At 70.9% G+C, this 230,686-nt stretch carries 197 protein-coding genes, 5 tRNA genes, 3 pseudogenes and 1 riboswitch (1 of these 206 running past the window's edge); of the genes and pseudogenes, 144 read left to right on the top strand and 61 right to left on the bottom strand.

Annotated elements, in window-relative coordinates:
• Positions 1–24: 24 nt before the first annotated feature.
• From ligA to ACFC51_RS01210, 11 genes are all read left to right on the top strand, one after another.
• Positions 25–2,220: an NAD-dependent DNA ligase LigA gene (ligA, locus tag ACFC51_RS01260; RefSeq protein WP_376526378.1), complete on the top strand. Its 2,196-nt coding sequence runs from the start codon at positions 25–27 to the stop codon at positions 2,218–2,220.
• Between the two features lie 324 nt (positions 2,221–2,544).
• Entirely contained in the window at positions 2,545–4,689 is a 2,145-nt protein-coding gene (locus tag ACFC51_RS01255) for a putative bifunctional diguanylate cyclase/phosphodiesterase (RefSeq protein WP_376369168.1), read from the top strand.
• Between the two features lie 331 nt (positions 4,690–5,020).
• Entirely contained in the window at positions 5,021–5,317 is a 297-nt protein-coding gene (gene gatC / locus ACFC51_RS01250; protein WP_014153935.1) for an Asp-tRNA(Asn)/Glu-tRNA(Gln) amidotransferase subunit GatC, read from the top strand.
• A gap of 5 nt (positions 5,318–5,322) precedes the next feature.
• Positions 5,323–6,825 carry an Asp-tRNA(Asn)/Glu-tRNA(Gln) amidotransferase subunit GatA gene (gatA, locus tag ACFC51_RS01245; protein ID WP_376369169.1) on the top strand — a complete coding sequence of 501 codons (1,503 nt, stop codon included), beginning with the start codon at positions 5,323–5,325 and terminating at the stop codon, positions 6,823–6,825.
• A complete protein-coding gene (locus ACFC51_RS01240; protein ID WP_073745482.1) occupies positions 6,822–7,064 on the top strand; it encodes a hypothetical protein in 243 nt (80 codons plus the stop codon). The genes gatA and ACFC51_RS01240 overlap by 4 nt, the downstream gene beginning before the upstream one ends.
• A 16-nt stretch (positions 7,065–7,080) precedes the next feature.
• Positions 7,081–8,589 (top strand): Asp-tRNA(Asn)/Glu-tRNA(Gln) amidotransferase subunit GatB, encoded by a 1,509-nt coding sequence (gene gatB, locus ACFC51_RS01235; protein ID WP_376526376.1) that lies wholly within the window; start codon positions 7,081–7,083, stop codon positions 8,587–8,589.
• 198 nt (positions 8,590–8,787) lie between these two features.
• Positions 8,788–10,899 carry a phosphocholine-specific phospholipase C gene (locus ACFC51_RS01230; protein WP_376526373.1) on the top strand — a complete coding sequence of 704 codons (2,112 nt, stop codon included), beginning with the start codon at positions 8,788–8,790 and terminating at the stop codon, positions 10,897–10,899.
• 367 nt (positions 10,900–11,266) lie between these two features.
• Positions 11,267–11,821 carry a GNAT family N-acetyltransferase gene (locus ACFC51_RS01225; RefSeq protein ID WP_376369172.1) on the top strand — a complete coding sequence of 185 codons (555 nt, stop codon included), beginning with the start codon at positions 11,267–11,269 and terminating at the stop codon, positions 11,819–11,821.
• A gap of 50 nt (positions 11,822–11,871) precedes the next feature.
• Positions 11,872–12,528, top strand: a complete 657-nt coding sequence (locus ACFC51_RS01220; RefSeq protein ID WP_376369173.1) for a hypothetical protein — start codon at positions 11,872–11,874, stop codon at positions 12,526–12,528.
• Positions 12,529–12,655: 127 nt separating this feature from the next.
• Entirely contained in the window at positions 12,656–12,865 is a 210-nt protein-coding gene (locus ACFC51_RS01215; RefSeq protein WP_376369174.1) for a hypothetical protein, read from the top strand.
• Between the two features lie 50 nt (positions 12,866–12,915).
• A complete protein-coding gene (locus ACFC51_RS01210) occupies positions 12,916–15,963 on the top strand; it encodes an AAA family ATPase (protein ID WP_376414710.1) in 3,048 nt (1,015 codons plus the stop codon).
• Between the two features lie 426 nt (positions 15,964–16,389).
• Here the strand turns inward: ACFC51_RS01210 and ACFC51_RS01205 are convergent, their stop codons facing one another.
• The 3 genes from ACFC51_RS01205 to ACFC51_RS01195 form a co-directional block, all read right to left on the bottom strand.
• Entirely contained in the window at positions 16,390–16,608 is a 219-nt protein-coding gene (locus ACFC51_RS01205) for a DUF6191 domain-containing protein (RefSeq protein ID WP_376526370.1), read from the bottom strand.
• 80 nt (positions 16,609–16,688) lie between these two features.
• Positions 16,689–17,861 carry a PQQ-dependent sugar dehydrogenase gene (locus ACFC51_RS01200; protein WP_376526367.1) on the bottom strand — a complete coding sequence of 391 codons (1,173 nt, stop codon included), beginning with the start codon at positions 17,859–17,861 and terminating at the stop codon, positions 16,689–16,691.
• A gap of 93 nt (positions 17,862–17,954) precedes the next feature.
• Entirely contained in the window at positions 17,955–18,911 is a 957-nt protein-coding gene (locus tag ACFC51_RS01195; protein ID WP_376527035.1) for an aldo/keto reductase, read from the bottom strand.
• 131 nt (positions 18,912–19,042) lie between these two features.
• On the opposite strand from ACFC51_RS01195, the gene ACFC51_RS01190 reads away from it, so the two are divergent.
• From ACFC51_RS01190 to serA, 6 genes are all read left to right on the top strand, one after another.
• Entirely contained in the window at positions 19,043–19,993 is a 951-nt protein-coding gene (locus tag ACFC51_RS01190; protein WP_376369177.1) for a 2-hydroxyacid dehydrogenase, read from the top strand.
• Between the two features lie 267 nt (positions 19,994–20,260).
• Positions 20,261–23,104, top strand: a complete 2,844-nt coding sequence (locus ACFC51_RS01185; protein WP_376369178.1) for a putative bifunctional diguanylate cyclase/phosphodiesterase — start codon at positions 20,261–20,263, stop codon at positions 23,102–23,104.
• A 217-nt stretch (positions 23,105–23,321) separates the two neighbouring features.
• The gene (locus ACFC51_RS01180) at positions 23,322–25,178 is read left to right on the top strand and encodes an acetolactate synthase large subunit (protein WP_376369179.1); all 1,857 of its coding nucleotides are present in this window, start codon (positions 23,322–23,324) and stop codon (positions 25,176–25,178) included.
• A 22-nt stretch (positions 25,179–25,200) separates the two neighbouring features.
• Positions 25,201–25,728: an acetolactate synthase small subunit gene (ilvN, locus tag ACFC51_RS01175; RefSeq protein ID WP_103760243.1), complete on the top strand. Its 528-nt coding sequence runs from the start codon at positions 25,201–25,203 to the stop codon at positions 25,726–25,728.
• Between the two features lie 106 nt (positions 25,729–25,834).
• Positions 25,835–26,836 carry a ketol-acid reductoisomerase gene (gene ilvC, locus ACFC51_RS01170; RefSeq protein WP_376369180.1) on the top strand — a complete coding sequence of 334 codons (1,002 nt, stop codon included), beginning with the start codon at positions 25,835–25,837 and terminating at the stop codon, positions 26,834–26,836.
• A gap of 299 nt (positions 26,837–27,135) precedes the next feature.
• Positions 27,136–28,728: a phosphoglycerate dehydrogenase gene (serA, locus tag ACFC51_RS01165; protein WP_376369181.1), complete on the top strand. Its 1,593-nt coding sequence runs from the start codon at positions 27,136–27,138 to the stop codon at positions 28,726–28,728.
• A 303-nt stretch (positions 28,729–29,031) separates the two neighbouring features.
• On the opposite strand, the gene ACFC51_RS01160 is transcribed toward serA, so the two are convergent.
• Both ACFC51_RS01160 and ACFC51_RS01155 read right to left on the bottom strand, forming a co-directional pair.
• Positions 29,032–30,693, bottom strand: a complete 1,662-nt coding sequence (locus ACFC51_RS01160) for an AIPR family protein (RefSeq protein WP_376526364.1) — start codon at positions 30,691–30,693, stop codon at positions 29,032–29,034.
• Positions 30,694–30,967: 274 nt separating this feature from the next.
• Positions 30,968–32,107: a PucR family transcriptional regulator gene (locus ACFC51_RS01155; protein ID WP_376526361.1), complete on the bottom strand. Its 1,140-nt coding sequence runs from the start codon at positions 32,105–32,107 to the stop codon at positions 30,968–30,970.
• 177 nt (positions 32,108–32,284) lie between these two features.
• Between ACFC51_RS01155 and ACFC51_RS01150 the strand changes: the two genes are divergently transcribed.
• Positions 32,285–33,211, top strand: a complete 927-nt coding sequence (locus tag ACFC51_RS01150) for a proline dehydrogenase family protein (protein ID WP_329233143.1) — start codon at positions 32,285–32,287, stop codon at positions 33,209–33,211.
• 94 nt (positions 33,212–33,305) lie between these two features.
• Positions 33,306–34,937 carry an L-glutamate gamma-semialdehyde dehydrogenase gene (pruA, locus tag ACFC51_RS01145; protein WP_376369184.1) on the top strand — a complete coding sequence of 544 codons (1,632 nt, stop codon included), beginning with the start codon at positions 33,306–33,308 and terminating at the stop codon, positions 34,935–34,937.
• A 210-nt stretch (positions 34,938–35,147) separates the two neighbouring features.
• Here the strand turns inward: pruA and ACFC51_RS01140 are convergent, their stop codons facing one another.
• Entirely contained in the window at positions 35,148–37,469 is a 2,322-nt protein-coding gene (locus ACFC51_RS01140; protein WP_376369185.1) for a glycoside hydrolase family 3 N-terminal domain-containing protein, read from the bottom strand.
• A gap of 136 nt (positions 37,470–37,605) precedes the next feature.
• Here ACFC51_RS01140 and ACFC51_RS01135 point away from each other — a divergent pair, with 136 nt between their 5' ends.
• The 9 genes from ACFC51_RS01135 (at position 37,606) to cimA (ending at position 47,235) form a co-directional block, all read left to right on the top strand.
• Complete coding sequence (locus ACFC51_RS01135) at positions 37,606–38,205, top strand: TetR/AcrR family transcriptional regulator (RefSeq protein WP_376369186.1); 600 nt, start codon at positions 37,606–37,608, stop codon at positions 38,203–38,205.
• Positions 38,206–38,506: 301 nt separating this feature from the next.
• Entirely contained in the window at positions 38,507–38,635 is a 129-nt protein-coding gene (locus tag ACFC51_RS01130) for a hypothetical protein (RefSeq protein WP_376369187.1), read from the top strand.
• A 102-nt stretch (positions 38,636–38,737) separates the two neighbouring features.
• Positions 38,738–39,781: a 3-isopropylmalate dehydrogenase gene (locus ACFC51_RS01125; RefSeq protein WP_376369188.1), complete on the top strand. Its 1,044-nt coding sequence runs from the start codon at positions 38,738–38,740 to the stop codon at positions 39,779–39,781.
• A 282-nt stretch (positions 39,782–40,063) separates the two neighbouring features.
• Entirely contained in the window at positions 40,064–41,167 is a 1,104-nt protein-coding gene (locus tag ACFC51_RS01120; protein ID WP_376369189.1) for a branched-chain amino acid aminotransferase, read from the top strand.
• Positions 41,168–41,311: 144 nt separating this feature from the next.
• Positions 41,312–41,998, top strand: coding sequence for an urease subunit gamma (gene ureA, locus ACFC51_RS01115; RefSeq protein ID WP_376369190.1), 687 nt, complete (start codon positions 41,312–41,314; stop codon positions 41,996–41,998).
• Positions 41,998–43,680, top strand: a complete 1,683-nt coding sequence (locus tag ACFC51_RS01110; protein WP_376526359.1) for an urease subunit alpha — start codon at positions 41,998–42,000, stop codon at positions 43,678–43,680. The genes ureA and ACFC51_RS01110 overlap by 1 nt, the downstream gene beginning before the upstream one ends.
• A gap of 8 nt (positions 43,681–43,688) precedes the next feature.
• A complete protein-coding gene (locus ACFC51_RS01105; protein ID WP_376369192.1) occupies positions 43,689–44,711 on the top strand; it encodes an agmatine/peptidylarginine deiminase in 1,023 nt (340 codons plus the stop codon).
• 5 nt (positions 44,712–44,716) lie between these two features.
• Positions 44,717–45,349: a TetR/AcrR family transcriptional regulator gene (locus ACFC51_RS01100; RefSeq protein WP_376369193.1), complete on the top strand. Its 633-nt coding sequence runs from the start codon at positions 44,717–44,719 to the stop codon at positions 45,347–45,349.
• A 278-nt stretch (positions 45,350–45,627) separates the two neighbouring features.
• Positions 45,628–47,235, top strand: coding sequence for a citramalate synthase (gene cimA, locus ACFC51_RS01095; protein WP_376369194.1), 1,608 nt, complete (start codon positions 45,628–45,630; stop codon positions 47,233–47,235).
• Positions 47,236–47,358: 123 nt separating this feature from the next.
• Here cimA and ACFC51_RS01090 read toward each other — a convergent pair whose 3' ends face one another.
• A complete protein-coding gene (locus tag ACFC51_RS01090; protein ID WP_376526356.1) occupies positions 47,359–49,227 on the bottom strand; it encodes a lectin in 1,869 nt (622 codons plus the stop codon).
• Between the two features lie 277 nt (positions 49,228–49,504).
• Here ACFC51_RS01090 and ACFC51_RS01085 point away from each other — a divergent pair, with 277 nt between their 5' ends.
• The 10 genes and pseudogenes from ACFC51_RS01085 to ACFC51_RS01040 all read left to right on the top strand — a co-directional run bounded on the left by ACFC51_RS01085 (position 49,505) and on the right by ACFC51_RS01040 (position 62,655).
• Positions 49,505–50,479 carry a LacI family DNA-binding transcriptional regulator gene (locus tag ACFC51_RS01085; protein WP_376378895.1) on the top strand — a complete coding sequence of 325 codons (975 nt, stop codon included), beginning with the start codon at positions 49,505–49,507 and terminating at the stop codon, positions 50,477–50,479.
• A gap of 131 nt (positions 50,480–50,610) precedes the next feature.
• The gene (locus ACFC51_RS01080; RefSeq protein WP_376378892.1) at positions 50,611–52,290 is read left to right on the top strand and encodes an ABC transporter substrate-binding protein; all 1,680 of its coding nucleotides are present in this window, start codon (positions 50,611–50,613) and stop codon (positions 52,288–52,290) included.
• 18 nt (positions 52,291–52,308) lie between these two features.
• On the top strand, positions 52,309–53,364 hold the full coding sequence (locus ACFC51_RS01075; RefSeq protein ID WP_376378890.1) for an ABC transporter ATP-binding protein: 1,056 nt from the start codon (positions 52,309–52,311) through the stop codon (positions 53,362–53,364).
• On the top strand, positions 53,361–54,341 hold the full coding sequence (locus tag ACFC51_RS01070; RefSeq protein ID WP_376378887.1) for an ABC transporter permease: 981 nt from the start codon (positions 53,361–53,363) through the stop codon (positions 54,339–54,341). The genes ACFC51_RS01075 and ACFC51_RS01070 overlap by 4 nt, the downstream gene beginning before the upstream one ends.
• A 5-nt stretch (positions 54,342–54,346) precedes the next feature.
• A complete protein-coding gene (locus tag ACFC51_RS01065) occupies positions 54,347–55,432 on the top strand; it encodes an ABC transporter permease (RefSeq protein WP_376378884.1) in 1,086 nt (361 codons plus the stop codon).
• The gene (locus ACFC51_RS01060) at positions 55,429–56,415 is read left to right on the top strand and encodes an ABC transporter ATP-binding protein (RefSeq protein WP_376378881.1); all 987 of its coding nucleotides are present in this window, start codon (positions 55,429–55,431) and stop codon (positions 56,413–56,415) included. Before ACFC51_RS01065 ends, ACFC51_RS01060 begins: the two co-directional genes overlap by 4 nt.
• Before the next feature lie 48 nt (positions 56,416–56,463).
• Positions 56,464–57,876: a GH1 family beta-glucosidase gene (locus ACFC51_RS01055; RefSeq protein ID WP_376378878.1), complete on the top strand. Its 1,413-nt coding sequence runs from the start codon at positions 56,464–56,466 to the stop codon at positions 57,874–57,876.
• A gap of 33 nt (positions 57,877–57,909) precedes the next feature.
• A pseudogene (locus tag ACFC51_RS01050) lies at positions 57,910–58,062 on the top strand (hypothetical protein); the annotation flags it as partial.
• Positions 58,063–58,100: 38 nt separating this feature from the next.
• Positions 58,101–61,187: a glycoside hydrolase family 3 N-terminal domain-containing protein gene (locus ACFC51_RS01045; protein ID WP_376526353.1), complete on the top strand. Its 3,087-nt coding sequence runs from the start codon at positions 58,101–58,103 to the stop codon at positions 61,185–61,187.
• A 70-nt stretch (positions 61,188–61,257) separates the two neighbouring features.
• Positions 61,258–62,655 (top strand): hypothetical protein, encoded by a 1,398-nt coding sequence (locus ACFC51_RS01040; RefSeq protein WP_376378872.1) that lies wholly within the window; start codon positions 61,258–61,260, stop codon positions 62,653–62,655.
• Between the two features lie 25 nt (positions 62,656–62,680).
• Here ACFC51_RS01040 and ACFC51_RS01035 read toward each other — a convergent pair whose 3' ends face one another.
• Positions 62,681–63,691, bottom strand: a complete 1,011-nt coding sequence (locus ACFC51_RS01035; protein ID WP_376526350.1) for a YdcF family protein — start codon at positions 63,689–63,691, stop codon at positions 62,681–62,683.
• A 119-nt stretch (positions 63,692–63,810) separates the two neighbouring features.
• On the opposite strand from ACFC51_RS01035, the gene ACFC51_RS01030 reads away from it, so the two are divergent.
• Positions 63,811–64,044 carry a hypothetical protein gene (locus tag ACFC51_RS01030; protein WP_376378866.1) on the top strand — a complete coding sequence of 78 codons (234 nt, stop codon included), beginning with the start codon at positions 63,811–63,813 and terminating at the stop codon, positions 64,042–64,044.
• Between the two features lie 94 nt (positions 64,045–64,138).
• On the opposite strand, the gene ACFC51_RS01025 is transcribed toward ACFC51_RS01030, so the two are convergent.
• Positions 64,139–64,717 carry an MSMEG_1061 family FMN-dependent PPOX-type flavoprotein gene (locus tag ACFC51_RS01025; RefSeq protein ID WP_376378863.1) on the bottom strand — a complete coding sequence of 193 codons (579 nt, stop codon included), beginning with the start codon at positions 64,715–64,717 and terminating at the stop codon, positions 64,139–64,141.
• A gap of 158 nt (positions 64,718–64,875) precedes the next feature.
• Between ACFC51_RS01025 and ACFC51_RS01020 the strand changes: the two genes are divergently transcribed.
• The 5 genes from ACFC51_RS01020 (at position 64,876) to ppk2 (ending at position 69,965) form a co-directional block, all read left to right on the top strand.
• The gene (locus ACFC51_RS01020) at positions 64,876–65,943 is read left to right on the top strand and encodes a FecCD family ABC transporter permease (protein WP_376378860.1); all 1,068 of its coding nucleotides are present in this window, start codon (positions 64,876–64,878) and stop codon (positions 65,941–65,943) included.
• Positions 65,940–67,016, top strand: coding sequence for a FecCD family ABC transporter permease (locus ACFC51_RS01015; RefSeq protein WP_376378858.1), 1,077 nt, complete (start codon positions 65,940–65,942; stop codon positions 67,014–67,016). Before ACFC51_RS01020 ends, ACFC51_RS01015 begins: the two co-directional genes overlap by 4 nt.
• A gap of 46 nt (positions 67,017–67,062) precedes the next feature.
• Positions 67,063–67,899 carry an ABC transporter ATP-binding protein gene (locus ACFC51_RS01010; RefSeq protein ID WP_376526347.1) on the top strand — a complete coding sequence of 279 codons (837 nt, stop codon included), beginning with the start codon at positions 67,063–67,065 and terminating at the stop codon, positions 67,897–67,899.
• A gap of 20 nt (positions 67,900–67,919) precedes the next feature.
• Positions 67,920–68,948 (top strand): iron-siderophore ABC transporter substrate-binding protein, encoded by a 1,029-nt coding sequence (locus tag ACFC51_RS01005; RefSeq protein WP_376526344.1) that lies wholly within the window; start codon positions 67,920–67,922, stop codon positions 68,946–68,948.
• Between the two features lie 63 nt (positions 68,949–69,011).
• The gene (gene ppk2 / locus ACFC51_RS01000) at positions 69,012–69,965 is read left to right on the top strand and encodes a polyphosphate kinase 2 (RefSeq protein WP_376378849.1); all 954 of its coding nucleotides are present in this window, start codon (positions 69,012–69,014) and stop codon (positions 69,963–69,965) included.
• A 277-nt stretch (positions 69,966–70,242) separates the two neighbouring features.
• On the opposite strand, the gene ACFC51_RS00995 is transcribed toward ppk2, so the two are convergent.
• From ACFC51_RS00995 to ACFC51_RS00975, 5 genes are all read right to left on the bottom strand, one after another.
• A complete protein-coding gene (locus ACFC51_RS00995) occupies positions 70,243–71,007 on the bottom strand; it encodes a DUF4097 family beta strand repeat-containing protein (RefSeq protein WP_376378847.1) in 765 nt (254 codons plus the stop codon).
• Positions 71,008–71,122: 115 nt separating this feature from the next.
• Complete coding sequence (locus tag ACFC51_RS00990; protein ID WP_376378845.1) at positions 71,123–72,217, bottom strand: chitinase; 1,095 nt, start codon at positions 72,215–72,217, stop codon at positions 71,123–71,125.
• A 262-nt stretch (positions 72,218–72,479) separates the two neighbouring features.
• Positions 72,480–73,565, bottom strand: a complete 1,086-nt coding sequence (locus tag ACFC51_RS00985; protein ID WP_376526343.1) for a cellulose binding domain-containing protein — start codon at positions 73,563–73,565, stop codon at positions 72,480–72,482.
• 205 nt (positions 73,566–73,770) lie between these two features.
• Positions 73,771–75,141, bottom strand: a complete 1,371-nt coding sequence (locus ACFC51_RS00980; protein WP_376526342.1) for a cellulase family glycosylhydrolase — start codon at positions 75,139–75,141, stop codon at positions 73,771–73,773.
• Positions 75,142–75,310: 169 nt separating this feature from the next.
• Positions 75,311–75,835 (bottom strand): MarR family winged helix-turn-helix transcriptional regulator, encoded by a 525-nt coding sequence (locus ACFC51_RS00975; protein WP_376526340.1) that lies wholly within the window; start codon positions 75,833–75,835, stop codon positions 75,311–75,313.
• Positions 75,836–75,935: 100 nt separating this feature from the next.
• Between ACFC51_RS00975 and ACFC51_RS00970 the strand changes: the two genes are divergently transcribed.
• The 3 genes from ACFC51_RS00970 (at position 75,936) to ACFC51_RS00960 (ending at position 79,506) form a co-directional block, all read left to right on the top strand.
• Positions 75,936–77,453 (top strand): MFS transporter, encoded by a 1,518-nt coding sequence (locus ACFC51_RS00970; protein ID WP_376372901.1) that lies wholly within the window; start codon positions 75,936–75,938, stop codon positions 77,451–77,453.
• Positions 77,454–78,099: 646 nt separating this feature from the next.
• Complete coding sequence (locus ACFC51_RS00965; RefSeq protein WP_376372898.1) at positions 78,100–78,336, top strand: hypothetical protein; 237 nt, start codon at positions 78,100–78,102, stop codon at positions 78,334–78,336.
• 114 nt (positions 78,337–78,450) lie between these two features.
• Positions 78,451–79,506 (top strand): sigma-70 family RNA polymerase sigma factor, encoded by a 1,056-nt coding sequence (locus ACFC51_RS00960; protein ID WP_376526338.1) that lies wholly within the window; start codon positions 78,451–78,453, stop codon positions 79,504–79,506.
• A gap of 6 nt (positions 79,507–79,512) precedes the next feature.
• On the opposite strand, the gene ACFC51_RS00955 is transcribed toward ACFC51_RS00960, so the two are convergent.
• Together ACFC51_RS00955 and ACFC51_RS00950 are read right to left on the bottom strand one after the other, a co-directional pair.
• Positions 79,513–79,764 (bottom strand): DUF397 domain-containing protein, encoded by a 252-nt coding sequence (locus tag ACFC51_RS00955; protein WP_376526336.1) that lies wholly within the window; start codon positions 79,762–79,764, stop codon positions 79,513–79,515.
• The gene (locus ACFC51_RS00950; protein WP_376526334.1) at positions 79,761–80,582 is read right to left on the bottom strand and encodes a helix-turn-helix domain-containing protein; all 822 of its coding nucleotides are present in this window, start codon (positions 80,580–80,582) and stop codon (positions 79,761–79,763) included. The genes ACFC51_RS00955 and ACFC51_RS00950 overlap by 4 nt, the downstream gene beginning before the upstream one ends.
• A gap of 112 nt (positions 80,583–80,694) precedes the next feature.
• Here ACFC51_RS00950 and ACFC51_RS00945 point away from each other — a divergent pair, with 112 nt between their 5' ends.
• From ACFC51_RS00945 to ACFC51_RS00925, 5 genes are all read left to right on the top strand, one after another.
• On the top strand, positions 80,695–81,141 hold the full coding sequence (locus tag ACFC51_RS00945; protein WP_376526331.1) for an ATP-binding protein: 447 nt from the start codon (positions 80,695–80,697) through the stop codon (positions 81,139–81,141).
• Positions 81,142–81,156: 15 nt separating this feature from the next.
• On the top strand, positions 81,157–82,200 hold the full coding sequence (locus ACFC51_RS00940; RefSeq protein WP_376526329.1) for an NAD(P)/FAD-dependent oxidoreductase: 1,044 nt from the start codon (positions 81,157–81,159) through the stop codon (positions 82,198–82,200).
• Positions 82,197–82,835, top strand: a complete 639-nt coding sequence (locus ACFC51_RS00935; RefSeq protein ID WP_376526326.1) for an SAM-dependent methyltransferase — start codon at positions 82,197–82,199, stop codon at positions 82,833–82,835. Before ACFC51_RS00940 ends, ACFC51_RS00935 begins: the two co-directional genes overlap by 4 nt.
• Positions 82,836–83,538: 703 nt before the next feature.
• Entirely contained in the window at positions 83,539–84,462 is a 924-nt protein-coding gene (locus ACFC51_RS00930; RefSeq protein ID WP_376526323.1) for a hypothetical protein, read from the top strand.
• Positions 84,463–84,667: 205 nt separating this feature from the next.
• Positions 84,668–85,054: a peptidase inhibitor family I36 protein gene (locus ACFC51_RS00925; RefSeq protein WP_376372877.1), complete on the top strand. Its 387-nt coding sequence runs from the start codon at positions 84,668–84,670 to the stop codon at positions 85,052–85,054.
• Positions 85,055–85,215: 161 nt separating this feature from the next.
• On the opposite strand, the gene ACFC51_RS00920 is transcribed toward ACFC51_RS00925, so the two are convergent.
• Positions 85,216–85,830: a YceI family protein gene (locus tag ACFC51_RS00920; RefSeq protein WP_376372874.1), complete on the bottom strand. Its 615-nt coding sequence runs from the start codon at positions 85,828–85,830 to the stop codon at positions 85,216–85,218.
• 239 nt (positions 85,831–86,069) lie between these two features.
• On the opposite strand from ACFC51_RS00920, the gene ACFC51_RS00915 reads away from it, so the two are divergent.
• Positions 86,070–86,594: a hypothetical protein gene (locus ACFC51_RS00915; protein WP_376372871.1), complete on the top strand. Its 525-nt coding sequence runs from the start codon at positions 86,070–86,072 to the stop codon at positions 86,592–86,594.
• Positions 86,595–86,664: 70 nt separating this feature from the next.
• Here the strand turns inward: ACFC51_RS00915 and ACFC51_RS00910 are convergent, their stop codons facing one another.
• The 3 genes from ACFC51_RS00910 to ACFC51_RS00900 all read right to left on the bottom strand — a co-directional run bounded on the left by ACFC51_RS00910 (position 86,665) and on the right by ACFC51_RS00900 (position 89,773).
• Entirely contained in the window at positions 86,665–87,459 is a 795-nt protein-coding gene (locus tag ACFC51_RS00910) for a hypothetical protein (protein ID WP_376526320.1), read from the bottom strand.
• A 22-nt stretch (positions 87,460–87,481) separates the two neighbouring features.
• Positions 87,482–88,432: a hypothetical protein gene (locus tag ACFC51_RS00905; protein WP_376526317.1), complete on the bottom strand. Its 951-nt coding sequence runs from the start codon at positions 88,430–88,432 to the stop codon at positions 87,482–87,484.
• A 303-nt stretch (positions 88,433–88,735) separates the two neighbouring features.
• Positions 88,736–89,773, bottom strand: coding sequence for a S8 family serine peptidase (locus tag ACFC51_RS00900; RefSeq protein WP_376526314.1), 1,038 nt, complete (start codon positions 89,771–89,773; stop codon positions 88,736–88,738).
• A gap of 264 nt (positions 89,774–90,037) precedes the next feature.
• Between ACFC51_RS00900 and ACFC51_RS00895 the strand changes: the two genes are divergently transcribed.
• Positions 90,038–90,448: a hypothetical protein gene (locus tag ACFC51_RS00895; RefSeq protein WP_376526311.1), complete on the top strand. Its 411-nt coding sequence runs from the start codon at positions 90,038–90,040 to the stop codon at positions 90,446–90,448.
• 584 nt (positions 90,449–91,032) lie between these two features.
• On the opposite strand, the gene ACFC51_RS00890 is transcribed toward ACFC51_RS00895, so the two are convergent.
• The 3 genes from ACFC51_RS00890 to ACFC51_RS00880 all read right to left on the bottom strand — a co-directional run bounded on the left by ACFC51_RS00890 (position 91,033) and on the right by ACFC51_RS00880 (position 95,615).
• The gene (locus ACFC51_RS00890) at positions 91,033–92,778 is read right to left on the bottom strand and encodes an amidohydrolase (RefSeq protein WP_376526309.1); all 1,746 of its coding nucleotides are present in this window, start codon (positions 92,776–92,778) and stop codon (positions 91,033–91,035) included.
• Positions 92,779–92,929: 151 nt separating this feature from the next.
• Positions 92,930–94,252, bottom strand: a complete 1,323-nt coding sequence (locus ACFC51_RS00885) for an amidohydrolase family protein (RefSeq protein ID WP_376526306.1) — start codon at positions 94,250–94,252, stop codon at positions 92,930–92,932.
• A gap of 151 nt (positions 94,253–94,403) precedes the next feature.
• Entirely contained in the window at positions 94,404–95,615 is a 1,212-nt protein-coding gene (locus ACFC51_RS00880; RefSeq protein ID WP_376372910.1) for a glycoside hydrolase family 64 protein, read from the bottom strand.
• Positions 95,616–96,319: 704 nt separating this feature from the next.
• Between ACFC51_RS00880 and ACFC51_RS00875 the strand changes: the two genes are divergently transcribed.
• On the top strand, positions 96,320–97,903 hold the full coding sequence (locus tag ACFC51_RS00875; RefSeq protein WP_376372853.1) for an acyl-CoA carboxylase subunit beta: 1,584 nt from the start codon (positions 96,320–96,322) through the stop codon (positions 97,901–97,903).
• A gap of 62 nt (positions 97,904–97,965) precedes the next feature.
• A complete protein-coding gene (locus tag ACFC51_RS00870) occupies positions 97,966–98,169 on the top strand; it encodes an acyl-CoA carboxylase subunit epsilon (protein WP_329233252.1) in 204 nt (67 codons plus the stop codon).
• 104 nt (positions 98,170–98,273) lie between these two features.
• Here ACFC51_RS00870 and ACFC51_RS00865 read toward each other — a convergent pair whose 3' ends face one another.
• From ACFC51_RS00865 to ACFC51_RS00830, 8 genes are all read right to left on the bottom strand, one after another.
• On the bottom strand, positions 98,274–98,855 hold the full coding sequence (locus tag ACFC51_RS00865; RefSeq protein WP_014048542.1) for an ATP/GTP-binding protein: 582 nt from the start codon (positions 98,853–98,855) through the stop codon (positions 98,274–98,276).
• A complete protein-coding gene (locus ACFC51_RS00860; protein ID WP_376526303.1) occupies positions 98,836–99,510 on the bottom strand; it encodes a DUF742 domain-containing protein in 675 nt (224 codons plus the stop codon). Before ACFC51_RS00860 ends, ACFC51_RS00865 begins: the two co-directional genes overlap by 20 nt.
• Positions 99,511–99,599: 89 nt before the next feature.
• Positions 99,600–100,013 (bottom strand): roadblock/LC7 domain-containing protein, encoded by a 414-nt coding sequence (locus ACFC51_RS00855; protein ID WP_006127847.1) that lies wholly within the window; start codon positions 100,011–100,013, stop codon positions 99,600–99,602.
• A gap of 10 nt (positions 100,014–100,023) precedes the next feature.
• A complete protein-coding gene (locus ACFC51_RS00850) occupies positions 100,024–103,221 on the bottom strand; it encodes a nitrate- and nitrite sensing domain-containing protein (RefSeq protein WP_376526300.1) in 3,198 nt (1,065 codons plus the stop codon).
• 351 nt (positions 103,222–103,572) lie between these two features.
• The gene (locus ACFC51_RS00845) at positions 103,573–104,154 is read right to left on the bottom strand and encodes an ATP/GTP-binding protein (RefSeq protein ID WP_015611636.1); all 582 of its coding nucleotides are present in this window, start codon (positions 104,152–104,154) and stop codon (positions 103,573–103,575) included.
• Entirely contained in the window at positions 104,135–104,542 is a 408-nt protein-coding gene (locus ACFC51_RS00840) for a DUF742 domain-containing protein (RefSeq protein WP_003966010.1), read from the bottom strand. The genes ACFC51_RS00845 and ACFC51_RS00840 overlap by 20 nt, the downstream gene beginning before the upstream one ends.
• A gap of 134 nt (positions 104,543–104,676) precedes the next feature.
• Complete coding sequence (locus tag ACFC51_RS00835; protein ID WP_006127850.1) at positions 104,677–105,090, bottom strand: roadblock/LC7 domain-containing protein; 414 nt, start codon at positions 105,088–105,090, stop codon at positions 104,677–104,679.
• 9 nt (positions 105,091–105,099) lie between these two features.
• A complete protein-coding gene (locus tag ACFC51_RS00830) occupies positions 105,100–108,759 on the bottom strand; it encodes a nitrate- and nitrite sensing domain-containing protein (protein ID WP_376372845.1) in 3,660 nt (1,219 codons plus the stop codon).
• A 608-nt stretch (positions 108,760–109,367) separates the two neighbouring features.
• On the opposite strand from ACFC51_RS00830, the gene ACFC51_RS00825 reads away from it, so the two are divergent.
• From ACFC51_RS00825 to ACFC51_RS00785, 9 genes are all read left to right on the top strand, one after another.
• Entirely contained in the window at positions 109,368–109,550 is a 183-nt protein-coding gene (locus ACFC51_RS00825) for a hypothetical protein (RefSeq protein ID WP_376372842.1), read from the top strand.
• 103 nt (positions 109,551–109,653) lie between these two features.
• Positions 109,654–110,430 carry a fumarylacetoacetate hydrolase family protein gene (locus tag ACFC51_RS00820; RefSeq protein WP_376372839.1) on the top strand — a complete coding sequence of 259 codons (777 nt, stop codon included), beginning with the start codon at positions 109,654–109,656 and terminating at the stop codon, positions 110,428–110,430.
• The gene (gene gltX, locus ACFC51_RS00815; protein WP_376526298.1) at positions 110,423–111,895 is read left to right on the top strand and encodes a glutamate--tRNA ligase; all 1,473 of its coding nucleotides are present in this window, start codon (positions 110,423–110,425) and stop codon (positions 111,893–111,895) included. Before ACFC51_RS00820 ends, gltX begins: the two co-directional genes overlap by 8 nt.
• Before the next feature lie 160 nt (positions 111,896–112,055).
• Positions 112,056–112,766, top strand: a complete 711-nt coding sequence (locus ACFC51_RS00810) for an HAD family hydrolase (RefSeq protein WP_376372836.1) — start codon at positions 112,056–112,058, stop codon at positions 112,764–112,766.
• Positions 112,767–112,851: 85 nt separating this feature from the next.
• A tRNA-Gln gene (locus ACFC51_RS00805) sits at positions 112,852–112,923 on the top strand.
• A gap of 19 nt (positions 112,924–112,942) precedes the next feature.
• Positions 112,943–113,015, top strand: a tRNA-Glu gene (locus tag ACFC51_RS00800).
• Positions 113,016–113,099: 84 nt separating this feature from the next.
• Positions 113,100–113,172: transfer RNA gene (locus tag ACFC51_RS00795), tRNA-Glu, on the top strand.
• 12 nt (positions 113,173–113,184) lie between these two features.
• A tRNA-Gln gene (locus ACFC51_RS00790) sits at positions 113,185–113,256 on the top strand.
• A gap of 20 nt (positions 113,257–113,276) precedes the next feature.
• Positions 113,277–113,349 (top strand) — tRNA-Glu (locus tag ACFC51_RS00785).
• Positions 113,350–113,537: 188 nt separating this feature from the next.
• Here ACFC51_RS00785 and ndgR read toward each other — a convergent pair.
• Positions 113,538–114,254, bottom strand: a complete 717-nt coding sequence (gene ndgR / locus ACFC51_RS00780) for an IclR family transcriptional regulator NdgR (RefSeq protein WP_033303994.1) — start codon at positions 114,252–114,254, stop codon at positions 113,538–113,540.
• A 173-nt stretch (positions 114,255–114,427) separates the two neighbouring features.
• Between ndgR and leuC the strand changes: the two genes are divergently transcribed.
• The 4 genes from leuC (at position 114,428) to ACFC51_RS00760 (ending at position 117,579) form a co-directional block, all read left to right on the top strand.
• Positions 114,428–115,852, top strand: a complete 1,425-nt coding sequence (leuC, locus tag ACFC51_RS00775; protein WP_376372834.1) for a 3-isopropylmalate dehydratase large subunit — start codon at positions 114,428–114,430, stop codon at positions 115,850–115,852.
• Positions 115,853–115,857: 5 nt separating this feature from the next.
• Positions 115,858–116,451, top strand: coding sequence for a 3-isopropylmalate dehydratase small subunit (gene leuD, locus ACFC51_RS00770; RefSeq protein ID WP_329233267.1), 594 nt, complete (start codon positions 115,858–115,860; stop codon positions 116,449–116,451).
• Between the two features lie 104 nt (positions 116,452–116,555).
• Complete coding sequence (locus tag ACFC51_RS00765) at positions 116,556–116,783, top strand: hypothetical protein (RefSeq protein WP_376372831.1); 228 nt, start codon at positions 116,556–116,558, stop codon at positions 116,781–116,783.
• Positions 116,784–116,925: 142 nt separating this feature from the next.
• Positions 116,926–117,579: an HU family DNA-binding protein gene (locus tag ACFC51_RS00760; RefSeq protein WP_376372829.1), complete on the top strand. Its 654-nt coding sequence runs from the start codon at positions 116,926–116,928 to the stop codon at positions 117,577–117,579.
• 111 nt (positions 117,580–117,690) lie between these two features.
• On the opposite strand, the gene ACFC51_RS00755 is transcribed toward ACFC51_RS00760, so the two are convergent.
• Together ACFC51_RS00755 and cofC are read right to left on the bottom strand one after the other, a co-directional pair.
• Positions 117,691–117,894, bottom strand: a complete 204-nt coding sequence (locus tag ACFC51_RS00755; RefSeq protein ID WP_147959669.1) for a hypothetical protein — start codon at positions 117,892–117,894, stop codon at positions 117,691–117,693.
• A 10-nt stretch (positions 117,895–117,904) separates the two neighbouring features.
• Positions 117,905–118,588, bottom strand: a complete 684-nt coding sequence (cofC, locus tag ACFC51_RS00750; RefSeq protein ID WP_376372826.1) for a 2-phospho-L-lactate guanylyltransferase — start codon at positions 118,586–118,588, stop codon at positions 117,905–117,907.
• A gap of 148 nt (positions 118,589–118,736) precedes the next feature.
• On the opposite strand from cofC, the gene ACFC51_RS00745 reads away from it, so the two are divergent.
• The 3 genes from ACFC51_RS00745 to ACFC51_RS00735 are packed head-to-tail and all read left to right on the top strand — an operon-like array spanning position 118,737 to position 121,715.
• Positions 118,737–119,489, top strand: coding sequence for a lysophospholipid acyltransferase family protein (locus ACFC51_RS00745; RefSeq protein ID WP_376372824.1), 753 nt, complete (start codon positions 118,737–118,739; stop codon positions 119,487–119,489).
• Positions 119,486–120,496, top strand: coding sequence for an NAD(P)H-dependent glycerol-3-phosphate dehydrogenase (locus ACFC51_RS00740; RefSeq protein ID WP_376526296.1), 1,011 nt, complete (start codon positions 119,486–119,488; stop codon positions 120,494–120,496). Before ACFC51_RS00745 ends, ACFC51_RS00740 begins: the two co-directional genes overlap by 4 nt.
• Before the next feature lie 34 nt (positions 120,497–120,530).
• A complete protein-coding gene (locus tag ACFC51_RS00735; RefSeq protein WP_376372819.1) occupies positions 120,531–121,715 on the top strand; it encodes a D-alanine--D-alanine ligase family protein in 1,185 nt (394 codons plus the stop codon).
• Between the two features lie 40 nt (positions 121,716–121,755).
• Here the strand turns inward: ACFC51_RS00735 and ACFC51_RS00730 are convergent, their stop codons facing one another.
• Positions 121,756–122,253 (bottom strand): DUF3515 domain-containing protein, encoded by a 498-nt coding sequence (locus ACFC51_RS00730; protein ID WP_376372817.1) that lies wholly within the window; start codon positions 122,251–122,253, stop codon positions 121,756–121,758.
• Positions 122,254–122,273: 20 nt separating this feature from the next.
• Positions 122,274–122,507 carry an Lrp/AsnC family transcriptional regulator gene (locus ACFC51_RS00725; protein WP_056791028.1) on the bottom strand — a complete coding sequence of 78 codons (234 nt, stop codon included), beginning with the start codon at positions 122,505–122,507 and terminating at the stop codon, positions 122,274–122,276.
• Between the two features lie 320 nt (positions 122,508–122,827).
• On the opposite strand from ACFC51_RS00725, the gene ACFC51_RS00720 reads away from it, so the two are divergent.
• Together ACFC51_RS00720 and thiD are read left to right on the top strand one after the other, a co-directional pair.
• Positions 122,828–123,796 (top strand): thiamine-phosphate kinase, encoded by a 969-nt coding sequence (locus tag ACFC51_RS00720; RefSeq protein WP_376372815.1) that lies wholly within the window; start codon positions 122,828–122,830, stop codon positions 123,794–123,796.
• A gap of 223 nt (positions 123,797–124,019) precedes the next feature.
• Positions 124,020–124,829: a bifunctional hydroxymethylpyrimidine kinase/phosphomethylpyrimidine kinase gene (thiD, locus tag ACFC51_RS00715; protein WP_376372813.1), complete on the top strand. Its 810-nt coding sequence runs from the start codon at positions 124,020–124,022 to the stop codon at positions 124,827–124,829.
• Positions 124,830–125,039: 210 nt separating this feature from the next.
• Here thiD and rpmB read toward each other — a convergent pair whose 3' ends face one another.
• Complete coding sequence (gene rpmB / locus ACFC51_RS00710; protein WP_003965989.1) at positions 125,040–125,225, bottom strand: 50S ribosomal protein L28; 186 nt, start codon at positions 125,223–125,225, stop codon at positions 125,040–125,042.
• Between the two features lie 256 nt (positions 125,226–125,481).
• Between rpmB and ACFC51_RS00705 the strand changes: the two genes are divergently transcribed.
• The 9 genes from ACFC51_RS00705 (at position 125,482) to mutM (ending at position 134,561) form a co-directional block, all read left to right on the top strand.
• On the top strand, positions 125,482–127,104 hold the full coding sequence (locus ACFC51_RS00705) for a DAK2 domain-containing protein (RefSeq protein WP_376372811.1): 1,623 nt from the start codon (positions 125,482–125,484) through the stop codon (positions 127,102–127,104).
• A gap of 84 nt (positions 127,105–127,188) precedes the next feature.
• A complete protein-coding gene (recG, locus tag ACFC51_RS00700; RefSeq protein WP_376526294.1) occupies positions 127,189–129,417 on the top strand; it encodes an ATP-dependent DNA helicase RecG in 2,229 nt (742 codons plus the stop codon).
• Positions 129,418–129,506: 89 nt separating this feature from the next.
• A complete protein-coding gene (gene rsmD / locus ACFC51_RS00695; protein ID WP_376372806.1) occupies positions 129,507–130,091 on the top strand; it encodes a 16S rRNA (guanine(966)-N(2))-methyltransferase RsmD in 585 nt (194 codons plus the stop codon).
• Between the two features lie 26 nt (positions 130,092–130,117).
• Positions 130,118–130,597, top strand: coding sequence for a pantetheine-phosphate adenylyltransferase (coaD, locus tag ACFC51_RS00690; protein ID WP_376372908.1), 480 nt, complete (start codon positions 130,118–130,120; stop codon positions 130,595–130,597).
• Positions 130,598–130,694: 97 nt separating this feature from the next.
• A complete protein-coding gene (locus ACFC51_RS00685) occupies positions 130,695–131,804 on the top strand; it encodes a cell division initiation protein (protein ID WP_376526292.1) in 1,110 nt (369 codons plus the stop codon).
• A gap of 135 nt (positions 131,805–131,939) precedes the next feature.
• Positions 131,940–132,605, top strand: coding sequence for a DUF177 domain-containing protein (locus ACFC51_RS00680; protein ID WP_376372800.1), 666 nt, complete (start codon positions 131,940–131,942; stop codon positions 132,603–132,605).
• 2 nt (positions 132,606–132,607) lie between these two features.
• A complete protein-coding gene (rpmF, locus tag ACFC51_RS00675; protein WP_003965982.1) occupies positions 132,608–132,781 on the top strand; it encodes a 50S ribosomal protein L32 in 174 nt (57 codons plus the stop codon).
• A gap of 19 nt (positions 132,782–132,800) precedes the next feature.
• A complete protein-coding gene (gene rnc / locus ACFC51_RS00670) occupies positions 132,801–133,625 on the top strand; it encodes a ribonuclease III (protein ID WP_376372797.1) in 825 nt (274 codons plus the stop codon).
• A 78-nt stretch (positions 133,626–133,703) separates the two neighbouring features.
• Entirely contained in the window at positions 133,704–134,561 is an 858-nt protein-coding gene (gene mutM / locus ACFC51_RS00665) for a bifunctional DNA-formamidopyrimidine glycosylase/DNA-(apurinic or apyrimidinic site) lyase (RefSeq protein ID WP_376372794.1), read from the top strand.
• A gap of 9 nt (positions 134,562–134,570) precedes the next feature.
• Here the strand turns inward: mutM and ACFC51_RS00660 are convergent, their stop codons facing one another.
• From ACFC51_RS00660 to ACFC51_RS00650, 3 genes are all read right to left on the bottom strand, one after another.
• The gene (locus ACFC51_RS00660) at positions 134,571–134,978 is read right to left on the bottom strand and encodes a winged helix-turn-helix transcriptional regulator (protein WP_376372792.1); all 408 of its coding nucleotides are present in this window, start codon (positions 134,976–134,978) and stop codon (positions 134,571–134,573) included.
• A gap of 78 nt (positions 134,979–135,056) precedes the next feature.
• Positions 135,057–137,096 (bottom strand): PA14 domain-containing protein, encoded by a 2,040-nt coding sequence (locus tag ACFC51_RS00655; RefSeq protein ID WP_376526289.1) that lies wholly within the window; start codon positions 137,094–137,096, stop codon positions 135,057–135,059.
• Positions 137,097–137,278: 182 nt separating this feature from the next.
• The gene (locus ACFC51_RS00650) at positions 137,279–138,223 is read right to left on the bottom strand and encodes a CAP domain-containing protein (protein ID WP_376526287.1); all 945 of its coding nucleotides are present in this window, start codon (positions 138,221–138,223) and stop codon (positions 137,279–137,281) included.
• A gap of 155 nt (positions 138,224–138,378) precedes the next feature.
• Between ACFC51_RS00650 and ACFC51_RS00645 the strand changes: the two genes are divergently transcribed.
• From ACFC51_RS00645 to ACFC51_RS00630, 4 genes are all read left to right on the top strand, one after another.
• Complete coding sequence (locus ACFC51_RS00645) at positions 138,379–138,660, top strand: acylphosphatase (protein WP_376372785.1); 282 nt, start codon at positions 138,379–138,381, stop codon at positions 138,658–138,660.
• Positions 138,661–139,097: 437 nt separating this feature from the next.
• A complete protein-coding gene (locus ACFC51_RS00640) occupies positions 139,098–139,310 on the top strand; it encodes a hypothetical protein (RefSeq protein ID WP_033304037.1) in 213 nt (70 codons plus the stop codon).
• Positions 139,311–139,626: 316 nt separating this feature from the next.
• On the top strand, positions 139,627–143,325 hold the full coding sequence (locus ACFC51_RS00635) for an AAA family ATPase (protein WP_376372782.1): 3,699 nt from the start codon (positions 139,627–139,629) through the stop codon (positions 143,323–143,325).
• A gap of 253 nt (positions 143,326–143,578) precedes the next feature.
• Positions 143,579–144,997, top strand: a complete 1,419-nt coding sequence (locus ACFC51_RS00630) for a sugar porter family MFS transporter (RefSeq protein WP_376372779.1) — start codon at positions 143,579–143,581, stop codon at positions 144,995–144,997.
• A gap of 87 nt (positions 144,998–145,084) precedes the next feature.
• Here ACFC51_RS00630 and ACFC51_RS00625 read toward each other — a convergent pair whose 3' ends face one another.
• Positions 145,085–146,476, bottom strand: a complete 1,392-nt coding sequence (locus ACFC51_RS00625) for a purine-cytosine permease family protein (RefSeq protein ID WP_376372776.1) — start codon at positions 146,474–146,476, stop codon at positions 145,085–145,087.
• Between the two features lie 111 nt (positions 146,477–146,587).
• Here ACFC51_RS00625 and ftsY point away from each other — a divergent pair, with 111 nt between their 5' ends.
• A complete protein-coding gene (gene ftsY / locus ACFC51_RS00620) occupies positions 146,588–147,793 on the top strand; it encodes a signal recognition particle-docking protein FtsY (protein ID WP_376372773.1) in 1,206 nt (401 codons plus the stop codon).
• A 65-nt stretch (positions 147,794–147,858) separates the two neighbouring features.
• Here the strand turns inward: ftsY and ACFC51_RS00615 are convergent, their stop codons facing one another.
• Positions 147,859–148,506 carry a bifunctional DNA primase/polymerase gene (locus ACFC51_RS00615; protein ID WP_376372770.1) on the bottom strand — a complete coding sequence of 216 codons (648 nt, stop codon included), beginning with the start codon at positions 148,504–148,506 and terminating at the stop codon, positions 147,859–147,861.
• 421 nt (positions 148,507–148,927) lie between these two features.
• Here ACFC51_RS00615 and ACFC51_RS00610 point away from each other — a divergent pair, with 421 nt between their 5' ends.
• The 5 genes from ACFC51_RS00610 to ffh all read left to right on the top strand — a co-directional run bounded on the left by ACFC51_RS00610 (position 148,928) and on the right by ffh (position 156,584).
• Positions 148,928–150,403: a hypothetical protein gene (locus ACFC51_RS00610; protein WP_376372767.1), complete on the top strand. Its 1,476-nt coding sequence runs from the start codon at positions 148,928–148,930 to the stop codon at positions 150,401–150,403.
• 338 nt (positions 150,404–150,741) lie between these two features.
• Complete coding sequence (locus tag ACFC51_RS00605) at positions 150,742–152,094, top strand: ammonium transporter (RefSeq protein WP_376526285.1); 1,353 nt, start codon at positions 150,742–150,744, stop codon at positions 152,092–152,094.
• Positions 152,091–152,429 carry a P-II family nitrogen regulator gene (locus tag ACFC51_RS00600; RefSeq protein ID WP_033304048.1) on the top strand — a complete coding sequence of 113 codons (339 nt, stop codon included), beginning with the start codon at positions 152,091–152,093 and terminating at the stop codon, positions 152,427–152,429. Before ACFC51_RS00605 ends, ACFC51_RS00600 begins: the two co-directional genes overlap by 4 nt.
• 32 nt (positions 152,430–152,461) lie before the next feature.
• Positions 152,462–154,915 carry a [protein-PII] uridylyltransferase gene (locus ACFC51_RS00595; protein ID WP_376414797.1) on the top strand — a complete coding sequence of 818 codons (2,454 nt, stop codon included), beginning with the start codon at positions 152,462–152,464 and terminating at the stop codon, positions 154,913–154,915.
• A gap of 121 nt (positions 154,916–155,036) precedes the next feature.
• Positions 155,037–156,584, top strand: coding sequence for a signal recognition particle protein (gene ffh, locus ACFC51_RS00590; protein ID WP_376381299.1), 1,548 nt, complete (start codon positions 155,037–155,039; stop codon positions 156,582–156,584).
• 60 nt (positions 156,585–156,644) lie between these two features.
• On the opposite strand, the gene ACFC51_RS00585 is transcribed toward ffh, so the two are convergent.
• Complete coding sequence (locus ACFC51_RS00585; protein WP_376379699.1) at positions 156,645–157,511, bottom strand: SAM-dependent methyltransferase; 867 nt, start codon at positions 157,509–157,511, stop codon at positions 156,645–156,647.
• Between the two features lie 509 nt (positions 157,512–158,020).
• Between ACFC51_RS00585 and ACFC51_RS00580 the strand changes: the two genes are divergently transcribed.
• From ACFC51_RS00580 to ACFC51_RS00500, 17 genes are all read left to right on the top strand, one after another.
• Positions 158,021–158,614 (top strand): hypothetical protein, encoded by a 594-nt coding sequence (locus tag ACFC51_RS00580; RefSeq protein WP_014153813.1) that lies wholly within the window; start codon positions 158,021–158,023, stop codon positions 158,612–158,614.
• Between the two features lie 155 nt (positions 158,615–158,769).
• On the top strand, positions 158,770–159,210 hold the full coding sequence (gene rpsP / locus ACFC51_RS00575) for a 30S ribosomal protein S16 (protein ID WP_015578912.1): 441 nt from the start codon (positions 158,770–158,772) through the stop codon (positions 159,208–159,210).
• 2 nt (positions 159,211–159,212) lie between these two features.
• Positions 159,213–159,452, top strand: a complete 240-nt coding sequence (locus tag ACFC51_RS00570) for an RNA-binding protein (RefSeq protein WP_014048589.1) — start codon at positions 159,213–159,215, stop codon at positions 159,450–159,452.
• 106 nt (positions 159,453–159,558) lie between these two features.
• The gene (rimM, locus tag ACFC51_RS00565) at positions 159,559–160,137 is read left to right on the top strand and encodes a ribosome maturation factor RimM (RefSeq protein ID WP_376379694.1); all 579 of its coding nucleotides are present in this window, start codon (positions 159,559–159,561) and stop codon (positions 160,135–160,137) included.
• The gene (trmD, locus tag ACFC51_RS00560; RefSeq protein WP_376379691.1) at positions 160,137–160,958 is read left to right on the top strand and encodes a tRNA (guanosine(37)-N1)-methyltransferase TrmD; all 822 of its coding nucleotides are present in this window, start codon (positions 160,137–160,139) and stop codon (positions 160,956–160,958) included. The genes rimM and trmD overlap by 1 nt, the downstream gene beginning before the upstream one ends.
• A gap of 124 nt (positions 160,959–161,082) precedes the next feature.
• Positions 161,083–161,433, top strand: coding sequence for a 50S ribosomal protein L19 (gene rplS / locus ACFC51_RS00555; protein ID WP_014048592.1), 351 nt, complete (start codon positions 161,083–161,085; stop codon positions 161,431–161,433).
• A 45-nt stretch (positions 161,434–161,478) separates the two neighbouring features.
• Positions 161,479–162,246 (top strand): signal peptidase I, encoded by a 768-nt coding sequence (gene lepB / locus ACFC51_RS00550; protein ID WP_376379688.1) that lies wholly within the window; start codon positions 161,479–161,481, stop codon positions 162,244–162,246.
• Entirely contained in the window at positions 162,239–163,297 is a 1,059-nt protein-coding gene (gene lepB, locus ACFC51_RS00545; RefSeq protein WP_376379685.1) for a signal peptidase I, read from the top strand. The genes lepB (ACFC51_RS00550) and lepB (ACFC51_RS00545) overlap by 8 nt, the downstream gene beginning before the upstream one ends.
• Positions 163,215–164,096, top strand: a complete 882-nt coding sequence (gene lepB, locus ACFC51_RS00540; protein WP_376379702.1) for a signal peptidase I — start codon at positions 163,215–163,217, stop codon at positions 164,094–164,096. The genes lepB (ACFC51_RS00545) and lepB (ACFC51_RS00540) overlap by 83 nt, the downstream gene beginning before the upstream one ends.
• A 50-nt stretch (positions 164,097–164,146) precedes the next feature.
• Positions 164,147–164,917 (top strand): signal peptidase I, encoded by a 771-nt coding sequence (gene lepB / locus ACFC51_RS00535; RefSeq protein WP_376526283.1) that lies wholly within the window; start codon positions 164,147–164,149, stop codon positions 164,915–164,917.
• Complete coding sequence (locus tag ACFC51_RS00530; protein ID WP_376379680.1) at positions 164,907–165,395, top strand: NUDIX hydrolase; 489 nt, start codon at positions 164,907–164,909, stop codon at positions 165,393–165,395. The genes lepB (ACFC51_RS00535) and ACFC51_RS00530 overlap by 11 nt, the downstream gene beginning before the upstream one ends.
• Positions 165,396–165,458: 63 nt before the next feature.
• Positions 165,459–165,767 (top strand): DUF2469 domain-containing protein, encoded by a 309-nt coding sequence (locus ACFC51_RS00525; protein WP_003965949.1) that lies wholly within the window; start codon positions 165,459–165,461, stop codon positions 165,765–165,767.
• 153 nt (positions 165,768–165,920) lie between these two features.
• A complete protein-coding gene (locus ACFC51_RS00520) occupies positions 165,921–166,280 on the top strand; it encodes a YraN family protein (RefSeq protein WP_376379677.1) in 360 nt (119 codons plus the stop codon).
• Positions 166,280–167,902: a YifB family Mg chelatase-like AAA ATPase gene (locus ACFC51_RS00515; protein WP_376379674.1), complete on the top strand. Its 1,623-nt coding sequence runs from the start codon at positions 166,280–166,282 to the stop codon at positions 167,900–167,902. Before ACFC51_RS00520 ends, ACFC51_RS00515 begins: the two co-directional genes overlap by 1 nt.
• Positions 167,899–169,071 carry a DNA-processing protein DprA gene (gene dprA, locus ACFC51_RS00510; protein WP_376526281.1) on the top strand — a complete coding sequence of 391 codons (1,173 nt, stop codon included), beginning with the start codon at positions 167,899–167,901 and terminating at the stop codon, positions 169,069–169,071. Before ACFC51_RS00515 ends, dprA begins: the two co-directional genes overlap by 4 nt.
• 261 nt (positions 169,072–169,332) lie before the next feature.
• A complete protein-coding gene (gene whiG, locus ACFC51_RS00505) occupies positions 169,333–170,169 on the top strand; it encodes an RNA polymerase sigma factor WhiG (RefSeq protein ID WP_376379668.1) in 837 nt (278 codons plus the stop codon).
• Between the two features lie 97 nt (positions 170,170–170,266).
• Complete coding sequence (locus ACFC51_RS00500) at positions 170,267–170,824, top strand: TetR/AcrR family transcriptional regulator (protein ID WP_099177582.1); 558 nt, start codon at positions 170,267–170,269, stop codon at positions 170,822–170,824.
• A gap of 272 nt (positions 170,825–171,096) precedes the next feature.
• Here the strand turns inward: ACFC51_RS00500 and ACFC51_RS00495 are convergent.
• A pseudogene (locus ACFC51_RS00495) lies at positions 171,097–171,699 on the bottom strand (murein hydrolase activator EnvC family protein); the annotation flags it as partial.
• A gap of 277 nt (positions 171,700–171,976) precedes the next feature.
• On the opposite strand from ACFC51_RS00495, the gene rpsB reads away from it, so the two are divergent.
• From rpsB to ACFC51_RS00465, 6 genes and pseudogenes are all read left to right on the top strand, one after another.
• The gene (rpsB, locus tag ACFC51_RS00490; RefSeq protein WP_203182715.1) at positions 171,977–172,897 is read left to right on the top strand and encodes a 30S ribosomal protein S2; all 921 of its coding nucleotides are present in this window, start codon (positions 171,977–171,979) and stop codon (positions 172,895–172,897) included.
• Between the two features lie 101 nt (positions 172,898–172,998).
• Positions 172,999–173,835, top strand: a complete 837-nt coding sequence (tsf, locus tag ACFC51_RS00485) for a translation elongation factor Ts (protein ID WP_376379665.1) — start codon at positions 172,999–173,001, stop codon at positions 173,833–173,835.
• A gap of 157 nt (positions 173,836–173,992) precedes the next feature.
• The gene (gene pyrH / locus ACFC51_RS00480; protein ID WP_329233357.1) at positions 173,993–174,769 is read left to right on the top strand and encodes a UMP kinase; all 777 of its coding nucleotides are present in this window, start codon (positions 173,993–173,995) and stop codon (positions 174,767–174,769) included.
• Between the two features lie 115 nt (positions 174,770–174,884).
• The gene (frr, locus tag ACFC51_RS00475; protein ID WP_031100531.1) at positions 174,885–175,442 is read left to right on the top strand and encodes a ribosome recycling factor; all 558 of its coding nucleotides are present in this window, start codon (positions 174,885–174,887) and stop codon (positions 175,440–175,442) included.
• Positions 175,442–176,527: a phosphatidate cytidylyltransferase gene (locus ACFC51_RS00470; RefSeq protein WP_376379661.1), complete on the top strand. Its 1,086-nt coding sequence runs from the start codon at positions 175,442–175,444 to the stop codon at positions 176,525–176,527. Before frr ends, ACFC51_RS00470 begins: the two co-directional genes overlap by 1 nt.
• A 166-nt stretch (positions 176,528–176,693) precedes the next feature.
• Positions 176,694–177,016 (top strand): annotated as a pseudogene (locus ACFC51_RS00465) (DUF6191 domain-containing protein).
• Between the two features lie 70 nt (positions 177,017–177,086).
• Here ACFC51_RS00465 and ACFC51_RS00460 read toward each other — a convergent pair.
• The gene (locus ACFC51_RS00460; protein WP_376526278.1) at positions 177,087–177,533 is read right to left on the bottom strand and encodes a hypothetical protein; all 447 of its coding nucleotides are present in this window, start codon (positions 177,531–177,533) and stop codon (positions 177,087–177,089) included.
• A 335-nt stretch (positions 177,534–177,868) separates the two neighbouring features.
• Between ACFC51_RS00460 and rlmN the strand changes: the two genes are divergently transcribed.
• The 5 genes from rlmN to ACFC51_RS00435 all read left to right on the top strand — a co-directional run bounded on the left by rlmN (position 177,869) and on the right by ACFC51_RS00435 (position 183,638).
• Positions 177,869–178,975 (top strand): 23S rRNA (adenine(2503)-C(2))-methyltransferase RlmN, encoded by a 1,107-nt coding sequence (gene rlmN / locus ACFC51_RS00455; protein ID WP_376377742.1) that lies wholly within the window; start codon positions 177,869–177,871, stop codon positions 178,973–178,975.
• A 78-nt stretch (positions 178,976–179,053) separates the two neighbouring features.
• A riboswitch (TPP riboswitch) is annotated at positions 179,054–179,170 on the top strand.
• 68 nt (positions 179,171–179,238) lie between these two features.
• Positions 179,239–180,333, top strand: a complete 1,095-nt coding sequence (locus ACFC51_RS00450) for a thiamine ABC transporter substrate binding subunit (RefSeq protein ID WP_376526275.1) — start codon at positions 179,239–179,241, stop codon at positions 180,331–180,333.
• Between the two features lie 44 nt (positions 180,334–180,377).
• Positions 180,378–181,991, top strand: a complete 1,614-nt coding sequence (locus tag ACFC51_RS00445) for an ABC transporter permease (RefSeq protein WP_376527033.1) — start codon at positions 180,378–180,380, stop codon at positions 181,989–181,991.
• A 2-nt stretch (positions 181,992–181,993) separates the two neighbouring features.
• Positions 181,994–183,016 carry an ABC transporter ATP-binding protein gene (locus ACFC51_RS00440; protein ID WP_376526272.1) on the top strand — a complete coding sequence of 341 codons (1,023 nt, stop codon included), beginning with the start codon at positions 181,994–181,996 and terminating at the stop codon, positions 183,014–183,016.
• Between the two features lie 169 nt (positions 183,017–183,185).
• A complete protein-coding gene (locus tag ACFC51_RS00435; protein WP_376526270.1) occupies positions 183,186–183,638 on the top strand; it encodes an SRPBCC domain-containing protein in 453 nt (150 codons plus the stop codon).
• Positions 183,639–183,652: 14 nt separating this feature from the next.
• On the opposite strand, the gene ACFC51_RS00430 is transcribed toward ACFC51_RS00435, so the two are convergent.
• From ACFC51_RS00430 to ACFC51_RS00410, 5 genes are all read right to left on the bottom strand, one after another.
• Positions 183,653–184,771: an LOG family protein gene (locus ACFC51_RS00430; RefSeq protein WP_376377734.1), complete on the bottom strand. Its 1,119-nt coding sequence runs from the start codon at positions 184,769–184,771 to the stop codon at positions 183,653–183,655.
• Positions 184,772–184,805: 34 nt separating this feature from the next.
• On the bottom strand, positions 184,806–185,969 hold the full coding sequence (locus ACFC51_RS00425; protein ID WP_376377732.1) for a hypothetical protein: 1,164 nt from the start codon (positions 185,967–185,969) through the stop codon (positions 184,806–184,808).
• The gene (locus ACFC51_RS00420; protein ID WP_376377730.1) at positions 185,951–186,688 is read right to left on the bottom strand and encodes an ABC transporter ATP-binding protein; all 738 of its coding nucleotides are present in this window, start codon (positions 186,686–186,688) and stop codon (positions 185,951–185,953) included. Before ACFC51_RS00420 ends, ACFC51_RS00425 begins: the two co-directional genes overlap by 19 nt.
• A gap of 227 nt (positions 186,689–186,915) precedes the next feature.
• The gene (locus tag ACFC51_RS00415; protein WP_376377728.1) at positions 186,916–188,295 is read right to left on the bottom strand and encodes an aspartate aminotransferase family protein; all 1,380 of its coding nucleotides are present in this window, start codon (positions 188,293–188,295) and stop codon (positions 186,916–186,918) included.
• A complete protein-coding gene (locus ACFC51_RS00410; protein WP_376377752.1) occupies positions 188,280–188,786 on the bottom strand; it encodes an Lrp/AsnC family transcriptional regulator in 507 nt (168 codons plus the stop codon). The genes ACFC51_RS00415 and ACFC51_RS00410 overlap by 16 nt, the downstream gene beginning before the upstream one ends.
• Before the next feature lie 162 nt (positions 188,787–188,948).
• On the opposite strand from ACFC51_RS00410, the gene ACFC51_RS00405 reads away from it, so the two are divergent.
• Both ACFC51_RS00405 and ACFC51_RS00400 read left to right on the top strand, forming a co-directional pair.
• Positions 188,949–190,388 carry a gamma-aminobutyraldehyde dehydrogenase gene (locus ACFC51_RS00405; RefSeq protein ID WP_376377726.1) on the top strand — a complete coding sequence of 480 codons (1,440 nt, stop codon included), beginning with the start codon at positions 188,949–188,951 and terminating at the stop codon, positions 190,386–190,388.
• 235 nt (positions 190,389–190,623) lie between these two features.
• Positions 190,624–191,787 carry a spermidine/putrescine ABC transporter substrate-binding protein gene (locus tag ACFC51_RS00400; protein ID WP_376526267.1) on the top strand — a complete coding sequence of 388 codons (1,164 nt, stop codon included), beginning with the start codon at positions 190,624–190,626 and terminating at the stop codon, positions 191,785–191,787.
• Between the two features lie 196 nt (positions 191,788–191,983).
• Here the strand turns inward: ACFC51_RS00400 and ACFC51_RS00395 are convergent, their stop codons facing one another.
• The 5 genes from ACFC51_RS00395 to ACFC51_RS00375 form a co-directional block, all read right to left on the bottom strand.
• Complete coding sequence (locus ACFC51_RS00395; protein WP_376377724.1) at positions 191,984–193,423, bottom strand: FGGY-family carbohydrate kinase; 1,440 nt, start codon at positions 193,421–193,423, stop codon at positions 191,984–191,986.
• A gap of 87 nt (positions 193,424–193,510) precedes the next feature.
• A complete protein-coding gene (locus tag ACFC51_RS00390) occupies positions 193,511–194,974 on the bottom strand; it encodes an FAD-binding oxidoreductase (protein ID WP_376377722.1) in 1,464 nt (487 codons plus the stop codon).
• 67 nt (positions 194,975–195,041) lie between these two features.
• Complete coding sequence (locus ACFC51_RS00385) at positions 195,042–195,818, bottom strand: SDR family NAD(P)-dependent oxidoreductase (RefSeq protein WP_376377720.1); 777 nt, start codon at positions 195,816–195,818, stop codon at positions 195,042–195,044.
• A 70-nt stretch (positions 195,819–195,888) separates the two neighbouring features.
• Positions 195,889–197,187, bottom strand: a complete 1,299-nt coding sequence (locus ACFC51_RS00380) for a nitrate/nitrite transporter (RefSeq protein WP_376377718.1) — start codon at positions 197,185–197,187, stop codon at positions 195,889–195,891.
• A gap of 250 nt (positions 197,188–197,437) precedes the next feature.
• Complete coding sequence (locus ACFC51_RS00375; protein WP_376526265.1) at positions 197,438–198,007, bottom strand: glycerol-3-phosphate responsive antiterminator; 570 nt, start codon at positions 198,005–198,007, stop codon at positions 197,438–197,440.
• A 198-nt stretch (positions 198,008–198,205) separates the two neighbouring features.
• Between ACFC51_RS00375 and ACFC51_RS00370 the strand changes: the two genes are divergently transcribed.
• Positions 198,206–198,712, top strand: coding sequence for a hypothetical protein (locus ACFC51_RS00370; RefSeq protein ID WP_376377714.1), 507 nt, complete (start codon positions 198,206–198,208; stop codon positions 198,710–198,712).
• A 67-nt stretch (positions 198,713–198,779) separates the two neighbouring features.
• Here the strand turns inward: ACFC51_RS00370 and ACFC51_RS00365 are convergent, their stop codons facing one another.
• The 3 genes from ACFC51_RS00365 to ACFC51_RS00355 are packed head-to-tail and all read right to left on the bottom strand — an operon-like array spanning position 198,780 to position 201,400.
• Positions 198,780–199,586 (bottom strand): SAM-dependent methyltransferase, encoded by an 807-nt coding sequence (locus ACFC51_RS00365; protein WP_376526262.1) that lies wholly within the window; start codon positions 199,584–199,586, stop codon positions 198,780–198,782.
• Between the two features lie 52 nt (positions 199,587–199,638).
• The gene (locus tag ACFC51_RS00360; RefSeq protein WP_376377710.1) at positions 199,639–200,343 is read right to left on the bottom strand and encodes a glycerophosphodiester phosphodiesterase; all 705 of its coding nucleotides are present in this window, start codon (positions 200,341–200,343) and stop codon (positions 199,639–199,641) included.
• Positions 200,344–200,365: 22 nt separating this feature from the next.
• A complete protein-coding gene (locus ACFC51_RS00355; RefSeq protein WP_376377708.1) occupies positions 200,366–201,400 on the bottom strand; it encodes an adenosine deaminase in 1,035 nt (344 codons plus the stop codon).
• Between the two features lie 118 nt (positions 201,401–201,518).
• Here ACFC51_RS00355 and ACFC51_RS00350 point away from each other — a divergent pair, with 118 nt between their 5' ends.
• Entirely contained in the window at positions 201,519–202,226 is a 708-nt protein-coding gene (locus ACFC51_RS00350; protein WP_376377706.1) for a DUF4190 domain-containing protein, read from the top strand.
• 61 nt (positions 202,227–202,287) lie between these two features.
• On the opposite strand, the gene ACFC51_RS00345 is transcribed toward ACFC51_RS00350, so the two are convergent.
• Positions 202,288–202,827, bottom strand: a complete 540-nt coding sequence (locus ACFC51_RS00345) for an NADAR family protein (RefSeq protein ID WP_376377748.1) — start codon at positions 202,825–202,827, stop codon at positions 202,288–202,290.
• A gap of 218 nt (positions 202,828–203,045) precedes the next feature.
• Here ACFC51_RS00345 and ACFC51_RS00340 point away from each other — a divergent pair, with 218 nt between their 5' ends.
• From ACFC51_RS00340 to ACFC51_RS00305, 8 genes are all read left to right on the top strand, one after another.
• Complete coding sequence (locus ACFC51_RS00340) at positions 203,046–204,560, top strand: gamma-aminobutyraldehyde dehydrogenase (RefSeq protein WP_376377704.1); 1,515 nt, start codon at positions 203,046–203,048, stop codon at positions 204,558–204,560.
• 48 nt (positions 204,561–204,608) lie between these two features.
• Positions 204,609–205,859 carry a spermidine/putrescine ABC transporter substrate-binding protein gene (locus tag ACFC51_RS00335; RefSeq protein ID WP_376526259.1) on the top strand — a complete coding sequence of 417 codons (1,251 nt, stop codon included), beginning with the start codon at positions 204,609–204,611 and terminating at the stop codon, positions 205,857–205,859.
• A gap of 52 nt (positions 205,860–205,911) precedes the next feature.
• On the top strand, positions 205,912–207,063 hold the full coding sequence (locus tag ACFC51_RS00330; RefSeq protein WP_376377700.1) for an ABC transporter ATP-binding protein: 1,152 nt from the start codon (positions 205,912–205,914) through the stop codon (positions 207,061–207,063).
• On the top strand, positions 207,060–207,992 hold the full coding sequence (locus ACFC51_RS00325; protein WP_376526257.1) for an ABC transporter permease: 933 nt from the start codon (positions 207,060–207,062) through the stop codon (positions 207,990–207,992). The genes ACFC51_RS00330 and ACFC51_RS00325 overlap by 4 nt, the downstream gene beginning before the upstream one ends.
• Positions 207,992–208,795, top strand: coding sequence for an ABC transporter permease (locus tag ACFC51_RS00320; RefSeq protein ID WP_376377697.1), 804 nt, complete (start codon positions 207,992–207,994; stop codon positions 208,793–208,795). The genes ACFC51_RS00325 and ACFC51_RS00320 overlap by 1 nt, the downstream gene beginning before the upstream one ends.
• A 21-nt stretch (positions 208,796–208,816) precedes the next feature.
• The gene (locus ACFC51_RS00315) at positions 208,817–210,232 is read left to right on the top strand and encodes an NAD(P)/FAD-dependent oxidoreductase (RefSeq protein ID WP_376377695.1); all 1,416 of its coding nucleotides are present in this window, start codon (positions 208,817–208,819) and stop codon (positions 210,230–210,232) included.
• 125 nt (positions 210,233–210,357) lie between these two features.
• Positions 210,358–210,819: a hypothetical protein gene (locus ACFC51_RS00310; protein WP_376526254.1), complete on the top strand. Its 462-nt coding sequence runs from the start codon at positions 210,358–210,360 to the stop codon at positions 210,817–210,819.
• An 85-nt stretch (positions 210,820–210,904) separates the two neighbouring features.
• The gene (locus ACFC51_RS00305; protein WP_376377691.1) at positions 210,905–212,731 is read left to right on the top strand and encodes a chitinase; all 1,827 of its coding nucleotides are present in this window, start codon (positions 210,905–210,907) and stop codon (positions 212,729–212,731) included.
• On the opposite strand, the gene ACFC51_RS00300 is transcribed toward ACFC51_RS00305, so the two are convergent.
• Together ACFC51_RS00300 and gabT are read right to left on the bottom strand one after the other, a co-directional pair.
• Complete coding sequence (locus ACFC51_RS00300) at positions 212,716–213,282, bottom strand: phosphatase PAP2 family protein (protein ID WP_376526251.1); 567 nt, start codon at positions 213,280–213,282, stop codon at positions 212,716–212,718. The genes ACFC51_RS00305 and ACFC51_RS00300 overlap by 16 nt on opposite strands.
• 375 nt (positions 213,283–213,657) lie before the next feature.
• Positions 213,658–214,998, bottom strand: a complete 1,341-nt coding sequence (gene gabT, locus ACFC51_RS00295; protein ID WP_376379735.1) for a 4-aminobutyrate--2-oxoglutarate transaminase — start codon at positions 214,996–214,998, stop codon at positions 213,658–213,660.
• 245 nt (positions 214,999–215,243) lie between these two features.
• Here gabT and ACFC51_RS00290 point away from each other — a divergent pair, with 245 nt between their 5' ends.
• From ACFC51_RS00290 to ACFC51_RS00240, 11 genes are all read left to right on the top strand, one after another.
• Complete coding sequence (locus ACFC51_RS00290) at positions 215,244–217,613, top strand: ATP/GTP-binding protein (RefSeq protein ID WP_376526248.1); 2,370 nt, start codon at positions 215,244–215,246, stop codon at positions 217,611–217,613.
• A gap of 144 nt (positions 217,614–217,757) precedes the next feature.
• The gene (locus tag ACFC51_RS00285) at positions 217,758–219,335 is read left to right on the top strand and encodes a PucR family transcriptional regulator (protein WP_376526245.1); all 1,578 of its coding nucleotides are present in this window, start codon (positions 217,758–217,760) and stop codon (positions 219,333–219,335) included.
• 155 nt (positions 219,336–219,490) lie between these two features.
• A complete protein-coding gene (locus ACFC51_RS00280) occupies positions 219,491–220,936 on the top strand; it encodes an aldehyde dehydrogenase family protein (protein WP_376379728.1) in 1,446 nt (481 codons plus the stop codon).
• Between the two features lie 185 nt (positions 220,937–221,121).
• Positions 221,122–223,068, top strand: coding sequence for an acyl-CoA dehydrogenase family protein (locus ACFC51_RS00275; RefSeq protein ID WP_376379726.1), 1,947 nt, complete (start codon positions 221,122–221,124; stop codon positions 223,066–223,068).
• Between the two features lie 80 nt (positions 223,069–223,148).
• Complete coding sequence (gene aroA, locus ACFC51_RS00270) at positions 223,149–224,393, top strand: 3-phosphoshikimate 1-carboxyvinyltransferase (RefSeq protein WP_376526243.1); 1,245 nt, start codon at positions 223,149–223,151, stop codon at positions 224,391–224,393.
• 38 nt (positions 224,394–224,431) lie between these two features.
• Entirely contained in the window at positions 224,432–224,926 is a 495-nt protein-coding gene (locus tag ACFC51_RS00265; protein WP_376379721.1) for a nucleotidyltransferase domain-containing protein, read from the top strand.
• A gap of 115 nt (positions 224,927–225,041) precedes the next feature.
• On the top strand, positions 225,042–225,770 hold the full coding sequence (locus ACFC51_RS00260; RefSeq protein WP_376379718.1) for a hypothetical protein: 729 nt from the start codon (positions 225,042–225,044) through the stop codon (positions 225,768–225,770).
• 52 nt (positions 225,771–225,822) lie between these two features.
• Positions 225,823–227,085: a 1-deoxy-D-xylulose-5-phosphate reductoisomerase gene (dxr, locus tag ACFC51_RS00255; RefSeq protein WP_376379715.1), complete on the top strand. Its 1,263-nt coding sequence runs from the start codon at positions 225,823–225,825 to the stop codon at positions 227,083–227,085.
• On the top strand, positions 227,082–228,392 hold the full coding sequence (locus tag ACFC51_RS00250) for an RIP metalloprotease (RefSeq protein ID WP_376379713.1): 1,311 nt from the start codon (positions 227,082–227,084) through the stop codon (positions 228,390–228,392). Before dxr ends, ACFC51_RS00250 begins: the two co-directional genes overlap by 4 nt.
• Before the next feature lie 182 nt (positions 228,393–228,574).
• Positions 228,575–229,732 (top strand): flavodoxin-dependent (E)-4-hydroxy-3-methylbut-2-enyl-diphosphate synthase, encoded by a 1,158-nt coding sequence (gene ispG, locus ACFC51_RS00245; protein ID WP_103513666.1) that lies wholly within the window; start codon positions 228,575–228,577, stop codon positions 229,730–229,732.
• Between the two features lie 154 nt (positions 229,733–229,886).
• Positions 229,887–230,686, top strand: the 5' portion of a protein-coding gene (locus ACFC51_RS00240; protein WP_376379710.1) for a GNAT family N-acetyltransferase. The gene runs 46 nt beyond the window's last position; only the first 800 of its 846 coding nucleotides appear in the window; its start codon is at positions 229,887–229,889; the stop codon falls past the right edge of the window.

Genomic DNA, 230,686 nt, shown 5'->3' with positions numbered 1-230,686 from the left:
CAGGGCAAACGGGAGGAACAGGCGATGGCCGGCGAACAGCAGGCGCAGCAGCTGACGGGTGTGCCGGCGGAGGTGCGGGAACAGCACGCACTCCTCGCCGAGCAGATCGAGGAGCACCGCTTCCGGTACTACGTGAAGGACCAGCCGGTCGTCGACGACGCCGAGTTCGACCGGCAGATGCGCGCGCTGGAAGCGATCGAGGACGAGCACCCCGAGCTGCGCGCACCGGACTCGCCGACCCAGAAGGTCGCGGGCCCCTACACCACGGAGTTCACCTCCGTCGAGCACCGCGAACGCCTGCTCTCCCTCGACAACGCCTTCGACGACGAGGAGCTCGCGGCCTGGGCCGAGCGCGTCGCGAAGGACGTGGGCAGGGGCGGGTACCACTACCTGTGCGAGCTCAAGGTGGACGGCCTCGCCGTCAACCTCACCTACGAGCACGGCAGGCTGACCCGCGCGGCGACCCGCGGCGACGGGCGCACGGGGGAGGACATCACCCCCAACGTCCGTACGATCGCGGAGATCCCGCTCCGCCTCAAGGGGGAGCGCGTTCCCGCGCTCGTCGAGATCCGCGGCGAGGTCTTCTTCCCCATGGAGGCCTTCGAAGGGCTCAACGCCCGGCTGGTCGAGGCCGGGGACAAGCCCTTCGCCAACCCGCGCAACGCGGCGGCGGGATCGCTGCGGCAGAAGGACCCCAAGGTCACCGCCACCCGCCCGCTCCACATGGTGGTCCACGGCATCGGCGCCCGTGAGGGCTTCGACATCGACCGGCTCTCCGAGGCCTACGACCTGCTGAGGGAGTGGGGCCTGCCCACCGCCAAGCACAACAAGGTGGTCCGGTCCCTCGACGAGGTGCGGGAGTTCATCGCCTGGTTCGGTGAGAACCGCCAGTCCGTGGAGCACGAGATCGACGGCGTCGTCATCAAGCTCGACGAGATCCCGCTCCAGGGCAGGCTGGGCTCCACCTCGCGCGCGCCGCGCTGGGCGATCGCCTGGAAGTACGCCCCGCAGGAGGTCAACACCAAGCTGGTCAACATCCGTGTGGGGGTCGGGCGCACCGGCCGGGTCACGCCCTACGCGCAGGTCGAGCCCGTCGAGGTGGCGGGCTCGGAGGTCGAGTTCGCCACCCTGCACAACCAGAACGTGGTGAAGGCGAAGGGCGTCCTCATCGGCGACACGGTGGTGCTCCGCAAGGCCGGTGACGTCATCCCGGAGATCCTCGGGCCCGTCGTCGACCTGCGCGACGGCGGCGAGCGGGAGTTCGTCATGCCGTCCGAGTGCCCCGAGTGCGGTACGGCGCTGCGCCCCATGAAGGAGGGCGACATCGACCTCCGCTGCCCCAACGCCCGCTCCTGCCCGGCCCAGTTGCGGGAACGGCTGGCCTACCTCGCGGGCCGCAAGTGCCTGGACATCGACCACTTCGGCTATGTGGCCGCCGCTGCCCTGACCAAGCCGCTGGAGCCGGCGGAACCGCCCCTGCTGGACGAGGGCGACCTCTTCGGGCTGACGGTGGAGCAGCTGCTGCCGATCCGTGCGTACGTCCTGGACACGGACAGCGGGCTGCCCAAGCGCGACCCGAAGACGGGCGAGGAGAAGATCGCCACGGTCTTCGCCAACCAGCAGGGCGAGCCGAGGAAGAACGCCCTCGGCATGCTGGAGGGCATCGCCGCGGCCAGACAGGCCCCGCTGGCCCGGATCCTCACCGGGCTCTCGATCCGCCATGTGGGGCCCGTGGCCGCCGTCGAGCTGGCCCGGCAGTTCCGGTCCGTCGACCGGATCGACGAGGCGTCGGAGGAGGAGCTGGCCGCCGCGGACGGTGTGGGGCCGATCATCGCCGCCTCCGTCAAGCAGTGGTTCGCCGAGGACTGGCACCGCGAGATCCTGCGCAAGTGGCGGGAGGCCGGGGTCCGGATGGAGGACGACGGCGCCGGCGAGGACGAGGGCCCGCGGCCCCTGGAAGGGCTCACCGTCGTCGTCACCGGCACGCTGGCGACGCACACCAGGGACGGCGCGAAGGACGCGCTCCAGAGCCGCGGGGCCAAGGTCACCGGATCCGTCTCGAAGAAGACCTCGTTCGTGGTGGTGGGCGACAACCCGGGCTCCAAGTACGACAAGGCGATGCAGCTGAAGGTGCCCGTCCTCGACGAGGAGGGCTTCGCCGTGCTCCTGGAGGAGGGGCCGGACGCCGCCAGGGAGGCCGCCGTTCCCGCCGAGTCCTGATCGAGACGCACGGCGGCGCGTGGCCGGGAGCCTGGTGGGAAGTAAGCGGACGGGGCGGACGCGAGGTGCCGGGGCCCGCTCCGGCCCGCTCGCCCACCCGTTCGGCGCGTACTCGCATCACCCGTTCGGCACATAGCAGACAGTGGGGGGCGTCAGATCCCCATTCGGGCAAGAGCTGCAGAGCGCTGCCCGCGGGGGCCTCCGGCGGCCTACTGTTGAACGAGCACCTGCCGTGCCCGGCCGCGTGGTGGGAATCGGGTCGTGGTGGCATGGGAGCGGGGGCCACCGTGGGACATCGGCACCGCCGGCTGTGAGAGGGACGGAATGAAACCGACCGAGAGCGCCGCACCGGTGTCGCGGCTGCAGGGTTTCGTGGGCCTCACGTCGAAAGTGGGGACGGTCGTCGTGGCGGTCGCCGCGGTGCAGCTCGCCATCGGCTTCTACCGGACGGTCGCCGACGGCCGCGCACTCTTCCCCGCCGGCACCGCGGGCTGGTCGCTCGCCGTGCTCACCGGGATCATCGTGGGGCACCTGGTCGCCCTCGGGCGCGACCGCTGGTGGGGCGGCACCGGTTCCGGCGCCGCCCTCACCCTCGCCGTGCTGCTGCTCTACGGCTGGGTGGCCGCCGGGCTGGTCAGCCTCGTCGTGGTGGTGCTCGTCGGCACGGCCCGACGCCACCGGTGGTGGCAGGGACTGCTGCACGGGGCGGTGGACATACTCGGGATAGGGGCAGCCGCCCTGGTCCTGTCCGCCTTCGGCGACGTGCCGACCGTCGAGAGGCCCTGGCGGCCACTCCACTGGGGCATCGACGCCGTACCGGAAGTGCTGCTCGCCGCCGGCACGTACCTCCTCGTCACCCGGCTCCTGCTCTGGTACACCAGGGCGTCCCAGACCGGCGGGCTGCCCACGGTCGCCCGGACCGCGCTGCTGCGCCAGGGCCTCGTCGCCGTCGCCCTGCTCGGGATCGCCCCGCTGATCTGCGTGGTGGCCTCGGCCATGCCCGTGCTGCTGCCGCTCTTCGCCGTCCCCCTGATCGCCCTGGACTCCACGCTCTGGATCGCCCGGGCCCGGGCCGAGGAGCAACTGCGGGACCCGCTGACCGGCCTGCCCAACCGTCAGTGGCTCCTGGAGCGGACGTGGACGGCCCTGGAGGAGGCGGACGGCACCGGCACCCGCTCCGCCCTCGTCCTCATCGACCTCGACCGCTTCCGCGCCGTCAACGACACCCTCGGCCATCTTGCGGGGGACCGGCTCCTGCTCCAGATCGCTGAGCGGCTGCGGCTCGCCCTGCCGCGCGGAGCGGAGGCCGCGCGCCTGGGTGGCGACGAGTTCGCCGTGCTGCTGCCGGCCGCGGACTCGACGACCAGCGCCCAGCGCGTCGCCCGCCACCTCGTCGCCGCGCTGTCCTCGCCGCTCGACCTCGACGGGCTCACGCTGGTGCTGGAGGCGAGCGCGGGTGTGGCCGTCCACCCCGACCACGCGCTGGACGCCGAAGGGCTCCTCCGACGGGCCGACGTGGCGATGTACCAGGCCAAGCGCGACCGCACGGGCGTGGAGGTCTACGAGTCGAAGCGGGACAGCAACACCCCGGACCGGCTCGGCCTGCTCGGCGACCTCCGCCGCGCCCTGGACGCCCAGGAGGTGGAGCTCCACTACCAGCCGAAGGTCCGCTTCGACGGACAGGTGGCCGGCCTCGAGGCGCTCGTGCGCTGGGTGCACCCCGAGCGCGGCCGGGTCCCCCCGGACGAGTTCATCGCGATCGCGGAATCCTCCGGCCTGATGCCGCACCTCACCGAGTACGTCCTGGAGACGGCGCTGGCCCAGGTGGCCCGGTGGCGGGCCCAGGGGCTGTTCGTGCCCGTCGCGGTCAACGTCTCGCCGCGCGACGTCCACACCCCCGGTTTCGCGGGCAGCGTCGCCGCCCGGCTCGCCCGGCACGGCGTCCCGGCCGGAGCGCTGCAACTGGAGATAACCGAGCACGTCCTGCTGGAGGACCCGCAGCGGGCCGCCGACACCCTGGCCGGGCTGACCGGGCACGGGGTGAAGATGTCCCTCGACGACTTCGGCACCGGGTACTCCTCCCTCGTCCATCTCCGGAAGCTCCCGGTCAGTGAGCTCAAGATCGATCGTTCGTTCGTGGCGCGGCTGGCCGTGGACAACGAGGACGCCGAGATCGTGCGCTGCACCATCGACCTGGCCCACTCGCTCGGGCTGATCGTCGTCGCCGAAGGGGTCGAGGACGACGAGACCTGGGAGCGGCTGCGCGACCTGCACTGCGACGCGGTGCAGGGGTGGCTCGTCGCCGCCGCGATGCCGCCGCAGGAGACGACGGCCTGGCTGCGGGCGCGGGGCGAGCACGGGTGGCGGCGGCCCGTGGAGCGGGAGGCCGCGGCCGCCCCGGCGGTGGCCGTCGAGCCGGCGCCCAGCTCCGCCAGGCGCGCGCTGAACCCCGGCCCGGCCACGGCCTGAGGCCGAGGGGCGGACCGGGCACGCGGGGACCGCAGGCCGCCCGGTGGCCGTTTTGTCCTCAATCGTTGGGCCGGGCTCGGTCCGCACGCCGCAGGCGTGCCCGCCGACCCCATAGGATTGGGGGTCGGCGGCACATTTCCACCTGCCGCGCGACGCCTGGCACGCACGCTCGCCGCGTTGCCGAAACGCCCACGTGGCCCCGCCACGAGGGCGCTCCGGCGCCTTGCGATCGCACGCACGAGACGCCGCGCGGCCCGTCCTTCGGACGGACGGGGGAGATGTGCCGCCGGCCCCCAGCCACAACCACACACCAACCCCTGAGGATCGCTGCATGCCTGGCATCACGCGCGAGGAGGTCGCCCACCTCGCCCGGCTGGCGCGTCTGGAGCTGAAGGGCGAAGAGCTCGAGCACTTCGCCGGTCAGCTCGACGACATCATCGGCGCGGTCGCCCGCGTCTCCGAGGTCGCCGACCAAGACGTACCGCCGACCTCCCACCCGCTGCCGCTGACGAACGTCATGCGCGCGGACGAGGTCCGTCCGTCGCTCACCCCCGAGCAGGCGCTCTCCGGCGCCCCGGCCCAGGAGCAGCAGCGTTTCAAGGTGCCGCAGATCCTGGGGGAGGACTAACAGCCATGACGGACATCAGCACCATCATCAAGCTCACCGCGGCCCAGACCGCCGCGAAGATCGCCTCCGGCGAACTGACGGCCGTCCAGGTCACCGAGGCCCACCTGGCCCGGATCGACGCCGTCGACGAGAAGGTCCACGCCTTCCTGCACGTCGACCGCGAGGGCGCGCTCGCACAGGCCCGTGCCGTCGACGCCAAGCGTGAGGCGGGCGAGAAGCTCGGTCCGCTGGCCGGCGTCCCGCTCGCGCTGAAGGACATCTTCACCACCCGGGACATGCCGACCACCGTCGGTTCCAAGATCCTGGAGGGATGGGTACCGCCGTACGACGCGACCCTCACCACGAAGCTGAAGGCGGCCGACGTCGTCATCCTCGGCAAGACCAACATGGACGAGTTCGCCATGGGGTCCTCCACCGAGAACAGCGCCTACGGCCCGACCGGCAACCCCTGGGACCTCACCCGCATCCCGGGCGGCTCCGGCGGTGGCTCCGCCGCCGCGCTGGCCTCCTTCGAGGCTCCGCTGGCCATCGGCACGGACACCGGCGGCTCCATCCGCCAGCCCGCCGCCGTCACCGGCACCGTCGGCGTCAAGCCCACCTACGGCGGCGTCTCCCGCTACGGCATGGTCGCCTTCTCGTCCTCCCTCGACCAGGGCGGCCCCTGCGCCCGTACGGTCCTGGACGCCGCGCTGCTCCACGAGGCGATCGCCGGGCACGACCCGATGGACTCGACGTCCATCGACGCACCGGTCCCGCCGGTCGTCGAGGCCGCGCGCAACGGCTCCGTGCAGGGCATGCGCGTCGGCGTGGTCAAGCAGTTCGCCGGCGAGGGCTACCAGGCCGGGGTCGTCCAGCGGTTCAACGAGTCGGTCGAGCTGCTGAAGTCCCTCGGCGCCACGGTCGTCGAGCTGGACTGCCCGTCCTTCGACCTCGCTCTCTCGGCGTACTACCTGATCGCGCCGTCCGAGTGCTCCTCGAACCTGGCCCGCTTCGACGCCATGCGCTACGGCCTGCGGGTCGGCGACGACGGCACGCGCTCCGCCGAGGACGTCACCGCCCTCACCCGCGAGGCCGGCTTCGGCGACGAGGTCAAGCGCCGCATCATCCTCGGCACCTACGCGCTCAGCTCCGGCTACTACGACGCGTACTACGGCTCGGCGCAGAAGGTCCGTACCCTCATCACGCAGGACTTCGAGAAGGCGTTCGAGCAGGTGGACGTCATCGTCTCGCCGACGACGCCCACCACCGCCTTCCCGATCGGCGAGCGCGCCGACGACCCGATGGCGATGTATCTCGCGGACCTGTGCACCATTCCGACCAACCTCGCCGGAAATTCCGCCATGTCGCTGCCCTGCGGCCTGGCCCCCGAGGACGGCCTGCCGGTCGGGCTGCAGATCATCGCCCCCGCCATGAAGGACGACCGGCTGTACAAGGTCGGAGCCGCCGTCGAGGCCGCCTTCGTGGAAAAGTGGGGGCACCCGCTGCTTGAGGAGGCTCCGTCGCTATGAGTGCAATGGCTAAGAAGGCCAAGAACTTCAAGAAGTCCAAGACCGGCGCTTACGTGTCCATGGGTACCACCGCCTTCGGTGCGCTCAGCGTCTACAAGCAGGTGAAGATGGCCCGGTCGGACAACGACACCCTCCGGCTGATCGACGCCGCCGTCTCGGCCGCCGCGATCGTCACCGGTCTGGCGATCCTCTACCGCGAACTCAAGCGTCTCGGCGACGACGACGTCCTGCTGGGCTGAGAGGGAAAGTTTCACCGTGACTGTCATTGACCTGGAGTCGTACGAGGACGCCCTCGCGACGTACGACCCCGTCATGGGCCTCGAGGTCCATGTCGAGCTCGGCACCAAGACCAAGATGTTCTGCGGGTGCTCCACCGAGCTCAAGCAGGACGCGAACTCGCAGACCTGCCCGGTCTGCCTCGGACTGCCGGGCGCGCTCCCGGTCGTCAACGAGATCGGCGTCGAGTCCGCCATCAAGATCGGGCTCGCGCTGAACTGCGAGATCGCCGAGTGGTGCCGCTTCGCCCGGAAGAACTACTTCTATCCGGACATGCCGAAGAACTTCCAGACCTCCCAGTACGACGAGCCGATCGCCTTCGACGGCTATCTGGACGTCCAGCTGGAGGACGGCGAGATCTTCCGCGTGCAGATCGAGCGCGCCCACATGGAGGAGGACACCGGCAAGTCGACGCACGTCGGCGGAGCCACCGGCCGCATCCACGGCGCCTCGCACTCGCTGCTCGACTACAACCGCGCGGGCATCCCCCTCATCGAGATCGTCACCAAGCCGATCGAGGGAGCCGGCGCACGCGCCCCCGAGGTCGCCAAGGCGTACGTCGCCGAGCTCCGCGAGCTCATCAAGGCGCTCGGCGTCTCGGAGGCCCGCATGGAGATGGGCCAGATGCGCTGCGACGTCAACCTGTCGCTGCGTCCGCACGGCCGCGAGAAGTTCGGCACGCGCTCCGAGACGAAGAACGTCAACTCGCTGCGTTCCGTCGAGCGCGCCGCCCGCTTCGAGATCCAGCGCCACGCCGCGGTGCTGAACTCCGGCGGGACGATCGTGCAGGAGACCCGGCACTTCCACGAGGAGGACGGCTCCACCACGGCCGGCCGCATCAAGGACAACGCCGAGGACTACCGCTACTTCCCCGAGCCGGACCTGGTGCCGGTCGCCCCTTCGCGTGACTGGGTCGAGGAGCTCCGCAAGGGCCTTCCCGAGCTGCCCCGGCTGCGCCGCAAGCGGCTGAAGGAGGAGTGGGGTGTCAACGAGCACGACATGCAGTCCATCCTCAACGCCGGCGCGGTCGACCTGATCGTCGCGACGACGGACGCGGGAGCCCCCTCGGACCAGGCCCGCAAGTGGTGGATGGGCGAGCTCGCCCGCAACGCCAACGAGACCGGCCGCAGCCTGGACGAGCTGCCGGTCACCCCGGCGCAGGTCGCCCGGGTGGCGGACCTCGTCGCCTCCGGCGATCTCAACGACAAGCTGGCCCGCCAGGTCCTGGAGGGTGTCCTCGCGGGCGAGGGCGACCCGGACACCGTCGTCGAGAAGCGCGGTCTGAAGGTCGTCTCGGACGAGGGCGCGCTGGGCACGGCCGTCGACGAGGCCATCGCGGCGAACGCGGCGATCGCCGACAAGATCCGCGGCGGCAAGGTCGCCGCGGCGGGCGCGCTGGTCGGCGCGGTCATGAAGGCCACCCGGGGCCAGGCGGACGCGGCACGCGTCCGCGAGCTGATCCTGGAGAAGCTCGGCGTCGAGGGCTGACCCCTGTGACACGCCCGAGGGGCGGTGCACCCGGTGTCCGGGCGCACCGCCCCTCTTCACGTCCCACCTGCTGTTCCCGGCTGCCCGAGGCGCGCGTGACGGCCAGCCGGACGTTCACCGTCAGGTCCTGCGGCGGTCTTCCCGCCGCCATCCGGCCTGACTAGTTTCCCCCCGTAGATACGGAATCGGGAGGCTCACTTGACCACGGACATGTCACGGCGGCGGCTCTTCGCGCTCGGCGGTGGCGCCCTCGGCGCCGCGGCGGCGGGATCGTTCCTCCCTCCGTCGCTCCAGGCGGCCATCGCCGCCCAGCCCGCCGGCGGGAAGACCGGGGGCGGAGGGATCGACGCCGTCGAGCACGTGGTGATCCTGATGCAGGAGAACCGTTCCTTCGACCACTACTTCGGGACACTGCGCGGGGTGCGCGGCTTCGCCGACCGCAATGCGGTCGAACTCCCCTCCGGCGGGTCCGTCTTCCAGCAGCCCGGTCCCGCGGGGACCACCGTGCTGCCGTTCCCCGTGCGCGAGGCCGCCGAGACGCAGAAGAAGGACCTCCAGTACATCGGGGCCCTCGACCACTCCTGGAGCGGGGGCGCCAAGGCGTGGGCCGGAGGCTGGATGGACGGCTGGATCACCGCGAAGTCGGCCGCGACCATGGCGTACTACGACCGGCGTGACATCCCCCTGCACTACGAGCTCGCCGACACCTTCACGGTCTGCGACGCCTACCACTCCTCGATCCACACCTCCACCAGCCCGAACCGCAACCACCTGTGGAGCGGGAAGACGGGTGACGAGGCGGACGGCAGGCGCGCCGTGGGCAACGACGCCTACGCCGAGGGCACCCACCCCGGATACGGCTGGGGCACCTACGCCGAGCGGCTGGAGAAGGCCGGGCGGAGCTGGAAGACGTACACGGAGTGGGAGAACTTCACCGACAACCAGATCGAGTTCTTCACCACCTTCAAGGCCATCGCCCGTAAGGCACTGGTGCGGACCGGCGGGCACACCTACATGGAGTCCTTCTACGCGGCGGTGCGCGACACGCAGGAGGCCGACGAGCGCGCGCGGCTGCTCGGCCTGCTCGACGACGGCGTCGCCACGCTGACGGCGGCCGAGCGCAGTCTCTTCGAGCGGGGGCTCCGCCGGGTCGAGACGGGCACCCTCGCCGACGCCTTCGCCCGGGACGTGGCGGCGGGGACGCTGCCCGAAGTCTCCTACCTGGTCCCCTCGGCCGTGGACTCCGAGCATCCGAGCGTCTCCTCGCCGGTGCACAGCGCGACGATCGTCTACAAGATCCTCGACGCGCTCGGCCGGCACCCCGACGTCTGGAGGCGCACCGTCGTCCTGATCACCTACGACGAGAACGACGGCTTCTTCGACCACGTGCCGCCCCCGGTCGCCCCCGCCGAGGTCGCCGAGGAGCAGTGGGAGGGCAGGCCGACGGGGCTCGGGATGCGGGTGCCCCTGCTCGTCGTCTCCCCCTGGACCGTCGGGGGACACGTCTGTTCCGAGGTCTTCGACCACACCTCCGTGATCCGTTTCCTGGAGCGCTGGACGGGGGTGAAGGAGCCCAACATCGGCGACTGGCGCCGCAGGGTCACGGGAGACCTCACCTCCGCCTTCGACTTCAGCCGCGCACGGCGGCAGCCGGAGACGGAGCCCGTCGCCGCGATCCCGCCGTTCGGCGGCCGCTGGCAGCCGAAGCCGCCCGCCGTCCAGCGGATGCCCGTCCAGGAGCCGGGCCGCCGCCCCGCCAGGCCCCTGCCGTACCAGCCCGACGCACAGGCGAGGCGTGGGGACGGCGAACTGCTGGTGACCCTCGGCAACACCGGCCGGTCCTCCGCGCACTTCGCGCTCTACCCGTACGCGGGTGAGTTCCCCGCTCCCCAGCACCGGGACGTCAGGGGCACCGCGCAGTGGGCCGTTCCCCTGACCGGGGACGAGTACCGCTTCACCGTCACCGGCCCGAACGGCTTCCGGCGGGAGTTCGCGGGAGCGGCCGACGGTGCCGCCGAACTCGCCTCCCGCATCGACGCCCGCGAGCGCGATCTGCACCTCACGCTGCGCAACGACGGCCGCCGGACCCTGACCTACACCGTCCGGCCGCTCGGTTACGTCGACGAGGACGACCTGCGGGACTGGAGCCGCACGGTCGAGGTCAAGCCGGGACGCAGCCGCACGCTCGTGCACTCGGCCGCCGATGCCCACGGCTGGTACGACCTGCTGGTGACGGCCGACGCGGAGGGCTCCTTCCGCCGCCGGCTGATGGGGCACATCGAGAACGGGAGGGCGAGCGTCACCGGCTGACCGGACGGACCCGGCCCGCCCGATCGGCGTCACGGTGGAGAGGCTCGGGAGGGCGGGGGAGCCCGGGGCCGGGGCCGGGTCCGGGACGGCCGCGGGCCTCCGGGGCGGGGGCCTGTCCCGGACGGCAGGGGAGGGCGGGGCTGCGGGGGAGCCCGCGGGTGAGGAGGCGGACCGTGTGAGTCCGGCCACGAAGGGGATCCCACGACCGCGGGTGGCCGACCGCGCCGGACCCGGCGGCTCCCCGCATCGGCATCGACCGCCGGACCGCCCGGCACCGCGTGCGAAAATCCCGGGGGAGCGTGACGACGCGGGCCGGCCGGTCGCGCAGCGCGTCCCCTGAGCATCACGAGGACCGAGGAGAGCCACTGTGTTCACGGTGTCACTGGGCGACGACGGAGCGGAGCTCCGCCCGCTGGAGCCCTGGCAGGCGGAGGAGTTCCTGGCGCACATGGACCGGGCGCGCGCCCTGGTCGACCCCTGGATCCCGTTCGCGGCGGCCGCCACGGACCTCCCCTCCGCACGGGCACTGCTCCAGCGCTACGCGGACAAGCAGGCGGCCGACACCGGACGGCTCTTCGGCATCTGGCTGGACGGAACCCTGGTCGGCGGCGTCCTGTTCCGGATCTTCGAGGCGGAGGCCGGCAACTGCGAGGTCGGCTGCTGGCTGGAGTCCGCCGCCGAGGGCCGGGGCCTGGTGACCCGGGCGTCACGCAAGCTCATCGACTGGGCCGTCGACGTCCGGGGCATGCACCGGGTGGAGTGGATCGCCTCCTCGGCCAACACCCGCAGCGTCGCGGTGGCCGAGCGGCTCGGCATGACCCGCGAGGGCGTCCTGCGCGAGGCCTACCCGTACCGGGGCAAGCGTCACGACGAGGAGATCTGGGCCGTCCTGGCCCCGGAATGGCGCACCGCACGGGGCTGACGAGCCCGGTGTTAAGGAGGTTCTCATACGGGCCCCCTAGCGTGCGGCGCATGAACACCACCCCCTCCACCCCGACCACTGACGACACCGAGGAGAAGAAGGCGGCGGCCGGGACCGCCACCGCGCCTGACGTGACGAAGAAGGCCGGCCCCGCCGAGGACGCCGTGCCGGACGGCGTCGCACCCGGTGTGACGCCGTCGGACGTGACCGAGATGGACGTCGCCGCGACGGACGCGGCAGCGGAGGACGGCCTGGAGGTCGACCTGGAGCCGGACCCCTACGCCGAGGCGGAGGCCGCTGCGGCCGCCGGGGTCGGCACCGGAGCGGCGGCCGTCGTGTCCGCCGGGCTCGGCATCATCTCGCTCTCCGGAGCGTGGACCGGCCGTGTCGCCGCCGAGCGCGAGACCCTGCTCGGCCAGATCAAGACCTCCGGCGGCGGCAGCGCCGCCCAGCAGATCTCCGAGATCTACGGCGACGCCTGGCACACCACGGCCCTCGTCAACGGGCTCTTCGCACTGCTGGCGCTGATCGTGGGCGTCTTCGTCCTCGTCCGGCCGGCCTTCGGCACCCCCTCCCTCCGCCCGCAGGCGGGCTGGGTGCGCTCCGTCGCCTTCGCGGGCGTCGCGCTCGGCGTGCTCGGCGTGCTGATCTCGGTGGGCATGTACCTCGACCTGTTCGTCGCCCTGCCGTCCGCCGCCGGAGGCTGAGGCCCCAGCGGCAGCCGCCTAAGGCATCGGGCACCCGGGCCTAAGGACCCCCGCCCGCAGAGATGCGGCACTCGCCCGATGTGGCGCGACCCCCTGGCGTACGACAGTTGGGGCACGGCAAGAAGCCGTGCCCCAACTGTCGTTCCGCATCAGGGAGAAGACCATGTACGAGTACGAGATCCACCAGCTCGCCGTCGCCGAGCTGATCCGCAGGGGCGAGGAGCAGCGCACCGTCCGCCAGGCCGTGCTCGCCCGCCGCGCCGCCCGCCGTGCCGGACGGGACGACACCGAGGGGCGGGTGGGAAAGAACCGGAGCTGGTTCGTCCGTGCCGCGTGACGGTGGACGTCCGGCGTAAATCGGTGGCCGGGGTGTCGTACGCGTATGCGATGCTCAGCGACGTGGAGACCAACACCGTCAGCCCTGTCTTCGTCGGCCGGGCCGGAGAGCTGGCCGCGCTCACCGCTACGCTCGCCCGCGCCGCCGCCGGAGAGCCGCAGGCCGTGCTCCTCGGCGGCGAGGCGGGCGTCGGCAAGACCCGGCTGGTCGAGGAGTTCATCACGGCGGCCTGCGGCCGTGACGCCGTCGTCGCGGTCGGCGGGTGCGTGGAGATCGGGGCCGACGGCCTGCCCTACGCGCCGTTCGCGACGGCGCTCCGCGCGCTGCGCCGCGCGATGCCGGAGGAACTGGCCGAGGCCCTGGCCGGACAGGAGGGCGAGCTCGCCCGCCTGCTGCCCGAACTGGGCGAGGCCGACCGGGCGCCGACCGACGAGCACGGCACCGCCCGGCTCTTCGAGCTCGCCGCCCGGCTGCTGGAACGCGTCTCCGCGAACCGCACGGTCGTCCTCGTCCTGGAGGACCTGCACTGGGCCGACGCCTCCACACGGCACCTGCTCGCCTACCTCTTCCGCACCCTGCGCAACGGCAGGCTCGTCGTGATCGCCACGTACCGCGCGGACGACGTCCACCGCCGCCACCCGCTGCGCCCGCTCCTCGCCGAGATGGACCGTCTCCGCACGGTCCGCCGCATCGAGCTCGACCGCTTCAGCCGCGCCGAGGTCGGCCGGCAGCTCACCGGGATCCTCGCGATGGTTCCCGACGCCTCGCTCGTCGACGACATCTTCGAACGCTCCGACGGCAACGCCTTCTTCGTCGAGGAGCTGGCCCGCAGCGTGGAGTGCTGCGGCGACAGCTCCGGGCTCTCCGACTCGCTGCGCGACCTCCTCCTCGTACGGGTCGAGGCACTTCCCGAGGACGCCCAGCGGATCGCCCGGATCATCGCCGAAGGCGGCTCGACGGTGGAGCATCCGCTCCTTGCCGCCGTCGCCGGCCTCGCCGAGGACGACCTCGACGAAGCGCTGCGGGCCGCCGTCGGCGCCAACCTCCTGCTGCCCGCCCCCGACACCGACGGATACCGCTTCCGCCACTCCCTGGTCCGCGAGGCCGTCAGCGACGACCTGCTTCCCGGCGAGCGCACCCGCCTCAACCGCCGCTACGCCGAAGCACTGGAGGCCGACCCCACGCTCGTACGCGCCGACGAGCGCGCCGCACGCCTCGCCAGCTACTGGTACGCCGCGCACGACGCCGTGAGGGCGCTGCCCGCCGTGCTCCGCGCCGCCGTGGAAGCCAGACGCCGCTACGCGTACAGCGAGCAACTCCGGCTGCTGGAGCGGGCCATGGAGCTCTGGGACGACGTCCCCGACGCGGTACGCGCCACCCTGCGGCCCCTCGACCACGCCGAGGCCTACCCGGGGTGCGGCTGCGAGCCGGGGGCCGACCCGCTGCGCTACCTCGACCTGATGGCCGAGGCCACGGTGGCCGCCCGCTTCGGCGGTGACCGCGAACGGGCCCTGGCCGTCGCGAAGAAGGCCCTGCGCATCCTGGACGGGGAGAAGGACCCGCTGCGTGCCGCGTGGTTCTGGGTGCAGCGCTCCCTGCTGATGCAGAGCCTCTCCCGGGGCGACGGCCGACAGGAACTGGCCACCGCCGAGGACCTGGTGCGTGGGCTGCAGCCGTCCGCGGTGCACGCCGACGTCCTGGCCTCCGTCGCCAGCTGGGGCGCGCTGCACCGGCCGGGACCCGAGACCCTCGTCGCGGCGGACCGGGCCGTGGAGTACGCCCGGCTCGTCGGCGCGGAGTCCATCGAACTGCACGCCAGGCTCACCCGCGGCTGGCTCACGATCGACGCCGGCGACGTCGAGGAGGGCATCGCCGAGATGTACGACGTCCGGAGCCGGTCCGAGGAACTGCACCTGGTCGGCGTCATGAGCCGCGCCGCCATCAACCTGCCCTCCTCGCTCGAATCCGCCGGCCGCTCCCAGGAGGCGGTGACCGCCGCCGACCACGGCATCCGCATCTGCAACGGCCACGGGCTCCCCGAGTCCGAGGCCTGGGCGCGGGCGAACCAGGCACAGTCGTACTTCTCGCTGGGCCTCTGGGACGAGAGCGGGGCGGCGGCGGACGCCGCCGCCCCGCTGGCCCGGTCCCGCAAGTCGAACGGACTCGTCGCCGCGCGCCGCGCCGATCTGGCACTGGCTCGCGGCGACTTCGAGGAAGCGGCGGAACAACTGGCGCTGAACCGGCGCCATCTCGGCCTCCACGACCCCCAGCCGCAGCACCTGATCTGCCCCGTCCGGCACGCCATGACCCTCGCGGCCCAGCAGGGCAGGATTCCCGAGGCACGGGCCATGTTCGAGGCACAGTCCGACATCGGCCTGCCCGCGGGAACCCAGCGCTACGCACTGCCGCTGCTCCACGCCGCCGCCGCGATCGAAGGCGACGCACGAGGGCTGCCCGCGACGGACCCCGGCCGGCCCGCGATCCTGGATCGCATACGCGGGCACCTCAGACGCCTGCCCATGCTGGTGCCCGTCTGGTCCGCCTACGGTCTGCTGATCGAGGCGGACCTGGCCCGGGCGGAAGGGACCGACACCCCGGACCACTGGTGCCGGGCGGCCGCGGCCTTCACGCCGCTCCAGCGCCCCTACGAACTGGCCCAGATCCGCCACCGCTGGGCGGAGGCGATCCTCGTCGCGTCGGGTGACAGGACCCCCGCCGCCGGACTCCTGCGCGAGGCCCACGCGGTGGCGCTCCGGCTCGGCGCGAGACCGCTCGCGGAGAACGTCGAACTGCTGGCGGGCCGGGCGCGTATCGCGCTCGCCACGCCGGTTCCCGCGGCTGAGGACGAGGCCGCCGACCTCGGCGAGCCGGTGCCGGTGGTGGACGCGATCGAGTCGTTCGGGCTGACCTCGCGGGAGCAGGAGGTGCACCGGCTGGTCGCGGCGGGATACACCAACCGCCGGATCGCGGAGGAGCTCTACATCTCGCCGAAGACCGCGAGTGTCCACGTCTCCAACATCCTGGCCAAGCTGGGTGTCTCCAGCCGGGTGGAGGCGGCCGCGGTCGCGCACCGCTTCCGCCTGTACGCGGCGGCATGAGCCGCCGTCCCGAGGCGGGACGCCACCCCGGGAGCCACGCACCGGAGACCTCCGGAGCACCCCGGAGCTCAGCTACGGGAGCCTGCCCCGGAGCCCTGCCCCGGAGCCGGGCCCCAGAGCCCAGCTCTCGGAACTCGCTCCTGGACTTTGCCCCCGGACCTCGGTTCCGAGCCCAGCTTTCGGAACTTCGCTCCTGGACTTTGGCTCCGGACCTCGGTTCCGAGCCCAGCTTTCGGAACTTCGCGCCTGGACTTTGGCTCCGGACCTCGGTTCCGAGCCCAGCTTTCGGAACTTCGCCCCTAGAATTCGCCCCGGACTTCGCTCTCGGACCTCGGACCCGGACCCCGGAGACCGGCTCCCGGGATTCCGCTCCGGCCGGGATCCCGCTCCCCTGGGGGCCCACCGGAGGGCTGCCACGGCTCCAGGTCAGGGCTGGTCTGCGTCGGCCCCGGGCCGCTCGTCGTCGTCCGCCCGGGAGCCCCCGGGCGCGGGGCGGTGGAGGGTCACCTTTCCGGAGGTGAGGTCTATCGGGCCCCGCGCGGGGTCGCCGATTCCCAGGTCCACCCGGCTCAGCTCCAGCCGCTTCTGCTCCTCGGCGGCGTGCTTACGGCCCGGCGCGAACAGCTCCTCGAAGAAGTTGAACACAGGCTGTGCTCCCTCCGGCCTCGTGCCGCCGCCGGGTCCGGTCCGGAGGGCGGCTGCTCCTGACGGGCCCGGCCCGCCCGCTACCGCACCTTCAGCAGCAGGATCCGGTCGTCGCCCGACTTCGGATTGCCACGGCCGTCCGTGTTGCTCGTGACCAGCCACAGCTTGTCGCCACCCGCGGCGACCACCGTGCGCAGACGGCCGTACTTCCCTTCGAGGAACGCCTGCGGGGCAGCCAGTGGTTCCCCGTCGGCCCGGCCGGACAGCGGGATGCGCCAGAGTCGCTCGCCCCGCAGCCCCGCCATCCAGACCGATCCCTCGGCGTACGCGATGCCGCTCGGTGAGGCCTCGGACGTCTTCCACTGGGCCACCGGGTCGACGAATCCCTTCTTCCCTTCCTTGCCCTCGACGTCCGGCCAGCCGTAGTTCCGGCCCGGCTCGATCAGATTCAGCTCGTCCCAGGTGTCCTGGCCGAATTCCGACGCCCACAGCCGCTTCGCGCTGTCCCAGGCCAGGCCCTGCACATTGCGGTGGCCGTACGAATAGACCGGTGAATCGCCCTCCGGATTTCCGTGAACCGGCTCGCCGTCGGGCGTCATCCGCAGGATCTTGCCCGAGAGCGACGACCTGTCCTGGGCGAGCCCCGTGTCGCCCGTCTCGCCCGTGCCCGCGTACAGCATGCGATCGGGGCCGAACGCGATCCGCCCGCCGTTGTGGACGGAGCCCTTGGGGATGCCCCGCAGGATGGTGTCAGGGGCGCCCAGCTGCTGGCCGGGGGGCTTCTTCTCGTCGTACTGGAGGCGGGCGATGCGGTTGTCCGACTCGGTGGTGAAGTACGCGTAGACCAGGTGGTCCGCGCCGAAGGTCGGGGCGACGGCGAGGCCGAGCAGGCCACCCTCGCCCGCGGGCGCGACCCCCGGCACCGAGCCCAGCAGGGTCTTCCTGCCGTTCTCCCCGTCGATCCGGGTGATGGTCGCCTCGTCACGCGAGGAGACCAGCAGATCACCGCCGGGCAGCGCCGCCAGGCCCCAGGGGGACGCGAGGCCGTCCGTGAGCGTCTTCACCACCTCCACCGAGCCCTTGGCCGGCGGCAGGTCCGCCGAGGGGCTCGCGGTGGCGGAGGAGGCGCTCGCGGGGGAGGAGGGGGCACCCTCGCCGGCCGCCGGGCCGTCACCGGACGAGCAGGCGGACAGCAGGAGGGAGGCGGAGGCGAGCAAGGCCACCACCCCCTTGCGCAGCACGGGAGTTTGCACAGCACCGATCCTTTCGACGGTCGCACCACTACCGTTCTTACACCGTCACTCCGTCACGGGTTCCCGATCTCCGCCCATTCTCCCGCCGCGCCTTCAGTCCCACGAGCCGCGGGCGGGCGGCAGCCCGGCGACCTCGGCCAGGTCCCGGTCCGTGAGCACCAGCCGCGCCGCTCCCGAGTTCTCCACGGCCCACCGCTCGTGCTTCGCGCCGGGCACGGGCACCACGTGGCGGCCCTGCCGCAGGACCCACGCGAGGGCCACCTGCGCCGGAGTCGCGCCGTGCCGCTCCGCGATCCTGCGGAGCCCCGCGACCACCGGCTGGTTGGCCGCCATCATCTCCGCGGTGAAGCGCGGGTGCCTCGCCCGCGGGTCGTCCGGCTCGAAACCCTGGCCCGGCTTCAGCGTTCCCGTGAGATAGCCGCTGCCCAGCGGCATCGCCGCCAGCACGCCCACTCCCCGGGCCGCACACCACGGCAGCAGATCCTCCAGTGCCTGGGGCGACCACACCGAGAGCTCCGCCTGGACCGCGCTGACGGGGAAGACCTGCTGGATCCGCTCCAGCTGCCGGATGGTTCCGTCGTGCATCCTCGCCCCCGGCCCGCGGCCGGCACGGGCCCCCACCGCGCAGAGCCCGAGCGACCGCACCTTGCCCGCGGTCACCAGGTCCGCCATGGCGCCCCACGTCTCCTCCACCGGGACCTCGGGGTCCGCCCGGTGCAGCTGGTAGAGATCGATCACATCGGTCTGCAGGCGCCGCAGCGAGGCGTCGCACGCGCGGCGCACGTACCCGGGGCGGCCGTTGGCCACGATGTGCTGATCGCCCACCAGCAGACCGCACTTGGTGGAGAGGAAGGCTTCGGAGCGGCGCCCCTTGAGTGCCCGTCCGACGAGCAGTTCGTTGGTGAAGGGGCCGTACATGTCGGCGGTGTCGAGCAGCTGGACGCCCGCGTCCAGCGCCGCGTGCACGGTCCGCACCGAGCGGTCACCGCGCTGCTGCGACGTGGTGTAGGCCCAGCTCATCGGCATACAGCCCAGCCCGACCGCGCCCACGGCCAGCGCCGTCGCACCGATACTCCTGCGCTCCAACTCCCCGTACCCTTCCTCGGTCCCGTGATCACGGGACCACCAGCACCCCCAAAGTAACCTCTGCCGTTCCGTGCTCTTCGCATAGCCTCCTGACCATGACTTCTGCATCCGCCACCGACATATGGCTCCCGTTCGCCGCCGATGAGGTCGACGGCCTTCCCGAGGGGCTCGACTACCGCTTCTGGGACGGCGGCCGGGAGTACCCGGCGGACCCCGCCGACTGCGCGTTCTACGTCGTCCCGTACATGAAGGGCCCGGAGGTCGCGGTCCGTCCGCTCGGGGCGATGCGGGCGGTCCAGGTCGTCCAGACCCTCTCGGCCGGCATCGACCACGTGGAGCCCGGTCTCGGCCTGCTGCCCGCGGGGGTGCGGCTGTGCAATGCCAAGGGCGTGCACGAGGCCTCGACCGCCGAGCTCACCCTCGCCCTGATCCTCGCCTCGCTCCGCGGCTTCCCGGGCTTCGTGCACGGCCAGGACGAGGAGGAGTGGCGTTCCGGCTTCTACCCTGCGCTCGCCGACAAGTCCGTCCTCGTGGTGGGCTACGGATCGATCGGCGCGGCCATCGAGGACCGGCTCGAACCCTTCGAGTGCGCGCGGGTGGTGCGCGTCGCACGCTCGGCACGGACAACCGCACGCGGACCCGTACACGCGATCGACGAACTTCCCGCCCTGCTGCCCGAGGCCGACATCGTCATCCTGTCCACTCCGCTGAACCCGTCCACACAAGGGCTGGTGGGCCCCGCCTTCCTCGCCGCGATGCGGGACGGAGCGCTCCTCGTGAACGTCGCACGGGGAGCCGTCGTCGACACCGAGGCACTCCTGTCCGAACTCGAGTCCGGGCGGCTGCGTGCCGCGCTCGACGTGACCGACCCCGAACCGCTGCCCGCCGGCCACCCTCTCTGGCATGCTCCCCACACGCTGATCACCCCCCACGTGGGCGGCAGCACCTCCGCGTTCCTGCCCCGGGCCAAGCGGCTGCTGGCAGGACAGCTCACCCGGTTCGCCGCGGGGGAGCCGGTCGGCAACCTCGTGCTCACGACCGGCTGATCACGCTCCGGACCCGCACGGGGACACAGTGTTCCGCCAACACCCCAGGTCGTCACGGAGAGTAGAGATACTATGTCCCTGAGTGACGGCTCTGGTGTATCGTCCCCAGGAGGGCAGCGCCGTGGAAGGGACGGCGCCGGGGAGGAAGCGGAACGCGAGGGGGCGACAGGCGATGTTCGGCCAGTGGAGAGACGATCCGACGCGGCGTCACGGGCAGGAGGGGCCGGCGGCCGCGAGGGCTCCGGGACCTGCCGGCGGAGCGGACCGGTGAGCGCCCTCGGGGCCCTGCTCTCCCGGCAGCCGTCCGGGCGGACCGTGGGCCTGCGCTCCCAGCTCGCCCTCGCCGCCGTCTGCGCCGGATACGCCGTGGGGGCAGCCGTAGGCTGGGGATCGCCCGGAGTCGCCCTGTTCATGGGCGACTTCGGCCTCAGTGCCGCCGCCCTCGTCGCCGCCGTCTCCTGCTTCCTCTACGCGCGCGCCGGCGGCAGCCGGTTCCGGCCCGCCTGGCTCCTCTTCTCGCTCTCCTCGGCCATGGCGGCCGGCGGCAACGCGGTCTGGGGGTGGTACGAGGTGGTGCTCGGGCGCCCGGTGCCCTCCCCCTCCCTGGCGGACCTCTTCTTCCTCTGCTTCGCACCGCCCGCCATCGTCGGGCTGCTCGTCCTCGCCAAGCGCCCCGTCACGCGCGCGGGATGGGTCTGCCTCGTGCTGGACGCCTGGCTGATCGGCGGATCCCTGCTGACGCTCTCCTGGAGCCTCGCACTGGCCCACACCGCACACGTCGCGAACGCGGCGGGGGAAAGCGTGGCCAGGGCCGCACTCTCGCTGGCCTACCCGCTGCTCGACATCGTGCTCGTCTCCATGGTCCTCGCGCTGCACTTCCGGCGGGTCAACCTGAACCGCTCCGCGGTGAACACCGCCATCGCCGGACTCGCGCTGACCGTGGTCTGCGACGCCCTGTTCACCGCCCCGCTGCTGCGCTCGGTGTACCACTCGGGCCAGTTGCTGGACGCGGGGTGGTTCGCCGGTTCCCTGATCCTCGCGTACGCCCCCTGGGGGGTCCGCCGCGACCAGGACAACGCTGTCGAGGCGCCCGCCCCCGAGCTCCCCGCCCCCGAGTCACGTGCCGTGAGCCGCCCCATCGCGGGGTCGCTCGCCGCGCTCACGCCCTATCTGGCCGCGGCGGTCTGCACCCTCGGCATCCTCTACAACGTCGTGGAGGGCCGGAGGGTCGACCGGGTCGTCGTCCTCACCGGCTGCGCGGTCGTGCTCGCCCTGGTCCTGCGGCAGGCCATCATGCTCCTCGACAACATCGCGCTCACCCAGGAACTGGCCCAGAAGGAGAACCACTTCCGCTCCCTGGTGCAGGGCTCCAGCGACGTCATCATGATCGCCGAGCCCAGCGGTGTGCTCCGCTACGTCAGCCCCGCGGCGGCCGGCGTCTACCGCCGCGACGCCGAGGACCTCGTCGGAGCGGAGCTGTCCTCGATCATCCATCCCGACGATCTCGGGGGAGTCGTCCACGAACTGCGGCGCTTCCTCGCCGCCTCCTCCCGTGACGAACCCACCACCCGGATCGAGTGCCGCTTCGGATCGGGCACGGGGGACTGGCTCCACGTCGAGTCCACGGTCAACCGCCACCAGGGCGGCCTGCTGCTCAACAGCCGCGACGTGACCGAGCGGGTCAGGCTGCAGGCGCAGCTCCAGCACAACGCCGAGCACGATCCGCTCACCGACCTGCCCAACCGTGCCCTGTTCACCACCCGGGTCGGCCAGGCGCTCGGCGGCCGGCGGGCGGGGGACCCGGGCACCGCCGTGCTCTTCATCGACCTCGACGGCTTCAAGGCGGTCAACGACTCCATCGGCCACCAGGCGGGCGACGAACTCCTCGTCCAGGCCGCCCGCCGCCTCCAGGAGTCCGTGCGCACCTCGGACACCGCGGCCCGCCTCGGGGGCGACGAGTTCGCCGCGCTCATCGTCGGCGACGGCACCCGTGACCAGGCCGCCCGTGAGTGCCAGGTCCACGAGATCGCCGACCGGCTGCGCCTCAGACTCTCCCAGCCGTACCGGATCGGCACCGGGGACGTCCGGGTGGCCGCCTCCATCGGGGTCGCCTTCGCCGAGCCCTCCATCACGCCCAAGGACCTGATGCGCAACGCCGACCTCGCCATGTACCGGGCGAAGGCCGGCGGCAAGGACCGGGTCGAGCTGTACGCGCCCCAGATGCAGGCCGACGTGGTGCGCCGCTCCGAGCTCGCCACCCGGCTGCGGACCGCCCTGCGCGACGGCGAGTTCGCCCTGCTCCACCAGCCCGTGGTGCACCTGGCCAGCGGCACGGTCGCGGCCGTCTCGGCCCAGGCCCGCTGGCGCTCCGCCCAGGGCATCCTGTTCACCCCGGCCGAGTTCCTCCGCGTCTCCGAGGACAGCGACCGCGCGGCCGAGCTGGGCACCTGGCTGCTGGAGGAGGCCGTCGAGCAGGCCGCGGACCGGTTCCTGGCCGGCCATCCGGTCTCCGTCTCCGTGCGTGTGTCGGCCGCCCGGCTCCTCGACCGGGCGATCCCCCCGGGCTCCGTCGAGGCGCTCCTGACCCGGCACGGGCTGCCTTCCGGGGCCCTGATGATCGAGGTGGCCGACAGCGACCCGCGGATCTCCTTCGACGAGCTGGAACAGCGGCTGGTCGCGCTGCGCCGCCTCGGCGTCCGGATCGCGCTCGACGGCTTCGGCAGCGGGTACGCCGCGGTCAACGCCCTGCGCCGGCTCCCCATCGACGTGCTGAAGCTGGACCGATGCCTGGTGGAGGGCGTCGTCGAGTCGGCGAGGCTCCACAAGATCACCAGTGGGCTGCTGCGCATCGCCGGCGACCTCGGGATGCAGTCCGTCGCCGACGGGGTGGACGTGCCCGAGCAGGTGCGCGCGCTGCGCGCCATGGGGTGCACGCACGGCCAGGGAATGGCCTTCGCGGGCCCGCTGGACGAGTACCGGCTGCGGCGCACACTGATCCGCGGGAAATACCCGGTCCCGGGCTTCGGGACGGCCGCGCAGCCCGTGCTGGCGGGCGGCGCGATCCCGCTCCAGAGCCGCTCACATGATGAGACTCCCGTCCCACCCACTTGACACCGTGTGCGTGCCGGAGAGAGGGTCAATGCCATGCGCACCCGAATTCTCGTACTTGGAAAGCGCGTCGGCTGAAGCAGGGTCACTCATGGACACCCTGCAGACCGCACCGGCGCGCTCCCCTCGCTTGCCTCACGGCACGAGGGGTTTTTTGTTGCACCGGGACCTGTCAGAACCCCGTAAAAACACCGCATAAACCCTCAGCTTCGAGAAGAGAATGCCGATGACCGAGCAGGCCACCGGGGCCCAGCACCCGCAGCCGCGGGCCCGTAACGGCGGACCGTCCTCCGCCTCCGTTGAGCACCTCACGGGCGCGCAGTCCCTCATCCGTTCTCTCGAGGAAGTCGGGGCCGACACCGTATTCGGTCTCCCTGGCGGCTGCATCCTCCCGGCGTACGACCCGCTGATGGACTCCACCCGGGTCCGCCACATCCTGGTCCGCCACGAGCAGGGTGCCGGTCACGCGGCCACCGGCTACGCCCAGGCGACCGGCAAGGTCGGGGTCTGCATGGTCACCTCGGGCCCCGGTGCCACCAACCTGGTCACCCCGATCGCCGACGCCGCGATGGACTCCGTGCCCATGGTCGCGATCACCGGCCAGGTCGCCTCCGCGGCCATCGGCACGGACGCCTTCCAGGAAGCCGACATCTGCGGCATCACGATGCCGATCACGAAGCACAACTTCCTGGTCACCCGTGCCGAGGACATCGCCCACACGATCGCCGAGGCCTTCCACATCGCCTCCACCGGCCGCCCCGGACCGGTCCTCGTCGACATCGCCAAGGACGCGTTGCAGGCGAAGACCACCTTCAGCTGGCCGCCGTCGCTGGACCTGCCCGGCTACCGTCCGGTCACGAAGCCGCACGCCAAGCAGATCCGCGAGGCCGCCAAGCTCATCACCCAGGCCAAGCGCCCGGTGCTGTACGTCGGCGGCGGCGTCATGAAGGCCGGCGCGACCGCCGAGCTGAAGGTCCTGGCAGAGCTCACCGGAGCGCCCGTCACCACCACCCTGATGGCGCTCGGCTCCTTCCCCGACAGCCACCCGCTGCACGTGGGGATGCCCGGCATGCACGGTTCGGTCACCGCCGTCACCGCGCTGCAGAAGGCCGACCTGATCGTCGCGCTCGGTGCCAGGTTCGACGACCGCGTCACCGGCAAGCTGGACAGCTTCGCCCCGTACGCCAAGATCGTCCACGCGGACATCGACCCGGCCGAGATCGGCAAGAACCGCGCCGCCGACGTCCCGATCGTCGGTGATGCCCGCGAGGTCATCGCCGACCTCGTCCAGGCGGTCCAGGCGGAGCACACCGAGGGCAACACCGGTGACTACAGCGCCTGGTGGAAGGACCTCAACCGCTGGCGCGAGACCTACCCCGTCGGCTACGACCTGCCGGAGGACGGCAGTCTCTCGCCGCAGCAGGTCATCCAGCGCATCGGCGAACTCGCCCCCGAGGGAACGATCTTCGCGGCGGGCGTCGGCCAGCACCAGATGTGGGCCTCGCACTTCATCCAGTACGAGCAGCCCGCGACCTGGCTCAACTCCGGCGGTGCCGGGACCATGGGCTACGCCGTCCCGGCGGCCATGGGCGCCAAGGCGGGCATGCCCGAGCGCGCCGTCTGGGCGATCGACGGCGACGGCTGCTTCCAGATGACCAACCAGGAACTCACCACCTGCGCGCTCAACAACATCCCGATCAAGGTCGCCATCATCAACAACGGCGCCCTCGGGATGGTCCGCCAGTGGCAGACCCTGTTCTACAACCAGCGCTACTCCAACACCGTGCTGCACTCCGGCCCGGACGCCGACGGCAACGCCGCCAAGGGCACCCGCGTGCCGGACTTCGTCAAGCTGTCCGAGGCGATGGGCTGCTACGCACTCCGCTGCGAGGACCCGGCCGATCTGGACAAGGTCATCGCCGAGGCCAACGCGATCAACGACCGCCCGGTCGTCATCGACTTCATCGTCCACGAGGACGCCATGGTGTGGCCGATGGTCGCCGCCGGCACCTCCAACGACGAGGTCATGGCGGCGCGTGGCGTCCGGCCCGACTTCGGCGACAACGAAGACGACTGAGAGACAGAGAGAGACCGACTCCATGTCCAGTAAGCACACGCTCTCCGTCCTGGTCGAGAACAAGCCGGGTGTCCTCGCCCGGATCACGGCCCTGTTCTCCCGGCGCGGCTTCAACATCGACTCGCTCGCGGTCGGTACCACCGAACATCCCGACATCTCACGCATCACCATTGTCGTGAACGTCGAGGGCCTGCCCCTGGAGCAGGTGACCAAGCAGCTCAACAAGCTGGTCAACGTCCTGAAGATCGTCGAACTCGAGCCCACCGCAGCGATCCAGCGGGAGCTCGTCCTGGTGAAGGTCCGCGCAGACAACGAGACCCGCTCCCAGATCGTCGAGATCGTCCAGCTGTTCCGCGCCAAGACCGTGGACGTCTCCCCGGAGGCCGTCACGATCGAGGCGACCGGGGGCGCCGATAAGCTGGAGGCCATGCTCAAGATGCTCGAGCAGTTCGGCATCAAGGAGCTCGTCCAGTCCGGCACCATCGCCATAGGGCGCGGCGCGCGCTCGATCACCGACCGTTCCCTGCGCGCCCTCGACCGTACGGCGTAACACCTCACGGGCCGCCTCGCCGCTCGCATGGCGAGACCCGGCAACGCATCCGACGCACCCCGCCGTACGGTGGGACGCAACACCTGCACACCAAGGAGAAGACCCAGTGGCCGAGCTGTTCTACGACGACGATGCCGACCTGTCCATCATCCAGGGCCGTAAGGTCGCGGTCCTCGGTTACGGCAGCCAGGGGCACGCCCACGCGCTGTCGCTGCGTGACTCGGGTGTCGACGTCCGTGTCGGTCTGCACGAGGGTTCGAAGTCCAAGGCCAAGGCCGAGGAGCAGGGCCTGCGCGTGGTGACCCCGTCCGAGGCCGCGGCCGAGGCCGACGTCATCATGATCCTCGTCCCGGACCCGATCCAGGCCAAGGTCTACGAGGAGTCCGTCAAGGACAACCTCAAGGACGGCGACGCGCTGTTCTTCGGCCACGGCCTGAACATCCGCTTCGACTTCATCAAGCCGCCGGCCAACGTCGACGTCTGCATGGTCGCCCCGAAGGGCCCGGGCCACCTCGTCCGCCGCCAGTACGAGGAAGGCCGCGGCGTCCCGTGCATCGTGGCCGTCGAGCAGGACGCCACCGGCAAGGGCCTGGAGCTCGCGCTCAGCTACGCGAAGGGCATCGGCGGCACCCGCGCCGGCGTCATCAAGACGACCTTCACCGAGGAGACCGAGACCGACCTCTTCGGCGAGCAGGCCGTCCTCTGCGGTGGCACCGCCGCCCTGGTCAAGGCCGGTTTCGAGACGCTGACCGAGGCCGGCTACCAGCCGGAGATCGCGTACTTCGAGTGCCTCCACGAGCTGAAGCTCATCGTGGACCTCATGTACGAGGGCGGCCTGGAGAAGATGCGCTGGTCCATCTCGGAGACCGCCGAGTGGGGCGACTACGTCACCGGCCCGCGCATCATCACTGACGCCACCAAGGCCGAGATGAAGAAGGTCCTCGCCGAGATCCAGGACGGCACCTTCGCCAAGAACTGGATGGCCGAGTACCACAACGGCCTGCCCAAGTACAACGAGTACAAGAAGGCCGACAGCGAGTCCCTGCTGGAGACCACCGGCAAGGAGCTCCGCAAGCTCATGAGCTGGGTCGACAACGAGGACGCCTGAGTTGTCGCCGGGGGGCGGGTCCGTCCGGGCCCGCCCCCCGGCGCACGGCCGGCCTCACACCCCGTGTCACTGCGGGCAGAGGTGGGTGGCAGGAGGCGGTGCCGTACGTCTGTACAGACCGTCCACCCCGTGTGGGTGATCCTTCCACCGGGGCGCAGTCGATGCCCGGCCGCATGACTACACTTCTCAACACATACACGCGTCAGGGCCCACAGTGTCGTGCGTCTTCCACGCGGCTAGCCCCTCCACCGCCTGCGGCCGTCGGGACGGCCGTCCGCACTGGACTTGTGAGGACACACGTGAGCTCGAAACCTGTCGTACTCATCGCCGAAGAGCTGTCGCCCGCCACGGTCGACGCCCTGGGTCCGGATTTCGAGATCCGGCACTGCAACGGCGCGGACCGCGCCGAACTCCTCCCCGCGATCGCCGACGTCGACGCGATCCTGGTGCGCTCCGCCACCAAGGTCGACGCCGAGGCCATCGCCGCCGCGAAGAAGCTCAAGGTCGTCGCCCGTGCCGGCGTCGGACTGGACAACGTCGACGTCTCCTCGGCCACCAAGGCCGGCGTGATGGTCGTCAACGCCCCGACCTCCAACATCGTCACCGCCGCCGAGCTGGCCTGTGGTCTGCTCGTCGCCACGGCGCGCAACATCCCGCAGGCCAACACCGCCCTGAAGAACGGCGAGTGGAAGCGCTCCAAGTACACGGGTGTCGAGCTCAGTGAGAAGACCCTCGGCGTCGTCGGCCTCGGCCGCATCGGTGTCCTGGTCGCCCAGCGCATGTCGGCGTTCGGCATGAAGATCGTCGCGTACGACCCCTACGTGCAGCCCGCCCGCGCGGCGCAGATGGGCGTCAAGCTCCTCACGCTGGACGAGCTGCTCGAGGTCTCCGACTTCATCACCGTGCACCTGCCCAAGACCCCCGAGACGCTGGGCCTGATCGGCGACGAGGCGCTGCACAAGGTGAAGCCCTCGGTGCGCATCGTCAACGCCGCGCGCGGTGGCATCGTCGACGAGGAGGCGCTCGCCTCCGCCCTCAAGGAGGGCCGTGTCGCAGGCGCCGGTCTGGACGTGTACACCAAGGAGCCCTGCACGGACTCCCCGCTGTTCCAGTTCGACCAGGTCGTCTGCACCCCGCACCTCGGTGCCTCGACCGACGAGGCGCAGGAGAAGGCCGGCATCGCCGTCGCCAAGTCCGTCCGCCTGGCCCTCGCCGGTGAGCTCGTGCCCGACGCGGTCAACGTCCAGGGCGGGGTCATCGCGGAGGACGTGCGCCCCGGCCTGCCGCTCGCCGAGAAGCTCGGCCGGATCTTCACCGCCCTCGCCGGTGAGGTCGCGGCCCGTCTCGACGTCGAGGTCTACGGCGAGATCACCCAGCACGACGTGAAGGTGCTCGAACTCTCCGCGCTCAAGGGCGTGTTCGAGGACGTCGTCGACGAGACCGTCAGCTACGTCAACGCCCCGCTCTTCGCGCAGGAGCGCGGTGTCGAGGTCCGCCTCACCACGAGCTCCGAGTCGCCGGACCACCGCAACGTGGTGACCGTCCGCGGCACCCTGTCGAGCGGCGAGGAGGTCGCGGTCTCCGGCACGCTCGCCGGTCCCAAGCACCTCCAGAAGATCGTCGCGATCGGTGAGCACGACGTGGACCTGGCGCTGGCCGACCACATGGTCGTCCTGCGGTACGAGGACCGCCCCGGTGTCGTCGGCGCCGTCGGCAAGATCCTCGGCGAGGCCGGCCTGAACATCGCCGGCATGCAGGTCTCGCGCCAGGACGCGGGCGGCGAGGCGCTGGTCGTCCTCACCGTCGACGACACCATCCCGCAGTCGGTCCTCACCGAGATCGCCGACGAGATCGGTGCCGCCTCGGCGCGTTCGGTGAACCTCACCGACTGACCGGCAAGCCCACCACGACCGCGCCCGGCGGACAGAGACCCTCTGTGCGCCGGGCGCGGTCGTGCGTAGCTCCGTCCCCCGCCGTCAGCCGTCGATGTGGCCGGTGAGCAGCGCGACGAGGAAGACCGCCCAGCCCAGGGTGCTGATCATGGCGAGGAAGAGCGCGGCGACCGCACAGCCGGTCGCGGAGCGATGGATCCTGCTGCGCCTTGGTCATCCGGTGCGGGCACCTCTCAGGGCCGTCCCCCCCCAGACTCCTTGGCGGGCCCTGCTGCTGCGTCCGATCCGCGCACCCCGTCCGTGTCACGTCAGCCCGGCGTCCCGAATCAGGGCAGCGACCCGCGCCTGGTTCTTGAACACGTTGCCGGGGTAGGCGTTGGCCGGAAACGCCAGGACCATGGAAGCCACGTACCTATTGACCGCCGAGTCCAATCCATCCAGAACGGGATTCAGATCGCTCTTGGGGTCTCGCAAGAAGTGGTCCCCCAGTTTCCTCATCACCAGATGCGCGATGACTCTCCTGCCGTGCACGGCGATACCCGCCTCTGCGCCGTCGCGCTCCCGTTCCATCTTGTCGAGCAGCTTGTCGACGGACACGGTGATCCTCACAGCCCGCGTGAGTCTGAGAGGGTCCGTGTTCGGATTGAAGAGGGAGCGGTAGACGGATGACTCCGAGAACAGCCGGGACACTTCCCGCTTGGCGATCACCGAGTGGTTCACGCTGCTGGAGGCGCACGCCAGCGCAACTGCGGCCTGCCGTACCTCGATGACCTTCTCGGGATCCTTCGACTTCGCTTGCTCCGCTGAACGCAGGAGGTACTCGTAGCCGAGCACCTGGAGTTCGCGGACAAGCCGGTGCTGCTCCTGGTCCAAGAACGCGAAATCCTGACTCGAGACTTCGTTCTGGGTGTTGGCGAACCTCGTTATGCGGCGCCCGAGTTCATCCTCGGCCTTGGGTACTTCGATGCAACGTACGAGAACGAAGGCGCTGCCCAGATTCTTCTCGTGTTCTGTGGTGAGCACCGTCCCCAGAGTGGAAACGGTCTGGGCGCCGTTGACGATGCTCGCACCGGACAGCTTGAAGAACCCGACATCCCGGTTCAGTGCGCCGCCGGGGCCGATCTCTATCGCCTCGGCCAGAACGGTGATGCCGTTGTTGTAGTAGGCGAATCGCTCAGGATCGTCGCGGATCGTCTGCAGGATTCCGTCGTTGATGTCCGACCTGGGAATCACGACGCGAATGTTCTCGGCGAAGAGGTCGACACCGTAGTCCCGGAACCAGCCGGCGATCTCGGCCGCGCTGACCCGCCCGTAGTACATCCTTTGCGGTTCGGACCCCCTGCCCCAGTCGAGCATCTGCAACGCGATGTCGACAGTCGGTCGTACCTGTTCCGAGATCGAATTGAAGAGATCGGCTTGCGCGAAGTGGCCGTGCGAGGCGAGAGGGTCGATCCCTTCCAGGTCGTTGAGCTGATCCAGTAGCTCTGTGATGGGTTCCTGCACGTCCGGTGCAAGCGCATCGCCCGCTGTCGTGACCGTGACCAGACGGATGCGGGCGCCCGGCGTCTTCAGGAGATCGCGAACTGCTGTCTTCGTGCTTTCGGAAGCATGGGCGAGATCGTCATCGGCGCGCATTCCGAGAAGGGATTTTACGCCCTGCAGGAACTTCAGGACATCGCCGAGGGCCATGGATCCCGAACCGTCCTGGCGCCACTTCGACTGCACAAAGACGACCAGCTTGGCCGCTGAGTCGACCCCGATGGCATCGATACCCCGGTCCTTGGCTCCGTCTGTGATCTCGATCAACGGCTGGGACTCCTCCGGGGAACCCAGGACGAGATGGACGGAGTGAAGTGCCAAGAGGCGCGAAAGATTGTTCGGGTCATCCAGGGCGGCGTTCCAGTTTTCCGGCTCGTAAAGGGCGCGAACATGGGTCTCGATCTGGCTGACGTGAAACTTGCTCACACCATTTCCCCTCGCGTTCGGTTCAGAAAGGCATTCGAATGGACAGGCCGGAGACGGGGAGGCCGCGTGGTGGAGGCGGGAGGTTGACGCCGCATCCAACGGCCCTGCTTCAGAGGTGACAGGACGTTCACCTCCGGTCGGTCGAGTGCCCGACGGGGGAGGCCACGACGTGATGATGCCAAGAAGATGGCCGCATGGTCGAGAGATCAGCTGATCGGAGTGCCGATCCCTGATTCGTCCTGATCGTCAACGGGGCGGGGACCCTTCAGCCCGCTCACAGCCGGGCCCTTTTCAGCGCCATGTGCAGGAGCAGCCGGTCCTCGCCGTCGTTCAGGTCGAGGCCGGTGAGCTGCTGGACGCGGGCGAGGCGGTAGTAGAGCGTCTGGCGGTGGATGCCCAGCTCGGCGGCGGTCCGGCTCGCCTGGCCTGCACGGTCGAGGAACACCTCGGCGGTACGGGCCAGTTCGGCGTGGGCCGGGGCGAGAAGCGGGCGTACGGCAAGGTCGGGTGCGGCGTCCGGGGTGCGGGGCAGGGAGGCCAGGATGCGGTACGGGCCGATGTCCGGCCATGCGGCGACCGGGCCGAAGCGGGCTTCCGCCGAGGCCGCGCGGGCGGCGGACAGCGCCTCGTGCCAGGAGTCGGCCAGCTCCGCGAGACCCCGGCGGGGAGCGGCGAGGCCGCCGGTGGCACCGGGTCCGGCGGAGGCGCGGAGCCGCTCCGCCGCGGTCGTCGCCGCATCGAGTGCTTCGGGGGAGCGCAGCCTGACGAGGGCGGCCAGGGCCTGGGTGCCTGCCCCGGGGGCCGTGGCGAGCGCCGCCGCCGAGGGCACCGTACGCACGGAGGGCGTCCCGCCCGGCCAGGGGGTCACGCAGACCACGGTGTGCAGCCCGTCCGCGCCGGAGCCGAGTGCCTCGTGCAGCGCGGCCACCGCCATGTCGCGCTGCCAGACGTGTCCGGCGACGAGCACCGCGCCGAATTCCCGCGACAGGTCCGTGCCGGCCCGCTCCTCGTCGGCGAGCAGGGCGCCGATGCGGGAAGCCACCTCCATGGCCGCCGTCAGCTGTGCGTCCGTCGGCCGGGGGTCCGCGTCGAGCAGCCACACGTAACCCAGGACGACACCCCGATGGCGTACCGGCAGGCAGATGCGGTCACGGAAGACCCCGGCCTCCGGGGCGGCCGGGATGCGGACGGGCCCCGTCGCGCGGGTGATGCCGAACCCCTCGAACCAGGCGCGCACCGCCGGGGTGGAGCGCCGGGTCAGGATCGAGCGTGTACGGACGGGGTCCATCGCCGTGTCGTCGTCGCTGTCGTGGGCCCCGAAGGCGACCAGCCCGAAATCGCGGTTCTCCAGGGTCGCGGGGGCGCTGAGCAGCGCGGAGATCTCGTCGACCAGCTCCTGGTAATCGCCCTTCACCCCGCCATTCTCGCACCCCTTCAGACATATGTCTGAGATCCGGCGCACGGATGCGTGACAGCTGTCGATGGCACGGGATCGCGGGGGTACCTAGATTTCACAGTGGTTCTCCGTGCCGTCCCGGTCCGTTCCCCTGCGTACCGGTCCGGCCTCGTTCGTACTCCGTGGAGGTGCCCCGTGCTGGGTCCCGTGATTCTCGCCGCGTCCCGCAGCGACAAGATGCGTCGTTTCATCTCGGCCGCGCCCGGCACCAAGCAGGTCGTCGACCGCTTCATCGCCGGTGAGAGCGTCGACCAGGTCGTCCCCGTCATCGAGGACGCGGCCTCCAAGGGCCTCGAGGTCACCCTGGACGTCGTGGGTGAGGACATCACCACCCCCGAGCAGGCCGCCGCCGCGCGCGACGCCTACCTGGAGCTCGTCGGCCGTCTGAAGGAGCTCGGGCTCGGCGCCCGGGCCGAGATGTCCGTCAAGCTCTCGATGTTCGGCCAGGCGCTGGAGGGCGGTCACGAGCTGGCCCTCGCCAACGTGCGCCCCGTCGTCGAGGCCGCCGCCGCGATCGGCACCACCGTCACGCTGGACGCCGAGGACCACACCACGCTGGACTCGATGTTCGCCATCCACGAGGAGCTGCGGAAGGACTTCCCGCAGACCGGCTGCGTGATCCAGTCCTACCTGTTCCGCACCGAGGCCGACGCCAGGCGCCTCGCCGCCGCGGGCAGCCGGGTCCGTCTGGTGAAGGGCGCCTACAAGGAGCCCGCCTCGGTCGCGTACCAGAGCAAGCCGGAGATCGACAAGGCGTACGTCCGCATCCTGAAGACCCTGATGCTGGGCGAGGGCTACCCGATGATCGGCTCTCACGATCCCCGTCTCATCGCCATCGGCCAGGAGCTCGCACGCCAGGCCGGGCGCAAACTGGACGAGTACGAGTTCCAGATGCTGTACGGCATCCGCAGCGAGGAGCACGTCCGGCTCGCGGCCGAGGGCCACCGGATGCGCGTCTACACGGCGTACGGCACCGACTGGTACGGATATTTCATGCGCCGTCTCGCGGAGAAGCCGGCCAACCTGCTGTTCTTCGGCCGCTCCGTCCTCACCAAGGGCTGAGCCACCGGCTGGACCGAGGGTCCGGACCACAGGGCTGAACCAGGGCTGACCTGCCCGGCCGACCACCCACCTCAACCAAGGAGACAAGGCACTCATGGACGCTGTCACCCAGGTCCCCGCGCCGGTCAACGAGCCGGTCCACTCCTACGCCCCCGGCACCGCCGAGCGGGCCCGCCTGGAGGCGAAGCTCAAGGAGCTCGGCGAGAACCCGATCGACCTGCCGATGACCATCGGCGGCGAGAAGCGCATGGGCGGCGGCGAGCGTGTCGACGTCGTGCAGCCGCACAACCACAAGGCCGTCATCGGCACCTTCGCCGGTGCCACCGAGCAGGACGCCCAGGACGCCGTCGACGCGGCGCTCGCCGCCGCTCCGGCCTGGCGCGCCATGTCCTTCGACGACCGCGCCGCCATCATCCTGCGCGCCGCCGAGCTGCTGTCCGGCCCCTGGCGCGAGACGCTGGCCGCCTCCACGATGCTGGGCCAGGGCAAGACCGCTCAGCAGGCCGAGATCGACTGCCCCTGCGAGCTCGTCGACTTCTGGCGCTTCAACGTGCACTACGCGCGCCAGATCCTCGCGGAGCAGCCGCCGGCGAACTCCCCCGGCGTGTGGAACCGCATGGACCACCGCCCGCTCGAGGGCTTCGTCTACGCGATCACGCCGTTCAACTTCTCGGCCATCGCGGCCAACCTGCCGACCGCGCCCGCCCTCATGGGCAACGTCGTGGTGTGGAAGCCGTCCCCGACGCAGACCCACGCCGCCGTGCTGCTGATGCAGCTGCTGGAGGAGGCCGGGCTGCCCAAGGGCGTCATCAACCTGGTCACCGGCGACGGCATCGCCGTCTCCGAGGTGGCGCTGAACCACCGCGACCTGGCCGGTGTCCACTTCACCGGTTCGACCCCCACCTTCCAGCACCTGTGGAAGACGGTCGGCAACAACATCGCCAACTACCGCACCTACCCCCGCCTGGTCGGCGAGACCGGTGGCAAGGACTTCGTCGTCGCGCACCCCAGCGCCGACCGCGCCGTGCTGAAGACCGCGCTGACCCGCGGCTCCTTCGAGTACCAGGGCCAGAAGTGCTCCGCGTCCTCCCGCGCCTACATCCCGGCCTCCATCTGGAACTCCGGGTTCAAGGAGGAGTTCGCGGCCGAGGTCGACGGCATCACCATGGGTGACGTCACCGACCTGTCGCACTTCATGGGTGCCGTCATCGACGCGCGTTCGTTCGCGAAGAACAAGGCGGCGATCGACCGTGCCGCCGCCGACCCGACCTGCACGATCGTCGCGGGCGGCACGTACGACGACTCCGTCGGCTACTTCGTCCGCCCGACGGTCGTCGTCTGCGACGACCCGGCCAACGAGGTCTTCACCACCGAGTACTTCGGCCCGATCCTCGCCGTCCACGTCTACGAGGACGAGAAGTACGACGCCATGCTGGAGCAGATGGAGTCGGTGTCCGACTACGCGCTGACCGGCGCCGTCATCTCCAACGACCGTGCGGCGGCCGCGTACACGATGGAGAAGCTCCGCTACGCGGCGGGCAACTTCTACATCAACGACAAGTCGACCGGCGCCGTCGTCGGCCAGCAGCCCTTCGGCGGCGGCCGTGGCTCCGGCACCAACGACAAGGCGGGCGCCCCGCAGAACCTGCAGCGCTGGACGCTGACCCGCGCCATCAAGGAGACGCTGGTCCCGCCGACCGAGTACACCTACCCCCACCAGGGCTGACCGCCCTCCGGGGCGCCCGCAGAGGCGCCCCGCCCGACCACCGCCTCCCGACCGGCTCCCCCCGCCGGCCGGGAGGCGGTTTCCATTCCGGGGTCCCGCGCGACCTCGGCCGCCGACGGGGAGGCCCCGGCTCCTGACGGTGCGGTCTCAGCCCTGCGCTCCGACGCCTCGGCCCTGCGCTCCGAAGCCTCAGCCCTGCGCTCCGAAGCCTCAGCCCTTCACGGTGAAGCCGGCCCGCAGGAGGCGCTCGTCGGCGGAGGACGGCCCGACGAGCAGCTCGAAGGCCCCCGGCTCGACGACCCGCCGGCCCGCCGCGTCCACGAGGGTGCACTCGGAGACCGGCAGTTCGAGCACCACCTCGCGGGACTCGCCGGGCGCGAGCGTCACCTGCCGGTAGGTCTTGAGCTCCTTCTCGGCCCACGTCACGGACGTCACGGTGTCGCTGACGTACACCTGCACCGTCTCCAGGGCCGGCCGTGCGCCGGTGTTGCGGACGGTGACGCGTGCCCGCAGGGTGTCGTTCTCCCCGACGCTCGTGGTGAGCATCTCCAGGCCGGAGTACTCCACGTCCGTGTAGCTCAGACCCTCACCGAAGACGAACGCCGGACGCTGGGTCAGGTCGGCGTACCGGGAGCCGTGCTGGCCCCGGATCTGGTTGTAGTACGTCGGCTGCTGGCCCGCGTGCCGGGCGAAGGAGAGGGGCAGCCGGCCCGACGGCTCGACGAGGCCCAGCAGGACCTCGGCCACCGCCCGGCCGCCCTGCATGCCCGGGTTGAAGGCGTGCAGGACCGCGGCCGCGCCGAGGGCGGACGGCGGGAGCACCAGGGGCTTCGAGCTGATGACCACGACGACGAGCGGCTTGCCGGTCGCGGCGAGCGCGTCGAGCAGCGCGACCTGGTCGCCGACGAGCTCCAGGGTGGCGGTGGACTTGCCCTCGCCGACCAGCTCGATACGGTCCCCGACCACGGCGACGACGTAGTCGGCGGCCTCCGCTGCGGCGACCGCCTCGCCGATCAGTGCGGCGTCCGGTTCGGCGGGGACGACCACCTCGGGGCGGGGCTGTCCGTCGGGGAAGAACTGCCCCTCCGGGTCCGCGCCCACACCGAGGATCCTGGCGCCCCGCGCGTACGAGACCGTCCAGTCGGCGGGCGCGTGCTCGCGGAAGCCGTCGAGGACGGTGCGGATCATGGCGCGCGGCTGACCGTCCGGGAGCCAGTCCACCTGGCCCGACGAGCCGGCCCAGTCGCCCAGCTGGGTCTGCGCGTCGTCCGCGTTCGGCCCGATCACCGCGACGGTACGGGGACCGGGTGCCCCGGTGGCCCGCCCGTCGTCGCCCGCGGTGAGACCGCCGGCCAGCGGCAGCGTGCCGTCGTTGGTCAGCAGCACCAGCGAGCGCCGGGCGGCCTCCAGGTTCAGCGCGGCGTGCCCGGCGCTGCCGATGATCCCGGCCTGGCGGGCGGCGTCGGGGCGGCGCGGGTCCTCGAACAGGCCGAGCTCGAACTTGAGCGTGAGGACCCGGCGCACGGCCGCGTCGATCTCGGCCTCGCCCAGCGTGCCGTTCCCGACCGCTTCCAGGGCCCCTTCGAAGAACCCCTCGGTCGCCATCACCATGTCGTTGCCGGCGCGGACCGCCGCCGCGGCGGCCTGCGCGTAGTCGGCGTACACCTTCTGCTCCCACACCATGCGGCCGACGTTGTCCCAGTCGGTCACCAGCGTCCCGGTGTAGCCCCACTCCTCGCGCAGCACGTCGTTGAGCAGCCAGTCGTTCACCGTGATCGGGACGCCGTCCATGGACTGGTAGCCGAGCATGAACGTCCGGCAGCCCTCCTTGGCGACCCGCTCGAACGGCGGCAGGAACCAGGACCGCAGCTTGCGCCGGGAGATGTCCGCCTCGCTGGCGTCACGGCCGCCCTGCGTCTCGGAGTACCCCGCGAAGTGCTTGGCCGAGGCCAGGACCGCGGTCGGGTCGGCCAGGCCGTCGCCCTGGTACCCGCGCACCATGGCCGAGGCGAGCTCCCCGATCAGATGGGGGTCCTCGCCGAACGTCTCGCTGACCCGGCCCCAGCGCAGGTCCCGGGTGATGCAGAGCACCGGCGAGAACGTCCAGTGCACGCCGGTCGCCGCGACCTCCACGGCGGTGGCCCGCGCGATCCGCTCCACCAGCTCCGCGTCCCAGGTGGCGGCCATGCCGAGCTGGGTGGGGTAGATCGTGGCGCCCTCCCAGAAGGAGTGCCCGTGGATGCAGTCCTCCGCGACCAGCAGCGGGATGCGCAGCCGGGACCGGTCGGTCAGCTCGGCGGCCTCCAGGACCCGCTCGGGCGAGGTGTGCAGGATCGACCCCACGTGCAGGTCCTCGACGAAGTGCCGCACCCCTTCCTTCGCGTTCAGCTGGAGCATCTGGCCGACCTTCTCGGGCAGCGTCATGCGCCCCAGGAGATCGGCGACCCGCTCCGCCACGGGGAGCGCGGGGTCGAGGTAGGGCAGGGAGGGGGACACGGGGGGTCCTTTCGCGACACGGTTCGCCTTCACCATAGAGTCAATACCGACCACCTGGTAAGTATCTCCGGGAATCGAATCTCCGGGGGCGGAATCCGCCGGGGGGCCGAATGGGAATCCGATGCACCGAAGTGCCGGGCGGACCGATGCCGGCGGACCGGGAGAGTGGCGAGTGACCGCCGAGACGAGGCGCGGCTACGCGAAGGGCCGTGCGAAGCGGCGCGAGATCCTCGAGCAGGCCATGTCCCTGTTCGGCGAGGCCGGCTACCGGGGTGCGTCACTGCGGGTGATCGCCACCCGCTGCGGCATCTCGCACACCGGACTGCTGCACCACTTCCCGACCAAGGAGGCGCTGCTGCTCGCGGTGCTCGAACACCGGGACGACGTGGACGACGAGTGGCTCTCGCTCGGCGGCACCACGGGTGTGCGGCGGCTGCGCCGGTTCGCCGAACTGGCCGAGCTGAACTCGGCCCGGCGGGGGATCGTCGAGCTGTTCTCGGTGGTCTCCACCGAGGCGACGGCGGCCGACCACCCCGCCCACGGGTACTTCGTGCGCCGCTACGAGAACTCCGTCGCCGGCGCCCAGCTCGCCTACGAGCAGGTGCGCCTGGAGGGCGCACTGCGGCCGGGGATCGCGCCCGGCGACGCCGGGCGGCAGCTGATCGCCCTGATGGACGGACTCCAGGTGCAGTGGCTGCTCAGCGACGGCACGGCCGACATGGCGGGTGTGCTGCGCGCCCACATCGAGGCGCAGCTCACCGTGGATCTCTGAGGCGCCGGCGCCCCTCGCCGTCCCCTGCGCCGCCCTTCGCCGGCGGGGTCCGTCCGTGTGGCCGTCTCAGATAGTAGGAAGTCCGAGTATCTGTAGAGACAGATGGCTCTGGCTGTCCTAGCTTTGTAGGAGCCGAACGAATCGCTGATCCAGCGACCGGCGTGCGTGAGCGTGCCCGAAGCAGGCAACCCCTGCGGCATCCGCTCCCCGCCCCTCAGGCGCCCCCGACATCCCGATCTCGACAGCCGTCGTGCGAAGTCCCGATCCCGAAATCCACGCGATCCCAAGGAGTCGATCCCCCATGGCCGAGACCACTGTCCGCCGCGTCCGTCACACCCCCCGCCCCGCCGAGTCGGAGCGCAAGAACGCCGCCGCCGCACTGCAGCGGGCCCTCGACCGCCGGGACAACGGCGGTTCCACGGGGCACTGAGGACGTATCCCACCCCGTGGCGAACGGTCCCGGGCGGACCGTACGGCGTCCGCATCGTGGACGTTGAATGTCATGGGGTGGGACAGAAGCTAAGGTGCCTTCATGTCTCGCAGCATCGATCTCGCAGTGATCCCTGGCGACGGTATCGGCCAGGAGGTCGTCACCCAGGGCCTCAAGGTTCTCAACGCTGTTCTCCCGCAGGATGTGAAGCTGGAGACCAAGGAGTACGACCTCGGCGCCCAGCGATGGCACCGCACCGGTGAGACCCTTCCCGATGCGGAGCTCGAAGCCCTCAAGGGCCACGACGCCATCCTGCTCGGCGCCATCGGTGACCCGTCGGTCCCGTCGGGCGTGCTGGAGCGCGGGCTGCTGCTGAAGCTCCGCTTCGCCTTCGACCACTTCATCAACCTGCGGCCGTCGAAGCTCTTCCCGAACACGGCGACCCCGCTGGCCGGCCGTCCCGAGATCGACTTCGTCGTCGTCCGCGAGGGCACCGAGGGTCCGTACACGGGCAACGGCGGTTCCCTGCGCACCGGCACGGAGCACGAGGTCGCGACCGAGGTCAGCGTCAACACCGCCTACGGTGTCGAGCGCGTCGTGCGCGACGCCTTCGCGCGGGCCGCCGACCGCCCGCGCAAGAAGCTGACGCTGGTCCACAAGAACAACGTGCTCGTGCACGCCGGCCACCTGTGGAAGAACACCTTCGACAAGGTCGCGGCGGAGTTCCCCGAGGTCACCACCGACTACCTGCACGTCGATGCCGCGACGATCTTCTTCGTGACGCAGCCGGAGCGCTTCGACGTCATCGTCACCGACAACCTCTTCGGTGACATCCTCACCGACCTCGCCGCTGCCGTGACCGGCGGCATCGGCCTGGCCGCCTCCGGCAACATCAACCCGACGGGCGCCTTCCCGTCCATGTTCGAGCCGGTGCACGGCACCGCGCCCGACATCGCGGGCCAGGGCAAGGCGGACCCGACCGCCACGATCCTCTCCGTCGCCCTCCTGCTGCGCCACCTCGGCTACGAGGCCGAGGCCGTGCGCATCGAGGAGGCCGTCTCCGCCGACCTCGCGGAGCGTGACGGGCAGAACGCACGCACCACCGACGAGATCGGCGACGCGCTCGCGGTACGCGTAGCGAGCTGACCCGACGTCTCCACTTCGAAGCCGCCGGGTCGCAACCGCACCCGGCGGCTTCACCTCGCGGTCTCCGGGTGCCACCATCGACCCCTGGACCGCGTTTTCGCGTCGCCCTCGCGCTCCACCGCAATCGCGTCATTTCGTGCAGAGCCGCCCCCGGGAGATAATCGAACGGGACCGCGGCTCGCGGTAGAGCTCGGACGTCCTACAACCTGCCGGGCAGCCGCCGGGCGGGAGCGGGCGTGAGCGCGGTCCCTCACACACAAGACCGGTGAAGGACACGCACTCATGACGACGCCCACGATCGAGCTCAAGCCCTCCTCTACCCCGCTGTCCGACGCGGAGCGCGAGGCGATCCTGGTGAGCCCCGGCTTCGGCCGTTACTTCACCGACCACATGGTGACGATCCGCTGGACCGAGGGACGCGGCTGGCACGACGCCCAGCTCGTGCCCTACGGGCCGCTCTCGATGGACCCGGCCAACATGACCCTGCACTACGCGCAGGAGATCTTCGAGGGCCTCAAGGCCTACCGGCAGCCCGACGGCACGGTCGCCACCTTCCGCCCGGAGGCCAACGCCGCCCGCTTCCAGCGCTCCGCGGCCCGGCTCGCGATGCCCGAGCTGCCGGCCGAGACCTTCATCGAGGCCTGTGACGTGCTGGTCCGGCAGGACCAGGCCTGGGTTCCGGCGCACGGCGGCGAGGAGTCCCTCTACCTGCGCCCGTTCATGATCGCCGCCGAGGTCGGACTCGGTGTCCGTCCCGCCAACGAGTACCTCTTCCTCGTCATCGCCTCTCCCGCCGGCGCCTACTTCCCCGGCGGTGTGAAGCCGGTCTCCATCTGGCTCTCCCAGGACCGGGTCCGCGCCGTGCCCGGCGGCATGGGCGACGCCAAGACCGGCGGGAACTACGCCGCCTCCCTCCTGGCCCAGGCCGAGGCCGCCGAGCAGGGCTGCGACCAGGTCGCCTACCTCGACGCCGTCGAGCACAAGTGGGTCGAGGAGCTGGGCGGCATGAACCTCTACTTCGTGTACGGGCAGGAGGACGGCAGCAAGCGGATCGTCACCCCCTCCCTCACCGGTTCGCTGCTGGCCGGCGTCACCCGTGACTCCCTCCTCACCGTCGCCCGCGACCTCGGATACGCCTCCGAGGAGGGCCGCGTCTCCATCGACCAGTGGCGCGCCGACACCGAGAACGGCACCCTCACGGAGGTCTTCGCCTGCGGCACGGCCGCTGTGATCACCCCCGTCGGCACCGTGAAGTCCGCGGACGGCCAGTGGACCCAGGGCGACGGCACCCCCGGCGAGGTCACCCTCAAGCTGCGCGAGCGCCTGCTGGACATCCAGCGTGGCATCGCCGAGGACACCCACGGCTGGATGCACGAGCTCGGCTAGTCACCGCTCCCGCCCACGAAGGCCGCGCCCCCTCGCCGGGGGCGCGGCCTTCGGCGTTCCGCGCCCCGCTGTCCGCACGCCCCGGGTTTTGAGCGCCGCTCGAAACGTGGTTAGAGTGGCGCTCGAACCAGGAGGTGCGTGTACGTGCGACTGACCCCGACCGAACGCGACCGGCTGCTGCTCTTCGGCGCCGCCGAACTGGCCCGGGCGCGGCGCGCCCGGGGCCTGCGGCTCAACGTCCCCGAGGCCACGGCCCTGATCGCGGACACCGTCTGCGAGGCGGCCAGGGACGGACGGAGGCTGGCCGAGGCGATCGAGGCCGCCCGCGCCGTGCTGGGGCCCGACGACGTGCTGCCCGGCGTGGCCGACGTCGTCACGGAGGTCCACGTGGAGGCCGTCTTCGACGACGGTTCCCGTCTCGCGGTCGTCAGCGACCCCCTCGCGGGCGGCACGCTCGGCGACGAGGCCCCCGGAGCGCTGCTCCCCGGGCCCGCGGCGCCCGCGCCGGAGCCCGCCGTACGGCTCACCGTCCGCAACACCGCGACCGTCCCGGTCAGCGTCACGTCCCATTTCCACTTCTTCGAGGCCAACCCGCGGCTCGACTTCGACCGCTCCGCGGCGTACGGGATGCGGCTGGGCGTGCCGGCCGGGTCCTCCGTCCGCTTCGGCCCGGGGGAGACCGCCGAGACGGCGCTCGTGCCCATCGGCGGCGACCGGATCGCGATCGGTTTCGCCGGGCTCGTCGACGGGCCCCTGGACGCGCCGGGCGCGAAGGAGGAGGCGCTGCGCAGGGCGGCGGCCTGCGGCTACCTCGGAGCGGAGGAGAACTGATGGATCCCTACGAGTACGCCTCCGTCCACGGGCCGCGCGCGGGCGACCGGGTCAGGCTCGGTGACTCCGGGCTGACCGTACGCGTGGAGTCCGACTCCCAGAAGCCGGGCGACGAGTTCCTCGCCGGGTTCGGCAAGACGGCCCGCGACGGCCTGCACCTCAAGGCGGCGGCGGTCCGGGACACCTGCGACGTCGTCATCAGCAACGTGCTGGTCATCGATGCCGTGCTGGGGATCCGGAAGGTCTCGGTCGGGATCCGGGAGGGCCGTATCGCCGCGATCGGGAGGGCCGGGAACCCGGACACCCTCGACGGCGTCGACGTGGTCGTCGGCACCGGCACGACCATCGTCTCGGGCGAGGGTCTGATCGCGACGGCGGGTGCGGTGGACCCCCATGTCCACCTGCTCTCCCCGCGCATCATGGAGGCGTCCCTCGCCTCCGGCGTCACCACGATCATCGGCCAGGAGTTCGGCCCGGTCTGGGGCGTCGGCGTCAACTCCCCGTGGGCGCTGCGTCACGCCTTCAACGCCTTCGACGCCTGGCCCGTCAACATCGGCTTCCTGGGCCGGGGTTCGTCCTCCCACGAGGCCCCGCTGGTCGAGGCGCTCGCCGAGGGCGGCGCCTGCGGCTTCAAGGTCCACGAGGACATGGGCGCCCACACCCGCGCCCTGGACACCGCCCTGCGGGTCGCCGAGGAGTACGACGTCCAGGTGGCCCTGCACAGCGACGGGCTCAACGAGTGCCTCTCCGTCGAGGACACCCTGAGCGTGCTCGAAGGCCGCACGATCCACGCCTTCCACATCGAGGGCTGCGGCGGCGGGCACGTCCCCAACGTGCTGAAGATGGCGGGCGTCCCCCACGTCATCGGCTCCTCCACCAACCCGACGCTCCCCTTCGGCCGGGACGCCGTCGCCGAGCACTACGGCATGATCGTCTCCGTCCACGACCTCAAGACCGACCTCCCCGGTGACGCGGCCATGGCCCGTGACCGGATCAGGGCCGGGACGATGGGGGCCGAGGACGTGCTGCACGACCTGGGCGCCATCGGCATCACCTCGTCCGACGCACAGGGCATGGGCCGGGCGGGCGAGACCGTCCGCCGCACCTTCGCCATGGCCGCGAAGATGAAGGCCGAGCTCGGCCCCCTGGAGGGCGACGGCCCCGGCGACGACAACGCCCGGGTACTGCGCTACATGGCCAAGCTCACCATCAACCCCGCCATCGCCCACGGCATCTCCCACGAGGTCGGTTCGATCGAGACGGGGAAGCTCGCCGACATCGTCCTCTGGCGGCCCGAGTTCTTCGGTGCGAAGCCCCAGCTCGTCCTCAAGGCCGGCTTTCCCGCCTACGGGGTCACCGGTGACCCCAACGCCGCCACGGACACCTGCGAACCCCTGATCCTCGGGCCGCAGTTCGGCGCGTACGGGGCGACGCCCGCCGATCTCTCCGTCGCCTTCGTCGCGGAGGCCGCCACCCAGCTCGGCTCCGACCTGATGCCCACCCGCCGCCGGCGGGTCGCCGTCCGCGGGACGCGCGGCATCGGCCCGGCCGATCTGCGTCTCAACTCCCGTACCGGACAGGTCGGCGTCGACGGCGAGACCGGGCTCGTCACCCTCGACGGCGACCCCCTGCGCTCACCGGCCGCCGAGTCCGTCTCCCTCAACCGCCTCTACTTCCTCTAGGACCCGCGATGACCTTCCGCATGCCGCCCGAGTGGGCACCGCACGAGCGCACCTGGATGGCCTGGCCCGGCCCCAACCCCACCTTCGCCACCGACGCCGAGCTCGACGAGGCCCGCGCCGCCTGGGCCTCCGTCGCCCACGCCGTCCGCCGCTTCGAGCCGGTCACGATGGTCGTCGGACCCGGCCAGGAGGACAGCGCCCGGGCGCTCCTCGGCCCGGACGTCGAGACGGCGGTACGCCCCCTCGACGACGCCTGGATGCGGGACATCGGACCGACCTTCGTCGTCGACGACGACAGCGGGCGACTCGCCGCCGTCGACTGGACGTTCAACGGCTGGGGCGCCCAGGGCTGGGCGCGCTGGGAGCACGACCGGCACATCGCCCGCGGTGTCGCGGAGCTGGCCGGGGTGCCCGTGCACAGCTCGCCGCTGGTCAACGAGGGCGGCGCGATCCACGTGGACGGCGAGGGCACCGTGCTGCTCACCGAGACCGTCCAGCTGGGCGAGGAGCGCAACCCCGGCTGGAGCAGGCGGGCCGTCGAGGACGAGATCCACGCCCGTCTCGGCACCGAGAAGGCGATCTGGCTGCCACGGGGCCTGGCGGGGGACTACGGCACCTACGGCACCCTCGGCCACGTCGACATCGTCGCCGCCTTCGCCCGTCCCGGGGTCGTCGTCGCCCACGTCCAGCCCGACCCCTCCCACCCGGACCACGAGATCACCCGGGAGGCGGTCCGGATCCTGCGGGCCGCCACCGACGCCCGGGGCCGACGACTGGAGGTGGTGGAGATACCGGCGCCGACCGTCCTCCGGGACGCCGACGGGGAATGGGCCGACTACTCCTACATCAACCACTACCTCTGCAACGGCGGAGTGGTCCTCTGCGCCTTCGACGACCCGAGGGACGAGGAGGCGGCCGCCGTCTTCGGCGACCTGTTCCCCGACCGTACGGTGGCACCCGTCGACGCCCGTACGATCTTTGCTGGCGGTGGAGGCATCCACTGCATCACGCAGCAACAGCCCAGGACCTGAGACCCGTGACCCGAACCCCGCGCCGTCGCAACATCGCCCCGCCGAGGGAGGACGTGCTCGCCGCCGTCATGGCCACCGTCGCCGAGAGCGGGCTCGACGGGCTGACCATGGCGGGGCTGGGCCGCGAGGTGCAGATGAGCAGCGGGCACCTCCTCTACTACTTCCGCACCAAGGACGAGCTGCTGCTGCAGACCCTGGAGTGGAGCGAGGCGCGCCTCGGCGCGGAGCGCAGGGCCCTGCTCGCCGGCCCCGGCACCGCCCGGGAGCGGCTCGACGCCTACGTCGCGCTGTACGTGCCCGACGGCCACCGCGACCCGCACTGGACGCTCTGGCTGGAGGTCTGGAACCGCTCGCAGGACGCCGCCGACGACGCCCGCGCCCGGCAGGCGGCGATCGAGCACGCCTGGCACCGCGACCTGACGGAGCTGCTGGCCGACGGCATCGCACGCGGCGAGTTCGCCGCCGTCGACACGGACCGGGCCGCGACCCGCCTGCGGGCCCTGATGGACGGGTTCAGCGTCCACGTCACCGTCGGGATCCCCGGCACCGGGCGGGAGCAGGTGCTGGACGAGATGCGCGCGTACGCCGACGAGACGCTCGCACCCCCCGCCGCGACGGACGTCACGCCCGCATCCTGAGACGGCCGGAGACGTGGGAACGGCCCTGTGCCAGACTGCGTGCGTGTCCTCGTTCGCCATGATTATCGGCAGCAGGCGCGCCGGTCCGCAGTGACCGTCCCGTACCACCACGTACGGAACGGACATCGTGCCCCAGACCCGCGCGCAGACCTCTCGCACCCGCGAGGGGTTTTTTCGTTTTCCGGCCCACACCACGGCCGAGGCGAGGCACGCGAGATGATGGGGGCAAGTGGAGCCGATTCGTCCGGATCCGCTCACCCGACAGGAGTCAGATCAGCATGACCACCAAGGCCACGGCCCCCGACGACACCTTCCATGTCTTCGACACCACCCTGCGCGACGGTGCGCAGCGTGAAGGCATCAACCTGACGGTCGCGGACAAGCTGACCATTGCCCGGCATCTGGACGACTTCGGCGTGGGCTTCATCGAGGGAGGATGGCCCGGCGCCAACCCCCGTGACACCGAGTTCTTCGCGCGCGCCCGGCAGGAGATCGCCTTCGAGCACGCGCAGCTCGTCGCGTTCGGCGCCACGCGCAGGGCGGGCGGCAAGGCCGCCGAGGACCCGCAGGTGCAGGCGCTCCTGGAGTCCGGCGCCCCGGTGATCACCCTGGTCGCCAAGTCCCACGACCGCCATGTGGAACTGGCGCTGCGCACCACCCTCGAGGAGAACCTGGAGATGGTCCGCGACACCGTCTCCCACCTCCGGGAGCAGGGCCGGCGGGTCTTCGTCGACTGCGAGCACTTCTTCGACGGCTACCGCGCGAATCCGGAGTACGCCAAGGCGGTCGTGCGCACCGCCCACGAGGCCGGCGCCGATGTCGTCATCCTCTGCGACACCAACGGCGGGATGCTCCCGGCCCAGGTCCAGGCCGTCGTCTCGACCGTCCTCGCCGACACCGGCGCACGGATCGGCATCCACGCCCAGGACGACACGGGCTGCGCCGTCGCCAACACCCTGGCCGCCGTCGACGCCGGTGCCACCCATGTGCAGTGCACCGCCAACGGCTACGGGGAGCGGGTCGGCAACGCCAACCTCTTCCCCGTCGTCGCCGCGCTGGAGCTGAAGTACGGCAAGACCGTCCTGCACGAGGGCGCGCTCGCCGACATGACCCGGATCTCCCACGCCATCGCCGAGGTCGTCAACCTCACGCCCTCGACCCATCAGCCGTACGTGGGCGTCTCCGCGTTCGCGCACAAGGCCGGTCTGCACGCCTCCGCGATCAAGGTCGACCCCGACCTCTACCAGCACATCGACCCGGAGCGCGTCGGCAACACCATGCGGATGCTCGTCTCCGACATGGCCGGCAGGGCCTCGATCGAGCTCAAGGGCAAGGAGCTCGGCATCGACCTGGGCGACGACCGCGCGCTCGTCGGGCGCGTCGTCGAGCGGGTCAAGGAGCGTGAGCTCAAGGGCTACACCTACGAGGCGGCCGACGCCTCCTTCGAGCTGCTGCTCCGCGCCGAGGTCGACGGCAGGCCCCGCCGCTACTTCCGTGTCGAGTCCTGGCGGGCGATCGTCGAGGACCGCCCCGACGGCACCCATGCCAACGAGGCGACCGTGAAGCTCTGGGCCAAGGGCGAGCGGATCGTCGCCACCGCCGAGGGCAACGGCCCGGTCAACGCCCTGGACCGGGCCCTGCGCGTCGGCCTGGAGCGGATCTACCCGCAGCTGGCCAAGCTGGAGCTGATCGACTACAAGGTCCGCATCCTGGAGGGCCGGACCGGCACCGACTCCACCACCCGCGTCCTGATCACCACGGGTGACGGCACGGGGGACTGGGCGACGGTCGGCGTCGCCGAGAACGTCATCGCGGCGTCCTGGCAGGCGCTGGAGGACGCGTACACCTACGGCCTGCTGCGGGCCGGCGTGGAGCCCACCGACTAGGACGGCGCCGGGGAACCGCGGACCCGGCCCCGGGCCGCCGGCCCCGCCGAAGCCCGCCCGGTCCCGGCGGGACACGCGACCGCCGTCGCGTGTCCCGCCGGGACCGGAGCCCGGGGCGTCCTCCTACTGGAGGCGCCACTTCTGGTTGGCGGCCCCCGTGCAGGTCCATATCTGGACGCGGGTGCCGTTCGCCGAGGACGGGCCGATCACGTCGAGGCACTTGTCCGCCGCCGTGTTGACCACGTCCCCCGTCGAGGAGTTGTACGTCCACCGCTGTGCGCCGGAGCCGTTGCAGGTGTACAGCTGGACCTTTGCTCCGTCGGCCGTGGAGCCCGAGGTGACGTCGAGGCAGGCGCCCAGCACCTTGACGGAGCCGTCCGGGCCGACCGTCCAGCGCTGGTTGGCCGCGCCGGTGCAGTCCCAGATCTGGACCGGGGTCCCGTCGGCCCCCGTGTTGCCCGTGGCGTCCAGGCACCTGCCGCCGACGCCGGTGAGCGCGCCGCTGCTGCCCGGGGAGCCCGACTGGGTGCCCGACCAGGTGAACGTCGCCGAGGTGCGGCCGGGCAGGGAGTAGGTGAACTTCTGCCCGCCCCAGTTGACGGTCACCTGCTGCGCCGACGCCGCGCCGTTGTAAGCGATCAGGGCCTTCGAGCCGTCCGGGTTGCGCCAGGCCACGTTGGGCACCGCGGAGCTGCCGGTCGAGGCGATGCGGGCGGCTCCGGGCCGGACGTATTTCGTCAGGTGGCCCATCGTGTAGTACTCGATCGTGTAGTCGACCTGGCCGTGCCGGCTGTCCCCGTTGTGCACGGTGACCAGGCCGTCGCAGGTGCCGCAACCCCCGTTGTGCGGACCCCTGTTCTGATCGACCGCGAGCGACCACTTGGTGACCGACTTCGCCCAGTTGCGGGTGTAGTCGATGATGTTGAGCATGTCCTCGCGCTGCTGGTCGGCGATCCAGGTGCCGCCCGAGTGCTCGGTCTGGAAGGCGTCCAGCTGCGGGTACCGGTCGTGCACGGCCGTCTGCTTCGCGATGTCGCCGCCGTAGCCGTGCCAGGCGATCCCGCCGAAGTTCGGGTGGCTGCGCACCGCCGCGTCGTCGACGGTCGGGGCGGCGTAGGCGTCGTAGGAGTCCCAGTTCCAGTCGTGCGCCAGCACCTTGGTCGCCAGGCCCGCTGCCTGGAGCTTCGGCAGCAGCTCGCTCTTGGTGAAGTAGGCCAGCCCCGAGCCGTTCCAGCTCATCGACGGGTACCCGGAGCAGCAGGTCGGCTCGTTCTGCGCGGTGACGTAGTCGACCGGGACGCCCTGGGCCTTCCACGCCTGGAGGTACTTCACGAAGTAGTTCGCGTAGGCGCCGTAGTTCTCGGCCTTCAGCCAGCCGCCGTTGAGCTGTCCGTTGTCCTTCATCCACGCCGGGGCCGTCCACGGGGAGGCGACCGTCGTGAGCGCCGGGTTGAGCTGCTCGGCCTGCTTGGTGAGCGGCAGCACGTCCTGCAGATCGTGTGCGATCGAGAAGTTGGCAAGATTCGGGTCGCTCTGTCCCGCCGGCATGTCGTCGTAGGTGTAGCCGAACCGTGCGAGGTCGGATCCGCCCATCGGATTGCGTACGAACGACAGCCCGATGCCCTCGGTGGGCGAGAAGAGCTTCTTCATCGTCGCGTCCCGGGTCGCCTGGCTCAGTGCCCCGCTGCCCTTCATCAGCCAGGCCGCCGTGTCCGTGAACGAGGCACCGCCTCCGGTGAAGGTCTGGTAGCGGGTGTTCTCGTCGACCGTGATGTTCGTGCCGGAGCCGCCGTTGCCCGCGCCGAAGGCGACCGGTGTCTGCGCCTGGAGGCCGCGTGTGACATGGCGGCCGCCGGAGTCGTCCGTGGTGGTCAGCACGATGTTCACGGTCTCGCCGGCCGCCTGCGCGGTGCCCGAGGAGAGCCCGGCCAGTCCCGCGGTCGCGAGCGCCGTCGCGACGAGGACTCTCGCCGTCCTGCTGGTCCGAATCATGGCTGCTGCCTTTCTCGGCAGAGTGGGGGTGAAGTGCCGTCGAACGAGCCGTGAGTGAACTGCTCTTACGTGCCCACGTCAAGAGGACCGTTCGTTCAAGAGGTGAACGCAAGCCTTGTCGGAGCTGCTTCCAGCATCGGTACGGACCAATCTCGGTGTGAAGTATTGACGCCTCTGTTCCGGCGGGGTTAACTCCAGCCGCAACGCCGGTACCGGTTCCGGAACCGGTACCGAACCCCGACCGACCCCCTGTCCTGCCTTGTCCCCGGAGGCCCCGTTGCGTGTCACCATCGCCGATGTCGCCCGTGAGGCCGGCGTCAGCAAGACGACCGTGTCCCGGGTCATCAACCTCAAGGGAGAAGTGGACGGTTCGACGGCCGCCCGTGTTCGTGAAGTGATCGCGAACCTCGGTTACGTACCCAGCTCCGGCGCCGTCGGACTGGCGCGTGGCCGCAGCCGTACGGTCGGGCTGCTGGTGCCCTCGTTCACCTGGCCGTGGATGGGTGAGGTGCTCCAGGGGATCGTCGACACGGTCGAGGCCGCCGACTACGGGCTGCTGCTCTTCACGTGCACCCGGGGAGCGGAGTCCGTCAAGCGCTTCACCACCCAGGTGTCGGCGCGCGCCTTCGACGGGCTCGTCGTCGTCGAACCGGAGAACACGCTCGACCAGCTCACCGAACTGCACCGCTCCGGACTGCCGATCGTGCTGATCGACGACCGGGGGCACCATCCCGAATTCCCCTCCGTCGTGACCACCAATCACGAGGGGGGCGCGTCCGCCGCCCGCCATCTGCGAGCGGCGGGGCGCACCAGGCCCCTGGTCGTCACCGGCCCGCAGCACTTCGGCTGCGTCCGCGACCGGCTGGCGGGCTTCCGTTCGGTCCTGCCCACGGACCTGGTCGTGGACGGGGACTTCACCGAACGCCGCGGCCGTCTCGTCGTGGAGGAACTCCTGGCGGCCGGAACCGAGTTCGACTCCGTCTTCGCCCTCAACGACATCAGTGCGGCCGGGGTCCTGCGGGCCCTGAGAGCCGCCGGCCGCCGCGTACCCGACGACATCGCGGTGGTCGGCTTCGACGACATCCCGATGGCCGAACACACCGAACCGCCGCTGACCACCGTGCACCAGCCCACCCGGCAGATGGGTGTGGCGGCGGCCCGCCTGCTGCTCTCCCACCTCGGCGGCACCGCCGTACCGGACGGACCGGTCGTGCTGCCCACCGAACTGGTCGTGCGCCACTCGGCGCCGTAACGGACCCGGCTCCGCCGGGCGTCCGTCCGCATCCCCGAACCAGCCGCAACCGGCACACGCACCACCCGCCCCGGCGCGTCGAGCGCTGTCCACACCGGATCTCCCAGACCCGCAGTCCTCCTGGAGTCGCCATGTCCGTACGCCGTCGTCACACTCTGAGAGCGCTCTCAGTCGCCACTGCCGTGGTCGCGCTCGCCGCGGGCTGCTCGTCCGCCAACTCGGGCGCCAACAAGGGAGGCGGAGCAGGCGCCTCCGGCGTGCTGAACATCGGGAAGCCCGACGGGCCGCAGACGAACAACAGCAACCCGTTCCTCGCCACCTCCGCGAGCGCCACGCTCGGCTACCGGTACATGATCTACGAGCCGCTGGCCATGACCAACATGATCCGCCCCACGGACAAGGCGGACCCCTGGCTCGCGACCGCGTGGGACTGGGAGTCCAACTTCACCAAGCTCACCTTCACCCTGGACGAGCGGGCCAAGTGGGCCGACGGCAAGCCGCTCACCGCGGACGACGTCGCCTTCACCTTCGAGCTGCTCAAGAAGCACCCGGCGCTCAACGGCAACGGCATCCCCTACGACGGTGTCGCCGTCGAGGGGAAGAAGGTCGTCCTGACGTTCAAGGAATCGCAGTTCGTCAACCAGAACAAGATCATATCGACCTATGTCGTGCCCAAGCACATCTGGGAGAAGGTCGAGAACCCCGAGACCTGGCCCAACCGCACCCCGGTCGGCTCCGGCCCGTACAAGCTGAAGACCTTCACCCCGCAGACCACCACCCTGACCGCCACGCCCACCTACTGGAAGGGCAAGACCAAGGTCAAGGAGCTGCGCTACAGCACGTACAACGACAACAGCGCCGCGACCACCGCCCTGGCCAACGGCAAGCTCGAGTGGTCGTTCGTCTTCATGCCGAACTACAAGCAGCTGTACGTCGCCAAGGACCCGGCGAACCACAAGCTCTGGTTCCCCTCGGGGCTCGGCATCCACGGCCTGTGGTTCAACACCGCCCGCAAGCCGTTCGACAACCCGGCGCTGCGCAAGGCGATGGCCATGGTCGTCGACCGCAACGCGATCCACGTCCAGGCGCAGGCGACGCTCTACCCGGAGATCACCAACCCGACCGGCATCCCGCTGCCCGCCGGTGAGCCCTTCCTCGCACCGGAGTACAAGAGCGCCACCACGAAGCCCGACATCGACGGGGCCAAGGCGCTGCTCAAGGACGCCGGCTTCAAGCTCAGCGGCGGCGTCCTGAAGGACCCGAGCGGCAAGCCCGTGAAGCTGACCTTCACCGACCCGGCCGGCTGGAACGACTACATCACCGGGCTCTCGATCATCAAGGACAGCATCAAGGAGCTCGGCATCGAGGCCAAGGTCAAGACCCAGACCGCCGAGGCCTGGACGAACGACGTCGCCGTCGGCAACTTCGACGCCACCCTGCACTGGACCAACAGCGGCGCCACCCCGTACGACATGTACCAGAACATCATGGACGGGGCGATCCTCCAGCCCGTCGGCAAGGCCTCCCAGCTCGGCAACTTCGGCCGCTTCAAGAGCCCCGAGGGCACCGCCGCGCTGAAGGAGTACGCCAACGCCACGGACGACGCGACGCGGACCAAGGCCATGAACTCCCTCCAGAAGATCATGGTCGACCAGGCGCCGGTCATCCCGACGGCCGCCGCCCCCATCGGTGCCGAGTACTCCACGAAGAACTGGGTGGGCTGGCCGACCGAGGAGGACCCCTACGCAGCCCCGCAGCACACCCAGCAGGACGCGCTGGAAGTCGTGCTGAACCTGAAGCCCGCCAAGTAAGCACGGGAAGAACCGGCCATGACCACCGAACAGTCCGAAGACGTGCGCACCACGACGGATGTGGTGCTCGAAGCACGCGGAGTCACCAAGCACTTCCCCGTACGGCGCACCGGCAAGGACCTCCTCGCCCGCAGCCGCCGTACCGTCCACGCCGTCGACGACGTCTCGCTGAAGCTCCGGCGCGGCACCGTCACGGCTCTGGTGGGGGAGTCCGGCTCGGGCAAATCCACCGTCGCACGGCTGCTCGCCCAGCTGTACCCGCTCACCGCGGGGGAGATCGAGCTGGGCGGCACGGCGGTGAAGGCCGGGCGTGGCCGGTCCTTCCGTAGATACGTCAAGCAGGTCCAGCTGATCTTCCAGGACCCCTTCGCCTCGCTCAACCCGGTGCACACCGTGCGCTACCACCTGACCCGCGCCCTGAAGATCCACGGCCGGGCGGGGAGCGGGGAGGCGGAACTGGAGACCCACCTGGCGGCTCTGCTGGAACGCGTCCAGCTGACTCCTCCTCATCAGTATCTGGAGAAGTTCCCGCACGAGCTGTCGGGAGGGCAGCGCCAGCGCGTCGCGATCGCGCGCGCGCTCGGCGCCGACCCCCAGGTCCTGCTCGCCGACGAGCCGGTGTCGATGCTGGACGTGTCGATCCGGCTCGGCGTCCTCAACCTGCTCCGCGACCTCAAGGAGCGCCTGCACCTGGCGATCCTCTACATCACCCACGACATCGCGTCCGCCCGCTACTTCGCGGACACGACGCTGGTGATGTACGCAGGCCGGATCGTCGAGGGCGGCGACAGCGAGACCGTCACCCAGCACCCCGCGCACCCCTACACCCAGCTGCTCATTGCCTCGGCGCCCGACCCCGACCGGGTGGCGGACGCCGAGGCGCAGGAGGAGACCGGGAGCGGCGAGCCGCCCTCCCTGATCGCACCGCCGGCGGGCTGCCGCTTCCACCCCCGCTGCCCGAAGGCCATGGAGCGCTGCCGCACCGAGCTGCCGCCGCGCTTCGACCTGGCGGACGGCCAGTGGGCCGCCTGCTGGCTGTACGACGGCACCACCGCCGAGGGAGCAGCGAAGTGAAGTACATCCTCCAGCGGTTCGCCTTCTACGCGGTCACCGCATGGGCCGCGATCACCATCAACTTCCTGATCCCGCGCATGATGCCGGGCGACCCCGTCGACGCCCTGATGAGCCGCTACCAGGGGCAGCTGGACACCACCGCCATCGCCTCGCTGAAGGCGCTGTTCGGCCTCGACGAGAACCAGTCGATCTGGTCGCAGTACACCGACTACTGGTCGCACCTGCTCGACGGCGACCTCGGGCTCTCCTTCACCTTCTTCCCGACCCCGGTCGGCGAGGTGATCTCCCAGTCGCTGCCCTGGACGCTGGCCCTGGTCGGCATCACCACCCTGATCAGCTTCCTGCTCGGCACCGGCATCGGCGTCTACAGCGGCTGGCGGCGCGGTTCCTGGCTGGACGGGCTGCTGCCCGTGACCACCTTCATCTCGGCCATCCCGTACTTCTGGCTCGGCCTCATCGCCATCGCGGTGTTCGCGGTCAAGTGGCAGATCTTCCCGGCCGCCGGCGGGTACGACAACTCCCTGGTACCGGCCTTCGACTGGCCGTTCGTCTCCAGTGCGCTCTACCACGGGGTGCTCCCCGGCGTGACGATCGTCCTGAGCGCGATCGCCGGGTGGATCCTCGGCATGCGCAACATGATGGTGACGGTCTCCTCGGAGGACTACGTCATGGTCGCGCAGGCCAAGGGCCTCTCCGAGCGGCGCGTGATGTTCTCCTACGCCGCACGCAACGCCGTGCTGCCCAACATCTCGGGCTTCGCCCTCTCGCTGGGCTTCATCGTCGGCGGCACCCTGCTGGTCGAGATGGTCTTCTCGTACCCGGGCATCGGCTACCAGCTCTTCCAGGCGGTCGGGGCCAAGGACTACCCGCTCATGCAGGGCGTCTTCCTGATCATCACGCTCTCCGTGCTCGCCGCGAACCTGCTGGCCGACATGGCCTACGCCCTCCTCGACCCCCGCACTCGTAAGGAGGCCTGACGACTGTGTCCGTCACCGCCACCGACGTCGCCGTACTGGACGACCCGCCCACCCCCGCCGCAGCGGGCCGGGTGAGGTTCCGCTTCCTGCGCGGAGGGAAGACCCGCACCGGGCTGCTGATCCTCGCGTTCTTCGTGATCCTCGCGGTGGCGGGCCCCTGGCTCGCCCCGTACGACCCCGACGCCATGAGCGACCAGCTGCTGCAACCGCCCTCCGGGGAGCACTGGTTCGGGACGACCCAGACCGGGCAGGACGTCCTGTCCCAGATCCTGGTCGGCACCCGCGGCGTGCTGCTCGTCGGATTCCTCGCCGGCATCCTGGCGACCGTGCTGTCCGTGCTCATCGGGGTCAGCGCGGGGTTCCTCGGCGGAGCCGCCGACGAGATCCTCTCGATGCTCTCCAACATCTTCCTCGTCATCCCGGGCCTGCCGCTGATCATCATCATCGCGAGCTTCGTCGAGGACACCGGGGACCTGCTGATAGCCGCCGTCATCGCCCTCACCTCATGGGCCTGGGGGGCGCGTGTGCTGCGCGCCCAGACCCTGTCGCTGCGGCGCCGCGACTACGTGGAGGCCGCCCGCGCCACCGGTGAGTCCACCTGGCGGATCATCCTGTTCGAGGTCATGCCGAACCTCACCGCCGTCATCGCGTCCGGCTTCGTCGGCACCGTCATCTTCGCGGTCCTCTCGGAAATCACCCTGGCCTTCATCGGCGTCGCCGACATCTCCCACTGGAACTGGGGGACGGTGCTCTTCTGGGCGCAGTCCAACCAGGCCCTGGCCCAGGGCGCCTGGTGGTGGTTCGTGCCGGCCGGCCTGTGCATCGCCCTGCTGGGCACCGCGCTCTCCCTCATCAACTTCGGCATCGACGAGTTCGTCAACCCGCGCCTGCGCACCGCGACGGGCTCCTCCCGGAAGGTCCGGATGCGGGTCGGCTTCACCCCCGTGGTCCGCACCGCCGGGCCCCGGTCGCCCGGCGCGTCCGGGCCGCCCGCGTTCACCCCGGTGGTCCGCGAGGGCGCCGCCGCGGAGCAGACACCGCCCGCGGCACCCGAATCGCCCGGCAAGCCCAGCAAGGAGCACAGCGCATGACCGCCGAGCCGATCCTCACCATCAGCGGCCTGAACGTCGACTACGGCACCGGCGCGACCGGGGTCCGAGCGCTGCGGGACATCGACCTCACCCTGCACCGCGGTGAAGTCCTCGGTCTCGCGGGCGAGTCGGGCTCGGGCAAGTCCACGCTGGCGTACGCCGTCACCCGGCTCCTCTCCCCTCCCGGGGTGATCACCGGGGGCGACGTGCACTACCACCGGCCGGGCGGGGAAGCAGTCGACATCCTCGCCCTGAGCCCGGACGAGCTGCGCGCCTTCCGCTGGCAGGAGCTGTCCATCGTGTTCCAGGGGGCGATGAACTCGCTGAACCCGGTGCACACCGTCCACAGCCAGCTCACCGACGTGCTCACCGCGCACCGCCCCGGCATGCGCGCCGCCGAGCGGACCGCGCGGGCCGAGGAGCTGCTGAACCTCGTCGGCATCTCCGCCGACCGGCTCGCCGCCTACCCCCACCAGCTCTCCGGCGGCATGCGCCAGCGCGTGATGATCGCGATGGCGCTCGCCCTGGAACCCGAGATCGTCATCATGGACGAGCCCACCACCGCACTGGACGTCGTGATGCAGCGGCAGATCCTGCGCAAGCTGGTGGAACTGCGCGAGCGCCTGTCGTTCTCCGTCGTGTTCATCACCCACGACATCTCACTGCTCATCGAGTTCTCGGACCGGATCGCGATCATGTACGGCGGTCGGATCGTGGAGCAGGCGGGCGCCGCAGAGATCTACCGCGACCCCCGCCACCCCTACAGCGAGGGCCTGCTGCACTCCTTCCCCGCGCTGCACGGGCCCCGGCGCGAGCTCACCGGTATCCCCGGCTCGCCCCCGCACCTGTCCGCGATGCCTGCGGGCTGCGCCTTCCACCCCCGGTGCGGCAAGGCCTTCGACGCGTGCGCGGAGCGCGTCCCGGTCCTCGCCGCACCGGACGCCGGCCAGGACCGCGAGGTCGCTTGCTGGCTGCACCACTGACCGCACCACCGTCACCACCCCACAGCACACCCGGAGTTACGGAGACCCATGAATCTCGTCACGCCCCGCAGCAGCCTGCAGCCCGCCGCCGTCCAGGGACTCCCCGCGGACTTCCGCTGGGGCGTGGCCACCTCCTCGTACCAGATCGAGGGCGCCGTCTCCGAGGACGGCCGCACCCCCTCCATCTGGGACACCTTCTGCCGGGTCCCGGGCGCCGTGCACCACGCGGAGCACGGCGACGTGGCCTGCGACCACTACCACCGGATGCCCGAGGACGTGGAGCTGATCGCCGGCCTGGGCGTCGACACCTACCGCTTCTCGCTGGCCTGGCCGCGCATCCAGCCGGGCGGCCGGGGCCCGGCCAACGCCAAGGGCCTCGACTTCTACAAGCGGCTCGTCGACGAGCTCCAGGGCCGGGGCGTCACCCCCTGGATCACGCTCTACCACTGGGACCTGCCGCAGGAGCTGGAGGACGCGGGCGGCTGGCCGGCCCGGGACACCGCCCTGCGGTTCGCCGAGTACGCCATGCTCGCCTACGAGGCGCTCGGCGACCGGGTCGAGCACTGGACGACCCTGAACGAGCCGTGGTGCTCGGCGATGCTCGGATACGCCTACGGGGCGCACGCCCCCGGCCGCAGCGACATGGGCGACGCCATGGGCGCGGTCCACCACCTGCTCCTGGGCCACGGCCTCGCCGCCCGGCAGATGCGCGAGGCGGCGGGGAGCAACCCGCTCGAACTCGGCATCACCCTCAATCTGGGCACCGCCACCCCGGAGACCGGCAGCGAGGCCGACCGGGAGGCCTGCCGCCGTGCCGACGGCATGGGCACCCGCCTCTACCTCGACCCGATCGTCCACGGGAGCTACCCGCAGGACGTCGTCGAGGACCTCGCGGCGCAGGGCATCGAGCTGCCCGTGCGGGACGGCGACCTGGAAGCCATCTCCACCCCCCTCGACGTCCTCGGCGTCAACTTCTACCGGGGCGCCCTGTTCTCCGGTGTCACCGAGGAGGGGTCGCCGACCGACGCCGACGGCCTCCCCGTCGTCCGCGGGGTCGAGCGCGACCTGCCGCGCACCGCCATGGACTGGGAGATCACCCCCACCGAGCTCACCCATCTGCTGACGCGTCTCCAGCGCGACTACGCGCTGCCGACCGTCATCACCGAGAACGGCGCCGCCTTCGACGACACCGTCGCCGCGGACGGCTCCGTGCCCGACACCGACCGCACCGCCTATCTCGCCGACCACATCGAGGCCGTGGCCGAGGCACGCCGGCAGGGCGCCGACGTCCGGGGCTACTTCGCCTGGTCGCTGATGGACAACTTCGAGTGGGCCTACGGCTACGACAAGCGGTTCGGCATCGTCCGCGTCGACTACGACACGCAGGTGCGGACGCTCAAGGACAGCGCCAAGTGGTACCGCGACACGATCCGCCTCACCCGTGAATCACGCACCGACTGACCCGTATCGGTGGGTGTCCGACCGCATCCAGGCATGATCCTCGACCTCGCCCTCGGCGGCGCCTGTCCCGCCGGCTGGAACAAGGACACCCAGCCCTCCTGGGGTCTTCCTCGGCCCAGCGTCGACCGCGTCGCCCAGGGCGGCATCACGGCGGAGACCGACGGGGTGCGCGTCGAGCAGAAGTAGTCCCGACCACCGGCCACCGGAGCAGAGAAGAGCCGCACATGCCCCGTACACCGCACGCCCGCGCACGCCACCGCGCGAGACCGGCGACCGCCGCGCTCGCAGCCGCCACCGTCCTCGCCTCCCTCCTCGCCGGGGCCGTCCCCAGCGCGGCGGCCGACGCCGAGGACCCCGCACCCGTCCTCGTCGACCGCTTCGAGGGCGAGGTCCCCTTCGGCAACCCGCCCGCCGACTCCCTGTTCACCTGGGGCGGCGACGCGGACGACCACCCCGCGCTGGAGTTCAAGGAGCGCGCCGACGCCCCCGAGGGCTCCAAGGTCCTCCAGGGCACGTACGACATCAGCGCCTGGGGCGGACTGAGCCACGAGTTCGCCGTCGACCAGCCGCCCGAGGACTGGACCGCCCACAAGGGCATCCGCTTCTGGTGGTACGGCCAGAACACCGCGCCCCTGCCGCCCGGTTCGGGCAAGCGGATCAACTTCGAGATCAAGGACGGCGGCGCGAACGGCGGCGCCTCCGAGCTGTGGACCACCTCCTTCACCGACGACTGGGAGGGGTGGCACCAGGTCGAGATCCCCTTCGCCGACTTCGTCTACCGTGCCGACTACCAGCCCGTCGGCGGCATCGACCAGGTCCTCGGCCTGAACGAGATGTGGGGCTACGCCCTCACCCTCCCGACCGGCGCCCCCGGTTCCTTCGCCATGGACGCCGTCGAGCTGTACGGCAAGGCCGACCCGGCCCTGAAGTCGAGCGTCGTCGTCGACTCCGCGGTGCACACGGTCAAGGAGGGCGGCACGGCGGACATCAGGATCTCCGTCGCCACCACCGGCTCCGTGCCCACCGAGGAGCCCGTCACCGTCGCGTACACGACGAAGGGCGGCAGCGCCGAACCCGGCAAGGACTACACCCCGGTCAGCGGCACCCACACGTTCCCCGCGGGCACCGCCTCCGGCACCACGCACACCGTCACCGTGGCCACCGCCAAGGACAAGGGGGCCGAGTCCGCGGAGACGATCCCGCTGGAGCTCACGGTCACCGGGGCGAAGGCGCCCAAGGAGAACCCGCAGGTCGTCATCGACGCCCACGGGCTGCCGTACCAGAACGCGAAGCTGCCGGTGAAGCAGCGGGTCGCCGACCTGCTGGCGCGGATGTCGCCGGCCGAGAAGGCCGGGCAGATGACCCAGGCCGAACGCAACGCGCTGAAGTCGCAGGGGGACATCGCCGCGTACGACCTGGGCTCGCTGCTCTCCGGCGGCGGCTCGGTGCCCACCCCGAACACGCCCGAGGCGTGGGCGAAGATGGTGGATGCCTACCAGCTGCGCGCCCAGGCCACCCGCTTCCAGATCCCGCTGATCTACGGCGTGGACGCGGTGCACGGCCACAACAACGTGATCGGCTCGACGATCATGCCGCACAACATCGGCATCGGGGCGGGCCGCGACCCGAAGCTCGCCGAGAAGACCGGCGCCGTCACCGCGAGCGAGGTCCGCGCCACCGGCATCCCGTGGGACTTCGCCCCCTGCGTCTGCGTCACCCGTGACGAGCGCTGGGGACGTTCCTACGAGGCCTACGGCGAGGACCCGGCCCTGGTCGAGGCCATGGAGACGGTCATCACCGGCATGCAGGGCAGCCCCTCGGGCAAGGACCTCGCCCGCAACGACAAGGTGCTGGCCAGCGCCAAGCACTTCGTCGGCGACGGCGGCACGGAGTTCGGCTCGTCCACCACCGGCTCGTACACGATCGACCAGGGCGTCACGAAGGTCACGCGGCAGGAGCTCGAAGCGGTGCACCTGGCGCCGTTCGCCGAGTCCGTGAAGCGGGGCGTCGGCACGGTCATGCCGTCGTACTCCTCGCTGGACATCCTCGGTGACGACGCCGGTCCGGTGAAGATGCACGCCAACGCGGAGATGATCAACGGTGTGCTCAAGGACCGGATGGGCTTCGAGGGCTTCGTCATCAGCGACTGGCAGGCCATCGACCAGATCCCCGGCGACTACGCGAGCGACGTCCGCACCTCGGTCAACGCCGGACTGGACATGATCATGGTCCCGACCGCGTACCAGGACTTCACGAAGACACTCCAGGACGAGGTCACCGCCGGCCGGATCAGCCAGGCCCGGATCGACGACGCGGTGTCCCGGATCCTCACCCAGAAGTTCCGCCTCGGCCTCTTCGAGAAGCCGTACGCGGACACGTCGAACCTGGACGAGGTCGGTTCCTCCGCACACCGCGCGGTCGCCCGTGAGGCCGCGGCGAAGTCCCAGGTGCTGCTGAAGAACGACGGGGCGGTGCTCCCGCTCAAGGCCTCGCAGAAGGTCTACGTCGCCGGCTCGAACGCCGACGACCTCGGCAACCAGGCCGGCGGCTGGACCGTCAGCTGGCAGGGCGCATCCGGTGCCACCACCACGGGCACGACGATTCTGAAGGGCATCGAGAAGAACACCTCCTCGGCCACCTTCTCCAAGGACGCATCCGCCCCGACCGACGGCTACGACGCCGGTGTCGTGGTCGTCGGCGAGAAGCCGTACGCCGAGGGCATCGGGGACGTCGGCAACGGCCACGACCTGGAGCTTTCGGACGCCGACAAGAAGGCCGTCGACACCGTGTGCGCCGCCATGAAGTGCGCGGTCCTGATCGTCTCGGGCCGCCCCCAGCTCATCGGGGACCGGCTCGGCGACATCGACGCCCTGGTCGCCTCCTGGCTGCCCGGCACCGAGGGCGACGGCGTCGCCGACGTCCTCTACGGCAAGCGGGCCTTCACCGGACAGCTCCCGGTGACCTGGCCGAAGTCGGAGTCGCAGCTCCCGATCAACGTCGGCGACGCGGCCTACGACCCGCAGTTCCCGTACGGCTGGGGACTGACCACCCTGAAGAAGGTCCCGACGGGCGGTGACCTCACCCTCGCGGGGCTCGCCGTCGCCGCCCAGCTCGCCGAGCGGGCGGGCCTCGGGAGGACCGCGGCCGGCAAGGAGATCGTGGACCGGGCCAGGCTCCTGGTCCAGCAGCGGGCCGGCGGAAAGCTGACCCCGGCGGTCTCCAAGCCGTTCGCCGAGGCGGACCACCTGCTGCTCACCGGCGACCTGACCGGGGCGGTGGCGAAGCTGCGCGCGGCGTACCGCGCCGTGTGACCGCGTAACCGCACGAAGAGGGACCCGGGCGGGTGACGCGTTTGTCACCCGCCCGGGTTACTTTCGGAGTATGCGGAAGAGGCTGTTCGCCCCCTTGTGGGCCTGCCTGCTGCTGATGATCTCGGCGGCACTGCTGGCCATGACCTCCACTGCCCATGCCGCCCCGTCCACGATCGACGACGCGGCCCGCGCCCTGCGCCAGGGCCCCGTGTACGTCGATCCGGCCGCGTCCGGCCAGCTCTCGGCGTCCCAGGAGGCCGCCCTGGAGAAGAAGATCACGGACGCCGACAAACCGGTCTTCGTGGCCGTGCTGCCGGCCACCTCGCAGTACCCGCCGGAGAACCTCCTCCAGAACCTGCGCACCGACACCGGGATCACCGGTGTGTACGCCGTGCGCCTCGGCGACGGGTTCGACGCGGGCGCCGACCCGCAGGTCATGCCGACCCGGGCCGTCGAGAACCTCACGACCCTGGTGAAGGCGCCCGGCGCGGACACCGGCACGGCGGCCCAGCTGAACGCGTTCGTCGACAGGGCCGTCGACCAGGCCGAGGGCAGTGCCCCGGCCTCCTGGTCCGGCGGCGGCTCCGGCGACGGCGACGGTGCCGGGACCGGCGCGCCGGTGACCGGTCTGGTCGTCCTCGGAGGCCTGGTCGTCCTGGGCGGGGGCACCGCTTTCGCGCTCGCACGCCGCAACAGGAAGCGCAAGGAGGAAGAGGAGCGGGCCGCGCTGGAGAAGCTCCGGGTCGTCGTGGACGAGGACATCACCGCGTACGGCGAGACCCTGGACCGGCTGGACTTCCACCCCGCCGAGAAGGGCGCCGACGACGCGATGCGCCTCGACTACGAGCGCGCGCTGGACTCCTACGAGGACGCCAAGTCCCGCATGGGCGGGGCGCAGCACCCGTCCGACGTGCGCGGGGTCACCCAGGCCCTGGAGGACGGCCGCTTCTCGCTCGCCGTCCTGGAGGCCCGCCGTACGGGCAGCGCGCTCCCGGCACGCCGCCCGCCCTGCTTCTTCGACCCGCGCCACGGTCCCGCCGTCGCGGACGTCCGCTGGACACCGTCCGGCGGATCGGCCCGGGAGGTCCCGGTCTGCGGCGCGGACGAGGCGCGCCTGCGCGAGGGCGAGGACCCCCTGAGCCGCACGGTCGACGTCGGTGACGGGCGGAGGCGCCCGTACTGGGAGGCCGGCCCCGCCTACGGCCCCTGGGCCGGCGGCTACTTCGGCGGCGGGCTGCTGCCGGGCCTGCTGGTCGGCACCATGCTCGGCTCGATGCTCTCCACCCCGGCGTACGCGGCGGAGTACGGCGGCGGTGACTTCGGCGGAGGCGCAGGAGGCGGCGACTGGAGCGGCGGGGACGTCTCCGGCTCCGACTTCGACTCCTCCGGCTTCGGTGGCGGAGGCTTCGGGGACGGCGGCGGGTTCGGCGGAGGCGGTGGCGGGTTCGACGGGGGCGGCGGGTTCTGAGCGTCCTTGCAGTGGGGCGGCACCCCTACCTCAGACGGGTCCACCAGACGGCCACTCCGCCGAGGACGATCAGCAGGCACATCGCCGCGTTGCTCCGCCGGTAGTCCATCAGGACCGCCGCGAACTCGCGGATCGTCGCGTTCGGCCAGAAGTACGCGGCGGTGGGCGCTCCGACCACCTGTCCCCGGATCCGGACCCGCCGGGCGGTGAGGGCGGCACGGAAGGCGTGGTAGTTGTTCGTGACGACGACGCACCGGTAGCCGGGTTTCGCCTTCTCCATGATCGCCTTGCTGAACCGCAGGTTCTCCTCCGTCGTCGTCGACCGGTCCTCCCGCTCGATGAGGTGGGCCGGGAAGCCCTCGGCCACCAGGTGGTCCGCCATGGCGTGGGATTCGGGCAGGTCCTCGTCGGGTCCCTGCCCGCCCGAGGTGATGAGCACGGGGGAACCGCCGCGCCGGGAGAGCCGGGCGTGGACCTCGCGCCCCCGTTTCAGCCTGCTCGCGAGGAGCGGCGGCACGGTGGACCCGCCGACGAGCCCCGAACCCAGCACCACCACGAAGTCGGCCCTGCGGCGCACCAGCAGCCGTCCGTAGAGGAAGGCGTAGCAGACGAAGCACAGGAACAGGAACGAGAAGTAGAGCGCCAGCGCGCCGGCCGTGGCCGCCACCCCGATCAGCACCGGGGTCCGCAGCCAGGCGGCGACGGCCAGCAGGGCGAGCTCGGCGAGGATCGCCAGGGCGCTCAGCAGCGACAGCAGGTTGGACGGGCTCCTGCCCTCCTTGCGCAGCATCCGTACGCCGTTGAGGAAGAGGAAGTACGTCAGGACGAGGACGGCCACGGCACCCGGAACCAGCAGCGACACCGCCACGACCCGTGCCGACGCGTACCCGGACGAGACCATGCGGTACAGGAGGCCCGCCAGGGCGCAGAGAACCGCCAGCCCCAGGATCACGGCGTTGCTGAACTTCCGGCGCTCACGTGAGGCGCTCACACAGAAGACGAGGAGAAGAAGCGCCGCCGGGGCGTAGATCACCATGCGCACAGCGTAGGCAGCGCGCCGGTCCGGCAGGACAGCGAGGTGGGACCACGGCGGGAAGGTGCGGGTGGCGCGGAGATCCGGCGTGTCCTCCGGGGGCCGCGAGCCGTTGATCCGGCATGAAGAAGCGAAGCGCACTCGCCGTTCTCACGTTCGCCACCGGCGTGGTCATCGCCGCGATCAGTCCGCACCCGGGAGACGGGGACGCGGCACACGCGGCCGGACAGCCCGTCTCGCTCGGAGCGCTCGACGACGCCGGGGGACTCGGCGAACTGGTCGACGGCGCCGCCGGAGCCACGTCGTCCACCGCCTCCACGGTCATCAGCGTGGTGGAGGAGGCCCGCGAGAGCTGAGGCGGCCGACGAGCGCGGCGCGTTCCGCGCCGGCCCCGCCCGATGGTTCCCGGCACACCCTGCGCCGGGACCCCAGGGCCGGCGGACCCGGGCCTCAGGCCTTCGCGTCCTCCCAGGTCTCCGGCGCCCACACGCCCGACCGCTTCAGCGAGGCCGGGCAGTGCAGGTAGATCTCGTCGATGTCCACGACCAGCGCCAGGTCGGGACGCCGCCCCTTGACCGCCATCTCGTCGAAGAAGGGGGCGTCCGTCAGGATGCGGGCGCGGCCGTTGATCCGCAGGACGGTCATCGCGCCGGGTATCAGGTAGAGCAGGCCCACGTGCGGGTTGGACAGGATGTTGTGGAAGCTGTCGCCGCGCCGGTTGCCGGGGAGGTCGGGCAGCACGAGGGTGCGGGCGTCCAGGACCCGGGTGAAGCCCGGCTCGCCTCCCCGCGGGGAGGTGTCGCAGTTGCCGTCGGCGTCGGAGGTCGACACCGCGCAGAAGGGCGCGCGGGCCAGCAGGCCGAGATCGTCCTCGGTGAGCTCGTCGTGGACCTTGTCGATGACGAGCGGCCAGGGCTCGCCCAGGATCTCCCGCAACTGCTCCGCCGACCGCAGGAGCACCGCTCCCGCGAGGGGGTCGTCACCGGGGGAGAGGGCGGTGGCGGGGGCCACGGGCGCGGCATTCGACAAGGGTTTCTCCGTAGCTCACATGGCGCGGCACCGGACCGCTGACCTGGCACTGTTAGGCTAACCTTACTTATGCTCGCGGGTGCCTCCCGTCCCGGGGGCGACGAGCAAGGGCGAGGAACAGTGCACCACCGCATGCCGCCGTCCCGGGCGCACCGGCCGTGAGCGGCCAGGTCCTCCAGGGAGCGAAGGAACACACGGCCCGGACACCGGAGCGGCGGTCCACGCGCAGCCGCCCCGTCCTGGCCCTCGGACTGCTCGCCGCCGTGGCCGTCCTGCTGCTGACCGTGCTGGCGAGCCTCTCCGTCGGCTCGGGCGACGTGCCCTTCCGCGACGTCCTGGACGGCGTGCTGGACCCGGACCCCGGGGTCAAGGGCCAGCTCATCGTCCAGGAGGTGCGCGTCCCCCGCACCGTCGCCGGACTGCTGGCCGGCGCGGCGCTGGGCCTCGCGGGCACGGTGATGCAGGGCGTCGCCCGCAATCCGCTCGCCGACCCCCAGCTCCTCGGCGTCAACGCGGGCGCCTCGGTGGCGGTGGTGTGCTCGATCAGCTTCTTCGGGTTCACGGCCGCCACGCAGTACATCTGGTTCGGCTTCCTCGGCGCGCTCCTCGCCGCCCTCCTCGTGTACGGGGTCGGCTCGCTCGGGCGCGAAGGCGCCACCCCGGTGAAGCTGGCCCTGGCCGGCGCCGCCACGAGCGCCGTGCTCACCTCCGTGACCAGCGCGGTCCTGCTCCAGGACCGCGAGAGCTATGACCGCTTCCGCTTCTGGCAGCTCGGCGCGCTCACGGCCCGGGACGGGGAGGTCCTGGCACAGGTGTCCCCGTTCATCGCGGCTGGTGCCGTCCTCGCCCTGCTGCTGGGGCCGCAGCTCAACGCCTTGTCCCTCGGCGACGACCTGGCGCGTGGCCTCGGCCAGCGGGTCGGCCTCGCCCGGCTGGCGTCGGCGCTCGCCGTGGTGCTGCTGTGCGGCGCGGCGACCGTCGTCGCGGGCCCGATCGGCTTCGTCGGCCTCGCCGTGCCGCACGCGGCCCGGCTCCTCACCGGCCCCGACTACCGCTGGGTCCTCCCCTACAGCATGGTCCTCGCCCCGGTCATGCTGCTCACCGCCGACATCGTCGGCCGGGTCGTCGCCCCGCCCGGCGAGATCCAGGTGGGCGTGGTCACCGCAGCGATCGGCTGTGTCCCCTTCATCTGGCTCGTCCGGCGCAGGAAGCAGGTGGAGCTGTGACCGGCACCCGGCTGCGGGAGGAGGCGCCCGACGCCCGCCTCGCGGACGCCGTGCACGTGGTGACCCGCGCACGGGGGCGTGAGCGGCGGCGCTCCGTCGTGGTGGCGGCGGGTCTGCTGGCCGCCGTGGTGGCGGTGTTCGCCGTCTCGCTCAGCGTCGGCGACATGGTGATGCCGCTCGGCAAGGTCGTGGAGACCCTGTTCGGCGGCGGTGACGGCGGTTCGCGGTTCGTCGTGCTGGAACTCCGGCTGCCCCGTGCCCTGCTGGCGGTGCTCGTCGGGATCGGCTTCGGGCTGTCCGGGGCCGTCTTCCAGTCCGTCCTGCGCAACCCGCTGGCAGCCCCCGACGTCATCGGCATCAGCGCCGGGGCGAGCGCGGTCGCCGTCACCGCGTCGCTGCTCTTCCAGGTCAGCGGTCTCGCCCTGTCCGGCAGCGCCCTCGTCGGGTCGGTGGCCGCCGGTGCGGCCATCTACCTGCTCGCCTGGCGCCAGGGTGTCGCGGGCCAGCGTCTCGTCCTGATCGGCGTGGGCTTCGGCACCGGGCTCAGCAGCGTCGTCTGGTACGTGATGGCCCGCTCCGACACCACCGACGCGCAGGAGGCCTATCTCTGGCTGACGGGCACCCTCAACGGCCGTTCCTGGGGCCAGCTGTGGCCGCTGCTGAGCGCGCTCGCCCTGCTCGTGCCGCTCACCGTCCTCGCCGCCCGCGTCCTGGGCCCCCTCCAGCTCGGGGACGACGCGGCGGCCGGTCTGGGGGCCCGCGTCGAACCGGGGCGGCTGGCGCTGCTCGGCTGCGCGACCGCCCTCGCGGGGGTCGCTACGGCGGCCGCGGGACCGGTCGGCTTCGTGGCCTTCGTCTCCGGGCCGATCGCCCGCCGGCTGGTGCCGGGCCGGGGCGCCGCGCTGCCCCACGCGGCGCTGACCGGAGCTTTGATCGTCCTGGTCGCCGACTTCGGTGCCCAGCACCTGCTGCCCTCGGTCCAGCTCCCGGTGGGCGTGGTGACGAGCATCATCGGGGCCCCCTACCTGCTCCTGCTCCTGGCCCGCGCCAACCGCGGGGGCACCGGTGGCTGACACACGTACGCACGACGACGACACCGAGGAAAGGCGTGGCCCCGCCGTGGCTGACCACACTCTTCGAGCCCAGGGCGTCCGCCTCGGCTACGGCGGCCGGGAGATCGTCTCCGGCCTGGACCTGAGTGTCCCGCCGGGGCGCATCACCGTCGTCGTGGGGCCGAACGCCTGCGGCAAGTCGACCCTGCTGCGGGCGATGGCGCGGCTGCTCGCCCCCTCGGAGGGTGCCGTGCTGCTGGACGGCCGGAGCATCCAGGAGATGCCGACGAAGGAGGTGGCCGCCGTGCTGGGCATCCTCCCGCAGAGCCCGTCCGCACCGGAGGGCATCACGGTCTCCGACCTGGTGGGGCGCGGCCGTTACCCGCACCAGGGCTGGTTCCGGCGCTGGAGCCCCGAGGACGACCATGCGGTCGCGCAGGCGCTGCTCTCCACCGGAACCCTGGACCTCGCGGACCGCCCCGTGGACGAGTTGTCGGGCGGACAGCGCCAGCGGGTGTGGATCGCGATGGCGCTCGCACAGCGCACGGACATCCTGCTGCTGGACGAGCCGACGACGTTCCTGGACGCCAGCCACCAGCTGGACGTCCTGGACCTGCTCACCGACCTGAACCACGAGCACGGGGTCACCATGGTCGCGGTGCTGCACGACCTCAATCTCGCCTGCCGCTACGCCGACCACATGGTCGCCATGAAGGACGGCCGGATCGTCGCGGAGGGCCGCCCGTCCGACATCGTGACGGAGTCCCTGGTGAGCGAGGTGTTCGGCATGCGCTGCTCGGTGCTGGAGGACCCGGCGTCGGCGACGCCGATGGTGGTGCCGCTCGGCCGCCACCATGTGAAGGGTGCGTCCGCCCGCCCGCCCCGCGTCGTGATCGATAATTAGGTTAGGCTAGCCTAAGTGGCATGAACGATTCTGCTCCCCGTACCCGCCGTGCCCGTCGTACCCCGGTCCTGATGGCCGGGGTCGTCGCGGCCCTCCTCGTCGGCCTCGCCGCCTGCGGCTCCTCCGACGGCACCGCGGGCTCCGGCTCCGCGTCCACCTCGGGCGGAGCGGCCGAGGGCGCCTTCCCCGCGAAGGTCGCGACGAAGTTCGGCGAGATCACCGTCGACAAGGCGCCCCAGCGCATCGTCGCGCTCGGCTGGGGCGACGCCGAGACCGTCCTCGCGCTCGGCGGGCAGCCCGTCGGTGCGAGCGACTGGCTGGCGTTCGGCGGCGAGGGCGTCGGTCCCTGGGCCGAGGGGATGTACGACAAGAAGCCCGAGATCATCGGCACCCTGGAGCCGGAGTACGAGAAGATCGCGGCGCTCGGCCCCGACCTGATCCTGGACACCAAGTCCAGCGGCGACCGGACGCGCTACGACACCTTGAGCAAGATCGCCCCGACCGTGGGCGTGCCCGAGGGCGGCGACCAGTACAAGCAGACGTGGAAGAAGCAGACCGAGATGGTCGCGGCCGCCATGGGCGTCCCGGAGAAGGGCGAGAAGCTCATCGCGGACACCGAGGCGAAGTACGCCGACGCCGTGAAGGCGCACCCCGAGTTCAAGGGCAGCACGATCACGCTGGGCTCCCGCACCTCCGAGGGCTACGGTGCCTACGTCTCGGGCACCGGGCGGGTCGACTTCGTGGAGCGCCTCGGATTCGAGAACAACCCGGCCGTCGAGGCCAAGGCGGGCAAGGGCTTCTCGGTCCCGGTCTCCAAGGAGAACCTGGACCTCCTGGACGCCGACCTGACGGTCATGGCCCCGATCGGTATCCCGGCCACCGACATCAGTGACGACCCGCTGTACGAGGCGGTCCCCTCGGTGAAGGCCGGACACTCCCTCGTCTTCGACGACCAGGGCATCAGCCAGGCGTTCGCCACCGACTCGGTGCTGTCGACCTCCTACGCGCTGGAGAAGGTCGTCCCGCTCTTCGCGGAGAAGATGAAGTAGACCGCCGCCTCATTGCGCCCGCGCCTCCGGTTTGCGCGGGCGCAACGAGGTGACAGGCTTTACATGGTGAACCGTGAACGGGTGGAGAAGGAACTCCTGCACGGCCTGACCGTCGACACCAGCAGGCCGGAGCAGCCGATCCTGCTGGACGAGGCGGGCAGGCCGATCAAGACCTGGCGCGAGAACTACCCGTACGACCGCAAGCTCCGCCGCAAGGAGTACGAGCGGATCAAGCGCATCCTGCAGATCGAGATGCTCAAGCTCCAGCGGTGGACGAAGGACACCGGCGCGCGGGTCGTCGTGGTCTGCGAGGGACGGGACGCGGCCGGCAAGGGCGGCACCATCCAGCGCTTCACCGAACGCCTCAACCCCCGTGGCGCCCGCATCGTGGCCCTGGACAAGCCGACGGACCGCGAACGGGGCCAGTGGTACTTCCAGCGGTACATCGCCCACCTGCCGGCGCCCGGCGAGATCGTCTTCTTCGACCGCTCCTGGTACAACCGGGCCGGCGTCGAACGCGTCATGGGCTTCTGCACCGAGCCCGAGTACGAGCTGTTCCTCCGGCAGTGCCCCGCCTTCGAGCGGATGCTCGTCGACGACGGGGTCGTCGTGGTCAAGTTCTGGTTCTCCGTCTCCCGGGCCGAGCAGCGCACGCGCTTCGCCATCCGGCAGGTCGACCCCGTTCGCCAGTGGAAGCTCTCGCCCACGGACATCGACTCCCTCGACCGCTGGGACGACTACACCACGGCGAAGATCGACATGTTCCGCGCCACCGACACGGGGCACGCGCCCTGGACCGTCGTGAAGAGCAACGACAAGCGCAGGGCCCGGCTCGAAGCGATGCGCAGCCTCCTCGCCCGCATCGACTACGCGGCGAAGGACCTCGACGCGGTCGGCACGCCCGACCCCCTCGTCGTGGGTGCCGCGGCCACCCTGCTGGAGCCGGGCGAGGAGGACACCGCGCTCTCGCCCACCCGTCTCGCCTCCAACGCCGAGGGGCCCGGCGAGCACCCGTGACCCTGCCCGGCGGGCCCGCGGCCGGCACCGCCCCGCACGGCGAGGACGGCCGGCCGCCGGACGGCTTCTGCGCCATCCTCACCGTCCGCACGGACAGGACGGCCGGGAGCGTACGGAAGAGGACGGGTGTCGCCGGACCGTGGATGCCAGGGAAGGGGTGCTGCGCCCGCGCGATCACCGGGGTCGCGCCGCACCGGACCACGTCTACGACGGTGCGGATGCGGGCCGTTCACCGGCGGGCCCGGCGCGCGCCGGTGAACGGGACCGGTGCGGGGCTTCAGTCGCGCGCCGCCGTGACGTCACCGTTGACGGTGGTGAGCGCCATCGTGTGCCCGTCCCCGCCCGTGGGGCCCGGCACGGTGACCGAGGTCCGGCCGTTCCGCGCGGTGGCGGTCGTGCGGTAGGCGGGGGCGTCATGGGGCAGCGCCACCCGTACCGAACCGTTGGTCGTGAGGGCGGTCAGGCCGGCCGGCGAGGTGGCGCTGCCGATCGTCACGTCGCCGTTGACCGTCTCCGCGTGAAGGCGTACGGAGTGCAGCGTGCCGGTCCGGACGGAGCCGTTGCGTGTGACGAGCCGGACGGAGGCGTCGTCCCGGCCGGAACGGGTCACCGTCACGTCGCCGTTGACGGTGGTCAGGTCCAACTCCGCCTCCACGCCCACCGCGTCGATGCCCGCGTTTCTCGCGGTGACCGTGACGGAGGTGCCGGCGGGGACGGCGACAACGGGCATCCGCGGACAGTCCGGCAGATCGTGGCCGTCGGGGTCCGTGCAGGTCAGGTCGAGGGTCCAGGTGTCGTCATGGCGGAACCACCGACTCGTCACGTGCCGGTCGGTGGCGGCCTGCTCGCCATCGGCCGGCCGCAGCCGTACGCCGTTGTCGGTGGTGACGAGCAGGTGTGTTCCCCGCGACAGGGCGGGCGACTTCGGATCGGGCCGCCCGCCGGGGTTCCCGTCGTGGCCCCCGCCGCACGCCGCGGCCAGGGGCACGACGGCCAGCAGTGCGGCGAGACGCCGGCCGTGGGTGAAGGCTCTGGTGTCCATGCCTGCTCGTCTTCCCGGAGCCGGGCCGTCCATGGCACGGCTCCGGGTCTGTGCGGGCGGCCGCCGCCCCGTACCCGGTCCGGGGGCCCGGCACCGGGAGGTGGCGCGGGGCGGATCAACGCCCTTGCAGTGCCTTGACGTTGTCGCCGAAGGTCCAGTCGCGTGACCCGTCCCAGTTGAGGGACCAGGTCATCAGCCCCTTGAGGCCGCCGACCCCGTTCCACGCCTGGGCCACGAGGGAGGGCGCCATGTAGCCGCCGCCCGCACCCGGCTGCGCGGGCAGGCCGGGCACCTGCTTGTCGTACGGGACCCTGATGGTCGTGCCCTGCACGACGAGCCCCTTGTCCAGGCAGTCGGTCTGGGCGGTGAAGCCCTGCACGGTGCCCGCCTCGTAGGAGTCGCCGGAGCACCCGTACATGCTGCCGTTGTAGTACTGCATGTTCAGCCACCACAGCCGGCCGTTGTCGGCGTACTTCTTGATGACCGGCAGGTAGGCGCCCCAGATCGAGCCGTAGGTGACGCTGCCGCCGGTGACGTAGGCGGTCTCCGGAGCCATGGTCAGGCCGAACCCGTCGGGCATGGCGGCGAGGACGCCGTCGATGATCCGGATCAGGTTGGCCTGGGAGGGCGAGAGCGTGTTGATGTCGCCGCTGCCGCTGAGGCCGGTCTCGATGTCGATGTCGATGCCGTCGAACTGGTACGTCTTGAGGATCGGCACCACCGTCTCCACGAAGCGGTCGGCCACCGCCGCGGAGCTGAGGTCGATGCCGGCCGTCGCGCCGCCGATGGACAGCAGGGTGGTGAGCCCGCCCTCCTTGGCCGCGCACATCTCCTCGGGCGTGGGCACCTTGACGGTGGCGTCCATCCCGTCCTCCCACAGCACCGTGCCGTCCGAGCGGATGACCGGGAAGGCCGCGTTCACGACGTTGTAGCCGTGCTGGGGAATACGCGGATCGGCGATCGAGGTCCAGCCGAACGGTGGGTGGACGCCGTTCGCGGCCCCGTCCCAGTTCTCCCAGTAGCCCTGGAGCACCTTGCCCTGCGGCCGGGACTTCAGGGCGCAGGTGGCGGCGGCGGGGGCGGCGTCGGCCGCCGAGGCGGCGGGGGCCGTGCCGATCATGGCCTGGGCGGCTCCTGCGGCCGCCAGGGCGAGGGCCAGCAGCCGGGCGGTGTACGTGGGTCCTGCCGTGCGTCGCTGCGGTCGAGGCATGGGTGCCCTTTCTGTGGGCTGTGCCGGACGGGCACAGTGGGGGGATGCCGTGGTCCGGCCGCGGACGCACGGCCTCCGACGCGACCGCCCGGTGCGGCGAACCCGGTTGCGGCAGGTGGGGAAGCGGAGGCCATGCGTCCATTGTGGTCTAGACCAACTGTGAGGCTAGTCCGGCCGGTTGAGCATGTCCATACCAATGTCTTCCAGGGGCATCCGGGCGTCCGGCCGTCGCAGGGCGCCGGTCGTCCCCGCGGTCGGGGTCTCAGCAGGCGACCGGGGCCGAGCCGACGGTCACGTCGTCGAACCAGAGGGTGTCGTCGCCCGTCCCGTAGCTCTCCCACCCGAGGCGCAGGGCGGTCGGCCGGGGCGGGGTGGTGCGGGAGAGCCACTGCTGGTCGATGTCCTGGGTGGGCACACCGTCGGCGTGCAGGCCGGGGACCGGTTCGTCACCGAGCCAGGTGTCGAGACCGGGCGCCGTCGTGTCGATCGCGAACCGGAGGCACTGCCAGCTGCCCGTCGGCAGCGGCCTGCTCAGCGCCACTCCCGCCGGGCTCTGCGCGGGCAGAGTGGCGTCGTCGCTCTCCCGGTTCCACTGGAGGGCGCCGTTCTGGCCCCCGACGCGCAGACTCCGCCCGCCCTGGGAGGCATCGGGCAGGGAGACGAACGTGACGTGGGCGGAGGGGAGCGCGGTGGTGTGCCGCACCCACATGCGTACGTGGATCACGGGGCCGGTCCGGGACAGGTCCGCTGTGGAGGCGACGAAGGCGTGGTTGCAGTAGCCGGCCTCGCCATCGATCCGCAGGGACCTGCTGCCGCTGTGCGCGACCGCGGTGTCGACCGAGGCGGTGCCGGTCCCCTGGCAGTCGGGCGCGGTGAACTGCCAGGCGCCGGAGGGGGCGGGGCCGGTCTGGTCCTCGAAGTCCGAACAGATCACGGCGCCGGCGCAGTCCGCGCCGCTCGGAGGGGTGGTGGGCGGCGGTGTCGTGGGGGGTGGTGTGGTCGGCGGCACGGTTCCGCCGTCACCGCAGGGTGTGCCGTTGAGGGCGAAGTCGACGGGTGCGGGGTCCGTCGACCGCCAGGTTCCCTGAAGACCGAACTCGGCGGCGGCGCCGGTGGCCAGCGCGCGGTTGAAGCCCGCGGCGGCGGCCACGACGGAGCCGCCGGTCTGGGTGACGGTCGCGTTCCACGCCGACGTCACCTGCTGGTCGCCGGTGTAGGTCCAGGTGAGACGCCAGCCGCTGAGAGAGGGACCGAGGTTGACGACCTTGATCTGGGCGGTGTAGCCCCCGGTCCACCTGTTCACGGTGTGGTCGACCCGGCAGCCGGATTCCGCCCCGGTCGCGGACATCGCGGGGATCGTGGAGGCCGCGGTGAAGCAGGACGCCAGCACGGCGACGGCCGTGAGGACCGCGGTCCACGGCCTGCGGGGTAATCGGGGGAGAGGGACGCGCACGTGAGCCTCCGAGGTGGGGGAGTGAGGGGTGCGGAAGGTGAGGGGCGGGGCCCCGGGGTCGGCGGGGGGCTCCGGGCCGGCCGGAGCCCCCCGCCGAAGGTCAGCTGGTGGGGAAGTTGTCCGGACTGCTGATCCGGCTCTTGAGCAGTGCTCCCGACTCGGTCAGCACGCCACTGCTGCTGTAGTCGCTGCCGTTGCAGGTCCCGGGCTTGAACGCCGCGCTGCTCTCGGGGGCGTCGGAGTAGGTCCAGTTCGCGTAGCTGATCTTCAGCTGATCGAGCAGGTCCAGCCAGGCCGTGGTGCTCGCCCGGTCCATCGCTCCGCCGCCGGTGGCGCTCACCGTGCCGAACTCGGTGACGAAGAGCGGCAGTCGTGACGCCGCCCGGCTCAGCGTGGAGCGGTAGGTGTCCTTGTGGCTCGCGGCGTAGAAGTGGAACGCGTACATGAGGTTGGTGGCGTTGACGGGATTGCTGACCACCTCGTTCTCGTCGGAGCCGTCGGAGACCCCCAGCGAGGACCAGCCGCGGGTGCCGACGATGACGACGGCGTCCGGGTCGGCTGCCCTGATCACCGGGATGACCTGCTCGGCGTAGCTCTTGACGGCCGACCAGCTCACGCCGTTGGGCTCGTTGGTGATCTCGTAGATCACGTTCTTCTTGGCGGCGTTGCGGGCGGCGACGGATGCGAAGAACGTCTTCGCGCGGGCGAGGTTGTGGTTCGGGTCGCCCGGCGTCAGCGTGTGGAAGTCGATCAGCGCGTACATGCCCCGCGCCTCGGCCATGTCGACGAGGCCGTTCACCTTGGCGGTGAAGCCGGCGGGGTCCGTCTCGTAGCCGTCCTCCTGCACGTACATGGCGGTGCGCAGCAGGTCGGACTTCCAGTCGTCGGCCAGGGCGTCCAGGGAGGCGGCGTTGTAGCACTGGCTGAACCACTGGATGCCGTGCGTGCTCATGCCGCGCAGCTGGATGGGGCGGTTGTACTGGTTGCACAGGTTCACGCCGCAGACGTGGAGCTGGCCGTTGATGTCCACGGGGGTGCCGTCGTCCTGGCCGGGCGGAGGTTCTTCGAGGGAGCCCGAACAGGCGATGCCGTTGAGCGTGAAGGCCGTGGGCTTCGGGTTGGCGCCCGTGAAGGTGCCCGTGAACCCCAGGTCCGCCGATGCGCCGGTGGCCAGCGCGCGGTTCCAGTCGACGCCCGCGGCGGTGACCGCGGTGCCGGACTGCGACCAGGTGGCGTTCCAGCCCTGGGCGAGCTTCTGTCCCGCGTCCGGCATGGTGAATCCGAGCGTCCATCCGGAGAGGGGGGCGCCCAGGTTGGTGACCTTCACCCCGGCCTGGAAGCCGCCCGTCCACTGGCTGGTGACGGTGTAGTCGACCTTGCAGCCGGTGGCGGCCACCGCCTGGGAAGTCACTGCTGCCGTGAGGCCCAGGACTGTCGCACAGGTCGCCAGTAAGGCGAGTAGGCGTTTCATAGCGTTCCTCCTCGTGGGGGTGAAGCGGAAACAGCGCCATGGGAGCGCTCCCAAAGGCCATCGGCCCGAGACCGTACACCGGTGCGCGGGGCGCGTACAGGGATGCGGCAGGCATTGGCGAAGAGCGGCCCGGCGGGCGGGGAGGGGGCCGGCCGCCGGGGCGGGTCCCTCAGGCGGTCCCGCCGTCGGTGGCGCCGGGGGAACGTGATGGCGTCGAGGTCCGCTCCGCGAGGTGGCTGTCCATGGTGGTGTTCAGGTCGGCCACGAACGCTTCGAACTGTTGCAGGAGTCGCGGCGGGTAGTGCGACATCGTGGCATCGAGGCGGAGGGCGAGCGGGCCGAAGAACTCGTCCGCCCGTTTCTGGATGTGCCCCCCGCTGCGCAGCGTGACGATCCGCCGGTCGGAGTGTTCCCGGGCGCGGGTGATGTGCCCTGCCGCTTCGAGGCGGTTCAGCAGTGCGGTCGTGGCGCCTGTGGACAGGGAGATCCGCTCGCTCAGTCGTGCCGGTGACAGGGGGGTGCCACGCTCCTCGGCGGCCGCGATCTCCAGGACCGCGGTCGCGTCGGTCGAGTGCAGCCCCAGCCAGGTGGCGAAGCGCCGGCTGAGCTCGGCGTAGTGGCCGCCGTAGATCCTCAGCGATTCCATCAGCCGTTCACGCTGCTCCGCGACACCGTCGCGCACGGCTTCATCCATGCCGACCTCCATCCTTCTCCCCTGCTGCGAGGTCCACCCGGTGATCTCGCTTTGACAACCTACCTACTCCAATTTACCTTCACCATGGAATTACTTCACCATGGAGGTATCTGTCGTGCGTGACCCGTCCCTCACCCCTGCCCGGATGACCGAGCCCTACCGGTGGCGCTGGCTGATCCTGGCGGTGATGATCGTCGCGGAGATCATGGATCTCCTGGACGCCTCGATCGTCAACGTCGCGGGGCCGGACCTGGAGAGATCCCTCGGTGCCGGTTCCGTCGGCCTGCAATGGGTGATCGGCGGCTACGCCCTCACCCTGGGTGCCGGGCTCGTGCTCGGCGGGCGGCTCGGCGACCGCTACGGTCGGCGCCGGATGTTCCTGATCGGCCTGGCAGCCTTCACCGCGAGCTCGCTGCTGTGCGCGATCGCGCCGGACATCGAGTCGCTGATCACCTTCCGCCTGCTGCAGGGCACCGCGGGAGCGGTGCTGCTGCCCCAGGGGCTGGGCCTGCTGCGGGAGAACTTCTCCGGCCCCGAGCTCACCAAGGTCTTCGCGATCTTCGGACCCGTCCTCGGCCTGGGCGGCATCATCGGCCCGGTCCTGGGCGGCTTCCTCATCGAAGGTGACTTCTTCGGCCTCGGCTGGCGGTCGGTGTTTCTGATCAACCTGCCCATCGGCATCGCGACGCTGGCCGTCGCCGCGACGTTCGTGCCCAGAAAGGCGGGTGACCGCACGGTACGGGTCGACGTGACCGGCGCCGCCCTGGTCGTGATGTCCTGCGCCCTGCTGGTGCTGCCCCTCAACCAGGGGCAGGAGGAGGGCTGGCCGCTGTGGACGTGGCTGAGCATGGCCGCCTCGGGGATCGGGTTCGCCCTCTTCGCCCTCCAGCAGCGCCGTACGGCCGCCGCGGGCCGCGCACCGCTGGTGACCCCGGGCCTGCTGCGCAAGCCGGCCTTCACCGTCGGCCTCGGCGGCATCGCCCTGTTCTTCGGCGGACTGATCGGCACCCAGCTCGTACTGACCCTGTTCCTCCAGATCGGCCGGCACTTCACCGCCGGTGAAGCGGGGCTCGGCAACCTGCCCCTCGCGGTGGGAACCGCGATCGGCGGTGCGGTCAGCGGCGCGTTCCTCGCCGACAGGATCGGCCGCAAGGTCCTGCAGATCGGACCGCTCGTCCAGCTCGCCGGGGCAGCCGTGCTGTGGTTCGAGCTCGACGGCCTCGACGCCGCGTCGTTCTCGATCTGGGACATCGCGCCCGGCGTGGCGGTGGCGGGCATCGGCGCCGGCATGGTGATCGCCGCCCTGTTCAGCTTCATCCTGGCCGCAGTCGACGACGACGAGATCGGATCCGCCTCCGGCGTCCTGTCGGCGGTCCAGGCGGTCGGCGGCTCCATCGGCGTCGCGATCTTCGGCTCGGTGTTCTTCGCCCGGGCCGAGACCGGTGACTTCACCGGCGGCTTCCACCGCGCGCTGATCGTCCAGGCCTGTCTGCTGGTGGCCTTCCTCGCGATCACCTTCCTGCTGCCCAGGAAGGGCCGCCCCGAGGACGAGCAGCACGGCATCACCTCCGAGGCGGCTGCCGACGGCTCCGGCACCGAGCAGGGCCTCACGGTGTGAGACCCGGCCGAGGCCCGCACGCAGACCCGGGCTCCAGGACGAGGTGCCGTGCATGGTCGATTTCGAGCCATGCGTCGCCCTGGTCGCTTCGGGCCGATCGCTGCTGCGGCCGGGCGTCGGACGTGAGCGAGCCGTGCCGTGTTCCGTGCACGTCATGGATCCCCCCGCGGGCCGTCGGGTGGGGTTCACCGGGCATCCCGGATCCCCACCGCACCACGTCGGACCGGCCCTCTGCGGCAGATCTGCACACCGCAGGCGCAGGTGGCGCGCCGCCGAAGGAGTGCACGCACGCGTGGAGTCGGCACGCCCCGCCCCCGGCCGGGAATACCCCTTTCGTGCAGGATCGAAATTCCGGCCTCCGCGCCGTCCGTCGGTCGTCGGGGTGAAGAAGATGTACCGGTCCGAAGAGCAATGTGAGCGCACCGGCATTTCGTCGTGCACAAGCCGGACGATGCGCCGCCGGGTGGGTGGCCTCCCCCCGATCCCACGTGCTTACATCCTCAACATCGCGGAAGCCGCACAGGAATGTGCCGTATCCCTCGGGCCCCACATTCAGGCGCCGGCGACTGCGAAAGCGGCAAGGGCCTTCTTTCCTGACGGTGCGGGCCCCTGCCATGTCGGAATTAATGCGAAGGGAATTCACATCATGAGCTCCGCCCCCCAGGTACAGACGCAGGAAATCTCCGACGCCGACCTGGACAACGTGTCCGGTGGCCTCGGCGGTGCGGTTTCTCTCGACGCGCCGGTCGTCGGTGGTGTCGCGGGTGGCGTCAGCGCCGACCTGACGGGCGTGGCTCCGCTCGCGGGCAGCCTCGCGGGCGCCGTCGGCGCCAACGTGCTGGGCGTCGCCGGGATCGGCTCCGCCACCACGCTCTCGGCCTGATCCGACCGGGAATCCGTGTGCCCCGAGGCCGACCCCGGCCGCGGGGCGTACGGGCCGTGGGGCACCATGATCGGCACATGGCGACCCCGAACCACGGACCAGAGGGCTTTGAACGTGAAGGACTCAGGTACCGCTCGTCGACCGCACGGTCCGGGCAACCGGTGGGAGCTCGTCTGGAGCCACCGGGACGAACTGCTGGAGATGGCACGCAGCCGCTCGGCGAGTGCCGAAGAGGCCGAGGACGCCGTCCAGGAAGCGATGATCCGCGCGGTGGAGGACCCCGACGTCCCGTACGGACGGGTCCGGTCGTGGCTCAGGCTCGCGACCGTACGCGCATGCGCCGACCGGCGCCGCCAGGTCGCCCGGGACTCGGAGTTGAGCGAGAGCCTCTCCGCGGCCCACGCCGACCCGCCCCTGGTGGAGGAGGCGGCGTGCGACCGGGCGGAGGCCAGGTGGCTGGCTGCCCGCAGCGCGGAGTTGCTGCCCGAACGCCAGGCGGAGGCGCTGCGGCTGCACTCCCAGGACCTCGACGTCGCCCAGGTGGCCCGGACCATGGGTCTGAGCTACCGGGCCACCGAGTCACTGCTCGCCAGAGCCAGGCGCTCGGTGCGCAATGCCCTGGCCGGGAGCCTCACCCTCGCCATGGCCGTGTGGCTGTCCGTGCGGAGATTCCCGCGCACGGGCATCACCCAGCAGGCGGTGGCGGCTTCGGCGGCGGTGACGGTCGCCGTGGTGGGACTGAATCTGCCGGCCGATTCCCCCGTACGGCCGGAGAGCCGGCCTCCGGCGGACCGCGCCGTCCCCCGGGCCGTGGAGGCTCCCGCTCCCCGCATGACTCCGGGAGGTTCTCCCACGCCTTCCGCTTCCCCGGACTCCACCGACCGGAGCGTCCGGGACCACGCGCGGCCGGCGCCGAGCGAACAGCGGAGAACGAGCGAGCCGTCGAATGCGGCAGCCGTGGAGATGGAGATCGGATTCGGCGAGCGCGCCCCCGTACTGCGGTCGGTGGCCATTTCGGCGTCGATTCCGTCCCTGCCTCTGGACGTGCCCGAAAACGAGATCCTTGAAGTGCCGCCGGTACCGGTCGACATCTCCGCCGAAAGGCCCACCGCGCCAACCGGTCCGTCCGGTCCGGACCATACCGACCGGCAGGGAGTGCTTTCCCGCTGAGCCGTTTCAGACAGCGGCGCGGACGAACGCCGCCCAGGCGGCCGGGGGCACGGTCAGGACCGGGCCGTCGCTGACCTTGGAGTCGCGGATGTGCACGGCGGCGGGGTGGGCGGAGACCTCTACGCAGTTGCCGCCCTGGTCGCTGCTGTAGCTCGACTTGCGCCAGTCGTAGGCGACTTCGAGGCAGTCGCCGCCCTCGCTGCCGCTGTGGCTCGACTTGAACCAGGTGAGGCCGGTGCCGTGTACTGCGCGGGTCATGACTCTCCAAGCAGGTCGTCCAGTAGGCGCATGCTCTCCTCGGGGGAAAACGCCTGCGAACGCAGCATCCCATATTTCTGGTGCAGCACACTGACCTCGTCGAGGTCGTCGAGCAGCACGCTGACGCGTTGCCCCTCGATATAAGCCAGTTGATCGTGGTCCGGCGTCTCCAGCAGCACCATCGGCCCGTCCAGTGCTGCGTGGGACTCGCGGTTCGTGGGCATGATCTGGACGCCCAGGCACGGATGTTCGGCGCATTGCCGCAGGTGCAGCAGTTGCTCGCGCAGCACGGCCCGGCCTCCGAGGGGACGCGACAGGATGCACTCCTCGATCAGGAAGTTGGCCATCAGCCGGGGCTTGCGCTCGAAGACACGCTGCCGGTCGAGCCGGGCGGCGATGCGCTCGTCCAGCTGGTCGTCCTCCAAGGGCGGATAGAGACTGGCGAAGACGGCGCGCGCGTACTCCTCCGTCTGGAGCTGCCCGGGCACCACTTGGTTCTGATACGACAACAGCGTCACCGCCTCCTGCTCGTACTCCACGAAGTCCTGCACGAACGCCGGGAACCGCTCCTTCTGCGGCACCTTCGCCACCGCGACCCCCAGCGCCCCCTTCGTGTCGAGCAGTTCGTCCAGCTGTGCCGCGAAGTCCGCCTGGAGCGCGCGGCGGCCCTGCTCGATCGAGGCGATCGTGTCCTCGCCCACGCAGAACCGGTCGGCCAGCGATGTCTGCGTGTGCCCGGCCGCGCGGCGGAACGCGGCGAGCTGCGCGCCGATGACATGCCAGGACGTGACCCGCTTGTTCCTCTTCACCGAGTGCATGACGTGCCTCTCCCCGTACGCGAACCCCGCCGGACCCGTCAGCGCTCGTACAAACGCGGTGTACGACCTGACGCGGTGACCCAGAGTAGTGACGAGCTGTGACGGTCGTCCCGTGAATGAATCAACGCAACTCCCTTCCTTCCGTCAGGCGTTCTACCGCCGTGAGCGCAGGTCGGTGCCTCTCGTGCGCCAGTTCGTCCGGGAGGCGCTGCTCGACTGGGCGTGCGAGGCGGACCTCGACGACGTACTGCTCTGCGTGAGCGAACTCGCGACCAACGCGCTGGTGCACGGCGTCCCGCCCGGCCGGGTTTTCCGGGTCCGGCTCACCTGCGGGAGCGTGCTCCGGATCGAGGTGCACGACAGCGGCGACGGCCACGTCCGGGAGCCGGTGGACCCCGGGCCCCTCGACGAGCACGGTCGTGGTCTCGCGCTCGTCGGGGCGCTCGCCGACGCCTGGGGGGTGGGGAAACGGGATCCGGGGAAGATCGTCTGGTGCGAGTTTGCCGGTTCGGCAAGCAAGCTTGTCGAAACGGCGCCGCGCGCGCACCATCACCCGTAACAGGAGGTGATCCGCATGAGAGAGACGAACCAGCGGTACGACGTCGTGGTGATCGGAGGCGGAGCCGCCGGGCTGAGTGGGGCGCTGGCCCTGGCGCGGGCGCGGCGGTCCGTGCTCGTGATCGACGCAGGCAGCCCGCGCAACGCACCTGCGTCCCACATGCACAACTACCTCGGCCGCGAGGGCACCCCGCCCTCGGAGCTGCTGGCCATCGGCCGGGCCGAGGCGGCGGACTACGGGGCGGAGATCGTCCGGGGCGAGGTCGTCTCGGCCGGGAAGCTGCCCGGCGGCGGCTTCCGCGTCGTGCGGGAGGACGGGAGCACCGTCCACGCCCGCAGGCTGCTCGTGACGACCGGGATCGTCGACGAGCTGCCGCAGGTCGAAGGTCTGGCCGAGCGCTGGGGCCGCGACGTGCTGCACTGCCCGTACTGCCACGGCTGGGAGGTCCGGGACAGGCCGGTCGGCGTTCTGGCGCTCAGTCCCATGGCGGTGCACCAGGCACTGCTCTGGCGCCAGTGGACCGACGACGTGGTGCTGTTCCGGCACGGACAGGCCGACTTCGGCGACGAGGAGTACGAGCAGCTGGCCGCCCGGGGCATCTCCGTCGTGGACGGCGAGGTGACCGCGTTGGAGGTGGCCGACGACCGGATCACCGGCGTGCGGCTCTCCGGGGGCACGGTGATCCCGCGCGAGGCGCTCGTCGTCCAGCCGCGCTTCACCGCCCGGTCAGCGGTCCTGGAGGGCCTCGGCCTGGTGCCCACCGAGATGACGATGGGTGACCACGTCATCGGCACGTATATCGCGGCCGATCCCGCCGGGGCGACCGACGTGCCCGGTGTATGGGTGGCCGGTAACGTCGCCAACCTCATGGAGCAGGTCGTCGGAGCGGCGGCAGCCGGGCTGAAGGCAGCCTCGATGATCAACATGGACCTCGTCACCGACGACACCCGCCGTGCGGTCGATGCCCGTCGCACACCCTTCTCGGCCGACGCCGAGCGCAGGGTCACCGAGCGCGTGCTCGGTGACCGCCGTCACGGACTTCAGGAGACAACGCGATGACCACCGACAGCACCCGCACCGACGCCGAGATGTGGGACGACCGGTACCGCGAGAGCGACCGGATCTGGAGCGGTGACCCCAATGCGCCCCTCGTCCGGGAAGTGGAGGGGCTGAAGCCGGGCCGCGCTCTCGACCTGGGCTGCGGCGAGGGGGCCGACGCGGTCTGGCTGGCGCGGCAGGGCTGGACGGTCACCGCCACCGACATCTCCCGGGTCGCTCTGGGCCGGGCGGCCGGCCACGCGGCGGACGCCGGTGTCGAGGACCGGGTCGACTGGCAGTGGCACGACCTCGGGGCGTCGTTCCCCGAGGGGGAGTTCGATCTGGTCTCCACCCAGTTCCTGCACTCGATGGGCGACCTTCCGCGTGACGAGATCCTGCGGCGGGCGGCGTCGGCGGTCGCGCCGGGCGGGGTGCTGCTGATCGTCGGACACGCCGGCTTCCCGTCCTGGGAGCACGACCACCCGGACGTCGAACTGCCGACGACGGACGAGGTCCTCGCGTCCCTCGAACTTCCCGAGGGGGAGTGGGAGGTGCTGCTCAGTGCGGAGCACGAGCGCATCCAGAACGACCCCGACGGCAACCCCACCACCCGCACGGACAACGCGCTGAAGGTCCGCCGCACGGCACGCGGCTGAGCCGGCCCGGCGCAGCAGGTGGCGCGGGCGCACGGGCCCGGGCCCCGCGCCACCCGCGGGTGCGCCCTCCACGTAGGCGTGCCGTGACCGGCCGGCCCTCGAAGGGCTGACCTTCGTGAGGGACGAAGGTCAGCCCTTCGGTTCCCTGGGTTGACCAGGGAGCCACGCGACGCGTTCCCACGGCGCCGAGTTCAGCGGGGTGCCTCGCTCTCCACCCGGTGCCAGGACGAACCGTCGGCCCGGCACGGGCGGTGTCCCACGACCGTTTCGGCCACGGTGCCCCGGTGGGAGCCGCACCTCGGCGTCCACGATCCACGGCGGACCACCCTCACCGCGGCGAACGGTCGCCCCACCACACGGGGCACGGCCGAACGAGGCCCGGCGACACGAGCGGGTGACCAGCCTCATGTGGCAGACCCGCGGACCCGGGATGAGGTTTTTACCCCACATATCCTGCATTTACCCGGTGGGAAACATTGGCTCAAACATTGCTGTGCATTCCTGGATTCACTCGCCCGACCCCCGGTCGAGGAAATAACAGTTGATCACGTGATGAAGGCGTGCTTGTATGGTGAATGAGCTCGGGGGGTGTCCGGGTGCGGCGGTGGAATCCTTCTGGGGGTGATCCGCCGAGCAGTGGGATTTCTTTATGGGGGCTAGGGCTGTGGGTGCGAAGAAACGTTTTACGGGTGACTCGCGACGCATGGCTCTTGTGGCGCTTTCCTGTGTTCTTGCGATGTCGGTGGGCGGTTGTTCGTCACGGCCGGGCGGCGGAGGCGAGAATGAAGAGCGCACCCCGGCCGGAGTGGCGAGTGATGATCTGCATCTCCCGATAGAGACGTATCTTTTCTCGAATGCGGAGATGGCCAGGCTGGAAGAAGCGAAATTCGTGCTCATCGGCGAGTGCCTGCGCCGCCTGAAGCTGGACCACACCCTCGCGGCGCCCGGAACCGCGCCTGGTCCCCGCAGCCTGACGGAGCGCCGGTACGGGATAACGGACGGCAGGGAAGCGAAGGCCGACGGATACCGCCTCAGCGCGGTCGGCGCTGAGCGGCCGCGCTCCCTCGCTGCCCAGATGAAGTCGTTGGCCGCCCCGCAGAGGGCGCAGCTCATGGCAGCCCTGCAGGGAGAAGCCGCGTCCGGGGCCGGTCAAGGGGCCGTTCACAAGGGCGGACTCCGGATGAACGGGGTGCAGGTCCCGGCGGGAGGCTGTGCCGGCGAGGCGACGGAGGCCATATCCGGGGGATCCGGGCAGCTGGGGCCGAGCCAGGTGGCCCGGAGCGCCAACTTCTCGAGCTTCGACGACTCCAGATCGGACCCGCGCGTCGGGCGGGTGCTCGGAGCCTGGTCCGCCTGCATGAAGGACAAGGGGTACGCCTATCCCGATCCGCTCACCGCGATGAGTGACCCAGGGTTCCGGGGGACATCACCCACGCCGAAAGAGCTCGGGACGGCGCAGGCTGATGTCGAGTGCAAGCAGAAAACCGATCTCGTCGAAATCTGGTTCGGCGTGGAGGCCGCTCTGCAGAAGGACATGATCGCGCAGAAGGGCCGGGACTTCGAGGCGGCGCTCACATCGAAGAAGAGTCAGATGAGGAGAGCTGAATCCGCTCTCGAAAGCCGTTGACGGGCCGGCCGGATCACGTATCCGAACGCCTCACGGCGCATCGGCCTGGGTGGTGACTCGGTGCAGGTCGTCCACCTCATCGGTCCGGTGCTTCATAAATGAACTCTCCCACCCGGTGCGATCTGCCGGCGAGTGGGAGGGCCGACGCAACAGGAGCGATCCTTGCGCCGAGCCATGCAGTTCCGACAGTGATGGAGTCATTGAAATGAACCGTATTGTTTCCGCGGTCGCGGCGGCGCTCGGAGCCACCCTGCTCGTCCCGTTGGCGGCTTCCTCGGCCGAGGCGGCCACCTGTTCGTCGGGTACGTTCTGTCTCTACTACAACTCGGGCCTGGGGGGCTCCCGCTCCTCACTCACCAACAGTGCCCGCGACCTCGCCGGCTACACGTTCTCGACCAGCGGTGCCGGACAGGGGCAGGCGGTGAAGAACAACGCCGCGTCGGCCTGGAACAAGACGCTCTGCCCGGTGACGGTGTACTACTACTCCAACTACGGCGGCCCGTGGGACTCGTTCGGCTACAACCAGTCGGGAAACCTGGTCGACACCTACAACGAGAACGCCTCGGTCGAGTTCTCCACCACCACCTGCTGAACCCGGGGCGTCCCGCGACGGCCTCGTGCGTACGGCACCGGGTCGCCGGACGCGCTGCCCTCCGGGGCGGCCGTGAACCGGAGTGGCTCCGGGCGGGAAAGCCGAGCGCCCGCCGTCCTCCCCCGGAGGGGAGAACCGGCGGGCGCGCTCGGTCCGGAGGATCAGGCCTGCTCGGCGGCCTTGATGGCGGAGATGTCGAAGTTGAGCTTGACCTTGTCGCCGACCAGCACACCACCGGTCTCCAGCGCGGCGTTGTAGGTAAGGCCCCAGTCGGAGCGCAGGATCTCGGCGCTGCCCTCGAAGCCCACGCGCTGGTTGCCGTAGGGGTCGGTGGCGGATCCGTTGAACTCCAGGTCGATGGAGAGCGGGCGGGTGACGTCCTTGATGGTGAGGTCGCCGGTGACGCGGTACGTGTCGCCGCCGAGCTGCTCGGCCTGCGTGGAGCGGAAGGTCATGAGGGGGAAGGTCTCGGCGTCGAAGAAGTCGCCGCTGACCAGGTGGCCGTCACGGTCGGCGATGCCGGTGTCGACGCTGGCGATCTTGACGTCGATGGATGCGGTGGAGGCGGCGGGGTCCGTGCCGTCCAGCACCAGGGTGCCCTCGTGGTCGCCGAACGAGCCCCGCACGTTGGTGACCATGGCGTGCCGCACGGTGAAGCCGATGCTGCTGTGTGCCGGGTCGATCGTGTAGGTGCCGGTCAGCGCCGCCAGCGCCGGGTCCACGGCGAGGGTGGCGGTGGTGGACGGGGCGGTGTTCTTGCGGTTGAACAGAGCCATGGCTCCTCCTCGGGACGTGGTCCGACGCGTTCTGTACGACAGCCCGCCGAACGTTTGGTTTAACCTTCAACGACTCCGACTGTAGACCTCTTTTATTCAAAGTTCAACATCAAGGGTCCAGGCCGGTCCGAAAGTCGCGGGAGCGGTGCCGCGCACCCCGTCGCCCCCTGGCGGACGCGCGTAGAGCTGGGGCACTATCTCCCTGCCCCCAAATTGTCATGAGCAGGAGGACCTCCCCCATGTCGACCCGTCCCCGACTCCGCTCGGCCCTCACCGCACTCGCCCTCGTCCTCGGTGCGCTCTTCGCGCCCGGCGTCGGCGTCCTGAGCGGTGGCGCGACCGAGGCGCACGCCGCCACCAAGCTCACCCACTCGCAGGCGACCTCCCGCTTCTCCTCGTCGGGGATCACCTGGTCGTCCTCGGGCGGCTGTTCCAACCGGAACGTCTCCACCTGCACGTCCTTCGACCAGCTGAACCTGACCAGCGCACAGGGCGCCCAGACGCTGAAGAGCGCGACGGGCTGCGCGCTCAACATCACCGGCGGCACCGAGACCGGGCATGCCAGCGGCACGTACTCGCACTGGAACGGCTACAAGCTCGACTTCGGGAAGACCACCTGCCTCACGAACTACGTGAAGGGCGTCTTCAGCTACATCGGCCTGCGGGGCGACGGCGCCCCGCAGTACAAGTCCGGCTCGGGCAACGTCTACGCCGACGAGGGCAACCACTGGGACGTGACGTACTACAACTGCGGCGGCTGCTGACAGCGCACACGTCCCGCCGTGAAGGTGCCCCCGTCCGCCCGGACGGGGGCACCTTCACGCGCGGGACGCCCTAGACGCACTTCATGACGCCGTTCTCGCTCATGCACCCCTGCTCCACGCCGCAGCAGATCTTGCCCGCGCAGCAGCCCTGGCCCGGTCCGCAGCACTGTTCGCCGTTGCACGGGGTCGTCGCACAGCAGCGCGTGTTCGAGCGGTTGGCGTGGTCCTTCTTGCAGCAGCCGTCGTCCCGCGTGCACGATTCGTCCGGTCCGCAGACGCGGCCGTGGCAGAGCGGGCTGCACCTGCCGTCCTGGCAGACCTGGCCGGCCCCGCAGCACTGATCGCCGCAGACCGATCCCAGCGGACACAGCTCCCCGTAGGCGTCACACACCTGTTCCAGGGGGCTGTAGCAGGTGCCGTTGCAGCAACTGGTCTGACCGGCCGGACAGCACTTCCCGTCGCAGCAGGTCTGCCCTGGGCCACAGCACTCCAGGGTCAGGCTGTTGGTGTAGCCCTCGTCGTGCATGCAGCAGGTGTGGGTCTTGGGGCAGCACCGGGTCTCCGCCCCCGGCTTCCCGTAGGAGAGCGGCCAGATGCACGACTGGACATCAGGTCCCACGCATGAGGGGTCGGGGGGCCGCGGTCTGTGGTCACGGCACCACGCGTCGCACTGATCCGCGGGGATGCGCAGGTCCGGCGGGAGGTCGATGTCTCCTGCGCTCTGAAGGCACTGGCCGACGCACTCGTCGAGCCAGTCGTCCGCGAGCTGGACACCGATGCCCCTGCGGACCGTACCGGCGACGGTGCGGTACTGCTGGTCGGTGCGGTACAGCGAGAGCTCTGCGCTTGCGCACGGCGCCGGCATGGTTCCTCGCCTCTTTCGGTCGTCACCTGTCGTAGTACGGAGACAGCTTGGTCACCAGGAAGGGGAACTCCTCGGTGACATCGACACGGACGAAGTACTTCTCGGTGACATCCACCTTCCGGTTGGTGTAGGAGAAGATGACGTCCAGAATATTGCGTGCCCCGCTCAGGCGTGAGGGCCTCGTCTCGATCGCCGTCAGGGACGAGTCGGAGGCGAAGAGCTCCGCAGTCTTCGCGTAGATGCTGGGGTACCGCACGACCAGGTAGTTGAGCGCACGGTGTCCGTCGGATGCGCCCGCGTTGTCGGTCATGTGCATCACGCGTTCGAGCAGTTCTTCCGCGGCTTCCCTGAACGGCTGCTCCTCGATACCGTCCGGTTTCGGGAGAGCGCCGACGAGCGAACCGGAATCGAAGGTGTAGATCTGGTCGAACGCCACCACCGGGAGCATCAGACCGTTGCAGGCATCAGGCGGGGCGATCGGTCCCCGGAGGCCGATGGTGACGTGCAGGTCGGTTGCCCGAGGTGCCTCCTGGAGTGCCTCGATGAGCAGACTCAGGTCCACGGGATCGCGTGGCCGCACGATGTAGGTGTCGAGCCCCTGGACCGTGAACACGTAGCACATCTGCCGCGCGAGGTAGCGATTCCGCGGCTCCGACAGGATGGTCCGTAGTACCTGGCGGTCCGTCAGGTCGGCTGTGGAGGCCCGTCCGGTGGCCTGGGCGAACTCCTTCTCGACACCCAGGCTCGGCAGGCGTGGCTCAATCCGCCCCAAGGCGTACACGTAGAGCGGCGTCACCTCGCTCCGGCGGTTCTCGGACGCGGGGTTCGCGCCGCCGCACCCGCACCCGTGGACTTCACCGTCCTCCCTGGTGCCGCCGCACCCGCAGCTGTGGCGCCTTCCGCCCTCCTCGGGTGTCGGGGGACGGGCGAGTTCCTCCACGGGGCTCGGAGGGGGTGCCTGGTTCTCTTCCATGAGCTGGTCTCCTTCACCATGTGTGCGGGACCGTCGCCCCGCAGGCCTCGCGTCGGAGCGGTGGACCTCACTCCCCTCTCGGATGGTCGCGCCGGCCGGAGAACGTGAGCCATCGGTTGAGTGCCGCGGCCCGCCGTTCGCACCCTCCGCAGGTCCGGAGGCCCGCCGCGTACGTGAGGCGTTCCACCACCTCGCCGAGGCCGATGTCCGCGTCATTGACGAATCCTGGAAGGCGCACGTGCGACTGCCCGGCCGGTCCCCGTCTCCCGCTCCCGGATCCGCGTGCGTCACGACTCCCATCCGTCATCCGCTCGTCCCTCCTGGTACGGATCGTGCGGCCCGCAACGTCTCGTACGCCCCCCACGCCTTCAGCAAGGGCGCCACGACGGAGACCCGGCGGGAAGCGGGCCGGATCACGGCGGACACCACGTCCGCCGGGCCCGCCTCCGGGAATTCGGACCACATGAGGGCCAGAGCGCCGGTGACCACAGCGGTGGCAGCACTTGTCCCGCCGAATGTGCGCATGCCCCCGGGCCCGACGCTCACCATTCCCTCGCCCGTCGCACCCACGCCGTGCCTGCCGATCGAGTGCCCGAGATTCGAAAGGCGCGCAGGGTTTCCTTTCAGGTCGTAGGCGATCACGGGGACGACCGCGGGATGGCGGGTGATGACCGTGCTGCCGATCGTCGCCTCGTTCCCCGCAGCAGCCACGATGATCACGCCATGCCGGAACGCGTGGTCCAACGCGTCCCGCAGCGCCTGGTGGTGGTGGTGACTGTGTGCGGAAAGGGCCAGGCTCATGTTGAGGATGTGCGTGCCGGCATCCGTCGCCTCCACGATGGCACAGGCGAGATCGTCGGCCCCGGCGGTGCCGGGATGCGCTGATGTCGCGGAAGGAAGTACCGGGCGTACCACCAGGGTTACCCCGGGGCAGATGGCCGGCGCGGAGGATCCCCGGCGTGTCACCAGGACTCCGGCCACCGATGACGCGTGGACGGCGGCGTCGGAGGCCGGTCCCGGGGCGCAGGCTGTGGCGGGGGTGTTCCGGGACGGCACGAGTTCGATGATCGCATCGGAGAAGTCGGGATGGTCCGTTGCGAGCGGCCCGTCGATGAGGCCGACCCTTGTGGCGCGGCGGCCGACGGTCCGGGCCATGAGGCGGCGGAGGTCCACCATGTCCAAGGGATCCGCGCCGGCGTTTCCTCTGTCAGTGATCACGCGACCACCCGAAATCGAAATCTTCACCCCGCACACCCAAACTAACGCAGGGGTGACCAGGGGGCGCGGCGGGAACATGACGTCGCGCGCGGCGGAACTCCCCGTACGCCGCGACAGGCGCACGCCCTAACTGGGCCTGCAGGGGCACTAGTTGACGGTTGAATTGATCTGCCTCCGTTTGCGAGGAACAGGGGCCGGTGCGAACGTGGAGGCATAGCCGGAGCCGGGCGTGAACGCACCGCTTGACAGTGCGTCACCCATCGGGACCGAAGCCTCGGTGTTCACCCGTCACGAGGATCCCGGTGACGCCCCCGTCCAGGCCGACGCAGGCCGGCCGACGGCTGGCAGTGACTCCTGCGGACCATGCAGGAAGGAGAGTTGACCGTCATGGTGGACATCTTCAACCCTACGATCGACGGCGGTCCGGTGGGAGGTGAGAACGGGCAGGACTACTTCTTCCGGGTCAGGTATCGCGCGCAGTTCGACGAGGCGGAGAAGGACGACGTCTTCAGTGAATTCGTCGAACTCTGGGAGCACGACGGCGGCACCATCTTCACGGGTGGTGACGACGACCGCCTGCCGTCGGTCCTGACGCCGAACACGTTCACCGCCAACCCGCTCACCATCAACCGGACGTTCGCCCTCACCCTGCCGAGGAGTGTGGCCGACACCGAGGGAGGCCACGAGGCGATCTACGCGAGGATCCAGCTGCGTTCCTCCGGGAATCTCGACCCCGCGTTCCCGGCGGACCGTGAAGTGCGCACACCGCACGGTGACTTCGACCCGGAGCCTCCTTGAGCCGGTGTCCGTGGACGAAGCTGCTGCTGATCCCGTCCGCAGGCCCCCGCCCCGGTCCCACGGGGCGGGGGCTCAGTCGGGGCCGGACGACCAGGCGCACGCAGGTGCCGCCGTGCCGCTCGCCCGGCACCCGCATGACGGTCAGGACACGTGCCCAGGTCGCGCGTGCACGGTCTGGCGGCGAGTCAGGGGCTCGATCCTGACGAGGATGTCGCCCCGTCCTCGCGCTCCGTCCCCGCAGGCCACCCACGGCCGTCCGGGGGGCGGAGCCGTCCCGGACAGCTCCGCGGAGAGGCTCCGCTCCTCGGAGACCCACGCGTCGCCGGGAGCGCGCCGTCGGCAGAGGCTGAGGTGTGTGTCCGGCTCGGACGTCTCCTCGTCCCGGTTGTCGTGGAGGTGGTACAGCTCGACGGCGGGCTGCCGGAAGGGCGCGGGCCGCCATCGGCGGAGTACCCGTGGCGGCACTCGATGAACCCGAGGATGTCCGTACCCACGGCCGGCACGGTGCGACAGCAGCTGGGAGGACGGCGACCGGAACACCCGGAGTCCCGCGCCGTGTACCGACGGGAGACTCCGGGGCGCGCTCAGACCTGTCGTTCGAGCGCCGGCCCGAGCGAGGCGAACTTCTCCTTGCTGACGACCCGGCGCGGTGGCCAGGTGATGTTCTCCGGCGGCCAGCTCTGCCCGGTCTTCTTCAGGAACCAGGCCGGCGGCTCGTACATCGGCGGCTCGTACCCCTCCGGCAGCGCCGTCTTCCAGGTCAGGCCCTCGGTCCGCTTCTCGAACTCCTCCCTGACCCCGCGCAGGAGCTCCGGCTTCACCAGGAGGTCGACGGCCGTCGCCGCCAAGTAGGACGCGGCGGCCCGGATCGCCGCGTGGGCGGGCGCCGAGCCCGCGCAGGACGCGGTCGACCAGGTGTGCATCTTCGACCCGATGGGGGCGACGGCCGCACCCATGGAGACCGTCGGGACCTGCCAGCTGATATCGGCGACGTCGGTGGAACCGCCGCCCAGGAAGACCGGGTCGGGCGGCGCCAGCTCACCGATCTTGTCGTGCAGTCCGCTCTCCGGCAGCCCCAGTGAGCTCTGGAGCTCCTTGGCCAGCCGCTGCGCGTTCCCGGAGAAGACCGGGGGCCCGATCTGCCGCATGTTGTCGTACATCAGCTCGGCGAAGGCCCGCGAGGGGAGCTGGTTCCAGCACGCCGAGGTGATCCGGTGCCGCACCGATGTGCGGCTGGCGGTCGCCGCCGCCTCGGAGACGGCGACGACCTTGTCCAGGAGCGAGGTGACCCGCCCGACGCTGCCCTCCCGGACGTAGTAGGAGATCTCCGCGATCTCCGGAGTCACGTTGGGGATGTCGCCCCCGTTGTTGATCACCCAGTGCAGCCGCGCGGAGGGCGCCATGCTCTCCTCGCGGAGGAACTCCGACATGGTCGCCATCATCACGGCGGCGTCCAGCGCGCTCTTGTTGCCCAGCGGCGTACCGCCGTGGCCGGCGACGCCGAGGAAGGTGAACGTGACGGCCGTCATGGCGTTCGAGGTGCCCCAGCCGGTGGCGTTCCCGGTGGAGGGGTGCCAGTCGAGGAAGGCGTCGAGCCCGTCGTAGACGCCCTTGCTGACGGCGTACGTCTTGCCGATCAGCTGCTCCTCGGCGGTGGAGCCGAAGAACTTCACCGTCACGTCGAGCTTGTGGCGCCGGGACGCCTCCGCGACCGCTGCCGCGGCCGCCGCGGCAGCGGTCCCGAGGGCGCAGTGCCCGCAGCCGTGCCCCGGCCCGTAGCCCGGCGCGAACGGGTCGTGGACGTACTCCTTCGGGTCGTGCTCGCCCACACCCTTGTTCTGGGACAGCCCCGGAAGGGCGTCGTACTCACCGCTGAACCCGATCACCGGGCCGCCCTTGCCCCGGGTGTACGTGGCGGTGAAGGCGGTGGGGAAGCCGGCCGTGCCGAACGTCACGTCGAAGCCCGCCCTGCGCAGGAAGTCGGCCTCGGCGAGGGAGGAGTTCCACTCCCGCAGGCTCAGCTCCGCGTGCTCCCAGATCTCGTCGTTGAGCGCGTTGATCCGGGACGTGTTCCGCTCGATCCAGCGGAGCGCGGTGCGCTTGGCCGCCGAGTCCTGGGCGAGCCCCTTCGGCGGGGTGTACGCGGCGGGGTCCACGGCGGCTCCGGAGGCCTCGTCCGAGGCCGCCGCCATCGCCGGGTCCGCCGTCATGCCCATCGACGTGGTGACGATTCCGGCGGCCCCGAGCATCTGCATGATCCGGCGGCGGCTCAGCCCGTCGCCCGTGTGTACCGCATGGTCGTGGTCGCTGGGGTCGTGCAGGTCGCACACGGGCGCCTCCGGTCTGATGGCATGTACAAGTACAGTGCCCGGCACTCTCCATTCCGCTTGTTGCGAAGTCAATAGGTCTGCGTAACCGCGGAGTTACGCACTCCGCTTGCTGTCGCGACGGGGCGGACCGGGCGCCGGGGCGGCGTGCGGCTCAGGGGCAGAGCGCGGGCAGGCCGCCGCCGTCGAGGACTCCGGCCCGGTCGACGGCGACCCGGCCCTCCTTCACCACCGCCAGGATGTGGGAGGGGTCGCCGAGCGCCGCGATGTCGGTCAGGGGATCGATGTCGGTGACGACCAGGTCGGCGGCCTTGCCCGCCTCCAGGGTGCCGGTCGTCCCGTCGATGCCGCACAGCCGGGCGGCGCCGCCCGTCGCGGCCACGACGGCCGCCATCGGGGTCAGCCCGGCGATGTCCACGAGCAGCCCCAGCTCCTGGAGGTTCCTCCCGTGACCGACGGCCAGGCCGCTGTCGGTCCCCATGGCGATCCTGACCCCCGCCGCGACCGAACGGGCCACCGACTCCTGGGCGATCCGGTGCCAGCGGACCCCTTTCTCGTACGCGGCCCGCGAGGTGCGCGCGGGATCCAGGTCCTGGGTCGTCTCCAGCAGGGTGGGCACCAGGTACTGGCCCCGTTCGGCCATCTCCGCCCGCAGCCCGTCGTCCAGGGCGTACCCGTGCTCGATGCTGCTGACGCCCGCCCGTACGGCGGCCTCGATCCCCGGCCGCCCGATCGCGTGGGCGGCTACGGGCAGACCACCGTACGCCTGGGCCTCCTCTACGGCCGCCCGGATCATCTCCGGCCGCAGTCCCAGCCACTCGGGCTGGTCATGGGGGGACGTGACACCCCCGCTCGTGGCGAGCTTGACGCAGTCGGCGCCGGCCGCGACCAGTTCGCGCACCCGCAGGCGCATGTCGTCCACGGAGTCGACCAGGCTGCGCGGGCTCCCGGGGAAGGCGACGGCGAGGGCGAGCCCGTCGATCCCTCCGGCGAGGGTGAAGTCCGCGTGACCGGCGCGCTGGCTGAGCATGGTGACCGAGACCAGCAGACGGGGCCCGGGGATCCTCCGCTCCGCCACCGCCAGCCGGAATCCCGCGTCCAGGCCCATCAGGTCGCGGGCGGTGGTCACCCCGTTCTCCAAGGTGACGCGCAGCCGGTCCAGCACCTTCAGGGTCCGGTAGCTGGGCAGCTCGTAGAGGCCCTGCAGCGGGTTGCCGGCCGGCCCGGGCAGGGCGAAGTGCACATGGGTGTCGATGAAGCCCGGGCACACGGTCCGGCCACCGAGACCGAGCCGCCGCACGGGTCCGAGGTCCGGGGGGAGGCCCGCCGAGGGGCCGGCCCACCGGATCACGTCGCCCTCGATCAGCAGGGAGGCGTCCGGGACGGGGTCGCCGCCGGTCCCGTCGATCAGGCGGAGGCCGTGGAGGAGGACTCGGGCGGCGGACTCGCCGGCGGTCGGTGCGTCGAGGGAGGACATCCGACAACGATCCGCCGCGTCACGCGTCGGCGCAGGCCGGCCTGGGCCTTACGGGTGCCGGACACGGCGGGGCGCCGTGCCGGACAGGGCGGGGCCGCCCCCTCGGAAACCGTCCGTGGACGGCCGGGGGCGGCCCCGCGCCGCGGGTAGGTCAGGAACCCACGGTCACCGTGAAGCGGCGGGGGTTGCCGTCGTGGGCCGCCCCCGACACGTCCGGCTCGCCGTCCGGGCGTACGTCGTCGTAGGGGAACGCGTAGCCGATCGGGGAGTTCGCGTGGACGACGCGCGACCAGTGGTTGGTCACCGCGCCCTTGTAGTAGTCGGCCACCGAGGTGCCGTTCGGCTGGCTGGGGTGGCTGAGCATGATCGAGCGGTTGAAGCCCGCCGCGATCCTGGCCAGCAGTGCCTTCTTGTCGTCGGAGTCACCCGGGTTGTTCGCGAAGGGGCCGTGGTTGCAGGTGAAGATGTCCTTCGAGACGGGCTTGACGAAGGTGTGGCCGCCCTCGAAGGTCAGGGTGTCCCCGCTGACGCGTCCTGCCAGCGTGCCCCGGCCGCCCTGCAGGTCGATCCGCAGGTCGGTGGAGCGGTACTTCTCCCAGACCTCGTCGATCTGCGCGGTGAACAGGTCCCGGAACGGCATCTGGTCCGGCCTGTCGAAGAAGGGGGCCATCAGGTTCTGTGGCGACACCACGCGCAGGACCTGGCCGTCCGAGCCGCGGGTGACGAGCTTGTCCCAGGGCTGTCCGTCGGAGGCCGCCTGAGCCGTGAGGTCGTCGGCGATGCGCTGGACCGCGCCGTCCGGGAGCGGGGCCACCGTGTGCGTGGCGTCGCCCTCCAGGGTCAGCCCGATCGGCAGGGCGGTCACCAGGTCGACGTAGCTGATGTTCGCGTACAGCTGCTGCGGGTTGAAGGTGAACTCGCAGAACGACCAGGTGCGCCCGTAGTTCGGGTCGGTGGACGTCGCGAAGGCCGGCTCGACCAGGGAGGGGCCCGGGTTCAGGTAGAAGTCCAGCTTGTCGTCGCGCACGAAGTAGACCCGCGCGCCGTACATCTGCGGCAGGGTCAGGACGACCGGCCCGGCGCCCGCGCCCTTCAGCGGGATGGCACAGTCCACCGGCAGCGGGGTCTGCGGGGCACCGGGGGAGTCGGGGCGGTAGACGCTGCCGTCGGGACGCAGGAGGACCCAGCGGTCCGTGCCCTGCTCGTGGCCGGTGACGTACGCGTGCACGGTGCCCGGCAGCGAGCGGTTCTCCAGGGCCAGTTCGCACGTCGCGGCGGCTGCCGAGGTACGGGGGCTCAGGGCGCTGCCCCAGAGGGGATAGGTGAGCGCGGTCGCGGAGGCGGCGGCGCCCGACAGGAACATTCTGCGCGAGATCACGGAGGAACTCCTGGGGTGTGGGGGCCGCAGACAGGGGTCAAGGGTGGTGCGGGGAGGTGGAGCAGTGGGGGGCGTCTGCGGTGCGCACCACTCTCGCTAGGCCCCCAGCGAGCGTCAAGAGTTATGACTGAGAGCGCTCTCAAGAAGGAGTACTTCTTCACAACTCGGCGCTCCGGGAGGGGTTTTGACCACGCGTGGTCGACCGTCGGACGCATGGAGTGAACAGGAGCTGAACGCGTCGACGACCGGAACCGGCCACGGGTGGAGGGAGGGGTGCGCCGGAGCGCAGTGCGGGGGAGGGGGACTGCCGGAACGCGGCCCCCTGCGGCGGGCGCCGTTCGCTCCCGGGTGTGCCGCACGGGTACTGTCCTCCTCGCTCCGCGCGGTCGTACCGCCGCGGGAGCGGTCGCCCGGAGCGCGTCTCCACGGGTGAAGGATCCGGCGGCGCCCCCTGCCATTGCGGTGCGCGCGGTCGCCCGCCCGGTGTATCCACGGCGTGGCGCGCAGACCCGGCGTGTGGCTGGCGCCACATCGCGGGCTTTGTCGGGGCCCTACAACGGGACAGCCCCGGGAGCTGGCAGATGGGCTGCACGATGCCCTGATTCTGTCAGGTGCCACCAGTAAACCGGCCAGGAGACTGTCCGGAGTGAACGGCAGGGTTTGCGCGGTCGGGTTCGTAGGGTCGACGTATGACCGTTGTGGACGAAATCCCGGGCGAGCCGAGCGACACGCGTGGCCGGGTGGCCGAACTGCTGGCGCTGCGCGACCAGGCCCGGCGCGGGCCGAGTGAGCGCGCGACCGAGGCGCAGCACGCCAAGGGCAAGCTGACGGCGCGCGAGCGTATCGCGCTGCTGCTGGACGAGGGGTCGTTCAAGGAGGTCGAGCAGCTGCGCCGCCACCGGGCGACCGGCTTCGGCCTGGAGGCCAAGAAGCCGTACACCGACGGTGTCATCACCGGCTGGGGCACGGTCGACGGCCGGACGGTGTTCGTCTACGCGCACGACTTCCGGATCTTCGGCGGGGCGCTGGGCGAGGCCCACGCCACGAAGATCCACAAGATCATGGACATGGCCATCTCGGCCGGTGCCCCGCTGGTCTCCCTGAACGACGGCGCCGGCGCCCGTATCCAGGAGGGCGTCTCCGCGCTCGCCGGGTACGGCGGGATCTTCCAGCGCAACACGCGTGCCTCCGGTGTCATCCCGCAGATCAGCGTGATGCTCGGCCCGTGTGCGGGCGGCGCGGCCTACAGCCCCGCCCTCACCGACTTCGTCTTCATGGTCCGCGAGACCTCGCAGATGTTCATCACCGGCCCGGACGTCGTCAAGGCGGTCACCGGTGAGGAGATCACCCAGAACGGCCTGGGCGGCGCCGACGTGCACGCCGAGACCTCGGGCGTCGCGCACTTCGCGTACGACGACGAGGAGACCTGCATCGCCGAGGTCCGCTACCTGATCGGCATGCTGCCCTCCAACAACCGTGAGAACCCGCCCGTCGTGCCGAGCGACGACCCGGCCGACCGCCGTGGCGACGTCCTGCTGGACCTGGTCCCGGCCGACGGCAACCGTCCGTACGACATGCACAAGGTCATCGAGGAGCTCGTCGACGACGGCGACTTCCTGGAGGTCCACGAGCGCTGGGCCCGCAACATCGTCTGCGCCCTGGCCCGGCTCGACGGCCAGGTCGTCGGCATCGTGGCCAACCAGCCGCAGGCGCTGGCCGGTGTCCTGGACATCGAGGCGTCCGAGAAGGCCGCGCGATTCGTCCAGATGTGTGATGCGTTCAACATCCCCATCGTCACTCTGCTGGACGTACCCGGCTTCCTGCCGGGCGTGGACCAGGAGCACGGTGGGATCATCCGGCACGGCGCGAAGCTGCTCTACGCGTACTGCAACGCCACCGTGCCGAGGATCTCGCTGATCCTGCGCAAGGCCTACGGAGGCGCGTACATCGTCATGGACAGCCAGTCCATCGGCGCCGACCTCACCTACGCGTGGCCCACCAACGAGATCGCGGTGATGGGTGCCGAAGGCGCCGCCAACGTCATCTTCCGCCGGCAGATCGCCGACGCCGAGGACCCCGAAGCGATGCGGGCCCGCATGGTCAAGGAGTACAAGGCCGAACTGATGCACCCCTACTACGCGGCCGAGCGCGGCCTGGTCGACGACGTCATCGACCCCGCCGAGACGCGCGAGGTACTGATCGCCTCGCTCGCGATGCTCCGCAACAAGCACGCCGACCTGCCGTCCCGCAAGCACGGCAACCCCCCGCAGTAGTCGCAGCCGCGGCGGCCACCCCGCCCACGTCAGCGATCACCTGCCCAGAAGACGGAGACCTCATGAGCATCACTCCCGCCGATTCGGTCCTGCGCGTCGAGAAGGGCCAGGCAGGCCCCGAGGAGCTCGCCGCCATCACCGCGGTCCTGCTCGCCCGTGCGGCCGCCCAGCCCGACGCACCGGCCCACCGGGGCCGTAGCACCGCCGGATGGCGCCGACTGGAGCGCACCCCGGGATTCCGCGCCCCGCACAGCTGGCAGGGCTGAGAACGGCCGCTGAGGCCGTTCCCCGGGCCCACCGGGCCCTTACCGACGAAAGGCCCCGCACTCCTCCCGAGGAGTGCGGGGCCTTTCGTCGTGCGGCGACGGGGTCAGCGCAGGCGGGCCATGAGGGCGTGCTCGACCAGCGTGATCAGCGCGCTCTTGGCGTCCGCGCGGTGCCGGGCGTCCGTGGTGAGGATCGGGGTGTCCGGGCCGATCTGGAGGGCTTCGCGTACTTCGTCGGGTGTGTAGGGCTGGTGTCCGTCGAAGCCGTTGAGGGCGATGACGAAGGGGAGGCCGCTGTTCTCGAAGTAGTCGACGGCGGGGAAGCAGTCGGCGAGGCGGCGGGTGTCGACGAGGACGACGGCGCCGATGGCGCCGCGGACCAGGTCGTCCCACATGAACCAGAAGCGGTCCTGTCCGGGGGTGCCGAACAGGTACAGGATCAGGTCCTGGTCCAGGGTGATGCGTCCGAAGTCCATGGCCACCGTGGTGGTGGTCTTGTCCCCGGTGTGGGTCAGGTCGTCGATGCCCGCGGACGCGGACGTCATCACGGCTTCGGTGCGCAGCGGATTGATCTCCGAAACGGCACCGACAAACGTGGTCTTACCCACGCCGAAGCCCCCTGCCACCACGATCTTCGCCGAGGTAGTGGAGCGGGCCGCTCCGCCGCTAGAGCTTGCGAAGTCCACTGAGCACCCTTTCGAGCAGTGTCACATCTGGTTGGCCGCCGGCGGCCTCGTCGCCGCCGGGCTGATGGATAGCGACGAGTCCGGCCTCGGCCAGGTCGGCCACGAGGATCCGGGCAACGCCGAGGGGGATCGAGAGGAGGGCCGACACCTCGGCCACCGACTTGATCTCGATGCAGAGCCGGCAGATCCGCTGGTGTTCGGGCAACTGCCCTTGCAGCCGGGCCGGATCGGCCGTGGTGCTGACCAGCGCCTCGATGGCGAGCTGGTACCGCGGCCGGGTCCGGCCGCCGGTCATGGCGTACGGGCGGACCAGCGGGTTGTGCGCCGCGGGCTTCGCGGGTGCGGGAGCCTGCCGCTGAACCGGCTGGATGCGCGACGGCGGCGCCTCGTAGCGCTGCGGCGGCTGCTGCTCCTGCTGCGGCTGCTGGTAGTGCGGCTGCTGCTGGGGCCACCCGGAACCGGGCTGCTGCGGCTGCTGCTGCCAGTCGCCGCCCTGAGAGCCCTGGTGCGACTGCTGATAGGGCTGATACGGCTGGTAAGGCTCTTGCGGGCCCTGTCTGCCGGGCATGGAGGGGGTGTCGAAACGGTTGTCACCCTGCTCACCCGGGACCCGCTGACCGCCCTCGTACAGGTGTCCGCCTGTGGGTGCTGCCACGTTTCCTCCTCCGAATGCCGGTCGCCATCCCAGTGGTGCCGCGCCACCGCACCTTATGGCGCGGTGACGAGAAACGCACTGTCTGTCTATTAGTTAAGAAGACTTCCCTGGAGTTCGGCGCGGAGATCCGGGGTGAGAACACTTCCTGCACGGTCCACGAGAAGTGCCATTTCGTACCCAACCAGACCGATGTCGGCGTCCGGGTGGGCGAGGACGGCGAGTGAAGATCCGTCAGAGATGGACATGATGAAGAGGAATCCTCGCTCCATCTCCACAACGGTCTGGTTCACGGCGCCGCCTTCGAAGATCCGGGAGGCGCCCGCGGTCAGCGACGTCAGACCGGAGGCGACGGCCGCCAGCTGATCGGCGCGGTCCCGTGGGAAACCTTCGGACATCGCCAGCAGGAGTCCGTCGGCGGAGACCACCACCGTGTGGGACACCCCAGGGGTGTTGTCCACGAAGTTGGTGATCAACCAGTTCAGATTCTGCGCCGCCTGGCTCATCGGGCTCACACTAACGCTCCTGGTTGTAGGTATTACTTGTGTCCGACCCCGCGGTGCGACCCCGCAGGACACCGCGGCGCAGGTTGCTCAACCTGCCCCGCACGTCCTCGGGAGCGCGGGAGACCTGTGGGCCGCCCTGCTGGGTCTGCTCCGCCGTGCCCTCGACCAGATTGGCCTTGGGCACGCGCCGAGGGAGCCCGGAAGGAGTGATTCCGCCCGCCTTCGGGTCCTTGAGCTTCTCGGCCCGCTCCCAGCGCTCGTCGTTCGCGGAGCGCCAGTCCTCGGGGCCCTCCCCGCCGGCCGGTTCGGCCTGCGGCTGCGGCCGCTGCCGCTGTTCCGGTGCGGCAGGCTGATCGTTTCCGCGGCCGGTGGGCTGCCAGTGCTGCTGGCCGGCGCCGCGGCGCGGGAGACCCGCCTCGGTCAGGTCCTGACCGGGGTTCGGGGTGGGTCCCTGGCGGTCGAAGCCTACGTGTTCCTGAGTCCCGGCGGGAGCGCTCGGAGCAGATTCCGCTTCGGGCTGCCCCTGGGGCTCGAAGGCCCCCTGGTAGGAACCCTGCCCCTGCCAGTCTCCCTGGTGGGAGTGGTCGCCCTGCGGCGCGAACTGGTCGGTGTACTGCTCCTGCTGACCGTCCGGGGCGGCGTATCCCGCTTCCGGATAGGCGTTCTGCTGCGGCTCCTGGTAACCGTTGCCGGCGTAGGGGTCGTAGCCGCCCTCGTAGCCGGGCTGCGGGTACTCCTGCTGCTGCTGGGCGTACTGCTCGGGGGCGTACTGCCCCTGGTCGTACCGGCCCTGGGCGAACTGCTCCTGGGAGTGGTCCTGCTGCTGTCCCGCGCCGTTCTCCTGGAAGGCCGGACGGTCGCCGCCCGCCTGCGCCTCCAGCGCGGCCCGGCGCTCCTCACGCATCAGCGAGCGGTTGACCGGGTCGAGCTGCGGGGAGTCCGAGGCCTCGGTGTCGTAGCGCGAGTCGTCGAAGCCGAGCTCCGCCGCCGTACGCATCGGGGCGTGGTGCGGCATCGGGTCGAAGGCCTGCGGCTGCTGCTGCTCGGGGATGATCGAGGAGACCGTGAAGTCGCCCTCGTGTGCCGACTCGCCACCGCCACCGTGCGTGATGGCGTCCGGCAGCATGACCAGCGACGTGGTCCCCGCCTGCTCACCCGAGGGCCGGAGCTGGACGCGGATTCCGTGCCGGTCGGCCAGCCGGCCGACCACGAACAGACCCATCCGCTGGGACACCGCGGCGTCCACGGTCGGCGGGTTGGCCAGCTTGTGGTTGATGTCCGCGAAGTCCTCGGCGGTGAGGCCGATGCCCTTGTCGTGGATCTCGACCATGACGCGGCCGTCGGGCAGCCGGGTCGCGGTGACCCGCACCTTGGTCTGCGGGGAGGAGAAGGTGGTGGCGTTCTCCAGCAGCTCGGCCAGCAGGTGGACGAGGTCGGTCACGGCCTGGCCGTGGATCTCGCTCTCCGGCACGCCGGTGAGCTCGATGCGCTCGTAGGACTCCACCTCGGAGGAGGCGGCCCGCAGGACGTCGACCAGCGGCACCGGCTGGTTCCAGCGGCGGCCGGGCTCCTCGCCGGCGAGGACGAGGAGGTTCTCGCCGTTGCGCCGCATACGCGTGGCCAGGTGGTCCAGCTTGAAGAGACTCTCCAACTGGTCCGGGTCGGCCTCGTTGTTCTCCAGGTCGGTGATGAGGGTCAGCTGGCCCTCGATGAGCGACTGGTTGCGGCGCGACAGGTTGGTGAAGATCGCGTTGACGTTGCCCCGGAGCATCGCCTGCTCGGCGGCGAGCCGGACCGCCTCACGGTGCACCTGGTCGAAGGCGCGGGCGACCTCGCCGATCTCGTCCTGGCTGTTGATCGGGATCGGCTGCACCCGGGTGTCCACCCGGCCCGGCTCGGTCCGCGACAGCTGGTCGACCAGCATCGGCAGCCGCTGCTCGGCGATGCCGAAGGCGGCCGTACGCAGCTGGCGCATCGAGCGGCTCATCTGGCGGGCCATGAGGCCGGCGATGATGAAGGCGGCCAGCAGGGCGATGATCACGATCGCCGCGTTGACGATGGCGTCGTTCCTGGCGTCGGTCGAGATCTCCGCCGCCTCGGCCACGGCCTTGTCGACGAGCTCGTTCTCGACCGTCGTGTAGCCGTCGAACTTCGCGGTGGAAGCGGCCATCCAGGTCTCGGGGGTGATGCCCTTGGCCTTCAGCTGGTCCGGCTGCTTGCCCTGGCCGATCTGCTGGGCCATGCCGTCGAAGACCGAACCGTCGATGCTCGGCGGCGCCACGAAGGGCTGGCCGGCGGCCTTGGCCTGCGCCGCGGCCTCCTTCAGCTGCTCGGCGCCCTCGGCGGCCTTGCCGGCCATGACTTCCTTGAGCCGCGCCGCGTCGGCCTCCGTGCCACCGGAGATGAACTCGCCGAGGGCGATCTGCTCCAGGTAGTTGTACGAGCTGAACGCCGTGACCTGGCCGTTGAACTTCCGCTCCTCCTGGCTCGGGCGCACCAGCAGGTGCATGCCGATCGAGCGCTGGAGCGATTCGGCGGCCTTGGCCAGCTCGATCGCGTAGACGGTCCGGCCGTAGCTGGTGATGTTGCCGGTGCCCAGGCCGAGCTCGTTGGAGAACTCCATCAGCGAGTGCTGGACCTTGGTGTAGCCCTCTTCGGTCTTCACCGGGTCCATCGCCTCGGCGTAGGCGGCCTTGCGCAGCTCGGGGAGCAGGGGCTCCTCCACCTTGAACAGCTTCAGGCGGCGGTGGAGACCCTCCTTGTCCGGCATGTTCTGCACGGCGGCGTCGAACTTCGACGCGGCGTCGTCCGTGGTGGCGCGTACCTTCTCCACCTCGGCGGCGGTGCGCTTGTTGGAGAGCAGGGGCTGAGCGGTGAGGTCACGCTCGTTCAGCAGCGCCTGCCCGTACTCCGCGGCCGCGCGGACGACCAGGGCCGTCTTCTCGGCGTCCTGAGCCTCGTTCCAGGTGTCGACCGACCCCTTCACCTGGAAGCCGCCCATGACCAGGCCGACCAGCGCGGGAATCAGGAGGATCGCGTTCAGCCGGGTGGGCACCCGCCAGTTGCGCGGTGACAGCCGGCTGGTGCTGCCGGCCGTCGGTTCCGCCTCGGACGACGTGTCCGCAGGCGGGGACAGCGCAGCGCGCGGCGGCGGGGTGAAATTGCCCCGCTCCGGCTGCGCCGCGGAGCCCTCGTTGCTTCGCCTCACTCGACCAACAACCTCTCGGCGTCGGCACCTACGTTGTGCCGGAATTATCGTTCAGGGGGCCGTACTACTGGGTAGTTCGAGGCATTGCAGCACGCGGACCGGTCGCGTTCCAAACAGTCGGAATGAGTGATTCCGACTACGGCCGCCCGCAGATAAAACGGGCATAAAGAGCGAGCCCCGTCAAAAGGCGAGGCTCGTATGAGCACAGCGGTACCGGTCGTGCGCGTCGGGTATCGACGGGGCCTCAATTCACTGTCGAAATGTTATGAACGCGGGGGCGGATCGTGTCAAAGGACACAGGCCGCCCCCGCGTGACTACAGCAACTTCCGTAGATCGCTACCGACTTGCGGCTACTTCAGCCGGGCCATGAGGGCGTGCTCGACCAGCGTGATCAGGCCGCTCTTGGCGTCCGCGCGGTGCCGGGCGTCCGTCGTGATGATCGGGGCGTCGGGGCCGATCTGGAGGGCTTCGCGTACTTCGTCGGGTGTGTAGGGCTGGTGTCCGTCGAAGCCGTTGAGGGCGATGACGAAGGGGAGGCCGCTGTTCTCGAAGTAGTCGACGGCGGGGAAGCAGTCGGCGAGGCGGCGGGTGTCGACGAGGACGACGGCGCCGATGGCGCCGCGGACCAGGTCGTCCCACATGAACCAGAAGCGGTCCTGTCCGGGGGTGCCGAACAGGTACAGGATCAGGTCCTGGTCCAGGGTGATGCGTCCGAAGTCCATGGCCACCGTGGTGGTGGTCTTGTCCCCGGTGTGGGTCAGGTCGTCGATGCCCGCGGACGCGGACGTCATCACGGCTTCGGTGCGCAGCGGATTGATCTCCGAAACGGCACCGACGAACGTGGTCTTACCCACGCCGAAGCCCCCTGCCACCACGATCTTCGCCGAGGTGGTGGCGCGGGCCGTCCCGCCGCTAGAGCTTGCGAAGTCCACTGAGCACCCTTTCGAGCAGTGTCACATCCGGCGCGCCGCCGGCCTCTCCGTTGCCCGGCTGGTGGATGGCCACCATGCCGGCTTCCGCCAGGTCCGCCACGAGGATCCGCGCCACACCCAGGGGCATGGACAGCAGGGCCGAGACCTCGGCCACCGACTTCACCTCGCGGCACAGGTGGCAGATCCGCTGGTGTTCGGGGAGCAGGGTCCCCAGGTGTGCCGGGTCCGCTGTGGTGCTGACCAGCGCCTCTATCGCGAGCTGATAGCGAGGCCGGGTCCGGCCGCCGGTCATGGCATAGGGACGGACCAGCGGCTGGTCGCCTTCACCGTCGTACGACGCGTGGTGCAGTGCGCCGTACGGATCGGGTGAGGCGGGTGGCGGGGTCATAAATCCTCCGGGCGTGACAGCAGGGTGTCGGCTTGCCGTCTGAAGGTGGCCGGTGGGGGGCTGTGTCGGCCGGACGGGTGAGGGTTTTGAGTAGTACCTGGGGGGATCGTGTCAGGTGTATGCCGCATGGCCGCCTAGTGGAGCAGACTTCCTTGTAGCTCGGCGCGGAGGTCGGGGGTGAGGACGGTCCCCGCGCGGTCGACGAGGAGTGCCATCTCGTACCCGACCAGACCGATGTCCGCGTCCGGGTGCGCGAGGACGGCGAGCGAGGACCCGTCCGAGATGGACATGAGGAAGAGGAAACCTCTCTCCATCTCCACGACCGTCTGGCTCACGGCGCCGCCTTCGAAGATCCGGGAGGCCCCCGCCGTCAGCGACGTCAACCCGGAGGCGACAGCCGCCAGCTGATCGGCGCGGTCGCGCGGGAAACCTTCGGACATCGCCAGCAGCAGGCCATCCGCGGAGACCACCACCGTGTGGGACACCCCTGGGGTGTTGTCCACGAAGTTGGTGATCAGCCAGTTCAGATTCTGCGCGGCCTGACTCATGGGGCTCAACTAACGCTCCTGCTGGTGAGTGGGGCCGAGTTGGAAACTGCCGGTAGACGAGCCGGTGTTGGCCTGTCGTCCCTGCTGGATGCCCCGGCGGAGATTGGTCAGACGGCCGCGTACGTCATCGGGCGCACGCGAAACCTGAGGTCCGGACTGATGATTCTGCTGTTGCGCAGTGCCTGGCACCAAATTGGCACGTGGGACACGGCGGGGCAGCCCGGAAGTGGTGATCCCGCCGGCGGCGGGCTTCTTGACCCGCTCCGCCTGCCGTACGAGCTCGTCGTTGGGCGAAGCGCGCCACGAACTGGTGACTCCGCTGTCGGCCGCACCACGCCGCGGCATGGCCGGGGGCGGGGTGCCGGCGGGCTGGGGGGCGACCGGTGCCTGCGGCTCGGGGGCGGGCGGCTGGCCGCCCTGCTGCGGGCCGTGGAACCAGTTCGTCTCCAGCGTGTCGTACAGCGGCGTACGCCCGTCGCCGGGACCGGCCGGCGGCAGCGTCTCGGGCTGCTGCGGCAGGGCCGGACGACGCGGCTCACCCGCGGAGGGGGCCGGGAGGCGCGGTGCACCGAAGTCGGCGCCGTCGTTCCTGCGGGGAGCGGGAGCCTGCGGGGCCTGGGGGCCGTACCCCTGGGTTCCGTAGCCCTGCTCCTGCGGCCTCGGCGCGTTGAAGTCGGGCCGGGCGAACTGGGCGGTGCTCGCCGGGTCCTGGCCCTGGGGGGCCTGCGGCGCCGAGAAGTCCGGCCGGGCGAACTCCGCCGTGGCACCGGGGCCCTGACGGTCGTTCATCGGCGGACGCTGGTCCGTCGGGCTGAACGGATGGTTCGGGGCCGAGGTACCCGGACGGGCGAACCGGCCGGCGTCGTGCTCCTCGTGACCGCGCGGCGAGTCCGGCTGAGCACGCCGGGGGGAACCCTGCTCCTCGACACCCCAGCTCGTGTTCTGCGGACGCTGCTGCTGCGGGTTGCCGCCGGGCAGCTCGGCCCGCGGTCCGCCCGAGGGCGGCAGCTGGCGGCCGGGGCCACCGGGCTGCTGACCGCCCGGGTTGCCCTGGCCGGGCTGGGCGCCCTGCGGCGCCTGCCGTACCGGCGGGCCGCTCTGCTGGCCGGAGTGGCCGAAGAGGTTGGGGCGGCCCGAGTCGGCGCCGGCCGAGGGGTCCTGCGGGGGGCGTGCACCGGGACGGGCACCACCGGCGAACGCACCGGCGAGGCCGCCGCCCTGGCGGGGGGCCTCGGGCCGTCCCTGGCCGGGCAGGCCGGGGCCCTGCTGACCGGGGCCCTGCTGCGGCTGACGCGGTCCACCGTCACGCGAGGGGAGCGCGGCCCGCGGGGACGCGCCCGCTCCGACCTGTCCGCGCGGAGCGGTGGCACCCAGACCCTTGGCCGGAGCCGAGCCGGGACCGGCGAGTCCGGGACGCTGACCGCCCGCGGCGGGAGCGCCGCCGGCGAGGAGCCCGCCCGGGGCGCCGCCCTGCTGGCCCTTGCCCTGCTGGCCGGGCTTCGGCGGCTGCTTGCCGCCGTGCGCGACCTCCATGGGCAGCATGACCAGCGCGGTCGTGCCGCCGGAGTCCGAGGGGCGCAGCTGGATGCGGATGCCGTGACGCAGGGACAGTCGGCCGACCACGAACAGACCCATGCGCCGGGACACCGAGACGTCCACGGTCGGAGGCGAGGCGAGCCGCTCGTTGATCGCGGCGAGGTCCTCGGGGGAGAGGCCGATGCCGGTGTCGTGGATCTCGACGAGCACACGGCCGTCGGGCAGCGCGTGACCGGTGACCCGGACCTTCGTCTGCGGCGAGGAGAACGACGTGGCGTTCTCCAGCAGCTCGGCGAGGAGGTGCACGAGGTCGTTGACGACGCGGCCGGCGACCTCGGTGGCGGGCACCGCGGCCAGTTCGATGCGCTCGTACTGCTCCACCTCGGAGGCGGCGGCACGGAGAACGTCGACCAGCGGCACGGGCCGGGTCCACCGGCGCCCCGGCTCCTCACCCGCGAGGACGAGGAGGTTCTCGCCGTTACGGCGCATACGGGTCGCGAGGTGGTCGAGCTTGAACAGCGAGGACAGCTGGTCCGGGTCGGCCTCGCGGGACTCCAGCTCGGAGATGAGCGAGAGCTGACGCTGGATGAGGCCCTGGCTGCGGCGCGAGAGGTTGGTGAACATCGCGTTGACGTTGCCTCGCAGCAGTGCCTGCTCGGCGGCCAGTCGGACCGCCTCGCGGTGCACGTCGTCGAAGGCCGCGGCCACCTGGCCGATCTCGTCCCGGGAGTGCACACCGACCGACTCGACGGAGGTGTCGACGTCCTGCGGGTCCGTCTCGGAGAGCTGCTTGACGAGCTCGGGCAGCCGGTCCTGGGCGACCCGGGTCGCGGTGTCCTGGAGCCGGCGCAGCGAGCGGATCATGGACCGCGCCACGACGAAGGCGCCGACGAGCGACACGCCGAGGACGATCAGGATGATCGCACCGTTGAGGATCGCGTCGCGCTGCGACTCCTCACGGAGTTCGCGGGCCTTGCTCTCCATCTCACCGAGGAGCGTCTCCTCGATGGTCTTCATGGCCTGGATCTTGTTCGAGCTCTGGTCGTACCAGTCCATGTACGTGCGGGTCTTGCCGGTGCCCTCCATACCGAGGGGGCTGTCGAGCACCTTCTTCGCGTAGATGTCCGCGGCGGTGATCTCGGGGTTCCCGTTGTCCAGGGGAGCCAGCAGCTCGGCGGAGCTCTTGCCGGTGGACTCGTACGTCGTCTCGAAGGTCTTGAGCGTCGTGTTCGCCTTGCCGAGCGCGTTGCGCCCGAACGCCTGGTCGTTGTCGTTCAGGTGCGTCTTGCTGCTGTCACCGCCCGGCAGGGCCGCGGCGATGATCGCGCGCTCGACGGACGCGTACTCCTTGGACGAGGAGAAGGCGGCCAGCGCACGCGTCCGCTTGATCATCTCGGGGTTGCTGGTGGCCTGCGCCATGTCCTGCGAGAGGCTCAGCAGCGAGGTGATCAGCTGGCTGTACTGGTCGACCGTGTTGAGGCTGGGGCTGTCGGCGGCGTACGCGTCCTTGCGGATGCTGGTGATGTTGCCCAGCTGGACGCCGATCTGGCTGACACTCGCGTGGATGCTGTCCAGCGCCGCGTCGCCGGGCGTGTTGCCTATCTCGTCGGTGGCCTCGAAGAAGGCCGCCTTGGCACGGTCGGTGCGCTCACGGGGCTGCGTGACCTTGTAGTCGGTGGCCTTCACGCCGTTGGACAGCGGGCCGGCCGACTTGTCGCGCTCCTCCTGGAGCGCGTTGGCGAGCGCGGTCGCCTGCTTGGTCATCTTGGTCAGCAGCTGCATGTGCTCCAGCTGGTCCATGTCGTTCATGGACTCGTTGATCCGCAGTCCGCCCAGGGTGGTCGCCGCGACCACGGGGAGGGCGAGCAGGGAGACCAGACGCGTGCTGATGCGCCAGTTGCGCAGGGCGATGCGCGACCCGGCGGTGGTGGGACCCGCCGGAGTGACCGGCGCCGCGGCGTCCGAGCCGCCGGAGCCCGTCGTGCCGGTGCGCTGCGCTCGCTCGCCGCCGCCGTCACCGGCCGCGCCGGGATTCTGGGCGTGCTGGGGCGAGGAACCGCGGTCGTTCGCGCCGCGCGGCTCCTGCTCCGCCGGGGTTTCCCCTCGGCCCTGGCGGGGCTGGGGCGACCCCATGCCATCCCTCTTGAAACGTCCCTGCACTAGCGTCGCAACCTCTGGACCAGGCGTCCCTCCGCGCGTGGCGCGGCAGGACGGTGTCGGCGTCGTGGGGCGCTGGACGCGCCCCATGGTGGTCGTGAGTGACCGGCGTACTTCCCCCTCCCGCCGCCACTCGGCGCTGCGTTGCGCCCCTGCGCGCTGGGCCTGAAACCCGCGGCGGTGCGTGGAATTCCAGCACAGTGGAGGATCTCCAACAAGGCCCGCGTACCGGGCTGTGACCTGGATGACACGGTGTGATGGGCGGGTCACAAGGCGTGGAGCGTGTTCACGGTCAAACCGGGCAATTAAGGGTGCACCCTCCGGGGGTGACCGGTGTCCCAGACGCGATGATCGGGAGCGGAATAGCAGATTCAGTGACGGATTGTCGGTTTTGCATCCCGTGATCAACTGTCCGCAATGAGTGAATTGTCGGCAACTTCGTGAGCAAACTCACATGATGATCGCCGTCTCATCCCGGCCACGTCCGGGAATCGGATGTTTAGCCTGAAGCTTTACAGGGACACCGAATCCGACAACCGGCGCACCTCCGGGCCGCGCCCCAGCGACAAGGATCCATACGGCAGATGAAGACGACGATGACGTTCCGCAACATCGCCAACCCCCGGCGCACGACGCTGGCGCATCTCGAGGACGCCGCCGCGCTGCAGACGCCGGAGCAGCGGGAGCACGCCGTCGACCTGCCGACCCAGACGGCCAACCCGCGCCGCACCATCCTCATGGAGGCCCCGGCCGCGACGGCGGTCTGACGGCCGCAGCACACGGCGTCATGCGCACGGCCGTCCCCCTCCCGCGCGTTAGCCTGGAGCGTCAGTCTTCAGCCAGCCAGCAAGTGAGGGGCGACAGCATCCCGTGCGCATCGCCAGGTTCTCCATCGACGGCAATGTCGCCTTCGGCGCGGTCGAGGGCGACAGCCCCGACAGCCTCGTCCTCGACATCATCAAGGGCATCCCGTACACCGACTTCGAGCTCTCCGGGACCAAGGTCCCGCTGAAGAAGGTCCGGCTGCTCCCGCCCGTGCTCCCCAACAAGGTCGTGGCCATCGGCCGCAACTACGCGGAACACGCCGCCGAGATGGGCAACGAGGTCCCGGACGTGCCGGTCGCCTTCTTCAAGCCCACCACCTCGGTGATCGGTGCCGGCGACTCCATCGAGTACCCCTCCTTCTCCGAGGAGCTGCACCACGAGGCCGAGCTGGCCGTGGTGATCGGCCGCATGTGCCGCGAGGTCCCGCGTGAGCGCGTCAAGGACGTCGTCTTCGGCTACACCTGCGCCAACGACGTCACCGCGCGCGACGTCCAGCGCAGGGAGAGCCAGTGGGCCCGGGCGAAGGGCTTCGACACCTCCTGCCCGATCGGCCCCTGGGTGGAGACCGACGTCGACCCCGGCAACCTGGCCATCCAGGCCACCGTCAACGGGGAGCAGCGTCAGCTGGGCCGGACGAGCGACATGATCCGCTCCGTGGAGGACCTGATCGTCCACATCACGGAGGCCATGACGCTGCTCCCGGGCGACGTGATCCTCACCGGGACCCCCGCAGGGGTCGGTCCCCTGCACGTCGGCGACGAGGTCGCCGTCACCATCGAAGGCATCGGCACTCTCACCAACAAGGTGATCAAGCGTGGCTAACGCACCTGTCCGTGTACGTTTCTGTCCCTCCCCGACCGGCAACCCCCACGTGGGTCTGGTCCGGACGGCTCTCTTCAACTGGGCCTTCGCGCGGCACCACCAGGGCACGCTGGTCTTCCGCATCGAGGACACCGACGCGGCCCGTGACTCCGAGGAGTCCTACGGCCAGCTGCTCGACTCGATGCGCTGGCTCGGCCTGGACTGGGACGAGGGCCCCGAGGTCGGCGGCCCGCACGCCCCCTACCGCCAGTCGCAGCGGATGGACCTGTACAAGGACGTCGCCGAGAAGCTCCTGGCCGCGGGCCACGCGTACCCCTGCTACTGCACCACCGAGGAGCTCGACACCCGCCGCGACGCCGCCCGCGCCGCCGGCAGGCCCTCCGGGTACGACGGCCACTGCCGCGACCTGAGCGACGAGCAGAAGGCGGCGTACGAGGCGGAGGGGCGCACCTCGATCGTCCGCTTCCGGATGCCCGACGAGGCGATCACCTTCACCGACCTGGTCCGCGGGGACATCACGGTCCAGCCGGAGAACGTGCCGGACTACGGCATCGTCCGTGCCAACGGTGCTCCCCTCTACACGCTCGTCAACCCGGTCGACGACGCGCTGATGGAGATCACCCACGTCCTGCGCGGCGAGGACCTGCTCTCCTCCACCCCGCGCCAGATCGCCCTCTACCGGGCGCTCATCGAGCTGGGCATCGCCAAGGACACCCCGGCCTTCGGCCACCTCCCGTACGTCATGGGGGAGGGCAACAAGAAGCTCTCCAAGCGTGACCCGCAGGCCTCGCTCAACCTGTACCGCGAGCGGGGCTTCCTGCCCGAGGGGCTGCTCAACTACCTCTCGCTGCTCGGCTGGTCGATCGCCGAGGACCGCGACATCTTCGGCCGGGACGAGCTGGTGGCGGCGTTCGACATCGCCGACGTCAACGCCAACCCGGCGCGCTTCGACCTGAAGAAGGCCGAGCACATCAACGCCGAGCACCTGCGGATGCTCGACGTGAAGACCTTCACCGAGGCCTGCGGCCCCTGGCTGAAGGCCCCCTTCGCCCCCTGGGCGCCCGAGAACTTCGACGCGGAGCAGTTCGCCGAGATCGCCCCGCACGCCCAGACCCGCGTGACGGTCCTCTCGGACATCACGGCCAACGTCGACTTCCTCTTCCTGGACGAGCCCGTCGAGGACGAGGCGTCGTGGACCAAGGCCATGAAGGAGGGCTCCGACGCCCTGCTCGTCACGGCCCGCGCCGAGCTGACCGCGGCCGAGTGGAACGCCGAGGCGCTCAAGACGGCCGTCCTCACCGCAGGTGAGAAGCACGGCCTGAAGCTCGGCAAGGCGCAGGCCCCGGTCCGCGTCGCCGTCACCGGCCGCACCGTCGGCCTGCCGCTCTTCGAGTCCCTGGAGATCCTCGGCCGCGAGAAGACGATCGCCCGCATCGACGCGGCGCTGGCGAAGCTCGCCGCGTAACGGGCCGCACGCACGCCGGAGGCCGGGCTCCCCACGGGGAGCCCGGCCTCCGGCCGTTCACGGCGGGGGCGGCCCCGGCGCCGGCGCCGGCGGCGGAGGGCCGTCTCCTGACTCCCGTGTTCAGGCTTCTCCGCGATTTCGGGCGGGTAAGTTCACGGACATGGCGATTCGCGCGGTTCTCTGGGACGTGGACGACACGATCTTCGACTACGCGGGCTCGGACCGGACCGGTCTGCTGCGGCACCTCAGGGCGGAAGGGCTGCCCGAGAGTGACGAGGACCACCACGGCCGCTGGATGCGTATCGCCTCCGTCCACTGGGAGCGTGTCGCCGCGGGGGAGTCCGACTGGCCCGCGCACTGCCGTGACCGGGTGCGGGAGTTCCTGGACGCGGAGCTGAGCGACGAGGACGCCGACGCGTGGTTCCGCAGGTACGTCGGGCACTACGAGAGTTCCTGGGAGCTCTTCCCGGACGCCGTGCCCGTCCTCGACGCGCTGGCCGCCACGCACCGGCACGCGATCCTGTCGAACTCCTCCGTCGACCACCAGGAGCGGAAGCTGCGGGCCCTCGGCGTGCGCGACCGCTTCGAGGTCCTGCTGTGCGCCCAGGAGCTCGGCGTCTGGAAGCCGGACGCCAGAGCCTTCCGCACGGCCTGCGAGGCGCTGGAGCTCGACCCGCACGAGGTCGTCTACGTCGGGGACCAGCCGGACATCGACGCGGCCGGAGCCGTGGCCGCGGGTCTCGCCGGGGTGTGGCTGGACCGGCGCGGGCGGGGCGGGCGCCCCGAACTCGTCCGGATCACGGGGCTCGCGGAGCTCCCCGGCCTGTTGGCGGGCGATACCCGTTTTGGAGCGCCGGACACCTTCGGGTAATGTTCTTTCTGCGCCGCCCGAGCGGGCCGAAAGATCCGGCCGGGAAGCGCAGACAGAGACAAAGCCCTCAGGGGTTGCGTTTCAGTGGGCTATGGTGTAATTGGCAACACTACGGTTTCTGGTACCGTCATTCTAGGTTCGAGTCCTGGTAGCCCAGCGCAAGACCGAAGTAACAAGCCCCCGTTGTGTAGCGGCCTAGCACGCTGCCCTCTCACGGCAGTAGCGCCGGTTCGAATCCGGTCGGGGGTACAGATCCATCCCGCAGGAACATCGGGTCGCACCCAGGTTCCGGCGGTGACACCATCCGGCTCCGGCCGGGTGAGGATCGCCAGGGCCCCCGTTGTGTAGCGGCCTAGCACGCTGCCCTCTCACGGCAGTAGCGCCGGTTCGAATCCGGTCGGGGGTACTTGTCACACCATGGGCTATGGTGTAATTGGCAACACTACGGTTTCTGGTACCGTCATTCTAGGTTCGAGTCCTGGTAGCCCAGCGCAAGTCAGCAGTAACCACGCCCCCGTTGTGTAGCGGCCTAGCACGCTGCCCTCTCACGGCAGTAGCGCCGGTTCGAATCCGGTCGGGGGTACAACAGAGCAGTACGACAAGGCCCTTCACTTCGGTGAGGGGCCTTCTTCGTGTCCCTGTCGCGGATGTGCTCGCGCCGCCTGCGTGCTCGCGCGGGAGCGGACCGGGAGCGGAGCGTCCATCTCGCGTGCGTGACAGGTGACTTGGGCCGCCACGACGCTGGGGCGGCCGGAAGGGTGGGGAGGGTGTTCAGCCCGTGCGGCGCAGGGCCTCGCTGAGCCGGGCGGCCGAGTCGATGATGGCCTGTGCGTGCATCCGGCCGGGGTGGCGGGTGAGGCGCTCGATGGGGCCGGAGACCGACACCGCGGCGACGACCCGGTTCGAGGGTCCGCGGACCGGGGCCGAGACCGAGGCCACGCCCGGCTCGCGCTCGCCGATCGACTGGGCCCAGCCCCGCCGCCGTACGCCGGAGAGGGCGGTCGCCGTGAAGCGGGCCCCCTGCAGGCCCCGGTGCAGACGCTCCGGCTCCTCCCAGGCCATCAGGATCTGTGCGGAGGAACCCGCCTTCATGGTGAGGGTGGAGCCGACCGGCACGGTGTCCCGCAGTCCGGACAGGCGCTCCGCCGCCGCCACGCAGATCCGCATGTCTCCCTGCCGGCGATAGAGCTGCGCGCTCTCGCCGGTGATGTCCCGAAGATGGGTGAGTACGGGTCCGGCCGTCGCCAGGAGGCGGTCCTCGCCGGCCGCGGCCGCGAGCTCCGCGAGCCGGGGTCCGAGGATGAATCGGCCCTGCATGTCCCTCGCCACCATGCGGTGGTGTTCGAGTGCCACGGCCAGGCGGTGTGCCGTGGGCCGTGCGAGCCCTGTCGCCGCGACCAGCCCGGCGAGGGTGGCCGGACCGGACTCCAGGGCGCTCAATACCAGAGCTGCCTTGTCGAGAACGCCGACGCCGCTAGAGTTGTCCATACGACGATACTCGCGTCTCACTCTGTGAAACGCAAGTTCAATTTTCCCCGGAAGTTGCGAACCTGTACGTGCGGCCTTACAAAGGCCCGCAGCCACCGCCCCGCTCGGGGGTCCGGACGGCGGCGCCCGAATCTCTAGTTGGGCCGGCGATGACGCCGGCCGGAGGGAAAGCGATGGGTAGGACACTCGCGGAGAAGGTCTGGGACGACCATGTCGTCCGGCGCGCCGATGGCGAGCCCGACCTCCTCTTCATCGATCTGCACCTGCTGCACGAGGTGACCAGCCCGCAGGCGTTCGACGGCCTGCGCCAGGCCGGGCGCCCGGTGCGGCGTCTCGACCTCACCATCGCCACCGAGGACCACAACACCCCGACCCTCGACATCGACAAGCCGATCGCCGACCCGGTCTCCCGCGCCCAGCTGGAGACGCTGCGCAAGAACTGCGCGGAGTTCGGCGTCCGGCTGCACCCGCTGGGTGACGTCGAGCAGGGTGTCGTCCACGTGGTCGGCCCGCAGCTCGGCCTGACCCAGCCCGGCACCACCGTCGTCTGCGGCGACTCCCACACCTCCACCCACGGCGCGTTCGGAGCGCTGGCCTTCGGCATCGGCACCAGCCAGGTCGAGCACGTCCTGGCCACCCAGACCCTGCCGCTGGCCCGCCCCAGGACGATGGCGATCACCGTCGAGGGCGAACTCCCCGACAGCGTCACCGCCAAGGATCTCATCCTGGCCATCATCGCCCGGATCGGCACCGGCGGGGGCCAGGGCTACATCCTCGAATACCGCGGCTCCGCCATCGAGAAGCTCTCGATGGAAGCCCGGATGACCATCTGCAACATGTCGATCGAGGCCGGCGCCCGCGCGGGCATGATCGCCCCGGACGAGACCACCTTCGCCTACCTGAGGGGCCGCGACCACGCCCCCCAGGGCGAGGAGTGGGACGCCGCGGTGGAGTACTGGAAGACGCTGCGCACCGACGACGACGCAGTCTTCGACGCCGAGGTGGTCATCGACGGAGCCTCACTGGCCCCGTTCGTCACCTGGGGCACCAACCCCGGCCAGGGTGCTCCCCTGTCGGCGAACGTCCCCGACCCCGCTTCGTACGAGGACGCCTCGGAGCGCCACGCCGCCGAAAAGGCCCTGGAGTACATGGGGTTGACCGCCGGCCAGCCGCTGCGCGAGATCAGCGTCGACACGGTGTTCGTAGGCTCCTGCACCAACGGGCGCATCGAGGACCTGCGCAACGCGGCCTCGATCCTGGACGGCCGCAAAGTCGCCGACGGCGTACGGATGCTGGTCGTCCCCGGCTCCGTCCGGGTCGCCCTGCAGGCCGTCGAGGAGGGCCTGGACAAGGTCTTCACCGCGGCAGGCGCCGAATGGCGGCACGCGGGCTGTTCGATGTGCCTCGGCATGAACCCCGACCAGCTGGCCCCCGGCGAGCGCTCCGCCTCCACCTCGAACCGGAACTTCGAGGGCAGGCAGGGCAAGGGCGGCCGTACCCACCTGGTCTCCCCGCAGGTCGCCGCCGCCACCGCCGTGCTGGGCCATCTGGCCTCGCCCGCCGATCTGTCCGACGACCGCACGCCCGCCGGAGTCTGAGAGCCATGGAAGCATTCACCGCACACACCGGCCGGGCCGTCCCGCTGCGCCGCAGCAACGTCGACACCGACCAGATCATCCCCGCGCACTGGCTGAAGAAGGTCACCCGCGACGGCTTCGAGGACGGCCTCTTCGAGGCCTGGCGCAAGGACGAGAACTTCGTCCTCAACCGCCCGGAGCGCCAGGGTGCGACGGTCCTGGTGGCCGGCCCCGACTTCGGCACCGGCTCCTCGCGTGAGCACGCGGTCTGGGCCCTTCAGAACTTCGGCTTCAAGGCCGTCATCTCCTCCCGGTTCGCCGACATCTTCCGCGGCAACTCCCTGAAGAACGGTCTGTTGACCGTCGTGCTGGAGCAGAAGGTCGTCGACCGGCTCTGGGAGCTCACCGAGGCCGACCCGACGGCCGAGGTGACGGTCGACCTGGAGAAGCGCCAGGTCCTCGCGGACGGGATCACGGCCGACTTCGAGCTCGACGAGAACGCCCGCTGGCGACTGCTGAACGGGCTGGACGACATCAGCCTCACTCTTCAGAACGAAGCGGACATTGCGACTTATGAGGCGGCCAGGCCGTCCCACAAGCCGCGTACGATTGACGCCTGAGCAGCGCTTTTCCCGAACTGCGCCCTCTGCCGACCGGCAGGGGGCGCAGTCGCTTGTTGAGACCCCCTCGGGCGACAACTCGCCCCAGATGGCACAATCGGTGCATGGAACGCGACAGCCAACTCGAGCTCTATGGCCACGTCGCCGACCGATTGAAAGAAGCGCACGCAAAGGTGCGCGCACTGCAAGTCCCGGAGGGCGTACGGATGGCGCTGTCCCGGAAGCTGCTGGTCGTCACGGCCGCGGCTAAGCACGATCTCCCAGGCGCGGCAAAGCGTCTGGACCGGTTGATGAAGGACCTCGATGAGGGCCGATTCCCCGAAGGTGACTGACTCTGCGGACAGTGCAGCGGTCGACTTCGTTGCGGCACTAGGGTGATTAGCCCGTTTCGTGTTTGATTTGCGGTATATATCTGCCTAACGTGCGAAAAGGCCTGAACAGTTTCGTTCCGGCAATGTCTCCGAAGGGGAAGACGTGAACAAGGCGCAGCTCGTAGAAGCGATTGCCGACAAGGTCGGCGGCCGTCAGCAGGCCGCAGACGCTGTCGACGTGGTACTCGACGCGATCGTCCGTGCGGTCGTCGCGGGGGACCGTGTCTCGGTCACCGGCTTCGGTTCGTTCGAGAAGGTCGACCGGCCCGCCCGGTACGCCCGCAACCCCCAGACGGGCGAGCGCGTGCGGGTCAAGAAGACCTCCGTGCCCCGTTTCCGCGCGGGCCAGGGGTTCAAGGACCTGGTGAGCGGCTCCAAGAAGCTCCCCAAGAACGACGTGGCCGTCAAGAAGGCCCCCAAGGGCAGCCTCTCGGGCGGTTCTTCCACCCGTACGACGGCGAAGGCCGCCGCGAAGAAGGCCACCGCCAAGAAGACCACCGCGGCGAAGAAGGCCACGGCGGCCGCCAAGAAGACGACCGCGGCGAAGAAGACCACCGCGAAGAAGACCACGGCGGCGGCCAAGAAGACCACGGCGGCCGCGAAGAAGGCGGCCCCGGCGAAGAAGGCCACGGCCACGAAGAAGACCGTGGCGGCCAAGACCGCGCCCGCCAAGAAGACCACGGCGAAGAAGGCGCCCGCGAAGAAGACCACGGCACGCAAGACCACAGCCAAGAAGGTCACCGCACGCAAGAAGTGAGACCGGGCACCGCTCGTTCCTCATACGCGCCGGGCCGGGCTCCCCTCGGGGAGCCCGGCCCGCGGGCTGTTCAGGGGCCCGTCCGGGGCGCCGGCGGCCTCACCGGGGCCCTCAGAGGGTCTGCAGGGTCACCAGGGTGATCCGCAGCGAGGCGCCCTCGCCCTCGGTCTCGATCCGCACCCGCTGTCCCGGGCGCAGCAGCCGCAGGCCCCCCGCGTCGAACGCCGGTGCGTCGAAGTCCACCGGGGTGCCGTCGTCGAGCAGCACGCTGCCGGTGCGGGTCTCGGAGTCGTACGTGAACGAGGTCGCCTGCATGAGCGGCAGCCTATCGGTCCGCGGCGGGTGCCACCGGGGCCGTCAGCCCGGCGGTGAACCGCCCCACCCCGAGTGCCAGCGCCGCGGCGAGGTCGTCCCCCGTGTCCACGTCCCTGCGGACCGAATCGAGATCCGGCAGCCCGATCTCCACGGCACCCGAGGCCAGATGCCGTGCCCGGGACGCCCCGCCGAAGCCCGGACGCAATTCCACCCCGGACGTCGCGGAAAGAAATGTGGTGCCGATTCCCTGGGCGTCGGCGACAAAAGTGCGGGGAAATGCCGAAGAGAATGCGAGCACCCGCGCCAATTCCTCCGGGCGCAGTGCGGGAAGGTCCGCGTTCAGCACGGCCACCGCCGCACCCCCGCGCCGGGCGAGAGCCGAGCGCGCGCCGTGGGCCAGCGCCGCGTTGAGCCCGGCCGCCGGGGTGTCGGCCACCGTGTGCGCGCCGAGCGCGGCCAGCGCCGCCCCGGCCACCGGATCGTCCGTGACGACCACCACATCCCCCACCGCCCGGCAGGCCAGCGCCGCCGACACGGTGTCCTGTGCGAACGCAAGGGCCAGGCGAGGACGCAGGTCCCCGCCCACCGCCCGGGCCAGCCTGCTCTTGGCCCGTGCGAGCGGCTTCAGCGGGACGACCAGGGACCAGGGGCCGGTCGGGTCGGTGTTCGTGGCGATCTCCCCCTCCGTACGCATCAGCCCTTATTCTCGCCTGCCGGTACGACAACCCGGAGGTCCGCCCCCACGGGTGAGGCGTACGGTGTTCTCCACAGCAGGGGCCCCGGGGCGAAGGCAGCACGGCCTCCGGCCCCGCCGCAGCACAGTTCTAGAGGAAGGCGTCCGAGTGTCCCGCCGCAGAATCGGCTTCTGGTACCGCCTGGCGGCGGTCATCGCGAAACCGCCCCTGGTGGTTCTGTTCAAGCGGGACTGGCGGGGAATGGAACACATTCCGGCCGATGGCGGATTCATCACCGCGGTCAATCACAACTCGTACCTGGACCCGCTGTCGTACGGGCACTTCCAGTACAACACCGGACGTGTGCCCCGGCTGCTCGCGAAGGCGGGACTGTTCAGGACGCCCTTCGTCGGAATGATCCTTCGCGGCACCGGCCAGATCCCCGTCTACCGGGAGACGACCAACGCGCTCGACGCCTTCCGCGCCGCCGTCGACGCCATCGAGCGGGGTGAATGCGTCGCCTTCTACCCGGAGGGCACGCTCACCCGCGACCCCGACATGTGGCCCATGGCCGGCAAGACCGGCGCCGCGCGGGTCGCGCTGATGACCAAGGCCCCGGTCATCCCCGTCGCCCAGTGGGGCGCCAACCTCGCGATGCCGCCCTACGCCAAGGAGAACAAGCTCCGGCTGTTCCCCCGCAAGACCCTGCGGGTGCAGGCCGGGCCGCCGGTCGACCTCTCCCGCTACTACGGCCTCGAGCCGACGCCCGACGTCCTGCGCCAGGCCACCGAGACCATCATGGCCGCCGTCACCGCCCAGCTCGAGGAGGTGCGCGGCGAGAAGGCGCCCGCGGAGCCCTACGATCACCGCAGGGCCCGTGCTGAACAGCGGCGCAAGGCAGAGGGAAAGGGAACGACGTGACGCACCCCGCCAAGGCGGCCGTCTTCGGAACCGGCTCATGGGGTACGGCCTTCGCCATGGTCCTCGCCGACGCCGGCTGCGAGGTCACCCTCTGGGGCCGCAACGCCGAGGTCGTCGAGACCGTCAACAGGACCCGCACCAACCCGGGCTACCTGCCGGGTGTCGAGCTGCCCGCCTCGGTGCGGGCCACGACCGATCCCGCCGAGGCGCTGCGCGGCGCCGACTTCGCCGTACTGGTCGTGCCGTCGCAGACGCTGCGCGCCAACCTCGCGGACTGGGCGCCGCACCTGGAGCCCGGCACCGTGCTCGTCTCCCTGATGAAGGGCGTCGAACTCGGCACCGCCAAGCGGATGAGCGAGGTCATCGGGGACGTCACCGAGGTCACCCCGGACCGCATCGCCGTCATCACCGGCCCCAACCTGGCCAAGGAGATCGCGGAACGCCGCCCCGCCGCGGCCGTCGTCGCCTGCGCCGACGAGGACGTCGCCCGGCGCCTCCAGGCCGCCTGCCACACCCCGTACTTCCGGCCGTACACGAACGCCGACGTGGTCGGCTGCGAGCTCGGCGGCGCCGTGAAGAACGTCATCGGCCTCGCCGTGGGCATCGCCGACGGCATGGGCCTCGGCGACAACGCCAAGGGCTCCCTCATCACCCGGGGCCTCGCCGAGACCACCCGCCTGGGACTGGCCATGGGTGCCGACCCGCTCACCTTCTCCGGCCTGGCCGGACTGGGCGACCTGGTGGCCACGTGCTCCTCGCCGCTCTCGCGCAACCACACCTTCGGCACCAACCTCGGGCGCGGGATGACGCTCCAGGAGACCGTCGCCGTCACGAGCCAGACCGCCGAGGGCGTCAAGTCCTGCGAGTCCGTGCTCGATCTGGCGCGCAGGCACGGCGTCGACATGCCGATCACCGAGACGGTCGTCGGCATCGTCCACGAGGGCAAGCCGCCGGTCGTCGCCCTCAAGGAGCTGATGTCGCGCAGCGCCAAGCCCGAGCGACGCTGACTCGAGCCCTACCAGCAGGTACGCTCATCGCGATATGAGCAGCCAGAACCTCCCCCAGAGCCCTGAGAGCCCCCTGAGCTCCGAGCGGAGCTCCGCGCAGGGCCGCAAGCCGCGCGTGGCCGTCGTGTTCGGCGGCCGTAGCTCCGAACACGGCATCTCGGTCGTCACGGCCGGTGCCATCATGAGCGCCATCGACCGGACGAAGTACGACGTCCTGCCGATCGGCATCACCAGGGACGGACGTTGGGCCCTCACGTCCGACGACCCCGCCCGCATGGCCATCACGGACCGGCAGGTGCCCGACGTGGACCAGCTTGCGGAGTCCGCGCAGGGCGCCGTGACGCTCTCCGTCGACCCCGGCAACCGGGACGTCGTCGTGGCCGAACCCGGTGCGGTGCCCACGGTCCTGGGAGAGGTCGACGTCGTCTTCCCCATGCTCCACGGCCCCTACGGCGAGGACGGCACCCTCCAGGGGCTCCTGGAGCTCTCCGGGGTTCCCTACGTCGGCGCGGGCGTCCTGTCCTCGGCCGTCGGCCAGGACAAGGAGTACATGAAGCGGGTGTTCATCTCCTTCGGGCTGCCGGTCGGCCCCTACGAGGTCGTCCGCCCCCGGGAGTGGGAGTCCGACCGCCCCGCCGCCCGCAAGCGCATCATGGAGTTCGCGGCCGAGAACGGCTGGCCGCTCTTCGTGAAGCCCGCCCGCGGCGGGTCCTCGATGGGCATCACCAAGGTCGACGACGCCGCCGGGCTCGACGAGGCGATCGAGGAGGCCCGCCGGCACGACCCCAAGTTCCTCGTGGAGTCCCTGCTGCGCGGCCGGGAGATCGAATGCGGCGTGCTGGAGTTCGAGGACGGACCGCGCGCGAGCGTGCCCGCCGAGATCCCGCCCGTCACCGCGCACGACTTCTACGACTTCGAGGCCAAGTACATCGACTCGGCGGCGGGCATGGTCCCCGCGCCGCTGACCGAGGAGCAGACCGCCGAGGTGCAGCGGCTCGCCGTCGAGGCGTTCGAGGCGGCCTCCTGCGAGGGCCTGGTGCGAGCCGACTTCTTCCTCACCGAGGACGGCACGTTCGTCATCAACGAGATCAACACCATGCCGGGCTTCACCCCGATCTCCATGTACCCCCGCATGTGGCAGGCGAGCGGTGTCGAGTACCCGGAGCTGGTGGACCGCCTGATCACGGCCGCGCTGAACCGCTCCACCGGCCTGCGCTGACCGCACCCGGCTCCGAGGGCTGCCCCGCGCGGGGCAGCCCTCAGAGGCTGTCGGGGACCGTCTTCCTCACCGGCACGGCGAAAGCGGACAGCGGGGTGATGTCATGGGCGTACTCCGGCCCGAGCGTCACCTCGACGTACGCCTTGCGGTACGTGGTGGTGAAGCGCGGACCGGCCCCGGCGTCATCGGGCTGCTCCAGCAGCCAGTTGACGCCGTCCGCGTCGACGCCCTTGGACTGGGAATCGTCCATCCTCGCGGGCCGGGGAACCCCGCAGCGCAGTACGATCGCCCCGTCCCCCCAGCCGGCGGTCAGGTCCGAATCCGGCGAGGGGTCGTTCCGTTCCAGACCGGCGACGGTCTCCGGCAGCTCCTCGTGCAGCTTCTCGCAGTACCCGGCGGCGGCCTCCGACGACGGCGTGGGAACCGCCACCGAGGGCCGGGCACCGCCGCCGGAACACCCCGCCGCGGCCAGCACCAGGAGGGCGGCGGACGGGGCGAGAACACGTGAGCGGGAGGACCGGCGGCGGGTGTGAGTCACCGGACCAGCGTAGACAGGGGTCAGAGGTGGACGACCGGGCAGGTCAGCGTACGCGTGATGCCGTCCACCTGCTGGACCTTGGCGACCACCATCCGGCCGAGCGCGTCGACCGTGTCGGCCTGCGCGCGCACGATCACGTCGTAGGGGCCTGTGACGTCCTCTGCCTGGATCACTCCCGGGAGCTTGGCGATGGTCTCGGCGACGATCGACGCCTTGCCCACCTCGGTCTGGATAAGGATGTACGCCTGTACCACGGAACCTCCAGGGCGGCCACGAGGATCATGTGGGGGAAAGGGACGCCACGTTATCGCGTTGCCGCGGGCCGCGGGGAGACCTACGGGTCGCTTGACGCCCAGGGCGTGGCGTACACACCACAGAAGTTGACGTATCTCTTGACGGTACCGACAGCAGTGGGGGCTCGCGACCGCAAGCCCACCGGTGCGGAAGGGGGACGGTGACGCCCGCACGTCCCGGGGCCGCCGGCTCCCGCGGGCCGTCCGTCCACGGTCCGGACCTCCGGCCGCTGCAACAGCCCGGACAGGTGTCCGGTGCGATAGATGAGAGGTGAGACTCGGTGAAGGGAACCGTGGGCGAGTTGGGGGAGTTCGGGCTCATCAGAGAGCTCACTTCCCGGCTCACCACCACTCCGGCGGTACGGCTGGGACCCGGCGACGACGCCGCGGTCGTGGCCGCTCCCGACCGCAGGGTCGTGGCCAGTACGGACATCCTGCTGGAAGGGCGGCACTTCCGCCGCGACTGGTCGACCGCGTACGACGTCGGCCGCAAGGCGGCCGCGCAGAACCTCGCCGACATCGCAGCCATGGGCGCCGTGCCCACCGCGCTGCTGCTCGGCCTCGTCGTACCGGCCGACCTGCCGGTCACCTGGGCCGCCGAACTGATGGACGGGCTGCGCGACGAATGCCAGGTCGCCGGCGCGGCCGTGGTCGGCGGTGACGTCGTCGGTGGCGACACCATCACCATCTCCATCACCGCCCTCGGCGACCTGCGCAACCACGAGCCCGTCACCCGGTCCGGAGCACGGCCCGGCGACGTCGTGGCCGTCACCGGATGGCTCGGCTGGTCCGCCGCCGGATTCGCCGTGCTCTCCCGGGGGTTCCGCTCGCCGCGCGCCTTCGTGGAGGCCCACCGGCGCCCCGAACCCCCCTACCACGCCGGCCCCGCGGCGGCCGGACTGGGCGCCACGGCCATGACCGACGTCAGCGACGGACTCGTCGCCGACCTCGGACACATCGCCGATGCCAGCAAGGTCCGCATCGACCTGCGGTCCGGGCTCATCGACATCCCGTCCCAGATGTCCGACATCGGGCAGGCCGTCGGCGTCGACCCGCTCCAGTGGGTGCTCACCGGGGGAGAGGACCACGCGATCGTGGCGACGTTCCCGGCCGACGTGAAGCTGCCCGCGCGCTGGAAGGTCATCGGGGAGGTCCTCAACCCGTCGGCGCTGCCCCAGGTCACCGTCGACGGGGCGCCCTGGACGAGCAAGGGCGGCTGGGACCATTTCGGATCCATCGAGGACGCCTAGGGCATTCCGGGGAAGTCCCGCCTGCCCGGCGACGCCTGGCATGCACGCTCGCAGCGTTGCGGAAATGCCCTGGTAGCTCCTCCCCCCCATTGCCTGAAGGGCAGGGGAGGGGCCCCACCGAGACCATTTCCGCGCCGTGCGATCGCAGGCACCGGACGCCGCGGGGCCCGCTCCCGGGGCGGACGGTGCCACTTCCCCCGCACGCCCTAGTAGATTCCGGGGCATGACCGCACCCGCCCCCATACCACCCCGTGTCCTCACTGTCGCCGGATCGGACTCCGGCGGCGGTGCGGGCATCCAGGCCGACCTGAAGACGATGCTGGCCCTCGGCACCCACGGCATGAGCGTGCTGACCGCGGTCACCGCCCAGAACTCGCTGGGTGTACAGGGCGCCTGGGAACTCCCGGCGGACGCCGTACGCGCGCAGTACCGCAGCGTCGTCGACGACATCGGCGTCCAGGCCGTGAAGACCGGCATGCTCTCCTCGGCCGCGCTTGTCGACACCGTCGCGGAACTCCTGGCGGGAACCGGCGCACCCGTCGTCGTCGACCCCGTCGGCGTCTCCAAGCACGGGGACGCGCTGCTCGCCGCCGAAGCCCTCGACTCCGTACGCACGAAGCTGCTGCCCGTCGCCACGGTGGCCACCCCCAACCTCGACGAGGTGGCTCAGCTCACCGGCGTCACCGTCACCGACGAGGCGGGGATGCGGCGGGCCGCCGCCGAGATCCTCGCCCACGGTCCGCGCTGGGTGGTCATCAAGGGCGGCCATCTGCCCGGTGAGGCCGTGGACCTGCTGACGGACGGCAGCGAGGAGCACTGGCTGCGCGCCCCGAGGTACGACAACCGCCACACTCACGGCACGGGCTGCACCCTCGCCTCCGCCATCGCGTGCGGGCTCGCCCGCGGCCAGGACGTGCCGACCGCGGTGCGGGGCGCGAAGGAGTACGTCACCGGCGCGATCCGGGCCGGCTTCGCGCTGGGCGGCGGGATCGGCCCCGTCGATCACGGCTGGCAGGCCCGCACCGCCCGCTGACGGTCCCTGCCCCGCCCACTCGCCGATGTCCCGGTGCGCGGCGCCCCGCCGCCGTCGTCGCGTACGGGACGGGGGCCCGTCAGCGCCGGCGAGGGGACAGGCCGGCAGCCCACCGGGCGGGCGCAGACGGGCGCCGGGCACAGCAAAAAGCCGGTCCACCGAGGTGGACCGGCTTTTTGGGCAACCGGAAGGCTGCGCTACGACGAGACGTCAGCGCGCGACCTTGCCGGCCTTGATGCACGAGGTGCAGACGTTGAGCCGCTTCGGCGTCCGCCCGACCACGGCACGCACGCGCTGGATGTTGGGATTCCAGCGACGGGACGTACGGCGGTGCGAGTGCGAAATGCTGTTGCCGAAGCTCGGCCCCTTGCCGCAAACGTCGCAGTTGGCAGCCACGGGTCACTCCAAAGACTTCAGATGCACTTACAGTGAATTCCGGCGCGCCGGAATCATTTTACTGAAGTGGCGGTACCGGAGGAATGGCCCGACTTTCGTCGGGCAACCGAAGCAGCATACAACGGCTGCGTCGGAGATACGAAACTACCACGGCTCCTCGGGCCCTCCGTCCCGCACCTGTGCCCGCCGGGTCCGCGGACGAGGACTACCCTGCGGTGCAGCCAGCCCCCCACGGCCGCCCCAAGGAGGACCAACGGTGCCGCAGTCACCCGACGATCTCGACGCCGTCGCGGTGCGCACCTGGTGCTCACTGGCCCTGGAGGCACTGGGCCGCGAGCGGGCGGCCATCGACGCCATCAACGTCTACCCCGTCGCCGACGGGGACACCGGCACGAACCTGTACCTCACCGTGGAGTCGGCGGCCGCAGCCGTCGAAGCGGTCTTCGCCGCCCACGAGACCGGATCCACCGTGCCCGCCCCCGCCGACGCCGTACGGGCCATGGCCCACGGCGCGCTGATCGGCGCCCGGGGGAACTCCGGCACCATCCTGGCCCAGCTGCTCCGGGGCATGGCCGGGGTGCTCTCCGAGTCGGGTGACGCGGATCACCTGCGGACCGCCCTCGCCGAGGCCGCCGCCGCGGCACGGCAGGCCGTCGCCCACCCCGTCGAGGGCACGGTGCTCACCGTCGCCTCGGCAGCGGCCGGGGCGGCCGCCGCCACGAAGGAGGGCGCCGGCCTCAAGGACGTGCTCGACGCCGCGTACGACGGAGCGCGCGCCGCCCTGGCCGACACCCCCGGCCAGCTCGCCGTCCTCGGGCGCGCGGGCGTCGTGGACGCCGGCGGGCAGGGCCTGGTGACCGTGCTCGGGGCACTGCTGGAAGCGGTCGGAGGCCGGGCGCAGGAGCGGGGCGTCCGGCCCGCCCCCGAGACCGCGCCCCTGACGGGCGACTGCGCCGACGCGGGCCCGGACGGCGGCCCCGCCTTCGAGGTCATCTACCTGCTGGAGGCGCCCGACGACGCGGTGGCCCGGCTGCGGAGCCGGCTGGACGCCCTGGGGGACTCCCTGGTCGTGGTCGGCGGCGACGGCCTGTGGAACGTCCACGTCCACGTCGACGACGCCGGGGCGGCCGTCGAGGCCGGGGTCGAGGCAGGCAGGCCCTACCGGATCCGGATCACCCACTTCGCCGCCGACCGGGGCGCTGCCCACCGGGAGCCCGCCCAGCGCGCCGTCGTGGTGGTCGTCCCCGGCGACGGGCTCGCCGGCCTCTGCGCCGAGGCCGGGGCGACCACCGTGCTCGCCCGGCCCGGGGAGCCGCCCGCCAGCGGCGAACTGGTCGACGCCATCCGCCGGGCCCACGCCCGCGAGGTCGTCCTGCTGCCCAATGACGCACAGCTGCGCCACACCGCCGCCGCGGCGGCCGAACAGGCCAGGACGGAGGGCATCCGCGTCGCCCTGGTCCCCACCCGCGCCGCGGTCCAGGGCATCGCCGCGCTCGCCGTGCACGAACCCGGCCGGAGCTTCGACGAGGACGTCGTCGCGATGACCTCGGCGGCCGGGGCCACCCGCTACGCCGAACTCGCCGTCGCCGAACGGCAGTCGTGGACCATGGCGGGCATCTGCCAGGCCGGTGACATCCTCGGCCTGATCGACGGGGACGTCGCCGTCATCGGTGAGGACGTCCCCGGAACGGCCCGCACGGTCCTGGACCGGATGCTGTCGGCCGGCGGCGAACTCGTCACCCTGGTCCTCGGCGAGGACGTGCCCGACGCCCTGGCCGACGACCTGGGCGCGCACGTCCGCGAGGGCTACCTCGCCGTCGACACGGTCGTCTACCGGGGCGGACACCAGGCGGCACCCCTGCTGATCGGCGTCGAGTGACAGGTCACGGGGCTGCTGACCGGCCTCGAGTGACAGGTCACGGGGCGCGGCGCCCGGCGACATCTGTCAGTGCCGTGGTGTGCAATGGACCGCGTGTCCGCTTTCGATGAACCCCTCAAGAAGCTGCTCGGCGGAGCCACCGCGAAGGTGATGGCCGAACACCTCGACCTGCACACGGTCGGTGATCTGCTGCACCACTACCCGCGGCGCTACGAGGAGCGGGGCCGCCTCACCACGCTCACCGAGCTCCCGCTGGACGAGCACGTGACGGTCGTCGCCCAGGTCGCCGACGCGCGCGTCATGATGTTCAACAACGGCCGGGGCAAGCGGCTCGAAGTCACTCTCACCGACGGCAGCGGCAGACTCCAGCTGGTCTTCTTCGGCCACGGGGTCCACAAGCCACACAAGGAACTCCTCCCGGGCCGACGGGCGATGTTCGCGGGCAAGGTCTCCCTGTTCAACCACAGGATGCAGCTGGCGCACCCCACCTACCAGCTCCTCGACGCCCGGTCCGAGGACGAGGCGGCCGAGGTGACCGAGGCCGTCGACGCCTTCGCGGGGCAGCTGCTCCCGATCTACCCGGCCTGCAAGCAGCTGGACTCCTGGCGGATCGCCAAGGCCGTCGACACGGTCCTCCCGAGTGCGCAGGAGGCGGTGGACCCGCTGCCCCCGGCGCTGCGCGACGGCCGGGGCCTCGTCCCGCTCCCCGAGGCGCTGCTCAGGATCCACCGCCCGCACACCAAGGCGGACATCGCCGCCGCGCGGGACCGGCTGCGCTGGGACGAGGCGTTCGTCCTCCAGGTCGCCCTGGCGCGCCGCCGGTACGCGGACACCCAGCTCCCGGCGGTGGCGCGACGGCCCGTCCCCGGCGGGCTGCTCGACGCCTTCGACGCCACACTCCCCTTCACGCTCACCGAGGGCCAGCAGAAGGTCACCGGAGAGATCTTCGACGCCCTGGCGACCGAACACCCCATGCACCGGCTGCTCCAGGGCGAGGTCGGGTCCGGCAAGACGCTCGTCGCGCTGCGGGCCATGCTCCGCACCGTCGACGCGGGCGGCCAGGCGGCGATGCTCGCCCCCACCGAGGTGCTGGCACAGCAGCACCACCGGTCGATCACCGAGATGATGGGGGAACTCGCCGAGGGCGGCATGCTCGGCGGTTCCGACCTGGGCACGAAGGTCGTGCTGCTCACCGGCTCCATGGGCACGGCCGCCCGCCGGCAGGCCCTGCTCGACCTGGTCACGGGCGAGGCGGGGATCGTCATCGGCACCCATGCGCTGATCGAGGACAAGGTGCAGTTCCACGACCTCGGTCTCGTCGTCGTCGACGAACAGCACCGCTTCGGGGTGGAGCAGCGGGACGCCCTGCGGTCCAAGGGGAAGCAGCCGCCCCACCTGCTCGTCATGACGGCCACCCCCATCCCCCGGACGGTCGCGATGACGGTCTTCGGCGACCTGGAGACGTCCGTGCTCGACCAGCTCCCGGCCGGCCGGTCGCCGATCGCGAGCCATGTGGTCCCGGCCAAGGACAAGCCCCACTTCCTCAGCCGCGCCTGGGAGCGGGTCCGCGAGGAGGTGGAGAACGGCCACCAGGCCTACGTCGTGTGCCCCCGCATCGGTGACGACGCCGACGAGGCCGCGGAGAAGAAGGGGAAGGCCGGGAAGAAGAAGGCCGCCCCCGAGGAGGACGCCGAGAAGCGGCCGCCGCTCGCGGTGCTGGACATCGCGGAGCAGCTCGCGAAGGGCCCGCTCGCCGGTCTGCGCGTCGAGGTCCTCCACGGCAGGATGGCGCCCGACGACAAGGACGACGTCATGCGCCGCTTCGCCGCAGGTCAGGCCGATGTCCTGGTCGCCACCACCGTCATCGAGGTCGGGGTGAACGTCCCCAACGCCACCGCGATGGTGATCATGGACGCGGACCGCTTCGGGGTGTCCCAGCTGCACCAGCTCAGAGGCCGTGTCGGCCGCGGCAGCGCCCCTGGTCTCTGCCTGCTGGTGAGCGAGGCGCACGAGGCGGGTCCCGCCCGGGCCCGGCTCTCCGCGGTCGCCGCCACCCTCGACGGCTTCGAACTCTCCCGGATCGACCTCGAACAGCGGCGCGAGGGCGACGTCCTCGGCCAGGCCCAGTCCGGCGTCCGCTCCTCCCTGCGGGTGCTCAGCGTCATCGACGACGAGGAGGTCATCGCGGCGGCCCGAGAGGAGGCCGTACGCGTCGTCGCCGACGACCCCGGCCTGGAGCGGCTGCCCGAGCTGCGCACCGCGCTGGACGCCCTGCTCGACAAGGACCGGGAGGAGTACCTCGACAAGGGGTGACCGGGCGGAATCCCGACGACGCCATATCGTGGGGAGCACGGCGCACGTCCCGTCCGGTGTGCCGCCCGCGACCCGAGGAACAGACACCCATGACCCGCGTGATCGCCGGTTCGGCCGGCGGACGCCGCCTCGCCGTTCCCCCCGGCACCGGTACCCGCCCCACCTCCGACCGTGCGCGCGAGGGCCTGTTCTCCACCTGGCAGGCACTCCTGGGCACGCTCGACGGCATCCGTGTCGCCGACCTGTACGCGGGCTCCGGCGCCGTGGGCCTGGAGGCCCTCTCGCGCGGAGCCGCCCACGCGCTGCTCGTGGAGGCCGACGCCAAGGCCGCGCGCACCGTCCGCGACAACATCCGCACCCTCGGTCTGCCCGGCGCGGAGTTCCGTGCGGGCAGAGCGGAACAGATCGTGACGGGGCCGGCACCCTCCGACCCGTACGACGTGGTGTTCCTCGACCCGCCCTACGCCGTCACCGACGACGATCTCCGGGAGATCCTGCTCACACTCCGTGCTCAGGGGTGGCTCACGGGCGAAGCTCTCGTCACGGTGGAACGGAGCACCAGGGGCGGGGAATTCAACTGGCCCGGCGGATTCGAGCCGCAGCGGGCCCGCCGCTACGGCGAAGCCACGTTTTGGTACGGTCGCGCCGCCTCTACGTGCGAAGACGCACGATGACCGCACCGGAGAGCGAGGGAACCACGTTGCGCCGCGCCGTCTGTCCGGGGTCGTTCGACCCCATCACCAACGGACATCTCGACATCATCGGACGAGCCTCGAAGCTGTACGACGTCGTGCACGTCGCCGTGATGATCAACCAGTCCAAGAAGGGCCTGTTCACCGTCGACGAGCGGATCGAGATGATCCGCGAGGTGACGGCCGACTTCGGCAACGTGGAGGTCGAGTCCTTCCACGGCCTGCTGGTCGACTTCTGCAAGCAGCGTGACATCCCGGCGATCGTGAAGGGCCTGCGGGCCGTCAGCGACTTCGACTACGAGCTTCAGATGGCCCAGATGAACAACGGCCTCTCGGGCGTCGAGACGCTGTTCGTGCCGACGAACCCGACCTACAGCTTCCTGTCGTCCTCCCTGGTCAAGGAGGTCGCCGCCTGGGGCGGCGACGTGGCGCACCTGCTGCCGCCGACCGTCCACGAGGCGCTCGTGGACCGTCTCGGCCGGAAGTGACGGGCTGACCGTCCGTCACCAGGTGTCGGAGTGGAGGCGACTGGCCTTACAGTCGTCCCGTCCGTCTCCAACAGCAGCAGAGAGTGGCGAGCACACGGTGGACGTGCAGAAGAAGCTCGACGAGATCGTCGAAACGGTCGGGAACGCCCGCTCCATGCCCATGTCGGCGTCCTGTGTGGTGAACCGGGCCGAACTGCTCGCGATGCTCGAGGAGGTGCGCGAGGCGCTGCCCGGCTCCCTCGCCCACGCCCAGGAGCTCATCGGCGGCCACGAGCAGCTCGTCGAGCAGGCCCGGCAGGAGGCCGAGCGGATCATCGAGTCCGCCCGCGCGGAGCGCGGCTCGCTGGTCTCCGGCACCGAGATCGCCCAGCGCTCCCAGGCTGAGGCGGACCGGATCCTGTCCGAGGCCCGCAGGGAGGCCGACGAGGTCCGCGGCGAGGCCGACGAGTACGTCGACAGCAAGCTCGCCAACTTCGAGGTCGTCCTCACCAAGACCATCGGCTCCGTCGACCGGGGCCGCGAGAAGCTCCTCGGCCGCGGCGAGGGGCTCGACGAGCAGGGGTACCAGGACCCCGACTTCGCCGAGGCCCCCGAGCGCAGCGCCGACCCCGAGACGCTCCGCCGGCGTGCCGACGACTACGTGGACACCAAGCTCGGCGCCTTCGAGGCCGTGCTGGCCAAGACCCTGGAGGCCGTCGGCCGGGGCCGCCAGAAGCTGCACGGCCGGGTCGCCACCGACGACCTCGGCGCGCACATGGCGGCCCAGGACGCCGCGGGCGGCCACCAGCACACCAGCGACGAGGACCACTGGGCCGGTCTGGCCGAGCTGGCCACCCCCGAACCGCTCCGGAGCCCCCAGCAGCCCTCCTACGCGGAGCCGGTGCAGCCGGAGTACGCGCCGGTGGCGGACTACCAGGACCCGTCCCAGGGCGGCTTCCCGGTCCAGGCCCAGCCGGACGCCCCGTACGCGCAGACGTACGGCTACCAGGACCAGCAGCCGGTCCAGGACGGCTACGGCTACCAGCAGCAGGACCCGTACGCGGGCTACCAGCAGCAGGCGTACGACCCGGACCAGCAGCAGGAGTACTGGCCGCAGCAGGCCCAGGTTCCCGCGCAGCAGGGCGAGAGCGCGCTCGACGAGACCAGTCTCTTCGACACCAGCATGATCGACCTGGAGCAGCTCCGCCGGTACGAACAGGGCCGCTGACCGGAGCGGTCCCCACCGGATTGGGAGCTGGGCGGTACGTCCAGTATCCTGGCTCTTCGGTCGCGCGTATGCAGCGATCCCGGCTGCCCTCTTTCCTGAGGACAGGGGCAGCTTCCCCGAAGCAGCACCACGCACATGATCTCGAAAGCAGGAAAAGCCCTGAACGGCCACCTCGACCACCGCAGTCCTCTCGTGTTCGACACGCGCGAGCTGGGCCGGCGTCCGGGTACCCAGAAGCGGCTGACCCGCACGGCGGAAGCACCGAAGGACCTCGGCATCGACGGGGTCGTCGGAGTTCCGGAGAACGCGCCCCTGGCGCTGGACCTCCGCCTCGAATCGGTCATGGAAGGGGTGCTTGTCACAGGCACCGCCCGTGCGACGGCCGAGGGGGAGTGCGTAAGGTGTCTGGAGCCGCTGACCCTCGAGGTCGAAGCGGACTTCCAGGAGCTGTTCTCGTACCCTGACGCCGACGACCGGAACCGCAGCAGGACCGCGGACCCGGTCGACGACGCCGAGGACGACGAGGACAGGTTCTTTCTCGAGGACGACTCGTTCGACCTCGAGCCTGTGCTGCGTGACGCGGTGGTGCTCGCACTGCCGCTGCAGCCGGTGTGCAAGGAGACCTGTGCCGGTCTGTGTTCCGAATGCGGGATCAGGCTGGACGAGAATCCGGACCACCACCACGACGTCGCCGACATCCGTTGGGCGGCACTGCAAGGACTCGCCGAGACCGTTCAGGACGGCGAGAAGGACAACATGGGCGGCGCCGAACCGGGCGTCGACGAGAAGCAGGAGAAGTAGCCGTGGCTGTTCCGAAGCGGAAGATGTCGCGCAGCAACACGCGCCACCGCCGGTCGCAGTGGAAGGCTGCGGTCCCCACCCTGGTTTCGTGTGAGCGGTGCCAGGAGCCGAAGCTCCAGCACATCGCGTGCCCGAGCTGCGGCACCTACAACAAGCGCCAGGTCCTCGAGGTCTGAGCGGCTGGTGAGAGGCCCGATGTCTGAGTTGTCCAGCGCCAAGAAGCAGGCAGACAACATCAACACAGCCTCGTCCCACACGCTTCTGGAAGGGCGGCTCGGGTACCACCTCGAGTCCGCCCTTCTGGTGCGTGCGCTGACCCACCGTTCGTACGCGTACGAGAACGGCGGTCTGCCCACCAACGAGCGGCTCGAATTCCTCGGGGATTCAGTGCTCGGCCTGGTGGTCACGGACACGCTGTACCGCACCCACCCCGACCTGCCCGAAGGCCAGTTGGCCAAGTTGCGGGCCGCGGTGGTCAACTCGCGTGCACTTGCGGAAGTGGGCCGCGGCCTCGAACTCGGCTCCTTCATCCGGCTCGGCCGCGGTGAAGAGGGCACGGGTGGCCGGGACAAGGCTTCCATCCTCGCCGACACCCTTGAAGCGGTGATCGGCGCCGTCTATCTCGACCAGGGCCTCGGCGCGGCCTCGGAGCTGGTCCACCGGCTCTTCGACCCGCTGATCGACAGGTCCTCCAACCTCGGAGCCGGCCTGGACTGGAAGACCAGCCTCCAGGAGCTCACCGCGAGCGAGAGCCTCGGAGTCCCCGAGTACCTCGTCACGGAGACCGGCCCCGATCACGAGAAGACCTTTACTGCTGCTGCTCGCGTCGGTGGTGTCTCGTACGGCACCGGCACCGGCCGTAGCAAGAAGGAAGCGGAGCAGCAGGCGGCCGAGTCCGCCTGGCGCGAGATCAGCGCCGCCGCGGAAGCACGGGAGGCGGCGGCCAAGGCCGCAGCCGACGGAGGGGTCGCCGACACCCCTTCCGCCCCGTCGCCGAACTCGGACGCGGCTCCCGCCTGATTGATCCGGAAACCCCTCGGTGCCTCGCGCACCGGGGGGTTTCCGCTGTCCTGTCACGTCCCCGAAGGAGTGCCCGTCGTGCCCGAACTGCCCGAGGTCGAAGTCGTGCGGCGGGGGCTGGAGCGCTGGACCGCCGGGCGCACCGTCGAAGCGGTCGAGGTCCTGCACCCGCGTGCGGTCCGGAGGCACCTCGCGGGGGGCGCGGACTTCGCGGCCAGGCTGCGGGGTCTGCGCTTCGGCACGGCGATGCGCCGCGGCAAGTACCTCTGGGTCCCCCTCGACGAGGCGGACTCCTCGCTGCTGGGACACCTGGGCATGAGCGGCCAGCTGCTCGTCCAGCCGGAGGACGCCCCCGACGAGAAGCACCTGCGGATCAGGATCCGCTTCGACGACGCGCTCGGCACCGAACTGCGCTTCGTCGACCAGCGCACCTTCGGCGGGCTGTCGCTGCACGGGAACACCCCCGACGGCCTGCCCGACGTCATCGCGCACATCGCCCGCGACCCCCTCGACCCGGCCTTCGACGACGACGCCTTCCATCTGGCGCTTCGCCTGCGCCGTACGACGGTCAAGCGCGCCCTGCTCGACCAGTCGCTGATCAGCGGCGTGGGCAACATCTACGCCGACGAGGCGCTCTGGCGCAGCAAGCTGCACTACGAGCGGCCGACCGCGACCCTGACCCGCCCGAGGACGGCGGAGCTGCTGGGCCACGTCCGGGACGTCATGCGCTCGGCCCTCGACCAGGGGGGCACCAGCTTCGACAGCCTCTACGTCAACGTGAACGGCGAGTCCGGCTACTTCGACCGGTCGCTGGACGCCTACGGACGTGAGGACGAGCCCTGCCACCGGTGCGGTACGCCGATGCGCCGCAGGCCCTGGATGAACCGCTCCAGCTACTTCTGCCCGCGCTGCCAGCGTCCGCCGCGGCTCACCTGACGTCCCGCGTCAGGCCTCGTGCGCCGCGTCGTAGCGGCCCCGGGCATCCATGACCTCGGGCATCCGGCCCTCGACGAGCAGGATGAGGTCCATCAGCCGGGCCGTGACGTCATGGCCGAGCGGCGTCAGCGCGTAGTCGACGCGCGGTGGGTTGGTGAGCCGGGCGTCCCGGTGGACCAGACCGTCACGCTCCAGCGCGTGGAGCGTCCGGGAGAGCATCTTCTCGCTGACACCGTCGACGCGGCGGCGCAGCTCGTTGAAGCGTGCGCCGCTCTCGTACAGGGCCCCCAGGGTCAGGCTGCCCCAGCGGCCGGTGACGTGTTCCAGGGTTCCGCGCGAGGGGCACTGCCGCGAGAAGACGTCGAAGGGCGAGTCGCCCTCGACGTCGGGCACGGCGTCCGTCTGTGTCTCACCCATACGGCCAGCTTACGCCTGTGCAGCGCTCACTTCCGGTGAGCGCTGCACAGGCGCGGGGTGTGCCCCCGCCGGCATGCGTCAGCGGGTCACGACGGAGACCTCACTCGCTCCGGACGTGGTGCCGTCCGCGTAGAGGACCGAGACGCGGTAGTAGGCCGTGGTCGCCGGCGGCAGGGCGGGATCCACCCAGTGCCAGGTGGTGCCGTTGTCCCTGGGCTCCGTGCGGACCAGGTCGAAGGTCTTCGTCACCGGGTTCCAGCGGTGGATCGCGAAACCGGAGACCTCGCCGAGGCTCTCGGAGCTCGCGAGGGCCCAGGAGAGCCAGCCGTTCTGGTCGGAGCCGAGGTACACCAGCGGCGCGCCGGTCGCGGCCGGCGCTGTCGGGCGGAGGTCCAGCTCGGTGACGTCGACCACCGTCGCGCCGGTGGCCGGGGTGAGCTGGTTCCCGTACTGGTCGACGGCGACCAGGGCGTAGCGGACCTGCTGTCCGTCCGCCGGGACGTGGTCGTGGAACGTCGTCTCCGTGACCTTCCACGGCTGGAAGTCCGACGGGTGCGGCACGGCCTTGTACGTCCACTGCCCGTCGACGAGGGTGCCGCGCAGCACGAGGTAGTGCGCGAGGCCGGGGTCCTTGCTCGCGTCCCAGGAGAGGGTGACGCCGTTCGCCGCGGGGACGGCCTTCACCCCGGTGACGGCGGCGGGCGCGGTCGTGTTCCCGCTGACGGTGACGGAGAGCTCCGCGGAGGGGGTGCCGCCGTTCCCCTCGTGGTCCAGGGCGACGACCCGGTAGGTGTAGGTAGCACCGGGCGGGGGCGCGGCGTCGGTGAAGCTGGTCCCCTTCACTCCCGTGCCGACCTCGGAGCGCACGGAGTTGGAGGTGCCCGGGCGGCTGGTACGGAAGACCGAGTAGCCCGCGAAGTCGGCGCTGGTCCGCTCCGAGGCGTCCCAGGTGAGGGTGACACCCGCCTCGCTCTCCGAGGCCCGCACGCCGAGCGCGGTGTCGACCGGTCCGGTCAGGTCGTCGCTGTAGTACTCGGCGGTGCCGGAGGCCGGGGACTCGTTGCCGCTCGTGTCGACGGCGGTGACGACGTAGTAGTAGACGTCACCGGTCTGCGGCAGCGGCCCGCTGTAGCCGCCGCCCGAGGAGGCCAGGCGGTTGGCGGGGGTGAGGGCGACCGGCAGCGAGGTCGAGCGGTAGACCCGGTACTCGGCGAGGTCGGGCTCGGTGTTGCCGTCACAGTAGAGCGTGATCCTGGTGGGGCTGCCGACGGACCAGTTGTCCTCTACGCCCTTGGGCGCGGCGGGGGCCGTGCGGTCGAGCGTGGTGACGGGGAGGTCGGCGGTGCCCGAGGAGGTGTTGCCCGCCTTGTCGTACGCGCGCACCTCGTAGTAGTAGACGTTGCCGTCCTTCGGCACGGTCGTGTCGGTGTACGAGGTGGACGTGGTCGTGGCGAGGGGCTTCGCCGGGTACGCGGTGCCTTTCAGCCGCCGGTACACGCGGTATCCGGCGAGGTCCATCTCCTTGTTCTTCGCCCAGCCGACCTTCGTGGACGTGGAGGCGGTGCTGTAGGTGACGGTGGTCCCCGTGGGAACCAGCGGCTTGACCTTGTCGGCACCGGCCGTCGTGCGGGGCGCGTAGGTGAACTCGACGTCGGCGGCGCCGGTCCAGTTCACGAAGTCGATGCGCAGACTGTGCTTCCCGGACGGGATCGTCACGTCGGCCGTCCTGGAGACCGTGTTCGCGACGTTCTTCCACAGGTCGATCTTGCGGACGCCGTCGACGTACACACGGATGCCGTCACGGGACGAGGCCTTGAACGTGAACGGCCCGCCCGAACCGAAATCGCGGGTCGTGGACCAGCGGACACCGAAGTCGTTGGCGGGCATGCCCTTGTAGCCGGGTGCGCCGGTGCCCCAGTCCTGGTCGATCACGGAGTCGCAGTCCGTGCCCTTCGGGGTGCCGGTGAAGCTGGTGTTCGCGTAGAACGTGCGCGTGAAGACGGGCGACGCGCAGGTGACGGCGGCGGAGGCGGGGACGGCCGCGGCGAGCAGGCCGCCCGCGGTGGCGAGCACGACGGCGGTGGCGGCGGCCGCCGTCGTACGTCTGGGTCGGTTCATGCGTTCCTTCGGTTCTGATCATCTGCGTCATGAAGTGACTGCTGACGATCAAGACTCTTGTCAGGGAGGCATGGTTGTAGGCGCGAGGTGAACAGGAGCCGGCCGGGGCCCCGACAGGGGAAGGCCCCCGCCGTCCGGGGACGGAAGGGGCCTTCGTGGTGCGTGGGGTGACTGTCCTCGGCTCAGAAGCCGAAGTCCTGCGTCCACCACGGGCCGCCGGAGCCGAGATGGACTCCCACGCCGAGCGTCTTGTAGTCGCAGTTGAGAATGTTCGCGCGATGGCCTTCGCTGTCCATCCAGGCGTCCATCACGGCCTGTGCGTCGGCCTGGCCCCGGGCGATGTTCTCGCCGCCGAGGCCCTCCACACCGGCCGCGTCGGCACGGTCCCAGGGGGTCGCGCCGTCGGGGTCGGTGTGGCCGAAGAAGTCGCGGGCGGCCATGTCGTCGCTGAAGTCCTGGGCGAGCGCGGTCAGCGAGGCGCTCGCGGTGACCGGACTGCATCCGACCTTCGCGCGCTCCTGGTTGACGAGGCTGAGCACGGTGGCCTGGGCGGAGGTGGCGGACGGGCTCGCCGGGGTCTCGGCCTCACGGCTCGGGGTGGCCGAAGCCGTCTTCGGAGCGGCCGGCTTCGTGGCCGCCGGGCTGGACGACGTGCTCTTCCTCGGCGCGGCCGCGGGGGCCTTCGTCCGCTCCGGCGTCTTCGTCGGCTGCTTCGATGCGGTCGCCGAAGGCTTCTTGGCGGGCTTCTCGCCCGGGGTCGCCGAGGGGGACGTGGAGGGCGCGGCGGAACGGCCGGCACCGCGGCTGGCCTCGGCCGACGCGGACGCCGACGTACGGCCGGTCGGTTCCGCGGACGAGTCGCCCTGCGTCAGCAGGTCGGGAGCGCCGCCCGCGTGGACCTGGTCCGACGCCCCGCCCCCGCTGACGCTGTAGCTGTCGCCGCCGGGCAGCAGGCCGGAGGCGACAGCGACCGCTCCGACGGCCACGGCGGCCGAGACACCGAGAAGTCCGGCGCGCACGGGTATGCCGGTCCGCTTCCTCCGGCGGGCACTCCGGTGCCCCTCCGCCGCGTCCGCCGTGCGCTGCTCAGCGGCGGGGGCCGCGCCTGCGCGTCGATGCCGTCCCATGCGCTGTGCCTTCCTCGTGCTCCGGGCGTCGTGACGACGTCCCCGTATTCAAGATCAAGCTCACCCGTTCGGGTGAGGCTATTGCGAGGGGACCTTACGCCATGGCGGATTGGGGCGAGGTGCTCGTGAAGCAATTGGCCGGTTAGCGTTCGGGCATGAACGAAGACGCACGACTCGTCGTATGGGTACGCGGCCGAGTACAGCAAGTAGGGTTTCGTTGGTTCACCAGGGCAAATGCTTTGGAGATCGGGAAACTCACCGGCTTCGCCCTCAATCTCGACGACGGCCGGGTCCAGGTGGTGGCCGAAGGGCCGCGTGAGAATTGCCACCGTCTGCTCGACTGGCTCGGCTCCGACGACACACCCGGCCGCGTGGACGGCGTCACTGAGATCTGGGACACGCCGCGCGGTGGATACGACGGATTCGCGATCCGTTGATCACGGCCGGGAAACCGGACCGGTTCCGCTGTGCGCACGAGGCGTTCCGAGCGGTGACCGGGAGGCTTCGTGGGAGTCGCGCACCCGGAATGACCTGCGAAAGAAGTCGGCGACCGGACATGGTTGCCAAGAAGCGCGCCACATGCCAGGCTGCGGCATTGACGAAGATCTCCACGCCTTTCGGGACCCGCAGGAGAGTCGCGCCGCATGATCGTCCGGCCGCGCGCCCCCGGGACACCCGGCCCACCGGCGTGTGATCGTGTTGACCGTCAAACTTTTTGGTGAGACGCTGAAAACCCCGCGCACCTCAGCTGTTCGGCAGAGCTGGTGACAGCAGAACAGCAGTGATTACAGAAGACTGCCGAGCACCGCGGGTGCGATTCCCTCACGACCCACACCGCATCCGGTCGGTCACTCAGTGTGGAGGACCATCCATCATGGCAAAGGCGCTTCTCGGTTACGTCGGCGGTTCCGACCCGCGACTCCTCGCCGAGATGCGACGGCTTCAGAAGCGTGTCCAGGACCTGGAATCCGAGCTCGTACGGATCCAGGACGAGAACGATGCGCTCAACGCCGCCGCCCAGCACCAGGAGTCGCTGCTCGACAGCATCGACATCGACGTACCCCAGGCGGAGCCCGCGCTGACCTGACCCCAGAGGCCCTGCCGGGGCCGGTGGGGCCGCACGCCAGTCCGCTCGGGATCAACCCATCGACATGTCTTCGTCACGGATCGCCGCCCCGGAACACCGAGGACCGCTCGTGATCCGGTCCGCCCGCGATCCGTCACGCAAGGTCGTGCCCGGACGACCGCTCACGCGGTGCCGTGCACGATTCAAAGGGACGCTCCGGCGTCCCTTCTTTCTTTCCCCCCGGGGGCCGTCACCGGCCTGTCGCTCTTCGCTCAACGTCTGATGTGCCCTGCACCTTCATCAGCGAAACCGGGAGTGAAAGGTAGAGTCCGGCGGCGTGCACCTCAAGGCTCTGACCCTCCGTGGTTTCAAATCGTTCGCCTCCGCCACGACCCTGCGGTTCGAACCGGGGATCACGTGTGTCGTCGGCCCCAACGGGTCGGGCAAATCCAATGTGGTGGACGCGCTCTCCTGGGTGATGGGGGAGCAGGGCGCCAAATCCCTGCGCGGCGGCAAGATGGAAGATGTGATCTTCGCCGGCACCACGGGAAGGCCACCTCTCGGCCGTGCGGAAGTGTCGTTGACCATCGACAATTCCGACGGTGCGCTTCCCATCGAGTACGCCGAAGTGACGATCACCCGGATCATGTTCCGCAACGGCGGAAGTGAATACCAGATCAATGGCGACACCTGCCGGTTGCTCGACATCCAGGAACTGCTCTCCGATTCCGGTATCGGCCGCGAGATGCATGTCATCGTCGGCCAGGGCCGGCTGGACTCGGTCCTGCACGCGGACCCGACGGGACGCCGCGCCTTCATCGAGGAGGCGGCGGGCGTGCTCAAGCACCGCAAGCGCAAGGAGAAGGCGCTGCGGAAGCTGGAGGCGATGGGCGCCAACCTCGCCCGCGTCCAGGACCTCACCGACGAACTGCGGCGCCAGCTCAAGCCGCTGGGCAGACAGGCGGCCGTCGCCCGCCGGGCCGCCGTCATCCAGGCCGACCTGCGGGACGCCCGGCTGCGGCTCCTCGCCGACGACCTGGTGCGGCTGAGGGAGGCACTGCGCGGAGAGATCGCCGACGAGGCTGCCCTCAAGCAGCGCAGGGAGAGGGCGGAGGCCGAGCTCAAGGCGTCGCTCGCCCGCGAGGCGGACCTGGAGGACGAGGTGCGCCGGCTGGCGCCACGGCTCCAGCGGGCCCAGCAGACCTGGTACGAGCTCTCGCAGCTGGCCGAGCGCGTCCGCGGCACGATCTCCCTGGCCGACGCACGGGTGAAGAGCGCCACCTCGGCACCGGACGAGGAGCGGCGGGGGCGCGATCCCGAGGACATGGAGCGCGAGGCCGCCCGGATCCGCGAGCAGGAGGCGGAGCTGGAGGCGGCACTCGAAGCGGCGGAGCACGCCCTGGAGGACACCACCGCCCACCGGTCGGAACTGGAGAGGGAGCTGGCGGCCGAGGAGCGCAGACTCCGCGACGCGGCCCGCGCCATCGCCGACCGGCGCGAGGGCCTCGCACGGCTCCACGGGCAGGTCAACGCCGCCCGGAGCCGGGCGGGTTCGGCACAGGCCGAGATCGACCGGCTGGCCGCGTCCCGGGACGAGGCGCGGGAGCGGGCGGTCGCGGCCCAGGAGGAGTACGAACAGCTCAAGGCGGAGGTCGACGGCCTCGACGCGGGCGACGCGGAGCTGGCGGAGCAGCACGAGGCCGCAAAGCGGGAACTCGCCGCGGCGGAGTCGGACCTGAGCGCGGCGCGCGAGGCGGTCACCTCGGCCGAACGCAGCCGCGCCGCGGTCTCGGCCCGGCACGAGGCACTCTCCCTGGGGCTGCGCCGCAAGGACGGCACCGGCGTGCTGCTCGGCGCGGGGGAGCGGCTCACGGGACTGCTCGGACCGGTCGCTGAGCTGCTCACGGTGGCCCCGGGGCACGAGGTCGCGGTCGCGGCCGCCCTGGGCGCCGCGGCCGACGCGATCGCGGTGACGGACCCGGCCACGGCGGCCGACGCGATCCGGCTGCTGCGCAAGCAGGACGCGGGACGCGCGGCGCTGGTGCCCGGCGGGGCGGGGACCGGACAGGTGCCCGCGCAGGGTACGGAGCCCTTCGCCGGAGCGGCCGGCCACGTGCCCGGGCAGGGGCCCGGGCCCTCCTCGGCGGCGGTCCCCGGGCAGGCGGTGGCCGGTGCGGAGCACGCCCCGGCCGCCGCCGTTGCGGCGGGCCGCGCCGTCGCCACCGGGGACTGCGCCGCGCCTGCCGTCGCCGGCCTGCTGCGGGGGCCCGCCGAGCTGATGGCCGCCGTGGGACGGCTGGTGCGCGACATGGTGGTCGTCGGCACCCTGGAGGACGCGGAGGAGCTGGTCGCGGCCCATCCCGGGCTGACCGCGGTGACCGCCGAGGGCGATGTGCTGGGTGCCCACTTCGCGCACGGCGGGTCCGCCGGTGCCCCCAGCCTGCTGGAGGTGCAGGCATCCGTCGACGAGGCCGCCGCCGAACTGGCCGAGCTCGCCGTGCGCTGCGAGGAGCTCGCCTCCGGCCAGCGCGCCGCGGCCGCCCGGCGCGCCACGTCCGCGTCGCTGGTGGAGGAGCTCGGGGAGCGGCGCCGGGCCGCCGAGCGGGAGAAGTCGGGGGTGGCGCAGCAGCTCGGGCGGCTGGCCGGCCAGGCCCGGGGCGCCGCGGGTGAGGCCGAGCGTACGACGGCCTCCGCCGTGCGGGCGCAGGATGCGCTGGAGCGTGCCACCGCGGAGGCGGAGGAGCTGGCGGAACGGCTGTTCGTGGCCGAGGAGACGCCGGTCGAGGAGGAGCCCGACACCTCCGTACGGGACCGGCTCGCCGCCGACGGTGCGAACGCGCGCCAGACCGAGATGGAGGCCCGCCTCCAGGCCCGTACCCATGAGGAGCGGGTGAAGGGGCTCGCCGGGCGGGCCGACGCACTCGACCGCGGGGCCCGTGCCGAGCGCGAGGCCCGTGCCCGCGCCGAGCAGCGCCGTGCCCGGCTGCGTCACGAGGCCGCCGTCGCCACGGCCGTCGCGTCGGGCGCCGGACAGCTGCTCGGCCACGTGGAGGTCTCGGTCCTGCGCGCGGAGGAGGAACGCAGGAGGGCCGAGGCGGCGAAGGCCGAGCGCGAGCGGGACCTGACCGCCGAGCGGGGCCGCGGCCGCGACCTCAAGAGCGAGCTCGACCGGCTCACCGACTCCGTGCACCGGGGCGAGGTGCTCGGGGCCGAGAAGAGGCTGCGCATAGAGCAGGTGGAGGCCAAGGCGCTGGAGGAGTTCGGCGTCGAGCCGGCCGGCCTGGCCGCCGAGTACGGGCCGGACCAGCCGGTGCCCCCGTCGCCCGCGGCGGAGGGCGAGGAGCTTCCCTCCGGTCCGGAGGATCCGCGCAACCGGCCGAGACCGTTCGTCAGGGCCGAGCAGGAGAAGCGGCTGAAGGCGGCCGAACGGGCGTATCAGCAACTCGGGAAGGTGAATCCTCTCGCCCTCGAGGAGTTCTCGGCGCTGGAGGAACGGCACAAGTTCCTCTCCGAGCAGCTCGAGGACCTGAAGAAGACCCGGGCCGATCTGATGCAGGTCGTCAAGGAGGTCGACGAGCGGGTCGAGCAGGTGTTCACGGAGGCCTTCCGGGACACGGCACGCGAGTTCGAGGGCGTCTTCTCCCGGCTCTTCCCGGGGGGCGAGGGGCGCCTCGTCCTCACCGACCCGGACAACATGCTGACGACGGGTCTCGACGTCGAGGCGAGGCCGCCGGGCAAGAAGGTCAAGCGGCTCTCGCTGCTGTCCGGAGGGGAGCGATCCCTTACGGCCGTTGCCCTCCTGGTCTCCATCTTCAAGGCCAGGCCGAGCCCGTTCTACGTCATGGACGAGGTGGAGGCGGCGCTCGACGACACGAATCTGCAGCGTCTGATCCGGATCATGGAGGAGCTCCAGGAGAGCTCCCAGCTGATCGTGATCACGCACCAGAAGCGGACGATGGAGGTCGCCGACGCGCTGTACGGCGTCTCGATGCAGGGCGACGGAGTATCCAAGGTGATCAGTCAGCGTCTTCGCTGACAACCGGGGCATACGGACTGACGGGCCATCACTCCGTCTTTACTCAATCTTCAATACTTCAACGCACCTTTTGGGCGTTCCTGGGTGCTTGTGAGGAAGATCAGGGGACTGATGGAACCTTGACTTCGAAACTTGAACGCATAACCTCAGCAATGTTGTTTTTACCTTCAAGTGGTGTTCAACCCGAAGTTGTGCGCCACTAGGAGGGCTCACCCCCCACACCTGACGTTGCGGCCAGGTATCAGGAGTTCATGTGACCAGCAGAGCGCGCGGACCGGAGTCCGGAGCCCGGGAGGCCCACCCGGACCATCTCGGCCATGTCATCTTCATCACGGCAGCCGCTGCGATGGGCGGCTTCCTCTTCGGCTACGACAGTTCCGTCATCAACGGTGCCGTCGAGGCCATCCGGGACCGCTACGACATCGGGTCGGGGACCCTCGCGCAGGTGATCGCCATCGCGCTGATCGGCTGTGCGATCGGCGCGGCGACGGCAGGCCGCATCGCCGACCGGATCGGCCGCATCCGCTGCATGCAGATCGCTTCGGTGCTGTTCACCATCAGCGCCGTCGGATCCGCTCTGCCGTTCGCCCTCTGGGACCTCGCCATGTGGCGGATCATCGGTGGTTTCGCGATCGGCATGGCCTCGGTCATCGGCCCGGCCTACATCGCCGAGGTCTCGCCGCCCGCCTACCGCGGCCGGCTGGGCTCCTTCCAGCAGGCCGCCATCGTCATCGGCATCGCCATCTCCCAGCTGGTCAACTACGGCATCCTGCAGATCGCGGACGGCGACCAGCGCGGCAAGATCGGCGGCTTCGAGGCCTGGCAGTGGATGCTCGGCGTGATGGTCGTACCCGCGGTCCTCTACGGGCTGCTGTCCTTCGCGATCCCCGAGTCGCCGCGCTTCCTCATCTCCGTCGGGAAGAGGGACCGGGCCCGGAAGATCCTCGAAGAGGTCGAGGGCAAGAGCGTCGATCTCGACGCACGTGTGGACGAGATCGAGACCGCCATGCGGCGGGAGCACAAGTCGAAGTTCAGTGACCTGCTCGGCAGCCGCTTCGGCTTCCTGCCGATCGTCTGGGTCGGTATCGGGCTCTCCGTCTTCCAGCAGCTCGTCGGCATCAACGTCGCGTTCTACTACTCGGCGACGCTGTGGCAGTCCGTCGGCATCGACCCGACCGACTCGTTCTTCTACTCGTTCACCACGTCGATCATCAACATCATCGGCACCGTGATCGCCATGATCCTCGTCGACCGGGTCGGCCGCAGGCCGCTCGCGCTCGTCGGATCCATCGGCATGGCCGTCGCCCTGGCGTTCGAGGCATGGGCCTTCTCCGCCGACCTCGTGGACGGCAAGCTCCCCACCACGCAGGGCACGGTCGCCCTGGTCGCCGCCCACGTCTTCGTGCTCTTCTTCGCCCTGTCGTGGGGTGTCGTCGTCTGGGTCTTCCTCGGCGAGATGTTCCCGAACCGCATCCGCGCCGCCGCCCTCGGTGTCGCCGCATCGGCGCAGTGGATCGCCAACTGGGCGATCACCGCGAGCTTCCCGAGCCTGTCCGACTGGAACCTGTCGGGCACCTACATCATCTACACCTGCTTCGCCGTGCTCTCCATCCCCTTCGTGATCAAGTTCGTGAAGGAGACCAAGGGCAAGGCGCTGGAGGAGATGGGCTGATCCCCGCTGCCCCTCTCCTCGACCCGCTGCCCCGGTCCGGCCCACGCCGGACCGGGGCAGCGTTGTGCAGCGGGGGCGGAACCGTCGTCAGAAGCGGACCGGTGAGCCCCCCGTCCCGTCCGCCGGACGCGGCAGCAGGGCGTACACCCCCGCCGCGACGAGGATCGCGGCCGCCCAGCCCAGACCGTCGCGCCCGATCCAGGTGGCGGCGAGCGGGCCGGTGAACCACTCGACGTCGGTGAACAGCAGCCCCACCACGAGCCCCGCACCCCAGGCGCCCATGGCCTGCGGGCTGAATCCCGCCGTGTACCAGTAACCGCTCCCGGGCCTGGTGTCCATGAGTGCCGCCGGGTCGTACGCGCGGCCGCGCAGCATGTCCACCCCGAAGACCCCGATCCAGGCGGAGAACGTCACACCGAGCAGGGTGAGGAACGAGAAGAAGGTGTGGATGAGGCTCGTCGCCACCATCATCAGCGTCCCGCCGAGCAGCAGGCTGATCGACGCGTTCACCCCCACCGCCCAGGGGCGCGGGAGGGCGAAGCCGAGCGTCTGCGCGGTGAAGCCGGCGGAGTACATCGACAGCGCGTTGATCAGCACCATGCCGGCGACCGCGGTCAGCAGGAAGGGAACCGAGATCCACTTCGGCAGCAGGTCGCCGATGAACGCCACGGGGTCCTTCGTGACGGCCAGTTCCGGCGCTCCCACCGCCAGCACCGCCCCCATCATCACCATCGGCAGAACGGTCACGAGCGCCCCTCCCACGGTCACGCCCACGATCGCCCGTGCGGACGCGGAGCGCGGCAGATAGCGGGTGAAGTCCGGGGCGGACGGGACCCAGCTGATGCCCCCGGCCGCCAGCGTGCCGATCCCCGCGACCACCACTCCCGCCGGCCCCGGAGGACGGTCGAGGACGGTCCGCCACGGAGTGGCGCCGATCAGATGGACGAGCACGAGCAGGCTCGCACCCCCGAAGAGCCAGGCGGAGGTCCGGGAACACACCCGCAGCGCCGTGATGCCGAGCCCGGACACCAGGAAACTCGCGGCGACGAAGACCGTCAGGGTCACCAGGACGAGGGTGTGGGTGCGCCGGACGTCGAACAAAAGGTCCAGCACGGCCAGCAGGGCCAGGGAACCGGTGACCGCGTTGGCGGTCTCCCAGCCCCAGCGGGCCACCCAGAGCAGGGCTCCGGGGAAGAGGTTCCCCCGCTGTCCGAAAACGGCCCGGGACAGCGCCATGCCGGGAGCACCGCCGCGCTTGCCCGCGAGGGACACGAGGCCGACCAGTCCGAACGAGAGGACCGGGGCCACGGCCGCCACGGTCAGGACCTGCCAGAGGTTGAGCCCGTCGAAGACGGTGAGACCGGCTCCCACGGTCAGCAGCAACACCGTCATGTTGGCCGTCACCCAGGTGGGGAAGAGGGCGCGGACCCGGCCGGTGCGCTCGTCGTCGGGGACGGGATCCAGACCGCGGTTCTCCACGGACAGGAGCGTACCTTTACGCCCATATGTGGCATACCGGCCATGCGGTACGTCACCGCGGCCGTCCGGAACCGCGCCCGGACCACAGCCGTGGCCGATACTGGACGCGTTATGGAAATCGTCATCCTTGCCGTAGTCATCGCCCTGGTCGCGGTCGGCCTGATCAGCGGGCTCGTGGTCAGCAGCCGCAAGAAGAAGCAGCTGCCGCCCTCGGCGCCGTCGAGCACGCCGACCCTCACTCCTCCCGCCGAACCCCACGTCGGCGACGAAGCCGAGACGCCGCGTGACGAAGCGCGGCGCACCATCGAGGAGGTCGGTCTCCCCGGCGCCGGAACTCCCGTCGAGGAGACCCCGGTCGTCATCGAGCCGGAGATCCCCGAGCTCGAAGTCCCCGAGCCCACCGCCGGCCGCCTCGTGCGGCTCCGCGCCCGGCTCGCCCGTTCGCAGAACTCCCTGGGCAAGGGGCTGCTCACGCTCCTGTCCCGCGACAACCTCGACGAGGACACCTGGGAGGAGATCGAGGACACCCTCCTCACCGCCGATGTCGGCGTCGCGCCCACCCAGGAGCTGGTGGAGCGGCTCCGTGAGCGCGTCCGTGTCCTCGGCACCCGTACGCCCGACGAGCTGCGCACCCTGCTGCGCGAAGAGCTCGTCACCCTGCTCGGCCCCGACTTCGACCGTGAGGTGAAGACTGAGGGCGGCGACGGGACGCCCGGCGTCGTCATGGTCGTGGGGGTCAACGGCACCGGCAAGACCACCACGACGGGGAAGCTCGCACGGGTGCTCGTCGCCGACGGCCGCAGCGTCGTGCTCGGCGCTGCGGACACCTTCCGCGCCGCCGCCGCCGATCAGCTCCAGACCTGGGGCGAGCGCGTCGGCGCCCGTACCGTGCGCGGCCCCGAGGGCGGCGACCCCGCCTCGATCGCCTTCGACGCCGTGAAGGAGGGCATCGCCGAGGGCGCGGACGTGGTGCTCATCGACACCGCGGGCCGGCTGCACACCAAGACCGGTCTGATGGACGAGCTCGGCAAGGTCAAGCGGGTCGTCGAGAAGCACGGGCCGCTCGACGAGGTCCTTCTCGTCCTCGACGCCACGACCGGGCAGAACGGCCTCGTCCAGGCGCGGGTCTTCGCCGAGGTCGTGGACATCACCGGCATCGTCCTCACCAAGCTGGACGGCACCGCCAAGGGCGGCATCGTCATCGCCGTCCAGCGCGAGCTGGGCGTGCCCGTGAAGCTCATCGGCCTCGGTGAGGGGCCGGACGACCTGGCCCCGTTCGAGCCCGGCGCCTTCGTCGACGCGCTGATCGGCGACTGACCGGAGCGGCCTCGCACCCGCGCGAAGGGCGGTGGACCCGAGAGGGGTTCACCGCCCTTCCGCGTTCACGAGCGGTGGCATATGTAGGCGAGGGTGCCCAGCAGCAGCCGCGCCTGCGGGGGAGCGGCGGCCGTGTCCGGCGCCGGCTCGCGCAGCCAGCGGACCGGACCGAGACCCCCGAGGTCCGAGGGGGGAGCGGTGACGTACGTCCCGCGGCCCAGTGCCCGCATGTCCAGATCCGCGTCGTCCCAGCCCATCCGGTAGAGCAGCCCGGGGAGTCCGGCGGCGGCCCCGGTGGCGACGAAGAACTGTGCCCGGCCGGCCGGGGTCACGGCCACCGGCCCCAGCGGCAGTCCCATCCGTTCCATCCGGACCAGGGCATGCCGGCCGGCGGCCTCGGCGACGTCGAGCACGTCGAAGGTCCGCCCGACGGGGAGCAGCATCGAGGCGCCCGGCACCTCGGCCCAGGCGTCCGCGGCCGTGTCGAGGGTGGCGCCCGGAGGGACCTCGCGGGCGAAGTCCAGGGGGTGCGCGCCGGGAGCGGCGCACGCGGTGTCGCCGCACGAGCAGGCGCCCGCCGAGGCGCGCGCGCCCGGAGCCACGGCCCAGCCCCAGAGTCCTGTGTACTCGGCCACCGCGGTCGCCCCGGCCCCGCGGCCGCGACGCCGCGTGCCGGACCGCATCTCCCGGATGCCGCCGATCGTGAAGCCCATGCCCCCTCCAACGGGTCCGAGTCACCGGTGGTTACGACCTGGAGGCGCCGACGTCCTCCGCCGCCGCCGATCCGTCGGGGCGCGGGGGTGGCGTTGCAGAGGTGCGTGTCATGGCTCCACGCCCCTGAATGCTTCACTCCGCTTACTTCTGATCGCGGCCTGTCAAGTGAATCGCGGGCCGGGCCGGACGGGTTCATCCGAAGGGGTGGCGAATGGTGGCGTTTCAGCAACGGCCCTCGCCGTGGCGGTGATCGTAGGATTACCGTCGGTACTCGAACCTGCAATTGCACGCGCTTGTGGGTATGCCCCGGGCAACCCGACTTTCTGTTCGATGGTGCGCAACGCCGATACAGGCGGCACCGGGGCACGGCATTCTGATAGAGGTTCGCGCGACAGGTTTCAGCGGGATGGGGGCGTTCCAGTGAGTGGCAGCGGCGCAGGCGAGACGAATGCCGGCAAGCGCCCCAACGGGCAATTGGGATCGTGGTTCGTGCGGAGCGGCTGGTCGAAGGGCGAGCTCGCCCGCCAGGTGAACCGGCGGGCCCGGCAGCTGGGTGCCCACCACATCAGCACCGACACCTCCCGGGTGCGCCGCTGGCTCGACGGCGAGCAGCCCCGTGAACCGATCCCGCGGATCCTCTCCGAGCTCTTCTCCGAGCGCTTCGGCACGGTCGTCCCGGTCGAGGACCTCGGACTGCGCGCCGCCCACCAGGCGCCCTCGGTCGCGGGGGTCGACCTCCCCTGGGCGGGACCGCAGACCGTCGCCCTGCTCAGCGAGTTCTCCCGCAGCGACCTCATGCTCGCCCGGCGCGGCTTCCTCGGCAGCTCCCTAGCCCTGGCCGCCGGCCCCACCCTCATCGAGCCCATGCAGCGGTGGCTCGTGCCCGTCGCCCGCGCGGGGCAGGCAGAACCCGAGCTGCCGAGCGCGGAGAGCCGCCCGTCGCGGCTCTCCGGCCCCGAGCTGGACCTGCTGGAGTCCACCACGGCGATGTTCCGTCAGTGGGACGCCCAGTGCGGCGGCGGGCTGCGCCGCAAGGCCGTCGTCGGCCAGCTCCACGAGGTCACCGACCTGCTGCAGGAGCCGCAGCCCCAGGCCACCGCCCGGCGGCTGTTCCGCTGCGCGGCCGAACTGGCCGAGCTCGCGGGCTGGATGAGCTACGACGTGGGCCTCCAGCCCACCGCCCAGAAGTACTTCGTGCTCGCCCTCCACGCCTCCAAGGAGGCCGGCGACAAGCCCCTCGGCTCGTACATCCTCTCCAGCATGAGCCGCCAGATGATCCACCTCGGCCGGCCCGACGACGCACTCGAACTCATCCACCTCGCCCAGTACGGAAGCCGGGACTGCGCCACCTCACGGACCCAGGCCATGCTGTATGCGATGGAGGCACGCGCGTACGCCAACATGGGCCAGCCGAGCAAGTGCAAGCGAGCGGTCCGGATGGCCGAGGACACCTTCGCCGACGCCGTCCTCGACGACGAGCCCGAGCCCGACTGGATCCGCTTCTTCTCCGACGCCGAGCTGCACGGCGAGAACGCCCACTCCTACCGTGACCTCGCCTATGTCGCCGGCCGCAGCCCCACCTACGCCTCCCTCGCCGAGCCCGTCATGGCCCGGGCGGTCGAGCTCTTCGGCGAGGACGACGAGCACCAGCGGTCCTACGCGCTCAACCTGATCGGCATGGCCACGGTGCACCTCCTCAAGCGCGAGCCCGAGGAGTCGACCGTCCTGGCCACCCGGGCCCTGAAGATCGCCAAGAAGGTCAGGTCGGAGCGCGTCAACACCAGACTCCGCAAGACCGTCGACACCGCCGCCAGGGACTTCGGTGACATCCCCGAGGTCGCGCGGCTCACCGACCTGCTCACCGAGCAGCTCCCGGAGACCGCCGAAGCGGTCTGACCGGCACCGCAGCCACCGGCCACGACGGCCGCCCCGTACCACCCGACTCGGCTCCCCCATTGCCAGGTCAACGGGTCGCCGTCGTGGCCGGTTCACGTCTCCGGGCGAGCCAACCGCACCGTATGCGGCGCAGGCAGCATGGTAGGCAGCGCACCGGGTCCGACACCCATGGTTCACCGCTCCGTAACACGCCGCGTGCCTTCGTCACTGCGGTGAAACATCGTGCGGCATTCGTGGAAACCGCGCTGCGCGAATCTCATGGCGCATAACCGGCCCGCACCTTTTCACCGTGGTCCCGCACCCCCGCACGTGGCCGCACCGACGACGAGGAGACGCCGATGCCCCCAGGCATCACGACGCTTGCCGCAGACGCCCCGGAGCTGTCTGCCGCCAATACAGGGTTCATGCTCATCTGCTCCGCGCTGGTGATGCTCATGACCCCGGGTCTGGCCTTCTTCTACGGAGGCATGGTCCGCGTCAAGAGCACCCTGAACATGCTGATGATGAGCTTCATCAGCCTCGGGATCGTCACAGTCCTGTGGGTGCTCTACGGATTCAGCCTCGCCTTCGGCACCGACGTCGGCTCCGTCATCGGCTGGAGCTCGGACTACGTCGGCCTCAGCGGGATCGGCGTCACGGAGCTCTGGGACGGCTACGCCATCCCGGTGTACGTCTTCGCCGTCTTCCAGCTGATGTTCGCCATCCTCACCCCGGCCCTGATCAGCGGCGCCCTCGCCGACCGGGTCAAGTTCACCTCCTGGGCCCTCTTCATCACCCTCTGGGTGACCGTCGTCTACTTCCCGGTCGCGCACTGGGTCTGGGGCGCCGGCGGCTGGCTCTTCGAACTGGGCGTCATCGACTTCGCCGGCGGTACGGCCGTCCACATCAACGCCGGTGCCGCGGCCCTCGGCGTCATCCTCGTCATCGGCAAGCGCATCGGCTTCAAGAAGGACCCGATGCGGCCGCACAGCCTGCCGCTCGTCATGCTCGGCGCCGCCCTCCTGTGGTTCGGCTGGTTCGGCTTCAACGCCGGCTCGTGGCTCGGCAACGACGACGGTGTCGGTGCCGTCATGTTCGTCAACACCCAGGTCGCCACCGGTGCCGCGGTCCTCGGATGGCTCGCCTACGAGAAGATCCGCCACGGCTCCTTCACCACCCTGGGTGCCGCGTCCGGCGCCGTCGCCGGTCTCGTCGCCATCACCCCCGCGGGCGGAGCGGTCAGCCCCCTCGGTGCCATCGCGATCGGTGTCATCGCCGGTGTCCTGTGCGCCATGGCGGTCGGCCTGAAGTACAAGTTCGGCTACGACGACTCCCTCGACGTCGTCGGCGTCCACCTCGTCGGCGGTGTCCTCGGCTCGCTGCTCATCGGCTTCTTCGCCACCGGCGGCGTGCAGTCCGACGCCAAGGGCCTCTTCTACGGCGGTGGGCTCGACCAGCTGGGCAAGCAGGCCGTCGGTGTCTTCGCGGTCCTCGCGTACTCCCTGGTCGTCTCGGCGGTGCTGGCCTTCATCCTCGACAGGACCATCGGGATGCGGGTCAGCGAGGACGAGGAGATCTCGGGTATCGACCAGGTCGAACACGCCGAGACGGCGTACGACTTCAGCGGCGCCGGCGGCGGCGCCAGCACCCGCACGGCCCCGCCGGCCCCCGGCACCCCGGCAGCCCCGACGAACAAGAAGGTGGACGCATGAAGCTCATCACCGCAGTCGTGAAGCCGCACAGGCTGGACGAGATCAAGGAGGCCCTCCAGGCCTTCGGCGTCCAGGGCCTCACGGTCACGGAAGCCAGCGGGTACGGGCGTCAGCGCGGGCACACCGAGGTCTACCGTGGAGCCGAGTACACCGTCGACCTCGTGCCGAAGATCCGCATCGAGGTACTCGTCGAGGACGAGGACGCCGAACAGCTCATCGACGTGGTCGTCAAGGCCGCCCGGACGGGCAAGATCGGTGACGGCAAGGTCTGGAGCGTCCCGGTCGACACCGCGATCCGCGTACGGACGGGTGAACGCGGCCCGGACGCACTCTGACCGACGGTCCCTGTGAACGGAAAGGCAACTGGGTGACGAGCACCGAAGTGACCACCGAATCCGAGGACTCGGGACCCAGCGGCTACGCGGCGGCCCGGCTGCGCCTCCTCCAGGAGGAGGCGCGGTCCGGGCCGCCGCGCCGTGCCGCCCTGGCCCGGCTCACCGACGACTGGCTCACCGGCCTGTTCACCGCGGCAGCCGAGCGGGCGGGTGTCCGGGGCGCCGCCCTCGTCGCCGTCGGCGGATACGGGCGCGGCGAGCTCTCCCCGCGCAGCGACCTCGACCTGCTGCTCCTGCACGACGGCACCGCGGACGCCGCGGCCGTCGCCGCGCTCGCCGACGGGATCTGGTACCCCGTCTGGGACCTCGGCCTCGCCCTCGACCACTCCGTACGCACCCCCGGCGAAGCCCGCAGGACCGCGGGTGAGGACCTCAAGGTCCAGCTCGGACTGCTCGACGCGCGCCCCGTCGCCGGGGACCTCGGCCTCGTCGCCGGCCTGCGGACCGCGATCCTCGCCGACTGGCGCAACCAGGCGCCGAAGCGCCTCCCCGCCCTGGACGAACTCTGCCGCGAGCGGGCCGCGCGCATGGGCGAGCTCCAGTTCCTGCTGGAACCCGACCTGAAGGAGGCCCGCGGCGGCCTCCGCGACGCCACCGCGCTGCGCGCCGTCGCCGCGTCCTGGGTCGCGGACGCGCCCCGCGAAGGGCTCGCCGAGGCACGCCGTACCCTCCTCGACGCCCGGGACGCCCTCCACCTCACCACCGGCCGGGCCACCGACCGCCTCGCCCTGCAGGAGCAGGACCAGGTCGCCGGGGCCCTCGGCCTCCTCGACGCCGACGCCCTGCTGCGCCACGTGTACGAGGCCGCCCGGACCGTCTCGTACGCCACCGATGTGACCTGGCGCGAGGTCAACCGTGTCCTGCGCGCCCGCTCCGCACGGCCCCGGCTGCGGACGATCCTCGGCGGCGGGGCCAAGGCCGCACCCGAACGCACCCCGCTCGCCGAAGGCGTCGTCGAGGCCGACGGCGAGGTCGTCCTCGCGCGCACCGCGCGCCCCGAACGCGACGCCGTGCTCACCCTCCGGGCCGCCGCCGCGGCGGCGGAGGCCGGACTGCCGCTCTCCCGCCATCTCGTACGCCACCTCTCCTCCGCGGCCCAGCCGCTCCCCGTGCCGTGGCCCGCCCAGGCACGCGAGGAGCTCGTCACCCTGCTCGGGGCGGGCGAGTCCACCGTCGGCGTCTGGGAAGCCCTGGAGGCGGAAGGCATCATCACCCGCCTGCTGCCCGACTGGGAACGGGTCCACTGCCGGCCGCAGCGCAACCCCGTCCACACCTGGACCGTCGACCGGCACCTCGTCGAGACGGCCGTCCGCGCCTCCCACCTCACCCGCCGCGTCGGCCGCCCCGACCTCCTCCTGATCGCCGCCCTGCTCCACGACATCGGCAAGGGCTGGCCGGGGGACCACTCCGTCGCGGGAGAGGTCATCGCCCGCGACATGGCCGCCCGGATCGGCTTCGACAAGCAGGACGTGGGCGTCGTCGCCACGCTCGTCCGCCACCACCTGCTGCTCGTCGAGACCGCCACCCGGCGGGACCTCGACGACCCCGCGACCGTCCGCTCCGTCGCCACCGCCGTGGGCAGCGCCTCCACCCTGGAGCTCCTGCACGCGCTCACCGAGGCCGACGCACTCGCGACCGGCCCCGCCGCCTGGAGCTCCTGGCGGGCCTCCCTCGTCAGCGACCTCGTCAAACGCGTCGCCGCGCTCCTGGCCGGCGAGGAGCCCCCCGCACCGGAGCCCCTCGCGCCCAGCGCCGAGCAGGAGCGCCTCGCCGTCGAGGCCCTGAGGACCGGCGAGCCCGTCCTCTCCCTGCACACCCGGCCCGGGCCCGCCCCCGAGGACGGTGAGCCCGAGCCCGTGGGCGTCGAACTCCTCATCGCCCTGCCCGACCGCCCCGGGGTACTGCCCGCGGCGGCCGGTGTGCTCGCGCTCCACCGCCTGACCGTGCGCGCCGCCGACCTGCGCGCCGTCGAGCTCCCCACCGAGCTGGGCGAGACGGCCGGTCTGCTGGTGCTGAGCTGGCGGGTCGCGGCCGAGTACGGCTCGCTGCCCCAGGCCACCCGGCTGCGGGCCGACCTCGTACGCGCCCTGGACGGCTCCCTCGACATCCGGGCCCGGCTCGCCGAACGCGAGGCCGCCTATCCGCGGCGCCGCGGGGTGAAGGCCCCGCCCCCCAGGGTGACCGTCGCCGCGGCCGGCTCACGCCTGGCCACGGTGATCGAGGTCCGCGCCCAGGACGCACCGGGGCTGCTGCACCGGATCGGCCGGGCGCTGGAGCACCGCGGGGTGCGGGTCCGCAGCGCCCACGTCTCCACACTCGGGGCGAACGCCGTCGACGCGTTCTACGTCACGGACGCCGACGGAGCGCCGCTGTCCCCGGAACGCGCCGCGGAGGTGGCCGGAGAGGTCGAGAAGGAGCTGGGCTGACCCCCCGCCCCGGCCCCGTTCGTCACGAGAATCGGGCGAGGGCTTTGCGTTCTCCGGGGTCCGGATACCCTGGAGGGCGACTGACCTGCCACGCCCCCGACCCTGAGGACCGACGAGCGCCGTGTTCGATACTCTCTCCGACCGCCTTAGCGCGACTTTCAAAAACCTCAGGGGCAAGGGCCGCTTGTCCGAGGCGGACATCGACGCCACGGCTCGCGAGATCCGTATCGCCCTGCTCGAGGCCGATGTCGCCCTCCCCGTCGTCCGCGCGTTCATCGCCAGCATCAAGGAGCGCGCGCGGGGGAGCGAGGTCTCCCAGGCGCTGAACCCCGCCCAGCAGGTCGTCAAGATCGTCAACGAGGAGCTCGTCGGCATCCTCGGCGGCGAGACCCGGCGGCTCAGGTTCGCCAAGAACCCGCCCACCGTGATCATGCTGGCGGGTCTGCAGGGTGCGGGCAAGACCACCCTCGCCGGAAAGCTCGGCCTCTGGCTCAAGGGCCAGGGACACTCCCCGCTGCTCGTCGCCTGCGACCTCCAGCGCCCCAACGCCGTCAACCAGCTGAGCGTCGTCGCCGACCGCGCGGGTGTGGCGGTCTACGCCCCGGAGCCCGGCAACGGCGTGGGCGACCCGGTCAAGGTCGCCAAGGACTCCATCGAGTTCGCCAAGGCCAAGGTCCACGACATCGTCATCGTCGACACCGCCGGTCGCCTCGGCATCGACGAGGAGCTGATGCGGCAGGCCGCGGACATCCGCGACGCCGTCAGCCCCGACGAGATCCTCTTCGTCGTCGACGCGATGATCGGCCAGGACGCGGTCAACACCGCCGAGGCCTTCCGCGACGGCGTCGGCTTCGACGGTGTGGTGCTCTCCAAGCTCGACGGTGACGCCCGCGGTGGTGCCGCCCTGTCGATCGCCCATGTCACGGGCAAGCAGATCATGTTCGCGTCGAACGGTGAGAAGCTCGAGGACTTCGACGCCTTCCACCCCGACCGCATGGCGTCCCGCATCCTCGACATGGGTGACCTGCTCACCCTGATCGAGCAGGCGGAGAAGACCTTCAGCCAGGAAGAGGCCGCCAAAATGGCCTCCAAGCTGGCGTCGAGCAAGGGCAAGGACTTCACGCTCGACGACTTCCTGGCACAGATGGAGCAGGTCAGGAAGATGGGCTCCATCTCCAAGCTGCTCGGGATGCTGCCGGGCATGGGGCAGATCAAGGACCAGATCGCCAACATCGACGAGCGCGACGTCGACCGCACGGCCGCGATCATCAAGTCGATGACCCCGAAGGAACGGAGTGAGCCGACGATCATCAACGGCTCGCGCCGGGCCCGTATCGCCAAGGGTTCCGGGGTCGAGGTCTCCGCCGTGAAGAACCTCGTGGAGCGGTTCTTCGAGGCCCGCAAGATGATGTCGAAGATGGCCCAGGGCGGCGGCATGCCCGGGATGCCGGGCATGCCGGGCTCGGGTGGCGGCCCCGGCCGCCAGAAGAAGCAGGTCAAGCAGGCCAAGGGCAAGCGCAAGAGCGGCAACCCGATGAAGCGCAAGGCCGAGGAGCAGGCCGAGGCCGCCCGCCGGGAGCAGGCGGCGCAGGGCGGTGCGTTCAACCTGCCCGCCCAGGAGGACAAGAACTTCGAACTGCCGGACGAGTTCAAGAAGTTCATGGGCTGACCGGCCCGGTACGACGGCGAAGGGGCGCCCCGCACGGCGGGGCGCCCCTTCGCGTTCCCGTCAGGTCACGCACACCAGGTAGCGGAAGACGTTCGGCATCCACACCGTGCCGTCGGGCCGCAGATGCGGATGCAGGGCCTCGGCGACCTCCTTCTCCACCTGGGTGCGGTCGGTGGCCCGGATCGCCGCGTCGAACAGCCCGGTCGACAGCAGGCCGCGCACCGCGCTGTCCACGTCCGCGTAGCCGAACGGGCAGGAGACGCGGCCCGATCCGTCCGGCTTGAGCCCGGCCCGCGCCGCGACCTCTTCCAGGTCGTCCCGAAGCGCCGGCCGCCAGCCGTGCCCGGAGCGGGGTGCACGCGCCGACTCCGTGAGCCGCGCCGCCACCCTCAGCACCGGGCCCGTGGCACACCGCTCGGGCGGCCCCCAGCCGGCCAGCACCACCGTGGCTCCCCGCGCGGCCAGCGGCACGGCGGACGCCAGCGCGGGCGCGAGCCCCTCCGAGTCGCCGTCCGCGCAGCCGATCGGCTGGAAGGCGGTCAGCAGGTTGTACGGCGCCCCGCCGTCCGGGGCGGCCGCCCCGACGCTGTCGGCGAGCCTCGCCCGCCGGTCCGCGCGGCCCTGGTCCGCGTCCGGTCCGGGACCGGACGCGAGGCGCTCGCGGGCCAGTGCGAGCCGTTCACGGTCGGCGTCGACGCCGGTGACGAGCGCCCCGCGCGAGGCCGCGATCAGCAGCGCCAGCCCTGAACCGCAGCCGAGGGAGAGCATCCGCGTGCCGGCCCCCACCTCGAGGCGCTCGTACACCGCCTCGTAGAGGGGTGCCAGCATGCGCTCCTGGATCTCGGCCCAGTCACGGGCACGGGTACCGGCGTCCACCGGGGCGGACGAATCCGCGTACCTGTGGTGCCGGACGAGCGTAGGTGTCATGGAATGCGCCCCAATCCGCCGTGAGGTCGGTCGTGCCCGAGTGAGGTCCCCCATGTCTATGTGCTGTGTGAGTACGCCCACAGCCCCCGTATGTCAGAGAACTCCGCATCGGCGGTCCCGTCCAGAGGTCGGACGGGGTGGGATGGCCGTGCTTGCGTGCTCCGGTCGTGCGCCCCCGGCGCCGCGTGACGCGTGCGGGCGCCGGGAACAGCACGCCTGCTGCTCGCTTCCTCACAGTCTTACCCGACACACGGGGCGCAGCACGTCGAGCGCCCCGCGCCCGGTGTGCGGCCGCCGCTCCGTGCCGGGTAGGGTCGCCCGTCGGGTGCCCGTCCACGCCTGTGCGTACGCGTTGCTACGTACCACCTTGGTGTGAGCTGTGAGACTTCTCCGCTGATCTGCGCACCCGCCCTCGTCCGGACGCATCAAGGGCAACTGACTGGTACGTGCAAATTATTTGGGATGCCCCGGAATAGGAACACCGGAGCACTCAGGCTCGTTGTCACGACGTGAGCACGACACCACCTGTACTTGCCGCAGAGCTGGCGCAGGCGTGGGCCGACATTCAGCGGTACCACCCCGAGCTGCCCGATCTTGCCGCGCCCGAGTCCCTGATCGGAGAGTCCTCGTCCGCCTGTGGCGCCGAGCTCTCCTTCGAACGGCTGCTCCATGAGGCAGTCCACGGCATCGCCGCCGCGAGAGGTGTCCGGGACACCTCCCGCGCCGGCCGTTACCACAACCGACGCTTCCTCGCGATCGCCGAGGAGCTGGGCCTCGACCACGCCGAGGAGCCCCACCCCAGCAGCGGATTCTCGCTGGTGACGCTGAATCCCGAGGCCAAACGCAGATACCGGCCGACGGCGGAGAGGCTGCAGCGCGCGCTCAAGGCGCACACCGTGGCCACCGCCGCGGACACCAAGCGCTCGTTCCGCGGTCCCGCGGCCCGGCACGGTTCCTCCGGGGGAGGGGTGCGGGTCAAGGCCGTCTGCGACTGCGGGCGCAACGTCCGCGTCGTCCCCTCGGTCCTGGCCCAGGCCCCGATCGTCTGCGGCGGGTGCGGCAAGCCCTTCCGCATCCCGGAAGGGGCGGTCGCGGTGGGGTGACCCGATGTGGTGTGGCACAATGGCTAGCTGTACTCGACAGTCGCATAGGACCCCTCTCTCCTCCGGCTGACGCGTCCATCGGGCACCCGAGTACCGCAACCCCACGTGGCATCTTTTGTGCCCAACCACGTCAGAGACCAGGAGACACCACTTCCGTGGCAGTCAAGATCAAGCTGAAGCGTCTGGGCAAGATCCGTTCGCCTCACTACCGCATCGTCGTCGCCGACTCCCGTACCCGCCGTGACGGCCGGGCCATCGAGGAGATCGGCCTGTACCACCCGGTGCAGAACCCCTCGCGCATCGAGGTCAACGCAGAGCGCGCGCAGTACTGGCTGTCCGTCGGCGCCCAGCCGACCGAGCCCGTCCTCGCGATCCTCAAGCTCACCGGTGACTGGCAGGCCCACAAGGGCCTCCCGGCCCCGGCGCCGCTGCTGCAGCCGGAGCCCAAGGCTGACAAGCGCGCCCTGTTCGAGGCCCTGGCCACGGACGGCGACGAGGCCAAGGGTGAGGCCATCACCCAGAAGGCCAAGAAGTCGGACAAGAAGGCGGACGAGGCGGCTGACGCTGCCGCGTCCACCGAGTCGACCGAGGCCTGAGCATGCTCGAGGAGGCTCTTGAGCACCTCGTGAAGGGCATCGTCGACAACCCCGACGATGTGCAGGTCGCCTCGCGTGACCTGCGCCGTGGACGCGTGCTCGAGGTCCGGGTTCACCCCGAGGACCTCGGCAAGGTGATCGGCCGCAACGGCCGCACCGCGCGCGCCCTGCGTACCGTCGTGGGTGCCATCGGCGGGCGTGGAATCCGTGTCGACCTCGTCGATGTGGACCAGGTTCGCTGAAAGAGTTGAACACCGGCCGGGGCCGGGGAGGGCTTTCGAGCCGTCCCCGGCCTTTGTCGTCCGTACATGACCGCCTCCTCAGCAAGAGATCACCGGGAGAAGTAGCGTGCAGTTGGTAGTTGCGCGGATCGGTCGCGCCCATGGCATCAAGGGCGAGGTCACCGTCGAGGTGCGCACCGACGAGCCGGAGCTCCGGCTGGGGCCCGGGGCCGTGCTGGCCACGGAGCCCGCCGGTACCGGACCGCTCACCATCGAGACCGGCCGGGTGCACAGCGGCCGGCTGCTGTTGCGGTTCGAGGGTGTACGCGACCGCACGGGTGCCGAGGCGCTGCGCAACACGCTGCTGATCGCCGAGGTGGACCCGGCGGAACTCCCCGAGGACCCGGAGGAGTTCTACGACCACCAGCTGATCGACCTGGACGTCGTCCTCGCCGACGGCACGGAGATCGGCCGGATCACCGAGATCTCGCACCTGCCGTCGCAGGATCTGTTCATCGTGGAGCGACCGGACGGCAGCGAGGTGATGATCCCCTTCGTCGAGGAGATCGTCACCGAGATCGACCTGGAGGAGCAGCGGGCCGTCGTCACGCCCCCGCCGGGTCTGATCGACGCGAGCGAAGCCGTGGTCGCCTCCACGCGTGACGAGGACGGGACCGAGGGCGGCGCCGGGAAGGGGGAGGAGTGATGAGGCTCGACGTCGTCACGATCTTCCCCGAGTACCTTGAGCCGCTGAACGTCTCGCTCGTCGGCAAGGCGCGTGCGCGCGGCCGTCTCGACGTGCACGTCCACGACCTACGCGACTGGACCCACGACCGGCACAACACGGTGGACGACACCCCCTACGGCGGTGGCCCCGGCATGGTCATGAAGACCGAGCCGTGGGGCGAGGCGCTGGACGAGGCGCTGGCCGACGGGTACGAGGCCGGGGCGCACTCCCCGGTGCTCGTCGTGCCGACGCCCAGCGGCAGGCCCTTCACCCAGGAACTGGCCGTCGAGCTCTCAGGGCGCCCGTGGCTGATCTTCACCCCGGCCCGCTACGAGGGCATCGACCGCCGGGTGACGGACGAGTACGCGACCCGCGTACGGGTCGTCGAGGTGTCCATCGGGGACTACGTCCTGGCGGGCGGGGAGGCCGCGGTCCTGGTGATCACGGAGGCCGTGGCCCGGCTGCTGCCGGGGGTGCTCGGCAACGCCGAGTCGCACCGTGACGACTCCTTCGCGCCCGGTGCCATGGCGGACCTGCTCGAAGGCCCGGTCTACACGAAGCCTCCCGAGTGGCGCGGACGTGGCATTCCCGACGTGCTGCTCAGCGGCCATCACGGCCGGATCGCACGCTGGCGACGGGACGAGGCGTTCCGTCGTACGGCGCTCAACAGGCCCGATCTCATCGAGCGTTGCGAGGCGTCCGGCTTCGACAAGAAGGACCGTGAGATCCTCTCCATCCTCGGCTGGTCCCCGGAGCCCGGGGGACGATTTTGGCGCAGGCCCGACGCCGTGGAAGAATAGGCCCGCTGTACGTCCGGCGTGCGCCCCTGCCACAGGGGGAAAGACGCCCGCCCGATGTGATCAGCATCCGAACTTCACTCTCTCCCGTCGATGACCTGTGGCATCGGCGAAGAAAGCAGACAACATGGCTTCCCTGCTCGATGGCGTCAACGCCGCCTCGCTCCGTACCGACCTCCCGGCGTTCCGCCCCGGTGACACCGTCAACGTCCACGTGCGCGTGATCGAGGGCAACCGCTCCCGTATCCAGCAGTTCAAGGGCATCGTCATCCGTCGCCAGGGCTCGGGCGTCAGCGAGACCTTCACGGTCCGCAAGGTCTCCTTCAGCGTCGGCGTCGAGCGCACCTTCCCGGTGCACAGCCCGATCTTCGAGAAGATCGAGCTCGTCACCCGCGGTGACGTCCGCCGCGCCAAGCTGTACTTCCTCCGTGAGCTCCGCGGCAAGGCCGCGAAGATCAAGGAGAAGCGCGACCGCTGATTCACCTCCGTCGTCCACAGCGGGGCCGGATAGGATTCGGCCCCGATGGACACGGAAGCACAGCACATGGAGCGCGATCGTTCCTCCGCCCCCGCAGACGGGCCGGAGGAGGGGTCGCGCTCCACGCATGTCCCGGACCGGCCGGCCGGCTCGATGTCCTGGGGGCGCACGGTCCTCCTCGGCATGCTCTGCACGACCGCCCTGCTCCTCTTCAGCACGTTCGTGCTGCAGCCCTTCCTCATTCCCAGTGGGTCGATGCAGCCGACGCTGCGGGTCGGTGACCGGGTTCTCGTCAACAAACTGGCGTACCGTTTCGGCTCGGAGCCCGGGCGCGGCGACGTGGTGGTCTTCGACGGCACCGGATCCTTCGTGCAGGAGGACGAGTCGGGGGAGAACGCCGTCGGCGCCCTGCTGCACGGGGCCGCGGCGTCCCTCGGGCTCGTCGAACCCGCCGGGTCCGACTTCGTGAAGAGGGTGGTGGGCGTGGGGGGTGACCGTGTGGTCTGCTGCGACAAGCGGGGGAGGCTCGAGGTGAACGGCGCTCCGGTCACCGAGGAGTACCTGCACCCGGGAGACCGCCCCTCCGAGGTCGCCTTCGACATCGTGGTGCCGGACGACAGGCTGTGGGTCATGGGCGATCACCGGAGCAACTCCCGCGACTCCCGCGACCACCTCGGGGAGCCGGGGGGCGGCATGGTGCCGGTGGAGCGTGTGATCGGACGGGTCGACTGGCTCGGCTGGCCGCTCGGCAGGCTCGGCTCCCTGGAGGGCACGGACGCCTTCACCGGCGTACGGCCGACGGACCATGGGTAACCGCGGGCGCAGGCGGGGAGAGCCGGAGGAGGGCCCTCCGCTGCCCACCGGGTCGAGGCCGACCACGGGCCGTTCACTGCCCACGCGGGCGGAACGCCGCAAGCTGGCCCGGAAGGTGAAGCGCCGCAGGCGCCGGTCGGCGATCAAGGAGATACCTCTCCTCGTCCTGGTGGCGCTGCTGATCGCGCTGGTGCTCAAGACCTTCCTCGTGCAGGCCTTCGTGATCCCCTCCGGGTCGATGGAGCAGACCATCCGGATCGGCGACCGGGTGCTGGTGGACAAGCTGACCCCCTGGTTCGGTTCCGAACCGCAGCGCGGAGACGTCGTCGTCTTCAAGGACCCGGGCGGCTGGCTCCAGCAGGAGACCGCCGGCACCGAGGACCCGCCCGCCGGGGTCAAACAGGTCAAGGAACTGCTGACCTTCATCGGGCTGCTGCCCTCCGAGGACGAGCAGGATCTGATCAAGCGCGTGGTGGCCGTCGGGGGCGACACCGTGAAGTGCTGCGGGACCGACGGCAGGATCACGGTCAACGGCGTGGCGCTCGACGAGCCCTATCTGAATCCCGGCGACGTGCCATCCACTCTCAAATTCGAGGTAAAGGTTCCCCAGGGCCGCATCTTCGTCATGGGGGACCACCGCTCGAATTCCGCCGATTCGCGATTCCACCTCGATAAACCGGGCAACGGCACGGTGTCGGAGGACGAGGTCGTCGGCCGGGCCGTGGTGATCGCCTGGCCGTTCGGGCATTGGCGCAGGCTGGAAGAGCCCGGAACCTACGCCTCCGTCCCGGACGGGAGCGCCGGAGCGACGGCTGCGGCGGGACCGTCGAATAGTGTGTCCTCCCAGGATCACAACGGAATGGTCCTGCTCCCGACCCCTGCGGAACTCCCGCTCGTTATGGGAGTGGTGGGCCTGCGCCGAATCGGGCGCGGGCGGTGGCACGGAGTGAGGAGTGGATGTGGGGGATTTGGCGGTCGGCGCACGATCCGGACACGACGAACCCGAGGACAGGCCCTCGGGCGACGGGATCCCGGTGGGGGCGGAGAGTGACGACGAGTCCCCGGAGGGTGGCAGTACGGCGGTGAAGAAGCCGCGCTCGTTCTGGAAGGAGCTGCCGCTCCTCATCGGTATCGCGCTGATTCTCGCGCTGCTGATCAAGACGTTCCTGGTGCAGGCGTTCTCGATCCCCTCGGACTCCATGCAGAACACGCTGCAGCGGGGCGACCGCGTGCTGGTCGACAAGCTGACGCCGTGGTTCGGCTCGGAGCCGGAGCGCGGAGAGGTCGTGGTCTTCCACGACCCGGGCGGCTGGCTGGAGGGCACGGCGACACCCGAGCCCAACGCGGTGCAGAAGTTCCTGAGCTTCATCGGGCTGATGCCGTCCGCCGAGGAGAAGGACCTGATCAAGAGGGTCATCGCGATCGGCGGCGACACGGTCGAGTGCAAGAAGAACGGGCCGGTCACGGTCAACGGCAAGGCGCTGGACGACAAGTCGTTCATCTTCGCGGGCAACAGTGCGTGCGACGACGAGCCGTTCGGGCCGATCCACGTGCCCGAGGGCCGGATCTGGGTGATGGGCGACCACCGGCAGAATTCGCTGGACTCCCGTTACCACCAGGAGCTGCCCGGCCAGGGCACGGTCTCCACCGACGAGGTGGTCGGCCGGGCCGTCGTCGTGGCCTGGCCCGTCAACCGCTGGGCGACCCTCCCGGTGCCGAGCACGTTCGACCAGCCCGGACTGAACGCGGCCGCCTCCGCCGCCGTTCCGGGAGCACTGGGTGTAGCCGGAGCGCTGCCCCTCGTGTTCTGGCGTCGCCGCAGGCTGACCCGGGAGCGTACCGCCGGGTAAGGTGCCGACTCGGATCAGCGATTGTCGATCTCCGATGGGGGAGCGCTGGGATGAGTGGATCAGGACGTCATGACGGCCGCGGCCGGATCGGCACCGTGGTGTCGAACCTGGCCGTGGCCGTCGGCTGTGTGCTCTTCCTCGGCGGATTCGCATGGGGCGCGGTGGTGTACAAGCCGTACACCGTGCCGACGGATTCGATGACGCCGACGGTGAACGCCGGCGACCGGATCCTCGCGGAGCGGGTGGACGGCGCCGAGGTGCGCCGTGGCGACGTGGTCGTCTTCACCGACTCGACGTGGGGCGACGTGCCCATGGTGAAGCGGGTCGTCGGCGTGGGCGGTGACAAGATCGCCTGCTGCGACAAGGACGGACGGCTCACCGTCAACGGCAAGGCCGTCGACGAACCGTATCTGCGGACGGAGGGCGCCTCGGCGTTCGGCGGCGCGGCCGGCGCCCCGGCCTCCCCCCAGGACTTCACGGCCGCGGTACCCGAGGGACAGCTCTTCCTCCTCGGGGACGAGCGCAGCACCTCCATGGACTCCCGCGTCCACCTGGAGGACCCGGGGCACGGTTCGGTGCCGCGCAGTGCCGTCGAGGCGAGGGTGGACGCCGTCGTCTGGCCCTACCACGGCATGATCGGCCGCCCCGGGGCCTTCGCGGCCCTGCCCGGCGGCGTGTCCTCCGAGGGCCCGCTGCCCCTGCAGGCCGGTGTCCTCGTGCTCGGTGTGGTGCTCATCCTGGGCGGAGCCGCCTACGGCCCGCTCGTGGCGCGGTCCGCGCGCGGTGCCGAGCGTCCGAAGGCGTCCGCCGGTGCCCGCTGAGGCCCGCAAGGTCGCCCGGGTGGTGCTCCTGGACCCGGACGACCGGATCCTGCTGTTGCACGGCCACGAGCCCGAGGACGCAGCCGAGAGCTGGTGGTTCACCCCGGGCGGAGGCCTGGAGGGCGATGAGACGCGGGAAGAGGCCGCCCTGCGTGAGGTCGCCGAGGAGACCGGGATCACCGACGTCGCTCTCGGCCCGCTGCTGTGGACGAGGATCTGCTCCTTCCCGTTCGACGGGCGCCGCTGGGACCAGGACGAGTGGTACTTCCTCGCCCGCACCACACAGACGGCCACCGATCCGAAGGGCCTCACCGAGCTGGAGCTGCGCAGCGTCGCCGGTCTGAGGTGGTGGACTTCCGCCGAACTTCTGGCCACGCGTGAGACGGTGTACCCGACCAGGCTCGCCGGGCTGCTGCGCACGCTGCTCGACGAGGGTCCCCCGAGTGTTCCGCTGGTTCTCGCCCCCGAAATCGTCTAATCGGCCAGGGGTGCGCGGGGCTGACGCACAATAGGGGGACGCACGGCTGAAGGGGAACATGCCATGAGCGCCGAGGACCTCGAGAAGTACGAGACCGAGATGGAGCTGAAGCTCTACCGGGAGTACCGCGATGTCGTCGGTCTGTTCAAATATGTGATCGAGACCGAACGGCGCTTCTACCTCACCAACGACTACGAGATGCAGGTGCACTCGGTCCAGGGCGAGGTCTTTTTCGAGGTTTCCATGGCGGACGCGTGGGTCTGGGACATGTACAGGCCTGCTCGGTTCGTCAAGCAGGTCCGCGTCCTGACATTCAAGGACGTGAACATCGAGGAGCTCAACAAGAGCGACCTCGAACTCCCGGGCGGCTGATCCCGGGGCTGCCCCGGCTGACCCCCGGCATGCACCGCGGTGTCCCGGTTCACTCGTCCGAGTGGCCGGGATATCCACAACGGTCTGGTTGTCCACCAAGATCCAATGGATCGGGCCGGTGGCGTCACAGTCGGTGCCGGAGGTGGTGCCGATATGAACGCACGAGGGGCACTCGGGCGGTACGGCGAGGATCTGGCGGCACGGCTGCTGGCCGACGCCGGTATGACCGTCCTCGAGCGCAACTGGCGGTGTCGCGCAGGAGAGATCGACATCGTCGCCAGGGACGGCGACGCGGTGGTCGTCTGTGAGGTCAAGGCCCGCAGGGCGGGTGCCTTCGAGCACCCGATGGAGGCTGTGACACCGGCCAAGGCGGACCGGCTGCGCAGACTCGCGGAGATCTGGCTCGACCGGCACGGCGGACCGCCGCCGGGCGGGGTCCGGATCGATCTGGTCGGTGTGGTGCTGCCGAGGCGAGGCGCCCCGGTCGCCGAACACGTGCGGGGCGTGGCCTGATGGGGTTCGCACGGGCCTGTTCGGTGGCGCTGGTCGGCGTCGAGGGCGTGGTGGTGGAGGTCCAGGCGGACCTGGAGCCGGGCGTGGCGGCGTTCACGCTGGTCGGTCTTCCGGACAAGAGCCTGGTCGAGAGCCGGGACAGGGTCAGGGCCGCGGTCGTCAACTCCGGGGCGGAGTGGCCGCAGAAGAAGCTCACGGTGGGCCTCTCTCCCGCCTCCGTGCCCAAGAGCGGATCGGGATTCGACCTCGCCGTCGCGTGCGCGGTGCTCGGCGCGGCGGAGCGGATCGACCCGGCTGCCGTCGCCGACGTCGTGATGATCGGGGAGCTCGGCCTCGACGGCCGGGTGCGCCCGGTGCGGGGGGTGCTGCCCGCGGTGCTCGCGGCGGCGGAGGCGGGATACCGGCAGGTGGTCGTCCCGGAACAGACCGCCGGGGAGGCCGCCCTCGTGCCGGGTGTCTCCGTCCTCGGCGTACGCAGCCTGCGCCAGCTGATCGCCGTCCTCGGCGACGAGCCCGTGCCCGACGAGCCGACCGCCGACCGGGACCGCCCCGACACGATGCTGGCGGGGCTGATGGTGCCCGGAGCGGGCCTCGGCACAGGACTCGCCCCGCTGTCGGCCGACAGCGCGGCCCACCGGCCCGACCTGGCCGATGTCGCGGGCCAGGCCCGGGCGCGCACGGCCCTGGAGGTGGCGGCGGCGGGAGGACACCATCTCCTGCTCTCCGGGCCGCCGGGGGCGGGGAAGACCATGCTGGCGGAGCGGCTCACGGCGATCCTGCCGCCGCTGTCCCGGCGGGAATCCCTCGAAGTGACGGCGGTGCACTCGGTCGCGGGCATCCTCCCGCCGGGTGAACCTCTGATCGGCAGGGCGCCGTACTGCGCACCGCACCACTCGGCGACGATGCAGTCGCTCGTCGGCGGGGGCAACGGCCTGCCGAGGCCGGGAGCGGTGTCCCTGGCGCACCGGGGAGTGCTCTTCCTCGACGAGGCGCCCGAGTTCTCCGGACGGGCCCTCGACGCGCTGCGCCAGCCCCTGGAGTCCGGGCACGTGGTGGTCGCGCGAGCGGCCGGTGTCGTCCGGCTGCCCGCCCGCTTCCTGATGGTCCTGGCCGCGAACCCCTGTCCCTGCGGCCGGCACACGCTGGCCGGTGCCGGATGCGAGTGCCCGCCTTCCGCGGTCCGCCGCTACCAGGCGAGGCTGTCGGGCCCGTTGCTGGACAGGGTGGACCTCCGCGTCGAGGTGGAGCCGGTCGGCAGGGCGGATCTCATGGGGCAGGGAGGCCGGGGCGAGTCCTCCGCCGAGGTCGCCGTCCGGGTGCGGGAGGCCAGGGAGCGCGCGGCCGGGCGGCTCGCGGGCACGCCCTGGACCACCAACAGCGACGTGCCCGGGCACGAGCTCAGGACGAGGCTGGTCGCGGCTCCCGGCGCCCTGATGGCGGCCGAGCGCGACATGGAGCGGGGCGTCCTCACGGCCCGTGGTCTGGACCGGGTCCTGCGCGTGGCATGGACCGTGGCCGACCTGCGGGGCGCCGACCGCCCGGACGCCTCGGACGTCGCGGTCGCGCTGGAGCTGCGTACGGGCATCCAGCGCGGGGTCCCGATGCAGGCGGGGTCCCGATGACCGCCCCGCCCGCCGACGACGGGCGGGAGCGGCTGGCGCGCGCCGCCCTGACCCGTGTCTTCGAGCCGGGCGACGAGCGTGGCGGCCGCTGGCTCCGCGAGACCGGCGCGGTCGAGCTGATACGGCGTCTCACCGGTGCGGAGGAAGCCGCACGGGCACTCGAGGGGATGACGGCGGCCCGGCTCGCCGGCTACCGGCTCCGGGCGTCGAGCGCCGACCCCGCGCGGGACCTGGCGGATGCGGCCGCGGCCGGCGGGCGGTTCGTCTGTCCCGGTGACCAGGAGTGGCCGAGCCAGCTCGACGACCTGGGCGACGCGCGGCCGATCGGGCTCTGGGTGCGCGGCAGGTCCGACCTGCGACTCTGGGCACTGCGTTCGGTCGCCCTGGTCGGAGCCAGGGCCTGCACGCCCTACGGGGCGCACATGGCGGCGACGCTGGCCGGGGGGCTCGCGGAGCGGGGCTGGGTGGTCGTCTCCGGCGCGGCGTTCGGAGTGGACGGCGCCGCCCATCGCGGGGCGCTGGCCGCGGGCGGGGCGACGATGGCGGTGCTGGCCTGCGGGGTGGACGTGGCCTATCCCCGGGGCCATGCCGAGCTGATCGGGCGCATCGTGGAACAGGGCATGGTCATGGGCGAGCTGCCGCCCTCGGAGCATCCGACGCGCAGCCGATTCGTCCTCCGCAACAGGGTGATCGCGGCCCTCACGCGAGGCACCGTGGTGGTGGAGGCCGAGTACCGCAGCGGCTCGCTGGTCACAGCGAGGAACGCCCTACGGCTGGGCCGCTTCACCATGGGGGTGCCCGGGCCCGCCACCAGCGGCCTGTCGGCCGGGGTCCACGAACTCCTGCGCGGCGAGGGCGTCCTGGTCACCGATGCCGCCGAAATCGCCGAGCTGGTGGGGGAGATCGGCGACCTCGCCCCGGCCAGGACCGGCCGGGTCCTGCCCCGCGACCTGCTCGACGCCGTCTCCGCCAGGGTCCTGGAAGCCCTGCCGGGGAAGGGCGCCGTGGACGGGCGTGACGTGGCCCGGAGTGCAGGGGTCTCCGCGGACGAAACCCTCGGGCGTCTGTACGAACTTCACTCACTGGGGTTCGTCGAACGCGAGGGCGACACATGGCGGTTGACGGGGGTACGGACACGCAGCGGCGACGCGCGGCGAGGCGGTACTTGACCCGGAGCATTCGGGTGAAAAGGTGATGCCCGTGGTCTCGGCAGCGCTCGGCCGGGCCTCCGGGAACCGTGCGGCCGACGACGGTTCCCGTCGTCGGACCTGTCCGGTGGCGGAGGGACAACGGGTGATTCGGGAGCGAATCACACCGCACGGTTCCTTTGTCCTGCGCGCAACGCAACACCTCAGTCACGCTACGCTCACAAGGAATCCGCCCCAGAGACACGTCCCAGCACTTCACAGCAGAACGGCTCAAGGCACCACATGCCCCAGCACACCTCCGGGTCTGACCGCGCGGCAGTACCACCGGCTGCGCGTGGCACTGTGCGCCCTCCCGCCCCCTCCTCGCTCGACGAGTTGTGGCGTTCGTACAAGGCCACGGGCGACGAGCGGCTGCGGGAGCAGCTGATCCTGCACTACTCACCCCTGGTGAAGTACGTCGCCGGCCGGGTCAGCGTGGGGCTGCCGTCCAACGTGGAGCAGGCGGACTTCGTCTCGTCCGGAGTCTTCGGGCTGATCGACGCCATCGAGAAGTTCGACATCGAGCGGGCCATCAAGTTCGAGACCTACGCGATCACCCGCATCCGCGGCGCGATGATCGACGAACTCCGCGCCCTGGACTGGATTCCCCGCTCCGTACGCCAGAAGGCGCGCAACGTCGAGCGTGCCTACGCGACCCTGGAGGCCCAGCTCCGGCGCACCCCGTCCGAGGCCGAGGTCGCCGCGGAGATGGGTATCGCGCTGGAGGAACTCCACGCTGTTTTCAGCCAGTTGTCCCTCGCCAACGTGGTGGCACTGGAGGAGCTGCTGCACGTCGGCGGCGAGGGCGGCGACCGGCTGAGCCTGATGGACACCCTGGAGGACACCGCGGCCGACAACCCGGTCGAGGTCGCGGAGGACCGCGAGCTCAGACGGCTGCTCGCCCGCGCCATCAACACGCTCCCCGAGAGGGAGAAGACCGTGGTCACCCTCTACTACTACGAAGGCCTCACCCTCGCCGAGATCGGCAACGTCCTGGGCGTCACCGAGAGCAGGGTCAGCCAGATCCACACCAAGTCCGTCCTCCAGCTCCGGGCGAAACTCGCCGACGCGGGGCGCTGAACCCGAGCCGCTCCGGCCGATCTCCACGGGACGCGGACCCCGCTCCCGGGTGACGCCGCCGTAGAGTGGAGGGGTGCCCAGGATTCGAGCGGCCTCCGTGGCCGAGCACCGGACCATGCAGCGCGGCGCCCTCCTGGACGCCGCTCGCTCCTTGCTGTCCGAGGGCGGCACGGAGGCGCTGACCTTTCCCGCCCTCGCCGAGCGCACCGGCCTCGCCAGGTCGTCCGTCTACGAGTACTTCCGCTCCCGCGCTGCCGTGGTCGAGGAGCTCTGCGCCGTCGACTTCCCCGTCTGGGCCGCCGAGGTCGAGAACGCCATGGAACGCGCCGGTACGCCCGAGGCGAAGATCGAGGCGTATGTGCGCCGGCAGCTCGACCTGGTCGGCGACCGGCGGCACCGCGCGGTCGTGGCGATCTCCGCGAGCGAGCTGGACGCGGGGGCACGGGAGAAGATCCGCGCCGCGCACGGCGGGCTCATCGCCATGATCGTCGAGGCGCTCGCCGACCTGGGCCACACCGAGCCGAGGCTCGCGGCCATGCTGTTGCAGGGCTCCGTGGACGCCGCGGTACGCAGGATCGAGCTCGGTGCGGCGGAGGAACCGGGCATCGTCGCGGACACGGCCGTCGCCATGGTCCTGCGCGGCGTCCGTGGCTGAGCGCCGCACCTGACGCTCCGGGCGGGCCCCGGACCCGCCTCCGGGAGAGGCTCCGGGCCCGCACCCGGGAGAGGCTCCGGACCTGCCTCCGGGAGAGGCTCCGGACCTGCCTCCGGGAGAGGCTCCGGGCCCGCACCCGGAAGCGGTACGCCGAACACCGGCAGCAGCCGGGAAGGACCCCGTCGCAGCAGTGCCGGAGGAAGCAGCGACAGCGGATCCAGGTAGACGTCACCACGCCGCAGCCCCCAGTGCAGACACCCGGAGGTGCAGTGGGACGGCTCCGGCCCGACCACCCCCACCACCTGCCCCGCGCTCACCTCGTCGCCCGCGGAGACCCGTGCGCGCACCGGCTCGTAGGTGAAACGGAGCGGTGGCTCCCCGCTCCCCGCCACGTCGACGGAGACCACCCCGCGCCCCGCCACCGGATCCGCGAAGGCGACCCGGCCCGGGGCGGCCGCCAGGACCGGGGTACCCGGCGGCGCTGCGAGGTCGACCCCGCGGTGGCCGGGCCCGTAAGGCCCGGCGGGCGGCTCCCAGCCCCGTACGACCAGGGGCCGGCCCGCCAGAGGCCAGACCCGGCCGTCAGCCGGGGGCGGGACCGCCGCGGTCCCGGCGGCGGCCGGCCCCGGTGTGACCGCGAGCAGGACGGCCAGCAGCCCGGCGAGGAGCCCCGCCAGAAGTCCGGCCCTAGGTGCGGCGGCCGGCGGTGCGGCGTGGGGTGCGGCAGCCGGCGATCCGGCGCGGCGTCCGGCGGCCGGCCGCGCGGCCCCGGCCTGCTCCGCGGGCGCGCACGGCCGTGAGAGGCCCGGCGCGGGCGGCGCCGTCGGACGGGCGGCACGACGGCGTCCTGCGGTCTTTCCTGGTGAGCGGCGCATGACGGAACGATCTCCCGGCCGCCCGTCCCGCGGGGATCATGGCCCGGATCTGTGGACGACCGGGGGGTTGTGGACATCGCCGTCACCCGGCACCCGGCGGGTCCCGTACACTTCTTCTGGCGATCCGGGTCACCGGGTCGACTTCGCACGCCCCGCCACCTCCCTCTCTGCGGACGGTGGCCGCGCTCCTCGGTCCCTTGTGGCACGGCGCGTCGGGGCGTCAGGCGCGACAGCAATCCTGCTGTCGCGGCAACCGAGAACCTCAAGGAGTACGGCCATGGCCGTCGTCACGATGCGGGAGCTGCTGGAAAGCGGCGTCCACTTCGGTCACCAGACCCGTCGCTGGAACCCGAAGATGAAGCGCTTCATCTTCACCGAGCGCAACGGCATCTACATCATCGACCTGCTCCAGTCGCTGTCGTACATCGACCGCGCCTACGAGTTCGTCAAGGAGACCGTCGCGCACGGCGGCTCCATCATGTTCGTGGGTACGAAGAAGCAGGCCCAGGAGGCCATCGCCGAGCAGGCGACGCGCGTCGGCATGCCGTACGTCAACCAGCGTTGGCTCGGTGGCATGCTCACCAACTTCTCCACCGTCTACAAGCGCCTTCAGCGTCTGAAGGAGCTCGAGCTCATCGACTTCGAGGACGTGGCCGCCTCCGGCCTCACCAAGAAGGAGCTCCTGGTCCTCTCGCGCGAGAAGGCCAAGCTGGAGAAGACCCTCGGTGGTATCCGCGAGATGCAGAAGGTGCCGAGCGCCGTCTGGATCGTCGACACCAAGAAGGAGCACATCGCCGTCGGTGAGGCGCGCAAGCTCCACATCCCGGTCGTCGCGATCCTCGACACCAACTGCGACCCCGACGAGGTCGACTACAAGATTCCGGGCAACGACGACGCGATCCGCTCCGTCACCCTGCTCACCCGCGTGATCGCCGACGCCGTCGCCGAGGGCCTCATCGCCCGCTCCGGTGCCGCCACCGGTGACTCGAAGCCGGGCGAGAAGGCCGCCGGCGAGCCCCTCGCCGAGTGGGAGCGCGACCTGCTCACGGGCGAGAAGAAGGACGACGCCGAGGTCCAGTCCTCCGCCGAGACCGAGAAGGCCGCCGACGCCGAGCCGGCCGCCGCCGCCGACGAGCAGGCTGCCGAGCAGGCCGAGGCCCCCGCCGCCGAGGCTCCGGCCACGGACGAGCAGGCCTGACACCCGTCAGTCACGGCTGAATGACGGCGGGGGCCGGTGCACTGGCACCGCCCCCGCCGTTCACCCGTAGATCTTTCAGACTTCGAGAGAGAAACAGACTCATGGCGAACTACACCGCCGCTGACGTCAAGAAGCTCCGCGAGCTCACCGGCGCCGGCATGATGGACTGCAAGAAGGCGCTCGACGAGGCCGACGGCAATGTGGACGGTGCCGTCGAGGCGCTCCGCATCAAGGGCCAGAAGGGCGTCGCCAAGCGCGAGGGCCGTTCGGCCGAGAACGGTGCCGTCGTCTCCCTCGTCGCCGAGGACAAGACGTCCGGCGTCCTGCTCGAGCTGAAGTGCGAGACGGACTTCGTCGCCAAGGGCGACAAGTTCCAGGCCGTCGCCAACACGCTCGCCGCCCACGTCGCCGAGACCTCCCCGGCCGACATCGAGGCGCTCCTCGCCTCCGAGATCGAGCCCGGCAAGACCGTCCAGGCGTACGTGGACGAGGCCAACGCCAACCTCGGCGAGAAGATCGTCCTGGACCGCTTCGCGCAGTTCCAGGGCGCTTACGTCTCCGTGTACATGCACCGCACCATGCCGGACCTGCCCCCGCAGATCGGTGTCATGGTCGAGCTGGACAAGGCCGACGCCGAGCTGGCCAAGGGCCTTGCGCAGCACATCGCCGCCTTCGCCCCGAAGTACCTGGCCCGCGAGGACGTCCCGGCCGAGGTCGTCGAGGCCGAGCGCCGCGTCGCCGAGGAGACCACGCGCGCCGAGGGCAAGCCCGAGGCCGCGCTCCCGAAGATCGTCGAGGGTCGCGTCAACGGCTTCTTCAAGGAGGCCACCCTCCTCGGCCAGCCCTACGCGCTGGACAACAAGAAGTCCGTCCAGAAGGTCCTGGACGAGGCCGGTGTCACCCTGAAGCGCTTCACGCGCATCAAGGTCGGCATCTGAGTCCGTCCGCGAACAACGGTGGACCCGATAGGGTCTGGTGCAGTCGACGGCCGCACCTAGCCGGACGACCGCAGATCTGACGAGGAGGCCATTGCCGCTGAGGGACGACAGACCCACCGGCAATGGCCTTCTTCGTATGTGCACGAGGAGAATCTCCATGAACAAGGGCGCGGACGCCACACAGGGTGACCACAAGCGCGACGACGGCACGATTTCCGGGCGCTTCATGCTGAAGCTGTCCGGCGAGGCCTTCGCCGGTGGCGGAGGCCTCGGTGTCGACCCCGACGTCGTGCACGCCATCGCCCGCGAGATCGCCGCGGTCGTACGCGACGGCGCGGAGATCGCGGTCGTGATCGGCGGCGGAAACTTCTTCCGTGGTGCCGAGCTCCAGCAGCGCGGCATGGACCGGGCGCGGTCCGACTACATGGGCATGCTCGGCACGGTCATGAACTGCCTGGCGCTGCAGGACTTCCTGGAGAAGGAAGGCATCGACTCACGCGTCCAGACGGCCATCACCATGGGCCAGGTCGCGGAGCCGTACATCCCGCTCCGTGCCGTGCGGCACCTGGAGAAGGGGCGCGTCGTGATCTTCGGTGCCGGCATGGGCATGCCGTACTTCTCCACCGACACGACCGCGGCCCAGCGCGCCCTGGAGATCGACGCCGAGGCGCTGCTGATGGGGAAGAACGGCGTGGACGGGGTCTACGACTCCGACCCGCGGACCAACCCCGGCGCGGTGAAGTTCGACGCCCTGGAGTACGGCGAGGTGATCGCCCGTGACCTCAAGGTCGCCGACGCCACCGCGATCACCCTCTGCCGTGACAACCAGCTCCCGATCCTCGTCTTCGAACTGACCCAGGAGGGCAATATCGCCCGCGCGGTCAAGGGTGAGAAGATCGGCACGCTGGTGAGCGACGAGAGCACCCGGGCCTGACGGCCCAAGAGATGGACAACGGCCTGCCGGTCGGACACCGTGCAGGTGAGGACGCGACGCAGGATCCGCAGGGCCCGACGATGCCGGGTCCGACCAAGACACGCAGGAGCACGTGGTGATCGAAGAAATCCTCCTCGAGGCCGAGGAGAAGATGGAGAAGGCCGTCGTGGTCGCGAAAGAGGACTTCGCCGCGATCCGTACCGGCCGTGCGCACCCGGCGATGTTCAACAAGATCGTCGCCGACTACTACGGCGCGCTGACCCCGATCAACCAGCTGGCCTCGTTCTCGGTGCCCGAGCCGCGGATGGCCGTGGTGACCCCGTTCGACAAGACGGCGCTGCGCAACATCGAGCAGGCGATCCGTGACTCCGACCTCGGGGTCAACCCGAGCAACGACGGCAACATCATCCGTGTGACGTTCCCCGAGCTCACGCAGGACCGCCGCAAGGAGTACATCAAGGTCGCCAAGACCAAGGCCGAGGACTCCAAGATCTCGATCCGCTCCATCCGCCGCAAGGCCAAGGAGTCGCTCGACAAGCTCGTCAAGGACAAGGAGTCCGGCGAGGACGAGGTCCGCCGCGCGGAGAAGGAGCTCGACGACACCACCGCGAAGTACGTGGCGCAGGTGGACGAGCTGCTCAAGCACAAGGAAGCCGAGCTGCTCGAAGTCTGATGAACGACTCTTCCTGGGGCGCCCCGCAGGGAGCCGGATACTGGAGCGCGCCCGAGATGGGGGCCGCTCCGGCGGGTCCTGCATACGATGTGCACGGCGCCCAGCAGACTCGGCCCATGCCCATCGTGCCGGACGTTCCCGACGCAGGTAGAGACGCTGACGACCGCGACGACCGGAACGGGGACGCCGCGCGCGTCAGCGGCCCCCTGTTCCGTGACGAGAAGCCGCAGGAGCCCATGTCCACCCCGCTGCCGTCCCCGCCGCCCAAGAAGCGTGCGGGGCGTGACCTGCGCGCCGCCATAGGGGTCGGTGTCGGTCTCGGTGCTCTCGTCGCCGGTTCCCTCTTCGTCGTGAAGGCCGTCTTCGTCGGTGTGGTCGTGCTGGCGGTGGTGGTCGGTCTCTGGGAGCTCACCTCCCGCCTCAAGGAGCGCAAGGGCATCAACGCCCCCCTCGTGCCGCTCGCCGTCGGCGGCGCCGCGATGGTGGTCGCCGGTTATGTGAGGGAGGCGGAGGGCGCCTGGGTCGCGATGGCTCTCACGGCCCTCGCCGTGCTCGTGTGGCGGATGACGGAGCCGCCCGAGGGCTACCTCAAGGACGTCACCGCGGGCGTCTTCGCCGTCTTCTACGTGCCGTTCCTGGCGACGTTCGTCGCCATGATGCTCACCGCGGACGACGGTGCGTGGCGTGTGCTGACGTTCCTCCTCCTCACCGTGGTCAGCGACACCGGCGCGTACGCCGTCGGCTGGCGCTTCGGGACACACAAGCTGGCTCCGCGCATCAGCCCCGGGAAGACCCGCGAGGGACTGCTCGGTGCCGTCGGCTTCGCGATGGTGGCCGGCGCCCTGTGCATGGAGTTCCTGATCGATGACGGGACCTGGTGGCAGGGGCTGCTGATGGGCCTCGCGGTCGCCGCCAGCGCCACGCTCGGCGACCTGGGTGAGTCCATGATCAAGCGGGACCTCGGCATCAAGGACATGGGCACGCTGCTGCCCGGCCACGGCGGGATCATGGACCGGCTCGACTCGCTCCTGCCGAGCGCGCCGGTGGTGTGGCTGCTGCTGGTGCTGTTCGTCGGATCCGGCTGAGCCGGCCGGTTCCGCATCGCGCTCCCCCGAAGGGCCCGCCGTCCGCGGCGGGCCCTTCGCGTGGGCCCCAGGCCCGGACGGGACGCCCTGTCCGGGTACCGCGCCCGTGCCTCTGTTCTCCCACGGGGGGCCCGAAGCCACTGGCGGTACGGAATTCGCGGTCCTCATGACTCTTCCGGGCCTGGTCGTCGCCCTGACGCTCCTGGCCTTCGTCGATCAGCTTCTGCTGCGTGCGGGCCGTGCGGGCGTCCTGCCCCGGCGCAACGGCGTCCGGCAGGGGCAGATCTCCGCGACGGGGTTCGAGCAGCTGCGGGCGAGTTTCTCGCCGGGTAAGCAGAACGAGCTCAAGGAACGGCAGCCGGCCCTCCTCGTGCGGGACGACGAGGAGGACGCGGCGCGCCTCCGAACCGGACCACGGTGGACCTGGCGAGGGGCACGGCGGTCGTACGCCTCCCGAAGCCGGACCGCCCGGGGCCCGGTATCGCCTGACGCCAGGCCCTCAGCAGGGGGTCCGATGTCGTGGAGTCGCCTGTCAGGGCGGGGCCGTCGGGGGAGCGGCTCAGCCTCGCCTCAGGCTACGACCCACGACCCCGACACTGACGGCAAGGAATTTCTCCCTTGCCGCGCGGTGCCGGTCCCAGCGCCGGGTGAACTCGTCATCCCCGACATCGCCCCGCCTCCAGTAGTCGCCCAGGTGGCTGCCCGCCTTGTTGAGCTCTTCGACCGCATCCAGCAACTCGCGGTCCCGGGAGAGGAGCTTCAGGCGGACGGACGCGAGCCGGTGTGCGGCAAGATCGAAGCCGCTGACCCGGTCTTCCAGGCCGAGTACCCGTTCCTCCCAGATGCGGCTGTCGTAGTCCGCGGCGGAGACCGCGACGAGAGCGCACTGCTCGAAGAGCAGTTCACTCAGCCGTGTTCTGCCCTCGGCACGCTTCACCAGGTGCTGCCCCACTATGGCGATGGCGGCACCGATGGTTGTTCCGAGCAGCGTCCCCCAGATTTCCATGACCGGAATCATCTCGGATCCGGCGGCGCCCCACACAGGAACCCGACCGATAACGAGGGCGACCAGGCTCGGCCCGCTCCGTGTGAGGCCGGTCGACCACCTGCGAAGACAGCTCGACGTACATGTGTTTGATTCTGTCTCCAGGTGGCCGCGCGCTGCCCGCCGCCGTGCGATCGGTCACGGTCCGGGCCGGGCTCCGACCCGTCCCAGGGCTCTCCAGGGCCGCCTACGTCGGCTGACGGCGGCCGGGGGCGGCCCGTGCCGCCGGGCCCTCACCCGTCCCGGGCCTGTGGAGGTCACGGGGACCACGGCGGGTCTGTAACACTGGAAGAACCATGCCTAAGCCCGGAGAACTCACTTTCGTCGCGCCCCGTGGAGCCAAGCGGCCGCCGCGGCACCTCGCCGACCTCACGCCCGACGAGCGCAAGGAAGCAGTCGCCGCGACCGGCGAGAAGCCCTTCCGCGCCAAGCAGCTGTCGCAGCACTACTTCACGCGGTACGCGCACGACCCGGCGGAGTGGACCAACATTCCGGCCGCGTCGCGCGACAAGCTCGCGGAGGCGATGTTCCCGGATCTGATGTCGGTCATGCGCCACATCAGCTGTGACGACGACACCACCCGCAAGACCCTCTGGAAGCTGCACGACGGCACGCTCGTCGAGTCCGTCCTCATGCGGTACCCGGACCGGGTGACCATGTGCATCTCGTCGCAGGCGGGCTGCGGGATGAACTGCCCGTTCTGCGCGACCGGGCAGGCGGGGCTCGACCGCAACCTGTCGACCGCCGAGATCGTGCACCAGATCGTGGACGGCATGCGGGCGCTGCGGGACGGCGAGGTCCCGGGCGGGCCGGCGCGGCTGTCCAACATCGTCTTCATGGGCATGGGCGAGCCGCTGGCCAACTACAAGCGCGTCGTCGGGGCGATCCGCCGGCTGACGGACCCCGAGCCGGACGGCCTGGGGCTCTCGCAGCGCGGGATCACCGTCTCCACGGTGGGCCTGGTGCCGGCGATGCTCCGGTTCGCCGACGAGGGCTTCAAGTGCCGCCTCGCCGTCTCGCTCCACGCCCCGGACGACGAGCTGCGCGACACCCTCGTCCCCGTGAACACCCGCTGGAAGGTCCGTGAGGTCCTGGACGCCGCGTGGGAGTACGCGGAGAAGTCCGGCCGCCGCATCTCCATCGAGTACGCGCTGATCCGCGACATCAACGACCAGGCGTGGCGTGGCGACCGGCTGGGCCGCCTGCTCAAGGGCAAGCGGGTGCACGTCAACCTCATCCCGCTGAACCCGACCCCCGGTTCCCAGTGGACGGCCTCGCGGCCCGAGGACGAGAAGGCCTTCGTGGAGGCCATCGCCGCCCACGGTGTGCCGGTGACCGTCCGCGACACCCGTGGCCAGGAGATCGACGGCGCCTGTGGTCAGCTGGCGGCCGCCGAGCGCTGAGGCGGTGGTGCCGGACCGGTCCGAACCGGCCGGTCCGGCATGATCCGGCCGGTGTAGCCTGGCCCCGCAATCAACTTCATATTCCGACAGGGGAGCGCCACAGCGCTGAGAGTGCGGCACCGAGGACAGGTCGGCCGCAGACCCTCTGAACCTCGCCCGGGTCATTCCGGGTAGGAAGTTCGGACCTTACTCAAGCTGTTGCGCCCTGCCCGCTCCCGGCGGGCGGGGCCGCGTCTCTTCCTGGTCACCTCCAGGAGGATCACATGAACACCACCACGAAGTACGCGGCGACGGCGCTCGCCGCCGCGCTCGGCGTCACCGTGCTCGCGGGCTGCGGCGGTTCCGACGACAAGGCCTCCGGTGACACGGGGGCCGGGTCCACGACCGTCACGCTGGTCAGTCACGACTCGTTCAACGCCTCGGACGCCGTCCTGAAGGCGTTCACGAAGGAGACCGGTTACCGGGTCAAGGTGCTCAAGAGCGGTGACGCGGGGGCCGCGCTCAACCAGGAGATCCTGACCAAGGGCTCGCCCCGCGGCGACGTGTTCTTCGGGGTCGACAACACCCTGCTCTCCCGCGCCCTGGACAACGGCCTGTTCACGCCGTACGAGGCGAAGGGGCTCGACCGCGTCGAGGCCGGCGCGCAGCTCGACGCGGACCGGCACCGGGTCACGCCCGTCGACACCGGTGACATCTGCGTCAACTACGACAAGAAGTACTTCGCCGACAAGAAGCTCGACCCGCCGAACTCCTTCGACGACCTGCTGAAGCCCGCGTACAAGAACCTCCTCGTCACCGAGAACGCCGCGACCTCCTCGCCCGGACTCGGCTTCCTCCTCGGGACCGTCGCCACCTACGGCGAGACCGGCTACCAGGACTACTGGAAGAAGCTGAAGGACAACGGGGTCAAGACCGTCGACGGCTGGGAGCAGGCGTACAACGACGAGTTCTCCGGATCGGCCGGCGGCAAGAAGGCGAAGGCCGACCGTCCGCTCGTCGTCTCGTACGCCTCCAGCCCGCCCGTCGAGGTGCTGTACGCCGATCCGCAGCCCACCGAGGCGCCGACCGGGGTCGCCACCGGCACCTGCTTCCGCCAGACCGAGTTCGCCGGCCTCCTGGACGGGGCGAGGAACGAGGCGGGCGGCAAGGCGCTGCTCGACTTCCTGATCAGCAGGCAGTTCCAGGAGGACATGCCGCTGAACATGTTCGTGAACCCGGTGGCGGAGGACGCGAAGCTGCCGGAGCTCTTCACGAAGTTCGGAGCGACCGTCGACAAGCCGGCGACGGTCGCACCGGAGAAGATCGCCAAGAACCGTGAGCAGTGGGTCCAGTCATGGTCCTCGCTCGTCGTGAAGTAGCCGCGCGGCCCGCGCGCGGGGGGAACGCGGTGCGGCTCGGCCTGATGGCCGTGCCCGTCGTGTTCTTCGCGCTGTTCTTCGCCTATCCGGTCGTCGCGATCGTCGGCCGGGGGCTGAAGGCGGGCGGCGACTGGCAGTTCGGCCGGATCGGCACGGTGCTGAGCCGTCCGGACATCCTGGACGTCCTCTGGTTCACGACCTGGCAGGCCCTCGCCTCCACCGCGCTCACCCTCCTGATCGCACTGCCGGGCGCGTACGTCTTCGCCCGCTTCGCCTTCCCCGGCAAGCAGGTGCTGCGGGCCGTGGTGACGGTGCCGTTCGTCCTGCCCACGGTCGTGGTGGGTACGGCGTTCCTCGCCCTGCTGGGACGCGGCGGGTTCCTCGACGAGCTCTGGGGGGTCAGGCTCGACACGACCGTGTGGGCGATCCTGCTCGCCCATGTGTTCTTCAACTACGCCGTCGTCGTGCGGACCGTGGGCGGCCTGTGGTCGCAGCTCGACCCCCGCCAGGAGGAGGCCGCCCGTGTGCTCGGGGCCGGCCGCTTCGCCGCCTGGCGGCGGGTGACGCTGCCCGCGCTGGCCCCGGCGGTGGCCGCCGCGGCGCTGATGGTCTTCCTCTTCACGTTCACCTCCTTCGGAGTCGTCCAGATCCTCGGCGGACCGGGCTGGTCCACGCTGGAGGTGGAGATCTACCGGCAGACCGCGCAACTGCTGGACCTGCCGACGGCCGCCGTGCTGACCCTGGTGCAGTTCGCGGCCGTGGGCGGGATCCTCGCCGTGCACGCGTGGACCGTACGCCGCAGGGAGACCGCCCTGAGGCTGGTCGACCCGGCGCAGACCGCCCGGCCGCCCCGGGGAGCCGGACAGCGGGCGCTGCTCGGCGGGGTGCTGCTGACGGTGCTCCTGCTCGTCCTGCTGCCGCTCGGGGTGCTGGTGGAGCGCTCCTTCGACACCTCCGGCGGCTACGGACTCGCCTTCTACCGCGCGTTGCAGTCCGCCGACGCCAACGGCTCCACCTTCCTGGTGCCGCCGCTCGACGCCATCGGCAACTCCCTGCGCTACGCGCTCGTCGCCACTCTCATCGCCCTCGTGGTCGGCGGACTCGCCGCCGCCGCGCTGACCCGGCGCGCGGGCCGGCTGGTACGGGGTTTCGACGCGCTGCTGATGCTGCCGCTCGGGGTCTCCGCCGTCACCGTCGGCTTCGGTTTCCTCATCACGCTGGACGAGCCGCCGCTCGACCTGCGGACGTCCTGGATCCTCGTCCCGCTCGCCCAGGCACTGGTGGGCGTCCCCTTCGTCGTACGCACGATGCTGCCCGTCCTGCGTGCCGTGGACGACCGGCTGAGGGAGGCCGCCGCGGTGCTCGGCGCCTCGCCGCTGCGGGCCTGGCGTGAGGTGGACCTGCCGCTGGTCCGGCGGGCGGTGCTGGTCGCCGCGGGATTCGCCTTCGCCGTGTCGCTCGGGGAGTTCGGGGCGACCGTCTTCATCGCACGCCCGGACAACCCCACCCTGCCGGTCGCCGTGGCCAGGCTGCTGGGACGCTCGGGAGAGCTCAACTACGGCCAGGCGATGGCCCTGAGCACGATTCTGATGCTCGTCTGCGCGGTGTCGCTGCTCGCGCTCGAACGTATCCGCACCGACCGATCCGGGGAGTTCTAGAGATGCTGGAAGTGGAGTCCGCCACGGTCCGGTTCGGAGGGCGGACCGCGCTGGACGCGGTGGACCTGGAGGTCGCGGACCATGAGATCGTCTGCGTGCTGGGACCGAGCGGCAGCGGCAAGTCGACGCTGCTGCGTGCCGTGGCCGGGCTGCAGCCCCTGGACGGCGGACGGGTGCTGCTGGACGGGGAGGACCAGGCGCCGCTGCCCGTGCACCGGCGGGGACTCGGGCTGATGTTCCAGGACCACCAGCTGTTCCCGCACCGGGATGCAGGCGCCAATGTCGCCTTCGGCCTGCGGATGCACGGCGTCCCCCGGGCCGAGCGCGACCGGCGGGCCGACGAACTGCTGGACCTGGTCGGCCTGCCCGGAGCCGGCCGGCGGGCGGTCACCGCGCTCTCCGGGGGCGAGCAGCAGCGGGTGGCCCTCGCCCGTGCCCTGGCGCCGCGCCCGAGGCTGCTGATGCTGGACGAACCGCTGGGCCAGCTGGACCGGAGCCTCCGCGAACGGCTCGTCGTCGAACTCCGCACCCTCTTCGGCCGGCTGGGCACCACCGTCCTCGCCGTCACCCACGACCAGGGCGAGGCCTTCGCGCTCGCCGACCGGGTCGTGGTCATGCGGGACGGCCGCATCGCCCAGGCGGGCACCCCCCTGGAGGTCTGGCAGCAGCCCGCGTCGGCGTTCGTGGCGCGTTTCCTCGGCTTCGACAACCTGGTCGACGCCGTGGTCACGGGCACGGCCGCCGACACCGCCTGGGGCAAGGTACCCGTGCCCGAGGGGTCGCCCCAGGGGGCGTGCGAGCTGCTGGTGCGGCCGGGCGGCGTCCGGATCGGGAGCCCGAAGGACGGCCTGCGCTGCACGGTGGGCGTACGCACCTTCCGCGGCCACCATGTCACCGCGCTCCTGCACCCCGCGTACGGCCCGGCCCTGGAGGCGGAGTGCGGACTGCGCGACACCCCGGACGAGGGGGCCGTCGTGGGGGTGGCCTTCGACCTGGCGGAGACGGTGGTCCTGCCCCCGGCCTGACCGGTCGGACGGCAGCCCTCCGCCCTGCCCGGCCGGTCCTGCGGTGCTCCGTCCCCTTGCCCGGCCGGCCGGTGGTCCGGGCTGCTGCCCGCCCGGTCCCGCTGGCGGTCGTCCCCGGAGCCTGGTCCTCTGGACGGGGAGAGGACGGGGCGTCGGAAAGGAACAGACCATGTCCGAGTCAGCACGCGAGGGCATCGACATCACCCGTGTCGTCGCGGCTCCGCGGGACCGCGTCTTCGAGGCCTGGACCGTCCCGGAGGACTTCGCCGCCTGGTACGGGGGCGACGCCGACGTGCCGCTGGACCGGGTGTCGATGGACGTCGTGCCCGGCGGTGCGTGGAGCCTGGTCATCCTGGTCCCCGGTGTGGAGATGCCCTTCCACGGCGTCTACCGGGAGGTGACGGCACCGGAGCGGCTCGTCTTCACCCTGAAGGACGGGAGCGCGCCGGCGGACGCCGAGGGGGAGACCGTGACGGTCACCCTGACCGAGCTGAGCCGGAAGTCCACCGAGATGGTCTTCCGGCAGCGCGGCGGCCACCTCACGCCCGAGCAGTACGCCGCGGCCGAGGACGGCTGGGAGGCGTTCTTCGACGCCCTCGACGCCTGGCTCGCCGCCCGCTGAACCCGGCCGGGCCGTCAGCCCGTCAGCCGGGCGAGCGCCCCGGCCGCCTCCTCCACCGTGTCGACGAGTGCGATCCGGGACTCCATCGCCCGGCCTTCCGCCAGTGCGCTCAGCAGTGGCCAGGCGGGCAGCTTCTCTGTCCAGTGCGCGCGGTTCACCAGCACCATCGGCGTGGGGGCGGAACGCGACTCGTAGTAGTTCGGAGTCGCGTTGTCGAAGATCTCCTGCACGGTCCCGGCGGCGCCCGGGAGGAAGATGACACCGGCGGTGGAGCGCGCCAGCAGCCCGTCCTCGCGCACGGCGTTGGCGAAGTACTTGGCGATGTTGTCCGCGAAGGCGTTCGGCGGCTCGTGACCGTAGAACCACGTGGGGATCGCGACCGAGGAACCCCCGTCGGGCCAGCGTTCCCGCACGGCGAACGCGGCCTTCGCCCAGTCGGTGACCGAGGGGCTGAACGACGGTGCGGAGGCGAGGAGTTCGCAGGCCTTGAGGAGCATGGCGTCGGAGTGCGGCGCCGCGTAGGCGCCGAGGTTGGCCGCCTCCATGGCACCCGGGCCACCGCCGGTCGCCACGGTCAGACCGCTGCGCGCCAGATCCCTGCCGAGTACGGCGGCGCCGCGGTACTCCTCGGAGCCCCGGGCCATCGCGTGGCCGCCCATCACACCCACCACGCGCGCCCCGGCGAGGTGTTCGTCCAGGGCATCGGAGACCGCGTCGTCGTGCAGGGCCCGCAGCATCGAGGCGAAGACGTCGCCGTTCGCCTTGGTGAGCTGGAACCAGCCGTACGCCCGCGCGTCCGGGGTCGCCCCGTAACCGCCCTCCGACAGCCCCTCGTACAGCGCCTCCGGGGTGTAGAGCAGCCCGCGGTACGGGTCGAAGGGCAGGCCGGGCACCGGCGGGAAGACGAAGGCCCCGTCGCCGCGTATCTTGGCGTCGGCGCGGGGCTCCATGCGGCAGCCGAGGAAGACGGCGCCCCGGGTGTCGGTCGCGAGGAGCGCGTCGCCCCGGTCGGTCAGGTCGACGGACTGGACGCGGTGGCCCGCGAGGGTCCCGGCCGCGACTGCCCGGTCGAATGCGGTGAGCGTCTCGATCTCGACGCCCGGCGGGTACGTGTTCTCGTCCGGATTCTCCACGCCGCCATGCTACGTACCGCCCCGGCGGAGGGGGTCACTCCGTCAGAGGCAGCGCCGCGAGCTCCGCGATCGCCCAGGTCAGCGGCGCGAAGACGGCCAGCAGCACCAGCGCCCGCAAGGCTGCGGCGGTGCGGAGCGCGGAGGCCGGGGCGCCGAGCCGCAGCAAGGTCGCGGCCGTGCGGGCGCGGGCCTGCTTGGCTTCCAGCGCGGTGGTCAGCAGGGTGGCCAGGGTGCAGCCGATGACGAGCACGGCACCGAGCGCGGTGAGCGGACCGAAGGGCCGCGGCCCGCCGGTGTACAGCACGGAGGCGGCGATCACCCCGGACACCACGGCGCAGACGATGCCCAGCGGCCGGCCGATGCGGGAGGCCTCGTCCATCAGGACCCTGCCCGCCAGCAGCCGTACGGCACCCGGGCGCACCGCCTGGAGGAGCCGTCCGCACAGATGGGTCAGGCCGGGTCCGGCCATGGCCAGACCGATCGCGGTGAGCGTCCAGCCCACGAGAACGGCCGTCGGGGTGGCGTTGAGCCGCCCCGGCAGGGGGAACGCGCTGCCCGCCGAGCCGCGGCTCGCGTACGCCTCGACGGCGAGTCCGGCCGCGGTGAGTGCGACCCCCCAGGGCAGCCCCGTCGGTGTCGGGGACGGGGCGAGATCCGCCTCGGCCTCCTGGGCCTCGGACGGCGCGACCGGCCTGGAGCGAAGGGCGAGACCGCCGGCCGCAGACGCGGCCAGCGGTACGACGGCGAGCAGCGTCAGCGCCGCGGCGAGCGGCAGCGGGGTGCCCGCGCCCAGGAACTCCGCCGCACCGCCGTCGAAGGGCAGCCCGGTCAGGTCACCGCGCAGATGCAGGAAGAGGAGCAGCGCCACCACCGAGCCCAGCGTGGTGGACACCGCCGTCGAGATCGCCGCCAGCACCGCGAGACGGGCCGGGCCCAGTCCGGCGGCGAAGAGCGCGGGCCGCGGGCGGGTGCTCGGGTCCGTGCGCGCGACAGCGACCGCGAACTGGACGGTCGCGGCGAGTGGTACGACGCACCACAGCAGCCGCAGGACGGAACTCGACGCGTTCGCCGGATGCCCCGAGGCGTACCCCAGGGTGCACAGGAGCAGGAAGCCGACCCCCGCCGACGCGGCGGCGAGCATCAGCCGGCGCATCAGGACGAGAGGGTGCGAGCCACGGGTCAGACGGAGAGCGAGCACGCCGAGCGGCCTTCCGTATCGGGCGCGGCAGGCAGGGAGACGGTGTTGACGCGGCGGCCGTCCAGCATGCCGACCACACGGTCGGCGAGTGCGGCGACCTCCGCGTCGTGGGTGGCGAGCACGACGGTGATCCCGTGGGACCGTGCCGCGGTGGTGAGCGTCCGGAGGAGCTGCGCCCGCTCGGCGTGGTGCAGGGACGCGGTCGGCTCGTCCGCGAAGATCACGGACGGCGACGCGGCCAGCGCGCGGGCCACGGAGATCCGCTGGCGCTGCGACTGGAGCAGGGTGTGGGGCCGCTTCTTGGCAAGGGGGCCGATGTCCAGGCGCTCCAGCCACTCGGTGGCGGCCTTCTTCGCCGCCCGGTGCGAGACGCCCCGCAGCAGCAGCGGAAGCGCGGCGTTCTCCCAGGTGCTGAGCTCGGGCACGAGCTGCGGCTCGGCCGCGATCCAGCCGAATCTGTCCCGGCGGAGCTGCTCGCGCAGCCGTGGGCCCATGGTGTGCACGGGCACGCTGTTGAACCAGACCTCGCCCTGCTGGGGCACCAGCTGGCCGGAGAGGCAGTGCAGCAGGGTCGTCTTCCCGCACCCGCGGGGCCCGGCCACGGCGAGGATCTCGCCGTCACGTACGCCGAGGGAGACACCACCGAGCCCCGGCGATCCGTTGTGGGAGTGGTGCAGGGAACGTGCCCAGATCACGTCGTTGTCGGGCGGGGCCACCATGGCGTACACCTCGGTTCGGATCAGTTTTTCTGTTCCCCCCTACGGGGGAACGAATACAACGAAAAAGAGGCCGATCGGTCACTCGGCACGCTAGGCAGCCGAAGCGAGGTGTCGGGACAGTACGCGGCCCGGACGCTCCCCTTCTCACTCGAACGGGTGCATCCGGGCCGTGTGGTCCGCAGAGGGCGGCCGCCGGAAGCCGTGCTGCCGGCGGCCGGTGGCGACGGTCAGAGCTTCGTCCAGGCCTCCGTCAGGACGTTCCGCAGAATCCCCTCGATCTCGTCGAACGTCGACTGGTCGGAGATCAGCGGCGGCGCGAGCTGGACGACCGGGTCGCCGCGGTCGTCGGCACGGCAGTAGAGGCCGTTCTCGTACAGCGCCTTGGAGAGGAAGCCGTAGAGGACGCGCTCGGTCTCCTCGTCGGTGAAGGTCTCCTTGGTGGCCTTGTCCTTCACCAGCTCGATGCCGTAGAAGAAGCCGTTGCCGCGGACGTCGCCCACGATCGGCAGGTCGTGCAGCTTCTGCAGCGTCGTCAGGAACGCGTTCTCGTTGTCCAGGACGTGCTGGTTGAGGCCCTCGCGCTCGAAGATGTCGAGGTTGGCGAGACCGACCGCGGCGGACACCGGGTGACCGCCGAAGGTGTAGCCGTGCAGGAAGGTGTTGTCACCCTCGTAGAACGGCTCGGCCAGCCGGTCCGAGATGATGCAGGCGCCGATGGGGGAGTAACCCGAGGTCATGCCCTTGGCGCAGGTGATCATGTCCGGTACGTAGCCGAACTTGTCGCAGGCGAACATCGTGCCGAGGCGGCCGAACGCGCAGATGACCTCGTCGGAGACGAGCAGCACGTCGTACCGGTCGCAGATCTCCCGGACACGCTGGAAGTATCCGGGCGGCGGCGGGAAGCAGCCCCCGGCGTTCTGCACGGGCTCCAGGAAGACCGCGGCGACGGTGTCCGGGCCCTCGAAGAGGATCTGCTGCTCGATCTGGTCCGCGGCCCAGCGGCCGAAGGCCTCCGGGTCGTCGCCGAAGAGCGGGGCGCGGTAGATGTTGGTGTTCGGCACCTTGTGCGCGCCGGGTACCAGCGGCTCGAACGGAGCCTTGAGCGCGGGCAGTCCGGTGATCGACAGGGCGCCCTGCGGAGTGCCGTGGTAGGCGACCGCGCGCGAGATGACCTTGTACTTGGTCGGCTTGCCCTTGAGCTTGAAGTACTGCTTGGCCAGCTTCCAGGCGGTCTCCACCGCCTCACCGCCACCGGTGGTGAAGAAGACCTTGTTGAGGTCGCCCGGGGCGTGGTGGGCCAGCCGCTCCGCGAGCTCGACGGCCTTGGGGTGGGCGTAGGACCACACCGGGAAGAAGGCCAGTTCCTGCGCCTGCTTGTACGCCGTCTCGGCGAGCTCGTGGCGGCCGTGTCCGGCGTTGACGACGAACAGTCCGGACAGGCCGTCGAGGTAGCGCTTGCCCTTGTCGTCGTAGATGTAGGTGCCCTCGCCACGCACGATGGTGGGAACGGGCGCCTTCTCGTAGTCCGACATGCGGGTGAAGTGCATCCACAGGTGGTCGTACGCGGTTCGGCTGAGGTCCTTGCTCACGGCTATCGGGTTCCCCACATGTAGGTCTGCTTCTTGAGCTTGAGGTAGACGAAGCTCTCGGTGGAGCGCACGCCGGGTATGGCCCGGATGCGTTTGTTGATCGTCTCCAGCAGGTGGTCGTCGTCCTCGCAGACGATTTCCACCATGAGGTCGAAGGAGCCCGCGGTCATCACCACGTACTCGCACTCGGCCATGGCCGACAGGGCCTCGGCCACCGGGTCGAGGTCACCCTCGACGTTGATGCCGACCATCGCCTGGCGCCGCAGTCCCACGGTGAGCGGGTCCGTGACGGCGACGATCTGCATCACGCCCTGGTCGAGCAGCTTCTGGACGCGCTGGCGCACGGCGGCCTCGGACAGGCCGACGGCCTTGCCGATCGCGGCGTACGGACGCCGCCCGTCCTCCTGGAGCTGCTCGATGATTGCGAGGGAGACGGCATCGACCGCTGGTGACGATCCGCTCCCGTTCCTGGAGTCTGCGCTACGGCTGGCCACACCCCCACTGTGCACCGCGACTCGTCTGTCTGGCAAGCCTGAATCAATGAAATTCGTTGTCTGCATGCCTGAATCTGACTGAATCCGAAGGAGACGGCGGTTGGGTATGTCGAAAGCGTCACCGAACGGTCTAGGGTGGAAGTCTCATCCATCGGACAGCCGACAGGAGGGGTGGTCGTGACCACCGAGGTGCGCCGCCTGCGCAACTACATCAACGGAGAGTTCCGGGACGCCGCGGACGGGCGGACCATCGACGTGGTCAACCCGGTGACGGAAGAGGTCTACGCGACCTCGCCGCTCTCCGGACAGGCCGACGTCGATGCCGCCATGGACGCCGCAGCCGCGGCGTTCCCCGCCTGGCGCGACGTGACGCCCGCCGAGCGCCAGAAGGCCCTGCTGAAGATCGCGGACGCGTTCGAGGAGCGGGCCGAGGACCTCGTCGCCGCGGAGTCGGAGAACACCGGCAAGCCGCTCGGACTCACCCGTACCGAAGAGATCCCGCCGATGGTGGACCAGATCCGCTTCTTCGCGGGTGCCGCCCGGCTGCTGGAGGGACGCTCGGCGGGCGAGTACATGGAGGGCCTCACCTCTATCGTCCGCCGTGAGCCGGTGGGCGTCTGCGCCCAGGTGGCGCCGTGGAACTACCCCATGATGATGGCCGTCTGGAAGTTCGCCCCGGCTCTCGCCGCCGGCAACACCGTCGTGATCAAGCCGTCCGACACCACCCCGGCGTCCACCGTGCTGATCGCCGAGATCATCGGACAGATCCTGCCCAAGGGCGTCTTCAACGTCATCTGCGGCGACCGGGACACCGGCCGCGCGATGGTCGAGCACCCGACGCCGGCCATGGCCTCGATCACCGGATCGGTGCGGGCCGGCATGCAGGTCGCCGAATCCGCAGCGAAGGACGTCAAGCGGGTCCACCTGGAGCTCGGCGGCAAGGCCCCGGTCGTCGTCTTCGAGGACACCGACATCGCCAAGGCCGTCGCGGGCATCTCCGAGGCCGGCTACTTCAACGCCGGCCAGGACTGCACCGCGGCCACCCGCGTCATGGTCCACGAGTCCGTCCACGACGAGTTCGTCACCGCGCTCGCCAAGGCGGCGGCGGACACGAAGACCGGTCTGCCGGACGACGAGGACGTGCTCTACGGCCCGCTCAACAACGCCGACCAGCTGGCGCAGGTCAGCGGCTTCATCGAGCGCCTCCCCGCGCACGCCAAGGTCGAGGCCGGCGGCCACCGGGTCGGCGACAAGGGCTACTTCTACGCCCCGACCGTCGTCTCCGGCCTCCGCCAGGACGACGAGATCATCCAGCACGAGGTCTTCGGGCCCGTCATCACCGTCCAGTCCTTCACGGACGAGGCCCAGGCCGTCGAGTACGCCAACGGCGTCGAATACGCACTGGCCTCCTCGGTGTGGACCAAGGACCACTCCCGCGCGATGCGGATGTCCAAGAAGCTCGACTTCGGATGCGTGTGGATCAACACCCACATCCCGCTCGTCGCCGAGATGCCGCACGGCGGGTTCAAGAAGTCCGGCTACGGCAAGGACCTCTCCGCGTACGGCTTCGAGGACTACACCCGCATCAAGCACGTGATGACGTCCCTCGACGGCTGACCGGCGCACAGCGGTGACGAACGGCCCCGGGCGGCGCCCGGGGCCGTTCGCATGCCCCGGACCGGTGCTCCTCTCGTCCACGTCAGCTCCCGGACGGTGCCCATGTCCCCGTCCCCGCGTCGGCGACATGGGCATGATGTGCGCAACCGGCGCCTCCGGCTGGACGGTTGGTCCATTGCCCGGCGCGGCGCCGGACCGACATGCTGCGCGGGTGCGCTCGATTCCGGACCACCTCATGCCCCGTCGTTCCCTCCTGCGAGCCCTCGGCGCCGGACCGGCCGCTGCCGTCCTGGCCGCGTGCGGTGTGCCCGCCGCCTACGTGGAGCCCGGCGACCGGGCGGGCCGCGACCGGTCGGACAGCGAACACTCGCTGCACTTCGCCAACTGGCCGCTCTACATCGACACCGACGACGAGGACGAGTCGAAGCGGCCCACGCTCGGCGCGTTCTCGCGCCGTACGGGGATCTCCGTCACCTACTCCGAGGAGATCAACGACAACGACGAGTTCTTCGGGAAGATCAGCCCGGCGCTGATGAACCACCAGCCCACGGGCCGGGACCTCGTCGTCATCAGCGACTGGATGGCGGCCCGCTTCGTCCGGCTCGGCTGGGTGCAGGAGATGGACCGGTCGCGGCAGCCGAACGTCTCCGCACACCTGGACCCCCAGCTCCGCTCGCCCGCCTTCGACCGGGGGCGGACGCACAGCGTGCCCTGGCAGTCCGGCATCACCGGGATCGCGTACGACCGCGAGAGGCTCGGCCGGGAGATCCGGCACACGAGCGAGCTCTGGGCGGACGACCTGCGGGGCAGGGTGACCCTGCTGTCCGGGCTCGACGAGGCCTTCGCCCTGCTGATGCAGGGCAACGGCGCCGACATCACCCGCTGGACCGCCGACGACTTCCACGAGATGTGCGATCAGGTGGAGCGGAGGGTGAGGTCGCACCACATCCGCCGCTTCACCGGCAACGACTACATCAAGGACCTGGCCAACGGGGACGTGCTGGCCTGCCAGGCCTACTCGGGGGACGTCATCCAGCTCCAGGCCGACAACCCGGGCATCGAGTTCGTGGTCCCCGAGGAGGGGGCCGAGCTCTGGTCGGAGTCCCTCATGATCCCCAACCTCGCCCGGCACAAGCGCAACGCGGAGAAGCTCGTCGACTTCTACTACGAGCCGGAGGTCGCCGCGGAACTGGCCACCTGGGTCAACTACGTCTGTCCGGTGCCGGCCGCCCGGGACATCCTCGCCTCCTCGGCGGACGAGGAGACCGCCGCTCTCGCGGAGGACCCGCTGATCTTCCCCGACGGGGCCATGCGTGAACGGCTGGCCATCGCCCGCGACATCACCTCCGAGGAGCGCGTCGGCTTCGCGAAGAGGTGGAACTCCGTCGTCGGGCTCTGAGGGCGGCCGGTGCCGGTGCTCCATCCCGCCCGGGGGAGCGGCCGGAGGGCGTGGACCGGGCGACGCGTACGTCTCCGTCAGCCGGAGCCGGCCGACGCGTGGCCATCCGTGGGGCCTGCGCCGGCCGACGCGTGGCCATCCGTCGGGCCTGCGCCGGCCGACGCGTGGCCATCCGTCGGGCCTGCGCCGGCCGTGCTCAGCCGAAGATGCCGTACGTCCGCCGGTAGATCGCGTCGGTGTGGTCGCGAACCTCCCGGTGGACGGCCTCGAGCCGCCGGTAGAGGTCGTGGTCGGCCCGGCGGGGCAGGAAGACCTCGCCCGGGCGCACCATGGCGTCGACGGCCTCGTCGAAGCCTCCGTACACACCGAGCCCGACCGCCGCGCAGATCGCGGAGCCCAGACCCGCTGCGCTCGTCGCCTCGGCACGCCGGGCCGGGACGCCGTGCACGTCGGCGTGGATCTGCATCATCAGGTCGGAGCGTGAGCCGCCGCCGGAGACGATCACCTCGCCGTACTCGGTGCCCAGCTCGTCCGCCATCCGGTCCGCCGCCTCGTGGACGGTCATGGCGAGCGCCTCGAGGACGGAGCGGTAGATGTGGAAGCGGCCGTGGCGGCCGTCGAATCCCAGGAGAGTGCCCTTGCGGTAGGGGGCGTCACCGGGCGCGAGCCAGTCGAGGACCGTCATGAGCCCGTCGGAGCCGGCCGGAATCCTCGCCGCCTCGGCGTTCAGGTGGTCCTCGATGCTCAGGCCGGCCTCCCGGGCTCCCGCCGCCGCCTCCTCGCCGAGGAGGTCGCGGTACCAGCTGACGGTCCACATGCCCCGCCGCACCCCGCCCGATTCGTAGAGGTACGTGTGCGGCACGCAGGCGTAGTTGGTCCAGAAGCCGGCGGCGTCCTCGACGTCGCGCGGCCCCGTCGCCATGCCGGCGACGTACGTGCCGAGGGAGACCAGCAGCGTGTCGGGGGCACGCAGGCCGCAGCCCAGGGCCTCGACCGCCTTGTCGTTGGCGGTCGCGACGACCGGCAGGCCGGCCGGGATGCCGGTGTGACGTGCCGCGGCCCCGGTGACCTCACCCAGGACGTCCCCGGGCAGCACCAGCTCGAACAGCATCTGCCGCGGGACACCGGACGCGGCCAGTTGCTCGTCGTCCTCGGTCCACTGCCAGGTGACGGGGTCCAGGGGCCAGGTGCCGGCGTAGTTGGCGGCGGTGTCGCGGAAGCGGCCCGTCATCCGGTGGCCGATGTAGCCGGAGGACGTCGTGACGTACGCCGCCTCGGGGTCGCTGTGCGCGTAGGGCAGGCCGACCCGCTCGTCCATCCAGCTCATGACGGGCTGGGCGAGCGTGCCGTCCGCCTTGAGGACGGCACGGCAGAACCGGATCGTGCACAGCCCCACGCCCACGATGTCCGCCGGGTCGCCGTCGAAGGCCGCCATGGCCGCCCGGCTCGCCTCCCCGATCGACGTCCACAGGTCGTCGTCCGGATGCTCGACCACGCCGGGGCGCGGGGTGTCGTAAGGGCGCAGCGCGGCGCGTCCTTCGCTGACCGCGTGGCCGTGGGCGTCGAAGACGGTCACCTTGGAGGACTGCGAGCCGTTGTCGATGCCGATGAAGTAGCGGGGACGGGTGCTGGTCATGCCCACTCCGGGGGAGTCGTGCGGGTCGGGGAGGAAAGGAGCGTGACCCCGGGAGGAGGACCGCCCGGGGTCACGGGAACCGGCCGGTCAGGAGCCGATCGGGAAGATCGTGCCCTTGTTCATGATCCCGTTCGGGTCGAAGGTCTCCTTCAGCCTGGCGAGGATCGCGTACGCGCTGCCGTGCTCCTGGGCGGTCCAGGGGGCTCGGTACTTGCCGATGCCGTGGTGGTGGACCATCGAGCCCCCGACCTTCAGGGCCTCCTCGACGATGATCGCGTTGAGGGGGATGTGGTACTTCTCGATCTCCTCACGCGGCTCGCAGTCGATCCTGTAGTCGTAGACGAAGTACAGGTTGGTACCCGTCTGGTAGCTGTGCGAGGAGTGGGCACCCAGCATCACGAGGTCGTCGGCGGCCGGGAACTCGGCGCGGATGCGGCCGATCACCTTCTCGTACAGCTCGACGGTGTGCGACCAGTCGACGGAGACCTCGGTGGTGTAGCCGAGTTCGGCCTTGGCCAGCATGACCTGCTTCTCGGCCTCGATCTTGTCGACGCCCCAGTTGAGGTGGTCGAACCACTCCTCGATGAGCCGCGGGTCGACCTTCTCGTGCGGGTAGCGGCCGACGACGCGTTCGATCTCCTCACTGGTGGCGCGCACGAGGCCCTTGGGACCCTCCGCCACGAAGACGACGACGACCTTGTCCTTGTAGAAGTGGGAGAAGTGCTGACGGGCGTCCTCGGGGGAGTAGACACGGACGACCGACGGCTTGAAGCCGTTGGTGACGACCTCGCGGATCACCTTGATGCCGGTGGCCATGTCGTCGACCAGGAAGCCGTGGAACTCGTTGTTCTCCGGCTGGTACAGGAAGATCTTGACGGTGACCTCGGTGATGTAGCACAGCGCACCTTCGTTCCCGATGACGATGTGCCGGATGTCGGGGCCCGCGGAGCGGCGCGGAACGTTCTTCACCCGGGTGACCGAACCGTCGGGGAAGACCGCCTCAAGGCCGACGACCATGTCCTCGATCGCTCCGTACAGGGTGGAGAACTGGCCGATGGACCGGGTGGAGACCAGGCCGCCGTACTGGGCCAGCGGCTTGGACTGCGGGGAGTGCCCGGTGGTCAGTCCCTGCTCGCGCAGCCTGTCCTCCAGCACCTGGAGCGGTACGCCGCACTGCACGGTGGCCTGCATGTTCTCGACGTCGACCGAGATGATCTCGTCGAGACCCGAGCCGTCGAGCACGATGGTGTCCTCGACCGCGGTCTCCAGTCCTCCCTCGGTGCCGGTCCGGCCGGTGCGGGCCACCACGTTGATCGTGTGCTCGTCGGCGAAGGCCAGCACCTTCGACACGTCCTCGGTGGAGCGCGCGTTGACGATGGCGGCCGGGATCGGGCCGTCGAAGATGCCGTGCACCGACTGGTACTTCTTGAACCGGTCGACGCTCGCGAGCTTCAGTTCCTCCTGGTCGGTGACGATCTGCTCCGGGGTGAGCAGGGCCGTGAGGCGGGCGACGATGTCGTCGCGGGTGAGCGTGGAGAGCGACTGGGCCATGGTGATCAACCTCGTTGTGTTCGGTGTGGGGGGTGGTGGGACGAACAGGGGGTGCGGTGCGGAGGACTCAGCGGACCAGGTAGCCGCCGTCGACCGGCAGCACGTGGCCGTTGACGTAGTCCGACGCGCGGGAGGACAGGAAGACCGCCGCGCCCATCAGGTCGGCGACCTCGCCCCACCGGCCGGCGGGGATGTGGTCCAGGACGCGACGGCCGGCCTCGGGGTCGGCCCTGGTGGCCTCGGTGATCTTCGTGGCGAAGTAGCCGGGTGCGATCGCGTTGACCTGGATGTTGTGCTGTGCGAGCTCGTCGCAGTACGCCTTGGTGAAGCCCGCGATGCCGTGCTTGGTCGCGGCATACGCGGGAGAGAACTGGCCGCCGAGGAACGAGAACATCGACGCGATGTTCACGATCTTGCCGGAGCGCTGCGGGACCATGAAGCGGATCGCTTCGTGGCTCAGTTCGAACGGGGCCGTGAGGTTCACGCTCACCATCGGGTCCCACTGGGCCCGGTCGAACTGCTCGACGTCGGCGATGTTGCAGATGCCCGCCGAGTTCACCAGGATGTCGACCGAGCCGAAGGCGTCCACGCAGCCCTCGATGATCCGCCTCGGGACTCCGGGGGCGGTGAGGTCGGCCTCCAGGAACTCCATGCGGCGCCCCTCGGCCTCGATCAGCTTCCGCGTCGTGCCGTCGTCGCCGGTCACCGACGGCACGAACACATTGGCACCGGCTTTGGCGAGTGCGAGGGAGAACGCCTCGCCCAGGCCGGTGTTGCCGCCGGTCACGATGGCGTTCTTGCCGTCGAGGGAGAAGAAGTCACGGTTGAACTCGGTGATGTCCATCGGGAGTTCGCTCTTTCTGGTGCGGTGCGGTGCGGTGCGGTGTGCGGGTCGGGGGAGTGCGGCGGGTGGTTCAGGCGGTCACGGGCGCCGCCTGTGGGAGGTTCCGGCCGGCGCGGGACAGCTCACGGCGCCGGGTGCGGTCGGTGAGCGTGGTCAGGCCCACGCCGATCAGTGCCATGGCGAACAGGAAGAGGAAGAGCGTGGTGTAGCCGCCGCCGTGCTCGGGGACCGCGGGCTCCGCCGACGGGTCGCCGATCCACCAGGCGCTCACGGCCGGCAGGAACGCGTCCGGCAGATACGCGAACCCGGACGCGAGGCCGATGACGCCGCCGCGCTCGTTCCTGGGGATCTCCATCTCGCCGACCTGTGCCCAGTAGACGCCCCGGCTGGCGAACACCAGCAGGCACAGCGCGAACATCAGGGCCAGCGCCACCCATGTGTAGGCGGAGTCACGGGGCAGGACGAGGAAGGCCAGGGCGACGGCGGCGCAGCCCGCGAACATCCAGCGCAGGAAGCGCGGCGTGGACCGGGTGACCTTGTCCACGACGACACCGCCGGCGGGTCCCGCCACGAACTGGAAGACATAGGTCCGTACGACACCGATGACACCGACGAGTGAGGCCGCCATGCCGTACCGGTGCTCCAGGAGCGGCGAGAAGTAGCCGAGCGTGGTGTAGAAGCAGTACATCAGCATGACCGTGCCGCCGATCAGCCATGTGTACCTGTTGCGCGCGGCCCGCCAGAGCTGGCGCAGGGTGACGGTGCTGGAACCCAGGTCGGCGAGCCGCCGCTCGTCGCCCTTCACGAACAGCCACACGAGCGCGGCGTAGACGAAGCACAGCACGCCGTAGATGCGGATCAGCCACAGCACCCCCGCCGCCTCGGCGACGCTCGCCGCGACGACGGCGGTTCCCACGAAGCCGACGACCGTCGACGTGACACCACGCACGCCCTCCAGGAAACCGAAGAGCCGGCCCTGCTCCGAGGAATCGCCCAGCATTCCGATGGCTTTCACCAGTGCGGACCAGTAGAGGCCCATTCCGACGACGGCCATGAGGACGTGCGCGGCGAGAATTCCCCAGTATCCGGGCACGGTCCCGAGATAGAGATCGGCGATGCCGGTGCCGGTCAGTGCGGTCACGATGAGGGTCTTCGGTGAGAACTTGTCCGCGAACCAGCCGCCGAAGAAGTACATCACCATGGCGACGACACCGAAGACCGAGATGATGTTGGCGTAGTTCTGTGCCGAGAGATCGAGCGCCTGCGCCGCGGGTCCCAGGAACACGAACCGAATGTATGCGACCTGATAGATGACCCCGCAGGTCATCGACAGGATCAGGAAGCTGACCCACTTCTGGGACTTGGTCACGGCGCTCACCACCTCTTTGTGGAAATGCAGGACAGGCCGGTGCCTGAAAAGGGCACAAAAAAAGAACAGCAACTCTCCCCGACGGGAAGGAGTTACTGTTCTCTGGTCTCTAGTAACTGCCCCGGAACAGAGGCCAGAAGGCCTGGCTCCGGAAGCCGATATGCGATTGTGGATGCAGTGTGCGGGCGGCCCTTCCGCAGGCCGCTCCGCAAAAGTAAATCGGGGGTGTCGGCCGTGTCAACCCCCGATTTCACATCGCCCAGACCTCGTGGTTCGAGGAGGCGATCGCGCTCGCTCCCGCCTTCAGTGCGGCGAACACGTCGTCCCGGTCGCAGACCAGACCGCCTGCGATGAGCGGCACGTCGATGTCCGCGACGACCCAGGAGATGACCCGTGGCATGCACCCCGGAAGGATCTCCACGCAGTCCGCCTTCGACATGCGGACCTGTGGGGCGAGATTGCGGTAGGAGAGCGAGTCGATGAGGAAGAAGCGGTGGACGGCGTAGAGCCCGAGCCCGCGCGCGGCGCGCACCATGAACGCCTTGGAGCTGAGGATTCCGTCGGCCGCCGTCCTCTCCTTCACGTACCGGACGACGATCTCCTTGCCGGCGAAGCCTTCGAGGAGATCCACGTTGACGAGCACGATCCGCCCGTCGTCCTTGAGCCGCTGCACGACCGCGGGCAGGTCGAGAACGGTGCCGTAGAGAAGGAAGACGATCCGGCAGTCGGAGCGGAGTACGGCGTCGAGATCGGCTTCGTCCTTGACGCTGGCGACGACCGGATACTCCTCCAGGAGCGAGGGCAGCGGTGTGGTGTCCAAAGGGGGTCTCCTGGGGGCGGTGGAGCGACGAGCCTCCTCAGGGTACGGCCGCGACCCCGGCCCGGCGTCTGCGCCGGCCGCCGAACCGAGGCGGGGCCCATGCGCCCGGGAAGGCGCGGGAACCGCGGCCGGGAAGGCGCGGGAGCGGGGCGGCACCCTTGTTTTTGAACGTGTTCATGATGGGCGTACGCTGCGGACATGAGCGAGCGAGCCCTCTTGCGGCGCATACGCGTGTGGTTGGTCGTCTTCATCGTCTGTCTGGTGCTCAGCGGGCTGACCGCCTTCCCGCTGGTCACCGAACTCCGCTGGGCCGAGGAGCTGTTGAACTCCTCCGCCTCCCCCGCCCCCGAGCACTTCCCGGCCCTCACCGAATGGATCACCCGGGTCCGGACCGGCCTCGACGAGGCCGATGCGAACCACCCCTTCGTCCTGTACGGCACCGACTGGCTGGCCTTCGCCCACCTCGTCATCGCGGTCGCCTTCTACGGCCCCTACCGTGACCCGGTCCGCAACATCTGGGTGATCGAGTTCGGGATGATCGCCTGTGCCGGGATCATCCCGCTCGCCCTGATCTGCGGACCGATCCGCGACATCCCCTTCTGGTGGACCGTCATCGACATGTCCTTCGGGGTCTTCGGGGTCGTCCCGCTGCTCGTCGTCCGCCGCATGATCAAGCGCCTGGAGGCGACCGCCGTGACGGCGTGAGACCGGTCGGCCCGAGGGAGCCGCCCGTCTTCCCGCCCGCCCGGCCGGCCGGAGGCAGGCCCTCGCTTCAGGGCTTCCGGCCCACCGCGCCGAACTGCGCGACCTCCGGGGTCCGGGGCGAGGGGCCCGACCGCCAGCGGGAGCAGGACACGATGCCCGGTTCGAGGATCTCCAGTCCGTCGAGGAACGACGCGAACGCGGACCGGCTGCGGGCGGTGATCGGCGGGGTCGCGTTCTCGTTCCAGAAGCGCATCGCGGCCTCGTTGCCCTCGCCGCCCAGCTCCAGCGTGGGATGGGTGAGCACCAGGTGGCTGCCCGGAGGCAGGGCGTCCATCAGCGTCGTCACGACGCCCCGCGCCTCGTCCGTGTCCAGGACGAAGTTGAGGATGCCCAGCATCATCACCGCGACCGGGCGGCGGAGGTCCAGGGTCCGTCCGGCCGCGCGCAGGATCCGCTCCGGGTCCCGGGCGTCCGCCTCGACGTACTCGGTGGCGCCCTCGGGCGAACTGGTGAGCAGGGAGCGCGCGTGGGCCAGGACGATCGGGTCGTTGTCGACGTAGACCACCCGCGCGTCGGGCGCGGTGTGCTGGGCGACCTCGTGGGTGTTGTCCGCGGTCGGCAGTCCGGTGCCGATGTCCAGGAACTGGCCGATCCCCGCGTCACCGGCCAGATGGCGCACCGTACGGCCCAGGAACGCCCTGTCGGCACGCGCCACTTCGCCGATGCTCGGATACATGCCGGTGACCCGGTCGCCCACCACGCGGTCCACGGCGTAGTTGTCGGTGCCGCCCAGCCAGTGGTTCCACACCCGGGCGTTGTGGGCGATGTCGGCACGGACACGGGAGGGTGCGGTACGGGGACCGGGCTCGGTCACGTCGGCTCCTGGGGTCAGGGACGGTACGGACGGCCCAATGATGCCGGACCGATCAAGGAGCCTCGCGCGGAACGGAGTCGGCCAGCTGGGCCCTGAGCGCGTCGATCCTGTTGGTGGTCATCGAATCGACGCCGTACGCCAGCAGCCGTCGCATCGTGCGCCGGGTGTCGACCGTCCACGCGGAGACCAGCAGCCCGTCGGCGTGGACGCGGTCGGCGAGCGCACGGCTCAGCAGCCCGAAACGGTAGTTCAGCCAGCGGGGCCGCACCGCTTCGAGCAGTACGGCGCGCGGCGGCGCGAGCGTCGTCCAGGTCAGCGCGATCTCCGCGGACGGATCGGCGGCGCGCACCTTCAGCATCGCGTGCGTGTCCGCGCAGTAGTACACGCGCTCCCGCGCCCCGCACTCCCGCACGACGCCGACGATCTCGCGTACGGACGCGTCGGTCGCCCCGGGCAGATCGAGCATGATCCGGCGGTCGCCGGCGGCGGAGAGCGCCTCGCGCAGCGTCGGCACCCCGCCGCCGGTCCTCTCCGTCAGCTCCCGGTGGTCCAGCCGGTCCAGACGGACGTCGTGGTCCCACAGGCGCTTCAGCGTGGAGTCGTGGAGCAGCACGGGCACCCGGTCCCGGGTGACGCGGACGTCGATCTCGACCGCGTCCGCCCCCCGGTCCACCGCGGAGCGGACCGAGGGGAGCGTGTTCTCGCGGGCACGGTAGGGATCGCCGCGGTGGGCCACGGCGGTGACGGTGGTGGTCATGGGGCCATTGTGACCGCAGGGGTCACCGGCCCGGGGCCGCCAGCCAGTTCGTCGTGTACGTGTCGATCTCCGCGGCCAGCGCCCGCTTGCCGGCCGGGTCGAGGTAGGAGGCCTCCACCGCGTTCTTCGCCAGGTCCGCCAGGCCGCGTTCGTCCAGGCCGAGCAGACGGGCGGCCACCCCGTACTCGTTGTTGAGGTCGGTGCCGAACATGGGCGGGTCGTCGCTGTTGACGGTGACGAGGACACCCGCCTCGACCATCTCCCTGATCGGGTGCCGGTCGAGGTCCGCGACCGCCCGGGTGGCGATGTTCGACGTCGGGCAGACCTCCAGGGCGATGCGGTGCTCGGCGAGATGGGCCAGCAGCTTCGGGTCCTGCACGGAGCTGGTCCCGTGCCCGATGCGCTCCGCCCGCAGTGCGATGAGCGCGTCCCAGACCGTCTGCGGGCCCGTGGTCTCCCCGGCGTGGGGGACGGAGTGCAGGCCCTCGGCGATCGCGCGGTCGAAGTAGGGCTTGAACTGCGGGCGGTCGACCCCGACCTCGGGCCCGCCCAGGCCGAAGGAGACCAGTCCTTCGGGGCGCAGGTCGACGGCGAGCCGGGTCGTCTCCTCGGCGGCCTCGAGCCCTGCCTCGCCCGGGATGTCGAAGCACCAGCGCAGGACGACTCCGAGCTCGGCCTCGGCGGCCTTGCGGGCGTCCTCGATGGCCTCCATGAAGCCCTGCTCCGGGATCCCCCGGCGGGTCGAGCTGAACGGCGTGACGGTCAGCTCCGCGTACCGGATGTTCTGCCGCGCCATGTCCCGGGCGATCTCGAAGGTCAGCAGCCGGACGTCCTCCGGGGTGCGGACCAGGTCCACGACCGACAGATAGACGTCGATGAAGTGCCCGAAGTCGGTGAAGGTGAAGAAGTCCGCGATCGCCTCCGGGTCCGTGGGGACCTTGGAGTCGGGGTGGTGCGAGGCGAGTTCCGCCACGATGCGGGGCGAGGCCGACCCGACGTGGTGGACGTGGAGCTCGGCCTTGGGCAGCCCCGCGATGAAGGGGTGCAGATCACTCATCGGATACTCCCGGTTCTCTGGATCAGGCCGGGTGTACCGGCTGCACCGATCATCGTAGGCGGGGGCCTGCGGCCGGAGGCCGGGCCGTAGCATGGCGGGACCACGATGGGGGAGGCCCATGTCAGACAACACACAACAGCCCGGCGGCGAGGGCGCGCCGCGCGATCCGTGGGCTCCGCCGGACAGCAGGGTCGAGCTGGGCAAGCAGCCCGCGGACGCGGTTCCGCCCGCCGTACACGACCAGCCGACGATGACGTCGATGCCGAGCGCCGACGGGAGCACCGCACCCGTACCCGGTCCCGCCGGGGCCTTCGGCCCGCAGCAGCCGTCGGTGCCCGCGCCGCCGGTCGGTCCGAACGGCCCGGGACAGCCCGGCCAGTACGGCTATCCGGCTGCTCCCGCCGCACCCTCCGCGTCGTACGGCTACCCGGCCGCTCCGGCCGCACCCTCGGCGTCCTACGGCTACCCGGGATACCCCGGCTACGCGGGCCAGCAGCCCTGGGCCCCGGCGCCGGCGAACGGGCTGGGGATCGCGGCGATGGTCCTGGGGATCATCGCGGTGGTCGGCTTCTGCATGTGGGGGTTCGGCATCATCCTGGGCATCCTCGCCCTGATCTTCGGCATCATCGGCCGGGGCCGCGCCAAGCGGGGCGAGGCGACCAACGGCGGCATGGCGCTCGCCGGGATCATCCTGGGATCGATCTCGATCGTCATCAGCGCGATCTTCCTCGGATTCCTGATCTGGGCCGTCGCCAACGACGAGTCCGGCAGTGACTACGACTACGACCCCTACGCGACGTCACTGGTCCTCGGCACCTCGCACTGACCTCGCGCGAACACCCTCCGGGCCCGGGGCACGTGTCCCCGGGCCCCGGACACGGGCCGCGTCACCCGGCGCGCAGCCGCTCCCGCGCCTCCATGAGCGCGAAGCCCAGCAGATTCAGCCCGCGCCACGACGCCGGATCCGCGGCGCGGGGATCGTCCTTGGTGAGGCCGATGCCCCATATGCGGTCCATCGGGCTGGCCTCGACGAGGACGCGCTCACCCGTGCCCAGCAAGTACGCGCGCAGCGCGGGATCCTGGCCGAACTTGTGGACGCTGCCCTCGACGACCAGGGCGAACCGCTCCCGGGCCCATGTGGCGTCGTCGAAGCCCTTGACCAGCCGGCCCACTTTCTTGGCCGCCGCGGGGCTGCTCGCCGCGACGGCCAGCGCCTCGGCCTCCGCGTCGCCGAAGAGCCGCGCCTTGCCGGCCATCATCCAGTGCTCGGCCGATGCATAGGTCACCGAGTCCACCGTGAACGGGGCCGGCCACCACTGGCTGAGGCAGCTCTCCCCGAGCCCGCCGTCCGGGCGGGGCCTGTGTCCCCAGAACGGCAGGTACTTCACACGCTCACCGCGTGCCGTGCGCGCCAGCAGACCGTCCATGTGTTCCTGTCCCATGGCAGCCGAGTCTGGCATCCGCCACTGACAGCAGGTATGGGGATTTCCGTGTTCACGCGACACAACGTCGACAGATTCCGTCGCGTAACCAAAAGGAAACAACGGAATCACTTGTTGGTGGAGGGTCCCTCTGTCAGGATCGGCACTCAATTCGCGAAGAAGCTACGCCGCCCCTGGTCAGGGGGACGGCGGAGGAGAGCGTCATGGGCAACGGATTCCAGGTGCAGGACCGCTTCGTCGAGGGGGCGCAGTACATCGGCGGACGGCTGTGCCGCGGCACATCGGGACGCCACCAGGACGTGGTGGACCCCGCCACGGGCCGTACGGTCCTGCGCTACGAACTGGCCGGCACCGACGACGTCGACGCCGCCGTGGCCGCCGCCCGCGAGGCGTTCCCCGGCTGGTCGGGACTCACCCCGGGCGAACGCTCCGAGGCGCTGCACCGCTTCGCCGGCGTACTCGCCGAGCAGGCCGACGACTTCGCGTACGCCGAATCCCTGCAGTGCGGCAAGCCCCTCAAGCTCTCCACCGAGTTCGACGTGCCCGGCACGGCCGACAACGCCTCCTTCTTCGCCGGCGCCGCACGCCATCTGGAGGGGAAGGCGGCGGCGGAGTACAGCGGCGACCACACCTCCTACGTACGGCGTGAGCCCCTCGGGGTCATCGGGTCCGTGGCCCCCTGGAACTACCCGCTCCAGATGGCGGCCTGGAAGATCCTCCCGGCCGTCGCGGCGGGCAACACCATCGTGCTGAAGCCCGCCGAGATCACGCCGCTGACCTCGCTGATGTTCGCGCAGGCCGCCACGGAGGCAGGCATCCCCGACGGTGTCGTCAACATCGTCTCCGGGGCCGGCCGGGACGCGGGTGAGCACCTCGTGAGCCATCCGGACGTCGTGATGGTCTCCTTCACCGGCTCGACGGCCGTCGGCAAGCGGGTCGCCTCGCTCGCCACGGAGACGGTCAAGCGCCTGCACCTGGAACTCGGAGGCAAGGCGCCGTTCCTCGTGTTCGACGACGCCGACCTCGACGCCGCGGTCAACGGGGCCGTCGCCGGATCCCTCATCAACACCGGCCAGGACTGCACGGCCGCCACCAGGGCCTACGTGCAGCGCCCCCTGTACGACGCCTTCGTGAGCGGTGCGGCCGCGCTGATGGAGCGTGTGCGGCTCGGCGACCCCTTCGACCCGTCGACCGACCTCGGACCGCTGATCAGCCATCAGCAGCGCGACCGTGTCGCGGGCTTCGTCGAGCGCGCCCGCGCCCACGCCACCGTGGTCACCGGCGGTGAGGCGCCCGGCGGCGCACTCGCCGACGGCGCCTACTACCGGCCGACCCTGATCACGGGAGCCGCCCAGGACAGCGAGATCGTCAGCGCGGAGATCTTCGGCCCGGTCCTGGTCGTGCTGCCCTTCGACACCGACGACGAGGGAATCCGCCTCGCCAACGACACCCCGTACGGACTCGCCGCCTCCGCCTGGAGCACCGGTCTGTACCGGGCCAACCGCGCGACCCGGGAGCTCAGGGCCGGCTGCGTGTGGATCAACGACCACATCCCGATCATCAGCGAGATGCCGCACGGCGGATACAAGGCCAGTGGCTTCGGCAAGGACATGTCGTCGTACTCCTTCGAGGAGTACACGCAGGTCAAGCACGTCATGTACGACAACACCGCGGTGGCCCGGAAGGACTGGCACCGCACCGTCTTCGGGGACCGATAGAAAGCGGCCGCTGGCCGGCGGCCCCACCCACCCGGAAGGGCAACGCGTATGGAGCAGTACGAGCCCGAGCGCCTCTCCGCGCCCCAGCTCGCCGCGATGAGGCGCAGCCTCACCGGCGGGCGGGGTGCCCTCACCCGCCGTTCGCTTCTCAGGGCGTCGGGCACGGGCGCACTCGCGCTCGGCGGCCTCGGCACCCTGAGCGCGTGCGGCATTCCTCCCGCCAGGCGGGAGGGGGACGCCGCGGCGGCCTCCGACGACCACTCCGCGGCGGAGAAGCAGATCAACTTCTCCAACTGGACCGAGTACATGGACGTCAGCGAGGACGAGAAGAGCCGTCCGACCCTGGCGGCGTTCACGAAACGCACCGGGATCAAGGTCAAGTACACCGAGGACATCAACGACAACGTCGAGTTCTTCGGGAAGATAAAACCGCAGCTCGCGGCGGGCCAGGAAACCGGACGCGATCTCATCATCGTGACGGACTGGCTGGCCGCCCGCATCATCCGGCTCGGCTGGGCGCAGAAACTCGACCACGCCAACCTGCCCCACGCGTTCGCCAACCTGTCGCCCCAGTTCCGCACCCCCGACTGGGACCCGGGACGCGCCTACTCCTATCCCTGGACCGGCATCCCGACCGTCATCGCCTACAACGCGAAGGCCACCGGCGGCCGCAAGGTCGACTCCATCACCCAGTTGCTGGACGACCCGAAGCTCAAGGGCAAGGTCTCCTTCCTCTCCGAGATGCGCGACTCGGTCGGCATGACCCTCCTGGACATGGGCAAGGACCCGGGGTCGTTCACCGACGCCGACTACGACGCCGCTGTCGGACGTCTCCAGAAGGGCGTCGACAAGAAGCAGATACGCCGCTTCACCGGCAACGACTACACCGCCGACCTCAGCAAGGGCGACATCGCGGCCTGCGTGGCCTGGGCCGGCGACATCATCCAGTTGCAGGCCGACAACCCGGACATCAAGTTCGCGATCCCGGCCGCCGGTTACATCACCTCGAGCGACAACATGCTGGTCCCGGCCAAGGCACGGCACAAGACCAACGCCGAGAAGCTCATGGACTACTACTACGAGCCCCCGGTCGCCGCGCAGCTCGCCGCCTACATCAACTACGTCTGTCCCGTGGACGGGGTCGCCGCGGAGCTCGCGAAGATCGACGCATCCATGGCGTCCAACACGCTGATCCTCCCGGACAAGGCCATGGCCGCGAAGTCACGGGCCTTCCGCTCCCTCAGCTCCGCGGAAGAGACGGCGTACGAAGAGAAGTTCGCCAAGCTCATCGGCGCCTGACCTGCCCGCCTCCCCGTCCGTTCTCCCTCCGACACCACCGGGACCGCGACCCATGACACAGCAGCAGACAGCGGGCGGCGACGTCCGACTGACCGGGATCAGCAAGACCTACGGCTCCTTCACCGCCGTGCACCCCCTCGACCTGACCGTCCCGCAGGGCTCCTTCTTCGCCCTGCTCGGCGCGTCCGGCTGCGGCAAGACCACCACCCTGCGCATGATCGCGGGCCTGGAGGAGGCGACCACCGGCACGGTCTCGCTGGGCGGCCGCGACATCACCGGTCTCCCCCCGTACAAGAGGCCCGTCAACACCGTCTTCCAGAGCTACGCGCTCTTCCCGCACCTCGACGTCAGCGAGAACGTCGCCTTCGGCCTCCGGCGGCGCGGCATCAAGTCCGTGAAGAAGCAGGTCGACGAGATGCTGGAGCTCGTCCAGCTCGGCGACTTCGCCCACCGCAAGCCCCACCAGCTCTCCGGCGGTCAGCAGCAGCGCGTCGCCGTGGCGCGCGCGCTCATCAACCACCCCCAGGTCCTGCTCCTCGACGAGCCCCTGGGCGCCCTCGACCTCAAGCTGCGCCGCCAGATGCAGCTGGAGCTCAAGCGCATCCAGACCGAGGTCGGCATCACGTTCGTCCACGTCACGCACGACCAGGAGGAGGCCATGACCATGGCCGACACCGTCGCGGTGATGAACGGCGGCCGGGTCGAGCAGCTCGGCGCCCCCGCCGACCTCTACGAGAACCCGCGCACCACGTTCGTCGCCAACTTCCTCGGCACCTCCAACCTGATCGGGGGAGAGATCGTCTCCACCGGCAGCGAGGTGGTCGTCGCGGCGGGTGGCGGGAAGCTCACCCTGCCGAGCGAGCGGTGCCAGGCGCCGGCCACCACCGGCGGGCGCCTCCTGCTGGGCATCCGGCCCGAGAAGATATCCCTGGCCCACGCGGACGACGCGGACGCGATAGCCGCCGGCCGCAACCGTGTCACCGGCCGTGTCGTCGACTCCAGCTTCATCGGGGTCTCCACCCAGTACGTGGTGGAGAGCCCGGCCGGAAAGACCCTCCAGGTGTACGAGCAGAACGTCGGCCGGCGCGAGGGGCTCCTTCCCGGCTCCGAGGTCGTCCTGCACTGGGACCCCGCCCACACCTTCGGGCTCGACGCGGACCAGGACATCGACGCGGGCGCGGCGAGCGTGGAGGACGCGGCGTGAGCCTCACCGAGGCGCCGCCCGCGCCGCCCACCGGACCCGAGGAGCCGAAGCTCCACAAGCCCTCCACGCGCAAACGGCTCGTGCCCTACTGGCTGCTGCTCCCCGGCATCCTGTGGCTGGTCGTCTTCTTCGCCCTGCCGCTCGTCTACCAGGCCTCGACCTCGGTGCAGACCGGCTCGCTGGAGAAGGGCTTCGAGGTCACCTGGCACTTCCAGACGTACGTGGACGCCCTGCGCGACTACTACCCGCAGTTCGTCCGGTCCCTGCTCTACGCGGGCACCGCCACGGTCCTGTGCCTGCTGCTCGGGTACCCGCTGGCGTATCTGATCGCCTTCAAGGCGGGCCGCTGGCGCAACCTGGTCCTCGTCCTGGTCATCGCGCCGTTCTTCACCAGCTTCCTGATCCGCACGCTCGCCTGGAAGACCATCCTCGCCGACGGCGGCGCGGTCGTGGACGTACTCGGCACCCTCCACGTGCTGGACGTCACCAGCTGGCTCGGCTGGACCGAGAACAACCGCGTCCTGGCCACACCGATGGCCGTCGTCTGCGGTCTCACCTACAACTTCCTGCCGTTCATGATCCTTCCGCTCTACACCTCTCTGGAGCGGATCGACGGCCGGCTGCACGAGGCGGCGGGCGACCTCTACGCCACCCCCGCCACCACGTTCCGCAAGGTGACGTTCCCGCTCTCCATGCCGGGCGTCGTCTCGGGCACCCTGCTGACCTTCATCCCGGCCAGCGGCGACTACGTCAACGCGGAACTCCTCGGCTCCACCGACACCAAGATGGTCGGCAGCGTCATCCAGAGCCAGTTCCTGCGGGTCCTGGACTATCCGACGGCCGCCGCCCTCTCGTTCATCCTCATGGCGATCGTCCTGCTGATGGTCACCGTCTACATCCGCCGCTCCGGCACGGAGGACCTGGTCTGATGCCCGTACTCCGATGGATACGCCGGAATCTCGTCGTGCTCGCGGGTGTGCTGACCCTCGCGTACATGATCCTCCCGAACGTCGTCGTGATGGTGTTCTCCTTCAACAAGCCGAAGGGGCGTTTCAACTACTCCTGGCAGCAGTTCTCCCTGGACGCGTGGAAGGACCCCTGCGGGGTCGCCGACATGTGCGGGTCGCTCTCCCTGTCGCTCCAGATCGCGTTCTGGGCGACGCTGGGGGCCACCGCGCTCGGCACCATGATCGCCTTCGCGCTGGTCCGCTACCGGTTCCGGGCACGCGGCACGATCAACTCGCTGATCTTCCTGCCGATGGCCATGCCCGAGGTCGTCATGGCCGCCTCGCTGCTCACGCTCTTCCTCAACATGGGCGCCCAGCTGGGGTTCTGGACCATCCTGATCGCCCACATCATGTTCTGCCTGAGCTTCGTGGTGACGGCGGTCAAGGCACGCGTCATGTCGATGGACCCGCGGCTGGAGGAGGCCGCCCGCGACCTCTACGCGGGCCCCGTCCAGACGTTCGTCCGGGTGACCCTCCCCATCGCCGCGCCCGGCATCGCCGCGGGAGCGCTGCTCGCCTTCGCGCTCTCCTTCGACGATTTCATCATCACCAATTTCAACGCGGGCTCCACGGTCACCTTCCCCATGTTCGTCTGGGGATCGGCCCAGCGTGGAACACCTGTGCAGATCAACGTCATCGGCACGGCCATGTTCGCCATCGCCGTACTGATGGTTCTCGGCGGTCAGCTCGTATCGAGCCGCCGGAAGAGCAATGCGGGAAAATAGCACCAGAAGGAGTTGGAAACCATGGCCCCGGATGCCATGCGTACCGCCGCAGAATCGCTTCGCCACGCACGTCCCGTGTCCTACTGGCTCGACGACCCCGGGAAGCCGCAGGCCCAGCCGGCCCTGACCGGGAACGAGCACTGCGACCTCCTGGTCGTGGGCGGCGGGTACAGCGGACTGTGGACGGCCCTGCTCGCCAAGGAGCGCGACCCCGGCCGCGACGTCGTCCTGATCGAGGGCAACGAGGTGGGCTGGGCGGCCTCGGGCCGCAACGGCGGATTCTGCGCCGCCTCCCTGACCCACGGCCTGTCCAACGGCCTGGAGCGCTGGCCGGACGAGATCGGCACCCTGGAGGAGCTCGGCGCGCGGAACCTCGACGCCATCGAGGAGGCCGTCGCCCGCTACGGCATCGACTGCGAGTTCGAGCGGACCGGTGAGATCGACGTCGCCACCGAGCCCCACCAGCTCCAGGAGCTGCGGGAATGGCACCGGGAGATCCAGGAGCACGGCATCACCGGTGTGGAGTTCCTGGACCGCGACGCCCTGCGCGCCGAGGTCGACTCGCCCGTCTTCCTCGGCGGGCTCCTGGACCGGCGCGGTGTCGCGATGCTGCATCCGGCCAAGCTCGCCTGGGGCCTCAAGCGGGTCTGCCTCGATCTCGGAGTCCGGATCCACGAGCACACCCGGGGCCTGGACCTCGTCCGCTCCGGCCCCGGAATGGCCGTCCGTACCCCCTACGGACGGGTCTTCGCCCGTAAGGTCGCGCTCGGGACCAACATCTTTCCCTCGCTGGTCAAGCGGGTGCGCCCCTTCACCGTGCCGGTCTACGACTACGCGCTGATGACCGAGCCGCTCACCCCGGAGCAGCTCGACTCCGTCGGCTGGAAGGGCCGTCAGGGGCTCGGCGACAGCGCCAACCAGTTCCACTACTTCCGGCTCTCCGCGGACAACCGGATCCTGTGGGGCGGATACGACGCCATCTATCCGTACGGAGGCAGGCTCAGCGCCGATCTGGACCAGCGTCCGGAGACGTTCCTGAAACTCGCGGGGCAGTTCCTCGAATATTTTCCCCAGCTTTCCGGAGTGCGTTTCACGCATGCCTGGGGCGGCGCGATCGACACCTGTTCCCGATTCACCGCGTTCTTCGGCACGGCCCACCGGGGACGTGTCGCGTACGCCGCCGGATACACGGGGCTGGGCGTCGGGTCCACCCGTTTCGGCGCGGACGTGATGCTCGATCTGCTCTCCGGCGAGGAGACGGAACGGACCCGTCTGGAGATGGTCCGCTCCAAGCCGATGCCGTTCCCGCCCGAGCCGTTCGCCTGGGCCGGGATCGAGATCACCAAGCGGTCCCTCGCCCGCGCCGACGGCAACGGCGGGCAGCGCAACCTGTGGCTGAGGGCCATGGACCGGCTGGGGCTGGGTTTCGACAGCTGACCCGGGTGACGCAGGTCACTTGAGACGGATGCCCGAACCCGCGTCATGATCCGCTCCCCGCGCGCTCTCTCCCGTGAACGCACCGGCAGGACCCTGCCGGTGCCCACGGGAGAGGGAGGACGTCCATGACCGGCACGGGGGCGAAAGCCGCGGTCGCATGGCTGGCATCGGTGGCACCGGATCCGGGCGCCTGCCGGAGGGAGTGGGAGCGCGATCCCCACGGGATGGCGCTCCTTCCCGCCGGGAAGCGCTGGGACGTGCTGATCGTCCCGGGGGAACTCGGCTATCCGACGCTCGACGTGCTCACGCGCCTCATCGACCGGCCCGGTCCCGTCCTCGCCGACTTCGGTGACGCCAGGATGGGGTTCTTCGTGCCTCCGGGGACGGCGGCCCGCTGGGTCGGGACGGGCATCCGCGGGGTCGGCGGGGGGACGTGGATCGTCGTTCCCCGGCCGGGCAGCACCGTGGGCGGGGTGCGATGGCTGATCCCGCCGGACGGCTCGGGCACACTCACCGACGCGACCCTCCTGGAACTGGCCCTGCACGAGGCCGCGGCGGCGCGTGGCGCGAGGGGAGGAAGGGGCTGAACCACCGCCAGAGGTCTTGACAACCTGATTGGTCTGGACCATGTTGTGCGCGGACGGCTCAATCCCCCCTTGCACGGAGGCTGTTGTGGAACGTAGCGGACCAGCCCTGAGACCTTCCGGACTTCTTGCCGCATTCTCCGCCGTGGTTCTCGCCACCGGCGCCCTTCTCGCCACGGCCCCGGCCGCCGGAGCGGCCGACGCCGATCTGGCCCGCAACGGCGGCTTCGAGGCCGGGCTGGACGGCTGGAGCTGCTCCGGCGGCAGCGGAGCCGTCGTCAGTACGCCCGTGCACGGCGGGAGTTCGGCACTGAAGGCGACACCGGCGGGGAGCGACAACGCCCGGTGCTCCCAGACGGTCACGGTGAAGCCGGACTCCGCCTACACGCTCAGCGCCTGGGTGCAGGGGAGCTACGTCTATCTGGGGGCGTCCGGCACCGGGACCACCGACGTCTCCACCTGGACCCAGTCGGCCGGCGCGTACAAGCAGCTCACCACCACGTTCAGGACCGGCCCCTCGACCACGTCGGTGACCGTCTACACCCACGGCTGGTACGGCACCCCCGCCTACTACGCCGACGACCTCACCCTCGTCGGCCCCGGCGGTGCCCCCGTCACCGTGCCCGCCACCCCCACCGGACTGCGGGCCGGCACCGCCACCGCCTCCTCCGTCCCGCTGTCCTGGACGGCGTCGGCCGGCGCCACCGGCTACCGCGTGTACCGCAACGGCACGAAGATCCTGGACACCACCGGCACCTCGGCGACCGCCACCGGGCTGGCGGCCTCGTCGGCGTACAGCTTCCAGGTCACGGCGGTCAACGCCGCCGGCGAGTCCGCGAAGTCCGGTGCGGTGAGCGCCACGACGGCGGCGGGCGGCGGGGGAGGCGGCGACGCGGGCCTTCCGGCCCACGCGCTCGTCGGCTACCTCCACTCCAGCTTCGCCAACGGCTCCGGCTACACGCGGATGGCCGACGTGCCCGACTCGTGGGACGTCATCAACCTCGCCTTCGGCGAGCCCACCTCCGTGACCTCCGGCGACATCAGGTTCTCGCTCTGCCCCGTCGCCGAGTGCCCGGGAGTGGAGACCGAGGCGGAGTTCAAGGCGGCCATCAAGGCCAAGCAGGCCGCGGGCAAGAAGGTGCTGATCTCGATCGGCGGCCAGAACGGCCAGGTGCAGCTCGCCTCGACCGCGGCGCGCGACACCTTCGTCACCTCCGTCAGCAAGATCATCGACACCTACGGCCTCGACGGCCTGGACATCGACTTCGAGGGCCACTCGCTCTCGCTCGCCACGGGCGACACCGACTTCCGCAGCCCGACCACCCCGGTCATCGTGAACCTGATCTCCGCGGTGAAGACGCTCAAGGCCAAGTACGGTGACGACTTCGTTCTCACCATGGCGCCCGAGACGTTCTTCGTGCAGCTCGGCTACCAGTACTACGGCTCCGGTCCCTGGGGTGGCCAGGACCCGCGCGCCGGGGCCTACCTGCCCGTCATCCACGCCCTGCGCGACGACCTCACCCTGCTGCACGTCCAGGACTACAACTCCGGCTCCATCATGGGCCTCGACAACCAGTACCACTCCATGGGCGGCGCCGACTTCCACATCGCCATGACGGACATGCTGCTCACCGGCTTCCCCGTCGCCGGCGACCAGAGCCGGGTCTTCCCGGCGCTGCGCCCGGAGCAGGTCGCCTTCGGCCTCCCGGCGTCCACCCAGGCGGGCAACGGCCACACCTCCCCGGCCGAGGTCACCAAGGCGCTGAACTGCCTGACGAAGAAGACCGACTGCGGCACCTACCAGACGCACGGCACCTGGAGCGGACTGCGCGGGCTGATGACCTGGTCCATCAACTGGGACCGCTTCAACAACTGGGAGTTCTCGAAGAACTTCGACGCCTACTTCGGCGGCTGACCGCTCCTGCTCCCCGCCCACAGGGCGATCAGCAGGATCCCGCTCAGGCACCAGGCGGCCACCACGTCCAACGGCCAGTGGTAGCCGCGCAGCACCAGACCGACGCTCGTCGCCGCCGTCAGCAGGACGGCGGCGACGAGCGTCACCCATGTCCGCCGCAGATACGGGGCCAGCAGCAGGGCCGCGGCGCCGTACGCCACCATCGCCGTGGTCGTGTGACCCGAGGGGTAGTAGCCGGTCGCCTCCGTCAGCGGACCCTGACGGTCCGTCCACAGCTTGAGCGGGACGACGAGGGCCGGGACGGCCGCCATGGCCAGGACGGCGCAGAGTGCGGCGCGTCCGGCGCCGCGGAGCCAGGCGACGACGACCGCGCACGCCAGCACGGGAACGGCGACCTGCATGTTGCCGAGATCGGCGAAGAGGTCGGCGAGCGGGGCGGGGCCCCGGCCGGCCAGCTCCAGGCCGAGGCGCTCGTCGGGACCGAGCAGGGGGCCGTCGGCCACTACCTGCCAGGTGATCACGGCGAAGAGCGCCGACAGGGCCGCCACCACGAGAAGAACCGGCCACCGGGGAACAGGGGGGATTGTTCCGAGGTGGCCGGTCGGATCGGTTTGCCGCGCGCCCCGGGGGGTGTGGGGCGAGCGGCCATCCGATCGGTGAGGAGTCCCGGAGCCCGAAGCTCCAGCGGTGTGCGCGATGGCACGGCCGGAGCGGTGCGGGGGGAGCCCCGGTCCGGCATCACCCGCAGTCCCCTGCGGGCGGGGTGTTTCTCTCATCTGGGAAGACCGTACGTCAGAGGGGGGAGGCGCCGGAAGTGACAACCGTAACCCGCCATCGCCCCCGCACACCTTCTTCACACGCGCTCACGCAGACGCCGGCCGACCGCTCCCGGGAGCGGCCGGCCGGCGTCGGGCGATCCGCACGGATCAGAGGCGCGCGAACGCCTGCTCGATGACGTCCAGGCCCTCGTTCAGGAGGTCCTCGCCGATGACGAGCGGCGGCAGGAAGCGCAGCACGTTGCCGTAGGTGCCGCAGGTCAGCACCAGCACGCCCTCGGCGTGGCAGGCCTTGGCCAGGGCTCCGGCGGCGGCCGCGTCCGGCTCCGTCGAGCCCGGCTTCACCAGCTCGATCGCGATCATGGCGCCGCGGCCGCGGATGTCGCCGATGATGTCGCCGTTGGGCAGCTTCGACCGCATCTCGGCGAGGCGGCCCTTCATGACCTCCTCGATGCGCCGGGCCTTGCCGTTCAGGTCCAGCTCGCGCATCGTCTCGATGGCGCCGAGCGCACCCGCGCAGGCCACCGGGTTGCCGCCGTAGGTCCCGCCGAGGCCGCCCGCGTGGGCGGCGTCCATGATCTCGGCGCGGCCGGTCACCGCGGAGAGCGGCAGGCCGCCGGCGATGCCCTTGGCCGTGGTGATCAGGTCGGGCACGATGCCCTCGTCCTCGCAGGCGAACCACTGGCCGGTCCGGCAGAAGCCGGACTGGATCTCGTCCGCGACGAAGACGATGCCGTTCTCCTTCGCGAACCGGGCGATCGCCGGGAGGAAGCCCTTGGCCGGCTCGATGAAGCCGCCCTCGCCGAGGACCGGCTCGATGACGATCGCGGCGACGTTGTCCGCGCCGATCTGCTTGGTGATCTCGTCGATGGCCTGCGCGGAAGCCTCGGCACCCGCGTTCTCCGGGCCGGTCGGCCAGCGGTAGCCGTACGCCACCGGCACGCGGTACACCTCGGGCGCGAACGGGCCGAAGCCCTGCTTGTACGGCATGTTCTTCGCCGTCATGCCCATGGTGAGGTTGGTGCGGCCGTGGTAACCGTGGTCGAAGACGACGACCGCGGTGCGCTTCGTGTACGCACGGGCGATCTTCACCGCGTTCTCGACGGCCTCGGCACCCGAGTTGAACAGTGCGGACTTCTTCGCGTGGTCGCCCGGCGTGAGCTCGGCGAGCTGCTCGCAGACCTCGACGTACCCCTCGTACGGCGTGACCATGAAACAGGTGTGGGTGAAGTCGGCGAGCTGCGCCGAGGCGCGGCGTACGACCGCTTCGGCGGAGGCGCCCACCGAGGTCACGGCGATGCCGGAACCGAAGTCGATCAGGCGGTTGCCGTCCACGTCCTCGATGATTCCGCCGCCCGCCCGAGCGGTGAAGACCGGCAGGGTGGAACCCACGCCCGCGGCCACGGCCGCGACACGGCGGGCCTGCAGCTCGGCCGACTTCGGGCCGGGGATGGCGGTGAGGACGCGGCGCTCCTGCGGGATGTCGGACATGCGGGGCTCCTGGGGGTGTTTCGGACGCTTCTGTTTCTGCAGGCTAGGGGCGGGCACGGGCGGCGGTCATGCTCCGATCGGGAGTGGTGGCGGCGTGTCCTTGTCCGCCGCGGACAGATACCCCGCAGAGGCCCCCGGACGACATCCGCGCCGGGCCGTGGGGCTGCATGGCTGAACTCCCCGTGCACGGGCACTAGATTGGCCGGTGCAGAAGGCGGACCTGGCTGGTCAGGGGGCAGCGGTTCATGGACACCGAAGGCACGTACGACGCACGGGGCACGGGCGCGGACCGGGTGCCCCGCCCTGCCGGGCCACCACCCGCGGCGCCACCGCCTCCCGCCCACGCCCCGCACCCCCGGCACCCGCAGGCCGGGGACGGCGGTGTCGAGGCTTGGCTCCGCGCCCCGCGGCCCGTACGGGAACCGGGCGTATGGCGCTTCGGGCACACCCCGCGCCCGCCGGAGACACCCGAGGGCGTGTCGGACCGCTCCCTGCTGGTCGGCGTGCTCATCTCCGCACTCAGCGGGCTGCTCCTGTGGTCGCTGTGGCGCAACGGCTACATCCCCTACCGGCTCGTCCCGCTGAAGCTCTTCACCCCCGGTGACTGGTGGTACGCAGGCACGTTCGGCGGGCCCCGGACCATCGAGGGCGCGGACGCCCTCACGGTCTACGAGGCCGTCCTCTTCGGGCTCCTGGTCTACGGCTGCGGACGCCTGGGCAACTGGCCGGAGCTCTTCCGGCGGCACGTCGCCGGACGGGGGCAGCCCTTCCTCGCCCTGGCCACGGCCGCCGCCGGGGCCCTCGCCGAGCTCCTCGTCTGGAAGGACGGGGTGCCGGTCGTCCGGCCGGTCCTGATCCTCGTCGCCTCGGTCGCGGGCGGCGAGATCTACCAGAGCCAGGCCGTCGTCAACGTGATCTACACCCTGATCGCCCTCGGGGTCCTCTGGCCGTTCGCCCTGCTCGGCCGCTGGCGCCGGCTGCTCGCCGACCGGTCGGGGAAGAGCCCCGCCACCGCGCCCTCCGCACCGGCGGCGCCCTCCGAGGCCCCCACGCCCGACCAGTGGCCGGAGCTGCGCGCGGCGGGCCGGACCGACGCGGCCGACGCCCTCGCCGCCGAGGTGCGCACCGGCCGGATGAACGACGTCGATGTCGCGCGCCTGCGTCACGCCTGGGCGGTGGGCCGGGGGCACCCGGAGCGCATCGAAGCCCTCGACGAAGCGGTCCTGCGCGCCGGAGGCGCCGCGGCCCTGCACCCTTCGGGCGCCCGTGACCTGCCGCTCCGCACCGCCCGGCACGACCTGCTGACCGGCCAGGTCCGGCTCGGCAGCTGTGCGGAGGACCCGCGCAACCCGTACGCCCGCCGGGGCTCGGGCATCGCCCTGGAACCGGCGCTGCTGGGCACCTCGCTGCTGGCGGTGGGCCCGCCCGGTGCCGGCAAGTCCGCCCGGCTGGTCAGGCCGGTCGTCGAGTCGCTCGCCCTGCAGGCGCTCGCCGGGCGTGCGGCGGTCCTCGCCGTCGGCGGCGCCGGGGGAGAGCTCGGTCCCGACGAGGCGTTCGACGTCGTCGTGAGGATCGGCGACCCGGCCTCCGCGCACGACTTCGACCTCTACGGAGGCACGACCGATCCCGACGAGGCCGCGAGCGTGCTCGCCGAGGGACTCGTCGGCGACGTGACCCACCTCGACAGCCGCCGCGCCGCCACCGTCCTCGCCCAGCTGCTCGGCCCCTACCGGGCCGTCCACGGGCACTTCCCCGGCGTACCGGCCCTGCGGGAGCTCCTGGACGGGGACCTCACCGCCCTCGACGCGCTGCGGGAGAGGCTCGCGGCCGGCGGCCACCAGGCCATGCTGCGCGAGCTGGAGGCCCGCACCCGGCAGAGGGGCGGCGCCGGAGACCCCGGACCGGTGCTCGCCGACCGGATCGCCCTGCTCGACCGGCCCGCCTTCGCGCCCTTCTTCGCCACCGGGCAGGGGGCCAGGCCCTTCTCGCTGAGGTCCCTGGAGCACCTGCCGCTCCGGGTCAGGATCGACCTGCCGGAACGGGCGCACGCCGAGGCCTCCCGGCTGCTCAGCCGGCTCGTCCTCGCCCAGTTCACGGCCATCGCCGCCGCCCGTGCCGACCGGTCGCTCTTCGTCTGCCTGGTCCTGGACGACGCCACGCAGACGGTCACCGCGGAGACCGTCCGGGGCGTCCGGAGGCTGCGTTCGGTCAACGCGGGGGCGGTATTGACGCTGCGGACCGTGGACGACGTCCCCGAGGGGCTGCACACCGCGCTGCTCGGGGCGGTCGGCTGCTGCATGGCGTTCAGCGGGGTCACCACCTGGGACGGCAAGCGCTTCGCCGAGGTGTGGGGCAAGGAGTGGGTGGAGACCCGCGAGGTCGCCCAGCACGCCGTCTTCGCGGACCAGCCGTTCACCCGCGCCCTGCACGGACTGCGCAAGCTCGTCACCGGCAAGGCCGTGACCAGGGACGCCGTGACCGTACGGAGGGTCGAGCGGGAGCGCTGGTCCGCGTCGGAGCTGGCCTACGAGCTGCCCGCCGGGCACGCGGTCCTGTCGCTGACGACGGTGGACGGTGAGCACGCGCCCCCGCTCCTGGTCGAGCTGGGGAGCTGAGCGGGAGGTTACGGGGACCCTGCCGCCCTGGCAGACTTGAGTGCGGCCGTCTGTACGGGGCGGCGCATTCGAGCCGTCCGCGGGGCGGCCCCATCGAGCCGTCCGCACGGACGGCGTCACCGAACCCAGAGGTCCGGCGGTCCCATGCCTCCCACTCTCGCCTCGCTCGTCCAGCACTCGGCGCTCAAACTCACCGTCCGGGCGGGCGCCGACCGGCTCTCCACCCCGGTGCGCTGGGCGCACGCCAGCGAGCTCGCCGACCCCGTCCCGTACATGGACGGCGGCGAGCTGCTCCTCGTCACCGCCACCAATCTGGACGCCCAGGACCCGGCGACGATGCTCCGCTACGTGCAGAGGCTCGCCGGCGCGGGGGTGGCCGGGATCGGGTTCGGCGTCGGCGTCACCTACGACGAGATCCCGCCGGCACTCGTGGACGCCGCCGAGGAGACGGGGCTGCCGCTCCTGGAGGTGCCCCGGCGCACCCCGTTCCTCGCCATCAGCAAGGCCGTGTCGGCGGCGATCGCCGCCGACCAGTACCGGTCCGTCACGGCCGGCTTCGAGGCCCAGCGGGAGCTGACCCGGGCCGCGGTCGCCGGGGACGGCCCCGCCGGGCTGCTCACCCGCCTCGCCGCGCACGTCGACGGCTGGGCCGCGCTCTACGACTCCTCGGGAGCCGTCGTCGCCGCCGCGCCCGACTGGGCCGCCCGCCGCGCCGCCCGGCTCACCCCCGAGGTGGAGCGGCTGCGGGAACGCCCCGCCCCGGCCAGCGCCGTCGTCGGCGACACCGAGGGCGACGACCGGGTCGAGCTCCAGTCGCTCGGCGCCGGCCGCCGCAACCGCGGGGCGCTGGCCGTGGGCACGGGGGCGGCGCTCGGCACGGCCGAGCGCTACGCGGTGCACTCCGCGGTCGCCCTGCTGACGCTGACCACCGCCCGTTCCCGCGCGCTCCAGGGCGCTGAGCAGCGCCTCGGGGCCGCCGTGCTGCGCATGCTGCTCGCGGGCGAGTCCGACCACGCCCGGGCCGTCGCCGGAGACCTCTACGGCGGGCTGCTCGACGCCCCCTTCCGGCTCCTGATCGCCGAGGCCCCGGCCCCCGCCGGGACGGAGCTGCTCGCCGAGACGATGGAGGCAGCCGCCTCCCGGTCCGGCGAGACCCTGCTGATGGTGCCCGAGGGCGAACGCCTCATGGTGCTCGCCGTGGACGGCGGCGCGGCCGTGGAGGCCTGTGCGGCGCACGCCAGGGCCGCGGACGACCGGCCGGCGCGGGAACCCGGTGCCGACGACACCGAGGTGGTCGTCGGCATGTCCGCCCCGTCCGGGCCGATCGCCGTGTCCGCCGCGTACAAGCAGGCCGAGCAGGCCCTCTCGGTCGCCCGCCGCCGGGGCAGGACCCTGGTCGAGCACGAGGAGCTCGCGGCCGGCTCCGTCCTGCCGCTCCTCGCCGACGACGCCGTACGGGCCTTCGCCGACGGGATGCTGCGCCCGCTCCAGGAGCACGACGCGAAGGGCCGCGGCGACCTGGTCGACTCCCTGCGCGCGTGGCTCTCCCGGCACGGCCAGTGGGACGCGGCCGCCGCCGACCTGGGAGTCCACCGCCACACCCTGCGCTACCGGATGCGCCGTGTGGAGGAGATCCTCGGCCGCTCCCTCGACGACCCGGACGTACGGATGGAGCTGTGGCTGGCCCTGAAGACGACGGCCGCCTCGTCGGGCACGCAGTAGCACCCTCCCGCTACGACAAAGCGGCGCACCGGGCTCCCGCTCCACTCCACACAGGACAAACCTCATCCGTGGCGGCTCGCCCTACGGTGGGGCCGAAGGGTGCCCGCGCGGTGCCCGGCGATCGTGTTCACCACCCCTGAAGGGCCGGAACCGCCATGACTTCCACCCACGCCTTCTGGCTGGCCGGCCGCCAGGCCACCGGCGAGGACAGCTTCGACGTCACCAACCCGTACGACGGCCGCCTCGTCGGCACGGTCTCCGTGCCGACCGACGCCCAGGTCGAGGAGGCCGTCGCCGCCGCGTACGCGGTGCGCGAGGAGTTCGCCGCGACCCCGGCGCACGTACGGGTCGCCGCGCTCGACCACGTCGTACGCCGCCTCACCGAGCGGACCGAGGAGATCGCCCAGCTGATCTCCGCCGAGAACGGCAAGCCCGTCAAGTGGGCCCGCGGCGAGGTCGGCCGCGCCGTCTCCGTCTTCCGGTTCGCCGCCGAGGAGGCCCGCCGCTTCAACGGCGGCGACGCCCAGCGGCTCGACACCGACGCGGGCGGCACCGGCCGCCTCGGACTGACCCGCCGCTTCCCGCGCGGCCCGGTCCTCGGCATCGCACCCTTCAACTTCCCGTTGAACCTGAGCGCCCACAAGGTCGCCCCGGCCATCGCCGTCGGCGCGCCGATCATCCTCAAGCCGGCGCCGGCCACCCCCGTCTCGTCCCTGATCCTGGGCGAACTGCTGGCCGAGACGGACCTCCCGGCCGGATCCTGGTCCGTGCTGACCGTGCCCAACGACAAGATGCCCGCCCTGGTCCAGGACGAGCGGCTGCCGGTGATCTCCTTCACGGGATCCGGCCCGGTCGGCTACGCGATCATGGAATCGGTGCCGCGCAAGCACTGCACCCTGGAGCTCGGCGGCAACGGCGCGGCCGTCGTGCTCGGCGACTACGCCTCCGAGGCGGACCTGGACTGGGCCGCGACCCGCATCGCGACCTTCTCCAACTACCAGGGCGGCCAGTCCTGCATCTCCGTGCAGCGCGTGATCGCCGACACCACCGTGTACGACCGGCTCGTCCCGAAGATCGTCGCGGCCGTCGAGGCCCTGGTGACCGGAGACCCCTCCGACGCGGCCACCGACGTCGGCCCGCTGGTCAGCGAGGACGCCGCCCGCCGGGTCGAGTCCTGGGTCGACGAGGCCGTCACCGCCGGCGCGACGCTGCTGACCGGCGGCAAGCGCGACGGCGCCACCTACGCGCCGACGGTCCTCACCGGCGTCCCGGACACCGCGACCCTCGCCGACGAAGAGGTCTTCGGCCCGGTCCTGCACATCCAGCGGACCGACGGCGAGGCCGAGGCCTTCGCCGCCGTCAACTCCTCCAGGTACGGACTCCAGGCCGGTGTCTTCACCCACGACCTGCAGACCGCCTTCCGCGCCCACCGGGCCCTGGAGGTGGGCGGCGTGATCATCGGCGACGTCCCCTCCTACCGCGCCGACCAGATGCCGTACGGCGGCGCAAAGCAGTCCGGGGTGGGCCGCGAGGGCGTGCGATACGCCATGGACGACTACACCTACGAGCGGGTCCTCGTCCTCACCGGCCTGGCCCTGTAGCGGGATCCCACGGGACGAACCGGCCTGAGCCCGCTGTGCGGGGGCTCAGGCCGGTTCCGTGTGCCCTCGGGAGTCCGCCGTACGGTGGTGGGGTCGGCAGGGATCGGGTAGATACGGACAAGTGACACCGATCGGCACGCGTACGGCCCGACCCATATCCCGACTCGCGGCGAGGTGAGCTCCTCATGTCCGCCCCATCCGACATCCCCCAGGCCCCCAAGGTCACCGAGCGCGAGGCCCGGCAGGTGGCCGAGGCCGCCCGTGAACAGGACTGGCGCAAGCCGAGTTTCGCCAAGGAACTCTTCCTCGGACGCTTCCGGCTGGACCTGATCCACCCCCACCCCCAGCCCGCCCCGGACGACGTACGGCGCGGCGAGGCCTTCCTCGCCCGGCTGCGCGAGTTCTGCGAGACGCGGGTCGACGGCGCCCTCATCGAGCGCGAGGCCAGGATCCCCGACGAGGTGATCGACGGCCTCAAGGAACTCGGCGCCCTCGGCATGAAGATCGAGACCAAGTACGGCGGCCTCGGCCTGACCCAGGTCTACTACAACAAGGCTCTCGCGCTGGCGGGTTCGGCGAACCCCTCGATCGGCGCGCTGCTCTCCGCCCACCAGTCCATCGGCGTACCGCAGCCGCTGAAGATGTTCGGCACGCAGGAGCAGAAGGACACCTTCCTGCCCCGCCTCGCACGGACGGACATCTCCGCGTTCCTCCTCACCGAGCCCGACGTCGGGTCCGACCCGGCCCGGCTCGCGACGGCGGCCGTGCCCGACGGGGACGACTACGTCCTCGACGGTGTGAAGCTCTGGACGACCAACGGGGTCGTCGCCGACCTGCTCGTCGTCATGGCCCGGGTCCCCGAGTCCGACGGCCACAAGGGCGGCATCACCGCCTTCGTCGTCGAGGCCGACTCCCCGGGCATCACCGTGGAGCACCGCAACTCCTTCATGGGCCTGCGCGGCATCGAGAACGGCGTGACCCGCTTCCACCAGGTCCGGGTGCCCGCGGCCAACCGCATCGGGCCCGAGGGCGCCGGCCTCAAGATCGCCCTCACCACGCTCAACACCGGACGCCTCTCGCTGCCCGCCATGTGCGTCGGCGTCGGGAAGTGGTCCCTGAAGATCGCCCGCGAATGGTCGGCGGTCCGTGAGCAGTGGGGCAGGGCGGTCGCCCGGCACGAGGCCGTCGGAGCGAAGATCTCCTTCATCGCCGCGACCACCTTCGCCCTCGAAGCGGTCGTGGACCTCTCCTCGCAGATGGCCGACGAGAGCCGCAACGACATCCGTATCGAGGCCGCCCTCGCCAAGCTCTACGGTTCCGAGATGGGCTGGCTGATCTCCGACGAGCTCGTCCAGATCCGCGGCGGACGCGGCTTCGAGACCGCCGCCTCGCTCGCCGCCCGCGGCGAACGCGCCGTCCCCGCCGAGCAGATGCTCCGCGACATGCGGATCAACCGGATCTTCGAGGGCTCCACGGAGATCATGCACCTGCTGATCGCCCGTGAGGCCGTCGACGCCCACCTCAAGGTCGCCGGGGACATCATCGACCCCGACAAGCCGTTCGCCGACAAGGCGAGGGCAGGGGCCAACGCCGCCGGTTTCTACGCCCGCTGGCTCCCGAAGCTGGTCAGCGGCCCCGGACGGCTGCCCAACGCCTACGGCGAGTTCCGCGTCCCGGGGCACCCCGACCTCTCCGCGCACCTGCGGTACGTCGAGCGTTCGTCCCGCAAGCTGGCCCGCTCCACGTTCTACGCGATGTCCCGCTGGCAGGGGCGCATGGAGACCAAGCAGGGCTTCCTCGGACGGATCGTCGACATCGGCGCCGAACTCTTCGCGATGAGCGCGGCGTGCGTCCGGGCCGAGCACCTGCGGGCCGACGACGACCACGGGCGCGAGGCGTACCAGCTCGCCGACGCCTTCTGCCGGCAGTCCCGCATCCGGGTCGAGGAGCTCTTCAACAGGCTCTGGTCCAACACCGACGACATCGACAGGCGTGTCGTCGACGGCGTCCTCTCCGGGACCTACACCTGGCTGGAGGAAGGCGTTCTGGACCCCAGCGGCGACGGCCCCTGGATCGCCGACGCCACCCCCGGCCCTGCGACCGGGGACGACGTCCACCGCACCATCGGCTGATCCCGGCCCTCCCCGCGGGACGCGTCCACTGCCTGGACGCGTCCCGCGGGCACGTGCGCCGGAGGGCAAAATGGACGCCCGTGACCGTCATCAACATCCCCGGCTCCAAGTCCGTCACCGCCCGCGCCCTGTTCCTGGCCGCGGCGGCGAACGGAACCACCACCCTCCTCAGGCCCCTCCACTCGGACGACACCGAGGGGTTCACCGAGGGGCTGACCCGCCTCGGCTACGGGGTGAGCCGTGAGCCGGACCGCTGGCACATCGAGGGGCGCCCCTCGGGTCCCGCCGCCGAGGACGCCGAGGTCCACTGCCGCGACGGTGCCACCACCGCGCGGTTCCTGCCGACACTCGCCGCCGCCGCGTCGTCCGGCACGTACCGCTTCGACGCCTCCGCACAGATGCGCCGCCGGCCCCTCGCACCGCTCACCGAGGCCCTGCGCGCCCTCGGCGTCGACCTGCGCCACGAAGGAGCGGAAGGCCACCACCCGCTCACCATCGAGGCGTCGGGCGTCAAGGGCGGCGAGCTGACCCTGGACGCGGGGGAGTCGTCGCAGTACCTCACCGCCCTGCTCATGCTCGGCCCGCTGACCGTCGGAGGCCTCCGGATCGACGTGACGGAGCTCGTCTCGGCGCCGTACATCGAGATCACCCTCGCGATGATGCGCAGCTTCGGTGCCGAGGTCGTCCGGGAGGGGAACACCTTCACCGTCCCGCCCGGGGGCTACCGCGCCACCACGTACGCCGTCGAGCCCGACGCCTCCACCGCGAGCTACTTCTTCGCCGCGGCGGCCCTCACCGGCCGTGAGGTCACCGTCCCCGGCCTCGGCACGGACGCGCTCCAGGGCGACCTGCGCTTCACCGACGTGCTGCGGCGCATGGGCGCCGACGTCCGCACGACCGCGGACTCGACGACCGTCCGCTCCTCCGGACGGCTCTCCGGGCTCACCGTCAACATGCGCGACATCTCCGACACGATGCCCACCCTCGCCGCGATCGCGCCGTTCGCCACCTCGCCCGTCCGGATCGAGGACGTCGCCAACACCCGGGTGAAGGAGTGCGACCGGCTGGAGGCCTGCGCGGAGAACCTGCGGAACATGGGGATCACCGTCCACACGGGACCCGACTGGATCGAGATCCACCCGGGCACCCCGCGCCCCGCCGAGATCGTCACCCACGGAGACCACCGCATCGTCATGTCGTTCGCCGTCGCCGGGCTCCGCACACCCGGGGTGACCTATGACGACCCCAGCTGCGTGCGGAAGACCTTCCCCCGCTTCCACGAGGAGTTCGCGGCGTTCGTGGCGGGCGGCGCCGCCGGGAAATGACGGTGCGCTCCGGCGCGGGGCGCAGTACGGTCGCCCGCATGATGTCCCGGAACGACGTCCTGTCCGTCCTGGCCCTGCTGCGTGCCGCGGGTGCCGACGTGGTGATCGCGGGGGGCTGGGGCATCGACGCCCTGCTCGGCGAGGAGACGCGGGAACACCGCGACCTCGACCTGCTGCACGTCCGTGAACAGGAACCGGTGGTCGTGGCGGCCCTGGAGTCGGCCGGCTACACCGAGACGCTGGACTGGCGCCCGGCCCGCTTCGTGCTCGCCCACCCCACCGGGCGCGAGATCGACCTGCACCCGCTGGAGTTCGCCGCCGACGGCTCGGCCGTCCAGTCCTCCCTGGACCCCGCCGCGCCGTTCCGCTACCCCGCCGACTGCTTCGTCACCGGCACCGTCGGCACGACGACCGTGCGCTGCCTCTCCGCTGGGCAGCAGGCCCTGTTCCACCAGGGCTACGAACCGGCCGAGCGCGATGTGGCGGACATGCGGCGGCTGAGGGAGAAGTTCGGCATCGATACGCGTTTCTGACCCGGATGCCGCACAATCGAGCCTCGGCCGCGACCGGACACCGGTCCAGGCCCGTCAACAGGAGACAGGGGCAGGGATGTTCGGGGTGTACGGGGCGGGCGGCCGGCGAGGTGCCGTGGTTGCGGGATGCGCGGTGCTGGCCCTCGCGGGTCTCACCGGATGCGGTGGAGACGACGCCGGCGACAAGGGCGGAGCCGGGAGGAGTCCCGCCGCCTCGCACCCGGCGGGCGCTGCGCCGTCGGGCGGCGCGCTCACCGAGGCGCAGCTCACCGCCCTCGCCTTCACCGACGGGGAGCGGGCCGGCTCGCTCACCGCGTCCGAGTACGCCCTGGACGGGCCGCTCGGTGACGCCTACACGGCCGCCCCCGCCGTCTGCCAGCCGCTCGTCAGCCTCGCCGGTGACGTCAGCGACCACGAGCCCGTCGCGCAGGTGCAGCGCAAGGCGGACGAGCCCGAGGAGATGCTCGGCGTCACCGTCGACGTGACCTTGCGCTCGTACGGTGACGGCGAGGCGGCGCAGGTCATGCGGTCGCTGGACAGGGCGGGCCGGGACTGCGCGGGCGGCTTCACCGAGGAGCGGGCCGTCGCGCGCGCCCGGTACGAGAAGGCCGAGCCCGCGTCGCTGCCCGCCTTCGCGGACGAGGCCGACGAGGCGAAGGCCTTCCGCTTCACCGTCCTCGACGTGAAGGGGAAGCTGAAGCTGTACGAGTACCTCACCGTCCTGCGGTCCGGATCGACCACCCTCGCCTTCCGCGCGGAGATCCTGGGCACCGAGGACGTCGGCGGGGTCCCGGAGGACGTCATGGCCGCCCAGTGGAAGAAATTCCGTGCCGGGCGGGCCTGAGGCACGCGCTGGCAGGGACGCCCTGTCAGCGCGCACAGCGGATGCGGCAACAATGGGGGGCATGAGCGACAGCCCCTCACCCCTCGCCGATCCGCATCGTGTCTTCGACGCGACGGAAGGCCGCCGGGATCTGGTGATCCTCGGCTCCACCGGCTCCATCGGTACCCAGGCCATCGAGCTGGTCCTGCGCAACCCCGGCCGTTTCCGCGTCACCGCGCTCTCCGCCGCGGGCGGCAGGGTCCGGCTCCTCGCCGAACAGGCGCGGCAGCTGCGCGTCCGCACGGTCGCGGTCGCCGACGAGGAGAAGGTGCCGGCGCTCACCGAGGCCCTGCGCGAGGAGTACGGCGCGGGGGAGCCGCTCCCGGAGATCCTGGCCGGCCCCGACGCGGCCGCGGATCTCGCGGCGAGCGACTGCCACACCGTGCTGAACGGCATCACCGGCTCGATCGGTCTCGCCCCCACGCTCGCCGCGCTGAAGGCGGGCCGCACCCTCGCCCTGGCGAACAAGGAGTCGCTGATCGTCGGCGGCCCCCTGGTGAAGGCGCTGGCGGCCCCGGGGCAGATCATCCCGGTCGACTCCGAGCACGCCGCACTCTTCCAGGCCGTCGCCGCGGGGAAGCGCGCCGACGTCCGCAAGCTGGTGGTGACCGCCTCCGGCGGACCGTTCCGCGGCCGTACGCGTGCCGAGCTCGCCGACGTGACCCGGGAGCAGGCGCTGGCGCATCCGACCTGGGCCATGGGCCCCGTCATCACGGTCAACTCCGCGACCCTGGTCAACAAGGGGCTGGAGGTCATCGAGGCGCACCTGCTCTACGACATCCCGTTCGACCGCATCGAGGTCGTGGTCCACCCGCAGTCGTACGTGCATTCGATGGTGGAGTTCACCGACGGCTCCACCCTCGCCCAGGCGACCCCGCCCGACATGCGCGGGCCCATCGCCATCGGTCTCGGCTGGCCCGAGCGCGTCCCGGACGCGGCTCCCGCCTTCGACTGGACGAAGGCATCCAGCTGGGAGTTCTTCCCGCTCGACACCGAGGCGTTCCCCTCGGTCGGGCTCGCCCGGCACGTGGGCACCCTGGGCGGCACGGCGCCCGCCGTGTTCAACGCGGCCAACGAGGAGTGCGTGGAGGCGTTCCTGTCCGGACGGCTCCCGTTCAACGGCATCATGGACACGGTCACAACGGTGGTGGCCGAACACGGCACCCCCGCCACGGGAACTTCACTGACGGTCGCGGACGTCCTCGAAGCGGAGACCTGGGCCCGGTCCCGGGCCCGTGAACTCTCGGCGGCAGCGACAGCGGAGGCGCACGTATGAGCATGACGACGATCCTGATGACGATCCTCGGGATCGCCATCTTCGCCGTGGGTCTGCTGTTCTCGATCGCCTGGCACGAACTGGGCCACCTGTCGACGGCCAAGCTCTTCGGCATCCGGGTGCCCCAGTACATGGTCGGCTTCGGGCCGACGGTCTGGTCGCGCAAGAAGGGCGACACCGAGTACGGCATCAAGGCCATCCCCGCCGGCGGCTACATCCGCATGATCGGCATGTTCCCCCCGGGGCCGGACGGCCGGATCGAGGCCCGATCCACCTCGCCCTGGCGCGGCATGATCGAGGACGCCAGGTCCGCCGCCTTCGAGGAGCTCGAGCCGGGCGACGAGACGCGCCTCTTCTACACGCGCAAGCCGTGGAAGCGCGTGATCGTGATGTTCGCCGGGCCCTTCATGAACCTGGTCCTCGCCGTCGCGATCTTCATGGGCGTGGCGATGACCTTCGGCTTCCAGACCCAGACCACCGAGGTCGCGGGCGTCCAGCAGTGCGTGATCGCGCAGAGCGAGAACCGCGACACCTGCAAGACGTCCGACCCGGTCTCGCCGGCCAAGGCGGCGGGTCTGGAGGAGGGCGACACCATCGTCGCCTTCAACGGGCAGAAGATCGACGACTGGGCCACCCTGTCGGACAGGATCCGGCAGACCATCGGCCCCGCCACCCTCACCGTCCAGCGTGACGGCCGGGAACAGACCCTGAACGCCGTGCTGAAGAAGAACGCCGTCGCCAAGAAGGACTCCGACGGCGAGGTCGTCCCCGGCCAGTACATCAGCGCGGGCTACCTGGGCTTCGCCGCGAAGACGGAGATCCTCCCGCTCTCCTTCGGCGACTCGGTCGTCCGCATGGGCGACATGATCGAGAACGGCGTCGATTCGATCATCGCGCTGCCCTCCAAGATCCCCGACCTGTGGAACGCGGCGTTCAGCGACGGCGAGCGTGCCGAGGACTCGCCGGTCGGTGTGGTCGGCGCGGCCCGGATCGGCGGAGAGGTGATGAACCTCGACGTCCCGGCCCAGAACCAGATCGCGATGATGCTGTTCCTGCTGGCCGGCTTCAACCTCTCGCTCTTCCTGTTCAACATGCTCCCGCTGCTCCCGCTGGACGGCGGGCACATCGCGGGCGCGCTCTGGGAAGCCCTGCGCCGCAACGTGGCCAAGGTCTTCAAGCGGCCCGACCCCGGGCCCTTCGACGTGGCGAAGCTCATGCCCGTCGCCTACGTGGTCGCGGGGATCTTCATCTGCTTCACCCTGCTGGTGCTGGTCGCCGACATCGTGAACCCGGTGAAGATCACCTGACGTCCCACCTGTCCCATGGGTGGCGGCCGGCCACACAGGCGGTGTCCGGTCGCCCACCGACAGGCGGTTCGACGGCACGGGTGCGTCCCGTTCGGCTCCGGTGCCGTAACCTCGAAGCCTGGAGTCCGCCGTTCTCGGCACCTCGATCCACCACTGATCCACACCTTGGGGATGCTCAGCGCATGACTGCGATTTCTCTCGGAATGCCCGCCGTTCCGACCAAGCTCGCCGAACGACGCGTCAGCCGTCAGATCCAGGTCGGCACCGTGGCGGTCGGCGGGGACGCGCCCGTGTCGGTGCAGTCGATGACCACCACGCGTACGTCGGACATCGGTGCGACGCTGCAGCAGATCGCGGAGCTGACGGCCTCGGGCTGCCAGATCGTGCGCGTGGCCTGCCCGACGCAGGACGACGCCGACGCGCTGGCGACGATCGCGCGGAAGTCCCAGATCCCGGTCATCGCCGACATCCACTTCCAGCCGAAGTACGTGTTCGCGGCGATCGACGCCGGCTGCGCCGCGGTCCGGGTGAACCCGGGCAACATCAAGCAGTTCGACGACAAGGTCAAGGAGATCGCGAAGGCGGCGGGCGACGCGGGCACTCCGATCCGCATCGGTGTGAACGCCGGCTCGCTGGACGCGCGGCTCCTGAAGAAGTACGGCAAGGCGACGCCCGAGGCGCTCGTGGAGTCGGCGCTGTGGGAGGCGTCGCTCTTCGAGGAGCACGGCTTCCGGGACATCAAGATCTCGGTGAAGCACAACGACCCGGTCGTGATGGTCAACGCCTACCGTCAGCTGGCCGCGCAGTCGGACTACCCCCTCCACCTCGGTGTGACGGAGGCGGGCCCGGCGTTCCAGGGGACGATCAAGTCCGCCGTGGCGTTCGGCGCGCTGCTCTCCGAGGGGATCGGGGACACGATCCGCGTCTCCCTGTCGGCCCCTCCGGCGGAGGAGGTCAAGGTCGGCCTCCAGATCCTCGAGGCGCTGAACCTGAAGCAGCGGCGCCTGGAGATCGTGTCCTGCCCGTCGTGCGGGCGCGCCCAGGTGGACGTCTACAAGCTGGCGGACCAGGTGAGCGCGGGCCTGGAGGGCATGGAGGTCCCGCTGCGGGTCGCGGTGATGGGCTGCGTGGTGAACGGTCCGGGGGAGGCCCGTGAGGCCGACCTCGGCGTGGCGTCCGGCAACGGCAAGGGCCAGATCTTCGTGAAGGGCGAGGTCATCAAGACCGTCCCGGAGTCGAAGATCGTGGAGACCCTCATCGAGGAGGCCATGAAGATCGCGGAACAGATGGAGAAGGACGGCATCGCCTCGGGCGAGCCCCAGGTCTCCATCGCCGGCTGACCTCCCCGTCCTGCTCGGTGCCCCCGCGGGCGGTGTCCTGCGGGGGCACAGGTGCGTCCGCCCTCCCTCCACCTGCGATTACCACCGCGGGGCGGCACCCCACAGGCTTGTTGGGTACAGTGCGGACATCAGCAGACCGTTTGGTGAGGCCCCAGTGTTGACGCAGACCACTACCCGGGTCCTCGACCCCGGCGAGCTCCCCGCCGCGCTCGCCATCCTGGAGAGCGCCCCCGTCGAGAACGCCTTCGTGACCTCCCGCGTCCAGGTCGCCGGGCTCGACCCCTGGCGTCTCGGCGGAGAGATGTGGGGCTGGTACGCCGAGGGCCGGCTGCGCTCCCTCTGCTACTCCGGGGCCAACCTCGTACCCATCTGCGCCACCCCCGAGGCCGTCCGGGCCTTCGCCGACCGCGCCAGGAGGGCCGGCCGCCGCTGCTCCTCCATCGTCGGCCCGGCGGGCCCCACGGCACAGCTGTGGCGCCTGCTCGAACCCAGCTGGGGTCCCGCCCGCGAGGTCCGGCCCAACCAGCCGCTCATGGTGACCGAGCACCCCTCGGCCGAGGTGGAGCCCGACCCGCTCGTGCGCAGGGTCCGCAAGGAGGAGATGGACGTCCTCATGCCGGCCTGCGTCGCCATGTTCACCGAGGAGGTCGGCATCTCGCCGCTCGCCGGCGACGGCGGGCTCCTCTACCAGGCACGGGTCGCCGAGCTGATCAGCACCGGCCGCTCCTTCGCCCGGATCGAGGACGGCAAGGTCCTCTTCAAGGCGGAGATCGGCGCGGCCACCTCCCGCGCCTGCCAGATCCAGGGCGTCTGGGTCGCTCCCGAGGCCCGCGGGCGAGGACTCTCCGAGTCGGGCATGGCCGCCGTCCTGCAGCACGCGCTCCGCGACGTCGCACCGGTCGTCAGCCTCTACGTGAACGACTACAACACGGCCGCGCGCAGGGCGTACAGCCG

The sequence above is a fragment of the Streptomyces sp. NPDC055962 genome (assembly GCF_042270185.1).
Taxonomy (GTDB): domain Bacteria; phylum Actinomycetota; class Actinomycetes; order Streptomycetales; family Streptomycetaceae; genus Streptomyces.
Note: the sequence above shows the minus strand (reverse complement) of the source record. Positions and strands in the feature narration are given on the sequence as shown.

Coding starts and splice junctions, on each gene's coding strand:
- ligA (WP_376526378.1), top strand. CDS start 25: ATGGCCGGCGAACAGCAGGCGCAGCAGCTGACGGGTGTGCCGGCGGAG.
- ACFC51_RS01255 (WP_376369168.1), top strand. CDS start 2,545: ATGAAACCGACCGAGAGCGCCGCACCGGTGTCGCGGCTGCAGGGTTTC.
- gatC (WP_014153935.1), top strand. CDS start 5,021: ATGCCTGGCATCACGCGCGAGGAGGTCGCCCACCTCGCCCGGCTGGCG.
- gatA (WP_376369169.1), top strand. CDS start 5,323: ATGACGGACATCAGCACCATCATCAAGCTCACCGCGGCCCAGACCGCC.
- ACFC51_RS01240 (WP_073745482.1), top strand. CDS start 6,822: ATGAGTGCAATGGCTAAGAAGGCCAAGAACTTCAAGAAGTCCAAGACC.
- ACFC51_RS01220 (WP_376369173.1), top strand. CDS start 11,872: ATGAACACCACCCCCTCCACCCCGACCACTGACGACACCGAGGAGAAG.
- ACFC51_RS01210 (WP_376414710.1), top strand. CDS start 12,916: ATGCTCAGCGACGTGGAGACCAACACCGTCAGCCCTGTCTTCGTCGGC.
- ACFC51_RS01190 (WP_376369177.1), top strand. CDS start 19,043: ATGACTTCTGCATCCGCCACCGACATATGGCTCCCGTTCGCCGCCGAT.
- ACFC51_RS01180 (WP_376369179.1), top strand. CDS start 23,322: ATGCCGATGACCGAGCAGGCCACCGGGGCCCAGCACCCGCAGCCGCGG.
- ilvN (WP_103760243.1), top strand. CDS start 25,201: ATGTCCAGTAAGCACACGCTCTCCGTCCTGGTCGAGAACAAGCCGGGT.
- pruA (WP_376369184.1), top strand. CDS start 33,306: ATGGACGCTGTCACCCAGGTCCCCGCGCCGGTCAACGAGCCGGTCCAC.
- ACFC51_RS01140 (WP_376369185.1), bottom strand. CDS start 37,469: ATGGTGAAGGCGAACCGTGTCGCGAAAGGACCCCCCGTGTCCCCCTCC.
- ACFC51_RS01130 (WP_376369187.1), top strand. CDS start 38,507: ATGGCCGAGACCACTGTCCGCCGCGTCCGTCACACCCCCCGCCCCGCC.
- ACFC51_RS01125 (WP_376369188.1), top strand. CDS start 38,738: ATGTCTCGCAGCATCGATCTCGCAGTGATCCCTGGCGACGGTATCGGC.
- ACFC51_RS01120 (WP_376369189.1), top strand. CDS start 40,064: ATGACGACGCCCACGATCGAGCTCAAGCCCTCCTCTACCCCGCTGTCC.
- ACFC51_RS01110 (WP_376526359.1), top strand. CDS start 41,998: ATGGATCCCTACGAGTACGCCTCCGTCCACGGGCCGCGCGCGGGCGAC.
- ACFC51_RS01105 (WP_376369192.1), top strand. CDS start 43,689: ATGACCTTCCGCATGCCGCCCGAGTGGGCACCGCACGAGCGCACCTGG.
- cimA (WP_376369194.1), top strand. CDS start 45,628: ATGACCACCAAGGCCACGGCCCCCGACGACACCTTCCATGTCTTCGAC.
- ACFC51_RS01090 (WP_376526356.1), bottom strand. CDS start 49,227: ATGATTCGGACCAGCAGGACGGCGAGAGTCCTCGTCGCGACGGCGCTC.
- ACFC51_RS01080 (WP_376378892.1), top strand. CDS start 50,611: ATGTCCGTACGCCGTCGTCACACTCTGAGAGCGCTCTCAGTCGCCACT.
- ACFC51_RS01075 (WP_376378890.1), top strand. CDS start 52,309: ATGACCACCGAACAGTCCGAAGACGTGCGCACCACGACGGATGTGGTG.
- ACFC51_RS01060 (WP_376378881.1), top strand. CDS start 55,429: ATGACCGCCGAGCCGATCCTCACCATCAGCGGCCTGAACGTCGACTAC.
- ACFC51_RS01055 (WP_376378878.1), top strand. CDS start 56,464: ATGAATCTCGTCACGCCCCGCAGCAGCCTGCAGCCCGCCGCCGTCCAG.
- ACFC51_RS01045 (WP_376526353.1), top strand. CDS start 58,101: ATGCCCCGTACACCGCACGCCCGCGCACGCCACCGCGCGAGACCGGCG.
- ACFC51_RS01040 (WP_376378872.1), top strand. CDS start 61,258: ATGCGGAAGAGGCTGTTCGCCCCCTTGTGGGCCTGCCTGCTGCTGATG.
- ACFC51_RS01035 (WP_376526350.1), bottom strand. CDS start 63,691: ATGGTGATCTACGCCCCGGCGGCGCTTCTTCTCCTCGTCTTCTGTGTG.
- ACFC51_RS01030 (WP_376378866.1), top strand. CDS start 63,811: ATGAAGAAGCGAAGCGCACTCGCCGTTCTCACGTTCGCCACCGGCGTG.
- ACFC51_RS01005 (WP_376526344.1), top strand. CDS start 67,920: ATGAACGATTCTGCTCCCCGTACCCGCCGTGCCCGTCGTACCCCGGTC.
- ppk2 (WP_376378849.1), top strand. CDS start 69,012: ATGGTGAACCGTGAACGGGTGGAGAAGGAACTCCTGCACGGCCTGACC.
- ACFC51_RS00995 (WP_376378847.1), bottom strand. CDS start 71,007: ATGGACACCAGAGCCTTCACCCACGGCCGGCGTCTCGCCGCACTGCTG.
- ACFC51_RS00990 (WP_376378845.1), bottom strand. CDS start 72,217: ATGCCTCGACCGCAGCGACGCACGGCAGGACCCACGTACACCGCCCGG.
- ACFC51_RS00985 (WP_376526343.1), bottom strand. CDS start 73,565: ATGTCCGCGACCGGGGCGGAATCCGGCTGCCGGGTCGACCACACCGTG.
- ACFC51_RS00980 (WP_376526342.1), bottom strand. CDS start 75,141: ATGAAACGCCTACTCGCCTTACTGGCGACCTGTGCGACAGTCCTGGGC.
- ACFC51_RS00975 (WP_376526340.1), bottom strand. CDS start 75,835: ATGGATGAAGCCGTGCGCGACGGTGTCGCGGAGCAGCGTGAACGGCTG.
- ACFC51_RS00970 (WP_376372901.1), top strand. CDS start 75,936: ATGGAGGTATCTGTCGTGCGTGACCCGTCCCTCACCCCTGCCCGGATG.
- ACFC51_RS00965 (WP_376372898.1), top strand. CDS start 78,100: ATGAGCTCCGCCCCCCAGGTACAGACGCAGGAAATCTCCGACGCCGAC.
- ACFC51_RS00955 (WP_376526336.1), bottom strand. CDS start 79,764: ATGACCCGCGCAGTACACGGCACCGGCCTCACCTGGTTCAAGTCGAGC.
- ACFC51_RS00950 (WP_376526334.1), bottom strand. CDS start 80,582: ATGCACTCGGTGAAGAGGAACAAGCGGGTCACGTCCTGGCATGTCATC.
- ACFC51_RS00940 (WP_376526329.1), top strand. CDS start 81,157: ATGAGAGAGACGAACCAGCGGTACGACGTCGTGGTGATCGGAGGCGGA.
- ACFC51_RS00935 (WP_376526326.1), top strand. CDS start 82,197: ATGACCACCGACAGCACCCGCACCGACGCCGAGATGTGGGACGACCGG.
- ACFC51_RS00930 (WP_376526323.1), top strand. CDS start 83,539: ATGGCTCTTGTGGCGCTTTCCTGTGTTCTTGCGATGTCGGTGGGCGGT.
- ACFC51_RS00925 (WP_376372877.1), top strand. CDS start 84,668: ATGAACCGTATTGTTTCCGCGGTCGCGGCGGCGCTCGGAGCCACCCTG.
- ACFC51_RS00920 (WP_376372874.1), bottom strand. CDS start 85,830: ATGGCTCTGTTCAACCGCAAGAACACCGCCCCGTCCACCACCGCCACC.
- ACFC51_RS00915 (WP_376372871.1), top strand. CDS start 86,070: ATGTCGACCCGTCCCCGACTCCGCTCGGCCCTCACCGCACTCGCCCTC.
- ACFC51_RS00910 (WP_376526320.1), bottom strand. CDS start 87,459: ATGCCGGCGCCGTGCGCAAGCGCAGAGCTCTCGCTGTACCGCACCGAC.
- ACFC51_RS00905 (WP_376526317.1), bottom strand. CDS start 88,432: ATGGAAGAGAACCAGGCACCCCCTCCGAGCCCCGTGGAGGAACTCGCC.
- ACFC51_RS00895 (WP_376526311.1), top strand. CDS start 90,038: ATGGTGGACATCTTCAACCCTACGATCGACGGCGGTCCGGTGGGAGGT.
- ACFC51_RS00885 (WP_376526306.1), bottom strand. CDS start 94,252: ATGTCCTCCCTCGACGCACCGACCGCCGGCGAGTCCGCCGCCCGAGTC.
- ACFC51_RS00880 (WP_376372910.1), bottom strand. CDS start 95,615: ATGTTCCTGTCGGGCGCCGCCGCCTCCGCGACCGCGCTCACCTATCCC.
- ACFC51_RS00875 (WP_376372853.1), top strand. CDS start 96,320: ATGACCGTTGTGGACGAAATCCCGGGCGAGCCGAGCGACACGCGTGGC.
- ACFC51_RS00870 (WP_329233252.1), top strand. CDS start 97,966: ATGAGCATCACTCCCGCCGATTCGGTCCTGCGCGTCGAGAAGGGCCAG.
- ACFC51_RS00855 (WP_006127847.1), bottom strand. CDS start 100,013: ATGAGCCAGGCGGCGCAGAATCTGAACTGGTTGATCACCAACTTCGTG.
- ACFC51_RS00840 (WP_003966010.1), bottom strand. CDS start 104,542: ATGACCCCGCCACCCGCCTCACCCGATCCGTACGGCGCACTGCACCAC.
- ACFC51_RS00835 (WP_006127850.1), bottom strand. CDS start 105,090: ATGAGTCAGGCCGCGCAGAATCTGAACTGGCTGATCACCAACTTCGTG.
- ACFC51_RS00830 (WP_376372845.1), bottom strand. CDS start 108,759: ATGGGGTCGCCCCAGCCCCGCCAGGGCCGAGGGGAAACCCCGGCGGAG.
- ACFC51_RS00825 (WP_376372842.1), top strand. CDS start 109,368: ATGAAGACGACGATGACGTTCCGCAACATCGCCAACCCCCGGCGCACG.
- ACFC51_RS00810 (WP_376372836.1), top strand. CDS start 112,056: ATGGCGATTCGCGCGGTTCTCTGGGACGTGGACGACACGATCTTCGAC.
- ndgR (WP_033303994.1), bottom strand. CDS start 114,254: ATGGACAACTCTAGCGGCGTCGGCGTTCTCGACAAGGCAGCTCTGGTA.
- leuC (WP_376372834.1), top strand. CDS start 114,428: ATGGGTAGGACACTCGCGGAGAAGGTCTGGGACGACCATGTCGTCCGG.
- leuD (WP_329233267.1), top strand. CDS start 115,858: ATGGAAGCATTCACCGCACACACCGGCCGGGCCGTCCCGCTGCGCCGC.
- ACFC51_RS00765 (WP_376372831.1), top strand. CDS start 116,556: ATGGAACGCGACAGCCAACTCGAGCTCTATGGCCACGTCGCCGACCGA.
- ACFC51_RS00755 (WP_147959669.1), bottom strand. CDS start 117,894: ATGCAGGCGACCTCGTTCACGTACGACTCCGAGACCCGCACCGGCAGC.
- cofC (WP_376372826.1), bottom strand. CDS start 118,588: ATGCGTACGGAGGGGGAGATCGCCACGAACACCGACCCGACCGGCCCC.
- ACFC51_RS00735 (WP_376372819.1), top strand. CDS start 120,531: ATGAGCAGCCAGAACCTCCCCCAGAGCCCTGAGAGCCCCCTGAGCTCC.
- thiD (WP_376372813.1), top strand. CDS start 124,020: ATGACCGCACCCGCCCCCATACCACCCCGTGTCCTCACTGTCGCCGGA.
- recG (WP_376526294.1), top strand. CDS start 127,189: ATGGACCGCGTGTCCGCTTTCGATGAACCCCTCAAGAAGCTGCTCGGC.
- rsmD (WP_376372806.1), top strand. CDS start 129,507: ATGACCCGCGTGATCGCCGGTTCGGCCGGCGGACGCCGCCTCGCCGTT.
- ACFC51_RS00680 (WP_376372800.1), top strand. CDS start 131,940: ATGATCTCGAAAGCAGGAAAAGCCCTGAACGGCCACCTCGACCACCGC.
- rnc (WP_376372797.1), top strand. CDS start 132,801: ATGTCTGAGTTGTCCAGCGCCAAGAAGCAGGCAGACAACATCAACACA.
- ACFC51_RS00660 (WP_376372792.1), bottom strand. CDS start 134,978: ATGGGTGAGACACAGACGGACGCCGTGCCCGACGTCGAGGGCGACTCG.
- ACFC51_RS00655 (WP_376526289.1), bottom strand. CDS start 137,096: ATGAACCGACCCAGACGTACGACGGCGGCCGCCGCCACCGCCGTCGTG.
- ACFC51_RS00650 (WP_376526287.1), bottom strand. CDS start 138,223: ATGGGACGGCATCGACGCGCAGGCGCGGCCCCCGCCGCTGAGCAGCGC.
- ACFC51_RS00645 (WP_376372785.1), top strand. CDS start 138,379: ATGAACGAAGACGCACGACTCGTCGTATGGGTACGCGGCCGAGTACAG.
- ACFC51_RS00640 (WP_033304037.1), top strand. CDS start 139,098: ATGGCAAAGGCGCTTCTCGGTTACGTCGGCGGTTCCGACCCGCGACTC.
- ftsY (WP_376372773.1), top strand. CDS start 146,588: ATGGAAATCGTCATCCTTGCCGTAGTCATCGCCCTGGTCGCGGTCGGC.
- ACFC51_RS00615 (WP_376372770.1), bottom strand. CDS start 148,506: ATGGGCTTCACGATCGGCGGCATCCGGGAGATGCGGTCCGGCACGCGG.
- ACFC51_RS00605 (WP_376526285.1), top strand. CDS start 150,742: ATGCCCCCAGGCATCACGACGCTTGCCGCAGACGCCCCGGAGCTGTCT.
- ACFC51_RS00600 (WP_033304048.1), top strand. CDS start 152,091: ATGAAGCTCATCACCGCAGTCGTGAAGCCGCACAGGCTGGACGAGATC.
- ACFC51_RS00585 (WP_376379699.1), bottom strand. CDS start 157,511: ATGACACCTACGCTCGTCCGGCACCACAGGTACGCGGATTCGTCCGCC.
- ACFC51_RS00570 (WP_014048589.1), top strand. CDS start 159,213: ATGCTCGAGGAGGCTCTTGAGCACCTCGTGAAGGGCATCGTCGACAAC.
- trmD (WP_376379691.1), top strand. CDS start 160,137: ATGAGGCTCGACGTCGTCACGATCTTCCCCGAGTACCTTGAGCCGCTG.
- rplS (WP_014048592.1), top strand. CDS start 161,083: ATGGCTTCCCTGCTCGATGGCGTCAACGCCGCCTCGCTCCGTACCGAC.
- lepB (WP_376379688.1), top strand. CDS start 161,479: ATGGACACGGAAGCACAGCACATGGAGCGCGATCGTTCCTCCGCCCCC.
- lepB (WP_376379685.1), top strand. CDS start 162,239: ATGGGTAACCGCGGGCGCAGGCGGGGAGAGCCGGAGGAGGGCCCTCCG.
- lepB (WP_376526283.1), top strand. CDS start 164,147: ATGAGTGGATCAGGACGTCATGACGGCCGCGGCCGGATCGGCACCGTG.
- ACFC51_RS00525 (WP_003965949.1), top strand. CDS start 165,459: ATGAGCGCCGAGGACCTCGAGAAGTACGAGACCGAGATGGAGCTGAAG.
- ACFC51_RS00520 (WP_376379677.1), top strand. CDS start 165,921: ATGAACGCACGAGGGGCACTCGGGCGGTACGGCGAGGATCTGGCGGCA.
- ACFC51_RS00515 (WP_376379674.1), top strand. CDS start 166,280: ATGGGGTTCGCACGGGCCTGTTCGGTGGCGCTGGTCGGCGTCGAGGGC.
- dprA (WP_376526281.1), top strand. CDS start 167,899: ATGACCGCCCCGCCCGCCGACGACGGGCGGGAGCGGCTGGCGCGCGCC.
- whiG (WP_376379668.1), top strand. CDS start 169,333: ATGCCCCAGCACACCTCCGGGTCTGACCGCGCGGCAGTACCACCGGCT.
- rpsB (WP_203182715.1), top strand. CDS start 171,977: ATGGCCGTCGTCACGATGCGGGAGCTGCTGGAAAGCGGCGTCCACTTC.
- tsf (WP_376379665.1), top strand. CDS start 172,999: ATGGCGAACTACACCGCCGCTGACGTCAAGAAGCTCCGCGAGCTCACC.
- pyrH (WP_329233357.1), top strand. CDS start 173,993: ATGAACAAGGGCGCGGACGCCACACAGGGTGACCACAAGCGCGACGAC.
- ACFC51_RS00470 (WP_376379661.1), top strand. CDS start 175,442: ATGAACGACTCTTCCTGGGGCGCCCCGCAGGGAGCCGGATACTGGAGC.
- ACFC51_RS00460 (WP_376526278.1), bottom strand. CDS start 177,533: ATGGAAATCTGGGGGACGCTGCTCGGAACAACCATCGGTGCCGCCATC.
- rlmN (WP_376377742.1), top strand. CDS start 177,869: ATGCCTAAGCCCGGAGAACTCACTTTCGTCGCGCCCCGTGGAGCCAAG.
- ACFC51_RS00450 (WP_376526275.1), top strand. CDS start 179,239: ATGAACACCACCACGAAGTACGCGGCGACGGCGCTCGCCGCCGCGCTC.
- ACFC51_RS00445 (WP_376527033.1), top strand. CDS start 180,378: ATGGCCGTGCCCGTCGTGTTCTTCGCGCTGTTCTTCGCCTATCCGGTC.
- ACFC51_RS00440 (WP_376526272.1), top strand. CDS start 181,994: ATGCTGGAAGTGGAGTCCGCCACGGTCCGGTTCGGAGGGCGGACCGCG.
- ACFC51_RS00435 (WP_376526270.1), top strand. CDS start 183,186: ATGTCCGAGTCAGCACGCGAGGGCATCGACATCACCCGTGTCGTCGCG.
- ACFC51_RS00420 (WP_376377730.1), bottom strand. CDS start 186,688: ATGGTGGCCCCGCCCGACAACGACGTGATCTGGGCACGTTCCCTGCAC.
- ACFC51_RS00400 (WP_376526267.1), top strand. CDS start 190,624: ATGCCCCGTCGTTCCCTCCTGCGAGCCCTCGGCGCCGGACCGGCCGCT.
- ACFC51_RS00395 (WP_376377724.1), bottom strand. CDS start 193,423: ATGACCAGCACCCGTCCCCGCTACTTCATCGGCATCGACAACGGCTCG.
- ACFC51_RS00390 (WP_376377722.1), bottom strand. CDS start 194,974: ATGGCCCAGTCGCTCTCCACGCTCACCCGCGACGACATCGTCGCCCGC.
- ACFC51_RS00385 (WP_376377720.1), bottom strand. CDS start 195,818: ATGGACATCACCGAGTTCAACCGTGACTTCTTCTCCCTCGACGGCAAG.
- ACFC51_RS00370 (WP_376377714.1), top strand. CDS start 198,206: ATGAGCGAGCGAGCCCTCTTGCGGCGCATACGCGTGTGGTTGGTCGTC.
- ACFC51_RS00360 (WP_376377710.1), bottom strand. CDS start 200,343: ATGACCACCACCGTCACCGCCGTGGCCCACCGCGGCGATCCCTACCGT.
- ACFC51_RS00355 (WP_376377708.1), bottom strand. CDS start 201,400: ATGAGTGATCTGCACCCCTTCATCGCGGGGCTGCCCAAGGCCGAGCTC.
- ACFC51_RS00350 (WP_376377706.1), top strand. CDS start 201,519: ATGTCAGACAACACACAACAGCCCGGCGGCGAGGGCGCGCCGCGCGAT.
- ACFC51_RS00345 (WP_376377748.1), bottom strand. CDS start 202,827: ATGGACGGTCTGCTGGCGCGCACGGCACGCGGTGAGCGTGTGAAGTAC.
- ACFC51_RS00340 (WP_376377704.1), top strand. CDS start 203,046: ATGGGCAACGGATTCCAGGTGCAGGACCGCTTCGTCGAGGGGGCGCAG.
- ACFC51_RS00335 (WP_376526259.1), top strand. CDS start 204,609: ATGGAGCAGTACGAGCCCGAGCGCCTCTCCGCGCCCCAGCTCGCCGCG.
- ACFC51_RS00330 (WP_376377700.1), top strand. CDS start 205,912: ATGACACAGCAGCAGACAGCGGGCGGCGACGTCCGACTGACCGGGATC.
- ACFC51_RS00320 (WP_376377697.1), top strand. CDS start 207,992: ATGCCCGTACTCCGATGGATACGCCGGAATCTCGTCGTGCTCGCGGGT.
- ACFC51_RS00315 (WP_376377695.1), top strand. CDS start 208,817: ATGGCCCCGGATGCCATGCGTACCGCCGCAGAATCGCTTCGCCACGCA.
- ACFC51_RS00310 (WP_376526254.1), top strand. CDS start 210,358: ATGACCGGCACGGGGGCGAAAGCCGCGGTCGCATGGCTGGCATCGGTG.
- gabT (WP_376379735.1), bottom strand. CDS start 214,998: ATGTCCGACATCCCGCAGGAGCGCCGCGTCCTCACCGCCATCCCCGGC.
- ACFC51_RS00290 (WP_376526248.1), top strand. CDS start 215,244: ATGGACACCGAAGGCACGTACGACGCACGGGGCACGGGCGCGGACCGG.
- ACFC51_RS00285 (WP_376526245.1), top strand. CDS start 217,758: ATGCCTCCCACTCTCGCCTCGCTCGTCCAGCACTCGGCGCTCAAACTC.
- ACFC51_RS00280 (WP_376379728.1), top strand. CDS start 219,491: ATGACTTCCACCCACGCCTTCTGGCTGGCCGGCCGCCAGGCCACCGGC.
- ACFC51_RS00275 (WP_376379726.1), top strand. CDS start 221,122: ATGTCCGCCCCATCCGACATCCCCCAGGCCCCCAAGGTCACCGAGCGC.
- ACFC51_RS00265 (WP_376379721.1), top strand. CDS start 224,432: ATGATGTCCCGGAACGACGTCCTGTCCGTCCTGGCCCTGCTGCGTGCC.
- dxr (WP_376379715.1), top strand. CDS start 225,823: ATGGGGGGCATGAGCGACAGCCCCTCACCCCTCGCCGATCCGCATCGT.
- ACFC51_RS00250 (WP_376379713.1), top strand. CDS start 227,082: ATGAGCATGACGACGATCCTGATGACGATCCTCGGGATCGCCATCTTC.
- ispG (WP_103513666.1), top strand. CDS start 228,575: ATGACTGCGATTTCTCTCGGAATGCCCGCCGTTCCGACCAAGCTCGCC.